Annotated in this window: 184 protein-coding genes and 6 pseudogenes (2 of these 190 cut by a window edge); 98 read left to right on the top strand and 92 right to left on the bottom strand. The window is 70.1% G+C overall.

The window, feature by feature from the left end; genetic code table 11:
* Both ACN28I_RS25715 and ACN28I_RS25710 read left to right on the top strand, forming a co-directional pair.
* On the top strand, positions 1–176 hold the 3' portion of the coding sequence (locus ACN28I_RS25715) for a hypothetical protein (protein ID WP_420944581.1). 121 nt of this gene lie to the left of the window's left edge; the window shows 176 of its 297 coding nt (coding positions 122–297); its start codon lies off the left edge, out of view; the stop codon is at positions 174–176.
* Between the two features lie 304 nt (positions 177–480).
* Positions 481–2037 carry a GYF domain-containing protein gene (locus ACN28I_RS25710; protein WP_420944580.1) on the top strand — a complete coding sequence of 519 codons (1557 nt, stop codon included), beginning with the start codon at positions 481–483 and terminating at the stop codon, positions 2035–2037.
* A gap of 6 nt (positions 2038–2043) precedes the next feature.
* On the opposite strand, the gene pdxA is transcribed toward ACN28I_RS25710, so the two are convergent.
* From pdxA to ACN28I_RS25685, 5 genes are all read right to left on the bottom strand, one after another.
* Complete coding sequence (gene pdxA / locus ACN28I_RS25705) at positions 2044–3015, bottom strand: 4-hydroxythreonine-4-phosphate dehydrogenase PdxA (protein ID WP_420944579.1); 972 nt, start codon at positions 3013–3015, stop codon at positions 2044–2046.
* 7 nt (positions 3016–3022) lie between these two features.
* Entirely contained in the window at positions 3023–3991 is a 969-nt protein-coding gene (locus ACN28I_RS25700; RefSeq protein ID WP_420944578.1) for a peptidylprolyl isomerase, read from the bottom strand.
* A 40-nt stretch (positions 3992–4031) separates the two neighbouring features.
* Complete coding sequence (locus tag ACN28I_RS25695) at positions 4032–5030, bottom strand: peptidylprolyl isomerase (protein WP_420948714.1); 999 nt, start codon at positions 5028–5030, stop codon at positions 4032–4034.
* Between the two features lie 20 nt (positions 5031–5050).
* The gene (locus ACN28I_RS25690) at positions 5051–6097 is read right to left on the bottom strand and encodes a peptidylprolyl isomerase (RefSeq protein WP_420944577.1); all 1047 of its coding nucleotides are present in this window, start codon (positions 6095–6097) and stop codon (positions 5051–5053) included.
* A gap of 67 nt (positions 6098–6164) precedes the next feature.
* Positions 6165–7181, bottom strand: a complete 1017-nt coding sequence (locus ACN28I_RS25685) for an alpha/beta hydrolase (RefSeq protein ID WP_420944576.1) — start codon at positions 7179–7181, stop codon at positions 6165–6167.
* Between the two features lie 217 nt (positions 7182–7398).
* Here ACN28I_RS25685 and ACN28I_RS25680 point away from each other — a divergent pair, with 217 nt between their 5' ends.
* The 3 genes from ACN28I_RS25680 to ACN28I_RS25670 all read left to right on the top strand — a co-directional run bounded on the left by ACN28I_RS25680 (position 7399) and on the right by ACN28I_RS25670 (position 9328).
* Complete coding sequence (locus ACN28I_RS25680) at positions 7399–7599, top strand: hypothetical protein (RefSeq protein ID WP_420944575.1); 201 nt, start codon at positions 7399–7401, stop codon at positions 7597–7599.
* 88 nt (positions 7600–7687) lie between these two features.
* The gene (locus tag ACN28I_RS25675) at positions 7688–7921 is read left to right on the top strand and encodes a GIY-YIG nuclease family protein (RefSeq protein ID WP_047861561.1); all 234 of its coding nucleotides are present in this window, start codon (positions 7688–7690) and stop codon (positions 7919–7921) included.
* A 90-nt stretch (positions 7922–8011) separates the two neighbouring features.
* Complete coding sequence (locus tag ACN28I_RS25670; RefSeq protein WP_420944574.1) at positions 8012–9328, top strand: sensor histidine kinase; 1317 nt, start codon at positions 8012–8014, stop codon at positions 9326–9328.
* A 229-nt stretch (positions 9329–9557) separates the two neighbouring features.
* On the opposite strand, the gene ACN28I_RS25665 is transcribed toward ACN28I_RS25670, so the two are convergent.
* The gene (locus ACN28I_RS25665) at positions 9558–9875 is read right to left on the bottom strand and encodes a hypothetical protein (protein WP_420944573.1); all 318 of its coding nucleotides are present in this window, start codon (positions 9873–9875) and stop codon (positions 9558–9560) included.
* Positions 9876–9973: 98 nt separating this feature from the next.
* On the opposite strand from ACN28I_RS25665, the gene ACN28I_RS25660 reads away from it, so the two are divergent.
* The gene (locus ACN28I_RS25660; protein ID WP_420944572.1) at positions 9974–10258 is read left to right on the top strand and encodes a hypothetical protein; all 285 of its coding nucleotides are present in this window, start codon (positions 9974–9976) and stop codon (positions 10256–10258) included.
* A gap of 19 nt (positions 10259–10277) precedes the next feature.
* Positions 10278–10799, top strand: coding sequence for a B-box zinc finger protein (locus ACN28I_RS25655; RefSeq protein WP_420944571.1), 522 nt, complete (start codon positions 10278–10280; stop codon positions 10797–10799).
* A 12-nt stretch (positions 10800–10811) separates the two neighbouring features.
* Here the strand turns inward: ACN28I_RS25655 and ACN28I_RS25650 are convergent, their stop codons facing one another.
* A complete protein-coding gene (locus ACN28I_RS25650) occupies positions 10812–11504 on the bottom strand; it encodes a radical SAM protein (RefSeq protein WP_420944570.1) in 693 nt (230 codons plus the stop codon).
* A gap of 148 nt (positions 11505–11652) precedes the next feature.
* Positions 11653–12489: an NAD(+) diphosphatase gene (gene nudC, locus ACN28I_RS25645; protein WP_420944569.1), complete on the bottom strand. Its 837-nt coding sequence runs from the start codon at positions 12487–12489 to the stop codon at positions 11653–11655.
* 99 nt (positions 12490–12588) lie between these two features.
* On the opposite strand from nudC, the gene ACN28I_RS25640 reads away from it, so the two are divergent.
* Positions 12589–13944, top strand: coding sequence for a cytochrome P450 (locus tag ACN28I_RS25640; RefSeq protein WP_420944568.1), 1356 nt, complete (start codon positions 12589–12591; stop codon positions 13942–13944).
* 10 nt (positions 13945–13954) lie between these two features.
* On the top strand, positions 13955–14422 hold the full coding sequence (locus tag ACN28I_RS25635) for a cupin domain-containing protein (protein WP_420944567.1): 468 nt from the start codon (positions 13955–13957) through the stop codon (positions 14420–14422).
* Between the two features lie 204 nt (positions 14423–14626).
* Here the strand turns inward: ACN28I_RS25635 and ACN28I_RS25630 are convergent, their stop codons facing one another.
* Positions 14627–16429 (bottom strand): ABC transporter ATP-binding protein, encoded by a 1803-nt coding sequence (locus ACN28I_RS25630; protein WP_420944566.1) that lies wholly within the window; start codon positions 16427–16429, stop codon positions 14627–14629.
* Positions 16426–18213, bottom strand: coding sequence for an ABC transporter ATP-binding protein (locus ACN28I_RS25625; protein WP_420944565.1), 1788 nt, complete (start codon positions 18211–18213; stop codon positions 16426–16428). The genes ACN28I_RS25630 and ACN28I_RS25625 overlap by 4 nt, the downstream gene beginning before the upstream one ends.
* 101 nt (positions 18214–18314) lie before the next feature.
* On the opposite strand from ACN28I_RS25625, the gene ACN28I_RS25620 reads away from it, so the two are divergent.
* A complete protein-coding gene (locus ACN28I_RS25620; protein WP_420944564.1) occupies positions 18315–19973 on the top strand; it encodes a M14 family zinc carboxypeptidase in 1659 nt (552 codons plus the stop codon).
* A gap of 7 nt (positions 19974–19980) precedes the next feature.
* On the opposite strand, the gene ACN28I_RS25615 is transcribed toward ACN28I_RS25620, so the two are convergent.
* Together ACN28I_RS25615 and ACN28I_RS25610 are read right to left on the bottom strand one after the other, a co-directional pair.
* Positions 19981–20373: a hypothetical protein gene (locus ACN28I_RS25615; protein ID WP_420944563.1), complete on the bottom strand. Its 393-nt coding sequence runs from the start codon at positions 20371–20373 to the stop codon at positions 19981–19983.
* Positions 20374–20391: 18 nt separating this feature from the next.
* On the bottom strand, positions 20392–20922 hold the full coding sequence (locus ACN28I_RS25610) for a hypothetical protein (protein ID WP_420944562.1): 531 nt from the start codon (positions 20920–20922) through the stop codon (positions 20392–20394).
* Positions 20923–21213: 291 nt separating this feature from the next.
* On the opposite strand from ACN28I_RS25610, the gene ACN28I_RS25605 reads away from it, so the two are divergent.
* Positions 21214–23406 carry a serine/threonine protein kinase gene (locus ACN28I_RS25605; protein ID WP_420944561.1) on the top strand — a complete coding sequence of 731 codons (2193 nt, stop codon included), beginning with the start codon at positions 21214–21216 and terminating at the stop codon, positions 23404–23406.
* A gap of 23 nt (positions 23407–23429) precedes the next feature.
* Here ACN28I_RS25605 and ACN28I_RS25600 read toward each other — a convergent pair whose 3' ends face one another.
* From ACN28I_RS25600 to ACN28I_RS25590, 3 genes and pseudogenes are all read right to left on the bottom strand, one after another.
* Positions 23430–23933, bottom strand: a complete 504-nt coding sequence (locus tag ACN28I_RS25600; protein ID WP_420948713.1) for a hypothetical protein — start codon at positions 23931–23933, stop codon at positions 23430–23432.
* A gap of 139 nt (positions 23934–24072) precedes the next feature.
* Positions 24073–26301, bottom strand: a pseudogene (locus ACN28I_RS25595) (TonB-dependent receptor domain-containing protein); the annotation flags it as partial.
* 86 nt (positions 26302–26387) lie between these two features.
* Positions 26388–26837 carry an HIT family protein gene (locus tag ACN28I_RS25590; RefSeq protein WP_420944560.1) on the bottom strand — a complete coding sequence of 150 codons (450 nt, stop codon included), beginning with the start codon at positions 26835–26837 and terminating at the stop codon, positions 26388–26390.
* A gap of 173 nt (positions 26838–27010) precedes the next feature.
* Between ACN28I_RS25590 and ACN28I_RS25585 the strand changes: the two genes are divergently transcribed.
* The 4 genes from ACN28I_RS25585 (at position 27011) to ACN28I_RS25570 (ending at position 34341) form a co-directional block, all read left to right on the top strand.
* Positions 27011–28663, top strand: coding sequence for a carboxypeptidase-like regulatory domain-containing protein (locus ACN28I_RS25585; protein ID WP_420944559.1), 1653 nt, complete (start codon positions 27011–27013; stop codon positions 28661–28663).
* Positions 28664–28878: 215 nt separating this feature from the next.
* Positions 28879–29340: a response regulator gene (locus tag ACN28I_RS25580; protein WP_420944558.1), complete on the top strand. Its 462-nt coding sequence runs from the start codon at positions 28879–28881 to the stop codon at positions 29338–29340.
* A gap of 26 nt (positions 29341–29366) precedes the next feature.
* Positions 29367–33179, top strand: a complete 3813-nt coding sequence (locus ACN28I_RS25575; RefSeq protein ID WP_420944557.1) for a protein kinase domain-containing protein — start codon at positions 29367–29369, stop codon at positions 33177–33179.
* Between the two features lie 136 nt (positions 33180–33315).
* A complete protein-coding gene (locus ACN28I_RS25570) occupies positions 33316–34341 on the top strand; it encodes an ADYC domain-containing protein (protein WP_420944556.1) in 1026 nt (341 codons plus the stop codon).
* Between the two features lie 87 nt (positions 34342–34428).
* Here ACN28I_RS25570 and ACN28I_RS25565 read toward each other — a convergent pair whose 3' ends face one another.
* Entirely contained in the window at positions 34429–34887 is a 459-nt protein-coding gene (locus tag ACN28I_RS25565) for a hemerythrin domain-containing protein (RefSeq protein ID WP_420948893.1), read from the bottom strand.
* Positions 34888–35034: 147 nt separating this feature from the next.
* Here ACN28I_RS25565 and ACN28I_RS25560 point away from each other — a divergent pair.
* The 6 genes and pseudogenes from ACN28I_RS25560 to ACN28I_RS25535 all read left to right on the top strand — a co-directional run.
* A pseudogene (locus tag ACN28I_RS25560) lies at positions 35035–35196 on the top strand (Uma2 family endonuclease); the annotation flags it as partial.
* 135 nt (positions 35197–35331) lie between these two features.
* The gene (locus ACN28I_RS25555; RefSeq protein ID WP_420944555.1) at positions 35332–36240 is read left to right on the top strand and encodes an OmpA family protein; all 909 of its coding nucleotides are present in this window, start codon (positions 35332–35334) and stop codon (positions 36238–36240) included.
* Positions 36241–36304: 64 nt separating this feature from the next.
* Positions 36305–38332 carry a TonB-dependent receptor gene (locus tag ACN28I_RS25550; protein WP_420944554.1) on the top strand — a complete coding sequence of 676 codons (2028 nt, stop codon included), beginning with the start codon at positions 36305–36307 and terminating at the stop codon, positions 38330–38332.
* 71 nt (positions 38333–38403) lie between these two features.
* Positions 38404–40398, top strand: coding sequence for a hypothetical protein (locus ACN28I_RS25545; RefSeq protein WP_420944553.1), 1995 nt, complete (start codon positions 38404–38406; stop codon positions 40396–40398).
* A 54-nt stretch (positions 40399–40452) separates the two neighbouring features.
* Positions 40453–42969, top strand: a complete 2517-nt coding sequence (locus ACN28I_RS25540; protein WP_420944552.1) for a 2-dehydropantoate 2-reductase — start codon at positions 40453–40455, stop codon at positions 42967–42969.
* A gap of 101 nt (positions 42970–43070) precedes the next feature.
* A complete protein-coding gene (locus ACN28I_RS25535; protein WP_420944551.1) occupies positions 43071–44297 on the top strand; it encodes an esterase/lipase family protein in 1227 nt (408 codons plus the stop codon).
* On the opposite strand, the gene ACN28I_RS25530 is transcribed toward ACN28I_RS25535, so the two are convergent.
* Positions 44290–45852 (bottom strand): CehA/McbA family metallohydrolase, encoded by a 1563-nt coding sequence (locus ACN28I_RS25530; protein WP_420944550.1) that lies wholly within the window; start codon positions 45850–45852, stop codon positions 44290–44292. The two genes, ACN28I_RS25535 and ACN28I_RS25530, sit on opposite strands and share 8 nt — an antisense overlap.
* 224 nt (positions 45853–46076) lie before the next feature.
* On the opposite strand from ACN28I_RS25530, the gene ACN28I_RS25525 reads away from it, so the two are divergent.
* The 6 genes and pseudogenes from ACN28I_RS25525 (at position 46077) to ACN28I_RS25500 (ending at position 56287) form a co-directional block, all read left to right on the top strand.
* Positions 46077–47270, top strand: coding sequence for an efflux RND transporter periplasmic adaptor subunit (locus ACN28I_RS25525; RefSeq protein WP_420944549.1), 1194 nt, complete (start codon positions 46077–46079; stop codon positions 47268–47270).
* A 12-nt stretch (positions 47271–47282) separates the two neighbouring features.
* Positions 47283–50446, top strand: a pseudogene (locus tag ACN28I_RS25520) (efflux RND transporter permease subunit).
* Between the two features lie 12 nt (positions 50447–50458).
* Positions 50459–52186, top strand: coding sequence for a sensor histidine kinase (locus tag ACN28I_RS25515; protein ID WP_420944548.1), 1728 nt, complete (start codon positions 50459–50461; stop codon positions 52184–52186).
* A 106-nt stretch (positions 52187–52292) separates the two neighbouring features.
* Positions 52293–53435, top strand: a complete 1143-nt coding sequence (locus ACN28I_RS25510) for an oxygenase MpaB family protein (RefSeq protein WP_420944547.1) — start codon at positions 52293–52295, stop codon at positions 53433–53435.
* Positions 53436–53492: 57 nt separating this feature from the next.
* Complete coding sequence (locus tag ACN28I_RS25505) at positions 53493–55508, top strand: hypothetical protein (RefSeq protein ID WP_420944546.1); 2016 nt, start codon at positions 53493–53495, stop codon at positions 55506–55508.
* 338 nt (positions 55509–55846) lie between these two features.
* Complete coding sequence (locus tag ACN28I_RS25500; RefSeq protein ID WP_420944545.1) at positions 55847–56287, top strand: hypothetical protein; 441 nt, start codon at positions 55847–55849, stop codon at positions 56285–56287.
* A gap of 27 nt (positions 56288–56314) precedes the next feature.
* Here the strand turns inward: ACN28I_RS25500 and ACN28I_RS25495 are convergent, their stop codons facing one another.
* Positions 56315–58540, bottom strand: coding sequence for an ATP-binding protein (locus ACN28I_RS25495; protein WP_420944544.1), 2226 nt, complete (start codon positions 58538–58540; stop codon positions 56315–56317).
* Between the two features lie 175 nt (positions 58541–58715).
* On the opposite strand from ACN28I_RS25495, the gene ACN28I_RS25490 reads away from it, so the two are divergent.
* Entirely contained in the window at positions 58716–60683 is a 1968-nt protein-coding gene (locus ACN28I_RS25490; protein WP_420944543.1) for a 4-alpha-glucanotransferase, read from the top strand.
* A 9-nt stretch (positions 60684–60692) separates the two neighbouring features.
* Here the strand turns inward: ACN28I_RS25490 and ACN28I_RS25485 are convergent, their stop codons facing one another.
* Both ACN28I_RS25485 and ACN28I_RS25480 read right to left on the bottom strand, forming a co-directional pair.
* Positions 60693–61361 (bottom strand): AMIN-like domain-containing (lipo)protein, encoded by a 669-nt coding sequence (locus tag ACN28I_RS25485; protein ID WP_420944542.1) that lies wholly within the window; start codon positions 61359–61361, stop codon positions 60693–60695.
* Positions 61362–61503: 142 nt separating this feature from the next.
* Complete coding sequence (locus ACN28I_RS25480) at positions 61504–61977, bottom strand: CHRD domain-containing protein (RefSeq protein WP_420944541.1); 474 nt, start codon at positions 61975–61977, stop codon at positions 61504–61506.
* Between the two features lie 255 nt (positions 61978–62232).
* Between ACN28I_RS25480 and ACN28I_RS25475 the strand changes: the two genes are divergently transcribed.
* The 3 genes from ACN28I_RS25475 (at position 62233) to ACN28I_RS25465 (ending at position 66187) form a co-directional block, all read left to right on the top strand.
* On the top strand, positions 62233–63525 hold the full coding sequence (locus tag ACN28I_RS25475; RefSeq protein WP_420944540.1) for a pyridoxal phosphate-dependent aminotransferase: 1293 nt from the start codon (positions 62233–62235) through the stop codon (positions 63523–63525).
* Between the two features lie 139 nt (positions 63526–63664).
* Positions 63665–64963 (top strand): NTP/NDP exchange transporter, encoded by a 1299-nt coding sequence (locus ACN28I_RS25470; protein ID WP_420944539.1) that lies wholly within the window; start codon positions 63665–63667, stop codon positions 64961–64963.
* Positions 64964–65020: 57 nt separating this feature from the next.
* The gene (locus ACN28I_RS25465) at positions 65021–66187 is read left to right on the top strand and encodes an SDR family oxidoreductase (RefSeq protein WP_420944538.1); all 1167 of its coding nucleotides are present in this window, start codon (positions 65021–65023) and stop codon (positions 66185–66187) included.
* 136 nt (positions 66188–66323) lie between these two features.
* Here ACN28I_RS25465 and ACN28I_RS25460 read toward each other — a convergent pair whose 3' ends face one another.
* The gene (locus ACN28I_RS25460; RefSeq protein WP_420944537.1) at positions 66324–66764 is read right to left on the bottom strand and encodes a hypothetical protein; all 441 of its coding nucleotides are present in this window, start codon (positions 66762–66764) and stop codon (positions 66324–66326) included.
* A 302-nt stretch (positions 66765–67066) separates the two neighbouring features.
* Here ACN28I_RS25460 and ACN28I_RS25455 point away from each other — a divergent pair, with 302 nt between their 5' ends.
* Positions 67067–71485 carry a DNA topoisomerase 3 gene (locus ACN28I_RS25455; RefSeq protein WP_420944536.1) on the top strand — a complete coding sequence of 1473 codons (4419 nt, stop codon included), beginning with the start codon at positions 67067–67069 and terminating at the stop codon, positions 71483–71485.
* Positions 71486–71642: 157 nt separating this feature from the next.
* A complete protein-coding gene (locus tag ACN28I_RS25450) occupies positions 71643–72218 on the top strand; it encodes a DUF2378 family protein (protein ID WP_420944535.1) in 576 nt (191 codons plus the stop codon).
* Between the two features lie 12 nt (positions 72219–72230).
* On the opposite strand, the pseudogene ACN28I_RS25445 reads toward ACN28I_RS25450, so the two are convergent.
* Positions 72231–73689, bottom strand: a pseudogene (locus ACN28I_RS25445) (phospholipase D-like domain-containing protein).
* Between the two features lie 135 nt (positions 73690–73824).
* Here ACN28I_RS25445 and ACN28I_RS25440 point away from each other — a divergent pair.
* From ACN28I_RS25440 to ACN28I_RS25430, 3 genes are all read left to right on the top strand, one after another.
* Entirely contained in the window at positions 73825–74904 is a 1080-nt protein-coding gene (locus ACN28I_RS25440) for a Rieske 2Fe-2S domain-containing protein (RefSeq protein WP_420944534.1), read from the top strand.
* Positions 74905–75234: 330 nt separating this feature from the next.
* Positions 75235–76035 carry a M57 family metalloprotease gene (locus ACN28I_RS25435; RefSeq protein WP_420944533.1) on the top strand — a complete coding sequence of 267 codons (801 nt, stop codon included), beginning with the start codon at positions 75235–75237 and terminating at the stop codon, positions 76033–76035.
* 438 nt (positions 76036–76473) lie between these two features.
* Complete coding sequence (locus ACN28I_RS25430; protein ID WP_420944532.1) at positions 76474–77274, top strand: M57 family metalloprotease; 801 nt, start codon at positions 76474–76476, stop codon at positions 77272–77274.
* A 79-nt stretch (positions 77275–77353) separates the two neighbouring features.
* On the opposite strand, the gene ACN28I_RS25425 is transcribed toward ACN28I_RS25430, so the two are convergent.
* The 5 genes from ACN28I_RS25425 to ACN28I_RS25405 all read right to left on the bottom strand — a co-directional run bounded on the left by ACN28I_RS25425 (position 77354) and on the right by ACN28I_RS25405 (position 81221).
* A complete protein-coding gene (locus ACN28I_RS25425; RefSeq protein WP_420944531.1) occupies positions 77354–77605 on the bottom strand; it encodes a DUF5335 family protein in 252 nt (83 codons plus the stop codon).
* Between the two features lie 149 nt (positions 77606–77754).
* A complete protein-coding gene (locus ACN28I_RS25420) occupies positions 77755–78198 on the bottom strand; it encodes a hypothetical protein (protein WP_420944530.1) in 444 nt (147 codons plus the stop codon).
* A gap of 217 nt (positions 78199–78415) precedes the next feature.
* Positions 78416–78961: a peptidase M23 gene (locus ACN28I_RS25415; protein ID WP_420944529.1), complete on the bottom strand. Its 546-nt coding sequence runs from the start codon at positions 78959–78961 to the stop codon at positions 78416–78418.
* A gap of 62 nt (positions 78962–79023) precedes the next feature.
* Positions 79024–80016, bottom strand: coding sequence for a HEAT repeat domain-containing protein (locus tag ACN28I_RS25410; RefSeq protein ID WP_420944528.1), 993 nt, complete (start codon positions 80014–80016; stop codon positions 79024–79026).
* A gap of 32 nt (positions 80017–80048) precedes the next feature.
* A complete protein-coding gene (locus tag ACN28I_RS25405) occupies positions 80049–81221 on the bottom strand; it encodes a HEAT repeat domain-containing protein (protein ID WP_420944527.1) in 1173 nt (390 codons plus the stop codon).
* Positions 81222–81426: 205 nt separating this feature from the next.
* Between ACN28I_RS25405 and ACN28I_RS25400 the strand changes: the two genes are divergently transcribed.
* Positions 81427–82128 carry a LysM peptidoglycan-binding domain-containing protein gene (locus ACN28I_RS25400; RefSeq protein WP_420944526.1) on the top strand — a complete coding sequence of 234 codons (702 nt, stop codon included), beginning with the start codon at positions 81427–81429 and terminating at the stop codon, positions 82126–82128.
* 112 nt (positions 82129–82240) lie between these two features.
* Here the strand turns inward: ACN28I_RS25400 and ACN28I_RS25395 are convergent, their stop codons facing one another.
* The 3 genes from ACN28I_RS25395 to ACN28I_RS25385 form a co-directional block, all read right to left on the bottom strand.
* The gene (locus ACN28I_RS25395; protein WP_420944525.1) at positions 82241–82990 is read right to left on the bottom strand and encodes an HNH endonuclease; all 750 of its coding nucleotides are present in this window, start codon (positions 82988–82990) and stop codon (positions 82241–82243) included.
* A 65-nt stretch (positions 82991–83055) separates the two neighbouring features.
* Positions 83056–84390: an AAA family ATPase gene (locus tag ACN28I_RS25390; protein ID WP_420944524.1), complete on the bottom strand. Its 1335-nt coding sequence runs from the start codon at positions 84388–84390 to the stop codon at positions 83056–83058.
* 192 nt (positions 84391–84582) lie between these two features.
* The gene (locus ACN28I_RS25385) at positions 84583–85725 is read right to left on the bottom strand and encodes an AAA family ATPase (RefSeq protein ID WP_420944523.1); all 1143 of its coding nucleotides are present in this window, start codon (positions 85723–85725) and stop codon (positions 84583–84585) included.
* A 185-nt stretch (positions 85726–85910) separates the two neighbouring features.
* Between ACN28I_RS25385 and treZ the strand changes: the two genes are divergently transcribed.
* Positions 85911–87770, top strand: coding sequence for a malto-oligosyltrehalose trehalohydrolase (gene treZ / locus ACN28I_RS25380; RefSeq protein WP_420944522.1), 1860 nt, complete (start codon positions 85911–85913; stop codon positions 87768–87770).
* A gap of 27 nt (positions 87771–87797) precedes the next feature.
* Here the strand turns inward: treZ and ACN28I_RS25375 are convergent, their stop codons facing one another.
* Positions 87798–88442, bottom strand: coding sequence for a hypothetical protein (locus ACN28I_RS25375; protein ID WP_420944521.1), 645 nt, complete (start codon positions 88440–88442; stop codon positions 87798–87800).
* 449 nt (positions 88443–88891) lie between these two features.
* On the opposite strand from ACN28I_RS25375, the gene ACN28I_RS25370 reads away from it, so the two are divergent.
* From ACN28I_RS25370 to ACN28I_RS25355, 4 genes are all read left to right on the top strand, one after another.
* Positions 88892–90187 (top strand): discoidin domain-containing protein, encoded by a 1296-nt coding sequence (locus ACN28I_RS25370; protein WP_420944520.1) that lies wholly within the window; start codon positions 88892–88894, stop codon positions 90185–90187.
* A 117-nt stretch (positions 90188–90304) separates the two neighbouring features.
* The gene (locus ACN28I_RS25365; RefSeq protein ID WP_420944519.1) at positions 90305–91624 is read left to right on the top strand and encodes an NCS2 family permease; all 1320 of its coding nucleotides are present in this window, start codon (positions 90305–90307) and stop codon (positions 91622–91624) included.
* A 208-nt stretch (positions 91625–91832) separates the two neighbouring features.
* A complete protein-coding gene (locus tag ACN28I_RS25360) occupies positions 91833–92036 on the top strand; it encodes a cold-shock protein (RefSeq protein ID WP_420944518.1) in 204 nt (67 codons plus the stop codon).
* A gap of 304 nt (positions 92037–92340) precedes the next feature.
* Positions 92341–92523 (top strand): hypothetical protein, encoded by a 183-nt coding sequence (locus ACN28I_RS25355; RefSeq protein WP_420944517.1) that lies wholly within the window; start codon positions 92341–92343, stop codon positions 92521–92523.
* A 63-nt stretch (positions 92524–92586) separates the two neighbouring features.
* Here the strand turns inward: ACN28I_RS25355 and kaiC are convergent, their stop codons facing one another.
* Positions 92587–94002: a circadian clock protein KaiC gene (gene kaiC, locus ACN28I_RS25350; protein WP_420944516.1), complete on the bottom strand. Its 1416-nt coding sequence runs from the start codon at positions 94000–94002 to the stop codon at positions 92587–92589.
* Positions 93999–94724 carry a response regulator gene (locus ACN28I_RS25345; RefSeq protein ID WP_420944515.1) on the bottom strand — a complete coding sequence of 242 codons (726 nt, stop codon included), beginning with the start codon at positions 94722–94724 and terminating at the stop codon, positions 93999–94001. Before ACN28I_RS25345 ends, kaiC begins: the two co-directional genes overlap by 4 nt.
* A 64-nt stretch (positions 94725–94788) precedes the next feature.
* Here ACN28I_RS25345 and ACN28I_RS25340 point away from each other — a divergent pair, with 64 nt between their 5' ends.
* The 4 genes from ACN28I_RS25340 to ACN28I_RS25325 all read left to right on the top strand — a co-directional run bounded on the left by ACN28I_RS25340 (position 94789) and on the right by ACN28I_RS25325 (position 98757).
* Entirely contained in the window at positions 94789–95718 is a 930-nt protein-coding gene (locus tag ACN28I_RS25340) for a sterol desaturase family protein (RefSeq protein ID WP_420944514.1), read from the top strand.
* Between the two features lie 40 nt (positions 95719–95758).
* Positions 95759–95953: a ferredoxin gene (locus ACN28I_RS25335; RefSeq protein WP_420944513.1), complete on the top strand. Its 195-nt coding sequence runs from the start codon at positions 95759–95761 to the stop codon at positions 95951–95953.
* Between the two features lie 53 nt (positions 95954–96006).
* Positions 96007–97263, top strand: a complete 1257-nt coding sequence (locus ACN28I_RS25330; RefSeq protein WP_420944512.1) for a cytochrome P450 — start codon at positions 96007–96009, stop codon at positions 97261–97263.
* Between the two features lie 123 nt (positions 97264–97386).
* On the top strand, positions 97387–98757 hold the full coding sequence (locus ACN28I_RS25325) for an Hsp20 family protein (protein WP_420944511.1): 1371 nt from the start codon (positions 97387–97389) through the stop codon (positions 98755–98757).
* On the opposite strand, the gene ACN28I_RS25320 is transcribed toward ACN28I_RS25325, so the two are convergent.
* Genes ACN28I_RS25320 through ACN28I_RS25305 form a run of 4 tightly spaced genes read right to left on the bottom strand, consistent with a single transcriptional unit; the run spans position 98724 to position 103160 of the window.
* Positions 98724–99035, bottom strand: coding sequence for a hypothetical protein (locus ACN28I_RS25320; protein WP_420944510.1), 312 nt, complete (start codon positions 99033–99035; stop codon positions 98724–98726). The genes ACN28I_RS25325 and ACN28I_RS25320 overlap by 34 nt on opposite strands.
* Positions 99036–99051: 16 nt before the next feature.
* Positions 99052–100305 carry a hypothetical protein gene (locus ACN28I_RS25315; RefSeq protein ID WP_420944509.1) on the bottom strand — a complete coding sequence of 418 codons (1254 nt, stop codon included), beginning with the start codon at positions 100303–100305 and terminating at the stop codon, positions 99052–99054.
* A gap of 12 nt (positions 100306–100317) precedes the next feature.
* Positions 100318–101361: a hypothetical protein gene (locus tag ACN28I_RS25310; RefSeq protein WP_420944508.1), complete on the bottom strand. Its 1044-nt coding sequence runs from the start codon at positions 101359–101361 to the stop codon at positions 100318–100320.
* A complete protein-coding gene (locus tag ACN28I_RS25305) occupies positions 101361–103160 on the bottom strand; it encodes a hypothetical protein (protein WP_420944507.1) in 1800 nt (599 codons plus the stop codon). The genes ACN28I_RS25310 and ACN28I_RS25305 overlap by 1 nt, the downstream gene beginning before the upstream one ends.
* A 224-nt stretch (positions 103161–103384) precedes the next feature.
* On the opposite strand from ACN28I_RS25305, the gene ACN28I_RS25300 reads away from it, so the two are divergent.
* Positions 103385–103789 (top strand): hypothetical protein, encoded by a 405-nt coding sequence (locus ACN28I_RS25300; RefSeq protein WP_420944506.1) that lies wholly within the window; start codon positions 103385–103387, stop codon positions 103787–103789.
* Between the two features lie 201 nt (positions 103790–103990).
* Here ACN28I_RS25300 and ACN28I_RS25295 read toward each other — a convergent pair whose 3' ends face one another.
* From ACN28I_RS25295 to ACN28I_RS25275, 5 genes are all read right to left on the bottom strand, one after another.
* Entirely contained in the window at positions 103991–104800 is an 810-nt protein-coding gene (locus ACN28I_RS25295; RefSeq protein WP_420944505.1) for a TlpA family protein disulfide reductase, read from the bottom strand.
* 12 nt (positions 104801–104812) lie between these two features.
* On the bottom strand, positions 104813–105955 hold the full coding sequence (locus ACN28I_RS25290) for a serine hydrolase domain-containing protein (RefSeq protein ID WP_420944504.1): 1143 nt from the start codon (positions 105953–105955) through the stop codon (positions 104813–104815).
* Between the two features lie 42 nt (positions 105956–105997).
* Positions 105998–107512: a serine/threonine protein kinase gene (locus ACN28I_RS25285; RefSeq protein ID WP_420944503.1), complete on the bottom strand. Its 1515-nt coding sequence runs from the start codon at positions 107510–107512 to the stop codon at positions 105998–106000.
* Positions 107513–107614: 102 nt separating this feature from the next.
* Entirely contained in the window at positions 107615–108376 is a 762-nt protein-coding gene (locus ACN28I_RS25280) for an ABC transporter permease (RefSeq protein ID WP_420944502.1), read from the bottom strand.
* A gap of 40 nt (positions 108377–108416) precedes the next feature.
* Positions 108417–109364 carry an ABC transporter ATP-binding protein gene (locus ACN28I_RS25275; RefSeq protein ID WP_420944501.1) on the bottom strand — a complete coding sequence of 316 codons (948 nt, stop codon included), beginning with the start codon at positions 109362–109364 and terminating at the stop codon, positions 108417–108419.
* Positions 109365–109430: 66 nt separating this feature from the next.
* Between ACN28I_RS25275 and ACN28I_RS25270 the strand changes: the two genes are divergently transcribed.
* From ACN28I_RS25270 to ACN28I_RS25260, 3 genes are all read left to right on the top strand, one after another.
* A complete protein-coding gene (locus ACN28I_RS25270; RefSeq protein ID WP_420944500.1) occupies positions 109431–109967 on the top strand; it encodes an FHA domain-containing protein in 537 nt (178 codons plus the stop codon).
* A 243-nt stretch (positions 109968–110210) separates the two neighbouring features.
* A complete protein-coding gene (gene ettA / locus ACN28I_RS25265) occupies positions 110211–111890 on the top strand; it encodes an energy-dependent translational throttle protein EttA (RefSeq protein WP_420944499.1) in 1680 nt (559 codons plus the stop codon).
* A gap of 150 nt (positions 111891–112040) precedes the next feature.
* Positions 112041–113201 (top strand): ATP-grasp domain-containing protein, encoded by a 1161-nt coding sequence (locus tag ACN28I_RS25260; protein ID WP_420944498.1) that lies wholly within the window; start codon positions 112041–112043, stop codon positions 113199–113201.
* A gap of 4 nt (positions 113202–113205) precedes the next feature.
* Here ACN28I_RS25260 and ACN28I_RS25255 read toward each other — a convergent pair whose 3' ends face one another.
* Both ACN28I_RS25255 and ACN28I_RS25250 read right to left on the bottom strand, forming a co-directional pair.
* A complete protein-coding gene (locus ACN28I_RS25255) occupies positions 113206–113775 on the bottom strand; it encodes a DUF2378 family protein (protein ID WP_420944497.1) in 570 nt (189 codons plus the stop codon).
* A gap of 10 nt (positions 113776–113785) precedes the next feature.
* The gene (locus ACN28I_RS25250) at positions 113786–114559 is read right to left on the bottom strand and encodes an alpha/beta hydrolase (RefSeq protein ID WP_420944496.1); all 774 of its coding nucleotides are present in this window, start codon (positions 114557–114559) and stop codon (positions 113786–113788) included.
* Between the two features lie 166 nt (positions 114560–114725).
* On the opposite strand from ACN28I_RS25250, the gene ACN28I_RS25245 reads away from it, so the two are divergent.
* The 6 genes from ACN28I_RS25245 to ACN28I_RS25220 all read left to right on the top strand — a co-directional run bounded on the left by ACN28I_RS25245 (position 114726) and on the right by ACN28I_RS25220 (position 121690).
* The gene (locus tag ACN28I_RS25245; RefSeq protein ID WP_420944495.1) at positions 114726–116855 is read left to right on the top strand and encodes a hypothetical protein; all 2130 of its coding nucleotides are present in this window, start codon (positions 114726–114728) and stop codon (positions 116853–116855) included.
* A gap of 187 nt (positions 116856–117042) precedes the next feature.
* A complete protein-coding gene (locus ACN28I_RS25240; RefSeq protein WP_420944494.1) occupies positions 117043–118065 on the top strand; it encodes a hypothetical protein in 1023 nt (340 codons plus the stop codon).
* Complete coding sequence (locus ACN28I_RS25235) at positions 118056–118556, top strand: thermonuclease family protein (protein WP_420944493.1); 501 nt, start codon at positions 118056–118058, stop codon at positions 118554–118556. Before ACN28I_RS25240 ends, ACN28I_RS25235 begins: the two co-directional genes overlap by 10 nt.
* A gap of 48 nt (positions 118557–118604) precedes the next feature.
* Positions 118605–118991, top strand: coding sequence for a TIGR02265 family protein (locus ACN28I_RS25230; protein ID WP_420944492.1), 387 nt, complete (start codon positions 118605–118607; stop codon positions 118989–118991).
* A complete protein-coding gene (locus tag ACN28I_RS25225; protein ID WP_420944491.1) occupies positions 118948–119214 on the top strand; it encodes a TIGR02265 family protein in 267 nt (88 codons plus the stop codon). Before ACN28I_RS25230 ends, ACN28I_RS25225 begins: the two co-directional genes overlap by 44 nt.
* Positions 119215–119422: 208 nt before the next feature.
* Positions 119423–121690 carry a sensor histidine kinase gene (locus tag ACN28I_RS25220; RefSeq protein WP_420944490.1) on the top strand — a complete coding sequence of 756 codons (2268 nt, stop codon included), beginning with the start codon at positions 119423–119425 and terminating at the stop codon, positions 121688–121690.
* 60 nt (positions 121691–121750) lie between these two features.
* Here ACN28I_RS25220 and agmC (ACN28I_RS25215) read toward each other — a convergent pair whose 3' ends face one another.
* From agmC (ACN28I_RS25215) to ACN28I_RS25195, 5 genes are all read right to left on the bottom strand, one after another.
* Positions 121751–123715: an adventurous gliding motility protein AgmC gene (gene agmC, locus ACN28I_RS25215; protein ID WP_420944489.1), complete on the bottom strand. Its 1965-nt coding sequence runs from the start codon at positions 123713–123715 to the stop codon at positions 121751–121753.
* Positions 123712–124671: an OmpA family protein gene (locus tag ACN28I_RS25210; protein ID WP_420948712.1), complete on the bottom strand. Its 960-nt coding sequence runs from the start codon at positions 124669–124671 to the stop codon at positions 123712–123714. Before ACN28I_RS25210 ends, agmC (ACN28I_RS25215) begins: the two co-directional genes overlap by 4 nt.
* Positions 124625–125539 (bottom strand): hypothetical protein, encoded by a 915-nt coding sequence (locus tag ACN28I_RS25205; RefSeq protein WP_420944488.1) that lies wholly within the window; start codon positions 125537–125539, stop codon positions 124625–124627. Before ACN28I_RS25205 ends, ACN28I_RS25210 begins: the two co-directional genes overlap by 47 nt.
* Before the next feature lie 75 nt (positions 125540–125614).
* The gene (locus ACN28I_RS25200; RefSeq protein ID WP_420944487.1) at positions 125615–125932 is read right to left on the bottom strand and encodes a DUF481 domain-containing protein; all 318 of its coding nucleotides are present in this window, start codon (positions 125930–125932) and stop codon (positions 125615–125617) included.
* Complete coding sequence (locus ACN28I_RS25195; protein WP_420944486.1) at positions 125904–126437, bottom strand: DUF481 domain-containing protein; 534 nt, start codon at positions 126435–126437, stop codon at positions 125904–125906. Before ACN28I_RS25195 ends, ACN28I_RS25200 begins: the two co-directional genes overlap by 29 nt.
* Before the next feature lie 73 nt (positions 126438–126510).
* On the opposite strand from ACN28I_RS25195, the gene ACN28I_RS25190 reads away from it, so the two are divergent.
* Genes ACN28I_RS25190 through ACN28I_RS25180 form a run of 3 tightly spaced genes read left to right on the top strand, consistent with a single transcriptional unit; the run spans position 126511 to position 130485 of the window.
* Positions 126511–128214, top strand: coding sequence for a mechanosensitive ion channel family protein (locus ACN28I_RS25190; protein WP_420948711.1), 1704 nt, complete (start codon positions 126511–126513; stop codon positions 128212–128214).
* A gap of 46 nt (positions 128215–128260) precedes the next feature.
* A complete protein-coding gene (locus ACN28I_RS25185; RefSeq protein ID WP_420944485.1) occupies positions 128261–129004 on the top strand; it encodes an ATP-binding cassette domain-containing protein in 744 nt (247 codons plus the stop codon).
* Positions 129001–130485, top strand: coding sequence for a glycine betaine ABC transporter substrate-binding protein (locus ACN28I_RS25180; RefSeq protein WP_420944484.1), 1485 nt, complete (start codon positions 129001–129003; stop codon positions 130483–130485). The genes ACN28I_RS25185 and ACN28I_RS25180 overlap by 4 nt, the downstream gene beginning before the upstream one ends.
* A gap of 176 nt (positions 130486–130661) precedes the next feature.
* On the opposite strand, the gene ACN28I_RS25175 is transcribed toward ACN28I_RS25180, so the two are convergent.
* The 3 genes from ACN28I_RS25175 to ACN28I_RS25165 form a co-directional block, all read right to left on the bottom strand.
* On the bottom strand, positions 130662–131498 hold the full coding sequence (locus tag ACN28I_RS25175; protein WP_420944483.1) for a hypothetical protein: 837 nt from the start codon (positions 131496–131498) through the stop codon (positions 130662–130664).
* Between the two features lie 67 nt (positions 131499–131565).
* Positions 131566–134367 carry a pyruvate, phosphate dikinase gene (ppdK, locus tag ACN28I_RS25170; protein WP_420944482.1) on the bottom strand — a complete coding sequence of 934 codons (2802 nt, stop codon included), beginning with the start codon at positions 134365–134367 and terminating at the stop codon, positions 131566–131568.
* Between the two features lie 189 nt (positions 134368–134556).
* Positions 134557–135579: a kinetoplast-associated protein gene (locus tag ACN28I_RS25165; protein ID WP_420944481.1), complete on the bottom strand. Its 1023-nt coding sequence runs from the start codon at positions 135577–135579 to the stop codon at positions 134557–134559.
* A 311-nt stretch (positions 135580–135890) separates the two neighbouring features.
* On the opposite strand from ACN28I_RS25165, the gene ACN28I_RS25160 reads away from it, so the two are divergent.
* Positions 135891–136784 carry an SIR2 family NAD-dependent protein deacylase gene (locus ACN28I_RS25160; RefSeq protein WP_420944480.1) on the top strand — a complete coding sequence of 298 codons (894 nt, stop codon included), beginning with the start codon at positions 135891–135893 and terminating at the stop codon, positions 136782–136784.
* Between the two features lie 76 nt (positions 136785–136860).
* On the opposite strand, the gene ACN28I_RS25155 is transcribed toward ACN28I_RS25160, so the two are convergent.
* Both ACN28I_RS25155 and ACN28I_RS25150 read right to left on the bottom strand, forming a co-directional pair.
* Positions 136861–137826 (bottom strand): COX15/CtaA family protein, encoded by a 966-nt coding sequence (locus ACN28I_RS25155; protein WP_420944479.1) that lies wholly within the window; start codon positions 137824–137826, stop codon positions 136861–136863.
* A 430-nt stretch (positions 137827–138256) separates the two neighbouring features.
* On the bottom strand, positions 138257–141007 hold the full coding sequence (locus tag ACN28I_RS25150) for a sigma 54-interacting transcriptional regulator (protein WP_420944478.1): 2751 nt from the start codon (positions 141005–141007) through the stop codon (positions 138257–138259).
* Between the two features lie 780 nt (positions 141008–141787).
* On the opposite strand from ACN28I_RS25150, the gene ACN28I_RS25145 reads away from it, so the two are divergent.
* On the top strand, positions 141788–142582 hold the full coding sequence (locus ACN28I_RS25145) for a hypothetical protein (protein ID WP_420944477.1): 795 nt from the start codon (positions 141788–141790) through the stop codon (positions 142580–142582).
* Positions 142583–142597: 15 nt separating this feature from the next.
* Here the strand turns inward: ACN28I_RS25145 and ACN28I_RS25140 are convergent, their stop codons facing one another.
* Both ACN28I_RS25140 and ACN28I_RS25135 read right to left on the bottom strand, forming a co-directional pair.
* Positions 142598–144391 (bottom strand): FG-GAP-like repeat-containing protein, encoded by a 1794-nt coding sequence (locus ACN28I_RS25140; protein WP_420944476.1) that lies wholly within the window; start codon positions 144389–144391, stop codon positions 142598–142600.
* A 175-nt stretch (positions 144392–144566) separates the two neighbouring features.
* Positions 144567–145979: an NAD-dependent succinate-semialdehyde dehydrogenase gene (locus ACN28I_RS25135; RefSeq protein WP_420944475.1), complete on the bottom strand. Its 1413-nt coding sequence runs from the start codon at positions 145977–145979 to the stop codon at positions 144567–144569.
* A gap of 431 nt (positions 145980–146410) precedes the next feature.
* On the opposite strand from ACN28I_RS25135, the gene ACN28I_RS25130 reads away from it, so the two are divergent.
* Both ACN28I_RS25130 and ACN28I_RS25125 read left to right on the top strand, forming a co-directional pair.
* A complete protein-coding gene (locus ACN28I_RS25130; protein ID WP_420944474.1) occupies positions 146411–147835 on the top strand; it encodes a hypothetical protein in 1425 nt (474 codons plus the stop codon).
* Positions 147836–147980: 145 nt separating this feature from the next.
* Positions 147981–148679: a class I SAM-dependent methyltransferase gene (locus ACN28I_RS25125; protein WP_420944473.1), complete on the top strand. Its 699-nt coding sequence runs from the start codon at positions 147981–147983 to the stop codon at positions 148677–148679.
* 28 nt (positions 148680–148707) lie between these two features.
* Here ACN28I_RS25125 and ACN28I_RS25120 read toward each other — a convergent pair whose 3' ends face one another.
* Positions 148708–149181, bottom strand: a complete 474-nt coding sequence (locus ACN28I_RS25120) for a DofA protein (protein ID WP_420944472.1) — start codon at positions 149179–149181, stop codon at positions 148708–148710.
* A gap of 318 nt (positions 149182–149499) precedes the next feature.
* On the opposite strand from ACN28I_RS25120, the gene ACN28I_RS25115 reads away from it, so the two are divergent.
* Positions 149500–150201, top strand: a complete 702-nt coding sequence (locus ACN28I_RS25115; RefSeq protein ID WP_420944471.1) for a phosphatase PAP2 family protein — start codon at positions 149500–149502, stop codon at positions 150199–150201.
* On the opposite strand, the gene ACN28I_RS25110 is transcribed toward ACN28I_RS25115, so the two are convergent.
* The 6 genes from ACN28I_RS25110 to ACN28I_RS25085 form a co-directional block, all read right to left on the bottom strand.
* A complete protein-coding gene (locus ACN28I_RS25110) occupies positions 150196–150549 on the bottom strand; it encodes a sensor histidine kinase (protein ID WP_420944470.1) in 354 nt (117 codons plus the stop codon). The two genes, ACN28I_RS25115 and ACN28I_RS25110, sit on opposite strands and share 6 nt — an antisense overlap.
* On the bottom strand, positions 150434–151465 hold the full coding sequence (locus ACN28I_RS25105) for a GAF domain-containing protein (RefSeq protein ID WP_420944469.1): 1032 nt from the start codon (positions 151463–151465) through the stop codon (positions 150434–150436). Before ACN28I_RS25105 ends, ACN28I_RS25110 begins: the two co-directional genes overlap by 116 nt.
* A 130-nt stretch (positions 151466–151595) precedes the next feature.
* Positions 151596–152219 (bottom strand): head protein, encoded by a 624-nt coding sequence (locus ACN28I_RS25100; protein WP_420944468.1) that lies wholly within the window; start codon positions 152217–152219, stop codon positions 151596–151598.
* 34 nt (positions 152220–152253) lie between these two features.
* Positions 152254–152856 carry a hypothetical protein gene (locus tag ACN28I_RS25095; RefSeq protein WP_420944467.1) on the bottom strand — a complete coding sequence of 201 codons (603 nt, stop codon included), beginning with the start codon at positions 152854–152856 and terminating at the stop codon, positions 152254–152256.
* Between the two features lie 17 nt (positions 152857–152873).
* On the bottom strand, positions 152874–153413 hold the full coding sequence (locus ACN28I_RS25090) for a head protein (protein WP_420944466.1): 540 nt from the start codon (positions 153411–153413) through the stop codon (positions 152874–152876).
* 120 nt (positions 153414–153533) lie between these two features.
* Positions 153534–154124 carry a hypothetical protein gene (locus ACN28I_RS25085; RefSeq protein WP_420944465.1) on the bottom strand — a complete coding sequence of 197 codons (591 nt, stop codon included), beginning with the start codon at positions 154122–154124 and terminating at the stop codon, positions 153534–153536.
* A 167-nt stretch (positions 154125–154291) separates the two neighbouring features.
* Here ACN28I_RS25085 and ACN28I_RS25080 point away from each other — a divergent pair, with 167 nt between their 5' ends.
* From ACN28I_RS25080 to ACN28I_RS25070, 3 genes are all read left to right on the top strand, one after another.
* The gene (locus ACN28I_RS25080) at positions 154292–154912 is read left to right on the top strand and encodes an acyltransferase (RefSeq protein WP_420948710.1); all 621 of its coding nucleotides are present in this window, start codon (positions 154292–154294) and stop codon (positions 154910–154912) included.
* Between the two features lie 144 nt (positions 154913–155056).
* Positions 155057–156235 (top strand): two-component system sensor histidine kinase NtrB, encoded by a 1179-nt coding sequence (locus ACN28I_RS25075; protein ID WP_420944464.1) that lies wholly within the window; start codon positions 155057–155059, stop codon positions 156233–156235.
* Between the two features lie 50 nt (positions 156236–156285).
* The gene (locus ACN28I_RS25070; RefSeq protein WP_420944463.1) at positions 156286–158370 is read left to right on the top strand and encodes a neutral/alkaline ceramidase; all 2085 of its coding nucleotides are present in this window, start codon (positions 156286–156288) and stop codon (positions 158368–158370) included.
* Positions 158371–158392: 22 nt separating this feature from the next.
* On the opposite strand, the gene ACN28I_RS25065 is transcribed toward ACN28I_RS25070, so the two are convergent.
* Both ACN28I_RS25065 and ACN28I_RS25060 read right to left on the bottom strand, forming a co-directional pair.
* Positions 158393–159247: a hypothetical protein gene (locus ACN28I_RS25065; RefSeq protein WP_420944462.1), complete on the bottom strand. Its 855-nt coding sequence runs from the start codon at positions 159245–159247 to the stop codon at positions 158393–158395.
* Positions 159248–159317: 70 nt separating this feature from the next.
* Positions 159318–160733, bottom strand: a complete 1416-nt coding sequence (locus ACN28I_RS25060) for a serine/threonine-protein kinase (RefSeq protein WP_420944461.1) — start codon at positions 160731–160733, stop codon at positions 159318–159320.
* Positions 160734–160985: 252 nt separating this feature from the next.
* Here ACN28I_RS25060 and ACN28I_RS25055 point away from each other — a divergent pair, with 252 nt between their 5' ends.
* Positions 160986–161507 (top strand): gluconokinase, encoded by a 522-nt coding sequence (locus ACN28I_RS25055; RefSeq protein ID WP_420944460.1) that lies wholly within the window; start codon positions 160986–160988, stop codon positions 161505–161507.
* A gap of 3 nt (positions 161508–161510) precedes the next feature.
* Here ACN28I_RS25055 and ACN28I_RS25050 read toward each other — a convergent pair whose 3' ends face one another.
* From ACN28I_RS25050 to ACN28I_RS25035, 4 genes are all read right to left on the bottom strand, one after another.
* Positions 161511–162539 carry a phosphotransferase gene (locus ACN28I_RS25050; protein WP_420944459.1) on the bottom strand — a complete coding sequence of 343 codons (1029 nt, stop codon included), beginning with the start codon at positions 162537–162539 and terminating at the stop codon, positions 161511–161513.
* A gap of 80 nt (positions 162540–162619) precedes the next feature.
* On the bottom strand, positions 162620–163246 hold the full coding sequence (locus ACN28I_RS25045) for a hypothetical protein (protein WP_420944458.1): 627 nt from the start codon (positions 163244–163246) through the stop codon (positions 162620–162622).
* 9 nt (positions 163247–163255) lie between these two features.
* Positions 163256–164695 (bottom strand): aldehyde dehydrogenase family protein, encoded by a 1440-nt coding sequence (locus ACN28I_RS25040; RefSeq protein WP_420944457.1) that lies wholly within the window; start codon positions 164693–164695, stop codon positions 163256–163258.
* A 43-nt stretch (positions 164696–164738) separates the two neighbouring features.
* Complete coding sequence (locus tag ACN28I_RS25035; protein WP_420944456.1) at positions 164739–165413, bottom strand: TetR/AcrR family transcriptional regulator; 675 nt, start codon at positions 165411–165413, stop codon at positions 164739–164741.
* Between the two features lie 106 nt (positions 165414–165519).
* On the opposite strand from ACN28I_RS25035, the gene ACN28I_RS25030 reads away from it, so the two are divergent.
* Positions 165520–166134: a phospholipase D-like domain-containing protein gene (locus ACN28I_RS25030; protein ID WP_420944455.1), complete on the top strand. Its 615-nt coding sequence runs from the start codon at positions 165520–165522 to the stop codon at positions 166132–166134.
* 69 nt (positions 166135–166203) lie between these two features.
* Positions 166204–167550: a sensor histidine kinase gene (locus ACN28I_RS25025; protein WP_420944454.1), complete on the top strand. Its 1347-nt coding sequence runs from the start codon at positions 166204–166206 to the stop codon at positions 167548–167550.
* Positions 167551–167760: 210 nt separating this feature from the next.
* Here ACN28I_RS25025 and ACN28I_RS25020 read toward each other — a convergent pair whose 3' ends face one another.
* From ACN28I_RS25020 to ACN28I_RS25005, 4 genes are all read right to left on the bottom strand, one after another.
* Positions 167761–168438: a helix-turn-helix transcriptional regulator gene (locus ACN28I_RS25020; protein ID WP_420948709.1), complete on the bottom strand. Its 678-nt coding sequence runs from the start codon at positions 168436–168438 to the stop codon at positions 167761–167763.
* A gap of 80 nt (positions 168439–168518) precedes the next feature.
* Positions 168519–169427 (bottom strand): fatty acid desaturase family protein, encoded by a 909-nt coding sequence (locus ACN28I_RS25015; RefSeq protein ID WP_420944453.1) that lies wholly within the window; start codon positions 169425–169427, stop codon positions 168519–168521.
* A 101-nt stretch (positions 169428–169528) separates the two neighbouring features.
* Complete coding sequence (locus tag ACN28I_RS25010; RefSeq protein WP_420944452.1) at positions 169529–169990, bottom strand: helix-turn-helix domain-containing protein; 462 nt, start codon at positions 169988–169990, stop codon at positions 169529–169531.
* 337 nt (positions 169991–170327) lie between these two features.
* Positions 170328–171083 carry a hypothetical protein gene (locus ACN28I_RS25005; protein ID WP_420944451.1) on the bottom strand — a complete coding sequence of 252 codons (756 nt, stop codon included), beginning with the start codon at positions 171081–171083 and terminating at the stop codon, positions 170328–170330.
* A gap of 454 nt (positions 171084–171537) precedes the next feature.
* On the opposite strand from ACN28I_RS25005, the gene ACN28I_RS25000 reads away from it, so the two are divergent.
* From ACN28I_RS25000 to ACN28I_RS24980, 5 genes are all read left to right on the top strand, one after another.
* Positions 171538–173229: a HEAT repeat domain-containing protein gene (locus ACN28I_RS25000; protein WP_420944450.1), complete on the top strand. Its 1692-nt coding sequence runs from the start codon at positions 171538–171540 to the stop codon at positions 173227–173229.
* 40 nt (positions 173230–173269) lie between these two features.
* Positions 173270–174229 carry a ParA family protein gene (locus ACN28I_RS24995; RefSeq protein WP_420944449.1) on the top strand — a complete coding sequence of 320 codons (960 nt, stop codon included), beginning with the start codon at positions 173270–173272 and terminating at the stop codon, positions 174227–174229.
* A 552-nt stretch (positions 174230–174781) separates the two neighbouring features.
* Complete coding sequence (locus tag ACN28I_RS24990) at positions 174782–175288, top strand: hypothetical protein (protein ID WP_420944448.1); 507 nt, start codon at positions 174782–174784, stop codon at positions 175286–175288.
* Between the two features lie 210 nt (positions 175289–175498).
* Positions 175499–176653, top strand: coding sequence for a hypothetical protein (locus ACN28I_RS24985; protein ID WP_420944447.1), 1155 nt, complete (start codon positions 175499–175501; stop codon positions 176651–176653).
* A gap of 42 nt (positions 176654–176695) precedes the next feature.
* Positions 176696–177451, top strand: a complete 756-nt coding sequence (locus tag ACN28I_RS24980; RefSeq protein WP_420944446.1) for a ferritin-like domain-containing protein — start codon at positions 176696–176698, stop codon at positions 177449–177451.
* 3 nt (positions 177452–177454) lie between these two features.
* On the opposite strand, the gene ACN28I_RS24975 is transcribed toward ACN28I_RS24980, so the two are convergent.
* Positions 177455–178033 (bottom strand): DUF924 family protein, encoded by a 579-nt coding sequence (locus tag ACN28I_RS24975; protein WP_420944445.1) that lies wholly within the window; start codon positions 178031–178033, stop codon positions 177455–177457.
* 108 nt (positions 178034–178141) lie between these two features.
* On the opposite strand from ACN28I_RS24975, the gene ACN28I_RS24970 reads away from it, so the two are divergent.
* The 6 genes from ACN28I_RS24970 (at position 178142) to ACN28I_RS24945 (ending at position 185438) form a co-directional block, all read left to right on the top strand.
* A complete protein-coding gene (locus ACN28I_RS24970) occupies positions 178142–178663 on the top strand; it encodes a TspO/MBR family protein (protein WP_420944444.1) in 522 nt (173 codons plus the stop codon).
* A gap of 122 nt (positions 178664–178785) precedes the next feature.
* Positions 178786–179610, top strand: a complete 825-nt coding sequence (locus tag ACN28I_RS24965) for an ABC transporter ATP-binding protein (RefSeq protein WP_420944443.1) — start codon at positions 178786–178788, stop codon at positions 179608–179610.
* 13 nt (positions 179611–179623) lie between these two features.
* Complete coding sequence (locus ACN28I_RS24960) at positions 179624–183196, top strand: M1 family aminopeptidase (RefSeq protein WP_420944442.1); 3573 nt, start codon at positions 179624–179626, stop codon at positions 183194–183196.
* Position 183197: 1 nt separating this feature from the next.
* The gene (locus tag ACN28I_RS24955; RefSeq protein WP_420944441.1) at positions 183198–184118 is read left to right on the top strand and encodes an MBL fold metallo-hydrolase; all 921 of its coding nucleotides are present in this window, start codon (positions 183198–183200) and stop codon (positions 184116–184118) included.
* Between the two features lie 274 nt (positions 184119–184392).
* A complete protein-coding gene (locus ACN28I_RS24950) occupies positions 184393–184887 on the top strand; it encodes a restriction endonuclease (protein WP_420948708.1) in 495 nt (164 codons plus the stop codon).
* Positions 184884–185438 carry a hypothetical protein gene (locus tag ACN28I_RS24945; RefSeq protein ID WP_420944440.1) on the top strand — a complete coding sequence of 185 codons (555 nt, stop codon included), beginning with the start codon at positions 184884–184886 and terminating at the stop codon, positions 185436–185438. The genes ACN28I_RS24950 and ACN28I_RS24945 overlap by 4 nt, the downstream gene beginning before the upstream one ends.
* Before the next feature lie 13 nt (positions 185439–185451).
* Here ACN28I_RS24945 and ACN28I_RS24940 read toward each other — a convergent pair whose 3' ends face one another.
* On the bottom strand, positions 185452–186231 hold the full coding sequence (locus tag ACN28I_RS24940) for a M50 family metallopeptidase (RefSeq protein WP_420944439.1): 780 nt from the start codon (positions 186229–186231) through the stop codon (positions 185452–185454).
* Positions 186232–186312: 81 nt separating this feature from the next.
* On the opposite strand from ACN28I_RS24940, the gene ACN28I_RS24935 reads away from it, so the two are divergent.
* Positions 186313–188526, top strand: coding sequence for a methyltransferase domain-containing protein (locus ACN28I_RS24935; RefSeq protein WP_420944438.1), 2214 nt, complete (start codon positions 186313–186315; stop codon positions 188524–188526).
* Positions 188527–188530: 4 nt separating this feature from the next.
* On the opposite strand, the gene ACN28I_RS24930 is transcribed toward ACN28I_RS24935, so the two are convergent.
* Positions 188531–190897, bottom strand: a complete 2367-nt coding sequence (locus ACN28I_RS24930) for an ATP-binding protein (protein WP_420944437.1) — start codon at positions 190895–190897, stop codon at positions 188531–188533.
* A 257-nt stretch (positions 190898–191154) separates the two neighbouring features.
* On the opposite strand from ACN28I_RS24930, the gene ACN28I_RS24925 reads away from it, so the two are divergent.
* From ACN28I_RS24925 to agmC (ACN28I_RS24915), 3 genes are read left to right on the top strand one after another with little or no spacing between them, the layout of a single operon-like run.
* Positions 191155–192126 carry a hypothetical protein gene (locus ACN28I_RS24925; protein ID WP_420944436.1) on the top strand — a complete coding sequence of 324 codons (972 nt, stop codon included), beginning with the start codon at positions 191155–191157 and terminating at the stop codon, positions 192124–192126.
* Complete coding sequence (locus ACN28I_RS24920; RefSeq protein WP_420948707.1) at positions 192063–193016, top strand: OmpA family protein; 954 nt, start codon at positions 192063–192065, stop codon at positions 193014–193016. The genes ACN28I_RS24925 and ACN28I_RS24920 overlap by 64 nt, the downstream gene beginning before the upstream one ends.
* 18 nt (positions 193017–193034) lie before the next feature.
* Complete coding sequence (gene agmC / locus ACN28I_RS24915; RefSeq protein ID WP_420944435.1) at positions 193035–197120, top strand: adventurous gliding motility protein AgmC; 4086 nt, start codon at positions 193035–193037, stop codon at positions 197118–197120.
* 72 nt (positions 197121–197192) lie between these two features.
* Here agmC (ACN28I_RS24915) and ACN28I_RS24910 read toward each other — a convergent pair whose 3' ends face one another.
* The gene (locus tag ACN28I_RS24910; RefSeq protein ID WP_420944434.1) at positions 197193–198758 is read right to left on the bottom strand and encodes a PAS domain-containing sensor histidine kinase; all 1566 of its coding nucleotides are present in this window, start codon (positions 198756–198758) and stop codon (positions 197193–197195) included.
* 209 nt (positions 198759–198967) lie between these two features.
* On the opposite strand from ACN28I_RS24910, the gene ACN28I_RS24905 reads away from it, so the two are divergent.
* On the top strand, positions 198968–199465 hold the full coding sequence (locus tag ACN28I_RS24905; RefSeq protein WP_420944433.1) for a DUF421 domain-containing protein: 498 nt from the start codon (positions 198968–198970) through the stop codon (positions 199463–199465).
* A gap of 14 nt (positions 199466–199479) precedes the next feature.
* Here ACN28I_RS24905 and ACN28I_RS24900 read toward each other — a convergent pair whose 3' ends face one another.
* The gene (locus ACN28I_RS24900) at positions 199480–200469 is read right to left on the bottom strand and encodes an endonuclease/exonuclease/phosphatase family protein (RefSeq protein WP_420944432.1); all 990 of its coding nucleotides are present in this window, start codon (positions 200467–200469) and stop codon (positions 199480–199482) included.
* A gap of 222 nt (positions 200470–200691) precedes the next feature.
* On the opposite strand from ACN28I_RS24900, the gene ACN28I_RS24895 reads away from it, so the two are divergent.
* The 5 genes from ACN28I_RS24895 (at position 200692) to ACN28I_RS24875 (ending at position 204269) form a co-directional block, all read left to right on the top strand.
* Positions 200692–201240, top strand: coding sequence for a hypothetical protein (locus ACN28I_RS24895; protein WP_420944431.1), 549 nt, complete (start codon positions 200692–200694; stop codon positions 201238–201240).
* Between the two features lie 48 nt (positions 201241–201288).
* The gene (locus ACN28I_RS24890) at positions 201289–202131 is read left to right on the top strand and encodes an AAA family ATPase (protein ID WP_420944430.1); all 843 of its coding nucleotides are present in this window, start codon (positions 201289–201291) and stop codon (positions 202129–202131) included.
* Between the two features lie 13 nt (positions 202132–202144).
* Complete coding sequence (locus ACN28I_RS24885; RefSeq protein WP_420944429.1) at positions 202145–203353, top strand: vWA domain-containing protein; 1209 nt, start codon at positions 202145–202147, stop codon at positions 203351–203353.
* Positions 203354–203543: 190 nt separating this feature from the next.
* The gene (locus tag ACN28I_RS24880) at positions 203544–203720 is read left to right on the top strand and encodes a hypothetical protein (protein WP_420944428.1); all 177 of its coding nucleotides are present in this window, start codon (positions 203544–203546) and stop codon (positions 203718–203720) included.
* Positions 203721–203828: 108 nt separating this feature from the next.
* Positions 203829–204269 (top strand): organic hydroperoxide resistance protein, encoded by a 441-nt coding sequence (locus ACN28I_RS24875; RefSeq protein WP_420944427.1) that lies wholly within the window; start codon positions 203829–203831, stop codon positions 204267–204269.
* 62 nt (positions 204270–204331) lie between these two features.
* Here ACN28I_RS24875 and ACN28I_RS24870 read toward each other — a convergent pair.
* Positions 204332–205616 (bottom strand): annotated as a pseudogene (locus tag ACN28I_RS24870) (serine hydrolase domain-containing protein).
* A gap of 116 nt (positions 205617–205732) precedes the next feature.
* On the bottom strand, positions 205733–206923 hold the full coding sequence (locus ACN28I_RS24865; protein WP_420944426.1) for a DUF6068 family protein: 1191 nt from the start codon (positions 206921–206923) through the stop codon (positions 205733–205735).
* Between the two features lie 205 nt (positions 206924–207128).
* Between ACN28I_RS24865 and ACN28I_RS24860 the strand changes: the two are divergent.
* A pseudogene (locus ACN28I_RS24860) lies at positions 207129–208758 on the top strand (sigma 54-interacting transcriptional regulator).
* 292 nt (positions 208759–209050) lie between these two features.
* Entirely contained in the window at positions 209051–209212 is a 162-nt protein-coding gene (locus tag ACN28I_RS24855; protein WP_420944425.1) for a hypothetical protein, read from the top strand.
* Here ACN28I_RS24855 and ACN28I_RS24850 read toward each other — a convergent pair.
* From ACN28I_RS24850 to ACN28I_RS24825, 6 genes are all read right to left on the bottom strand, one after another.
* Positions 209196–212897: a protein kinase domain-containing protein gene (locus ACN28I_RS24850; protein WP_420944424.1), complete on the bottom strand. Its 3702-nt coding sequence runs from the start codon at positions 212895–212897 to the stop codon at positions 209196–209198. The two genes, ACN28I_RS24855 and ACN28I_RS24850, sit on opposite strands and share 17 nt — an antisense overlap.
* Positions 212898–213065: 168 nt before the next feature.
* Complete coding sequence (locus ACN28I_RS24845; protein ID WP_420944423.1) at positions 213066–214754, bottom strand: amidohydrolase; 1689 nt, start codon at positions 214752–214754, stop codon at positions 213066–213068.
* Between the two features lie 90 nt (positions 214755–214844).
* Positions 214845–216704, bottom strand: a complete 1860-nt coding sequence (locus tag ACN28I_RS24840) for a M56 family metallopeptidase (protein ID WP_420944422.1) — start codon at positions 216702–216704, stop codon at positions 214845–214847.
* On the bottom strand, positions 216701–217087 hold the full coding sequence (locus ACN28I_RS24835) for a BlaI/MecI/CopY family transcriptional regulator (protein ID WP_420944421.1): 387 nt from the start codon (positions 217085–217087) through the stop codon (positions 216701–216703). Before ACN28I_RS24835 ends, ACN28I_RS24840 begins: the two co-directional genes overlap by 4 nt.
* Positions 217088–217208: 121 nt before the next feature.
* The gene (locus ACN28I_RS24830; RefSeq protein ID WP_420944420.1) at positions 217209–218930 is read right to left on the bottom strand and encodes a hypothetical protein; all 1722 of its coding nucleotides are present in this window, start codon (positions 218928–218930) and stop codon (positions 217209–217211) included.
* A gap of 151 nt (positions 218931–219081) precedes the next feature.
* On the bottom strand, positions 219082–219849 hold the full coding sequence (locus ACN28I_RS24825; RefSeq protein WP_420944419.1) for a rhomboid family intramembrane serine protease: 768 nt from the start codon (positions 219847–219849) through the stop codon (positions 219082–219084).
* 126 nt (positions 219850–219975) lie between these two features.
* On the opposite strand from ACN28I_RS24825, the gene ACN28I_RS24820 reads away from it, so the two are divergent.
* Positions 219976–220929: an alpha/beta fold hydrolase gene (locus ACN28I_RS24820; RefSeq protein WP_420944418.1), complete on the top strand. Its 954-nt coding sequence runs from the start codon at positions 219976–219978 to the stop codon at positions 220927–220929.
* A gap of 13 nt (positions 220930–220942) precedes the next feature.
* Here ACN28I_RS24820 and ACN28I_RS24815 read toward each other — a convergent pair whose 3' ends face one another.
* Positions 220943–221464 carry a YkgJ family cysteine cluster protein gene (locus ACN28I_RS24815; protein ID WP_420944417.1) on the bottom strand — a complete coding sequence of 174 codons (522 nt, stop codon included), beginning with the start codon at positions 221462–221464 and terminating at the stop codon, positions 220943–220945.
* A 187-nt stretch (positions 221465–221651) separates the two neighbouring features.
* Here ACN28I_RS24815 and ACN28I_RS24810 point away from each other — a divergent pair, with 187 nt between their 5' ends.
* Positions 221652–222167 carry a hypothetical protein gene (locus tag ACN28I_RS24810; protein WP_420944416.1) on the top strand — a complete coding sequence of 172 codons (516 nt, stop codon included), beginning with the start codon at positions 221652–221654 and terminating at the stop codon, positions 222165–222167.
* An 18-nt stretch (positions 222168–222185) separates the two neighbouring features.
* On the opposite strand, the gene rnz is transcribed toward ACN28I_RS24810, so the two are convergent.
* The gene (rnz, locus tag ACN28I_RS24805; protein ID WP_420944415.1) at positions 222186–223109 is read right to left on the bottom strand and encodes a ribonuclease Z; all 924 of its coding nucleotides are present in this window, start codon (positions 223107–223109) and stop codon (positions 222186–222188) included.
* 133 nt (positions 223110–223242) lie between these two features.
* Between rnz and ACN28I_RS24800 the strand changes: the two genes are divergently transcribed.
* Positions 223243–223935, top strand: coding sequence for a DUF2293 domain-containing protein (locus ACN28I_RS24800; RefSeq protein WP_420944414.1), 693 nt, complete (start codon positions 223243–223245; stop codon positions 223933–223935).
* 19 nt (positions 223936–223954) lie between these two features.
* Here the strand turns inward: ACN28I_RS24800 and ACN28I_RS24795 are convergent, their stop codons facing one another.
* Genes ACN28I_RS24795 through ACN28I_RS24780 form a run of 4 tightly spaced genes read right to left on the bottom strand, consistent with a single transcriptional unit; the run spans position 223955 to position 227322 of the window.
* Positions 223955–224725, bottom strand: coding sequence for an Imm49 family immunity protein (locus tag ACN28I_RS24795; protein ID WP_420944413.1), 771 nt, complete (start codon positions 224723–224725; stop codon positions 223955–223957).
* The gene (locus tag ACN28I_RS24790) at positions 224722–225795 is read right to left on the bottom strand and encodes a hypothetical protein (protein ID WP_420944412.1); all 1074 of its coding nucleotides are present in this window, start codon (positions 225793–225795) and stop codon (positions 224722–224724) included. The genes ACN28I_RS24795 and ACN28I_RS24790 overlap by 4 nt, the downstream gene beginning before the upstream one ends.
* Before the next feature lie 46 nt (positions 225796–225841).
* Positions 225842–226429: a hypothetical protein gene (locus tag ACN28I_RS24785; RefSeq protein WP_420944411.1), complete on the bottom strand. Its 588-nt coding sequence runs from the start codon at positions 226427–226429 to the stop codon at positions 225842–225844.
* Between the two features lie 23 nt (positions 226430–226452).
* Complete coding sequence (locus ACN28I_RS24780; protein ID WP_420944410.1) at positions 226453–227322, bottom strand: AHH domain-containing protein; 870 nt, start codon at positions 227320–227322, stop codon at positions 226453–226455.
* 107 nt (positions 227323–227429) lie between these two features.
* Between ACN28I_RS24780 and ACN28I_RS24775 the strand changes: the two genes are divergently transcribed.
* Together ACN28I_RS24775 and ACN28I_RS24770 are read left to right on the top strand one after the other, a co-directional pair.
* Positions 227430–227894 (top strand): DUF4150 domain-containing protein, encoded by a 465-nt coding sequence (locus tag ACN28I_RS24775; RefSeq protein ID WP_420944409.1) that lies wholly within the window; start codon positions 227430–227432, stop codon positions 227892–227894.
* Positions 227895–227915: 21 nt separating this feature from the next.
* On the top strand, positions 227916–228178 hold the 5' end (the start) of the coding sequence (locus ACN28I_RS24770) for a TIGR02270 family protein (protein WP_420944408.1). Its footprint extends 1063 nt past the window's final position; 263 of the gene's 1326 nt are visible here — the first part of the coding sequence; the start codon lies at positions 227916–227918; its stop codon lies beyond the right edge, outside the window.

Raw genomic sequence — 228178 nt, 5'->3', positions numbered from 1 at the left:
AGGGCGATCCCGTGCGCGTGAGTCTCACCGGGTGCCTGGGGTGGTGCCCCGTGGGGCGCGTGAGTGTTCAACTCCGGCGCGACGGGCAGCTCTCGGAGGTGGTGTTGCTCGACCCGGCGAGGGATGGCGCGGAGTTGCTCACGCACCTTCCTTGCCCATCGGCGGAAACGCCGTAGTCCGGTTGTCCAGGGGTTTTAGCCTGTGAGGGATTTGGCTGCGTCAGGCTTAGAACTTTCTCACGCGGTAATAGCTAGGAAGTGAAAGAAGACACTCGTACCGGGGGGTGTGAATCCTGGCTGGGGTCTCGGACGTCATTAGGTTGAGTCTCAAGCTGCCCCAACGTCGGGACAGCGGGGGCTGGTAGGAGGGCGTGTGGACGGGAACCATTCGAACATCGAGGGCAATCACCTTTCTCGGGCGGGCAGCGGGGTTCAGCCTCCGAGGCTCTCCCCACCGTCTTCGGAGATGGCACCCGCCAGCGTGCAGTCCGCCTTGCGCGAGGTGCGTCCGGATGACCTGGACGCCATCTTCGACGGCGCGCTCTTCGGACCGCCGGAGCTGGAAGCGTCCTCCGAGGTGTCCGCCGTGGGCGGGGAAGCGGCCACGCCCGTGCCCGTGGGGGCTGTGGACTGGTACGTGGAGCGGCATGCGCAGCCCGCGGGCCCGTTCCGTCTCGAGCGGCTGCGCGAGCTGTGGCACCAGGGCGAGCTCACCCCCGACACCCTCTTCTGGTGCGAGGCGTGGAGCTCCTGGCGGGCGCTGTCGCTCGTCCCCGAGCTCGTGGCCGCGCTGACCATCTCGGGGCTGCCCACGGTGGCCGCGGACGCGAGTGTCTCCGCCGCCCCGGCCCGCCCCAAGGAGGACGGCTCCGGGAAGAAGGTGGTCTCCGCGCTGCACTCGCTCGTCGAGGAAGAGGAGGTGTGGCTGCGGAAGATGAAGGAGGAGAAGGAGCAGGAGAAGGAGGAGGCGCGCTCGGCGATGCTCGACGTGCCCATCACTCCCGTTCCCGCTCCTGTCCCCGTGCCCGTCATTCAGCCGGTGGTGGCTCCGGTGGCGCCGCCGCCGCCCGCCGTCCCGGTCATGATGGCCGCTCCCGAGGCGCCCGAGCCCGCTCAGCGCGGGAAGGCCATGCTGGCCGGGGTGCTCATCGGCTCGGCGGCCGTGGGCATCGTCGCGGGCGCACTGCTCCTGCTCTCCCAGAACCGTGGCGCTCCGGCGCCCGTGTCCCCGCGGCCCGTCGCCTCGTCCGAGGCGGCTCCGCGCCAGGATGCACCCGCCGTGGCCCCGTCCGTCGCGCCCGCGCCCGTCGTCGTGGCGCCCCCGGCCGTGCCTGCTCCGGCGGCCCAGGCTCCGGCTCCTGCTCCTGCGGCTCAGACGCCCGCCGCGGCTCCGGTGGCCGTGACTCCGGCCCCGGTGCAGCCCGCGCCGAAGGCGGTCATCCCGCCGCCGCAGCCGAAGCCCGTCGTGGCCGAGGCCGCTCCGGAGGTGCGCGTCCCGCGTGCTGTCGAGGCCGTCCCGCAGCGCCGCCCGCAGCCGGCCCCCGCGCCGGCTCCGTTGCCCGCGCCCGCGCCCGCTCCCAAGTCTCCGGGCAGGGCCGCGAACGATCCCCTCAACTTCGACGACGCGCTCGACAAGAAGTTCGAGGCGGAGCTCGGCTTGTCGGAGTCGGCGCCGAAGTTCAAGCCGGAGGACCCGCGCGGCAAGCGCAACGTCTATATCCCGCCCGAGCCGGGCAAGGATCTGCCCGAGAGCCTCTCCACCTCGGACGTGGTGCAGGTGGTGGGCTCGCACAAGGAGGCCATCCTCGCCTGCATCGAGACGCACTCGCCCGCGCGGACGTCGGACTCGGGCAAGGACCGGTTCGTGGTGCGCTGGCGCGTGCTGCCGACGGGTAACGCCGTCGATGCCGTCATGGAGACGGAGGCTCTCAAGGGCACGCCGTTCGCCCGCTGCATCGAGGGCCAGGTGCGCTCCTGGAAGTTCCCGCAGCACCGGGTGCAGAGCCGCGAGCCGGTGCGCTTCCCGTTCACCTACTGAGCGGGTTCAGCGCGCGGCCAGCCGGGCGGCCTTGAGCAGCGCCTCCACCATGGGGACGCTGCTCGCCTTGCCCGTGCCGGCCAGGCTGTACGCCGTGCCGTGGTCCGGCGAGGTGCGCGGCACGGGCAGTCCGAGCGTCACGTTCACCGTGCGCTCGAAGTCCAGCGCCTTGGCCGGGATGAGGCCCTGGTCGTGGTACATGGCCAGCACCGCGTCGTAGGGGAAGTGCTCCACCTGCGCGAACAGCCCGTCCGCCGCCAGGGGCCCGTGCGCATCCACGCGCAGCTTGCGGGCCTGTTTGATGGCGGGGGTGAGCACCTCCACCTCCTCGCGCCCCAGCAGCCCGCCCTCGCCCGCGTGCGGGTTGAAGCTCAGCACGCCAATGCGCGGCGCCCGGCCCACCACCGGCTTCAGGCTCCGTGACAGGAGCTGGAGCTGGCCCACCAGCCGCTCCACCGTCAGCATCCGGGAGACCTCCGCCAGCGGCACGTGATTCGTCGCCAGCGCCACCCGCACCCGCGGGCCGTCCATGAGCATCATCACCTCACGGCCGAACGCCTCCGCGAGCACCTCGGTGTGCCCCATGAACGGAATGCCCGCCCGGGAGATCTGCTCCTTGGACACCGGCGCCGTGCACAGCGCGTCCACCTTGCCGGCCCGTGCCGCCTCGATGGCCGCCTGGATGTAGCCGTACTGCGCCCTGCCGCCCGCCCGCGTCGGTTTGCCGGGGACGCGGTCCTTCCCGGGCAGCTCCGTCACCACGCACACGGTGGGCCCGGTGGCGCGCTCGAGCGTCCCGGGCGTGGCCCGGGTGTACTTCTTGAAGGCCGGGAAGCGCTCCAGCGTGGGCCCGTCTCCGAAGACGACGGGCACCAGCGACCGGCGCACCTTGGGCGAGGCGAGGGCCTCGGCCGTCACTTCCGGGCCGATCCCGGAGACGTCTCCCAGAGAGATGCCTACGACGGGACGCTCGTTCACGGGGGGCTCAGATCTTCACGTCGACGGAGGCCTTCTGCCGCAGCTCCTGCACGTACTGCTCGACGAACTTCTCCGTCTTCTGCAGCTTCAGCCGGTTCTCCAGCTCGGCCTTCACCTCCTCGAAGGGGGCCACGTCCACCGCGCGCCGCTCCTCCACCTTCAGCACGTGCCAGCCGAACTGCGTGCGCACCGGCTCGCTCACCTCGCCCTCCTTGAGCGCGAAGGCCACCCGCTCGAAGGCCGGCACCATCACCCCGCGCCGGAAGAAGCCCAGGTCTCCACCGTCCGAGGCGCTCGGGCCCTCGCTCTTCTTCTTCGCCAGCTCCGAGAAGTCCACGCCCGGCTTGCGCGCCTCCTCGGCCAGCTTCAGCGCCTTCTGGCGCGCCGCCTCCACCTGCTCCGGCGTCGCCTTCGCGTCCACCTGCACCAGGATGTGGCGCGCGTGCACCTCGGCGTCCCCGGACTCCAGCTTGGTGTACTGCGTGTACGCCGCCTTCAGGTCCTCCTCGGACACCTTCACCTTGGGCGTCACCTTCATCTGCACCAGCTTCATGCGCGACATCTGGTTGCGCAGGAACTCCTTGTACGTCTTCACCGTGAAGCCCTCGCCCGACAGCAGGCGCTCGAAAGCCGCCTCGTCCGTGACGTTGTTCTGCCGCCTCACGTCCGTCACCGCCGCGTCCAGCTCCGCGTCCGTCACCCCGAGGCCCAGCTCGCGGATCTCCGCCTCCATCAGCTTCTCGCCGATGAGGATGTCCAGCGAGGTCTTGAGCACCTTCGCCCGCTGCTCGGCCCGCTTCTGCGGATCCCTCTCCGAGGCCAGCCGCGACAGCTCCGGCGCCGCGCGCTTCTCCACCTCGGACAGCGCGATGACGTCCCGGTTGACCACCGCCGCCACCCGGTCCACCAGCTCCGCCCGGGCCACCGCGCCGCTCAGGAGCAGCGCCGCCACCATCGTTCCCATCAGCTTCTTCATGTGCTTTCTCTTTCCGTGTCCGTGTCGATGGGACGGCTGCTCACTTCTTCGCCGCCGCCTGCGTGGCGGGCCGTCCGCGGATGGCCTGGAGCGTGGCCTCGTTCACCCAGACCTGGGCCTTGGCCCTCAGCTCCTTCTCGTACGTCTCCTGCGCCTCCGCCCGCCGCTGCGCCAGCAGCTTCTCCTCCACCTGCTCCCGCACTTCCGTGAACTCCAGCTTGCGTCCCGCCTTCTTCTCCAGCACCCGGAACAGGTGGTAGCCGTACTCCGTTTCCACCACGTCCGACACCTGGCCCGGCGACAGGTAGAAGACCACCTGGTCGAACGCCGGCGGCATCTGCCCGCGCGGGAAGAAGCCCAGGTCGCCGCCCACCTTGGCGTCCGCGCTCAGCGAGTACTTGCGCGCCAGGTCGGCGAACTTCTTGCCCGACTTGAGCTGCGCCTGCACCCGCCGCGCCTCGTCGATGCCCTTCACGACAATCTGCGCGGCGCGCACCCGCTCGGGCTCGGCGAATTCCGCCTCGTGCGCCGCGTAGTACGCGCGCAGCTCCTCCTCCGTCACCGCCACGCGCGTGTAGACGTGGTGGGTGAAGAGCTTCTCGATGGTGAGCCGCGCCGACTCGCGCGTCTTGAGCTCCGCCATGGAGAGCTGCCCCTGCGCGAGCACGTCGTTGAAGTTGCCCGCGGGGTAGTCACTCGACAGCCGCAGCACGCCCCGGTCCACCTCCTCGGGGCTTACGGTGACGTTGTGCGTCCGGGCCTCCTGCAGCAGCACCATGCGGGAGATGAGCGTCTCCAGCAGCGCGCGCTTGTAGGGCTCCACGTCCTCCGGGGTGTGCTGGCCGGTCTCGTTGGCCGAGGAGGCCAGTTCCCGTCCCAGCTCCTGTTCGAAGTCGGGGCGCGAGAGCACCTCGCCATTCACCGTGGCCACCACGTGGGCGTCCGGATCCTGCTTGTCCTTCTTGTTGCAGCCGGCCAGTCCCACGGCGAGCGCCAGGGCGGCGAGCAGCGGGGTGGCGCGGACGAAGGCCTGGGGCATGAGCGGATTCCTCTCGGGGGTCACGGGCGCTCCATGGAAACGGAAGGAGGGGGCGCGGAAGGGGTGGGGGCGGGAAGGGTGCCGGGCGGCGGGCCGCTCGGGGGCCGCATGGGGGTGCTCACGTCCACGTGCACCCGGGAGAGTGTCGCCACGTCCACGCTCAAGCCGGCGCGGCGCTCGAGCCCGGCGAGCAGCTCCGCCCAGGCCCGGGTGCGCTTCTCCTGGGAGAGGCGGTTGGTGATCTGCTCGCGCACGTCCTCAAGCTTCAAGTTCAACGCGGACTGGTGGCCGGTGAGCTGCAACACGTGCAGCCCCGCCTCGGTGTGCACCACGCCGCTGAGCGCGCCCGGGCCGCTGGCCAGCAGTCCCCGCGCCGCGTCCGCCACCTCGGGCCCGAAGTCCCGCCCGAGCTCCTCGAGCGAGCGGTAGCGCAGGTCTCCATCCAGCGGCTGCGTGCGGGGCTCCTCGCTGTGCGCACGGGCCAGCCGGCCAAAGGCGGTGAAGTCCTTGGGGGGCAGGGCCTTCGCTTCGGCGAGCAGCTTCTCCGCCTTCACGCGGGCCGTCTCGCCGCGGGCCGCGTCCGCCTGGGGCGCCGCGAGGAAGAGGTGCGAGAGCCGCACCTGTTCCGGCCGCACGTAGTCCTCCTTGTGGCTCTCGTACCAGGTGGCCACCTCCGCGTCGGAGACGGGGGGCTTCGCCTCGTCGAGCTGCGAGCGCATCAACCGGGACACCAGCGCGCGCTTGGTGCTGGCCACCACCTCGGGGTCATTCTGCAACCCGCGCGCGAGCGCCTCCTGCACCAGCAGCTCGAAGCGGGCCATGCCCTCCACGTACTCGCGCTTCTGCTCCAGCGTCTGGTAGCGCTCGCGCAGCGCGGGGCTCATCTCCTCCAGGCGCTGCTTCAGCTCCTCGGCCGCCACCCCGTCATCCTTCCAGGCGGCCACCGGGGTGCTCACCGGCGCGCGGGTATGCCGGAAGTCCACCACGGCATGGCCCGGGGCGGGGCCGCGCTCGCAGCCCACGAGGGCCAGCAGGGCGAGGGACAGGAAGCGGGAGACAGGAGACATAGAGTGCGGGCCCGTGGGGTAGCACGCCGGGGGGGAGCGGACAACCGGACGTCCCCCCGGGGCCTTCCTACGCCCGGGTCGCGTGCGCGGACAGGAACGCCTCCACCAGCGGGAAGATTTCGTCCGGTGCCCGACGCCCCAGCACCAGGTCCGCATGCCCGTAGTCCTCGGCGAAGCCATGGCCGCGCCCGGCCACCACCAGCTTCACCGGCCCGCCGAGGTGCTCCTGCGCCCGCGCCACGGCGAGCGGGGGAGCGAGCAGATCCTTGCTTCCCGCCACCAGCATCACCGGCAGCCTCACCCCGGCCAGCGGCTTGCGGTAGCAGGTGCCGTCCTCCATGCAGAAGGAGTCGGTGGCTATCCAACGGGCGAACTGGCGCACCACGCCGCCGTAGATGTCCGCGGGCACGTTGGCCAGGGCCTTGCGCACCACGTCCGGCTCCATGTTGGAGGACAACATCATGTAGCGGCTGAGCGGCCCCGGCGGCGCGCCGAACAGGGCGATGCCGGTAATCCGCCGGGTGGGAATCATCTTCAGCCGCAGCAGGGGCTCTATCCGCTGGATGAACGTCTTGAGGCCCGGCTGCACCGCGAAGGTGAAGGGGCTGCCAATGGCCACCGCGGCGCGCACCGGGGCTTGCGGGTTGCGGGCCAGATGGCCGTACAGGGTGAGCCCTCCCTTGGAATGGCCCACCCAGAGCACTTCCTTGGACCCGGTGGACAGCACGGTTCGCAGGGCGGTGCGCACGTCGTGCTCGGCCTGGTCATCGAAGGAGGCGTCGCCGCACGGGCCCGCCAGCCCCCGGCCGCGCAACTCCATCACCCAGGTTTCATAGCCCGCCCGGGCCAGGTAGCGGGCCAGGCTGTAGTGCTCGTCGAAATCCATGTGGAACCGGTTGGCGCCCAGTCCATGACAGAGGATGACCGGCTCGGCGTACCGGCGCTGCTCCCGGGGGTGGTAGCGCCCCAGGGCAATGGCCGCCCCATCATCGGTGGGCACCCGGTACAGCTCGTCGGGCTTGAAGGGCAGAGTGAGCAACCCTTCTCCGTCACGATTTACCGCTCGGGAGAAAATATCCGCCATCCGCGTCAGCCTGGGCCCGGTTCGAGTCGTCACGACTCGAATCTAATGCCCTGCGGGACGGATGCCGTGTTGAAAAACCCACGCACCCACATGTCGGCAGACCGGTTGCAATGCTCCACCCTCGTTCAAGCCGGGAGGCGAGTGGATGCGGCAAAAGCCGACTCTTGTGGAAAGGTTGTCCTCGATTGAAGCAGCTCTGGTTCCCACGGACACTCTCTTGCGTGCCCTGCGAGTGATGGAGCGGTGCGGTACTTCCCTGCTTCCCGTGTTGGGGGAGACGGGAGGGCTGGTGGGGCTGGTCAGCCGGGACCACATCCTGGCGGCCTGGAAGGTGGACCCGCTGCTGCCGGTGGCGCTGGTGATGGCGGCGTACGAGGGGCGGCCCCGGCGGGGAAGAGAGTCCCCGGCGCATTGGTGAGCAGCCGGGCAGGCGAAGAGCACGGCTGGACGGACGAGGGCGTGCGCTATGCTGCCGCCCCGCCGTGCCGGACACCTGGACCGTCTACATGGTGCGCTGCCGGGACGGGACGCTCTACACCGGTGCCACCAACAACCTCGAACGCCGCGTGGCCACGCACAACAAGGGCCGCGGCGCCGCCTACACCCGTGCCCGCCTGCCGGTGACGCTCGTCTGGAGCGAGCCGGCCGCGGACCGGGGGGCCGCCCTGCGCCGCGAGGCCGCCCTGAAGCGCCTCTCACGTGCTGAGAAACTCCGCCTTGTGGGCCGGGTGCGCCGCTGACCCAGGCTGGGTTTCGTTTGACCCCATTTTGTGCGACTGTTCTGCGCGGAACTCTCCATTCTCTGGGAATCCTGGGAGACCGGCACGGACATGGCGCAGCAGCACGCAGGAGCCCCCGCGGGGGACGAGCCACGCGGCGAGGACCTGGTGCTGCGCGATGAGCAGCGGCTCGTCTACGTGCTGGCGCTCACGTGCCTGCCGTTCTGGGTGGTGGACTCGCTGTCGGTGATGAGGCCGGCGTGGGACACGCTGGCGCTGCGGCTGGTGTGGGCGGGGCTGACGGGGGCGATGGGCTGGTCGCTGCGGTGGCTGGAGCCGCCGCGCCGCAGGCTGGTGCGGACGCTGGCGGCGGTGGTGGTGCCCAACCTCTTCCTGGGGCTGGTGGTGTACCGGCTGGGAGGGGTGAGCAGTCCCATCTTCAGCTGGTTCTTCGTGATGCCGCTGATGACGCTCGGGCTGTCACGGGGCGAGCGGTGGCAGGGGGTGCTGAGCACGCTGCTGCCGATGGTGTCCGCGGGCACGTTGATGGGGCTGGAGGGGATGGGGCCGGTGCCGGTGGCGACGCGGCTGCTGTTGTTGTTGGGGGCGGGGGCGGTGGGGATGCAGATGAGCGTCTTCTACCGGCGGCTGAGGCTGGCGCGGACGCGGGCGGAGGATGAGCAGCGGGTGGTGCAGGAGGCGCTGGAGGCGTCCCAGGCGCGGGCGCTGCAGGCCGAGCGGCTGGCGCAGGTGGGGCGGCTGGCGGCGGGCGTGGCGCACGAGGTGAAGAATCCGCTGGCGTATGTGCAGGCGAACCTGCGCTTCCTGCTGGAGGAGTGGCGGCAGCCGGCGACGGGCGCGGACGACACCGAGTACACCGAGGCCCTGCAGGAGACGATGCAGGGGGTGGAGCGCATCCATCAAATCGTGAAGGACCTCACGGCGCTGTCGCGGGCCGAGGATGCGGTGGAGGGCGTGGGGCGGTGCGAGCTGGCGCCGGTCATCGACGCGAGCGTGCGGCTGGCGTCGGTGCGGCTGAAGTCGTTGGTGAGGCTGGCGGTGGAGGTGCCGCCGGAGGCGGTGGCGAAGGCCGAGCCGCGGCGGTTGGGGCAGGTGCTGCTCAACCTGTTGCTGAACGCGGCGGACGCCATCGAGGACGCGAAGGTGCAGGACGGGCGGGTGGCGGTGCGCGCGGAGGTTGCGGGGGAGCGGGTGCGGGTGCTGGTGGAGGACAACGGCCCGGGCATCGCGGCGGAGCACCTGCCGCGGCTCTTCACGACGTTCTTCACGACGAAAGCGCCGGGGAAGGGGACGGGGCTGGGGTTGGCGCTGTCACGCCAGTACGTGGAGTCCTTCGGCGGCACGTTGCGCGCGGAGAACCGCCCCGAGGGCGGCGCGCGCTTCGTCGTGGAACTGCCAGTAGCCTGATTCCCTTCCATCCCCTCTCCCCTCGGGAGAGGGTCAGGGTGAGGGTGCCCGAGCCTGTTCTCCAACCCGTGGCCCGCAATGTGCGCAGGGGGTTCAACCCGGGTACACCCGATACCCTCACCCCGTCCCTCTCCCGGAGGGCGAGGGGAAATGGCCGCGGATCAGCGCATGTACCCAGGGGTCCACTTTCGCGGACGGACCTGAAGGGGATGGCCGCCGTGGGTGTGGCTCAGACGGCGGGACCCGGCTGGACCGGCGGGGTGGTGGGCGGCTGCTGCATCCGCTTCTGCTTCTTCGAGCGCGACACCACGAAGACGATGCCCAGGAGGAGGAAGCTGCCCGCGCCGATGAGCGTGCCGTACACCTGGTAGCGCAGCAGGTCCGCGGTGATGCCCTGGATGACCTTGGGCAGGTCGCACATCGTCTGCGCCCCGAGCGGCGCCGTGTTGTACCACTCGAGGAACTGGGGGCCGATATACGAGGCCGTTGCCAGCCCCAGGAAGGCTCCCAGGAGAATGAAGGTGAGCAGCGTCTTCAGTGTGGCCATCGTCCGGGCACCTCGGTGAGGAGACGTGGGAGCGTGCTTTAGCACGCAATCCGCGCACAGGGGCCACCACGAGGCGGCAGCCGTGTTATCTGAAGACCGTGCCGCTCCTCCCTCTCGCCGCCTTGTTCGGGGTCATCACGCTCGTCTGCGCCGCCTTCCTGCTCGTCCACGCGTTCCGCCGCAGCCTGGGGACGGGGATGATGGTGCTGCTGGTGCCCTTCTACGTGCTCGTCTACGCCTTCAGCCAGTTCGAGCACCCGCGCAAGAACCTCATCCTCGCCGGCTTCTTCGGCTGCAGCGTGCTCGCCGCCGTCTTCCTCGGCCTGGGCGCCCACGCGTTGGATCAGGTCATGCTGCGCCCGCCCCCGCCTCCCATCTTCTGACCCGGTGCGAGGCGAGCCCGTGGCCTCCGCACCGGACCAGCCCGCCTTCACCAGCCCCCGCTGCCCCACGCACCAGCGGGCCGCGGTCGCCACCTGTGTCCGCTGTGGCACCTTCCTCTGTGGCGAGTGCACCGAGCTGCTCGGCGAGGCCGCCTGGTGCGCCTCCTGCCTCGCCTTCGTCCGCGAGCACGGCGCCGCCTCCCTGGCCCTCAAGTTGACGCTCGGCCTGGGCACCATCGCCCTCGCCACCGTCCCCCTGGCCATGCTGTTGCCGGTGAACGGGGTGGTCGACACGGGCCGGGCCACCATCGTCCTCCCCCTGCTGCGGCGCCTGCCCGTGCTCAATGGCATCGCCGCGGGGCTCGGCTTCTGGCTGTCCTCCCGCGAGCTGCGCCGCCTGCGGCACGTGGAGCCCTCGCCCGCGCGCACGTGGGCCCGGTGGACGCGCGGGCTGTCCTGGCTCAACCTCGCCTGCGTCCTGCTCCAGGTCTTCCTCGTGCTCAGGCTCGTGCTGGGGCTCTTCGCCTCCGGCCCGCGCTGAGCCGGCCCGTCCTCACACCCCGCGCTCGTTCGGCTCCCAGATGTACTTGTGCATCTGGAGCTGGAAGCGCACCGGCAGCCGGTCCGCGATGATCCACTCGGCCAGCTCCTTCGTCGTCAGCTTGCCGAAGATGGTGGAGAAGAGCAGCCCATACGGCTTCTCCAGCAGCCGGTGCTCGGCGATGAGCTGCTTGGACCACTCGTAGTCCTCGCGGCTGCCGATGACGAACTTGAGCTCGTCGTTGGCGTTCATCGACGTGAGGTTCCGGTAGTCGTTCCGCTCGCACTCACCCGAGGACGGCGTCTTCATGTCCACGATTTTATGGACCGCCGGAGGCACCAGCCGCACATCGATGGCGCCGCTCGTCTCCAGCAGCACGGTGAGGCCGGCGGCCAGCAGCTCCTCCATGAGCGGATACACGCCGGGCTGCAGCAGGGGCTCGCCTCCCGTGACCTCCACCCGGGGCGCGCCGAGCTCCTTCACCCTGGCCACCACCTCCGGAATCTTCATGCGCGTGCCGCCGTGGAAGGCGAACTCGCTGTCGCAGTAGGTGCAGCGCAGGTGGCAGCCGGTGAGCCGCACGAAGGAGCAGAGCAGCCCCGCGTGCGAGGACTCGCCCTGTACCGAGAGGTAGAACTCCTTGACCACCACCGAGTCAGCGGTGGGAACACGACGGGGCTCGATGTGGGGGCGCGCGACGGGCATGGGGGATCCGGGGGGAAGCTCGCTTCAATCCCACCCGGACGGTGGATGCAAGTTCAGAGACCCCCCAGGGCCTCAACTGGCTGACAGCTCCCGGGATTTCCAGGCGCCCGGCCCCCCAGCAAGAGGGCGAGGCCCAGGAGCGCGGGCCTCAGGCCGGGGTGCCGCCGCGGGCCTTCACCTGGGCGATGAAGGTGTCGATGAGCTGCCGGGCGATGCTCATGCGCGGGGGGAGCTGCGGGAGGTTGTCGGGGGTGAACCAATGGGCCTCGGCGATCTCCTGGCCATCCACCTGAATCTCGCCGCCCGCGTACTCGGCGGTGAAGCCCAGCATGAGCGAGCGGCCGAAGGGCCACGGCTGGCTGCCGAAGTAGCGGAGGTTCTTCAAGTCTATCCCCACTTCTTCCTTCACCTCGCGCACCACCGTCTCCTCGAGGGACTCGCCGATGTCGACGAAGCCGGCGAGGGTGCTGAAGAAGGCGCCGGGGAAGTGGGCGTTGCGCGCGAGGAGCATGGAGTCGCCGCGGGTGATGAGCACGATGACGGCGGGGGAGATGCGCGGGTAGTAGGGCGTGCGGCAGGCGGGGCAGCGGCGCGAGCGCTCGCCGGGGACGAGCACCGTGGGCTGGCCATCGCGCCCGCAGAAGCGGTGGGTGGCGTCCCACTCGGCGATGGCGAGCGCCCGGCCGGCGACGGCGAAGAGGGCCTCGTCCACGCGGTTGTAGAGGCCGCGTGCGGGGACGAGCTTCATGCCCTCGGGAGGAGAGATGTCCTTGGGGAGGGCGGCGGCGTAGCAGTCCACGTCCCCAAGGGTGCCGAGGAAGTGCGCCACCGCGGCGAGTTCGGGCAGCTCCGCGCCGGTGGGGATGTGCACGGCGTGGTCGCGCTCGGCGACGAGCAGCTCCAGTCCGTGCGCGGCGAAGAGCAGGGCGCTGTCGCGCGGGCGCGCGGGGACTTCATGTCCGGGGATGAATCGAGGCTGGCTCACGTGCGGCACCTTAGCGGGACCCGGACCGCGGGGGCAGGGACTCGTTCCCGGGGTGAGTCCCCTCCTGGGTGGCCCTGGTGTATGGGAGACACCACCGCGATGACTCACGACGCCCGCCGCCTCCCTCCCGGTCCCCGGGGCCACTGGCTGCTCGGCAATCTGCCCGAGCGCAGGGCCGATCCGCTGGGATTCTTCACGCGGGGCCGCGAGCGGTACGGCGACGTGGTCCGCTACCGGATGGGGCCCTTCGAGCTGTACCAGGTGAGCCACCCGGACGACGTGAAGCGCGTCCTCGTGGACAACGTGCGCAACTACCAGAAGACCCGGTTGATGCAGCGGCTGCGGCCCGTGCTCGGCAACGGGCTGCTCCTGAGCGAGGGCGACTTCTGGAAGCGCCAGCGCCGCCTCGCGCAACCCGCCTTCCACCGCGAGCGCCTGGCGGGCCTCGCCACGGCCATCACCGGCCTCGCCGAGTCCTCGCTCCAGAGGTGGGGGCCCCTCGCCGACTCGGGGGAGCCGTTCGACCTCGCCGCGGAGTTGACGCGGCTCACCCTCGCCATCACCGGCCGCGTGCTCTTCAGCACCGACTTGAGCGATGCCGCCAGCGAGGTGGGGCTCGCCGTCACCGCCGCCATCGAGGAGTCCAACCGCCACGCCCTGGCCGTCCTGCCCCTGCCCCTCTCCGTGCCGCTCCCGAGCCACCGGCGCTTCCGGTCCGCCCTCCGGGTGCTCGATCGCCTCGTCTTCGACATCATCCGCCAGCGCCGCGCGGGGCCCCACCGGACGGATGATGTGCTCTCGCTGCTGATGGAGACCCGCGACGCGGACACCGGCGAGGGCATGAGCGACGCGCAACTGCGCGACGAGGTGATGACGCTCGTGCTCGCCGGACACGAGACCACCGCCAACGCGCTCGCGTGGACCTTCTACCTGCTGCAGCAACACCCCGAGGCCGAGGCACGGCTCGCACAGGAGGTGTCCTCCGTGCTCGGAGACCGCGTGCCCGGTTTCGAGGACCTGCCCCGGCTGCGCTACACGGCGCGCGTCCTCGACGAGGCCCTGCGGCTCTACCCGCCGGCCTGGCTCATCAGCCGCACGGCGGTCGGCGAGGATGAGCTCGGGGGCTACCCCATTCCCAAGGGGGCCATCGTCGCCCCGCTGCCGTACGTCCTCCACCGGCACCCGGCTCTGTGGGAGCACCCGGAGTCCTTCGACCCGGACCGATTCCTCCCGGAGCGCTCCGGCTCCCGCCCGCGCTTCGCCTACCTGCCCTTCGGGGGAGGACAGCGTCAGTGCATCGGCACCGGACTCGCGCTGATGGAGGGGCAGCTCGTCCTGGCCATGGTGGCGAGGAGATTCCGCTTCCGCCTGGTGCCGGGGCACCGCGTGGAGCCGCAGGCGCTCGTGACACTGAGACCACGGTACGGGCTGCGAGTCACCGCCAGCAGGTGCTAGGAACGGAGGGATGATGCGTCCCGCGCTCCTGACGGCTTTGGTCTGTGTCTCCGTTGGCTGTGTCCGCGCCCCCATCGTGCCCGTCCGCCACGTGGTGGGCAGCGCCGAGGCCCCCACCTTCCGCATTTCGCAGGGTAAGGGCACCGCCATCCTGCTCGTCAACGAGGAGACCGGAGCCCGAGCGGCCTCGCTGGGGGTGTTGGAACTCCAGGCGGGAGCTGGAGTGCCCGAGCACATTCATGCGGACAGCGTGGAGATGCTCTACGTGGAGGAGGGGAGGGCGGAGATGACCATCGAGGGCCAGATGATGCCCGTGAAGCAGGGCGATGCCGTCTACATCCCCGCGGGGACGCGGCACTCGGCGCTGATTCCCGAGGGGGCTCCGCGCTTCCGCGCCGTGCAGGTGTACGTGGGCCCCGGTCCTGAGGCGCGTTTCCGCCAGGGCGAGCCCGTGAAGCCCGCCGCCTCTGCTCCGTAACCATCCCCTACCATCCCCTCTCCCCTCGGGAGAGGGTCGGGGTGAGGGTGCCCGGGCCCGTTCTCCAACCCGTGGCCTCCAGTGTGGACAGGGGATTCAACCTGGGTACACCCGATACCCTCACCCCGTCCCTCTCCCGGAGGGCGAGGGGAAATGGCCGCGGGTCCGTGCATGTGGCCACGGGTACTCCGTCGCGGACTGACGCTAGTGAACCGGAGAGGCCGGCTCACGGAACTGCCGGTGGTACAGCTCCGCGTACAAACCATTCCGGGCCATCAGCTCCTCGTGCGTGCCGCGCTCCGTGATGCGTCCGGCGTCGATGACGAGGATGAGGTTCGCGCTCCGGATGGTGCTGAGCCGGTGCGCGATGACCACGCTCGTCCTTCCCGCCAGCAGCGTGGAGAGCGCGCGCTGGATGAGCGCCTCCGTCCTCGTGTCGATGTTCGCCGTCGCCTCGTCGAGGATGAGCACGCGCGGCTCGGCGATGACCGCCCGGGCGAACGCGAGCAGTTGCCGCTGCCCCTGGCTCAGCGTCGCGCCTCCCTCCCCGAGCACCGAGTCATAACCCTTCGGGAGCGCGGCGATGAACTCATGGGCATGCACCGCGCGGGCGGCCTGCTCTATCTCCTCGCGGCTCGCACCGGGCCGGCCGTAGCCGATGTTCTCCGCGATGGTGCCGGAGAACAGGAACGGCTCCTGAATCACCGTCGCCATCTGCCGCCGCAGGCTCGCCCTCCGCACACGCTTGACGTCCTCCCCATCCAGCCGCACCACCCCCTCCGTCGTGTCGTAGAAGCGGGGAATGAGGTTGGCCACCGTCGTCTTCCCCGCACCCGTGCGGCCCACCAGCGCCACCGTCTGCCCCGGCGCCACCTCGAAGCTCACGTCCTGGAGCACCGGGTGCGAGGCGTCGTAGGCGAACGACACCTTCTCGAACGAGATGCGCCCCTGCGCCCGTCCCAGCTCGAGTGCATCCGGAGCGTCGGCGGGCTCACGTGGCTCATCCAGGATGGAGTAGATGCGCTCGGCACCCGCGAGCGCCGACTGCATCAGCGTGTACGTCGAGGCCGCGAGCTGCACAGGCCGGAAGAACTGCTGCGCGTAGATGAGGAACGCCGCCACCAGGCCCACGCTCAACTGCCCCTGGAGCACCAGGTGGCCGCCGTAGCCGATGACGAGCGCCGTGGAGAGCGTGGCGAGCACGTCGATGGCGGGGGAGAACGCGGAGGTAACACCCACCGCGGCCACATTGGCGTCCCGGTTGGCGGCGTTCCGGCCCCGGAAGCGCCGGATGTTCTCGTCCGTGCGGTTGAAGGCCTGTGCCTGCCGGACGCCGACGAGCTCCTCCTGTAGCTCCGCCGTCACGTTGCCCACCGTCTGCCGCGTCTTGCGGTAGGCCGTCCGGGCCCGGGCGGCGAAGAACCACGTGGTGAGCAGCATGACCGGAATGAGGGTGAAGCACGCCAGCGCCAGGCGGACGTTGAGCGCCAGCATCGCCACCAGCACGCCCACCAGTCCCAGCATCGAGCCCAGCAACTGCGTCAGCCCCTGCGAGAAGAACTGGTTGAGCGTGTCCACGTCACTGAGCAGCCGGCTCATCAAATCCCCGATGGGCCGCTTGTCGAAGTACGAGAGTGGCAGCGCCTGGAGCTGCTCGAACAACCGGGTGCGCAGCGTGGCGAGCACGTGCTGCCCGGACGCGCCCACCCGCCGCGTCTGCGCCCGCGAGGCCACCGCTCCCACCAGATACACGGCGAACAGCAGCAGCATGGTGCGCAGCAGGCTCGCTGTGTCCCCGCTCCCGATGTCGTGGTCGATGGCCCGGCTCACCAGATACGGGCCGATGGCCTGCGCCAGCGCGCTCACGATGACCAACGCCAGCGCCACCAGCAGCGTGGCACGGTGGGGCCGCAGCTCGGTCAGCAGCCGGCGCGCCACCGCGCTTCGGTTGGCGGCACGCTGGTCTTCCAGCTCCGCCATCGACTCGAGACTTCCGGGCCGCCTCATGCCGCCTCCGGGGTGCCGGCCTGCAGTTGCGAGCCGAGGATTTCGTTGTAGAGCGGGCTCGAGCCGAGGAGCTGCTCATGGGTGCCCTGGGCCACCACCCGGCCCTCGTCGAGCACGAGGATGAGGTCCGCGTCCCGCACGGTGCTGATGCGCTGGGCGATGACGAGCGCGGTGCGGTGCGTGCCGCGCATCAACCGGTCGAGCGCGTCCTGGATGGCGGCCTCCGTCCCGGCGTCCACCGCCGAGGTGCTGTCGTCGAGGATGAGCAGGCGCGGATCCGTGAGCAGCGCCCGGGCGATCGCCAACCGCTGTCGCTGTCCTCCCGACAGCCCCACGCCTCGCTCGCCCACCACCGTGTCGTAACCCCGCGGCAGCCCGGCGATGAACTCCGCCGCCTGCGCCGCTTCGGCCGCCGCGTGAATCTGCTCCTGGGTGGCCTCCGGGCGGCCGTAGGCGATGTTCTCGCGCACCGTCCCGGAGAAGAGCAGGGCGTCCTGCAGCACCACGCCAATCTGCGAGCGCAGGCTGGAGAGCGTCACCTCGCGCACGTCGTGCCCGTCCAGCAGCACCGCGCCTCCCGTCACGTCGTAGAAGCGCGGAATGAGGTTGATGATCGTGCTCTTGCCGGAGCCCGTCGTCCCCAGGATGGCCACGAGCTGCCCCGGCTCGGCCACGAAGCTCAACCCCCGGAGGATTTCCCGCTCGCTGCCCGCGTAGCGGAAGCGCACGTCCCGCAACTCCACGCGTCCCTGGAGCGGCGGCAGCGTCTGGGCTCCGGGCTTGTCCGCCACCTCCACCTGGGTGTCGAGCAGCTCGAACACGCGCAGCGCGGACGCTCCGGCGCGGGAAATCTGGGCCGCGATGAAGCCCAGCGTCATGAGCGGCATGAGCAGGAAGCCCAGGTAGCTGTTGAACGCGAGCAGCTCGCCGAGCGTCAGCCGCTGGCGGAAGATGAGCAGGCCGCCCACACCCACCACCACGAGCGTGCCGACGTTGGCGAAGAAGCCCACGAACGGGAAGTTGGTGGCGATGGCGTCGATGATTCCCAGGTTGTGGCCGAGCAGCTCGTCGTTGATCTTCCGGTAGCGTTCGGCCTCGCGTGCCTCGCCGGAGAACGCGCGCACCACGCGGATGCCGCGCAGATCCTCCTGGAGGACGGTGTTGAGCCGGCCCAGCGCCACCTGCACCCGGCCGAACAGCGGGCCCATGCTGGACATGAATCTCCGGAGCAACCAGAGGATGGGCGCGATGGACGCCAGCGCCGCCACCGCGAGCACGGCGTTGAGGCTGAGCAGCAGTGCCGCGCAGCCCAGCAGCATCACGATCGAGGCGGCGAGCTGGACCACGCCGGAGCCGACGAAGGTGCGCACCTGCTCGACGTCGTTGGTGAGCCGGGTGAGCAGTTGGCCGGTCTGCGCCTGGTCGTAGTAGCTGAAGCTCAGCCGCTGGATGCGCGCGAAGAGCGCATCGCGCAGGTCGAAGGCGACGCCCTGGGAGACGCGCTCGGCCAGATAGCCCTGGAGGAAGTTGAAGAGCCCTCGGCCCAGGGCGATGGCGACCAGGCCTCCCACGGCCGCGAGCACCGTGGCGCGATCACCCTTGGCGAGACCGCCGTCGATGGCCCACCGCACCATCTGGGGCGCGGCGAGGTTGGCGGCGGACACGAGCAGGAGCGCCACCAGGGCGCTCGCCGTCTCCAGCTTGTACCGGCCCAGATATCCGAGCGCCCGCCAGATGGCCTTCCCGCTGCCCGCGGGCGCCCCCGGTCTTCGTCCGTGTTCCATGTCCGGGCAGACGTATCGAACCAGGCCCCGCACCGCAATGTCCCCGCCGGGAAGTGACGGAGTGCTTGACGCTGCCCGGGGGGGACGCTCGGATGCGCCCCATGACCGAGCTGCTCACCCGCGCCGAAGCCTCGAACTACAAGGAAACCTCACGTCACTCCGATGTGCTCGCCTTCGTCGACGAGCTCTGCCGCCGCACGAAGCTCGCCAGGCGCGTGGACTTCGGCCAGAGCGGCGAGGGCCAGCCGATGACGGCGCTCATCGTCAGCGATCGCGGCTGCTTCACCCCCGAGCAGGCCCGCCGGCAGAAGAAGCTCGTAGTGATGGTGGAGGCCAACATCCACGCCGGTGAGGTCGAGGGCAAGGAGTCCGTCCTCGCGCTCGCGCGGGATTTGACGCTCACCAAACTGGGGCAGACGCTGCTCGACAAGCTCTGCCTCGTGCTGATTCCGGACTTCAATCCCGACGGCAACGACCGCATCAGCCCCAACAACCGCAAGCTGGACCTGCAGAACCTCGAGGGCCAGGTGAACCCCGAGGGCGGCGTGGGCATGCGCTACACGGGCGAGGGCTGGAACCTCAACCGCGACAACATGAAGCAGGAGGCCCCCGAGACGCGCTGCCTCGCGAAGTTCTATCAGTCGTGGTGGCCCGACCTCTTCATCGACTGCCACACCACCGACGGCAGCATCCACGCCTTCGACCTCACCTACGACACCTCGCACTCGAACGAGCCGCTCTTCTCGGAGCTGCGCGCCTTCAACCGGGAGATGCTCGAGCGCGTGGCCAAGGCCGTGAAGACGCGCCATGGCTTCGACAGCTTCTGGTACGGCAACTACAAGGAGGAGGGCAACCCCGTCTCCGGTTGGCACACCTACCCCGCGCTCCCGCGGTTCGGCAGCCACTACCGCGGGCTGCTCGGCCGGCTCGACGTGCTGCTCGAGACGTACAGCTACATCGACTTCCCCCGCCGCTGCGCGGTGATGCGGGCGTGGTTGCTCGAGCTGATCCGCGACGCCGCCAGGAACGCCAAGGCCTATCGCGCCATGACCCAGGCGGAGGAGGAGCGCATCATCGCGCGCGGTGAGTCGCACGATGTGCAGGAGCTCGTGGGCATCAACTACGGCGTCGCCACGCGCGATGACAAGGGCGCGCTCGTATTCGAGTACCCCGCCTACGCGAAGCCCGGCGACGCCGCCCACATCCTCGCCTTCGACGAGGCGAGCATCACCGCCCGCCGCTACCCGGGAAAGCGCAAGCGTGCGTACCTCACGCCGCACCACCGGACGTTCGTGCCCACGCAGGCGGTGAGCACTCCGGCCGCGTACCTCGCCCCGGCGGAGCTCGCCGCGCGCCTCGAGGGCCATGGCATCCGCTTCGAGCGCCTCGCCGCCCCGGAGCGCTTCACCGTCGACAGCTACCGCGTGGCCCGGCGCGAGGAGACGTTCAGCCCCGACGTGGCCACGAACGTTCCGCCTCCCGGCCAGTCCGAGGTGCCGCTCAGCCAGAAGCCCAAGCCCGTGCGCTTCGAGACCGTGCTCACGGTGGCTCCCGAGCGCACCACGCGCGAGTTCCCCGCGGGCACCCTGCTCGTGCCCACGGCGCAGCGCGCTGGCACCCTGGCCGTGTATCTGCTCGAGCCGCACTCCGACGATGGCTTCTGCCGCTGGCAGTACCTCGACGGCCTCATCCGGGTGGGCGAGCTGTATCCGGTCCACCGCGTGGTGGGCGTGGTCACCGCGCCGAAGAAGGCGGAGTAACCCGCGCCTACTTCCCGGGTTTGTGAGGGGGCAGCTCCTCCGGCAGCGGTATCCGGACGAGCTTCAGCCCCTTTGCCCCGTGGTCGATGACCGTGAAGCCCTGGCCGGCGACCCTCAGGAGCTGGCCATCCCGGGCGGTTCCGCTCGCGAGCCACGTTTCCGCTTCTTCTCTCGTGGCGAACGTGTGGGCCACCTGGACGCCCTGGAGGGCCGGGGTCGTGATTTTTCGAAAAAATTCGCGAAACTCTTCGAGTTTCTTGAGGTCATCGCGCACGAAGAGCAGCGCGGCCGCGCAGACCCGGAGCGCCTCGTCCTCGGGCGTCCCCGCCGCGTGCTGTCTGCTCACCGCTTCCACGGTCCGGAGGACGGCATCGGCATCGAAGTTCTTGTTGTATGTCATAGCGAGCCAGGAAACGCCCTAGAGGGCGAGGGGAGCGAGGATGAGCGCGCCGCTTCCGCCCGTGGCGAGAATGAAGGCGACACCCGCGACGACGACGACGGTTCCGAGCGCGACCTCGGCCTTGTGAGCCCGTATCCAGTCGCGCGCCTTGTCGAAGCTGGAGAACTCGAGCGGAGGGCGTTTCTTCACCCGCTCCGCCTCTTCCTTCTCCAGCCCCTCGACGCACTGCATGTACTGCTTGCGGCACTCCCGCGTGCAGTGCTCGTAGTACCACTCGTTGCGCTCGACATGCGGGTAGGGCTGCTGTGCGGACTCCCAGCAGCGGGTGAAACACTGGTTGAGCTCGTCATCGCAGTTGTACCCGGCGCCGCCTGTGCCGAGCGCGCTGCCCACTCCGCTCGCGTCCTCGTCAATGACGTAGGTCCGGGCACTCAGGCCCTGGGCGGGCCGCGCATGGCCACAACCGGCCCAAGCCACCATCGCGGCGCTCAACAACGCCAGCAGCCTCGTTCCGTTACCCATGGAGTCGGTGGAGGAAGTCCCTACCATGCGTCAAAACTCCAGACAAATCCCCAGTGAAATCGGGGGTTTAGAGATGATGGGGGGGGGGGGGGGGGGGGGGGGGGGGGGGGGGGCTGTACAAAAGTTCAGTACGGTCTTCCCGTGCCTGGTGTCCACCACCCGCCCGTCCACGCTGATTCGCTGATCTTATGGACCTGCGGGGTCCACCCTAGGAGACCCGGTAGCCGGGCGACAATTCCGGCCGCTCCGGGTCCGGCGAGCAGTGGACATTTTGGGGGTAGACTGAGTTCCCCCCCCAGGGCCATGGACTCTCCGCCGATGAACGACACCCCCCCGTTTCCCCGCCTCCTCGGACGCTACGAGCTCGTCCACCTGCTCGGGCAGGGCGGCATGGGCGAGGTGTATCTCGCCAAGATTTCCGGCGCGGCCGGCTTCGAGAAGCCCTGCATCGTCAAGACGATCCTCCCCGCGCTCCTCAAGGACCGGCAGTTCCTGGATCGCTTCCACCACGAGGCCAAGGTGCTCGTGCACCTCGTCCACTCGTCCATCGCGCAGGTCTACGACATGGGCGAGGCCGAGGGCACCTACTACATGGCCCTCGAGTACGTGGCCGGCGTGGACCTCGCCTACCTGCAGGAGCAGGCTCGCAACGAGAGCCAGCAGCTCCCCGTCCCGGTGGCGCTCTACCTCGGCCAGCGCATCGCCGAGGGGCTCGGCTATGCCCACCGCAAGACGGGCCCGGATGGCTCGCCCCTGGGCATCGTCCACCGCGATGTCTCGCCCCACAACGTGATGCTGTCCTACGAGGGCGAGGTCAAGGTCATCGACTTCGGCCTCGCCAAGAGCGCCGCGCGCAGCAAATACACCCTGCCGTCCACCGTCATGGGCAAGCTGGGCTACATGTCCCCGGAGCAGGTGCGCGCCGAGTCCTTGGATCATCGCAGCGACATCTACTCCTGCGGCGTGGTGGTGTGGGAGCTGATCGCGGGCCGGCCCCTCGTTCCGCATGGCACGGTGGGCGAGATGATGGCCGCCATGTCCAACCCCACGGTGCCCGCCCTTCACGAGGTGCGCCCGGACGTGGACCCGGCCATCGACGCGGTGGTGCGCCGCGCGCTGGCTCCCTCTCCCGGGGATCGCTACGCCCGCTCCGACGACTTCGCCCGCGCCCTCAACGAGCAGTTGCTGCGCTCCGGCTCCAACCTCGGCGCCGAGGAGGTGGGCGAATTCGTGCGCGCGCTCTGCCCGCAGGCCTTCGCCACGCAGCGCCAGCTCATCTCCCGCGTCTCCTCCAACCCGGGCCTGCGCCGCACGCCCCTGCCTGGCGGCGCCCCGGTGCCCTCGAACACCGCGCGCTTCCCCATGCCCCCGGAGCCGTCCCAGGCGGACGCCGGCACGGGCTATGAGTCCACCCTGGTGCGCTCGCCTGGCGCCACCGCCACCCCCGCGGCCGACGCCGTACCCGCCACCGGGCCGGCGGAGACGCTCCGGCTGGAAAAGTCCTCCGGGCCCGGCAAGAAGGGGTGGACTGCGGCGATCGCCCTCGGGGCCCTGGGGCTGATCGGCGCCACGGCCGGCGTCACCGCGCTCCTGATGGATCGTCCGCCTCCGCCTCCGCCGCACGAGTGGGCCGAGGGCCCGCGGCCCGGTGGACCTCCGCGACCGCCCCCTCCACCTCCGCACGAGGAGGGCCGGCCCCCGCACGGTGCTCCCCCCTCCATGGCCGGGGAGCCCCAGGCTCCAGGTATTGGCGCGGCCCCCGAGCAGCCCGCCGCTCCCGTCGAGCCCCAGCAGCCGATGGTCCCCTCCGAGTCCGAGATGGAGGCCGAGGCCAAGGCGGCTCAGCACGCGAAGCCGAAGCCTTCCGAGTCACAGGCTCGCCCGCAGAAGCTCGTCCCCGCGGAGCGCAGGGCGTTGCTGAGGAAGTCGAAACGTGATGACTACTTCAGCGTCGACCATGGGCGGCGCGCGGGGCTCTCGGTGGGCATGGTCCTCCAGGTGGTCGCCGGGCCCGTGAAGGACGGCAAGGCGAGGCTGTTGGGCGAAGCAACGGTCCTAGAGGTGAAGGCAATGCGCTCGACGCTGAGGGCCGACCCGCGGGTGCGCAACGCGGACAAGGTCGATCGCTACGTGGTGCTCCCCAAGGCCGCCAGCGCGAATGACACGCCCGAGGACTCCGAGGTCGAGCCCCGGGCCGGTACCACCCCTCCGCCCTCGGAGGTGGCTCCCGCCGGGCCCCGGCAACTGAGCGGACGCCCCGCCCTCAGGGGCTTCCCCCCTTTCAACCTGAAGATCGAGTTCACCAACACCGACACCATCACCTGGAGCGACTGCATCCTCGTCATCCGGGGACGGGACACGTACAAGCTGGGCGGCATGGCACCCGGCGGCAGGCGGGAGATTCCGCTGGCCGACTTCAAGAAGGGGGGCCCGGAGGTGAAGTACGTGGGGAGGAACCGGCTGGGCCTCTTCTGCGCCGAGGGGCAGGGCGAGTTCCCCTTGAAGCTGTGAGCCCCGCCGGAAAGCGGTGAGGCTCAGAAGCTGCCGGTGAGCTGCAGCGTGAAGGTACGGCCGTACTGCGGCACGGGCGCGGCGGCGCGCTCGGTGCCCAGCGGCAGGGCGTAGCGGCTGTCGAGCAGGTTCTGCACGCCAGCGAAGTAGCGCATGCGCTGGAACTCGCCGGACAGGCCCACGCCCAGCAGCAGCGCCTCGCCATACTCCGCGCCCTCCTTCGCACCGCCCCGGGCGCTCTGGTACGTGGCCTGGGTGGACAGGCGCAGGTCCCCATTGCCCAGGGGCACCAGCAGCCGTCCGGAGGCCAGATGCGCGGGGGAGGAGGTGATCACCTCCTCCGAGGCATTCTGGAGGGTGACGAAGGAGTAGCTCAGGTCCACCAGCAGGTAGCGCCCCGGCTGCCAGTGCAGACCGGCCTCGGCACCCCAGGCGAGCGTCTCGCCGGGCCGGTTGCTGAAGACGAGGCACTCCGCGGTGCCACTCGGGCTGCCGCACCGGGGCGGCCCCGACTGGGGCTCCAGCACCACCAGGTTGGTGATGCGGTTGTGGTAGCCGGCCACGGTGAGGCGCAGCTCGTTCGTCAGGTCGTGCGCGTGCTCGAGGCTCCAGGGTGGTGATGGTCTCCGGCTCCAGCGCCCCGGCGGGGGCCTGGGTGACGCCACCGTCGTGGTAGTCGAGCTCGTAGGCGTTGGGCGCGCGGAAGGCGCGGCCGGCCACCAGCTTGGTGAGGCCCTGATCGTAGGGGCGGGCGATGAGGGCCAGCCGGGGGGTGATGGGCGTCGTGTCCAGGTCGAGGTACTTGTCCAGGCGCAGGCCTCCCGAGATCGTCAGCCGCGGGTGCAGGCGCCACTCGTCCAGCAGGTAGGTGGAGAGCAGCACGCGGCTGTTGCTGGACAGCGGCACCGCGTTGCCGCCCTCGGGGCCGAAGCTCTCCTGCTCCACGCGGAGCTGGCTCTGGCCCTCCAGGCCCACGGTGAGGCGGTTGGTGCTGGAGAGATTGAAGAGGAAGCGGGCCTCGGCGGTGAGCCAGTCGGCGCGGCCGGCGTCGGTGTCGCGCCGCAGGCTGCCGTCCTCATTCTCGTACATCCAATAGCCCCGGTAGCGGCTGCCGTCATAGGCGCCGCGCAGCGACAGGCTCATCCACTCGTTCAGGGTCTTCTCGTAGCGCGCCTCGACGAAGCCGCGGAAGTCCTCCACCTGGGTGCCCTCGGCGCCCAGCACCGTGCCGTAGGGGCCGGAGGGAACCTGCTTCTGCCGGCCGTGGATCTGAGCCTGGAAGGACAGGCCCCCCAGGCGGGCCCGCAGCGAGGCGGTGGCGGCGCGCTCCCCGTCCAACCCCTGCACCAGCGGCAGGCCCCCGCCCAGCGCCGTCGTCTCCGCGCCCCCCATGTTCATCCCCGCCACGGACAGCAGGACCGTGTTGCGCCCGTCGTCCCACGCCGCCGTGCCGTGCAGCCGCGTGGTGCCCAGCGCCTCCACCGCCGCCGTGGCCTCCACCGTCCGCTCCAGGCCCAGCGACTCGCGCGGCACCACGTTGATGACGGCGAAGAAGGCGCCCGTACCGTAGAGCGCGCTGCCCGGGCCGCGCACCACCTCGATGCGTTCCACCTCCTCCAGGTCCACCGACAAGTCCCTCGCCGAGTAGCCCTGGCCCGCCCACACGTCGTTGACGGGGTGGCCATCCCAGAGGATGAGGACGCGCGTGTTGAGGTCTCCCGGAGGCGCGAAGCCGCGCACGCCCAGGTACGTGTAGGAGCGGTCGTTGGAGACGAAGAAACCGCGCACGGCCGCCAGGGCCTCGGCCAGCGTGGTGTAACCGAAGGCGCGCAACTCCTCCTGGGAGAGCACGGTGGTGGAGGCGGGGGCCTCGTCCACGGAGAGCAGGCTCTTGGACGCGGCGCGCACCGGCGGCGGCGCGTAGCTCAGGTCCGCGTGGAAGAGCGTGTCCTTGTCGGCCACCACCGTCACCAACTGGCGCACGGGGCGCACGTCCCGGCTCTCCACCTCCAGGGTGTGCTCGCCCTCGGGCAGCGTCATGACGGTGGGGGTGAAGCCGGTGGCATGGCCGTTCACGCGCACCGAGGCGTTGTCGCGGTTGGCGGTGATGATGAGGCGGCCGGTGGGCTTCTCCTGCGGGCGCAGCGACACCTGCAGGGGCACGGTGTCATCGGCGGGCACGTCCACCAGCGACTGGGCCGGGGCATGGCCGGGGGCCTTCACGTGCAACACGTGCCGGCCGGGCGTGAGGTTCAGCTTCCCGGGCACCCGCGCCAGCACCGGGCCGTCCGGCGAGTAGCGCACCTCCGCGCCCTCCGGGTTGCCGGTGAGCTCCACCGTGCCGGTGATGAGCTCCAGCTTGAATTCCTGCGCGGCGGAGCGGCCCCGGGCCACGTAGACGCTCTCCTCCGCGGGGCGGTAGCCCTCCTTGCGCACCATCACCTTGTGGCGCCCGGGCGACAGCGCGAGCGTCTGGGGCGACAGGCCGCGGATGCCCAGGTCCTCGCGGTCCACCAGCACCTCGGCGCCCGGCGGCTCCGTGGTGACGCGCACCAGCGCCACCTTGGGGCGCAGCCGCTCCAGGGCCCGGCGCACCTCGGACTCGTCCGAGTTGGACAGCCGCTCCTGCGCCAGGTCGTTGTAGTAGCGGTACGCCTCGTTGTAGCGGGTGAGCGCCTCGTAGCAGCGGGCGATGTTGAAGAGGACGTTGCGGTTGGGCACCAGCCGGTAGCTGGTGAAGTAGGAGCGCAGCGCCTCGACGTAGTGGCCCCGGGCGTAGGCCTCGTTGCCCACCTCGAAGGCCACGTCCGCTTCATCCGCGGTGTTGTTGGCCTGCGCGGCGGCGGGCAGGAGCAGCAGCGACAGGAGGAGGAAGCCGAGGCGGAGCACAGGCATGGCGGCCGCCATTCTTCCACGTCAGCGCCGAAGGTCCACCCGAGGGCCTCCCGGGGAGTCGAAGAGGGAGCAGGCGGGCGCCCGGCTCACCCCCCCAGGGCCGCCGCCAGGGCCCGGGCCGCCGCCTCCAGCTCCGCCTCCGGGCGCATGTCCCCCGGCGTCCCCTCGAAGGCCCCCCGCCCCCAGAGCCGCTGGGGCGTTTCCCGGTAGCGCGGCACCAGGTGCAGGTGGAAATGGCGCAGCACGTCACCGATGGCGAAGGCGTAGGCGTGCTCGGCGCCGAGCACCTCGCGCTGCGCCCTCATCACCCGCGCGGCCAAGGGGCCCAGCTCCCGGGCCGCCTCGTCGTCCAGGTCGTACAGCGCGCGCGCGTGCCGCACGCTGGTGAGCACCACCCAGCCGGGCAGGGGGCTGGGCGAGGCCACGCCATGCAGCACCAGCCCCGCCGAGCGGGCGAGCACTCCTCCCACGGGCCGGGTGGCTCCACTCACGATTCCGCAGCCCAGGCAGGGCGCGTTCACGTCCACGTCGCTCATGGGCCCCACGCTACCACCCGTCCCTCGCGGAAATGTCCGCCCCCGTTGCACCCTACCCGCTGCGTCCGGGGCGGGCGGCCAACTGTGCCCTTCTTGACGCACCCGGGCCGGGTCGGAGACTGTGTCCGCGCCGCCCCACGCGGGCTCAACCTCCAAGCATTCAAGGTGGGAAGATGAAGAAGCATTGGGCAGTCGTGCTGCCGCTCCTGGTCGCCGGATGCGCGCCGGAGGACAAGGATGGAGATGGCATCGCCGACGGCGTCCGGGATCCGGACTCCGTGTCGGTGGTGGCCCCGGCCAACCCCAAGGGGACCGTCTCCGGCCAGGTGCTCAACACCCGGATGGCGCCCCTCGCGGACGCCGACGTGAAGCTGACCATCGGCAGCGCTCCGGCGGACAAGCCCTTCGAGGCGAAGACGGACGCCTCGGGCAACTTCGTCCTCACCAGCGTGCCGGCCGGCGCCGAGGTGCTGGTGACCATCAGCAAGCCGGGCTACGCCACGCTGCGCGCCAGCGCCCTGGTGCCCTCGCACGCGGGCAACATCCCCATCAACAACGGCAACGCCAACATCGGCGCCGTCTCGCTCGCCGAGACGAATGGCAGCGTGAGCTTCTCGCTCCTCACGCCCTCGGGCTCCCCCGCCCGCGGCGCCAAGGCCTACGTCGAGGCCGTTCCCGCCGGCACCATCGCCTTCAACGGCGGCACGGCCACGGCCGTCAGCTCGGTGGTGGTCGCCGCCGAGGCGGATGCCCTGGGCATCGTCACCTTCCCCGGCGTGCCCGCCCCCGCGGAGCTCGCGCGCATTGGCGGCGTGGGTGAGGCCGCCGGGGGTTACCGCCTCTGGGTGGATCCGGTGGACACCAATGGCGACGGCATCATCGACGCCGCGGGCTATGCCCAGAAGATCGACGCCTCGACGCTCATCGTGAGCGGCGGCTCGCAGCTCCTGCGGCTGCCCGTCCCGCGCAATGACGCCGGGGGCGAGAGCCCCGCCTCGGGCTTCCAGATCGTCGCCACCAACGTGCCCAGCCTCCACTACGTGAAGCTGGCCGATGGAGATCCGCAGAAGCCGCAGATGGAGCTGCAGAAGAAGCCGATGCGCAACCTGGTCCGGCCCGGCGAGCCCATCTACCTGGGCTTCAGCCAGCCCGTGGCCCGCGAGTCGCTGCTGGCGCTCGTGGCGGACGAGTACGGCCGCGAGAAGTTCGACGTCACCGTGACGTCGAGCGCCGCCGGGGACGTGTACACCCTGACGCCCCCCGCCTCCATCCGCGAGGGCGTGGAGTACAACCTCATCCTGCGCGCCACCTCGGCGTATGACGGCACCGTGCGCACCTGGAAGGGCTACTTCATCAGCGGGGACCCCAAGAGCCCCCGGGCGCTGCAGCTCTCCAGCGCCCTCTACCGGGATGGCGCCACCGGCACCGCCGGCACCCTGGACCCGGGGGAGTGCATCATCATCAACTTCAACCAGGCCGTGCTGCCCACGGCCGTGCTGCTCGACGCCGTCGTCAGCACGGGCGAGGCCAGCCCGCCGTCCTTCAAGGCGGCCCCCGCCGCTCCGCCCTCCTCCAACCCCTGCTTCACCGCGGAGTCGCCCACGCGCTACCCCATCGACTCGGTGAACTTCAACGAGGCCACCACCCGCTTCGTCTTCACCTACAGCGGCGCGGCGATCAACCTCACCACCAACACCGTCAAGGTGCGGGCGGATTTCACGAAGTTCCAGTCGTCGGACCTGTCCACGTATTACGAGACCTCCTGGGGCGCGCCCGTGTCCTCGGCCTCCAGCCCCGGTCTCGAGGTGACGCTGGGCAAGCTGTAGCGGGCTGTAGTCCGGCAGTCGGCGGTGGAGGGCAGGCGTCCAGGCGGCACTGCGTGGCCTGAATGTCCCGAGTCACCATCGCTGTGCGTGAAGTGTCCGGGCCACGACAGGATTTGTGGCCCGGACGCGCTTGGAGGCTGGCGCCCACGAGCGCATCCGCGAGGCCGTACATAGCATGGTGCGGCGTTCCCACCTTGTACGAGGGGCCCCGCGCTATGACCTTACCGCTCACGCAAACCCTCGAAAACAGGCCCCATGAAGGCGGAGAACCGCCCGAGCCGGCCAATACGGCCGAGCGCCGGCGGGTGCTCGTGGTCGACGATTTCGATGACGCCCGCGAGATGTATGCGGAGTACCTGGAATTTGTCGGCTTTCAGGTAGAGGTGGCCCGCAATGGCGTCGAGGCCGTGGAAAAGGCCCAGGGCGTGCTGCCGGACATCATCCTGATGGATCTGTCGCTGCCGGTGATGGATGGCTGGGAGGCCACGCGCCGGTTGAAGCAGGACCTGCGCACCCGGGACATTCCGGTGATGGCGCTCAGCGGCCATGTGCTGGCCGGCAACGCGGAACAGGCGCGGCAGGCCGGCGCGGACGAGTTCATCGCCAAGCCCTGCCTCCCGCAGGACCTGGAAGACCGCATCCGCCGGATGCTCAAACCCAGCAAGCGCAGGCCCTGACCTCACACCCAGGTACGACCGACCCCGTGGGCCCTCCGCCTGCATCCCGGTCCAACGTCGACGGGTGGACTCCGCCCGAGGCGTTCGACGAGTACCGTCTGGTGCGCCTCATCGGCCATGGCGCGACGGGACGCGTGTACCTCGCGCACGACACCCTGCTCGACAGGCCGGTGGCGGTGAAGTTCGTGCGCGCGCTGGGGGAAGGCGCGCTCAGCCGTTTCCTCGTGGAGGCCCGGGCCGCGGCGCGCGTCCAGCACCCCCACGTCGTCACCCTCTACCGGGTGGGGGAACTGGAGAACCACCCCTACCTCATCTCCGAATTCGTCCGCGGCACCTCGCTGGACCGGCTGCCCCGGCCCATGCCGTGGGAGCGCGTGCTGGGGCTCGGCAAGGACCTGGCGCGGGGACTGGGGGCGGCGCACCGGCGCGGCGTGCTGCACCGCGACATCAAACCGGCCAACGCCCTGCTCACCGAGACGGGCGAGGTGAAGCTGCTGGACTTCGGGCTGGCCAAGCTGCTGGACGCGGATGGCTCCAACCAGGAGGACGCCCCGCCCGCGGCCACCCCGGCCCGGCCGCCGCCCCTGCCCGAGCTGGATGCCGACAGCGTGGCGGGCTCGCTCGACGGGGTGGACCTGCCGTCGCTGCCCGCGGGCATGCTGGTGGGCACTCCTTATTACATGTCCCCGGAGGCCTGGGCGGGGGAGGAGCTCACCGCGCGCAGCGACGTGTATTCGCTGGGGCTGGTGCTCTACGAGCTGTGCGCCGGCCGGGGCCCCTTCCGGCACGTGCCCCTGCGGGAGCTGTCCCACGCGGTGCGCACCCTGGACGCGCGGCCGCTGGCCGAGGCCGTGCCGGGCGTGGACGCGGACTTCGCGGCCGTGGTGGACCGGTGTCTGTACCGGGCCCCCGAGGAGCGCTTCGCCTCCGCCGTGGCGCTGCTGGATGCGCTGGAGCTGCTCTCGCGCGACGAGTGGGCGGGCGCCGTGCCCGAGGGCAATCCCTACCGCGGCCTGCAGGCCTTCGAGGCCGAGCACCGCGCCCTCTTCTTCGGCCGGCGCCGTGAGCAGCGCGAGGTGCTGGAGCGGCTCCGGGCCGAGCCCTTCCTGCTCGTCGCGGGCGACTCCGGCGTGGGCAAGTCCTCGCTGTGTCTGGCCGGGGTGCTGCCCCGGCTCGCGGACGGGGCGCTCGAGGACGGGCGGCGCTGGCGGGGGGTGCGGCTGATTCCGGGCAGGCGTCCCGTCGCGGCGCTCGCCGCCGCGCTGGCCCCCGTGCTGGGCGCCGATGAGGAAGGGCTGGTGGCCTCCCTGCGCGCGGACCCCACGGGCTTGGCGCGCCGGCTGCGGGCCCACCTCGGCCCCGAAGGGGGGCTCGCCCTCTACGTGGACCAGCTGGAGGAGCTGGTGACGCTGGCGGGGGACGCGGAGGCCGCGCAGGCAGGGCTCGCGCTCGGGGGACTGGCCGAGGGCGTGTCCGGCGTGCGCGTGCTGGCCACGTGCCGCAGCGACTTCCTCACCCGGCTGACGGCGGTGCCGGGCCTGGGCGCGCTCGTGCCCGGGGCGCTCTACCTGCTGCGGGCGCTCGGCCCGGAGGAGATTCGCGAGGCGGTGGTGGGCCCGGCCCGGGTGAAGGGCGTGCGCTTCGAGTCCGAGTCCCTGGTGGATGCGCTGGTGGCCTCGGCCGCCGGGGGCGGGCTGCCGCTGCTGCAATTCGCGCTCGCCGAGCTGTGGGAGGCACGCGACGAGGACTCGGGCGTCATCACCCAGGCCGCGCTGGACGGGCTGGGCGGCGTGGCGGGCGCGCTGGCCAAGCACGCGGACGCGGCCGTGGAGCGGATGCTGCCGGATCAACGCACGGCCGCGCGCGGGGTGCTGCTGCGCCTCATCACCGCCGAGGGAACGCGGGCGCGCAAGACGGACCGGGAGCTGGTGGGAGACGACCCGCGCCACCGCGCGGTGCTGGAGGCGCTGGTGCGGGCGCGCCTGCTGGTGGCGCGGGAGGTGGACGGGGGCACCTCCTATGAAGTGGCCCACGAGGCGCTGCTGACGGGGTGGGGCACCCTGGCGCGCTGGCTGGCCGAGGCCGCCGAGCTGCGCGAGGTGCAGGCCCGGCTGGAGGCCGACTCCGCCCATTGGGAGCGCCTGGGCCGGGTGCGGGACATGCTCTGGAGCCACCGGCAGCTGGCCGAGGCCGCCCCGCTCGAGCGCGCGCAGCTCACCCGCCGCGAGCTGGCCTTCCTGGAGGCCTCGCGCCGCACGGTGGTGCGCAGCCGCCACCTGCGCCGGGCCCTCGCGGTGGGCTTCGTCCTGTCGCTGGGGCTCGTCTACGCGGGCCTGCGGTGGCACGAGGCGTCGGTGCGCGACCGGGCGGTGCGCGGCTGGCTGGCCGAGGCCGCCACCGCCATGCAGGGCGTGCAGCGCGAGCACACCACCTTCTCCACGGCGCGCGAGGAGGCGCTGAGCCACTATGACGCCGGCCGCAAGCAGCAGGGCGACGCGGCCTGGGCGCGCACCACCACCGCCGAGGCCGTGCTGCACCGGCGCCTCAACGAGGCGGGAGACCACCTGGAGCACGCGCTGGTGTTGGATCCCATGCGCGAGGACGTCCGGGCGGCCCTGGCCGACTTCCTCCTCGAGCGCGCCCTCCACGCCGAGCAGGCGATGGAGACCAGCGAGCTGACGGCGCTGCTGCAGCGGCTGCGGCTGTACGACACGACGGGTGAGCGCTGGCGGCGGTGGACGTCTCCCGCGCTCGTCACCCTGGAGCTGCCCGTCTCCGGCGCGGAGCTGGAATTGCGGCCCATGTCCCGGGACGCGGAGGGCCGCGAGGTCATCGGCGAGCCGGTGCCCACCACGCCGGGGCCCTGGGTGGACATGGCGGTGCCCCCGGGAGACTGGCGGCTGACGGTGCGTGCCCCGGGCCACGAGCCCGCGCTCGTTCCGCTGCGCCTCGCCCGCGGTGAGCGCAGACGCCTGGCGCCGCCGCTGCTGCGCACGGGAACGGTTCCCCCGGGCTTCGTCTATGTGCCGCCGGGGCGCGTGCTCTTCGGCAGCGCGGCGGATGCGAGCGTGCGCGGCTTCTTCAACGCCGTGCCGCTGCATGCCAAGGAGACGGAGGGTTTCCTCATCGCCCGCCAGGAGACGACGTACACGGAGTGGCTGGCCTTCCTGGAGTCCCTGCCCGCGAAGGAGCGCGCCCTCCGCCAGCCGCGCACGAGCACCCCCTACCACGGCATGCTCCAGTTGGATCGGGAGCGGGGCACCTGGACGCTGCGCTTCCAGCCCGGTGACGTGCTCTACACCGTGCGGCTCGGCGAGCGGGTGCGCTACGCGAAGCGGGACCGGCGGGTGGAGCAGGACTGGACGCGCTTCCCCGTCACCGGCATCTCGTTCGCGGACGCGGAGGCCTACGCGGCCTGGCTGCACAAGACGGGGCGGGTGCCGGGAGCCCGGTTGTGCACGGAGCTGGAGTGGGAGCGCGCCGCGCGAGGCGAGGACGGCCGCGAGTTCCCCCACGGTGACTCGCTCGCCCCGGACGATGCCAACGTGGACCTCACGTACGGCAAGGAGCCCGGGGGCTTCGGCCCCGACGAGGTGGGCTCACACCCGGCCTCCCGCAGCCCCTTCGGCGTGGATGACCTGGCGGGCAACGCGTGGGAGTGGACGCGCTCGACGCTGGAGCCCGGGGGCGTGGTGGCGCGAGGAGGCGCCTACTACTTCGCCTCCGCCTCGGCGCGCCTGGCCAACCGCGAGATGCCCGAGCGCAACCTGCGCAACATCACCGTGGGCATCCGCTTGTGCGCGGACCTGCCCTCCGGGGCGTTGTCCCCGGGGAAGTAGCGCCCCGGGGCACCTCCACGGGTGATGAGCGACAGACAGTGCAAGTGTCCGTATGCCACATGTGTGGCTTGCCGGGCGGATGGCCACTGCACACCCTCCGTGCGTCTCGGGGATGGAGTACCAGAGGGGTGGGGTCATGAGTGCAAGCGGGTGGTGCCGGGTCGTGGTGGCGGCCGTGGGCGTGGTGGCGTGTGGAGGTGAGGCGCCAGTGCAGCGGGACTCACCCCTCGGGGCGGCCGAGTCGTCGCTGGGCACTCAGAACGGCGCGAACCTCAATGGCGCCAACCTGAATGGCTCGGACCTCAACGGCTCGGACCTGAATGGCTCGGACCTCAATGGCCAGTACCTCTCGGGGATGCTGGTGTCGGTGGACTACGCGGGCGTGTGGTTCGAGGGTACGCAGCCGGCCTCCTGGCTGGGCCAGTGGTCCACGTGGAACGAGGCCCGCGTCGAGGACGTGTGGCTGGAAGGCTCGGCGTTTCATGGCTGGTACGACGAGCGCCCCATCTCCGGACAGGACTTCGCGCAGGCCCACTTCCTGGGCAACCTGGGGGATGGGAGCCAGGTGGAGCTGCGCGTGGACGGGGTGACGCGGGGCACGGGCGCGAACGCGGACGTGTGGACGTACCAGGTGTCCTATCTCGCGCCGGCGGACGGCCAGTGGCGCCCCATCTGCCGTGACGCGAGCGGACAGCCGGCGGCGGCCATCGCGGTGGCGGGCGCCTGGGACTACCGGCAGGGGATGCCGGGAGTGGGCGGCAGGAAGTACGACGACCCGCGCGTCTTCACCTTCGCGTGCGAGGGCGCGGCGATCGCGAAGTGCATCCGCTTCGGTTACAAGCCGTGGGCGAGCGTCAACGGCGTGAGCCTGGCGGCGCACCACCAGGCGTGCACGCGCCTCATCCGCGCGGACTACTGCGGCGATGGCACCTCGCACACCGTGAACGGGCAGTGGGTGAACGTCTTCGACGCGGTGGGCGTGCAGCAGGACACGGAGACGTGGGGCACGGAGGCGGAGTGGGGCACCGACGGGGCGCTCTGCTTCACGGACCACAACCGCGCGCCTGTGCCGGTGACGTGCGCGGAGGCTCCGAAGAAGGCGCAGTGCGGCACGCCGGACGCCTTCTCCACCGGCACGCTGCTGCAGAGCGAGACGCCGTAGCGACGGCGGGTTCCACTTCACGGCCTTGCGCACGTTTGGGCACGTTGCGCACGACGAGCGCGTCGAGCGTTCCGTCTCTGAGAGGGCTCAGGCTCGGGCGAACGCCACCCGGGCCCCCTCATCCGGCGCCAGCGGCTGGGCCGGTGTGCCGAAGAGCGACTCCTCCTCGTGCTCCATGTCCAGGATGACGGCGTGGGTCAGGGCCTCGACGAGTTCCCCGAGCCGCTTCGTGGCATGGACGCCTTCGAGCCGCGCCTGGATGGAGGCGATGATCTCACGCTGGTGGGCGTGGTTGTGCTGGAGCGCCGCGAGGTGCTCGGCGGCGGGGGCCTGTCCCTCGCGCGCCATCTCCTCCAAGAACCGCTCCTCGTCCGCCATGTGGTTCAGCAGCCCCCGGGTGAGCTGTCGCGCTCCGTCACGCAGCATCTCCGCGTGGGCGGCATCGCCTTCCGCCACCTGCCGGGCGAGCTCCCCCACGTTCACCAGCAGCTCGCGAAGCATGTGGTGCTGGGCCAGCACGTTCATCTTGTTCTCGTCGAGCATCATGCCCTGGAGGACTGCAATGCCCGGGCCGCCCCCTGCATCCTGGCGGAGAGAGCGAGCCGGTCCCGGAGAGCGCTCGAGACGCGAAGATTTTGCGCTCCCCGCCCACGTCCGGGCGCAGCTTGTGCCGAGCGCCCGCGAGCGAACGGCAAGTGGATGGCGAGCCACGAGGGCAAGGGGCTGGAGTGGGTGATGGAGGTGCACGTGGGCGGCGACCGCAAGAAGGACGCCGAGTACAACGTGGAGCGCTACGCCCGCCTGGGGATTCCCGAGTACTTCATCTACGACCGGTCGCGGGAGCGGCTGCGAGGCCCTATTTCCCGGTGAAAGTTTTCGAGTGTCACCGTTGTGTTTACCCACGTTCGACTCCGCAGGTGGGGAACACGCTCCCTCTCCCTCGCGAGGGCACGGAGGTATAAGGGCGCTGTTCACTCCAAGGAGCCTCGAATGCGTATGCGCTGGTGTGTCCTCCTGCTGGTTCCGTTGGTCGGCTGTGTGTCGCAGAAGGCGTTCGATTCGAAGTCGGCTGAGGCCCACACCCTCAAGCAGCAGTACGACGAGCAGCAGGAGCAGATGAAGGCCTTGGAGCAGAAGCTCTCCGAGACCAAGGCGGCCGCCGAGGCGGCGGAGAAGGAGAAGGCGGAGCTGGAGTCCTCGCTCGCGAACAGTGACGCCGAGCGCCGTGCGCTGCGCAAGCGCGTGGACGAGCTGGCCGAGCTCAACAAGGAGCTGTCCCGGAACACCGAGAAGCTCGAGGCGGCCAAGGAGGCACTCGAGAAGAAGTCCAGCGAGTACGAGAGCCTCGCGAAGAGCCTCAAGGAGGAGATCAAGACCGGGAAGATCGAGCTGTCCGAGCTGAAGGGCCGGATGGTGGTGAAGATGAAGGACAAGATCCTCTTCTCCTCCGGCAGCACGAAGCTCAACAAGGAAGGCCAGGAGGCGCTGGAGAAGGTGGCGCAGGCGCTCAAGGACGTGGAGGGCAAGCTCATCCGCGTCGAGGGCCACACGGACAACGTGCCGTTACCGGCGGACGGGAAGGCGGAGTTCGCCTCGAACTGGGAGCTGTCCACCACGCGCGCGCTCGTCGTCGTGAAGCTGCTGCAGGAGCAGGGCGTGCCGCCCACGATGCTCTCCGCGCTGGGCTACGGCGAGTACCAGCCCATGGCCTCCAACCAGACGGCGGAGGGACGGAGCCTGAACCGGCGCATCGAGATCGTCCTCGCCCCGGCCGAGCAGGCCCCGTCGGCGGTGGTGGCGGCCACGGTGAAGAAGGCCCCCGCTCCCGCCGCCAAGCCCGCCACCAAGCCCGAGGTGAAGCCGGCTTCCGGCGTCAAACCCGCCGCGAAGAAGAAGTAGCGGCGCCGCGGACAAGCGCGGACACATCCCCTCTCCCTTCGGGAGAGGGAGCTCCGAACCCGAGATGCGTACAACGCCCTGTGTCCTGCTTGCGCTCCTCGTGGGCTCCGTCTCCCGGGCCGGGCAGCCGCCCCCGGAGACCGCTGCCCCGCTCTCCTTCGAATCCTCCGAGCTGAAGGACCTCGCGGGCACGTGGGGCGAGCCCTTCCGTGCCCTCATGGTGATGCCCGGGGTGAGCCACGTCGTCTCCGGCGCGAGCCTGCCCGTGGTACGTGGCGCGGCTCCCTCGTCCACGGGCTTCTACCTCGATGGCGTGCGTGTACCGCGGCTCAATCACCTGTGGGTGGGCCCCTCCGCGCTGCACCCCGAGCTCGTCTCCGGGCTCGACTTCCACCGGGGTCCCGCGCCCGCGCGATTCGGCCGGGAGCTCGGTGGCACCGTGAACGCGCGGCTCCTCCCGCCGAGCACGGAGGCCGTGCGCGCGGCCGCCTCCATCGACCTGTTCAACGTGGGCGTGCTCACCCAGGTGCCCATCGCCTCCACGGGCACGGAATTCACCCTCGCTGGCCGCTTCGCGTACAGCCCATGGATCGCCGCCGCGGTCATCAACGGCACGCGCGGCACGCCGGGCCCGGACCTGGTGCTCGGGCTCTTCGACTACCAGGCGCGCGTCACCCAGTCCGTGGGCCGGGGCTCGCTGCGCCTGTTCGCCCTGGGCGCTTCGGATGACGCGGGCCTGAGCGGCCCGGGAGATGTCGTCCGGGTGGGCACGGCCTTCCATCGCGTGGATCTCCGCCTCACGCACCCGCTGGGCGTGGGCGAGGCCGAGGCCGCCGTCACCTGGGGCCAGGACACGCTGGGGGCCACCGGGGGAGGAGAGGCCTCGCGTGTCAGCGTGGGGCTCTCCGAGCGCACGCTCGGGGCGAGGATGGCGTGGCGGGCCACGCTGTCCCAGGGGCTCGCGGTGGAGGCGGGGGCGGACGTGGAGCGCCGGAGCGCCGACACGGAGCAGTCCACCACCTTCCGCCCCGGCGAGGCCGGTGACCCCCAGCGGCCCACCGTCACCACGGGAGGCCCCCAATCCCTCGCGCGGGTGACGCTCGCGGGCGCGTACGCACAGGCCACGTGGACGCAGGGCATGTGGCGGCTCACCCCGGGCCTGCGCGTGGACGGCTACCTGCTGGCCCCCGCGCTGAACCGGGTGGCCGTCGAGCCCCGGCTGCACGCGCGGGCGGTGCTCTCGGAGACGGTGGCGCTGCGCCTGGGCGCGGGCCTCAGGCACCAGGCGCCGAACCACCTCCTCGACGTGCCGGGCGTGCAGTCCGCGGCGCTGCGGCTGGGGCTGCAGCGGGCCTTCCAGGTGGAGGCGGGCGCGGACGTGCGAGGCCCCGCGGGCTTCACCTTCGGCGCGGACGTGTTCGTCCACCCGATGCTGCGCACGGTGGAGCTGGACGTGCTGTCCTTCGACATGCTCGCGGACGACCCGGTGGCGCGAGGGCGGGAGCGCACGGCGGAGGGCCACGGCTACGGCGTGGAGCTGCTGGCCCGGCGCGCGCTGTCGGAGCGCTGGTCGCTGCTGGCCTCGTACACCTTCCAGCGGCGCACGCTGAACACGCGCGTGGAGCGGCGGGACGGCGCGGGCCAGGTGGTGGGGACGGAGGTGGTGCCGCTGCCCTCGGCGCTCGAGCAGATGCACGTGCTCAACGCGGCCGTCACCGTGAAGCTGCCGTGGGGCCTCACGGTGGGCACCACGCTGCACTACAACACCGGGGCGCCCGAGGCGGGGGGCCTGCTCTTCTCGTACACGCAGCGCGAGGGCGTGGACCCGGTGAGGGGCACGACGCGCTGGGTTCCGGAGGACCGGGACCGGGTGACGCGCCTGCCGGGCTACTTCCGGGTGGACGGCCGGGTGTCGAAGACGGGCACGCTGGGGCCGTTGGCGGCGGAGGCGTGGCTGGACGTCTTCAACCTCTCGCTGACGCGGGAGACGTTCCGCTACACCTACGGCAGCGAGAAGGGCGAACTGGTGCGCAAACCCTTCGGCCTGCCGCCCGTGACGCTCCCCTCGCTGGGCATCCGGGCGAGTTACTGACGGTCACAAGCCATCTCCGTGCCCTCTCTCTCCATGGGGAGCTCATCACCTCACGGGAGAGAGGTACACGCATGAATCCGGGCACTGAAGGCAACGGACACGGCCGTGACGGCCGCGTTCCGTGGCGCCGGCGCATCACCTCGGGGGCGTGGGGGGCGGTGCGGTTCCTTCTCGGCTACACCCGGGCCAGGGGCTATCGGGTGTCGAACCAGACCAACCGCCGGTTGAGGATCCGCCGCGGTGACGGAGCGGTCCTCCTCCTCTCTCCGTTGGAGCGGGCCAGGCCGGTGTCCGCGCAGGACATCGATGCGTTCGACCTCCGGACCCTGGAGCAGCGGGGAACGCTCTCCCTCCAGCCCGAGCCGAGCCGATGGGTGCACCGGCTGGCCTTCGTCCAATCGCTCACGGGCAAGCTCTCGCTCCTGTCCTTCGTCGTCGGCGCCTATCTGTTCCTCATCCACTTGTTCGAAGGTGGTTGGGCCCGGACGTATCTGCTGCTCTCGCTCATCTTCCTGGGGCTCTCGCTCGTCTCGATGCTGCTGGTCGCCCGGCTGGGAAGCAGGGCGGGGGTACGGCCCTCTCTCGGAAACTGGGCCCGGGGAAAGTTCTATCTGCTGCTGCTCCTGCTCATCGGGTTTGGCATTCCGAGCCTCGTCATCCTCGCGTCCGAGGGGTTCATCGGCCATCTGCGGAGCATGCTCGTCTCCCTCACCCAGTGGGTGGTGACGCGGGGCCAGGAGCTCCCCGAGGTGCCGTTCACCGCCCGGCTCCTCGTCGCCGGCCGACTCCTCCAACTGCTCTTCATCGGTCTGCTCTCGCTGCTGCCGGCCCTGCTCTTCTTCGCCTTCGACCGGGAGCACCAGGGCACGCTGCGCGAGCGGTTCGTCGCCCATATCTTCCGGTTCGATCCGGAGGTGAAGACCCGGCAGGACGTGCGGGCCCGCTACGGCAAGCAGATGGACGAGGCCTATGGTGCCGAGCTCCGTGAAGGGGTCATCCGCCTCATGCCCACGCGGCGCTCGCCCCTGCTCGTGGCCTCGCTGGTGCTCGCGCTCGGCTGGACCTTCACCCTGCTGAGCGTGGAGCCGCGGCCCGGCGTCGACTCGCCGGTGGACTTCCTGGCGTTCTTCCAGCCCCAGAAGTCCACGCTCCCCTTCGGCTTCCTGGGCGCGTACGCCTATGCGCTGGCCACCACCTTCCGCAGCTATGCCCGGAGGGATCTCCAGCCGAAGATCTACAGCCACATCACGACCCGTGTCTTCACGGTCATGGTCCTGGCCTGGGTGCTCGAGGAGAGCTGGTTGATGGTGCCGGGCGCGCAAGCCGACAAACCGGCCCTCGCCGCCGCGCTGCACACGCTCGCCTTCGTGACGGGCATCATCCCCGAGACGGGGCTGGTCTTCATCGGAGAGCTGCTGCGCACCTCCTTGCGGAGGATGAAGCGGTTCTCCCGGGACCCGGGCCTCCAGCTCGTGGACCCGCACGCGCCCCTCACCAGCCTGGAGGGAATCGACATCTATGACCGGGCCCGCCTCCAGGACGAAGGGGTGACCAACGTGCAGGCCCTGGCGCGCCATGACGTGGTCGAGCTGATGCTCCAGACGCGCGTTCCCGCGCCACGGCTCCTGGACTGGGTGGACCAGGCCATCCTCCATCTCCACTGCAATGTGGGAGGGAAGGTGGGCGGCAACCCCGACACGCTGCTCTCGAACCTGCGCCGGTACGGCATCCGCACGGTCACGGACCTCCTGGAGGCGAGTGACGAGGCGCGGGAGCGTGGAAAGGAGGAGGAGTTCCTCCAGCTCCTGTCCGGCCCCGCGTCCGACGGGAGCATTCCCCGGCTGCGGATCGTGCTCGATGTCATCAAGGACGAGGAGTGGGTGGCGCAGCTCCGTTGCTGGCACAAGACGCAGAACGTCCGGGAGGAGGTGCTGGAGGTCCCCGTGCCTCGCCCCGAGCCGAAGGCCCTCTGGCCCGGGCCCGCGGATTCCACCTCCCCGGCTGCCCTCCCGAGTGTCACCGGGCGCCGGGCCGGTGACGGAGCGGCTGCGCCACCTGTTGCATGAGGGCACCGGAGGGCATATCCGGGAACCTCCAGCCGCAGCGGAGGAGGACCGGGCATGTACCTCGCGGACACGGTGGTGGGCCTCATCGAGCACGGGCGCGAGGGTGACCTCGCCATCGGAGCACCGGGGAGGCCCGGGTTGACGCATGGCGGACTGCGGGAGCTCGCGCGGCACACCGTCACGGCGCTGAACGGCATGGGCCTGGGACGTGGGGACCGGGTGGCGCTGGTGCTGCCCAACGGACCGGAGATGGCGGCGGCCTTCGTCACCTTCGCCTGCGGCACCACCACCGCGCCGCTCAACCCGTCCTATCGGGCGGAGGAGTTCGACTTCTACCTCTCCGACCTGAATGCCCGGGCGCTCGTCGTGCTCGAGGGCATGGAGAGCCCGGCCCGCGCCGTCGCCGCCGCGCGAGGCATTCCCGTCATCGAGCTGGTCCCCGATGCGAACGGACCCGCGGGCCGCTTCACCTTGAAGCCGGAGCGGCCGCTCTCCGGCACGCCGGCGCGGGCGGGGTTCGCCGAAGCGGGGGACGTGGCGCTCGTGCTTCACACCTCGGGGACGACGGCGCGGCCGAAGATCGTTCCCCTGAGCCACACCAACGTCACGGCCTCCGCGTACCACATTGGCCAGACGCTGCGGCTGGAGCGCGAGGATGTCTGCCTCAACATCATGCCGCTCTTCCACATCCATGGGCTCATCGCGGCGGTGCTGGCAAGCCTCGCGGCGGGCGGCGGGGTGGTGTGCACGCCGGGCTTCAACGCGCTCAAGTTCTTCGGCTGGTTCGAGGAGGTGCGTCCGAGCTGGTACACGGCGGTGCCCACCATGCACCAGGCGATCCTCGGCCGGGCCAGCCGCAACACCGGGGTCATCCAGGCCGGGCGGTTGCGGCTCATCCGCTCGTCGTCCGCGTCGCTGCCGCCGCAGGTGATGGAGGAGCTGGAGCAGGTGTTCGGCGTGCCGGTCATCGAGAGCTACGGCATGACGGAGGCGTCGCACCAGATGGCGTCGAGCCCGCTGCCGCCACGGCCGCGCTACGCGGGCTCGGTGGGCATTGCCTCGGGGCCCGAGGTCGCCATCATGGGGGAGGAGGGAAACCTGTTGCCCCCGGGGGCGCTCGGGGAGGTCGTCATCCGGGGCCGCAACGTGACGGCCGGCTACGAGAACAACCCCGAGGCCAACGCCAAGGCCTTCACCCACGGTTGGTTCCGCACGGGAGACCAGGGGGTGCTCGACGAGGCGGGCTACCTGCGGCTCACCGGCCGGCTCAAGGAGATCATCAACCGCGGGGGCGAGAAGATCAGTCCGCTCGAGGTGGACACGGTGTTGATGGACCACCCGGCGGTGCAGCAGGTGGTGACGTTCGGCATGCCGCACCCGAAGCTGGGCGAGGAGGTCGCCGCCGCCGTGGTGCTGCGCGAGGGCGCGAGTGCCGGGGAGCGGGAGCTTCCAGGACTTCGCCTCGGCCCGGCTGGCGGACTTCAAGGTGCCGCGGAAGATCGTCTTCCTTTCGGAGATTCCCAAGGGGGCGACGGGCAAGTTGCAGCGCATCGGTCTCGCCGAGCGGCTGGGGCTGAATCCGTGAAGATCGCCATCTTCGGCGCGGGAGCGATGGGCGGGTTCTTCGGCGTGCGGCTGCTCCAGGCCGGAGCGGACGTCACCTTCATCGCGCGGGGGGCCCACCTCGCCGCGATGCGGGACAAGGGGCTCACCCTGCGCAGCGGCGGCGAGAGCGTCACCGTCCGGCCGCCGTGCACCGATGACCCGGCCGAGGCGGGGCCACAGGACTACGTCCTCATCACGCTGAAGGCGCACTCGCTGCCCTCGGCGGCGGTGCGGATGCTCCCGCTGCTGGGCCCCGAGACGGCGCTCGTCACGGGCATCAACGGCGTGCCCTATTGGTACTTCCACGGCCTCGAGGGGCCGTACCGGGACCGGCCGGTGGAGAGCGTGGACCCGGGTGGGAAGCTCCGGGAGACGCTGCATCCCTCGCGCGCCATTGGCGCGGTGCTCTACCCGGCGGCCGAGGTGGTCGAGCCCGGCGTCATCGAGCACACGTATGGGGATCGCATCACCCTGGGAGAGCCCGATGGAAGCAGGAGCCCGCGCGTCGAGGCGCTGTCGAAGCTGTTGATCCGAGCGGGCCTGAAGGCGCCGATCCGGCCGCGCATCCGTGACGAGCTGTGGGTGAAGCTCTGGGGCAACCTCGCCTTCAATCCGCTCTCGGCGCTCACGGGCGCGACGCTGGACAAGCTCGCGACCCAGGGGGACCTCCGGGCCGTGGCGCGCAACATGATGGTCGAGGCCCAGGGAGTCGCCGAGGCGCTCGGGGTGCGCTTCCCCATCGACGTGGACAAGCGGATTCACGGTGCGGCGGAGGTCGGCGAGCACAAGACCTCCATGCTGCAGGACCTGGAGCGCGGCCGGCCGATGGAGATCGACGCGCTGCTGGGCGCGGTGGTGGAGCTCGGCCAGCTCGTGGGCAAGCCGATGCCCGCGTGCGAGCTGGTGCTGACGCTGGTGCGCGAGCGTGCACGGCAGGCCGGCTGCTACCCGGCCGAGCGCCCGTAGTCCCGGAGCACGTCGTCACAACACCTCCCGGCCCACTCTTTCCTCGAGGGGAAGTGGGTGGGGGCATGCCGCGCTCACCTCGCGCGCCCCACGAGGTGTCCATGCAGAACCACATCGTGCTCGTCCCGGGCTTCGGCGGTTTCGATGCCCTCGGCTCGTTGCGCTACTACCACGGGGTGACCCAGGTGCTCGGGCCGTCCCCGTTGGTCCTGCACTACTTCCCCAACCTGCCCACGGCGAGCGTGCAGACGCGGGCGCGGCGGTTGCGGCTGTGGCTCGGCGACCTCCAGGAACGGCGGGTGATTGGGGGCAAGGACGCCCTCCACCTGGTGGGCCACTCGACGGGCGGGCTCGACATCCGGCAGCTCCTCATCGACTACCGGAGGCGTGAAGGCACCCAGGCGCCCGGGATGGACGTGCTCGAGCGGATCCGCACGGTGCAGTTCATTTCCACGCCTCAGCGTGGGACGAACCTGGCCCGCCGCGTGAGAGGACTCGGGGGGGCTTCGCGCGTCCTCACCCGGTGGATGCCGCGCATGCTCTACGAGACGACCCGCGCGCTCCGCACCGGGGGCGTGAGTTTCGCCGGACGGTGCCTCCAGCGCATGTGGCCTCCCGATGAGGGCTCACCCGACTGGCTCGATGCCGCCATCCAGACGATGGTGGGCTTTGGCGCCAGGCGGGAGAACCTCGAGCGGGCGCTCGCACGGGCCTCGTACTTCGAGACGCTCCGGTGGCTGATGCACGTGTCCACCGATGTCGCCGCCATCAGCGACCTGGACCCCGTGCGGGCCCCGGGCGCGCCCGAGAGCCCGGCGCACCGGACGTCGCCCGACGAGGAACGGGACTTCCTCAGGGCGAAGGACATCCACTACCGCTCCATCGTGACCGTCGCGAAGCGCCCGGCGGAGGATGCTCGCGGGCTGTTCAAGTTCGTGTACGGGTTGACCTCGCGCGGCCCGACACCGGAGCTGGGCCAGGCCCGCTCCATCCCCTGGCTGGGGGAGTCGAAGCAGGGGACGCGAATGCTGACGCCTTCGGACAACGACGGCATCGTCAACAGCGTCTCCATGGTGTGGCCGGATGCGGAATCCAGCTTCCTGGTGGAGGCGGACCACGCGGACGTCATCGGCCATTTCCGCTACTCCCAGCCGCCCCGGCAGGAGCTGGATGCTCCGCAGCGCTACTACCAGTACGACCTGCTGTCCTCGGGCTCGAATTTCGGCCAGCGCGAGTTCGAGGCCCTATGGGGGGAGATCGCTTCCTTCACCGGGAGCTGGAGGTATCCGCGAGACCTCGCAAGGCCCGAGGAGGCCTGGGTCATGTGAGCCGGCGCCTGCGTCCGAGCGCCAGCACGGCGAGCGCGAGCACTCCCGCGCTCCAGCCTGGTGCCGAGCCACAACCACAACCCCCCGATTCGGCCACCTGGGGCACCGGACCCGGAATGCCGCGCATGTCCGCGGTGCGAGCCACCCACAGGTGGCTGGTGACGGTGCGCGGATGGCCTTGGATCCACACCTCCACACGAAAGCGATCCTCGCCATGTCCGGGCGCGGTGACATCCTGCTCCACCACGAAGTCGTCCGAGGTCACCTCCACGAGCGGCAGGCGCACGCCGTTGTGGACGAAGCGCACCTGATGGCCCCGGGCCCCCGTGACGCGGGCGCTCAGCCGGGCGCTCCGCGCGAGCACGGTGTCCCCGGTGGGCGCCACGCTGCTCGTCAGGTCCACCATGGGGTCCTCCGGCCCCTGGAGCTTCACCACGGTGCGGCCCTCGCGGATGCCCTCCAGCAGGGCCGCCACGCTCAGCTCGCGCGCGTACACCAGCGTCGTGGGGTTGCCGATGGCGCTCTGGGTGAAGTCCAGGTCCACCCCGGCGCGATGGTCATCACTGCCGCCGAGTGCCGCGGTGTGGTGCCCCTGCGCGACGAGCCAGTCCCAGTAGCCGAGCGCGCCCTCGGAGAAGAAGCGCCCCAGCTTCTCCCAGCCGCCGTTGGCCACCTCGATGGCGTCCACGCCGCCCGGGGGCACGGTGTGCTGCCACGCGCAGCCGATGCACAGGTCTCCCACGTCGTAGGTGGGGTGGTTGATGGAGAAGAGCGCGCCCTGGCGGTGGAAGGCGCCGATGGCCTCCTCCAGGGTGATGCCCTCGTTCACCCGCGGCGGCACGTAGGCCGTGGCGCCGATGGCGTTCGCATGGCCCGCATAGGTGGTGTACTCGATGCCCGGCACCAGCAGCAGGTCCGGGAAGCGCGGCTGGGCGTCCACGAGGAAGTCGAGCGTGGACGTGGTGTTGTGCTCGGTGAGGACGACGAAGTCGAGCCCCTGGCCCCGCGCGAAGCGGGCGAGCTCCTCCAGCGGGGCCCTCGCATCACCGCTCTCGCGAGAGTGGACGTGGAAGTCGCCCGCGTACCAGCGCGGTTGCGCGGAGAGCGCGCTGGCGGGGCGGTAGGGCTGGCGCTCGGGCTGGGGCGCGAGCCGGGCCGTGGTGCGCAGGTGCACTTCAATCCGGTAGCGCGCGGGCGTCTTGCGGATCTTCGCCTTGCCCACCGTCACCTTCCAGGTGCCCGGGGGCAGGGGACCGGCGAGGTACGAGCGCGAGGCGGCCTGCTCGCCCACGATGGCGGGCTCCTCGTTGCCGCCGCCGTAGCCGCGGAAGCCGGCCGGATCCTCCAGGCCCCAGTCGAGGATGTTCTCGCTGGCGAGGTCGTCATGGTGGACCTCCAGCTCCACGGTGCCCGGCGGTACCTCGAAGGGGACGGTGAAGTAGCTGCCCTCGGTGGGCACCTCCCCCTCCAGCACCAGGGGGCCGGCCGCGAGGGCGGAAGTACAGGCGAGGAAGCAGGCGAGGAGCGGGCCGCGGAACGAGGGCAGGGGACGCACGGGGCGCGCAGCGTATCCCATCCCGCCGCACGGCCGCCCGGGTGCTCCCCGGGCCGGGGTGCACCCGCGAGGGCTCGAGCGCGTCGTGGAGAGGATGGATGAGTCCAGGCAGGCAGGCACGAAGAGAGCAGCCGACGGGGGAAGCCCGGGTGGGACATGGGATGCAGGCGGGCCTGCGTGTGCACATCTCTACGCGGCGTGTCAGGAGGTGGAGAGGGGTGAACATGAGTACGGGACGCCGGGGCGCGGCATGGGCAGTCCTCGTCTTGCTCTCGCTGGGGGCGCTCCCGGGCTGCAATCGAGCGGACTCGCAGGCGCAGCAGCCCCAGGAGCAGGCCTCGGTGGTGCTCGGGCCGGATGACGTGGTGCGGGTGGAACCACGGGAGCTGCGCAGCGGCCCCGTGCTCTCCGGCACGCTCCAGGCCCGGCGCGCCGCCACCATGCGCGCCGAGGTCCAGGGCGCCGTGCTGGAGATGGTCGTCGAGCAGGGCCAGCAGGTGAAGAAGGGCCAGTTGCTCGCGCGCATCGAGGACAACTCGTTGCAGGACCAGCTCATCGCCGCGCGCGGCGCGGTGCGGGTGGCGCGCAACGCCCTGCAGGTCGCCCGGTCCGAGGAGGAGCGCAACCGCAAGCTGTCCGACGCGGGCGTCATCACCCGGCGGGACTTCGAGCGGGCGCAGCTCTCGCGCCACCAGGCCCAGGCGCAGCTCTCCGAGGCCGAGGCCCGGCTCGCGCTCGCCCGCCAGCAGGTGGGCCGCACCCGCATCCGCGCTCCCTTCACCGGAGTGGTGAGCGAGCGCCTCGCCAGCGCGGGTGACATCGTCCAGCCGGGCACGGCGCTCTACACCGTCATCGACCCGACCAGTCTGCGGCTGGAGGCCTCCGTGCCGGCCGCGCAGCTCAGCACGCTCGAGCCCGGCATCGAGGTGGACTTCAACGTCGGCGGCTATGGGGACCGCTCCTTCAAGGGCCGCATCGAGCGCATCAACCCCGCGGTGGATCCGGGGACGGGCCAGGTGCGCATCTACGTGGCCCTGCCCAACACGGAGCAGGACCTGCTCACCGGGCTCTCCGCCGAGGGCCGGGTGGCGTCGCTGCGGCGCGAGGTGCCCGCGGTGCCCGTGGCGGCGGTGGACGTGCGCGCCGAGCCGCCCACGGTGTTGCGCGTGAAGGACGGCCGCGTCGAGCGCGTGCCGGTGACGCTCGGCATGCGGGACGAGCTGGCGCGCCTGGTGGAGCTGCGCTCCGGCGTGCAACCGGGGGACGTGGTGCTGCGGGCCTCGGCGGGAGACATCGCCGAGGGCACCCCCGTGGAGGTGCGGCTGCCCGAGCGGCCCCAGGAGCCCGAGCCGGGCGTGGGTGGTGCTGGCACTCCTCCGCCGGCCGAATCTCCGCCCCAGCAACCCACGCCGCGCTGAGGAGCCAGCCCCGTGTTCATTTCCAATTTCGCCATCAAGAAGCCCATCGTCACCATCACCGCCATGCTGGCGCTGGTGGTGTTCGGCGTGGTGGCGCTGATGTCCCTGCAGACGGACGAGTTCCCCGACGTCCAGCAGCCCATCATCAACGTCACCATCGTCTACCCGGGCGCCTCACCGGACGTCGTCGAGCGCGAGCTGGTGGAGCCCATCGAGGACGCCCTCTTCGCCATCAGCGGGGTGGATGCCTCGCAGTCCACCTCCAGCGCCATCGACGGCCTCGCCCAGTTCACCATCTTCTTCGACTTCGAGAAGGACCTGCAGCAGGCCTCGCAGGACGTGCGCGACGCCATCTCCAGCAAGCGCAATGACTTGCCGCTGGAGATGGAGGAGCCCGTCCTCACGCGGTTCGATCCGGCGGACATCCCCATCGTCTCGCTGGCCATCACCTCGGACACGCTGCCGGCCACGGCGCTCACGCGGCTGGTGGACCCGGGCATCGTGGGCGAGCTGCGCTCCCTTCCCGGCGTGGCCCAGGCCTCGGTGGTGGGTGGCATCGAGCGGGAGATGACGGTGTTCGTGCGCCCTCAGTCCCTGCAGGCCGCGGGGTTGAGCATCTCGCAGGTGGTGCAGGCGCTGCAGGCGCAGAACCTCGCCGCGCCGGTGGGCCGGCTGGACGGGCCGTTGGAGGAGACGACCATCCGCCTCAAGGGCCGGCTGGAGACGCCCGAGGACTTCGCCCGCGTCGTCATCGCCGAGCGCGGCGGCCAGCCCATCCGGCTCGGCCAGGTGGCCAACGTGGTGGATGGGACCGAGGATCCGCGCACCCTGGCCCTCTTCAATGACCGCGAGGCGGTGGGCATCGACATCCTCAAGGCCAAGGGCTACAGCACCACGCAGGTGGCCGATGCCGTCCGCGAGCGCATCCACGCCCTCCAGTCCACGCTGCCCCCGGGCGTGAAGATGGAGATCGTCCGCGACTCGGGCGTGCAGGTGGACAACGCGGTGGAGAACGTCCAGTCCGCGCTCGTCGAGGGCGCGCTGCTCACCGTGCTGGTGGTGTTCCTCTTCCTCAACTCGTGGCGCTCCACCGTCATCACCGGCCTGGCGCTGCCGGTGAGCGTGCTCGCGTCCTTCATCAGCGTGTGGGCGTTCGGCTTCACGCTCAACACCATGTCGCTGCTGGGCCTCACGCTGGCCATCGGCATCCTCATCGACGACGCCATCGTGGTGCGCGAGAACATCGTCCGCCACATCGAGATGGGGAAGGACCATTACACGGCCTCGCGCGAGGGCACGAGCGAGATTGGCCTCGCGGTGGCGGCGACGACGTTCTCCATCGTGGCCGTGTTCGTCCCGGTGGCCTTCATGTACGGGGTGGCGGGGCAGTGGTTCAAACCCTTCGCCCTCACCATCGCGTGCTCGGTGCTGGTGTCGCTCTTCGTGAGCTTCTCCCTGGACCCGATGCTCTCGGCGTACTGGCCCGACCCGGCGGTGGAGAAGGGGGCGCACAAGGGCCCCATCTCGCGGGTGCTCGCGCGCTTCAACCACTGGTTCGACCGGCAGGCGGACAAGTACAAGGGCGTCATCGCCTGGGCGCTGGACCACCGGCTGGCCATGGTGCTGTTGGCGGTGTTCTCGCTGGTGGGCGCGGTGGTGTTGCAGGGCCTGTTCGGCGGCGGGGGCTTCGTCCCGGTGAGCGACCGCGCCGAGGTGGAGATGCTGGTGGAGACGCCCGCGGGCTCCAGCCTCGAGTACACGAAGCGCAAGGTGGAGGAGGTGACGCGCATCGCGCGCAACCACGGCGAGGTGCGCTACACCTTCACCACCATCGGCACGCCGTTGCCGCTGCGCTCGCCGGGCGTGGACCAGGCGCTGGTGTACGTGAAGCTGACGCCCAAGGACGAGCGCGAGGTGAGCCAGGAGGAGCTCGGTGTCCAGCTGCGCCGGGAGATGTCGCGCGTGGCGGGGGCGGACGTGTCCGTCTTCACCAGCGGCTTCGGCGGAGCCTTCAAGTCCATCCAGTTGGAGCTGCGCGGGCCGGACGCGCGGGAGCTGACGCGGCTGGCCGAGCAGTTGCGCCGCGAGGTGGAGCAGGTGCCGGGCGCGGTGGACGTGGGCCTGTCCACGCGCGGGGAGAAGCCGGAGGTGGAGGTGGAGGTGGACCGCACCATGGCGGGCCGGCTCGGCGTGACGGTGGCCCAGGTGGCGCAGTCGATGCGCGCGGCCTTCGCGGGCGTGGACTCGGGTGACTGGGTGGACCCCTCGGGCGAGACGCGGGACGTGGTGGTCCGGCTGGTGCCCGAGTCCCGTACCCGCCCGGGAGACCTGCAGACGCTGCCCCTGGTGGCGGGTGCGGCGCCGGGAGGGACTCCGGCCCTGGTGCCCCTGGGCCAGGTGGCCCGCATCCGCGAGACGGTGGGGCCCGCTCAAATCAACCACCTCAACCGCGAGAAGGTCATCAACATCCAGGCGAACGTGCAGGGGCGCTCGCTGTCGGGGGTGATGACGGACGTGCGGGCGCGGCTGGACAAGGTGCGGCTGCCGCCGGGCTACGTGCTGGGGGAGGGCGGCGAGGCGAAAGACCAGGCCGAGGTGTTCGGCCGCGTCTTCCTCGCGCTCGGGGTGGCGGTGCTGCTGATGTACCTCATCCTGGTCATCCAGTTCGGCTCGTTCCTGGATCCCCTGGCCATCCTCATCTCGCTGCCGCTGTCGCTCATCGGCGTGGTGCTGGCGCTGCTGGTGACGGGGGACACGCTCAACATCATGAGCCTCATCGGCGTCATCCTGCTGATGGGCATCGTCGCCAAGAACGCCATCCTGCTCATCGACTTCGCCAAGTGGGCGCACACGCGAGGGTTGCCGATGCGCGAGGCGCTCATCGAGGCGGACGCATCCGCCTGCGGCCCATCATGATGACGACGCTGGCCATCATCGCGGGCATGGTGCCGGTGGCGCTGGGAGCGGGGGAGGGTGGCGACTTCCGCGCACCGCTGGGGCGGGCCGTCATCGGCGGCGTCATCACCTCCACGCTGCTCACGCTGCTGGTGATTCCGACGGTGTACGAGATCCTCCACGACGCCCGCACGTGGATGTTGGGTAAGGTGCGGCGCGGCAAGGGGCCTGGCGGCCGCGAGCCGGTGCACGGCCCACCCGAAACGCGCCCGGGGACTTGAGAAGGGACTGGGTTGGCCAAGGTCACGGTCCATACGCGGTTGTGCCGGGACTTGCGGAGGCTCTCCGTCATCCAGGGGAGCCTCGTCCTCGCGGTGGGCCTGCTCGTCTTCATCGCGTGGCTGGCCGGCATCGATTCCCTCAAGGGACTGCGCCCGGGCCTGCCCACGATGAAGGCCAACACGGCCCTGTGCTTCTTTCTCTCCGGCGCCACGCTGGTGCTGGTGGGACACCCCAGCGAACACGCCCTCGTGCGGCGGGGCGCGCAGGTGGGCGCGGGGCTCGTCGCCCTCATCGGTGGCCTGACGTTCGCCCAGTACCTCTTCGGCGTGGAGCTCGGTCTCGATCAGCTCCTCGTGGAGGACCCCGTCCGGAGCCGGGAGCTCGGCTACCCGGGGCGCATGGCCCCCAACACGGCCGTCTGCTTCATCCTGCTCGGGGTGTCGCTCCTGTTCATCGAGGTGAAGACGCGGCTCGTCGGCTGGCCCTCGCAGTACCTGGCCGCGCTCACCGCCATCATCGCGCTGGTGGGCTTCGTGGGTTACCTCTATGGGCAGGAGGAGTTCCCCGGCCTCAGCCGCTACGCGCAGATGGCGGTGCACACCACGATGTGCTGCCTGCTGCTTTCCAGCGGCGTCTTCCTCGCCCGTCCGGATCGCGGCTTCATGAAGGTGGTCACCCACTCGGGTCTCGGCGGGGTGCTCGCGCGCTGGTTGCTGCCGCCGGCATTCGTCCTGCCCATCCTCCTGGGAGGGCTGGCGCTCCTGGGCTACCGGGCCGGGGCCTACGCGCTGCCCTTCGCGCTGGCGCTCATCGCCGCGGGCAACGTCATCGCCTTCACCGCGCTGGTGTGGGGGGCCGCTTTCGCGCTGGACCGGGTGGAGGCCCGGCGGCAGCGCGCCGAGGAGGAGCGGGTGCGGTTCGAGGTCCGGGAGCAGGCCGCACGCGCCGAGGCCGCCTCCCAGCAACGCGAGCGCTCACGGGCCGAGGCCGCCGAGCGGGAAGCCCAGCGCGCGGTCCGCACCCGCGAGGACGTGTTGGCCATCGTGAGCCATGACCTGAAGAACCCGCTGGGCTCCATCGCGCTGAGCACCCAGTTGATGCGGCGGCTCCTCCCTCCGGGTGAGGAGGGCGAGCGGCTGCGCAAGCATACCCACACCATCGAGCGCTCGGTGGAGCGGATGGACCGGCTCATCAAGGATCTGCTCGACATGGCCAGCATCCAGGCCGGCCAGCTCAAGCTGGACCTGGGACGCTACGGGGTGGACGAGCTGGTGCGCGACGGACTGGTGCTGCTCGAGCCCCTGGCCATCGAGAAGCGGGTGGAGTTGCGCGCGCACCTGCCCCGGGAGCGCTGCTGGGTGGAGTGCGACCGGGACCGGTTCTTCCAGGTGCTGTCCAACCTGGTGGGCAATGCCCTGAAGTTCACCCCCGAGGCGGGAATGGTGACGGTGGAGGTGGTGCCCGGGGAGGACGTGGTGCGCTTCTCGGTGAAAGACACCGGCCCGGGCATCCCCGCCGACGCGCTGCCCCACCTCTTCGAGCCCTTCTGGCAGGTAGAAGGAACGGGAAAGAAGGGCACGGGGCTGGGCCTCACCATCAGCCGGGGCCTCGTGATGGCCCACGGCGGTGCCCTGGAGGTGGAGAGCGAGCAGGGGCAGGGCAGCACCTTCTCCTTCACCCTGCCCCGGCCCTCGCCCAGGGCGGAGCGGGAGCGGGCCCCCGAGCCTCCCGTGCACTGAGCAGGCGGGCGAGCATCCTTTTTCGAACAGTCCCGAGGCTGTGCCAGACTGGCGCCCCGCCCGTCGCGTGGAGGCGAAGGGCGAAGCCATTTCGGGGGTGTTTCCCATGACGGACGTGCGCTGGACGAACGAGTTCCTGGATTCCATGCGCGAGGTGTGTGACCTGCCGGCGGACGAGGCGGTGCAGAGCCTCTTCACGCAGGGGCTGGTGGGCTCCGCCAATGAGCTGATGAAGCAGCTCGTGGCCCACGAGTCGGTGACGGCCGAGCAGCTTCCGGTGCCGCTGCGCGGCTACTTCGAGCAGAGCGCGAAGCTGCCCTCGTGGGCGGACCCGGAGCTCATCCGCGAGGGGCAGGCGGTGTTCAGCCGGTGCGGCTCGTTGTCGGTGGTGGCGCTGGTGTGCGCCTCGCTGCCCACGTGTTACGCGGGAGCCGAGGGCGTGCAGGTGCTGCACCTGACGGCGCGGCTGCAGACGGACACCAAGCGGCGCATCGTCGAGACGGCGCAGATGGTGGTGGACGTGATGTCGCCGGGAGGCCTGGAGCCGGACGGCTGGGGTCTGAAGGACGCGCAGAAGGTGCGGCTGATGCACGCCGCGGTGCGCTACCTCATCCGGCAGAGCGGCCGGTGGGACGGCACGTGGGGCCAGCCCATCAACCAGGAGGACATGGCCGGCACGCTGGTGACGTTCTCGGTGGTGACGATTCGTGCGCTGGCGAAGCTGGGCTACACGCTCTCGCCGCGTGAGGAGCAGGCCTACTACCACGCGTGGCGGGTGGTGGGGTACCTGATGGGCGTGGACGAGCGGCTGCTGCCGGAGACGTACGAGGAGGGCTGCCGGCTGGCGGACATCATCTTCGGGCGTGTGTTCCGCACCAGCGACGCGGGCAAGGCGATGACGCAGGCGCTCATCGAGCAGGTCGAGCACATCATCCCCGGCAACATCTTCGATGGGCTGTGCAGCACGCTCATCCGCCATTTGATCAGCGACGAGACGGCGGATCTGATCGCCGTGCCGCCGGCGGACTGGACGCGCGCGCTGATCAAGCCGCTGCAGGTCCTGGGCTGGGTGATGGACGAGGGCGACGAGGCGAACGTGGTGAACGCGAAGCTCAGCGAGCTGTTCGGGCGCAAGTTGCTGGAGGGAATCGTGTGGGTGAGCCGGGGCAACGAGCGTCCGCCCTTCCGCATCCCCGAGACGCTGCGCGAGTCGTGGAACGTGCGCAGCCGTGAGCAGCAGCTCGCCTGACGCGGCTCAGGTGAACGTGCTGCCTGAGAGGACTCCGCCTCCTCCGCGTCGTTCCTCATGAGGATTGCCCTTGTCCTCGCGGGTGTGCTGCTGGTGACGGTGGCCGCGTGCCGCGGCCACACGAGCAGCGGTGCGGTGCGCCTGGACTTCGCCATGGAGCCACCGGGGGAGAGCCCTCTGGGCTCGGTCTCTCGCGAGGCGGGCCAGGGCTCGGCACCCCTGGCATCCGTGGCCGAGGCGCTGGAAGGCGCACGGGAGGTACGCGCCCAGGCGTGGACGGCGGCACGCGGGCTGAAGCGCAAGGGGGCCTGGCTGGCACTGGGGCTGCGCGTGGAGGGCGAGCGGTTGCAGTTGCTCGGTTTGCGTCAGCACGAGGGCGGCGGTGCCGAGGCGGAGGCGGCGGACGCCGAGAGCTTCCGCTCCCTGATGGAGTGGGTGCTGTCCCGGTACGTGAGGGGACAGCGGGGCGAGGTGGTGTTGACGTTGCGGAGGGGAGAGGGGCAATGGACGGAAGAGGTGGAGTCCACCGGCCCGGTACCCTTGGCCTCCGTGCCCGAGGCACCCTATGAGGTCTTCCTTCGCCATCAAGGGGAGAGGCTGAAGGCCCCAGGCTTCTCCGAGGAGGCGCGCGGAGAAGGACGGATGGCGCTCAAGAGGCTGGAGCAGTGGCTGCTGCTGCAACCAGAGGGAGCCCTGGAGCATGCGCCTTCGCCACTGGAGAAGTACGTCACGCTGCTGGAGGAGGAGCGGCAGCGCGAGGTGCGCTGGCGGGCCGTGCAGCACAAGCTGGTTGAGTACGAGGAGTGGGGGCGCAAGCTGTTGGCCACCTACGTCCCGCCTCCGCGCCGCCTGGCGCCGGGCTACCTCCTGAGCGAGTCGCCCCTGCGTGAGCAGTCGCTGCGGGCGCTGGGCAGTGCCACGCTGGCCTGGGCGTATGCCCATACGGAGGATCCGGACTTCCTGAAGCGTACGCCCGACGAGGTCGCGCTCTACCTGCTGGCGAGCCGCTCGGCCCTGGCCTCCGTGGTGCAACTGGGCCGGCTGGCGCCGGTGCACCTGGACTACAACGAGGCCTTCGACCCGGAGGTGTACAAGCCCGAGGAGCTGGTGCTGGAATTGTTGGTGGGCCTGACGCCGGGCGCGGGCGAAGTAGCCGACGCGCGGGCCGCCGTCACGGGCAGGAGCCTCACCGGCCACCAGCTCACCCGCCCCGAGCGGGTGGTGTGCGCGCTGTCGGTGCTGGTGCCCTTCATGACCGGTTCCGTGCTGATTCGGAGCGGTGACGAGGGCGTCGAGCAACTGGCGCTGCTCACCGGCCGGAGTCTGGACGAGGTGCGGGTGCTCTCGCGCGTGGCCTCTCACCTGTCACCGGGTGACACGAAGGAGATAGAGCGCTTGATGGCGGCGGCCTCCCGGGGCCACTCCTTCACCGAGGAGGAGTTGCAATTCCTCCACCGGGTGGCGCGTGGGCTGGATGCACCACTGCGGGAGGCGGCCGGTGCGCTGCGAGCGGGCCAGAAGGTGCTCCTGTTGGGAGTCCGCACGCTGCCGGACGGCAGCCGGATGTTGCCTGGCTCGCCCATGCACAAGGCGCAACGCTGGGTGGACTACCAGTTCCGTCATCCGGAGAAGTACCGCCGCTTCTCCTTCCAGCCGGACTCCGGCTGGGAGCGCATGTACGAATCCATTCTCAAGAACCGGCCAGCGGGCAATGCCTTCGAGGACGCCATCCTTCAGGCCGGAAAATATGAGCGCAACACCGCGATGATGATGCCGCCGCCAGGCAGCCGCGCGCAGGGCTTCATCGCCGACTCCGTGAAGGGCAGCCCAACGGAGTTGGTATGGGGTCAGCCCTACGCCCTTGTCGAGGCCAAGGCACGAAAGGAACTGTCTCCCTCCGGCAACCTCAAGGCCATGATCGACTACGTGGAGAAGTACGGCGGACATCTCGAGCTGTGGATTCGCTCCGCCCAACATCCAGAGGGCGCCACACATCTCACGGGACCCCTCCTGAAACGGCTGCAGCCGCTCATGGCTCGGGGCAAGGCGGCCCTCAAGCGGTATCCTCCCTGAACGGCATCATGTCCAGGAACGGTTTGAACATCTCTATCCATCTCCCACCCGGAACGCCGTCTGGCGAAGAGGTGCGAGACTTTCTCGAACTCGTCTTCAATCGATTCCAGTGGTTCGTGCCTGCCCGGTATGGGGATGCGGATCTGTCTGAAGCCATGACTCCAGGCAAGCTGGATGCGCTCCTCGGCTACTATGAAGAGCACGGCAAGTTGTGTGTGGCAGCGAGGACGGATCGAGACTTCGTCTGGGTTCTTCCCTGTGAATCCGGGCCAGACCCCCATCATGGTGAGATCAGCTGGGTGACCTCGGCGGCATCTGCAGCGAAGGCGCCCTGGCGCGTGGCCCACGTCGAACAGGTCGGCGAGGTGATGCGGCTCTTCCAATCACCCCTGGCGATTTCCGCACTGGCAAGCGACATCGAGCGCAAGTATTGGCGGTGGGTTCCTGATGGGGTCGGCGAGACGCTCACTCCCAACGTGCGTGGCTATGGCGAGGGATTGGCCGGCCTCTTCTGGCGCAACTTCTATGGGCCTCCCTTCGTGCGCATGTTCGGCCAGCGCCTCGATGCGCTGCCCCCCGAGTGCCGCAAGCCGCTCGGAGCGGAGCTCGTCCTCGTGCAGCCCTACGCGCTCCCCACCGACGCGGGGACCGAAGCGGGCCTCGCCCGCGAGCGCGAGCTCATCTCCCTGCTCGGCGCCGAGTGCTTCTACGACCACGAGCACCACACCCTCCCTGCCCGCCGCCCCATCCTCGACGCCCTCGGCCAGCCACTCCACTGAGCGGTACCGGCCATCGGGCCGCGAGTGTCAGGCCTGGGGGGCGGTGGCCGTGCCGAGCGTGAAGCGGAACGTGCTGCCCTGCCCCGGGGTAGACTCCACCCAGATGCGCCCGCCGTGGCGCTCGACGATCTTCTTGCAGATGGACAGGCCGATGCCCGTGCCCGGGTACTCCTCCTTGCCGTGCAGCCGCTGGAAGATGGCGAAGATGCGCTCGTAGTACTGCGGCTCGATGCCGATGCCGTTGTCCTCCACCGCCACCGTGACGGTGTCTCCCTCGCGCGTGGCGGACACGCGGATGCACGGAGGCCGCTCGCCGCGGAACTTCACCGCGTTGCCCACCAGGTTCTGCAAGAGCTGCGCGAGCTGGGACTCGTCCCCCTTCACCCAGGGCAGCGGCTCCACCTTCACCTCCGCGCCGGACTCCTTCAGGGCCAGGTGCAGGTGTGACAGAGCGCGCTCCATGCTGCGCTCCAGCGGCACCGGCACCAGCTCCTTGCCCCGCGTGCCCACGCGCGAGAAGGCCAGCAGGTCATTGATGAGCGCCTGCATGCGGGTGGCCCCGTCCACCGCGTAGCGGATGAACTCGTCGGCGTCCGCGTCCAGCTTGCCCTTGTAGCGCCGCGACAGGAGTTGCACGTAGCTGGCCACCATGCGCAGCGGCTCCTGCAGGTCATGCGAGGCCACGTAGGCGAACTGCTCCAGGTCCGCGTTGGAGCGCGACAGCTCCTGGGCGCGCTGGGCCAGCTCGGCCTGGGCCTTCTCCAGGCTCGCCAGCAGCTCGGCGGTGTGCTGGCGGGCCCGCTCGGCCTCGGCGCGCGCGGCCTGCTCACGCACCAGCCGCCGTGCGTCCTCCTCCAGGGCGAGCCGCTCGGTGATGTCGGTGCACACGCCCGTCAGCCGCGAGGGCCGGCCGTGCTCGTCCAGCGTGAGCCGCCCATGCGCCTCCACCCAGCGCACCCGCCCGTCCGGCAGGATGATGCGGTACTGCACGTGGTGCTCCGGTTGGAGCTCGGCCACCACCCGCTGGATGCTGGTGAGCACGTGCTCCCGGTCCTCGGGGTGCATGTCGCTCTGGTAGTCCTCGAAGCTGCCGCCGAAGCTGCCCTCGGGGATGCCGTGGATGCGCTCCAGGGCGGGCGCCCAGTTGACGCGCTGGGCCTGGATGTCCCATTCCCAGGCGCCCATCCGCCCGGCCTCGAGCGCCACCTCCTGCCGGGCCTGGGCACGCTTCGCCTCCGCGTAGAGGCGGGCGTTGTCCACCGCGAGCGCGGCCCGGCGGGCCAGCTCCTCCACCAGCCGCAGCTCGTCCTGCCCCAGTCTCCGGAGCGACTCGGCGGTGGCCACCGCGAGCGTGCCCAGCGTCCGGCCCCGGGCGTTGAGGGGCACCACCATCATGGAGCGCAGCCCCAGCTCACGCAGGAGGCTCAGGTGCTCCTCGTCCCGCGCGGCCGCCACCAGCATCGCGTCGGTGATGTCGGAGGTGAGCTCCGGCAGGCCCGTGCGCATCACGTGGTTGATGCCTCTCTTCGCCTGGGAGTCCGTCGGGTAGCGCTCGGCCAGCCGCCGCGCCAGCTCCAGCTTGGCCGGGTCCATGTGGATGGAGGCCACCTGCCGCGAAGGGGTGGTGTCGCCCGCGAGGTGCACCGCGCACCAGTCCGCCAACCGCGGCACCAGCAGGCGCGCGGTGGCGGCCAGCGTGCTCTCCAGGTCGAGCGAGGTGGAGAGCAGCTCACCGGCCTCGGCCAGCAGGCTCAGCCGCTCCTGGGTGCGCATCACCTCGGTGACTTCCCGGAAGACGTTGACGGCGTACACCACCTGGCCTCCCGCGTCGCGCACCGGCGCCGCGGACACCCGGCTCCAGTGCTCCGCTCCCGTGCGTTTGTCGCGGAAGCGCAGCACCATCTCGGGGACACTCCGGCCGGAGATCACCTGCCGGCCCGGCATCTGGCCGATGCTCAACGGGCGGCCCGCGGCATCGAGCACCTCGTAGCGCTCGAACACCACGGGGCTGCCCTTGCGCAGCAATTCCTCCGGCGAGGCGGCGCCGAGGATGCGTGCCGCGGCGGGGTTGGCGAAGCACAGCGAGAAGTCCTGGGCCTGCAGGGTGACGCCGTCGGTCACCTGCGCGAAGAGCGCATCCACCAGTGGGCGGGCGTGTTCGAAGAGCCGCGCCAGCATCTCCGCCGCCAGGCCCTCGCCAGGATGGGCCGCCGGTAGGGGAGGGAGCGAGGGAGGAGGGGCCGCCGTGCTCATCAGGAACTCCAGATCGAAGAAGACAGTCTCCCGGGGAGGCCGAAAGCTCCCAATGGAACGCGGGGACGTCCATCCACATGCCCGGCCAGTGTTCACTGGTGGGAGCCGGGCGGGAAGGGGTTCACCGCCTCGCCGCTATCTCCTAGGGTGGGCCTCTCCCCCCCGACAGGTGCCGATGCCCCGAGGAAACCTGCCCGAAGACTACCGGCGACACGTGACGGCGGCCCTGGCCGCGCTCAACGTGCGCAACCTGGTGCTGAGCATCCACGACCCGAGCTTTCCCAGTGCACCGGGCGAGGACACCGGCCGGGGCTCGCCCTACTCGGAAGGGGGCATGGGCTTCCTCGAGTTCGCGCGGGAGCTGGGCTTCAACGGCATCCAGCTCGGCCCCCAGGGGCAGACGTCCGAGGAGAACGCCTCGCCGTATGACGGGACGCTCTTCTCGCGCAACGTGCTGAACGTGGCGCTCGCGCCGCTCACGCACGAGGAGACGTGGGGCGGGCTGGTGCGGCCCGAGCGGTTGCAGTCGCTCGTCTCGGCCCGTCCGGGCGGGGACGCGCGGGTGAAGCACCGCTATGCCTTCCGCGCCCAGACCGAGGCGCTCGAGGACGCCTGGGACGCCTTCCGGCACAAGCGGCCCCAGGCGGCGCCCGGCAGCGCCGTCGCGTGGCTCGCCGGGCACTTCGACACCTTCCGGCGCGAGCACCACGAGTGGCTGGAGCGGGACGCGCTCTACGACGTGCTCTGCACGGAGCATGGCCGCCCCTACTGGAAGGAGTGGCCGAGCGAGTGGGACCGGCGGCTGTGGAGCCCGCGCCCCGGGGAGGAGGCCTCGTTCGCCCATCGCCGCAAGGTGCTGCTGGCGAAGTACGCGGGGCAGGTGGAGGCCTACGCCTTCCGGCAGTTCCTCGTGCACTCACAGCACGCGGCGCTGCGGGAGCGGACGGCGGCGTGGGGACTGAAGCTGTACGGCGATCTGCAGATTGGTTACTCGCCGCGGGATGCATGGGCGTACCAGGGACTCTTCGTGAGCTCGTACCTCATGGGGGCGCCGCCCAGCCGCACCAACCCCGAGGGCCAGCCGTGGAACTACCCCGTGTTGGACCCGGGGCAGTACCACGCGCCACCGGATGCCACGGGGCCCTACCCCGGGGTGCGGCAGCCCGGGCCGGTGTTGTGGTTCATGGGCTCGCGGGTGAACAAGATGCTGTCCGAGTACGACGGGCTTCGCATCGACCATCCGCACGGGCTGGTGTGCCCGTGGGTGTACCGGGCCGGAGAGTTGAACGCGCTGCGCGCGGTGCAGAACGGAGCGCGGCTGTTCTCCTCGCCGGACCTGCCGGACCATCCGGAGCTGGCGCGCTGGGCCCTCGTGGCGCCGCGGCAGCTGGAGCGCTCGGTGCCGCGCTACGCGGATGGCTGGGTGCGCGAGCTGAGCCCGGAGGAGGTGCGTCGCTACAGCGCCCTCTTCGATGCCATCATCGCCGCGGCGCACGCGCACGGGCGCAAGGTGTCGGACCTGCTGTGCGAGGTGTTGAGCACCATGCCCCATCCGTTGCAGCGGGTGCTGGAGCAGTACGGGCTGGGGCGCTTCCGCGTGACGCAGAAGGCGGACCTGAAGAACCCGCGGGACGTGTACCGCGGCGAGAACGCCGCGCCCCAGGATTGGATCATGGTGGGCAACCACGACACGAAACCCATCTGGGCGCTGGCGGACCGGTGGCGGCAGGAGGGCGAGGCGCGGGCCCAGGCGGACTACCTGGCGTGGCGGCTGCACCCGGAGGAGGAGGGGCGCGAGGACTTCGCGCGGCGGCTGTTGGAGGAGCCGGGGCTGCTGGTGCAGGCGAAGTTCGCGGACCTCTTCGCCAGCCGGGCGGAGAACGTGATGGTGTTCTTCGCGGACCTGCTGGGAATGAAGGAGACGTACAACGCGCCCGGCACGGTGAGCGAGGAGAACTGGAGTCTGCGCGTCCCCAACGGCTACCGGCGCGACTACGGCGAGAAGCTCGGGAGTGACGCCGCGCTCAACCTGCCGAGGGCGCTGGCCCTGGCGCTGCGCGCGGGCGGTGAGGCGGCTCGCGCGCGGCACGGGCAGCTCATCGCGGCCCTGGAGCGGCTGGCCGCGGAGCTGCAGCGCGGGTGAGGGGCGTGCTCAGTGCTGCACGTCCACCACGATGCGGGTGGGCCCCTTCAGCTCCATCACCCGGTACTTGTTGGGGCTCTTCACGCCGAGCACCCAGGTGACCTCGCCCTCGAAGTCGCACGTCAGCTCCAGCTCCTGGACGAGGGGCAGGCCGGGCTTGCGCTCGCGCTCGGCCACGGTGAGCTGGGCGCCCTCGTGCGCCTGGGCGGGCTGGACGCGGACCTGCAGCCAGCCCTGGCCCGCGACTTCCGTGGGGTCTCCCGAGCCGCACTTGATGACGGGCTTGTCGACGTACTCGATGTGGTAGCCGGGCAGTTGCTCACCGTCGAACTGGAGCACGAGGCGATCGAAGCCCTCGTTGCGGGCCGTGCGCACCTCGCGCAGCGTCACCGGGGCGAAGCCGGAGCGCTTGACGTCCACGACGCCCGCGGTCCACTCCTGGTTCTTCGGCTCCTCCGGCTGCGCGGCCCGCGGGCCCGGAGGGGTGGAGGGGGGCGTGGCTCCGGCCCCCGTGTCCGTCCCGGTTCCCGCGCCGGCGGGCTGCGCGGCGGGCGCGGTGGGCTGGGCCGCGGGCTCCGCGGGCGCGGTGGGCTTCGCGGCCTCCTCCTTCTTGCATCCAGCCGCCACGAGGCAGGCGGCGAGTCCCAGCGTCGGCATCCAACGTCCAAGCACCTTCATCTTCGTCCTCCTGGCGGCCCATGGGTCCGGGCCGGACGGCGCCCCATGTGGCACGAGCGGCGTCCGAGTGCCAGCACGATTGGCGGGGAGGACGGGGGCGGGCGGAACCGCGGCGAGGCCGGCTCCGCCCGGAGGAGGGGCGTCAGTCGCTCTCGGTGGGGATCAACTGGCCGCGGATCTCACCGCCCGGGGCGTTGACGGAGTGGACGTTCACGTAGAAGAGCCCGCCCTTGAAGGCCTCCTGCTCCTCCTTGGAGAGGTTCTTGGTGCCGGTGTAGCTCCCGTTGCGCTGCTCGCTGGTGGTGACGCCGAGGCTGAAGACGACGGGGCCATTCGTGCCCTGGGCGGCCTGGTGGACGTGGGCCGCGCTTCCCGTGCCGGACACCTCCTGAAGGTTGCTCTGCAGCCCGCTGAAGGTGCCGGTGACGGTGAGCTTGTCCCCGTCGAGCGTGGCGGTGGCCACCCCGTTGGCGTTGGTCGTCACGGGGGGGACCTCATTGGCGCCCGAGAGCTGGGTGGTCGCCACATAGGACTGTCCTCCGCAGCCGGCCAGCACCAGCAGCCCGGCTCCCAGCATTCCCAGCACCGTCCAGCGATTCGTCTTGCGCGTGTGCATCCGTGTCTCCTGTTCGTCGGCCAGGGCTCGTGGGGTACCCGGGGTGGGTCTGGAGCCCAGCGGCCGGTCAGCGTGTCTAAAGGAGTTCCGCGCCACTATCGCGCCCGGGGGAAGGAGAGTGCCCGGTAATGGGCAGTCCCTTGGCCTTGCAAGGATGGGCGGGGCCCGGGGGTTGTTCATCCAGGGAGCGCTGAAAATCCCACGGACCGTATATCGTGCGGCCCCGGACGCGTATCCCCCTGGAGTGAAGCACCCATGGCTCTCGACCTCTCTTCCCTGCTTGGCCCTCGACGGGACGACACCGTCGGTACGATGGTGCGTGGCCTGATCGGCAGCGAAATCCTCCGCATCGCGGGGGAGATCCGCGAACTGGTGACCCAGGGGAAACAGGTGTGCAACCTCACCGTGGGGGACTTCAGCCCTCGCGAGTTCCCCATTCCCGCTTCGCTGGGGGACGCCATCTCCGCGGCGCTGAAGGCGGGCGAGACGAACTACCCGCCCTCGGACGGTGTGCTGGCGTTGCGGCAGGCGGTGGTGCGCTTCTATGAGCGCGCGCTGGGCCTGAAGTATCCGCTGGAGAGCGTGCTCATCGCCGGGGGCGCGCGGCCGGTCATCTACGCCATCTTCCGCGCGGTGGTGGATGCGGGCGAGACGGTCATCTACCCGGTGCCCTCGTGGAACAACAACCACTACTCGTACATGGTGGGGGCGAAGGCCGTGGAGGTGGTGACGAGCCCCGAGCACGGCTTCATGCCCACGGTGGAGCAACTGGCCCCGCACCTGTCCGAGGCCCGGCTGCTCTGCCTGTGCAGCCCGCTCAACCCCACGGGCACGATGATCTCCCCCGAGGCCCTGAAGGACATCGGCCAGCGCGTGGTGGAGGAGAACCGCAAGCGCGAGGCGCAGGGGCGCAAGCCGCTCATCGTCATGTACGACCAGATTTATTGGACGCTGACGTTCGGGCAGACGAAGCACGTGACGCCGCTGGAGCTGGTGCCGGAGCTGGCGCCGTACACGGTGTTCGTGGATGGCATCTCGAAGGCGTTCGCGGCCACGGGCGTGCGCGTGGGCTGGGCGGTGGGGCCGCCGTCCATCATCTCGCGGATGAAGGACGTGCTGGGGCACGTGGGAGCGTGGGCGCCCAAGGCCGAGCAGGTGGCGGTGGGGCGGTTCCTGGATGATGTGCCGGCGGTGGCGGGCTTCCTGGAGACGATGAAGCGGCGGGTGGACGAGCGGCTGGTGGCGCTGCACCAGGGCTTCACGGCGATGAAGGCGGCGGGGCTGCCGGTGCGCTCCATCGCGCCGCAGGGCGCCATCTACCTGTCGGCGCAGTTCGAGCTGCTCGGCAAGGCGGGGCTGCGGACGAACGACGACATCCGCAAGCTGCTGCTGGACAAGGCGGGCTTCGCGCTGGTGCCCTTCCAGGCCTTCGGGTTGAGGGACGACACCGGTTGGTTCCGCCTGTCGGTGGGCGCCGTATCCATGGAGGAGATCAAGGCGGCGCTGCCGAGGGTGGAAGCGGTGCTGCGCGAGGTGGTGGGCAGGTAGCGGTCCGGGCCCCTGTCCGGGGGCCCTGGCTGGTGCGTCCCGGGCACCTCGGGAATAGTGCCCGGGTGCCGCGGTTGATGGCGGCACGCTCGGAGGGGAACCAGCCCTTCGCGAGCGTCCCCAGACGGCACCAGCACCCATGCTCAAGAGATTCGTGAACGTGAAGGAGGGGGAGGCGGGCTCGGTCCTGCTCTCCTTCGTCTACTTCTTCACGCTGATGTGCGGCTACGCCATCCTCAAGCCGCTGCGGGACGAGATGGCGACGGCGGGGGGCGTGAAGAACGTGTCGTGGCTCTTCACGGCGACGTTCGTGGTGATGCTGGTGGCGGTGCCGGCCTTCTCCGCGCTGGTGGCGCGCTGGCCCCGGCAGCGGGTGATTCCCCTCGTCTACCGCTTCTTCCTGCTCAACCTGCTGGGCTTCTTCGTGGTGCTGAAGCTGGGCGTGGTGGAGCGGGAGTGGGTGGGGCGCGCCTTCTTCGTCTGGGTGAGCGTCTACAACCTCTTCGTCGTCTCCGTCTTCTGGAGTTTCATGGCGGACCTGTTCGCGAGCGAGCAGGGCCGGCGCCTCTTCGGCTTCATCGCCGCGGGCGGCACGGTGGGGATGCTGGTGGGGCCCTTCCTCGTCAAGCACCTGGCCGAGCCGCTGGGGGCCACGAACCTGATGCTCTTCACCGCGGTGCTGCTGGAGCTCAGCGCCCAATGCGTGCGGCTGTTGTCGCGCCGGGCCCGCGCCGTGCAGCCCCGGGCGGCCGTCACCGAGGCCCCGCTGGGCGGTGGCATCTTCGCCGGTTTCCGGCTGATCTTCTCCTCGCCCCTGTTGCTGGGCCTGGGGTTGCAGATCTTCCTGTACGCCGCCACCTCCACCTTCCTCTACAACCAGCAGGCCCACATCGTGGCCGCGGTGGCTTCCGGCGCCAACGCCCGCACCGCCGCCTTCGCCAACATCGAGTTCTGGGTGCAGGCCCTGACGCTCGCGCTGCAGACGGTGGTGACGGGCCGCCTCATGGCGCGCTTCGGGCTGGGGGTGGTGCTGGGGGTGGCCCCGCTGCTCACCGTGCTGGGCTTCCTCGGGCTGGCCCTGGTGCCCACCATGCTCATGCTCATCGGCTTCCGCTCGCTGCGCGGCGCCTCGCACTACGCCTTCGAGCGGCCCGGGCGCGAGGTCCTCTTCACCAGTGTGGACCTCGAGACCAAGTACAAGTCCAAGGGCTTCATCGACACGGTGGTGTACCGCGGCAGCGACTCGGTGAGCTCCTGGATGTACACGGGCCTCGACAAGCTGGGGCTGGGCTCTCCGGCACTGGCGCTGGTCGCCGTGCCCGTCGCGGCCCTGTGGCTCGCGGTGTCCGTGTGGCTCTCTCGGCTCGCCCGGCACCAGCACCCTTCCGCTCCCACCGGGACTCCTGCGCTGGCTTCCACCGCGGATGCCGCCCGCTGACCGCCGCGTGCGACCCGGCACGACTTCATCCGTTCCATTCAAGAGGGGGTAGTCCGCATGAAGCTGACTCGCAGAGGAGTGTTGCAGGGAGGCGCCGCGCTCGGTTCGCTCTGGGCCGTGGGGTGTGCCTCCACCAGGAAGGAAGGCAGTGAGCTGGCGAAGGCGTCCGCGCCCAAGGGGGGCGGCAAGCGCATCCTCATCCTCGGAGGCACCGGCTTCCTCGGGCCCCAGCTCGTGGAGGCGGCGCGTGCGCGCGGCCACACCGTCACCCTCTTCAACCGCGGCAAGACGCGGCCCCACCTCTTCCCGGACGTGGAGAAGCTGCAGGGGGACAGAGACCCCAAGAACGGCGAGGGCCTGAAGGTGCTCGAGGGCCGGAGCTGGGACGCCGTCGTGGACACCTCCGGCTATGTGCCCCGCGTGGTGCGCGCCTCGGCGGAGCTGCTGGCGCCCAACGTGGGCCACTACGTCTTCATCTCCACCATCTCCGTCTACAAGGAGCTGCCCCGGCCGGGCATGGACGAGGACTCGCCGCTGGCCACCGTGGAGGACCCCGCCAACGAGAACGTGCGCGAGCACTACGGCGCCCTCAAGGCGCTCTGCGAGAAGGCGGCCGAGTCGGCCTTCCCCGGGCGCACCACCCACATCCGCCCCGGCCTCATCGTGGGCCCGGATGACCCCACCCAGCGCTTCACCTACTGGCCGGTGCGCGTGGCCCGGGGCGGCGAGGTGCTCGCTCCTGGCAGCGGCGCGGACCCGGTGCAGTTCATCGACGTGCGCGACCTGGCCGAGTTCACCATCCTCGCCATCGAGAACAAGGACCTGGGCACCTTCAACGCCACGGGCCCGGCCAAGCCGCTCACCATGAAGGACATGCTGGAGGCCTGCAAACAGGCCAGCAACAGCAACGCCACCTTCACCTGGGCCGATGCCGCCTTCCTCGAGAAGCACAACGTGAGGGCCTGGATGGACATGCCCGTGTGGGTGACGCCCGAGGGCGAGATGGCGGGCATGAGCGCCGTCAGCAACGCCCGGGCGGTGGCGCGCGGACTGAAGTTCCGCCCGACGGTGGACACGGCGCGCGACACGCTCACCTGGTTCAACGGGCAGCCCCCGGAGCGGCAGGCGGAGCTGCAGAAGCGGTCCGGCCTCCCCCCGGAGCGCGAGCGCGAGGTGCTCGCCGCCTGGCACCAGCAGCAGGGCGCTCCGGCCAGCGCCCCCTGAGGCCGCAGCAGCGGGCAAAAAACAGGGGATGTCTCGTTCGTGCCGAGACATCCCCCTCACTCCGGCCTCGACTGCTCTGCCCTCCCCCTCCAGCGGGCAGGAGTCGTCAGGCCGTGAACCCCGGAGTCCCGGGGTCCTACCAGCTATAGATGCCACCCACATCCACGCCCATGTCGGGGTCGTGGCTGGGGGTCCGCTTGCCCCACGCGCCGCGGGCGGTACGGCCCGGGACGCTGTCCTGCTCTCTGTCGAGCACGATGGGGGCCACCGACAGCCGGGGTGAGAGAGGCCGGACCGATGCGAGGCACGTCACCCCCGTGACCACCTCGCGCAGTCCGTCCGTCACCCCCGCCTCCGCCAGTACCGCCAACCGGGTCCGATTCGCCCCCGCGAAGGATGCCAGCCGGGGTACCGGCAGCCGGGTGCCCCCATCGCGCTCGGGCTGCCCGGCCATCGAGGCCGGCCGGGCCAGAGTCTTCGTCACCCGCGCGTTCTGTTCCCCCCCCATGTGCAGCACCACGCCCGCCTTGCCCTCGCCCCGCCACACCCCGTGGACCTGATGACGCGTCGCTTTCATGCTGTTCTCCAGCTCGCGCTGCATGGGCTGTCACCCCCTCCGTCGCACAACCCCGCGCGCGATCGGTGACGGCTGGGATATTGGCCAGGGTGCGCCCGGGAGGTTTCCGCGTGGGCGCCAACCGGTTGCATCTGGGCGCCAACCCGGGCCTGGAGCGCCTCACGGGAGGTCTGGGGGGCGATCAGGGGGGCGCAGTATGCCAGCTCGTCTGCTCCACGGGTAGGCAGGCTGGCCCGCTGAACGGCCTTGCAGGTGGGTGGGGACGGCGGGGTATGGAGGTAGGTAGGATGCGATGAGGTGGGATGATCATGGGTGACGGAGGAAGGGGCGTGCTGGCCGTGGTGGCGGAGAAGCCGTCCATGGCGCGCGACATCGCTCGGGCGCTGGGCGCTCGCGAGCAGGGCGAGGGGTGTTTCCGCGGCAACGGCTACGTGGTGACGTGGGCGATTGGCCACCTGGTGGGCCTGGCCCAGCCGCACGAGATGAAGCCCGAGTGGAAGCGCTGGCAGCGCGAGTTGCTGCCCATGCTGCCCGGGGACTGGCCGCTGGTGGTGGAGGAGAAGACGGCCAGCCAGTTCAAGGTGGTGCGCCGGGTGATGAACGCGCCCGAGGTGGACACCGTGGTGTGCGCCACGGACGCCGGGCGGGAGGGCGAGCTCATCTTCCGCTACATCTACGAGGCCGCCGGGTGCCGCAAGCCGGTGAAGCGGCTGTGGGTGTCGTCGCTGACGGAAGGGGCCATCCTGGACGGCTTCCGCGCGCTGAAGCCGGGGCGCGAGTACGAGCCGCTGGCGGACGCGGCGAAGGGGCGCAGCCGGGCGGACTGGCTGGTGGGGATGAACCTGTCGCGCCTGTACACGCTGGCGTGCGGGGACACGTTCTCGGTGGGGCGGGTGCAGACGCCCACGCTGGCGATGCTGGTGGAGCGCGAGCTGGCCATCCGCGACTTCGTCCCCCAGGACTACCTGGAGATTGTAGGCAGCTTCGGCCCGGTGGGCCCCGAGGGGCCGCAGGGGAGCTACCAGGGCACCTGGTTCCGTCCCGCGGAGCCGGGCAAGGAGAAGGAGTGGGACGCGCGCGAGGCCCGGCGCCTGTCCGCGGACGGCGAGGAGGCCGGACGCATCGTCGAGCGCGTGAAGGGCGGCCGCGCGGCCGTGGAGTCCGTCACCGCCGAGACGAAGCGGATGGCGGCGCCGCTGCTCTACGATTTGACGGAACTGCAGCGCCACGCCAACCGGCTGTATGGCTACAGCGCCCAGCGCACCCTGGAGCTGGCGCAGGCGCTGTACGAGAAGCACAAGCTGCTGAGCTACCCACGTACCTCCAGCCGGCACCTGTCCAAGCAGATCGCTGACACGCTGCCGGAGGTGGTGCGCGCCATTCGTAAGCCCTGGGAGGCGCAGCTCGCGCCCGGCACGGGGCAGCGCCCGTTGGGGAAGCGCTTCGTGGACGACGGGAAGGTGACGGACCACCACGCCATCATCCCGACGACGACGTCGCCGGAGAGCGCGAGGCTGGCGCAGGACGAGCGGAACATCTACGAGCTCGTCTGCCGGCGGCTGCTGGCGGCGTGGCACGAGGATTTCGTCTGGTCGGTGACGACGGTGATTACGGCCGTCACCTCGCCGGAGGTGGTGGACCGCTTCCACAGCGCGGGCACGATGGTGGTGCGCGAGGGCTGGAAGGTGCTGGACGTGGGGGGAGGGAAGAAGGCCCCGAAGCCACGCGAGGCGGGGAAGAAGGGGAGCGAGGCGGAGGCGGAGGAGCCGGAGGACGAGCAGGAGCTGCCGCCGGGGCTGGCGAAGGGGCAGGCGCGGTCGGTGAAGGACGTGAAGCCGGTGACGAAGCGGACGAGGCCGCCGCCGCGGCTGACGGACGCGAGCCTGCTGACGGCGATGGAGACGGCGGGGCGGACGCTGGACGACAAGGAGCTGGCGGACGCGATGCGGGAGTCGGGGCTGGGGACCCCGGCCACGCGCGCGGCGATCATCGAGACGCTGCTGGATCGCGGCTACCTGGTGCGGCGGGGCAAGTCGTTCGAGGCGACGGAGAAGGGAATCGGGCTCATCCGGGTGGTGCATCCGGACGTGAAGAGCCCGGCGATGACGGGGCAGTGGGAAGCGTGGCTGCAGCGCATCGAGCAGGGCAGCGGGGACCTGGAGTCGTTCCTGCGAGGAATCGAGGCGTACGTCATCGAGGTGGTGGGCAAGGTCCCCTCGAACCTCCCGATGCCGCTGGTGGCGGCGAGGCCCAGAACACCCACTGCCCCAAGAGAGCCAACGACCCCTCTCCCCCCGGGAGAGGGACGGGGTGAGGGTGCCACGGCCCCCAGGTTGCCCCCGCGTGAATCCCCTCTCCCTCTGGGAGCGGGTCAGGGTGAGGGTCTACCGCGGCCCGCGCGCAACCATCTCGCCACCGAGCCCAGGAACACCGCGCGCCCCAAGCTCACCCTCGTCTCCCAGGCCCCGAGCGGCCGGCCCGAGCGCACGCCGCGCCAGCCCACGCGCCCGTCGGAGCTTCGAGGATTGCTGAAGGAGGTCTTCGGCTTCACGGACTTCCGGCCGTACCAGGAGGCGGTGTGCCGGGCGGCGACGGAGGGCAAGGATCTGTTGCTGGTGATGCCGACGGGAGCGGGCAAGTCGCTCTGCTACCAACTCCCGGGCCTCGCACGCGCGGGAACGACCCTGGTCATCAGCCCGCTCATCGCGCTCATGGAGGACCAGGTGGCGCGGCTGCAGTCCCTCGGACTGGCGGCGGAGCGAATCCACTCGGGGCGGGACAGGGCGACGTCGCGGCAGGTGTGCGCGGACTATCTCGAAGGGCGGCTGGACTTCCTCTTCATCGCGCCCGAGCGGCTCGGGGTGCCGGGCTTCGTGGAGCTGCTGGCCCGGCGCACGCCGGCGCTGGTGGCGGTGGACGAGGCGCACTGCATCTCCCAGTGGGGGCACGATTTCCGTCCGGACTACCGGCTGTTGGGGGCGCGGCTGCCGATGCTGCGTCCCGCGCCCGTCGTCGCGCTCACCGCGACGGCGACGCCGGACGTGCAGCGTGACATCGTCCAGCAACTGGGCCTGGAGGGAGGGGCGAACGCCCCCGCGCGCACCTTCATCCACGGCTTCCGGCGCACCAACATCGCCATCGAGGTGCGCGAGCTCAACCCGAGCCAGCGCTCCGACGCCATCCGCGAGCTGCTCGCCGAGCCCTCGCACCGCCCGGCCATCGTCTACGCGTCCACGCGCAAGCACGCGGAGCGGTACACGGACGAGCTCGGTGCGGACTTCCATACGGGCACCTACCACGCGGGCATGAGCGCCTCGGAGCGGGACGAGGTGCAGACGGCGTTCCTCGGGGGCCGGCTGGACGTCATCGTGGCGACGACGGCCTTCGGCATGGGCATCGACAAGGCGGACGTGCGCACGGTGGTGCACGCGGCGCTGCCGGCGAGCCTGGAGGGCTACTACCAGGAGCTGGGCCGCGCGGGCCGCGACGGAAAACCCTCGCGCGCGGTGTTGCTGCACTCCTTCATCGACCGGCGCACGCACGAGTTCTTCCACGAGCGTGATTACCCCGAGCCCTCCGTCCTGGAGCGCATCTACCGCGCGGCCCGCGAGGAGCCGGAGCCCAAGGAGTCGCTGGCGGCCCGGGCGCGCGTGGCGGTGGACACCTTCGACAAGGCGCTCGAGCAGCTCTGGATTCACGGCGGCGTGGAGGTGAGCCCGGACGAGTCCGTGCGCCGCGGCAAGCCGGGCTGGGCGGCCTCGTACGCGGCGCAGCGCGAGCACAAGCACTCGCAGCTCGAGCACATGGCCCGCTACGCCGAGTCACACGGGTGCCGGATGAAGCACCTGGTGGACCACTTCGGCGACCTGCAGGACACGGGCGCCGCCTGCGGCCTCTGTGACGTCTGCGCGCCCGACACCTGCGCCACCCTGCGCTTCGGCGAGCCCACCGCCACCGAGCTGCACGCGCTCGGGCGCATCCTCGAGGCGCTCCACGAGCGCGATGGCCAGGCCACCGGCCGGCTCCACCGCGAGCTGTTCGGCGAGGCGCTGCCCCGCCGCGATTTCGAGCGGCTCCTCGGAGGCCTCGTGCGCGCCGGGCTCACCCGCCTGTCCGAGGACACCTTCGAGAAGGACGGCCAGAGCATCACCTTCCAGCGCGTGACGCTCACGCCCGAGGGCCGGCGCACCCACGAGCCCGCCCCCGGACAGGTGCAGCTCCCGAGGCCTCCGGACGAGGCCCCCGCGCGCAAGCGCCGCGGCTCGCGCACCAAGGGCGCCGCGGCGTCAGGCGGCCGCAAGAAGGCCTCGCGCCGCAAGGAGTCCGCCTCCGGAGTCAGGAGGAAGCGCACGGCCCTGGCGCGGGCCGAGCCCGCCTACTACGAGTCCGAGGCGCGGGAGGAGACGCGGGCGGCTCCGGTGCCCCGGGGCCGGGAGGCCCTGGCGCGCGCCCTGGAGCGCTCGAGGCGCAGTGGGGAGACGCTCGGCGTGGGCACGCCCTCGCCCCAGCTCGTGGAGGCCCTCAAGGCCTGGCGGCTCACCGAGGCCCGCCGCCGGCGCGTTCCCGCCTTCCGCATCCTCACCGACAAGGTGCTCGGCGCCATCGCCACCGCGCGCCCCCGGGACGGCCTCGCGCTGCAGCGCATCCAGGGCGTCGGCCCCAAGCTGACCGAGCGCTATGGCGACGACATCCTCGCGCTCGTCGGCCGCATGTCATCCTGAGGCCTACAGCACCTCCCGGCGCTCCCCTTTCAAGAGGGGGAGTGGCGGAGGCGTTTTTCTCTATGAGAAAGTGAGCAGTGTCTTCCGACGAGGGCAGCGCTCCGCCGCCGGAGGCGCTTTCCTGGCAGGGCGCCGATGAGGTGCCGAAGGGAGGGTCATGCCGCCGGAGAAAGTGGTGTTCGCCACCGCCGTCGAGGCCCTGTTCGTCCGGGAGCTGGGGGCGAGCCTGACGAGCCTCGCCCGGAGACGGTTGCGCGAGGCGGGGTTGGACCTGGAGAAGCCGCTGCACGTCTCCTACCCGTTGGACGACTGGAAGACGTTCGTGCACACCGCCTCCGCGGCCCTCTACCCGAACCTGCCTCCCCTCGAGGCGCACTGGTGGATGGGCATCCACTTCCTGGAGGGCCACCTGCAGACCTTCACGGGGCGCGTGGTGGCGGAACTCGCCCCGGCGCTCGGCCCCCGGCGCATGCTGGAGCGCATCGGGCAGGACCTGCGCAGCGGCAACAACTTCAGCGAGGTGGTGCTGGTGGGGCACTCCCCGCGCCACTGCGAGCTGTGGATGAATGACGTGCTCGACGACGTGCCCTCCTTCGCGGCGGGTTTCATCCTCCGGGCCCAGCAGCTGGCCGGCGCGCGCAACGTGCACGTGGACGTGGCCTCCTACGATGGCACCGCCTGCACCTTCGACATCCGCTGGCGCGAGGCCCTTCCCCAGGCCGTCAACGGCTGAGGCCGCACGGGCCTACAGGTACGGCGACAGCAGCCGGGCCACGCCATCCCTCAGGCGGATGGGCAGCGGCCGGCCCTCGAGCTTCCCGCAGGGTGAGCAGCCGCGAGCGCGACAGCCGCTCCTCGATGAGGGCGTCCAGTTGCATGGCGAGCCGTGCGTCGTAGCACTCCACGTCGAACTCGAAGTTGAGCCGCAGCGAGCGGGGATCCCAATTGGCCGAGCCCACGAGCGACCACACCCCGTCCACCACCATCAGCTTGGTGTGGTCGAACGGCGGGGCGGTGAGGAAGACGCGGCTGTTGGGGCGCATCACCTGCCACAACTGGGCGATGGAGGCCCACTGCACCACCGGGAGGTTGAGCTTCTCGGGCAGCACCACGTCCACCCGCACGCCCCGCAGCGCCGCCACGTTCAGCGCGGTGACGAGCGCCGAGTCCGGCAGGAAGTAGGGCGTGACGATGCGCACCGTGCTGCGCGCACACGCCAGCGCTCCCAGCAGCGTCAGCCGCAGCGTCTCGAAGTCCTCGTCCGGGCCATCCGGAATCCCCCGCGCCATCACCGGCCCGGCGGGCTCCAGCGGCGGAAACCACGCCTCGCCGTCCAGGCGCTCCTTCGTGGTGAAGGCCCAGTCCTCGGCGAACGTCTCCTGGAGCTGCCCCACCACCGGCCCCTCCACGCGGAAGTGCAAATCCCTCGCATCGCCGTGGCCCGGCAGGAAGTGCTCGCGGATGTTCATCCCCCCGGTGAAGCCCACCTTCCCGTCCACCACCATCAGCTTGCGGTGGTTGCGCAGGTTCATGAAGGGCAGGCGCGCCGGTATCAGCAGCGTGGGCAGGAAGCGCGCCACCCGCACCCCGGCGCGGCGCAGGCGGCCGGTGATGGGCGGCCAGTCGTAGCGCACGCCCAGCGCGTCGATGAGCACGCGCACCTGCACCCCCCGCTCCACCGCCCGCCCGAGCGCCTCCACGAAGCGCCGGCCCGCCGCGTCGTTGTCGAAGATGTAGCTGCACAGCGAGATGGAGGTGCGCGCCGCGTCGATGGCCTCCAGCATGGCCGGGTAGGCACCGTCTCCCGCCTCCAGCGGCACCAGCTTGTTGCCCGGCAGCAGCGGCCGGTGGTGCACCACCTCGTCCACCAGGCGGGCCAGCGAGGCCAGGTGCGCGGCCGGGGGGACCTCCGCCATCAGTTGCTCGGGGGTGCAGGGGGCCACGCGCGGCTTCGGGAGGAACTGTCCGTGCTCCTGGCGCAGCGTCAGCGAGCGGGCCCGGCGGCGGATGCGGTTGATGCCCAGCATCAGGTACAGCACCACCCCCACCAGGGGCACCAGCCACACCAGTCCTACCCAGGCCACCGCCGCGCGCACGTCCCGCTTGCGCAGCACCGCGTGCCCGGTGGCCAGCAGATTGGCCACCACCGCGAACGCCGCCGCCACGTGGGGCCAGACCTCCAGGAGCAGCGTTTCCAGCGTCATCCTTCCTCCCCCGGTCCTCCGGCCGGGCGCGAGGGACAATATGTGCACGCTCCCGGCCCGGGGGCGGGCAGGGAAGGGGGCTCCGTCCAGCATCCTTCAATGTGACTCGGGAGGTGGGGCATATACTGCGCGGCCATGGAGCCCTCGCCCACCGCGCCCGCGCCCACCGCGCCCATGCCCGACGTCACCCGCTTCTTCCACCCCGTCCTCCCCGCCCGGAAGCTGAAGGACAAGCCGGTACGGGTGGAGCTCGCCGGCCGCGCCTATGCCCTCTTCCGCGACGCCCAGGGCCGCCCCGCCGCGCTCGCCGATGCCTGCCCCCACCGCATGGCCCCGCTGTCCGCCGGCCGCGTCACTCCCGAGGGCCAGCTCGAGTGCCCCTACCATGGCTGGCTCTTCGACGCCGACGGCCGCGGCCGCAGCCGCCACCAGCCGGACCTCAAGAAGTGCGACGCGCGCTCCTTCCAGGTCGTCGAGCGCTTCGACTACCTGTGGCTCGCCGCCCGCGACACGCCCCTGTCCGCCTTCCCCGACTTCGCTCCCCAGGGCTACGACTTCAACGGCTCCTTCTCCATGCTCTTCCGCGCGCCGCTGCATGTGGTGCTCGACAACTTCAGCGAGGACGAGCACACCCCCTTCGTCCACACCCGCCTCGGGTGGGACAGCGGGCAGACGGGTGACATCGAGTTCGAGGCCCACAACTTCGAGGACCGCACCGAGGTGCGCTACCGCGCGCCCCAGCGCCGCTCCCACATCCTGCCCATCCTGCTGCTGCGCAACGGCGACTTCTTCCACAACCACTGGGTGACGCGCTTCGACCCCGTGCGCACCGACTTCACCATCACCTGGACGAGCCCCACCGGCCAGCAGCGCCCCTTCACCAACCGCCCCATCATCTTCTTCGTGCCGGAGACGGCGGCCACCACGCGCCTGCACGTCTTCTCCTTCGGCCTGCTCCATGACGCGCGGCTGCTCCCGTTGATGCCGCTGGTGCGCCGCGCCTCGCTCGTCCTCTCCTGGTTCGAGGTCCGCGACGACGCCCGCTTCATCCCCCTGGTGGCCCACACCCCCTACAGCATGAAGGGCATGCGGCTGGGCAAGTACGACAAGCCCCTCATCCACCACCGCAAGCTGCTCGAGCGCATCTACTTCGCCCAGGGTGACGCCTCCGCCCCGCCCGCGCCCCTCAAGCTGCCCGGGGCCGCCAACGGCTGAGCGCCGCACCGCGGCAAGGCGGGGCCGCCCGCGTCCTGACTGGCCCCGGGACAGCCCTTGTCCGATTTCCGGACGTGTCATTCGTTTGCGCACAAACTATTGATATCCATAATGTTTGGGCATCAAGTGTAATGCTGCTTTCCAATCTTGCCGTCCCGGGTGGAGTGTTGATGCTCCAACCAAATCCGGGGGAATCCGGCCAAGTCCTGGAAATTACAAGAATCTGACTTCCTGGCACGGAGGGTGCTCAAGGGAGGGGCGCGGGTCGCGGCTGGTGCTCCAGGCGGCCACGTCAAACCCCCATGTCGTTCCCGAAAGAGGAAACCCCCCATGCGTAAGCTTTCCATGGCGCTGCTGGCTGGTGTGGCTCTCGTTGGTTGCGGTGGTCCCGAGGCCGCCGAGCAGGCCCCCCTGTCGTGGGAGGAGTTCAAGGCCTCCGCCATCCCGGACGAGGGCAACGTGTTCGTCGTCAACCAGGACGAGGCGGTCGAGGGCGAGCAGGGCCTGCGCGACTACTATGACAACTTCGTCGCCAACGGCGACATGGGCTCCTCCGAGGGCGGCCTGGCGGTGTACTACCTGAGCGGCCGGGACGTGAAGTACAGCAGCACCCAGGCGCGCAACCTCACCTACTGCGTGAGCAAGACGTCCTTCGGCACGCGCTACACCACCATCGTGAACGCGATGAACAGCGCGACCGCGGCCTGGGAGGCCACGGCCAACGTCAACTTCATCCACTCCAGCGGCTACGACTCCAACTGCACCGCGTCCCAGACGGGCGTCTTCTTCGACGTCCGAATGACGACCACCACCAGCTACCTGGCGCGCGCGTTCTTCCCCAACTCCAGCCGCTCGGGCCGCAACATCCTGGTGAGCACCAGCGCCTTCGGCAGCATCTCGCCCTGGACCCTCACCGGCATCATGCGCCACGAGCTGGGCCACGTGCTGGGCCTCCGCCACGAGCACACCCGCTCCACCGCCTCGGGCTGCTACGAGGACGCCAACTGGCGCGGCCTGACCACGTACGACCGCTACTCGGTCATGCACTACCCCCAGTGCAACGGCCTGCAGACGGGTGACCTGGTCCTCACCAGCTCCGACAAGACCGGCGCCCGCGCCCTGTACCCGTAGTCTTCCGGCCCCTGTGGGGCCTCGCAGGTGACGTCCGGGCCGGGGAGAAGCCCCCTCACGCTCCGTGAGGCGCTTTCCCCGGTCCGTTCAGTGTGGCCCCTCTCGCACCCGGAGAGTCTGTCCGGTACGGGAGGCGTGTGCCCGCTGTCCGATTCGGCAACATCGGTGTCCGATTCCAAGACGGTCAGAATGTTATTGAGCCAGTGTCCTGGAATCACTGGGGATTTCCGGTAGGCGTGTCAGGACTCTTTACGCGGAAGCCGGGTGGGCCTGGAGTGAAGGCGCTCCACGGCTATTCGCGTTATTTCGGCTAAGTCCTTGGTTTCCGGTGAGCCCGCTTGTTGGCACGGAGGGTGCTCAAGGGAGCAGCGCGGTCGCGGCTGGTGCTCCAGGCGGCCACGTCAAACCCCCACGTTGTCCCCGAAAGAGGAAACCCCCATGCGTAAGCTTTCCATGGCGCTGCTGGCTGGTGTGGCTCTCGTTGGTTGCGGTGGTCCCGAGGCCTCCGAGAAGGCCCCCATGTCGTGGGAGGAGTTCAGGGCCTCGGCCATCAACGACGAGGGCGACGTGTTCGTCGTCAACGGCGACGAGGCGGTCGAGGGCGAGCAGGGCCTGCGCGAGTACTATGACGCCTTCGTGGCCAACGGCGACGTGGGCTCCTCCGAGGGCAGCCTGGCGGTGTACTACCTGAGCGGCCGGGACGTGAAGTACAGCGCCACCCAGGCGCGCAACCTCACCTACTGCATCAGCTCCTCCTCCTTCGGCACGCGCTACAGCACCATGGTGAGCGCGATGAACAGCGCGGCCGCGGCCTGGGAGGCCACCGCCAACGTCAACTTCATCCACTCCAGCAGCTACGACTCGAGCTGCACCGCGTCCCAGACGGGCGTCTTCTTCGACGTGCGCATGGTGAGCGGCCAGTCCTACACGGCGCGCGCGTTCTTCCCGAACTCCAGCCGCTCGGCCCGCAACGTCCTGGTGGACAGCAGCGCCTTCGGCAACATGGGCGCCTGGACCCTCACGGGCGTGCTGCGCCACGAGCTGGGCCACGTGCTCGGCTTCCGCCACGAGCACACCCGCCTGTCCAGCACCGGCTGCTACGAGGACGCCAACTGGCGCGGCCTGACGAACTACGACTCGTACTCCGTCATGCACTACCCCCAGTGCCGGGGCTCGCAGACGGGCGACCTCGTCCTCACCAGCATGGACAAGACCGGCGCCCGCGCGCTGTACCCGTAAGCTGTCCGCTCGCTTGAGCTGAAAAGGCCGGGGATGCACGCCTCTACGTGGGGCGGGGCATCTCCGGCCTCTTCGTTTTTCACGCCGGCGCCGAGGCCTCCTCGAGCAGCTCGCGCGACTCGAAGTAGATGAGCGTCTTCACGTGGTCCGCGTCCTCGATGTCGAGGCACTCCAGCTCCCCGCTGTCGTTCTCCGCGGCCCAGACGTGCTCCGGGCGGAGGATGCGATGGGTGAGCTCCTCACCGGGATGGCCCACCGTCACCTCGATGGTGCCCGCGTCGCTGCCCTTCTCCTCGACGGAGATCTCCACCAGGGGCAGGTTCCACGCCACCGTCTGGTCTCCGAGCTTCCGGCCCCGCGGCCAGGATGCGGACCTGTTGGTCGCGCTCGATGGTGCTCAACAGCAGGAGGTAGTCGAACCACCCGTCGCGGGGAATCTCTCGCGTGTGATGCATGGCGCACCTCGCCTGGAGCCGCGGCTCACTGCCCCTGGGGCGCGGCGGCCCCCGGGAGGATTTCCACGGTGGTGGCCTCGTAGTGGCCCTCGTCCTCGTCATAGGAGGCGCGCACCTGCATGCCCTCGCGGAGCTGCGACCGGGCCGCCTGCTGGCCCTGGCGGACGAAGCGGGTGTCGTCCTCCAACTCGAGCGTCATCGTGGTGCCGCCCCGGTCGCGCACCGTGACGCTGCCGGCGGCCATCCCGGTCACCGTCCCTTGGATTTCCTGGTCCGCCGGGTTCGCGCCGCCGGTGATGTCGGGACGCCCCTCGGTGATGCTCTGCTCGTCGTTCGGGGACTCATCGCCCTGGATGCCGCTCACCACCGTCTGGTCGCTCTCGCTGCGCGCGTCCTGCACGCGCTCCTTGCAACCGGAGGCCAGTCCGAGCAGGGCCACCGCCGCCAGGCTCCACGTCCACTTGTGCATGGCCATTCGCTCCTCACCGTGTCCAAGGGTTCCACGCCAATGGCTCCAAGGTGGGCAGCCGGGGCGGGCGCGGCCACGGGGGCGCGGGCGGGGAGCGGAGGAGGCGCCTGTCCGGGAGGCAGGCGAACGGGCGGGCCTCGGGCCCTCGAGCGGAGGGCGGGCCGCGGCCCGGGGAGAACCACCCCGCCCGGTGAGGGGCGGGGAGGGGGGCTACGGATTACAGCGTGGGGTAGCCGACGATGTTGCCGCAGTAGGCGCTGGAGCCGCAGGTGGTGCCCTTGCTGGTGTACCAGGCGGACTTGCGGGTGCCGTACTGACGGTTGTCGGCGTGCACGTGCGCGCCGGTGGAGTTACCGGTGGAGCCGACCAGGCCCAGCGCGCAGCCGTCGCAGGTGCGCGAGTAGGAGTTGCCGCTGGCGTTGATGTGGAGCTGGCGGAAGTCCCAGCCGCTGGCGCCGGTGACGACGAAGTAGTTGCCCGCGCCGCCGTTGCACGACGTGCCGCCGCTGCAGTTGGCCGCACAGCCGCCGTAGTAGTGGTAGTAGCGGCTGCCGGCGATCATCGCGCGGTGGTTCCACTCGCTGCAGGTGCCGTTGCTCATGTCGAGCGCGGTGTGGCTGCTGCCCGAGCACGAGTAGTACGTCGTCGAGCCCACGCGGGCCGCGGTGTCGCAGATGGCTCCGTTGGCGGTGGCGGCGCTGGCCACGCCCGCGAAACCCGCGACGAGGGCCGCGGCGGCATACATCATGTTCTTCACGTTCATGCTGTCTCCTGGGGGTTGCACTGCGGGGGGTACTGCGGTGAGAGCGTTGGAGCGGGGCACCGCTACTTGCGGATCCGCTCCTTCTCCCGGAGCACCAGGGTCCACTCCTGGAGGCCCCGCTCGAGGGCGGTCTCCCAGGCGGCGATCTCCGGGTCGAGCGCGGGCGCCACCCCGCGCAAAGAGCTGAGCGTGGGCAGCGCGCTGCTCAGGCCGAGCCGGGCGATGCCCTGCAGCGCGGCCTTGCGCACCGCCGGGTCCTTCTCGTTGCGGTACAGCTCGACGAGGGAGCTGGTGGCTCCCGCGGACTCGGAGCCCGGCACGCCGCCCAGCGCGCTGGCCGAGGCCGCGCGCAGGGTGGGGTTCTCCGATTTGAGCTGGCCGGTGATCTTCCGCACCGTCTCGGAGCCCACCTGCTCCATGGACACCTCGCGCAGCAGCTTCGCCGCCATCTCCGGGTCCGTCGAGGCCAGCGCGGTGTTCACCGCCGTCTCGGACAGGGTGCGGTCATGGCCGGCGTAGACCGTGGCGTCCTCCTGCACGAGGTTGCCCACCACCGCCTCGCGCACCTCGGGCGAGGGGTCGCGGATGAGCCGCTCGTACGTCACCGCGTTGCCGTTCTTCGCCATCGCCTCCACCGAGCCGGTGCCGCGCAGCCCGCGCACCGCCGCCGCGCGCGCGGCCGGATCGGCGTCCTGCTCCGCCCGCTTCAGCAGGGGCTGCAGGACGGTGGTGTCATCGGTGAAGCCCGCGTGGGTGGCCAGGGCCGCGCCCAGTGCCTCCAGCACGGCCGGGTCCCTCTCCTGCTCCACCGCCGCGATCAGCTCGCCGGGAGGCATGGACCGGGCGGCCTCCTTGATGTGCTGCAGCAGGTACTTGCGGTAGGCGGGCGAGCCCGTCTTCAGCCCCGCGCGCAACTCGTCCAGCATGTTGCTGAAGGAGCACGTCACCCGCTGGATGGGGACGGCGTCCTGGGCGCCCGCGGTGGCGGGCAGCAGCCAGGCGGCGGCGGCGAGCAGCGCCACGCGCCAGGTGGAAGTGCGGTATCCGTGAGCCATGGGCGTCGTTCCTCGGGAGTTCGCGGGGCTCATCAGTGGGGCGCCCCTTCTTCCATCAGGCACTCGTGGCGCTCCTCCACGCCCAGCCAGATGCGGGAGAAGTCCACCGTGCCCTCGGCGTAGAGCCGCTGGAAGTTCTGGTAGTCCGCCACGAAGCGGGGGTCCTGCGCGGCGAACTGCTGCAGCAGCGGCAGGGCCTTGGGGCCGGCGGCACGGACGGCGAAGCGGAAGAGGGCCCAGCGCACGCACTCGTCCTGCTCGGTGGGGAAGGCGTTGCGGTAGGCCTCCAGGGCCTTCTCCGGCTCCTCGGTGACGGCGAGCCGGAAGGCCGCCATCTCGCGCACGTCGCGCTCCCGGTCCGTGGTCATGATCTTGCTGAGCCGGTCGATGGAGTCCCCATCGAGGATGGGGTTGGAGTAGCTGGGCATCTCCAGCGCGAGCAGGCGCACGGCCATGTCGTCGGACTTCTCGCTCAGGTCCATCAGCTCCTTCCAATAGGGGGCGAAGGTGCCGGTGCGCTCGAAGTCCTCCTTCATCACCTTGCCGATGGTGCGCGTGGCCAGCCAGGAGGTGGAGTCCAAGGACTCGTCCAGCGCGAGGGCCTTCACCCGCTGGATCTGGGCCGGGCCCAGGCGCTTCTGCGTGTCCAGGGCGTCGAGGACGGCGCCCCGGTTGATGAGCAGCGCGCCCTTGTCCTCGCCAATCTTCAGCAGGGCGTCCACCACCTTGGGGTTGTGGACGGCGTCCGAGGCCTTCAGCGCCTCGATGAAGACGCCCAGGTACGGCGCCTGGGCCTTCTCCGCCCAGGCCACCACCTGGAGCGCGCGGTTCACGTCGTTGCCGATCAACTCGGTGAGGCGCTCCTGGAGGTAGCCCGCGAGGTAGCGATCCGGCCCGGCGACGGCGGCGTCCAGGGCCTGGCGGATGGTGTCGAACGAGACGTTCTTGTCCAGCTCCCCCAGCCCCTGCCAGCACAAGGGCATGGGCAGCAGCTCCTTGGGAGGCCGGGACTCCTCGGGGCCCGTGGGGGCGCTGGAGGGACCCGAGCTGGCCTGGGCTCCCCCGGAGGGCGCGGCCGTGGTGCCGTGGGCCTGCGAGGCCTCCTCGGACGTGGGAGCGGAACGGCCCGACAGCAGCGCCGCTCCGAAGATGATGAGGAGCAGGGCGCCCAGCAGTGCGGCGACTTTGGTGGATGTACGTTGCATGGTGGGAACCGGGATTCCTGGTATCACGAGGAATGATTGGACTTCAAGAATTTCTCACGAAATGGGGACTCCCTGGCCTCGCCTTCCCTGCTGGGGTGGAGGTGCGGGTGGGATTTCCACGCCGGTGCACGCAACTTTCCCCTCCCTGATCCCGAGAATTTCTCTGAGTTTCTTAATTCGGAATTTTCGCCTCGAGGATCAGGCCATGAGCTACCGCATCAAGTCCGGTGACACGCTGTCGGGTATCGCGAGCCGCTACAAGACGTCGGTCAGCGCGCTGATGAAGGCCAATCCGCAGATCAAGGACGCGAACAAAATCTACGCGGGCAAGTCGCTGAACATCCCGGGCTCGCGCGACAGCTTCGACCATGGTCCCACGCGCCCCGGTGGCAACCGGCCCACGGGTGGAGGCCGTCCCACGGGTGGGGCGCAGGGGCCGGCCCCCACGGGTGGCACGCCCTCGCGCGGCCCGGGCGGCAGCCCGTTCGACATCGCGCGGAGCCACCTGGGCAAGAACGCCGGCAGCCTGAAGCTGGAGAAGAACGGCGTGGGCGCGGAGATGGAGGACTGGGTGCCCAACAACGTGAACTGCGCCAACTTCGTCTCCGGCGTGCTGGAGCAGGCGGGGCAGATCAAGAACAGCCAGCACCACAACGCGGTGGTGGGCCTGGCGGCGAACCTGGACAAGGACCCGAACTTCAAGCGCGTGCCGCTGTCGCAGGCGAAGCCGGGCGACGTGGTGAGCATGAAGACGCCGGGTGGCCACCACGTGGTGCTGTTCGCCGGGTGGAAGAACGGCAAGCCCGAGTTCATCGGCTCCAACAACGTCAACCGGGATGGCTCGCAGCGCATCTCGATGACGCAGATGAACTACCCCATCATGTCCATCCACCAGTACCGCGGCTGAGCGGAGCCGTGCCGAGGCAGGGGGGCCCTCGAGGAGGTTCCCCGGGACCTGGATGGACGCGCGGTGCCGGTCCCCACACCGGCACCGCGTTCTTCTTTGCGGGGATAGGTGCTCAGAGGGAGGGGAGGCGGAGTTCGAGCTGATGCTTCTTGCGCAGCACGGCCGGGATGAGTTGGTCGAGCGCGTCGTATGAGAGCCCGATGTAGACCTGGGCTGGATTGAGCAGCCGCAGCAGGGCTCGTGACCACTGGCGCTGCACGTCGGCGCTGCTGCCACCTCTCGTGGCCGCGCGGATGTCTTCCACCATGGGCATGACGTGCTGCTCGACATGGTGCCCGTACAAGTCGAGCAGATCGGGCCGGTCCAGCATGCAGACCTTGATGGTCATGGCCCCCCGGCGGCTTCCATTGCGAGGCCTGGGGTACCACCTGGCCGCTGTCGCGTGGCCATGGGGCATCCGGACGAACTGGATGTGCTCGAGGCCTGATTCCGTGGCGGGATCGATGAGCAGAGGCCGCTCCTGGCCCGGAGGAGGCTGTCCCTCCAGCAGCGCCTCACTGCCTTCGGCGAGCGGGAACTTGTCGAGCTTGGCGGGGGCCTGATTGCAGTTGCGGCAGGAGAAGAGGAGGTTCTCCCAGCTCCAGGCGAGCCACCAGTAGCCGTGCTCCTCGCGGGCGCCGGGTCTCCGGTCCGCTCGCGCCTTGGGCCGGAAGTGCTCGACGTCATTTCGCTTCGACTGCTCCCGGCTCTCGCAATAGCAACACTTGTAGCGCTGGGCGCGCCAGAGAGCGTCGTGAGCGACCTCGTACTTCCTGCCGAGGTCGTCCTGGACTGGCCGGTGCTGGACGGCGATAGCCTGCACTCTGGGGAGTTCAGTGGCTCTGGCGGCTGCGAGCTCCGTGGGTTCCGCACCGCGATGGATGCGGATCATGACGGCTCTTCACTCCCAGCCATCTGCTCCGGTGGCTCCTGGATGCGCGGGACGGGCTCCCATCCGGGGTCGACACCTGCCGCGGCGAGGCGCTCCCGGATGTCGTGCATCTCCTTGTCTTCCTCATCGCTTCGGAGCGGGTCGGCGATGAGGAAGCTGTAGCGCTGGAGGTCCTTGCCGAGGTCGGACGGGTGGAGCCGGTCGATGCCGAAGAAGGTGCGGTAGATCTCGCTGCCCGTGAGCAGGGCGGGTGACTCCGGGCTCTCGTGAGCGATGACGTTGCCCTCGCTGTCCGTCCCCAGGATGACGACCTCTTCGCGGGACAGTCCGGGCAGGATCATGGGTGAGTGCGTCGTCACGATGAACTGGAGCTTGGGGAAGACGCGCTTGAGGGTGGGGATGAGACCGAGCTGCCACTTGGGGTGGAGGTGCAGGTCGATCTCGTCGATGAGCACGAGTCCTTCCATCTCGGAGAGCGGGAGGGGCCCACCGTTTTCCCAGAACATCTGGCCGATGATGTCGGCGACCCAGGCAATGGTGCTCTGGTAGCCCTGCGAGAGCCAGGTCGCGGGCAGCTTCAGGGTTTCCGCCCCCACCTTGAGCTCGAAGCTATGTTGGGCGACGAGGTCATTCGGGTTCTTCACTCCGCCTCGCCCTCGCAGCTCGACGTCGGTGGTCCGCGGCAGCAACTGGCTGCTCACGAGCGCTTGACGGAGTGCTTGCGCGAACTCTCGCGGGTCTTCGAGCAGATCCGCGAAGCCCGTCCCGATGATCCGGCCGCGGTCGAACAGGGAATTGAGTCTGCTCAGGATGGGGTCTTCTGCTTTGTCACTCGCGAAGGGACGCGGCAACTGGCGCGTGGTTCCATAACCCGCCACGAACCACTGGGGCAGATTGAGTGCCCTGGCTTCCTCGATGGGCTCGGACGGAACCTCATGGGGATCGTAGTAACGCGACGATCCACCCAAGACGCTGTGCCCAGGTGAGATGGAGAGACCTGTGCAGACAACCGGCGGAACTTCGGGACGCGGGAGGATTCCCGGGTATCTCCGCTGTGTGTGTCGGCTTGCGCCGAAGGTGAAGTCGGCTTCGATGGTCGTGGTCCCGCCAGTACGCCGCCGGTCAGGCAATGACGGCACATCCGCGAGCTGGTTGGCACGGACATATCCGCTCGCCGCCATCGCGATGGCCTGCAGGATGCTCGTCTTGCACAGACCGTTCTCGCCGATGAGGACGGTCCACATCCGCGGCCGTCCCTGCGCGTCCTGGAGTGACAGGGAGAAGTCCCGCAGGAGCTTGAGGCCGGAGATGTTGATGTCGAGGAGGTACATGATGTCCTACGTCGGGCCGGAGCGGCCCCACGCGGGACATCATAGCCACGGCGTGCTCCTGGAGCGCCGAGAACCGACGCGACAGTGGCTCAGGAGGCGCGGATAGCGGGGAAGACCCTCACCCTGGCCCTCTCCCAGAGGGAGAGGGAATGCTGGCCCCGGCCTCCGTGCCTGCCCGAGTGCCGGACCCGCTCAGCCCGTAACGGCGCGCACCTGCTCGCCGTCGAGCACCAGGCGCACGGTGGACACCTGCGGCTCGCCGAAGTGGTCGTACGCGGCGCGCTCGAGCTGCGGCACCAGGGCGGCGCGCAGGCCGCGCGCTCCCGTCTCGCGCTTGAGCGCCCGGGCCACCACCCACTCGCGCACCGACGGCTCCACCACCAGCGTCAGCCCCTCGTGGGCGAACTCGCGCTCGTAGGCGCGCAGCACGTTGTCCTCGAGGATGTTGCCCAGCGTCTTCGCGTCCAGCGGCGAGAAGGAGACGATGCGGCTGAAGCGGCCGATGAGCTCCGGAATGAAGCCGTAGCGCGCGAACGCCGTCGTCTGTTCAATCTGATCGTCCGTCACCTTCTCCGCGATGGCCGCCTCGCGCTTGCCCGCCTCGCGCCCGAAGCCCATCCGCTCCTTGTGGCCGCTCAGCTCCTCCGCCGTGTTCTTCAGCCCGCTGAAGGCTCCGCAGGCGATGAAGGTGAGGGCCGATAGCTCCAGCGGCATGGGCGGCGTGCGGCTGGTGAAGCCGAAGTCCGGCGGGAAGTCCGCCCGCGGCGCGCTCAGCAGGTTGAGCAGGCTGCGCTGCACGCCAAAGCCGCTCACGTCCTTGGTGGTCTGCTGTCCCGCGAAACGGGCATCGGAGCGGCTGGTGGCGAGCTTGTCGAACTCGTCCATGCAGATGGCCCCGCAGGCCGCCCACGCCACGTCTCCGCCCGCCGCCTCGAACAGGCGCGAGAGCATCGTCGTCACGTCGTCGCCCACGTAGCCCGTCTCGGAGAACTGCGTGGCGTCCACGATGACGGTGGGCACCCCGAGAATCTGCTTGAAGAGCAGCTCCACCAGGAACGTCTTCCCGCTGCCCGTGGGCCCCAGGAAGAGACAGTTCTCACGCGTCCCCGGCTCGGGAGCAATGCCCTCCAGGTGGATGCGCCGCAGCCGCTGCAGGTGGCGGTAGGCGAGCACCGACGCCGCGCGCCGGGCCTCCGGCTGGCCCCGGTAGCCCAGCTCGGAGAGACGTTGATCGATCTCACGGGGAGAGAGCACCTCCAACGCGGCGACGCGCTCGCGAACGGAGTCACCGCGCTCGAAGGGGAGGGCCTGCAGGTGGTCGGGACGTGGGCTCATGAAGTGGACGGCATCTTTCCGGTTTGGGACGGCACTGGACAAGCGTTGCCTGCTCTCGGCGCCAGTGCCCGCCTGCTCTCGGAGGGGACGTTCACCCCCTGGAGCGGGCCACCAGTGAACATCTCTCCGCTCTATTGACCCGCGAGACAAGTCCTCGGGGCGCGAGGGTGGATAAGTAGGTGGCCATGGAACGAGCAGAGAATACGCCGGGGCAGGCTCCTCGCCTGGGCTCCTGGGTGGAGCCGGGAGCGGGAGTGCGGTGGCGCGTCTGGGCTCCCGGGCACCGTGAGGTGCAGGTGGTGTTGTTCGGAAGGGATGGACAGCAGGCGGGCACCCCCCTGTCCATGGTGGACGAGGGAGGAGGCTTCTTCTCCGCGACCCTCGCCGGAGAGGGCGCGGGCGTGCGCTACAAGCTGAGGGTGGACGGCCAGGGGCCCTTCCCGGACCCGTGGAGCCGTTCACAGCCGGACGGCGTGCACGGCCCCTCCGAGGTGGTGGTGCCCGACTTCGCCTGGACGGACGCCGCGTGGAAGGGGCCGGATCCGGAGGCCCAGGTCATCCACGAGGTGCACGTGGGCACGGCCACGCCCGAGGGCACCTTCGAGGCCCTCATCCCCCGGCTGCGCTTCTTCAAGGAGCTGGGCGTCACCACGCTGGAGCTGATGCCGCTGGCCAGCTTCCCGGGCGTGCGCAACTGGGGCTACGACGGGGTGGACCTCTTCGCCCCGCTCGCGGCTTATGGCGGTCCCCAGGGCCTGCGGCGGCTCATCGACGCGGCCCATGCCAAGGGGCTCGCGGTGCTCATCGACGCCGTCTACAACCACTTCGGGCCGGACGGGAACTACCTGGGCTGCTACTCGCCCCACTACTTCACCGGGCGCCACCACACGCCCTGGGGTGATGCCGTCAACTACGACGGCGAGGGCTCCGCGGTGGTGCGCCAGCTCGTGCTCTCCAACGTGGAGATGTGGATCCGCGACTACCACGCGGACGGGCTGCGCCTGGATGCGGCCCACGCCATCATCGACGAGGGCTCGCGGCACCTGTTGGTGGAGCTCACCGAGCGCGCCCGGGCCTCGGCGCCTGGCCGCCGGGTGGTCGTCATCGCCGAGGACGATCGCAACGACACGCGCCTGGTGCGCCCGAAGGAGAAGGGCGGCTATGGGCTGGACGGCGTCTGGGCGGACGACTTCCACCACCAGATGCGCCGCGCCTTCGCGGGAGACAGCGAGGGCTACTACGCCGACTACACCGGCACCATGGAGGACCTGGCCCGCACGCTGCGGCAGGGTTGGTTCTACGAGGGGCAGGTGTCCCAGGTGCATGGCCACACGCGCGGCACGCCCGCCGGGGAGGCCCAGCCCTGGCAACTGGTGCACTGCATCCAGAACCACGACCAGGTAGGCAACCGGGCGCATGGCGAGCGGCTGGGCGCGGACGTGTCTCCGGCGGCCTTCCGTGCCATGAGCGCGCTGTTGCTGCTGTCGCCCTACACGCCGCTGCTCTTCATGGGGCAGGAGTGGAACGCGAGCTCCCCCTTCCTCTACTTCACGGACCACAACGAGGAGCTGGGCAAGCTGGTGACGGAGGGGCGGCGCAAGGAGTTCGCCGGCTTCACGCGCTTCTCGGGCGACACGGTGCCGGATCCGCAGGCCGTGGAGACCTTCACGCGCTCCAAGCTCGACTGGAACGAGGCGGGAAAGCCGGAGCACGCCGGAGTGCTCGCCCTCTACCGCGAGCTGCTGCGTCTGCGCGCCACGGACCCCGCGCTGAAGACGAATCGCCGGGGCCACTTCGACGCGCGGCCCCTCGGTGAGCACGGGCTGGTGCTCGAGCGCCGCGGTCCCCAGGGCGCGCTCCACGTCATCCTCAATGTGCGGGGGACGTTGGAGCACCGGCTGCCCGAGCGCTCTTCCGGGCACTTCCAGGTGGTGCTGTGGACCGAAGCGCCCCGCTTCAGCGGCACCTCTCAGGAGGCGCCGCTGCGAAGCGGGGTCGTGCGGCTCGAAGGACCCTCGGCCGTGGTGGTACGCGTCACGGACTGAGTCCCTCGGGAGCCGGGGCGGTGTGGCTCAGAACGCACCGCCCAACTGGAGACCGAAGTTGACGATGTTGCCGTCCTGCGCCAGTCCCAGGTCCTCGCCGCCCACCAGGCGGTAGGTGGCACGCGCGCCGGCGGTGACGGGGCCGAGGTTGTAGTCGACGCCCGCGGCCAGCGGCACCTCGGTGACGACGTCGTTGTCGAAGAGGATCTCCGCGTCCTCGCTCGGGTTGAGCAGACTCACGCCGAAGCCCGCGCCGACGAAGGGCCGCAGGTCCCCGTTCGCGCCGAGCTGCGGGCCCACCTTGGCGAGCGCGCCCACGTTGTGCCGCCACAGCCCGCCGTCGAGATTCTCGAACGGGTTGCGCGCGCCCTCGTAGCCGAGCTCCAGGCCCACCAACGGCAGCGGACGCGAGTTGGCCTGGACGCCGAAGAAGCCGCCCGCGCCCGTGTTGTCGCCGATGTCGCCGGTGTACGTGTTCAAGCCGCCCGTCACGGAGACGTTGAGGTCGTTGAAGACGCCTCCGCCGCCCGTGCCGCGGTCGATGTCCGTGTCGTAGATGCTGGCCTCGTCGGCATCGTCCTCCGGGATGTAGTCGTCCTGGGCGAACGCGGGCGCGGCCAGCAGCACGGCCGCGGCGAACGCGCCGATCCCCCATCTCGTCTTGAAGCTCATGGTGTTGCCTCCCTGTATCCCCCCCGTCCCTTCGGGGGGGTCTGTCGAAAACTGGGCGCTGGCCGTGAGGACGGGAAGCGCACCCTCCCTGCCCGGTCTCCGTCACTCCACCCCTCCAGGCAGCCAGCACGGCGCTCCCGAGGTTGCCCGGGGCTGGGCACGCGGAATGTGACTTGGTATACCCGATACTTCCTGCTGACCTGTCAGGTTGGCGGACAAGCAGCCGGCGGGAGGCCCTCCTGGGGCCGGACGCCCGCACACCTGATTCAGAGGTCCATCGGCCCGATGTGACCTCACAGGGAGGGCTGCGCCTGTAACCCCTTGAAAACCCTCAGAAATCTGAGGGAATTGATTGGGGCATCAGGTGTTTGGAGCCCAACACACGGGATAGGGTGCACCGGAAATTCCCCCGGCTGTGCCGATCCCCTCTCACGAAGGAAAGCGACACAGTGAATCGATCCTCTACCCGCCGCACGCGGCTGTCCGCCTTCGGACTCGTCTCCGTCCTCGCCCTCTCCGCCTCTCCGGCGCTGGCGGCTGGCGGCTTCACCTCCGCGACCGCGAGTGGAAATGACGGCAACGTGCCCGCCAACGCCATCGACGGGAGCCTGTCTACCCGCTGGTCCTCGGATGGCGTCGGCCAGTGGCTCACGGCGGACATGGGCGCCGTGAAGTCCCTCACCGCGCTCGACATCGCCTGGTACCGAGGCAATGAGCGCCAGAGCAAGTTCGTCATCGCGACGTCCACCGATGGCACCACCTACTCGACGGCCTTCTCCGGCACCTCCGCGCGGACGGCCACGGCCCAGCGGTACACCTTCGCGGCCAGGAATGCCCGCTATGTGCGCGTGACGGTGAATGGCAACACGATGAACAACTGGGCGAGCATCTCGGAGGTGGCCGCCATCACCGGCACCACCACGCCGACGCCCACCCCCACGCCGACTCCCACGCCGACGCCGCCGCCCACGACGGGCACCGACGTCTTCGGCGTGAAGATGCTCTACCCGACGAAGGCGGGCGGCGAGACGTGGTTCCTCAAGACGGACGCGCTGTCGGACTCGCGCTTCGATCCGCAGGACCCCATCACCCGCAACGCGGACGGCTCCTGGAAGATGAAGAACAGCCAGGTGCGCATGCACGCGCTCACCTCCACCGGCTACGACTCGAAGAAGATTCCCACGTATGACCGGGACGTGCTGGCGGGCCGCGGCTACATGCAGGCCGCCAACGACTGGAAGAACGTGGAGATGACGGGCTTCATCAAGGTGAACGCCGTCAGCGACGCGAGCGACAACTTCGCCTGGTACGCGCGCGGTGGCCGCCACACCGACTCGCTGGCCTGCGAGGGCTCCTCGTACAAGGGCAGCCTGCACTATGACGGCCGCGTGCGCTGGCAGAAGGAGTCCTGGCACGTGAGCTACGACCAGACCCCCTACAAGACGGGCACCACCGCGCTCAAGGGCCGCTGGGTGGGCTTCAAGTCCATCATGAAGAACGTGATGTACAACGGGAAGCCCGCGGTGAAGCTGGAGATGTGGCTCAACGAGAACGCGGACAAGGTGACCTGGAAGCAGGTCTACGACATCACGGACTACGGCCAGATTGGCGGCGATTCCACCAACTGCGGCGGTGCCGTGGATGCCATGCCCATCACCTGGGGCGGCCCCCTGGCCACCTTCCGCTGGGACAGCGCCTCGGACGTGGACTTCAAGTGGCTGAGCGTCCGTGAGATCGCCGAGTAACCATCGCCTCACCCCCCAGGGATGAAGCACCGGGCGCGGGGAGCCACACTCCCCGCGCCTTTTCGCGCGGCACATAAACATTGGGGACGCACCTGGGGACGTCTATACCGGCGCCCTATGGAAGCCCCTAGGGAAGCCCTCGAGCGTTTCTTCCACATTCGTGAGCGGGGCTCGTCCGTCGGGACGGAGCTGCGCGCGGGCCTGGTGACGTTCCTGACCATGGCCTACATCCTGCTGGTCAACCCGCAGATTCTGTCGGAAGCGGGGATGCCGGCGGCGGATGTGACGGTGGCCACGGCGCTGGGCGCGGCGTTCGGCACGCTGCTGATGGGGCTGTACGCCAACTTCCCCTTCGCGCTGGCGCCGGGCATGGGGCTCAACGCCTACTTCACCTATGGCGTGGTGAAGGGCCTGGGCGTGGACTGGCGCTTCGCGCTGACGGCGGTGTTCGTCGAGGGCCTGCTGTTCATCGTGCTGTCCTACGGCGGCATCCGCACCCTCATCCTCCGGGCGATTCCGCCCCCCATCAAGCTGGCCACCACCACGGGCATCGGGCTGTTCCTGGCGCTCATCGGCCTGAGGAACGCGGGGCTGGTGGCGGACAGCCCGGCCACGCTGGTGCAACTGGGCGTGCTGCACGCGCCGGTGCCGCTGCTGGCGCTGGCGGGGCTGATCCTCATCGGCGTGCTGTCCTCGCGCAAGGTGCGGGGCGCGCTGTTGATCGGCATCGCGGCGGTGGCGGTGGCGGCGTGGGGGCTGGGGCTGGCGAAGGCGCCGCAGGCGTGGGTGAGCGTGCCCTCGCTGCCGCGCGAGACGTTCTGGGCCTTCGACTTCTCGCAGGTGCTGACGGGGAAGTTCCTCACGGTGATGCTGGCGTTCCTGTTCGTGGACGTGTTCGACACCGCGGGCACGCTGCTGGGCATGGGGCGCATCGGCGGTTTCCTCAAGCCCAACGGGGAGCTGCCGGGCGCGGGCCGGGGCTTCATGGCGGACGCGGTGGGCACGGCGGCGGGCGCGGCGTTCGGCACCAGCACGGTGACGGTCTACATCGAGTCGGCGGCGGGCGTGGAGGAGGGCGGGCGCACCGGGCTGACGGCGGTGGTGGTGGCGGCGCTCTTCCTGCTGTCGCTCTTCTTCGTGCCGACGCTGGCGGCGATTCCTCCGGTGGCCACCGCGCCGGTGCTGGTGGTGGTGGGCGCGCTGATGATGGGCGGCGCGCGCGAGCTGGAGTGGAACCGGATGGATGACGCGCTGCCGGCCTTCCTGACCATTGCCCTGATGCCCTTCACCTACTCCATCGCCAACGGCATCAGCGCGGGCATCGTGTCGTACGCGGCGCTCAAGCTGCTGTCGGGGCGCCCGCGCGAGGCCCACCCGGTGGTGTACGTGCTGGCCGCACTGCTGGTGCTACACTACGCTACGGGCGGCGGCGCCTGATCCCGAGGGAAAGAATGCCGGGGAATGGACCTCCGGGGCCCCGGGTTCCATTTCCAGCCGCCAGTCACGGGGGCCACATTCCGAAGATATTCGGAGGGTGTCCCCTAGGCACGCGCCTCGAAACGTGACACACGGCAATGGCCGCCCCACAACTGGGTGTGGCCTCCGGCTCAACTCATTGAGGCCGGACAAGAAAGAAGACGAGTAAATGGCAACTGGTACCGTGAAGTGGTTCAACGACGCGAAGGGCTTTGGATTCATCACGCAGGAGGGCGGGGGCGAGGACCTGTTCTGCCACCACAGCGCGATCCAGTCCGATGGCTTCCGCTCGCTGCAGGAAGGGCAGAAGGTCGAGTTCGACGTCGCCCGCGGCCCCAAGGGCCTGCAGGCGCAGAACGTTCGTCCCTGCTAAACGCGCCGTCAGGACCGGCAACGGGCCTGGTCTCTTCGAGAGGCCGGGCCCTTTTCATTCAGGGATACTGGGAGTGGCATCTCCCGGCCCTGGTGCTTAATTTACGGCCCACGGCGCTCCCTCGGAGCGCATGGGTTGGCACGGTTCTCTCGCGGCTCTGGAGCGAAGCGTGACGGTAGGCGGCCTGGCCTCCTGCCGAGCCCCTGGTGGGCGGATTTGGTGCGGTTCAGGACTTTGTTTGTAGGGATGGGCCCGGTCTCGGTAAGGAGACGGGTCTGGCTCTCACTCTCTTCCTTGGAGACCTATGACGGTCACATTCATCAAGCGTCAGAAAGAGCGAGCGCGTCAGCAGCGCAATCAGGAAAAGCAGACCAAGCGCGAGGAGCGCAAGCGCGAGAAGGCCGAGCGCCCCGATCGCGTGGCGGGTAGCGAGGATCCGGACATCGCGCACATCATCCCGGGGCCCCAGCCGCCCCTGGACATGTGACCCCGCTCTCAGAAGCGGTCAGAGGGGCACCTTTCCGGAGAATTTCGGAAGGTGCCCCTTTTTCTATGCGCCCTTCCCGAGGGGCTCGACGCGCAGGCCGCCGGACACGATCGTCATCCGGTGCTCGGCGGAGGTGTGCTCGGAGCCCCGCATCTTGAGCACCGCCATGCTCCGCTCCAGGCCGTGCTCCTTGCGCGCGTAATCCATCAGGAGGATCGCGTCGGGAATGGTGGACAGGTAGGGCGGGGCGGCGTCGTTGTCCACGAAGGTCCCGATGGTCTGGATGAGCAGGGCGCTGCGGCTGTGCTCGCGGATGAGCGAGGAGAGCCCCACCATGAACTGGCGGAAGCCCCGCTCCGAGGTGGAGTGCTCGATGGCGGAGATGCTGTCGACGACGATCAGCGAGGGCTTGAAGTTCGCCAGCCCCGAGCGCAGCTCCACCAGCAGATCCTCCGGGCTGGTCCCCTCCGGGTAGCGGCACTCCACCTTGAGGTGGCCCGCGGCCTCGAGCTCCTTCAGCGACAGGCCCACCTTGGCGAAGTTGCGCATCAGGATGGGCTTGGTCTCCTCGAAGCCGTAGTAGATGACGCGCTCGCCGCGCAGGGCCCCGGCCCGGACGTACATGCCGGCCAGCGTCGTCTTGCCACTGCCCGAGGGGCCGCGCACCAGCACGATGGAGTCGCGCAGCCACCCGCCGCGCGTCATCGCATCCAGTCCCGCCACGCCGCTGGGAAAGCGCTCGTCCTCGCTCAGGTCGTCGCCCTGTTTGGCATCCAGCGGGAAGACGGTGAGCCCCTGCAGCGTCATGGTGCAGGGGTACTCGCCCTTGTAGTGCGCGCTGCGCCGGTACTTGTGCACCTCGATGGACCGGCGGCGGCGCTCCCCATCGATGAGGTTGCGCAGCACGAGGACCGTGTCACACACGAAGTCCTCCACGCCCAGGGTGGTGAGCTGTCCGTAGTCCGCGGGCGCCTCGGCGGTCATCACCGCGGTGAGCCCCAACTGCCGGAAGCAGGAGACGAGCCGGAAGAAGTGGCTGCGCAGGTGCGCTTCGGGAGGCCGCGGGCTGAAGAGGGCCGTCGCCGAGTCCAACACCACCGCGGTGGCCCCGCTCTTCTTCACCACGTCGGACACGAGGTGGACGAGCCCCTCCACGTCGAAGTTGCCGCTGACGTGCGTGGGCCCCTCCATCGGCCGCGTGAGGTCGGTGAGGACGATCTTCCCTTCCTTCACCAGGCCCGCGAGATCGAAGCCGAGCGTGTCGGCGGTCGAGACGAGATCCTCGGCCGTCTCCTCGATGGAGAGGACGGCCGTCTTGACGCCCAGGCGGGCCAGATTGCAGGCGATCTGCAGCGACAGGATGCTCTTGCCCGCGCCGCTCTTGCCGGTGATGAGCGTCGTGCGCCCCTGGGGAATTCCCCCGTACGTGATGACGTCGAGCCCTGGGACTCCCGTGGGCAACTTCTGGATGGCGCTCATTCCCTCCGCTCTACCCCGGAATGGTCCAGCAAGTCCGCAACGAGTGTCGTGTCCTCCAGGTCGCCCACCACCCAGGTTCGCGGCAGGGGGCTGCGCTGGACGAGCGTCGGCGTGAGCAGGATGTGGTCCTCATCCGCCGAGGAGGGCCGGCCTTCCGCCAGGTCGATGACCTGGAAGTCCACCTGCGCTGACTCGTACTGGCCGAGCAGGCTCTTCATCTGCCGGAGCGCACGCAGCGAGGCGGGTGCGCGGCCCGCCGTGTAGAGCACCAGCTCGATTCGCGCCATGGCACGCTCCCGCGGAGCGGTGGGTGGGGGATGCCGGCCCCTGGGGTCTTCCCGGGGGCCCGGAGGTCCCAGGAGCTTCAGCACCTGGGCCACGATGTAGTCCGTCCCGTTCTTCTTGGAGACGATCTTCAGGCCCGCGGCGTCCTCGACGTGCGTGCTGCCCGTGAAGATCAGCACCTCCGTGCCTTCCAGCAAGCCAGCGGCAGCGGCCTGCTTGAGCATCCACGTCCCCGTCCCGTCCGGCATCCGGTAGTCGCTGATGACCAGGTTGAACCGGCCGCGCCTCAACACCTCCAACCCTTCGCGCACCCCTCCGGCCGTGGTGACGGAGAAGCCCGCCAGCTCGAGCGCCCGGCCGAGGAGGTAGCGGCCGGCCTCGTCATCATCCACACACAGGATTTGCCCCCGGGGGCGGGGATCTTCGGAGACGGACATGGAGCGGGCATGATACTCGCCGCAACTCCCATGGGCAGCACCTCGCGCTGCCACGAGGTTCCTGATGGGCGAGCTTCATGCGGCGTCCCGGTATATCGGTCTCATCGCTCTGTCCGCGGCCGTGCTGGAAGCGCTGCTGCTGAAATTTGTCTTCAAACGTTCGTACGACTGGCGCTCCGGCCTCGCCTCCATGGCCGTGGCGGGGATCCGGTCCGTCAACCTGCTGCTTCCCGTGGCGGTCGCGTTGCCGGGGGCGTACTGGCTGCAGCAGCACCGGCTCTTCGACGCCTCGAACCTGGGCGTGGCCTCGTGGGTCATCCTGTTCGTCGGCGTGGAGTTCCTCTACTACTGGTACCACCGGCTGGGTCACCGCACGCGCTGGTTCTGGCTCTCGCACGCGGTGCACCACACGCCCAATGAGCTCAACCTCACCACCGTGAGCCGGCTCGGCTGGACGAGCAAGATCACCGGGGCCTACGCCATCTTCACGCCGCTGGCCCTGCTCGGTTTCTCGCCCGAGTCCATCCTCACCGCGTACAGCTTGAATCTCTCCTACCAGTTCTGGATTCACGCGGACTGGTTCCCCAGGCTGGGCCCGCTCGAGGGCATCCTCAACACGCCGTCGGCCCATCGCGTCCATCACGCGGCGAACCTCGACTACCTGGATGCGAACTACGGCGGTGTGCTCCTCGTCTTCGACCGCCTCTTCGGCACCTACGTCGCCGAGCGCGACGACCTGCCTTGCCGGTACGGGCTGGTGCACCCGCTGCACACGTACAACCCCTTCAAGATCGCCCTGCATCAGTTCGGCCCGTTCCTGCGCGACCTGAGGAGTGCGCGGAGCGCGCGCGAGGTGCTCGGCTACTTCTTCGCGCCTCCGGGTTGGCGGCCGGACGGCAACAGCGAGACCACCGAGGACATGCGGCGCAAGGCCGCGGCCGGGACGCAGCAGGCCCCGGTGGCCCACGAGCCCGCGCCGGCGACCGCCGCGTAGGCGATAGTGGGGGTCTGATGAGCATCAGGAGAGCAACAACATGAAGATCGTGGTCGATTGGGATCGCTGTGAGGCCAATGGCGTCTGCGTGCGCGCCGCCCCCGAGGCGTTCAGCCTCGATGAGAAGGACCAGTTGAGCGTGCTCGTCGAGAACGTGACGCCCGGGCTGCGCGCCAAGGTGGAGCAGGCCGTGCGCGAGTGCCCGCGCCAGGCGCTCGCGCTCTCCGAGGACTGAGCCCGAATCACCCGCCGTCATTTCTCCCTACCCTCAGCGCAGGAAGGTGTTCCATGCAGCACAACGAGACGAAGCAGAACCCGGGCCGCCCGGCCGTCGACTTCAACCCATACGCCCCCGGGTACGACCAGAACCCGTACCCCGCGCTCGAGAAGCTGCGGGCCGAGGCGCAGCTCCAGTACTGGCCCGCGGGGCGCTCCTGGCTCCTGAGCCGGTATGACGAGGCCATCGCCGTGCTGCGCGACAAGCGCTTCACCCCCGACCGGAGCGAGTGGGAGTTCGCCGCGGTGATGGGCGCGACCGCGGTCATCCCCGAGCTCACCGAGCTGAACAAGCACGGGCTGTTCTCGCTGGCCAACCAGGACCACGCCCGGGTGCGCAAGCTCGTCAGCCCGGCGCTCACCCCGCGCGCCATCGAGCGGCTCAAGCCGGACATCCAGGCCATCGTCAATGAGGTGCTCGACGCCTGCGCCGCCAAGGGCACCATCGACGTGACGCTCGACTTCGCGGAGAAGATTCCGGCCCGCGTCATCGGCTCCATGCTGAAGATGCCCAAGGGCCGCGAGGAGCTGTTCCAGCGCTTCACGGACGCCGTGGTGAAGTGCTTCCTCCCCGGCCTGGTGAACCCCGCGGAGATGGAGGGCCTGCGCGCCGACATCCGCGAGGGCCTCGAGCTGGTCAAGGCGACGATCGAGGACCGGCGCAACGCTCCCCTGGAGAACGACATCCTCACCACCCTCATCCAGACGGAGGAGCAGGGGGACCGGCTCAACAAGGAGGAACTGCTCGCCCTGGTGGCCGCGCTCATCGTGGGAGGCTTCGAGACCACCGTCCATCTGATCGCCTACACCGTGTACAACGTGCTGCAGCGCCCCGAGGTGCTCGCGCAGGTGAGGGCCGAGCCCGAGCTGCTGCGCAACACCATCGAAGAGGTGCTCCGCTACGACAACTTCGGGAAGATGGGTGTCGCGCGCTACGCCCTCGAGGACGTGGAGCTGAGCGGGGTGACGATCAAGAAGGGCCAGATGGTCCTCGTCATGCTCGGCAGCGCCCTGCGGGACGAGAAGGCGTTCGACAAGGCCGAGGTCTTCGACGTGCGGCGCAACACCAACGCGAGCATCGCCTTCGGCCATGGGGCGCACTACTGCATCGGGGCGAACCTGGCGCGGCTCGAGGTGCAGCTCGCCGTGGACAGCTTCCTGCGCCGCTTCCCGGAGATGAAGCTCCTGGGACAGCCCTCGTTCGGGCAGCACCCGGTGATCCGCAAGATGGAGTCGCTCCGGGTCCAGCTCAGCCCGGCGTCGGCCTGAGCACGGCCGCCGTTCCGGCCCGCGAATATTCATCGCCCCACCCCGGGTGATTGGTACAGATTCGAGTCCATGGCGGATCGCATCGATCTCAGTGCATGGCATCCGGGGGGGGAGTTCCCCGTCGTGGAAGGGCGCTCCGGGCAGCGGAGCCGTTGGGCTCCGGTCACGGATGTGTCGGAGACTCCGGGCCAGTTCCTGCTCGAGGTGGATATCCCGGGCGTGTCCCGGACGGACATCGAGCTCACCGTCGCCGGCAGGCGCCTGGAGCTGAAGGGCGTCCGCGCTCCCCTCGAGGTGGAAGGGCGGGTGCTGGTGGCCGAGCGCCCGGCGGGCTCCTTCGTGCGCGAGCTCCTCCTTCCCCGGGAGTTCACGCAGGGGCCCGAGGCGGACTACCGCGAGGGGGTCCTCACCATCCGGTTCGCGAAGACGGGGAGCCCGGAGATGGGGAACTCGGGCCTCCCGCCCGGGATGGCCACCATGGCGGAGCGGTGGCCGCTCCTGGACATCCTGGATACCGGGCACGGGCTGATGCTGCTGGCGGATCTGCCCGGGGTTTCCCAGGAGTCGATCGACGTGCTCTTCGAGGGGCAGGTGCTGACCCTGCGGGGGCTGCGGGAGCCGGAGACCTCGGGCAGGCGCTACCGCCTGGTCGAACGCCCCGCGGGAGCCTTCTCCCGCTCCATCCTGCTCCCCGAGGGGCTGGAGGGCGACCGCATCCAGGCGACCTACAAGGATGGCGTGCTGTCGGTGATGGTGCCGACCATTGGAGCCACGGTCCGTCCCCGGAAGCCAGCCGCCTCCGCCGGGGGGACTTCCTCCGCGGACCCTGAGCTCCGTGGGGAACTCGAGTCACTTCGCGCGCAGCACCAGGCGCTCCGCGACGAGCTGGATGGCTTCTGGCTGGCCCTCGGCTGTGGGCTGCGGCTCGTGCAGATTCCCCTGCACCAACATCTCCCGGTGGAGGTGTCCCTGCGCGACGAGGATCCCATCGTGCAGGCGCAGGTGATGGCGGCGGTAAGGCGGTTCGTGGAGTTCGCCGGGTTCGAGGTCTGGCGGGACTACCCCCGTGAGGGGGACGCCTTCCTCAAGCGGTGGCAGGTGCGGACGCGGCGCAAGGAGACCCAGCTCGAGCTTCCAGCAGCGGCTGCTCCGGGTGCAGGAGGCGCTGGAGCAGGCCCGCCAGGGCGCGATGCAGGCGCGGGAGCCCAGGCCCGAGGACTTCCAGGACGCCGAGCGGCAGAAGCTCCTGGGGGAGGCCGCCCACGCGTGGGCCGAGGCCATCTTCTCGCTCGCGAGCGCGCTGCGATGGGCCGCGGCCGGGGCCTCCGTTCTCATGGGCACCCTGTCCCTGCGGAAGGAAATCGCTCCGCAGGGGGCCGCCTGGGTGCTGCATCCCCTGAGCGAGGAGGAGCTGGCCTCACACGTGAGGACCTGGCTCTCCGCCGCCCAGGAGAAACCGCCTACGCCCTCCGGATCCCCGTGACCTCGCCGTAGCCGCCGGGGATGAAGAAGTCGTGCGTGCCCATGCCCATGATCCGCAGCGCGGTGGTGACTGCGTCCGCGGCCCTGGGCACGCGCCTGGAGGGCTGACCGTTCTCCTCGATGATGTCCACGGGGACGCCGAGCCCGCGCGGGGTGTACGAGCCCACCTGCCGGTTCGCCGCCACGTTTCCGCCCGCGAAGGCGACCGAGGTGAACGGGTGGTGGTCATCCGGCAGGGAGTAGGTGCCGTCGCTTCCGCGTGAGGCCCAGCTCCGGCCGAACTCGCTCATCACCAGCACGAGCGTGTCATCGAGCAGCGTCTTGCCCGGCTTGCCGGGAGCGGGCGCGGCCTTGAGCTTCGCCCAGGAAGCGCGCGACGCAGTCCATGAGTCCGCGGCCGTGCGCGCAGCTATAGCCGTGGCCGAAGCCGTTGTGCGTGTCGAAGTCGAGCTGCAGCGAGACGTGCAACGAGGTGCAGAGGTCCGACTTGAGCAGGCGCAGCGCGAGATCCATCCGCGGGTCGAGCCCGGTGAGGTGGAAGTTCGCGTTGCCGAACGTGTACGTGAAGGACTGGTTCGCGAGGTAGCTCGACAGGTACGCGGGACGGTTCGCCGTCATCAGGTCGATGCCCTTGGTGCCCTCCAGCACGGACACGACATCCGTCGCGAGCACGCGCGAGACCGACGACAGCGAGCCATGCAGGCCCTCGAGGTAGTTGTCCACCTTGCCCGTCGAGCGGTCCATCAGCTGCTGGGCGCGCGAGAGCGAGAAGCGCTCCACCGTCGTCGTCTTCAGGGTGCCACCGGTGGGCTGGCCGCGTGCGTCCAGCTCGGGACCCTCGGTGCGTGCATCGAGCCCCGTCCACCAGGGATTGTCCGCGGGCTTCGAGGAGAGCTGTGGCTTGAGCGCTTGGATCGACGGAACGCGAATGGGCGAGGCGTGTGAGGGCAGCCCCATCCCGAGCGGCGTGCCGCGCTCACCGGAGACGACCACGAAGGGCAGGGGCCTGCTCTCGCGGTACTTCTCGAACAGGTGGTTGGCGATCACCGAATGAATGGCGGGCGCCCGGTAGTCCGCACCGGCGACACCGCACATCGAGCCGATGAACGCACTCGAGTGATCGTTGGAGCCCTGGTCGATGCCGTGCAGCACGCTCATCTGCTCATGCAGCGCGAAGTGCGTGAAGCCGTACATGAGCGGGCTGAAGCCGCCGCGCTCCGCCGGGTTGAGGGGGTTCCACGACTGCCAGGTGCGGAGCGGCTTGTAGGGGCCGTTCGCGGGCGCGAGGTTCACCACCTTGCTCGCGTCGAAGAAGACGGGCTCGGCGCTGTAGGTGGAGGGGGTTGGCACGCAGAGCGGAATCTCCGCGTCATCCATCGGGGTGAAGTAGTACGCCGGCCGGTAGCCGCCCGGGATGTAGAGGACCACGAGCCGGGAGGGGACATCGGTGTCCGCGGCGTGCGCGGCGCGCGAGCCGAGCAGACCCGCGCGTTCGAGGAGCGCGAACTGTCCGGCTCCGAGGGCCCACTTGAGCAGCGTGCGACGAGAAGGGGTCGTCATGGTGTCCTCGGCTCAGTAGGTGATCCACAGCGGGTGACGGATGAGCGACGCGCAGACGCCGATCCAGGCGAGGCGGGGGCTCTGTGCTTCCAGCGGTACATAGACCTTCTCGAACAACTCCTTGGCTTCCGCGTCCGAAGGCGGCTGTCCGAGCATGCGCAGGTAGAGCGCGCGCAGGTTCTTCTGCACGGCGTCCGGATTCTTCGCGGAGGTATCGGCGAGCGTCGCGTAGCGCAGCACCGCCGTGTTGCTCTTCTTGTCCACCGCGCGTGCACACCAGGCCTGCGACATCTGCACCAGCGTCTGCGCGGCGGAGGGGCCGAAGCCCACGTCCCGCTTGCGGTACACGAGCGAGTTGCCGCCGCCGAGCGCATCGAACCGCTCGACGCTGCGCGAGTCGGAGACGTACTCGTTCGAGATGCCGGGCGCCCAATCCCCGGGCCAGATGAAGAGCTTGCCGCCATTCACCACGTAGGGCTTGTTGCGCCAGTTGGGATCCGTGGTGCTGACGAAGTCCTCGAGCGTGAGCCCGAGCTGATCCATCAGGCTCACCACCATCTCCTCGGCGGACAGCCGGCGGACGCTGAAGGCTTCCGGGTCCGGCGCCTCCAGCCGCTCGGGGGCGGGAGGCAGGTCGCGAATCCAGGCCTCCACCTGCGCGGTGTTCAGCGTGACGTGGCCGTTGGCGACGAGCTCGTCGTAGGGCTGGCCCGGCGGCATCTGCGGGTAGCTTCCGGGAGCGGTGCCCTTGAGGAGCTGGACCAGCATGCTGTTGTCGGGGTCCCCGGGCTTCACGTACCGCTCGTCGTACACGAGCCCGTTCTCGAACGCGGTGAGCGAGGCGAAGAAGGGCTTGTTGCCGGTGAGGTGGCAGCCCTCGCACGCGGGAGCGAGCCCGAGCCGGATCTCGTCATTCCTGCTCGACGGTGCGCAGTTCTCGCCACCGTCCGTCTTCGGGCCATCGGGGCCGCCCGGTTTGTTCTCGGTGCAGGCCCCCGCGGTGAGGGCGAGGGAGAGCAGCGCGGCGGCTTTCAGCATCGAACGCAGGGTGCTCATCACAGGCCCCTCCGCAGTTCAGGTTGTTCGAAGAGGTAGCGGAGGAAGGGCCGGAGCTTGCGGTCGCGAGCGACGAACTCCTGCGCCAGTTTGTCGATGAAGCGCTTCTCGGAAGCCGGGTTCAGCTCACGGCCGATGAACATGGCGTAGAGCTTGCGCGCGGCGCAGCGGTCGAACTCACCGGAGCGCACGAGGATCTTCCCGAACCCGAGCGGCCCCATGGTGCCATCACCGTGCTGGCCGAGCAGCGTGTACGTCGCGGGCATCGTGTCGAGCAGCACCGCTTCCGGATTGGCGGCGATCTGCTCCGGGGTGACCGGGGTCAACACGGTGTTGGGAAGGAACGCGTTCCTCCACCGGAAGCCCGGGGAGGAGCCGCTGTGCGGATACTTCCCGGACAGCCACTCCTTGGTGATGCGATGACTGCCCACGCCCGGGATGAAGGGCCACGGGACGTAGTTGCTCATGAACGGGTTGAAATCCCACCGCTTGAACGAGATGGCCGCGGGATCCAGCGTCTTGTGGCAGTGCAGGCACGTTCCGCCGGTCGCGGGATCGACCTCGTAGGGAGGGAAGTGCACGTCCGCGGGAGGCGGCGAGAAGCTCTGGCAGGCGAAGATCTCCAGGAAGCGCGCGGCCCGGACGCGCTCGCGCGGGAACGAGGACATCGCGCCAATCATGGTGAGCACGCCGGCGGTGGGAAGGCCCTTGGGCGCTTCGGTGGTGAAGCGGGGATCGTAGGTGTACGAGCGGTCGAGGCTGCCGGAACGCGCCCGGCCGCTGGTGAGCGCGAGGTGGAAGGGCTCCAGATCCTCGACCACGAACTCGCGCCACGCCTGCGGATCATTCGGCGTGGGGTGCAGCGGGTCGCGAGCCGCGCCGTCCGCGTCCGGGCGCCACCACGTCGTGTTCGAGTCCAGCGCGTTGCTGCCCATCTGCCGGCCGAAGCGCACGTACAGCGCGCGCAGCCAGTTGGTGCCCACCGAGTAGTTGCCGAGGACGAGATCCGACAGCGGCCGGTCGTGCCACGCGAGGTGCGCGAACAGGCGCGCGGGTTCCTCGTACGGATGGCGCCGTTGAACGTTGAGGTCGAAGTTGCTCGCGCTGCCCAGACCGGCGAGCGGTGAGCACCACACGAGGTTCGGCCCGCAGCCGCACCCGGTGGACAGCATGGGGTCGTAGTAGCCACCGCGCGCGACGCCGCAGTCGAGCGTCTTCCCGTTGGCGTCGACGACCTGGGTGACGTTGGAGCCGGCCTTGCCGAGCACCTGGACCGTGGTTCCCGGAGCCCACCACGGCTCGACGGTGTGCACCTCGGGCACGGCGGGATTGCCGTCCGCGCCCAGGTCCTTGCACTGCCTGGAGGGGTCCGAGGCGAACTCGTTCACGTGGTAGTACGCGCCCGGGTGCAGGGTGCTCGCGGCGCACTTGTGGAGATGGCCGGCCAGGTCGCCCTGGTACGCGTCGCCGGCGGCGCCGGTGGTGTACGCGCCCACCGCGAGCCACTCGTGGCCGAAGCGCAGCATCCGCTCGTAGAACTTCGGCGAGGCGAGCGCGTCATCGAGCGTCGAGCGCAGGATGGTTTCTCGCGCTTCGGGAGTGGCCGCGGCCGCCATCGCTTCGTACTGCTCGAAGGTGGGCGTGGTCCCGGTGAGCCCGAGAATGATGCGCCGCATGAGCCGCGTGTCGCTCATCCGGTCGTTGAGAGGCTCGGCGGGTGGAGGGGCTTCTGGACCGCATTGCTGGGCGTGCGCATCGACCCCGGCCAGGCCGGAGATCGCGAACACCACGGCCAGCATGGCCGCGCTCTTCGAGTGCAAATGCCAGTGCATTGCAACAAGCTACCGAGTGAGCAGGATTCAAGGCAAAGGATTGCTTTGGAATGTTTCGTACGGGTTTCCCACCAGCCTTGGGTTCACGCGGCTGAGCGCGGCAGCCGCCAGGGCTGCTTGCTGTCCAGGAGGGCAGGGGCGGGTTGGCGGGGGCGGGGGCCGGGTGCACCTTTCGCGACAGGAGGAGTGTCATGCGTTCACGGACGACCGTACTCGCCGGGCTCACCGTGGCCACGCTCGCCCTGGGCACGGCGAGGGCCGAGGACCCCACGCCGCCGGAGCTCAAGGCCGTCCAGGAGAAGGCCACGCCCGGGGACCAGTTCACCGAGACGGACGCCGGTTCTCTCAACGGCACGGTGAAGGGAGCGACTGGCAACGTCCTCACGCTCGACGTGGGCCAGAAGGCGCCGCTGGTGCAGGTCGTCGTGAAGGACGAGGACACGGTGCCCATCCGCCAGGAGGGACAGCCGGACCCGCTCGCCTTCGAGCAGCTCCAGGAGGGCACGCGCGTGCGCACCTCCTTCCGCAACGAGGGCGGCATCCGCGTCGTGACCTCCATCGAGGTGCTCGAGCCCGCCACGGAGCCTCAGCGTTAGTGGAGTGGTCCGTGGATGTCCCCTCGCCCTCCGGGAGAGGGCTAGGGTGAGGGTGTCCGGGCCCGTTCTTCAACCCGTGGTACGCAGTGTGGGCCGGGGGTTCAACCCGGGTTCACCCGATACCCTCACCCCGTCCCTCTCCCGGAGGGCGAGGGGAAATGGTCGCGGATCAGCGCATGTGTCCAGGGGTACTCTTTCGCCTCAGCGCAGGACCTGCTCGATGTGGGCCGCGAGCGCGCTGCGGTTGAGATTGCCGGGGGACTGCGCCACCAGCCGCCCCTGGCCATCGAGCAGGGCGAGATAGGGAATGCTGTCCGGGTACGTCCCGCCGAAGTCGCTCACCGCGCGCTTGAGGCTCCCGGGAGGGTAGGGCGCGGCGCGAAGCGGCTGAAACACGGGGCGAGACCTGTGCAGGTAGCGGACGAGGTCGGACGGATCTTCATCGAGCGAGAGGCCCACCACCTCCAGGCCGCGCTCCTGGTAGTTGAGCGCCACCTGGTTCACGATGGGAAACGTCTTCCGGCAGCTCGGGCACCACGAGGCGTAGACGAAGACGAGCGTGGCCTTGTTCCCCGCGCGCGTCCGCTCCCGCAGTGAGTCCACTCCCACCGTCTCGATGCGGCCGTTGAAGGCCGGGGGCTCGCGAGGGCCCGCCTTGGCCTCCTCGGTGCTCCCCTTCATCCCCAGGGGCTCGGCGAGGTTGGCCGCCACCTTGGAGCGCAGGGCCTCCTGCTCGCCCTGGACGCGCTTCCGCTCCCGGTCGATGCGCGCGAGGAGCTGGGCCGCGGCCTCCGCATCCATGCTCTGCCCGGGCACCCGTCGTAGCTGCGCCTCGATGGCGCTCATCTCCGGGTCCACATAGGCCTGGTCCAACTTCGCCGCGGTCAGCCGGCCGAAGGCGAGATAGGCCTGGGTGTACTCCTCGGAGGGCTGCCTTTTCGTGCCGCAGGCGAGGCCCGTCATCAGCAGCAGGCACGCGAGCAGCGAACGGGAGCGGAGCGAAGGGGGCATGTCTTCTCCAGTCTAGCGCGCGTTGGGAAAGGTCTCGAAGGGCCAGGGAATCGCCCCGGGCGTCCCGAGCCACAGGTCCGCCACCCGCTGCGCGAGCCTCCACGGCTCCCCGCCCGCGCGATTCGTCAGGACGATGACCGTGAGCCGCTGCTCCGGGTACTTCACGATGGCATTGGTGAAGCCCGACGTCTCGCCGTGGTGCGACAGGCGGAGCCGTCCCCCGTCGTCATCGACGAACCAGCCGAAGCCATAGCGCGAGGAGGTGCCATCCGGCAGGGCCGGCGCCGTCCACGCGAGCCGCTGGGTGCTCTCACCCACCAGGGCGTGCGTGTCCAGCGCCCTGTCCCAGGCCACCAGCTCCTCCACGGACGAGTAGATGCCCCCATCTCCCAGCACGGCGCTGGTGGGGCTCTGGTCCCGGGGGCGGAAGCCCGTCGCGTCGGCCACGTAGCCATACGCGCGCCGGGGCACCGTGGAGATGCCCGCCTCGTGGGCCACCGTCGAGCGCAGGCCCGCCGGGGTGAAGACGCGCTCGTGCAGGAACCGGGCGAACGGCATTCCGCTGACCTGCTCCACGATGAGGGCGAGCACCGCGTAGCCGGAGTTGCTGTAGCGCACCGCCGTCCCGGGCGGGAAGTGCGTGCGCTCGGCGCGCGAGAGGAGCGCGAGCACGTCGCGGTCCTTCACCTGCACCGTCTGGGTGTCCGGGACGAAGGCCTCGTAGTCCCAGATGCCCGAGGTGTGATGGAGCAGGTGGCGGATGCGGACCTCGCTCGCGTGGGCGGGGAAGCCGGGGAGCACGTCGGCCACGCGGTCGTCGTAGCGGAGCTTGCCCTCCTCGACGAGCCGCAGGATGGCCATGGCCGTGAACTGCTTGGAGAGCGAGGCCAGGCGGTAGTGCGTCCCCGTCGTGGCGGGCGTGCGCTCCGGGAGCTCCGCCAGGCCCCAGGCGCGGCTGAGCACGGCCTTCCCCTCGTGAATCACGACGACGCTGGCGCCGGGGCCGTCCGGGCTCGCATAGGCGGCGAAGAGCGGGTCCACGGTGCGCACGTCCGGGGCCGGGAGCGTTCTGACGCTCGACGTGGCTCCGGTACACCCCGCGAGCAGGGAGAGGGCGGCGAAGAGGGCGGCGGTCGTGAGGGAGGAGTCGTTCATGCGATCCCCTCCATACCTCATACGTACCGCCTCCCGGCTTCCTCAGCGCCCCATCTTGATGTCCAGCGAGGGGTTGCGGCGCGGCGGCGTCTTCGGCTTCACCGGCTGGGGCTCCACCTGCTCGGAAGTCCCGGTCTGGGCCGAGCCCGTCTGAGCCTGTCCGTTCTGGGCCAGTCCGGCCTGGTCCGGCTCGCTCTGGGCCGGCTCGCTCCCGGCGGGCTCGCTCTGGACCGTCCCGTCCTGGACCGGCCCGGTCTGGGCCCGCCCGGTCTGGGCCCGCACCACCGGAGGGGGATCCGTCACCTGCGGGGATGCGGCCGGCTGCTGGCGCAACATGACGACCGCCGCCCCCGCGCAGACGAGCAGCGCGCCCACGCTGGCCGCCACCGCCACCTTGGGGAAGCGCCGCTTGGGCTCGGGGGCCTGTGGGATGGACAGCGTGTGCGGGCCGTTGCTCTTCGTCAGCGGACGAGGCGGCGGGACGACCGGCGTCCCCGTCCCCCCAGGCGTGGGAATCCGTGACGCGCCCATGGGCTGCTGCGAGAGCGAGCGCGCGTTGCTGCGCGACGAGTTGGACTTCGCGTCCAGGTCCGCGTCCTCGGCCAGTTGATCCAGGTTGGCCGGATCCGATTCGCGATTGATGCGCTCGGTGTACAGGTCCCTCAGGTACGCGGCCAGGTGCGCGTTGCTGGCCGGCAACCGGTACTGGAGGATGTAGTCCTCGATGGCCAGCCGGAAGGCCCCGCAGTCCGGGAAGCGCCCCTCCGGCGTGGGCGCCAGCGCCTTGAGCACCAGCTCGTCCACGCCCGGCGGCAGCTTCGGGTTGAGCTGCGAGGGCACCGGCACCTGGCAGTCGCGCACCAGCCGCAGCGTCATCAGGTCCGACTCGCCCTTGAACAGGCGCCGGCCCGTCAGCATCTCCCACAGCACCACGCCCAGGGCGAACAAGTCGCTGCGCCCGTCCACCGGCTGGCCATTGGCCTGCTCCGGCGACATGTACGGGTACTTGCCCTTGAGCACGCCGGTGGCCGTGTGCGACGCGCTGCCCGCGGCCTTGGCCACGCCGAAGTCGATGACCTTCACGCCTCCGTCGAAGCCCACCAGGATGTTCTGCGGCGACACGTCCCGGTGCACCAGATGCAGCGGCTGGCCCTGGGGGTTGCGCGCCAGGTGCGCGTAGTGCAGCCCCGCGGCCGCCTCCGCGATGATGCGCAGCACCAGCCCCACCGGCAGCGGCTTGCCCTGCGAGCGCGCGAACTTCTCCAGCCGGCGCACGTCGTCGCCCTGCACGTACTCCATGGCCAGGCAGTGCCGGCCGTCGATCTCCGTCAGTTCCAGGATGGTGATGAGGTTGGGGTGTCCCAGCCGGGCCACCAGCCGCGCCTCCTCCACGAACATCGTGAGGAAGTCATCATCCTCGGCCAGGTGCGGCAGGATGAGCTTGAGAACGACGAGTCTCTCCAGACCCGCGCCCCGCTCGAGCGCCAGGAACACCTGACCCATCCCGCCGGAGGCAATCTTGCGCAGCAGCTGGTACTTGCCAAAGGGGACGGCCATGACGCAACACGATAACCCGGCTTATGAGAATCAGCGAATGTCACGGTTGCGACATTCGGCCGCAGGGGACGGAGGGCAGGCGGGCAGCCGTGCCCCGGACACTCAGGCTTTCAGTTTGTAACCAGAACGTAACGCGGCCCACGCCAGACCTGTTGCCACCAAGGCAACAAGCACGAGGATGCCCAGGCCCAGCAGGGGGGCGAAGCCCCTGATGCCGAGCATCCCGTAACGCAGCCCCTCCACCATGTAGACCATGGGGTTGAAGAGGCTGATGTGGTTCCAGGGCGAGGGCAGCTCGCGCACCGAGTAGAAGATGCCGCCCAGGAAGGTGAGCGGAAGCATCACGAAGGTGGGGAAGAAGTTGATCTGCTCGAACTTCTCGGCCCACACGGCGGCGAGAATCCCCAGCACGCTGAAGGTGTAGGAGGACAGCAGCAGGAAGAGGAGCGTGGCGGGCGCGTGCTCCAGGTGGAAGCCGGTGAAGAAGGCGGCGACCACCCAGGTGAGCCCCCCCACCAGCAGTCCGCGCGCCATGGCCCCGCCGATGAAGCCGGCCATCAGCTCCAGCGGCCCCAGCGGCGCCACCAGCAGGTCCACCACCGTGCCCTGAATCTTGGTGATGAAGAGCGAGGAGCTGCTGTTGAGGAAGGCGTTGTTGGCCAGGCCCAGGAAGACGAGCCCCGGGACGATGAACTGCAGGTAGGGCACGCCCTCCACCTCGTGCACGCGGCCGGAGAGCGAGTAGCCGAAGACGAGGAAGTAGAGCGAGGTGCTGATGAGCGGTGAGAGGACCGTCTGGCCCGGCACGCGCATGAAGCGGCGGACTTCCTTCACCAGCAGGGACTTCATCCCAATCGTGTTCATGGTGGCGTCGTGCGAAGTCGTGGGGAGTCGGGTGGGGCGCTCAGGCGGCGCCGGGGGCGGCGGGCTTGCCGCGCAGGATGTCGATGAGGATGTCCTCCAGGCGCGAGTGGCGCGTCTCCACGTCCCCCACCGGGAAGTCCTGCGTGTAGAGGGTGCGCAGGATTTCTCCTCCGGGAGCGCAGCCCTCGCGCTCGGGATAGGTGAGGGTGCGGCCATCGGCGGACAGCGTGGCGCCCGCCTTGCGCATGGACTCGGGCAGCGGGGTGGTGACGGGCGCGGAGAAGGTGACGATGAGGCGCTTCTCGCCCAGCCGGCGCAGCAGCGCCTTCTTCTCCTCCACCAGCAGCAGCTTGCCCTCGTTGATGACGCCCACGCGGTCGGCCAGCTCCTCGGCCTCCTCCAGGTAGTGCGTGGTGAGGACGATGGTGGTGCCCTCGGAGGCCAGCTTGCGCACGTACGTCCACAAGTCCCGGCGCAGCTCCACGTCCACGCCCGCGGTGGGCTCGTCCAGGAAGACGAGCCGCGGCTTGTGCACCAGCGCCTTGGCGATGAGCAGCCGGCGCTTCATGCCGCCCGACAGCGCCCGCGTGAGCGCGTCCGCCTTGTTCTGGAGGTTGAGCGCGGTGAGCACCTCCATCACCCGCGCCTCGTCCCGCTTCTGCCCGTAGTAGCCCTGCTGGATGTAGAGCGACTCGGCCACCGAGAAGAAGGGATCGAAGTTGATCTCCTGCGGCACCAGGCCCACCTCGTAGCGCGGGCGCACCGGGTCCTCGTCCAGGTCGTGCCCGAAGACGAGAATCTTCCCGCCCGTCTTCTTCACCAGCCCGCAGACGGAGCCGATGAGCGTCGTCTTGCCGGCGCCATTGGGGCCGAGCAGGGCGAAGATCTCCCCGGGACGGATGGTGAGGTTGACGTCGGTGAGGGCCGGGAGCTTGCCGCCGTAGTTCTTGCTGAGGCCGCGGAGCTCGAGCGCGGGAGTGGAGGACATGGTGGGGGACGCCTTTACCACCCCCACGGCTTCCGGGAAGGCCCGACCGCGTTACAATGGTGCGGAATGCTGACGGTGAAGGAGTTGAGGACGCTGGCGGGACGCCTGTCGGAGCCGTTTTTCTGCCGGCAGATTGGCCCGTTCGCGCTGGTGCAGAAGCCCCCCAAGCCGGTGGTGGAGCAGATGGCGCTGCGGCTGGGGGCCCAACGCACGGTGCTGGGCAACGGCATGGGGAGCCTGGAGGCCCTCCAGGTGTCGATGCTGCTCAACTTCGACCTGCTGCAGGTGGCCACGCTGCCGCCGCTGGGCACCCAGGATGTGCTCACCGTGGGGCGGCTGCCGAGCTGCGAGCTGGTCATCAATGATCCGTCGGTGTCCAAACAACATGCGGAGCTGCGCTGGCACGGGCAGGTCTCCACCTGCCGCGTGAAGGACCTGGGGTCCACCAACGGGACCCTCCTCAACGGCCATCTCCTGGAGCCGAAGCGGGAGCACCTCGTGCAGGATGGGGACCTGCTGCGCTTCGGGGACGCGGACTTCGCCTTCTTCCTGGCCCGCTCGCTCCATCTGCGGCTGCTGCGCAGCGGTCCCTCGGGCGGATAGCCGGGGGGAGGCGCACCGGGCGTGAAGCCCCGGCTGGAGGGCAGGGGGGCCCGGGAGCGGGTGGGAGGGGAGGAGCGAGGGAGGACGCGGGGCGCGGTCCGGGCTGTTCTGGGTCCGAAGTGGCGGAACCCCGGGAAAGATGTGTCCTGAAGGTCGAGCGAGCGGCCGAGCGCCTTGCGCCCGCCGTGGCTCCTTAGTATCCGCCAGCGACCACGTCACCGAGTCGGAGGCAGAAAGAGCACGATGGCCCAGAATTTCATCTTCACCATGCAGGACCTGCGCAAGGTCAAGGGCGGCAAGGACATCCTCAAGGGGATCTACCTGTCCTTCTTCCCGGGCGCGAAGATTGGCGTCATCGGCCCCAACGGCTCGGGCAAGTCGACGCTGCTGCGCATCATGGCGGGCGTGGACACGGAGTTCTTCGGCACGGCGAAGCCGGACCCGAGCGCGCGCGTGGGCTACCTGGCGCAGGAGCCGCAGCTCGACCCCACGCTGGACGTGAAGGGGAACGTGGAGCTGGGCCTCAAGTCCATCCGCGCGCTGCTGGACCGCTTCAACGAGGTGAGCGCGAAGTTCGCCGAGCCGATGGACGACGCGCAGATGGAGAAGCTGCTGGCCGAGCAGGGCCGGCTGCAGGACGCGATCGACGCGAGCAACGGCTGGGAGCTGGACCGCACCCTGGAGATGGCCATGGACGCGCTGCGTCTGCCGCCGGGGGACGCGGACGTGTCCAAGCTGTCCGGTGGTGAGAAGCGCCGCGTGGCGCTGTGCCGGATTCTCCTGGAGAAGCCGGACCTGCTGCTGCTGGACGAGCCCACCAACCACCTGGACGCCGAGAGCGTGGCGTGGCTGGAGCAGGCCCTGAAGGAGTACAAGGGCACCATCGTCTGCATCACGCACGACCGCTACTTCCTCGACAACGCGGCCGAGTGGATTCTGGAGCTGGACCGCGGCGAGGGAGTGCCCTGGAAGGGCAACTACTCGAGCTGGCTGGAGCAGAAGCAGAAGCGGCTGGAGCTGGAGGAGAAGTCGGAGAGCGCCCGGCAGAAGACGCTCAAGCGCGAGCTGGAGTGGGTGCGTGCGTCGCCCAAGGCGCGTCAGGCCAAGAGCAAGGCGCGTATCGCGGCGTACGAGGATCTGCTCAACCAGACGCAGGAGAAGCGCGACGCGACGGGCGAGGTGACGATTCCGCCCGGGCCGCCGCTGCGCGGGCTGGTGGTGGAGGCCCGGGGGCTGCGCAAGGCCTTCGGGGACCGGCTGCTCATCGACGATCTGAACTTCAAGCTGCCGCCGGGTGGCATCGTGGGCGTGATCGGCCCCAACGGCGCGGGCAAGACGACGCTGTTCCGGATGCTCACGGGCGTGGAGAAGCCGGACGCGGGCGAGCTGCGCATCGGCGAGGCCGTGAAGATGGCGTACGTGGACCAGAGCCGCGACGCGCTGAACGGTGACAAGAGCGTCTTCGAGGAAGTGAGCGGCGGGCTGGACTACATCGACCTGGGCCGTGCGGGGCAGATGCCGAGCCGCGCGTACCTGGCGGGCTTCGCGTTCAAGGGACAGGACCAGCAGAAGCGGGTGAAGGACCTGTCGGGCGGCGAGCGCAACCGGGTGCACCTGGCGAAGATGCTCAAGAGTGGCGGCAACCTGCTGCTGCTGGACGAGCCCACCAACGACCTGGACGTGGAGACGCTGCGGAGCCTGGAGGACGCGCTGCTGAGCTTCGCGGGTTGCGCGGTGGTCATCAGCCACGACCGCTGGTTCCTGGACCGCATCGCCACGCACATCCTGGCGTTCGAGGGAGACAGCCGGGCGTTCTTCTTCGAAGGCAACTTCGAGGACTACGAGGCGGACAAGAAGAAGCGCCTCGGGCCCGAGGCGCTGGAGCCGCACCGCATCCGCTACCGTCCGCTCACCAAGAGCTGAGCGCACAGTGAACCCATCCCTCTCCCACTTCCCACTGGGAGAGGGGATTTCACTCCGGGTCCCACCCCGAAGTGGGCCCGGGAAGTGGGCGGCGCCCCGGGTCGCGCTATGGTGCCATGCCGCGCAGGAGACCGCGCCCGAGCCCGTCCCATGAACGTCGTCTTCATCTCGCCCCACTTCCCTCAGCAGTTCTTCCACTTCGTCGCCGCCCTGCGCGAGCGCGGCGTCAACGTCCTGGGCATCGGCGATACCCCCTACGACTCGCTCAGCCATGAGCTGCGTGAGTCCCTCTCCGAGTACTTCTTCACCCCCAACCTCAACGACTACGACGCCCTCCTGCGCGCCACCGGCTACCTCACCTGGCGCCATGGCCGCATCGATCGCATCGACTCGCTCAACGAGACCTGGCTCGAGGTCGAGTCCCGCCTCCGCGAGGACTTCCACGTCCCCGGTCTCCTTCCCTCCGACATCGCCCGCCTGCGCACCAAGATGGGCATGCACGATGTCTTCAAGAAGGCCGGCGTCCCCCACCCCAGTTGCATCCCCGTCAAGGACGCCGCCGGCGTGAAGGCCTTCGCCCAGAGCGTCGGCTACCCGCTCGTCCTCAAGCCCGACGTCGGCGTCGGCGCCGCCCGCACCTTCAAGGTCTCCTCCGACGCCGAGGTCGATGCCGCCCTCCAGGAGCCCCTCTCCAATTACGTCGCCCAGGCCTTCGTGCGCGGCGCCATCGTCACCTACGACGGCATCGTGGACCGCGAGGGAAAGATCATCTTCCGCCTCAGCCACGAGTACAGCGACGGCGTCATGGAAGTCGTCCTCGAACAGCGCAACATCTCCTTCTGGAGCCTCAAGGAGATTCCTCCCGCCCTCGAGTCGCTCGGACAGCGCGCCGTGGCCGCGCTCGGCCTGCGCGAGCGCTGGTTCCACCTCGAGTTCTTCCGCCTCTCCGATGGCAGCTACGTCGCCCTCGAGGCCAACCTGCGTCCGCCCGGCGGCTTCATGACGGACCAGATGAACTACACCTGTGACATGGACGTCTACCGCCTCTGGGCCCGCGTCCTCACCGGCGATGACCTGCGCGACTTCCGCTACACGCCCAAATACCACGTGTGCCACGTCGCCCGGCGCGCCTCCCGCCGCTACCGCTACTCCCACGCGGAGCTCGTGGCGAAGCTCGGCGATGCCCTCCTGCTCCACCGCGAGCTGCCCGCCGTCTACCACAACGCCATGGGCACCGAGATGTACCTCACCCGCCACGAGAGCCTCGCCGCCACCCAGGAGTCCGTGCGCCTCATCCAGGCCACCGTCTGACGCCTCAGCGCTCGCTCCAGCCCAGCAGGTACACCGTGCCCTCCCCCTCCCGGCGCACGATGGCCGCGTGGGGCTCCGCCGCGCCGCTGGCCCTCAGGAAGCTCACGAAGAGGGCCTCGGCGTAACCCGGCGCGTCCAGCACCGAGTTCATCCACATCTCCCAGTGGCCGGGCCCCAGCTCCTCGAGCCGCACCTCGGTGTAGTTGTCCGAGGTGCGCAGCGCATGCACCATCTGCTGCACCGTGCGCTTGGGCCCGAGCAGCCTCAACAGCCGCATCATCGCCCGCCCCACCAGCGTCCGCCCGAAGCCCTCCACGTGGTGCGCCGCGAGCTGACGGAAGCCCTCCTCGCGCGGCAGGCCCGGGTACACCTCCTCCAGGATGATCTGCAGGCAGTGCCCCCACTGCGTCACCGGGTAGGCCGGCAGCAGCGGTCGGTCCAGGTCCAGCCCCACCTGCCGCAGCCGCTCGCGCAGCCGCGGCGTCACGCGCTCACCGACTCCGTGGCGCAGCAGGCCCTCCACCACCTGGACGAAGACCCTCCGGTCCTCCAGCCTGACCTCGCGGGGCTTCAACCGGACCTCGTCACCCCAGCAGCCAGTTCATCGCCATCGGGAGCCGCCGCTGCCACGCCGGCTCGTGGTGCAGCCCCTCCTCCTCCAGCACCAGCGCCAGCTCGTGGTCCGCGTACCCGAGCCGCTTGAGGTGGATGTAGAAGTCGCGCGTGGCCTCACCGTAGGGCAGCGGCACGCCGCCCGGGTTGATCCACTCGTGCGTCCCGGCGTCCAGGTAGATGCGCGACCAGCGCCGGCTGTGGGCCTTCCAGTGCTGGAAGAGCTTGTACTCGCTCCACATCACCGAGGGCGACAGCGCTCCGATACGGCCGAACACCTCGGGGTACTTCCAGCCGAGGTACAGCGACATCAGCCCGCCCAGCGACGAGCCCATGACGGCCGTCCACTCGGAGCCCTGGCGCGTGCGGTAGGTGCCATCCACGTAGGGCTTGAGCGTCTCGACGATGAAGCGCGCGTACGTCTGGCCCCGGGCGCTCACCTTGGCGCGCGACTCGTCCCAGGGCGAGTACTCCTCCAGCCGCCCGGGACCCGAGTCGATGCCCACGATGATCCACGGCTCGGCCCGGCCCTGGCCCACCATCTGCTCCAGGGCGAGGTTGGCACACCACGTGTCGAAGACGGCGGACTCGTGGTGGGCGAAGACGTTCTGCCCATCGTGCATGTAGAGGACGGGGAACCGGTGGTGGGGGGCCTGGTCGTACCCGTCCGGCGTGTAGATGCGCACGGTGCGGGGGAAGCCCTCCTGCGGGGAGGCGAAGTCTCGGATGATGTGCACGTGACCCATGGGGCGCCGGTGAAAGGCCAGATGGAACGATAGATGGCCCCGCGCTCCCGGCCAACCCTCTCGGAGACGGAACCGCGACGCCGCCAGTGTGGGCAGGCGTCGGCCCCGGTCCGCGGCCTGGACGGGCGTTTCCGGCCCGGGACACCTCGGAGGTCGCCTCCCCGAGGTGTCCTCGTTGGTCTCCTTCGTGCAGTGCGCCGGCCGCGTGAAAGCCGCCTGCCTGCCCGCCCTGCTGACGACCTGGATGCTGCTCGCCGCCTCGGGGGCGCGGGCCGAGCCGTCCACGGCCGGGCTCTCCATCGCCGACGAGGCGGACCTCCGCGCGCTGCATGAGGACGGGCTCCTCCCAGCGGAGGATTTCGAGACCCTGCGGGAGTTGCTGCGCACCGGAGTGGAGGTGCGCACGGCCTCCCGTGAGGCGCTGTACGCGCTGCCGGGCCTCACCTGGGCCCAGGTGGATGCGCTGCTCGCGTACCGGGCCCGGGTGGAGGGGGACTTCGCGCCGGAGGCGCTCGTGGAGGCCGGGGTGCTCACCGCGGAGCAGCTGCGGCAGGTGCGGCCCTTCCTCTCCGGAGCGGCGCGCGGGACGAGGGACTTCTCCGGGCGCCTGCGCCTGCTGACGGCGTATGGGGCGGCGGATGCGCTGGTGCCCCCGGTGCTGTTGCAGGCCCAGGCCGAGGGACCCCTGGGCCTGAAGGGCGGAGCCGTGGCCTCGCTCACGCGGCGGCGCCTGGACAGGGTGGGCTATGCGCCACGCCGCCGCGCGCTGGTGGCCGGGCTCCCCGGCGTGGCGCCTCGGCTGCCGAAGTTCCACGTGCGTTGGGAGGGCGAGCACGCCTCGGTGCTGGTGGGGACGTACCGGCTGGGCTTCGGGCAGCGGCTCACCCTGGACACCACGGGCCGCCCGGCACCGGATGGCTTCGTGCCCGACGAGGCGTTCCACGTGCCTGGGGCTCCCGAGCGGCGCTGCATGCTGACAGGCACGGGGGCCTGCCCGGCGGAGGGACCCCAGGGGCGCGTCACTCCGGACTTCGGTTGGACGGAGGGCTTTCGCGGCGTCGCCGCCACCGTGCACGGGGAGGTGGAGGGCGTGGCGCTGGCGTTCACGGGCTTCGGCTCGCACCAGTCGCGCGACCTCTCGCAGTACGAATTGTTCGACACGAGGACGCGCAAGACGCCGGACGTGCTCGCCGTGCTTCCCGGGCAGTCGCTGCCGGGCGCCGTGCGCTTCGTCTCGCGCACCCTGCCGGACGTCTTCCACGAGCTGGCCGGAGGCGGCCATGCCACCGTGGGGCTCTCCCCGAGGGCCCGCCTGGGCCTGACGGGGTGGGGCGCCTGGCCGGTGTGGGCCGTGGAGGGCGTGGTGCTCGACGTCCAACCGCACTCGCGTTTCCCCGCAGGCGGGGGCTATGGCGCGGTGGGCGCCGACGCCACGTGGGGCGCCGGGCCGGTGGACCTCTCCTTCGAGGGCGCGCGGAGCTTCTCGGGCCCCGCTGGAGTGGGGGGCGGCTTCGGTGCCGTCCAGCGCACCGTGCTCGGAGACCGGAGACGCGAGCTGGAGCTGACGCTGCGCTACTACGGGCGCGAATTCGACAACCCCTACAGCCGCGCCGTCTCCGGCCCCGACGAGTCCGAGGGACTGCGCGCGAGCAACGAGCTGGGCGTCCGGCTGCGCTACCTCCACCAGACGGAGGACGGCGCGTGGCGCATGACGGGGAAGGTGGACGCGTGGACGCAGCCTCCCGGGAGCGAGGCCTCCGGCACCCTTCACCTGGGCGCCTCCGCCCGGGTGGACTACGTGGGCGTGCCGGAGCTTCAGCCCTCGGTGTGGGTGGAGCATCGCAACAAGGACCTCGGCCAGAACGGGCCCGGGCTGTGTTTCGAGGGAGACGCGCTCTGTGCCGGTGAGCAGTACCGCGTCACGGGCCGTGTGCGGCTCGATGCCACCGAGAGCCTGAGGGTGGCCGCGCAGTACCAGCACACCCTGGTGGGCAGCCGTCAGCGCCCCGGCAGCTTCCAGCAGGACGGCCGGGCCTCGTTGGAAGTCCTCGTGCGGCCACTGCCCTCGCTGCGCCTGCACGGGCGCGCGAGCTGGCGGGACGAGGACCTCTCGGAGAACACCCGGCTCACGCAGACGCTGCGCACCTCGCTGGAGGTGGTCTGGGCCGCCCTCCCCGAGCTGGGCATGCGGGCCCGGTACGAGCTCGCGTTGGACCTGAAGTCACCCGTGGGGGCGCGCTCGCCCCCGGAGCTTCCGCAACACCTCTTCCGGCTGGAGCTGGAGAGCCATTTCTAGATGGAGCCGACCTTGGAGCGAGCCGTTCCCCTTCGTTGTCTTGCCGTGGCCCTGGTGCTCGTGTGTGGCGCCTGTGGCCTTTCCCCCGGTGACGCGGCGCCCGCCTGTGAAGGGTGGAGGCCCGGAGACGTCGTCCTCACCGAGGCTCCTGCCGGACCCCGAGGGGACGGACACCGGGCAGGAGTGGATGGAGCTCCACAACCCTGGCCGTTCGGCGGTGGACCTGCGCGGGCTGCTGCTCTACGTGGCGCGCCCCGATGGTTCGCAGGAGCGGGCCTACCTCGTCGAGGCGTCCGTGCCGATGGCGCCGAGGGGCCATGTGGTGCTCGGCGACGTGCGCTCCGACGCACTGCCCGCCCATGTGAATCACTCGTACAGCGACATCCTGGGCTCGCTGGGCAATTCGGGTGGGCTCGTCGGCCTGCGCTGTGGCGACGTCGTCGTCGATGAAGTGCGCTACACCGGTCCCCTCCGCTCGGGCGTGGCGCGCATCTACGACGGGCGGCTCGTCCCGGATGCGGTCGACAACGATGACCCGAGCCGCTGGTGTGATGCGCCTGCCCCCACGCTGGACGGTGGCATGAGGGCGAGCCCCGGTGCCGCGAACCCGGCCTGCCCGGGCGCGGATGGGGGAGTGTCCGCGGATGGGGGCGTGCCCGCGGGCTCGTGTCTGTCTTCCCGCACGGGGACGCTGCGGAGCCTGTCGCGTCCGCGTCCGGGGGACCTGGTCATCACCGAGGTCATGGCCGATCCCAAGGCCGTGGCGGATGCCCAGGGGGAGTGGGTGGAGGTGTATGCCCTGCGTGACGTGGACCTCAATGGCGTGATGCTCGCGAACGAGGGCAGTGGCCGGACCCTGCTCGGTGATTCGCGGTGTCTGGAATTGAGGGCGGGTACGCATGGCGTGCTCGCGCGGAGCGCCGATGCCACGCTCAATGGGGAGCTGCCTCCGGTCCTGGGGACGTTCGCGTTCGGCCTGAGCAACAGCCAGGAGCCGCATGCGCTCCGGTTGTCCCTGGACGAGACGGTGCTCGATGCGGTGGCTTGGACGAGCGCCGCGACTCCGGGCGTCTCCCGGCAGCTCGACCCGGCGCGCAAGGACGCCACGCGCAACGACGCGCCGGACAGCTTCTGTCAGACGCCCAAGGACTTCCGCTTCGGTCTGGGAGATTGGGGCACCCCGGGCGCGGAGAACCGTCCATGCACCTGAGGAAGGGCTGGCGGATGCTGTGCGTGGTGCTCGGGCTGGGGCTCGTCGTGCTGTGCGCGTGCGGCTCGGAGTCCTCCTGTGGCCCGGGCGCCGGCGTGGTGTCGAGGGTGGTGGATGGGGACACCCTCGTGCTGGAGAGCGGCGAGCGCGTGCGCTACCTGCTCGTGGACACGCCGGAGAGCACGGGCGGCAAGCACGAGTGCTTCGGAGCGGAGGCCCGGGACTTCAACCGCTCGCTCGTCGAGGGGCGCCATGTGCGGCTGGAGTACGGCGAGGCGTGTACCGATCGCTACGGGCGGCTGCTCGCGTATGTGACGGTGGACGGGCGCGAGGTGAACGCGCTGCTCGCGGAGCGTGGGTACGCCTGCGTCCTCTACGTGTCTCCGGCGGGCAGATCGCGGCGCTCGGAGTTCGAGGCCCTCGAGTCCTCGGCCCGGCGTGCCGGGCGCGGAATGTGGGGCCAGTGTTCCGTCGTGCCGTGCACACGCTGAGGGAGGAGTAGACGGCTGGGGGGTGGGCGCCCATGGTAGGCACCGGACATGGCCCCGAATCAGGATGCCGCGGACCTGGGTTCTCCGCGGGAGCTGGAGCAGCGGTTGACGCTGATTCCTCCCGGCGACACCGTACGGGGCTATTTCTTCAACTGCGCCCTGGAGCAGCTTCGTCTTCACGTGAATGACGAGGCGGTGCGGCGCTGGGTCGAGGCGAGCGGCCTGGAGGCGCCCACGTCCTTCTTCAAGTATCCGATGAGCACCCTGCTGCGGTTGCTCTACCACGTGGGGTGGGCCATGCAGGACTCCTCGGGAAGCTTCGAGGAGTCCCTGCGACAGCTCGGGCGGCGGACGGCGAAGGAGTTCCTGCGGAAGCTCGGTGGGCAGGACGATGTTGTTGCTGTCCGGAAGGCACCTGCGGCTGCTGGCCGATAGTCTGCCCACCGCCTACCGCACGGGCTGGGAGCACGGGCATGGCTCGGTGACGTGGACCGGCGTCAAGCACTGCCTGGTGTCCATCCACGGCAATGTCGTCCCCTACCCGTACTTCGAAGCGGTGTTCCTGGAGGTGTTCCAGGCCGCGGGCGCAGCCAACTTGAAGGTGAAGGGCTGGCAGGTGGGACCCGCTGACACGCGCTACACGCTCTCCTGGGATTGAGCCCCTGCCGCTGGACAGAGGATGAACGCACGATGAACGCAGGTTGAACGAGTGGCGGAGGGTGCCAGCGCCCCTCCCCAATCCCTTGGGGGAGGACGATCCCTCGTGCGGATGCCCGCTCCACATGGAAGCGTGGCCTTCACCCGGTGCGCTCGTCAGAAAACCCGCCTCCGCCTTGTTGAGGGGGGTCCCACCTGGGTCCCCTCTCATGGCCTTTTCGCTCTCCCCCTCCGCTCCTTCCCTCGCCCGGGCCACGCTCTTCAAGATGGGCGTGCGCGTCGCCGTCGTGATCGCGCTGGCCACCCTCTTCAGCTACCTCCACCTGCTTCAGCTCCTGCGCGACGAAGCCGTCGAGCAGCTGGAGCGCCATGTCACCGAGCGCAGCCAGCGTGAGCAGGCCGTCTTCGTCCTGGCCGAGGACAACCACGCCGTGCTCAAGAAGGCGCTGGAGCAGCGCATCCAGGCGTGGAACCAGCTGGATCCGGACCCTCGCTTCGACAGCCTGTTCATGCGGATGCCCGATGGCACGTTCCGCAACCGCCTCGAGTCTTTCGACGGCACGCGGATGGTGGGTGTCTTCGTCCCCCCGGGGGTGAACCTCGATGCCGGGCTGCGCCGCCGCATCCTGGCCGCGTACGACGTGGTGGCCCAGTACGGGCCCGCCTTCGCGACCCGCTTCATCAACACGTACATCACCCTGGCCGAGGGCCCCGTCCTCCTGTTGTGGCCGGGCCGCCCCAACTGGAGCCACGAGGTTCCGGCGGACTACGCCTCCCTCGAGTACGAGTACTACGCCATCAGCCTTCCCTCGCGGAACCCCGAGCGGCGCACGGCCTGGAGCGGCATCTTCCAGGAGCACGCCTCGCGGAGCTGGATGGTCACGGTGGCCACCCCGCTGGACCTGGACGGCCAGCATGTCGCGTCGTTCCACCATGACGTCCTGCTCGATGAGCTGATGGAGCGCTCCATCAAGCACCACCCACCCCACGCCTACAACCTGCTCGTCCGCGATGACGGCCAGCTCATCGCTCATCCCGAGCTGGTGCTGGAGGGAGCCACCGCCCCCTACAACATCCTGGGCTCCCCGGATGCGACGGGGAAGGAGGTCCCCGCGCGGCTCTCGTCCGAAACGCGGCAGGCGCACCTGCGCCCCCTCTTCGAGCGGGTGAAGAACCGGAAGCCGGACGAGGTCATCCTGGAACTCGCCGAGTCGGGCGAGTACCTCGCCGTGGCCCGGCTGCGGGGGCCGGAGTGGAACTTCGTCACCGTGCTGCCCAAGGGCGTGGTGTCCGCGGCGGCCTTCCAGGCGGCGCGCTATGTGCTGTTCTTCGGCCTGGTGTCGCTGCTGGTGGAGCTGGCCATCATGTACTGGGTGCTCCGGCAGGAGATCGCCCGGCCGCTGCTGGAGTTCACCCAGGCCGCCCACCGCGTGTCGGCCGGTGACTTCCAGGTGGGCCTGGACACCTCGCGCCAGGATGAGCTGGGGCAACTGGCGGGCGCCTTCCGGACGATGTCCGACCAGGTCCATCAGCGCGAGGATCAGTTGCGAGAGGCCAACGAGAAGTTGGAGCAGCGTGTCGAGGAGCGCACCCGGGAGCTGAAGGACGTGCACCAGCAACTGGTGCAGACGGCCCGGCAGGCGGGCATGGCGGAGATCGCCACCAACGTGCTGCACAACGTGGGCAATGTGCTCAACAGCGTCTACACCTCGGCGCAGGTGGCCCGGGAGCGGTTGGGCGAAATGCGGCTGGAGCAGGTGGGCCGCGTGGCCGGATTGCTCACCGAGCGCCAGGGAGACCTAACCGCCTACCTCACCGAGGACACGCGCGGGCGCAACCTGATGCCCTTCCTGAATCAGCTGGGACAGAACCTCGTCGATGAGCGCAAGGCGCTCCTGCTCCTGCTCGACGACGTGGGCCGGTACACCGAGCACATTGGCGACATCGTCAAGGTGCAGCAGACCCATGCGCGCACGCCCCGGCTCAACGAGCCCGTGTCCCTCGCGGGACTGGTGGCCGACGCCTTGCGCATCAACTCGGCCGCGCTCATCCGCCACCAGGTGAAGGAGGAGCGGCACCTGGCCCTCTTCCCGCCCGTGCTCACCGACAAGCACAAGGTGCTGATGATCCTCGTCAACCTCATCAGCAACGCCAAATACGCCATGGATCACATGCCCGTGGAGCAGCGGCGCCTGTGCGTGAAGCTCGAGCGCGCCGACACGGAGCGCGTCCGCATCGAGGTCACCGACAGCGGCGTGGGCATTGCTCCCGAGATGCTCACGCGCATCTTCCGCTACGGCTTCACCACCCGCCCGGACGGGCACGGCTTCGGGCTGCACTCCAGCGCGCTGGCGGCCCAGGAGCTGGGCGGCTCGTTGCAGGTGCACAGCGATGGGCCCGGAAAGGGCGCCACGTTCACGCTGGAGCTGCCCTATCAATCCGCCGAGGAGCCTGGGACGGCCACCGGGAGTCCGTAGCTCCCGGTGGCACCGTGGAGGTCTCCTCTCCCGGAGGGAGAGGGCGCACCGGACACGCCATCAACCGCGGCGCCGGCGGCGGGCCAGCGCGGTGAACGTGCCCAGGCCCAGCAGCACCAGCGAGGCGTCTCCCCCCGTGGCCGAGCAGCCACTGCCCAGCAGCGCGAGGTCCGCTCCCGTGACGCGGAAGGTCCGCGTGGCCGGGCTCTCGTCCACGTTGCCCGCGGCATCACGCGCCCGCACCTGCAGGGTGTACGCCCCCTCGGCCAGCTCGCTGAGCGTGACGGGTGACGGGCACGGGGTGAATTCAGCACCATTCAGGCTGCACTCGTAGGTGACTCCCGGTTCCGTCGAGCTGAGCTCGAACGCCGGGTTGCGCTCCTGGGTGAAGCCCGACGGGCCCGAGACGATGCTGGTGTCGGGCGCCCCGGTGTCCACGGTGAAGGTGTTGATCGCGCTCCGGAGACTGCGCGCCGCCAGCACCTCCGAGACGGCCTGCACCGTGTGCGCACCGTCGGACAGGTCCGTGGTGGGGGTGAAGGTGTAGTTGCCGCCGGCGTCGGACGTCACCCGGCCGGCCTCGATGCCATCGATGTAGAGGATGATTTCGGCTTCCGCGGGCAGGGCCTCTCCGGTGATGGGGGGACGGCGGTTGTTGGTGATGCTGCCGTTGGGCGGCGTGACGATCGTGGGGGGCTCGGGCACGACGAAGCCGCCCGGCAGCACGGTGGGGTCGACGCCCTGGCCCGGCTGGGCTCCGTAGGACGGCTCCGACGCCTCCAACTGGACGCCGGCCGTCGCGCCATTCGCGCTGATGGGGCAGGTGCCTCCCTCGGCCTGGAACAGCACCCGCCCACCGCCACCGCCACCGCCCGGGCCCACCCGGAGGGTGTTGACGTTGCCGCCGATGCCACCCGTGACGGAGATCGCCGCGCAGTCGGCCGTCCTGACGAAGCGCAGGTAGATGGCACCACCCGCGCCACCTCCACTGCCTCCATCCGAGGCCGAGGCATTGGCCGAGCCACCCGAGGCGGTGATGATGCCCGACCCCGTGAGCTGACTGGCCCGGATGAAGATGGCGCCACCTCCACGCCCTCCCGGCACGCCCGTGGCCCCGGAGCCATGACCGGCCCCGCCACCACCGCCGAACGTCAGTTGGGTCAAGGGAGGGTAGGTGAGCGCCGCGCCGCCGAGCCCCCCCACATCCCTTCCTCCGTCGGTCGCAGCCGAGCGCCCGCCCTGGCCGCCCACCCCGCCATGGCCACCGCCTCCGCCGCCCGACTTGAAGCAGGTACCGCCGCCCGCGCCATTGGCCACGTTGCCGCGCCCGGTCTGGGTGGGGCCGTAACGCGTATTGACGATGCCCTCGCCCTTCTGCGCGCCCGAGGGAGCGGGCTGCTCCGCTCCCGAGCAGCCCGTCGCCCCGGTGGTATCACTGACGTACTGGCCTCCGCGAAACCCGAGGGCGCTGGCGTTGATCAATCCGTTGTTGTTCACCGTGCCATTGGCCAGGAACGCGACGATGCCTCCCGTGCTCCCATTCCAGGCCGGGGCCGTGATGACGCCGGCGGCGGTGATGGTGACGTTGGTGTACTCGGGCACCCGGATGACCTGGGTCACGTTCGCCGCGTACGCCCGGATGAGGGGGGCCGTGAGCTCCAGCGCCGACGCCGTCACCGAGGTCACCCGCGCGAGCTCCCAGTGCCCCTCCGGACGGGTGCTGATGTCCGGGGTGGACGGCGTGTCGAGGCCCGCCGTCTGGTACACCATCACCAGATCATCGGCGGCGAAGCAGGTGGGGGAGCCGGTACACGCTCCGATGGGGATGGAGGTGTTGCCCACGGCCAGTGAGGCCGTCACGGGGGCATAGCTGTTGATGAAGGTATCCGCCGCCGACACCGCGAGCGCCAGATTGCGTCCCGAGCCCACGCCGAACGAGTCGGCCTCGGCCAGGGCCGCGCTCGAGCCGAGGGCCAGCACGCACAGGGCGGCCGCGAGCCACGTCTTCATGAATGGAGTCTTCATTCGTTTCCGGGGGTGACGATGGTGAACGCCACGCGGCGGTTGGCCGCGCGGCCCTTGGCGGTCTTGTTGGACATGAGCGGCCGGTCCGGCCCGAAGCCCCTCGCCTCCAGGCGCTCGGCCTCCACGCCCTTCTTCACGAGGTAGTCCTTCACCGACTGCGCCCGCGCCAGCGACAGCCGGCGGTTGGCGTCCGCGTCGCCCACGTTATCGGAGTGGCCCTCGATGATGATCTTCTCGATCTCCGGGTGCTGCTGGATGACCCGGGCGACCTGGTCCAGCATCCGGAAGGAGCGCTTCTGGATGAGGGCCCTGCCGGTGGCGAAGAACACCGACTGCTTGATCTCCAACTGGCCCTTCTGGATGGCCACGAGCTGCTCGTCCTTCTCCGGGCAACCGTGGTTGGTGGCCTCGCCCTTCTCCTTGGGGCAGTTGTCCAGGTGGTCCGCCACGCTGTCGCCGTCGTTGTCCTTCGCCGGGCAGCCGCGCAGCTCCACCAGCCCCGCCTCCTGGGGGCAGTTGTCCCGGTCATCCACGACGCCGTCCCCATCCGTGTCCTTCACCGGGCAGCCCTGACGCGCGGCCGGGCCCGCCTCGCGGGGGCACTTGTCCGCGGCGTCCAGCACGCCATCCCCGTCCCTGTCCTTCGTCGGGCAGCCCCCCGTCTCGAGCGCGCCCGGGTCCTGGGGGCACTTGTCCGCGGCGTCCACGATGCCATCGCCGTCCGAGTCCTTCCCCTTCACCTCGCCCGCGCACCCCAGGTTCCCGGCCGGGCCCGCCTCCCGGGGACACCGGTCCACCGCGTCGTCGACGCCGTCCCCATCCGTGTCCTTCTCCGGGCAGCCCTGGCGCGCGGCCGGGCCCGCCTCCGTGGGGCACGTGTCCTCGTCGTTCCTCACCCCGTCGCCGTCGTCATCCCGCGCGGTGGGCTCCGGCTCCTCGGCCCCTCCCAGGGCCACGCCGAGCAGCACGCGGAAGGAGGGGGTGCCCGGCGTGTCTCCGAAGCCGGGCCCTCCCAGCGCATAGGCCTCCGCGAGGCTTCCCAGCGGCAGCCGGACGCCGGCCAGCAGCTCCAAGGAGCCCGGCTGGCGGGTGAGCGGCACGGTGCCCCGCACGTTCAGCTTCTCCGCGCAGCCCGCTGCCCGTGGTGGCCAGCACCGCGCCCAGGCGCACCTCGTTGCCCACCTCGTCCTGGACGTTCTGGTCCGCGATGAGGGCCACGGTGGGCCGCACCAGCGCCCCCGCCTCCACACCCGCGCGCAACAGGCCGAAGCGCCGGCCCACCATCACCTTGGGCGAGAAGCGGAAGGTGCTGTCGCGCGCGATCGCCGCCTCGCTCCCCACCGGAAGGCCCACGCCCAGCTCGACGGCCAGGTCCACCGGCGCCTCCCGCCGCTGCGAGAGCAACCCCACCCGCACGTGCGCCGAGGGCGTGGACAGGCCCGTGCTGGCCGGCGCCGCGAGGCCCCGGGCGCCGAGGTCATCCCCGCGCTGCCACACCACCAGGGGCAGTTGCGCGCCCAGCTCCAGCCACCGCATGGGCGCCCAGGCCACCAGCAGGTGCGCCGTGGCCCGGTGCCCCACCAGCGCGCCCACCGGATTCCCATCCGCGTACAAAACGAGTGGGTCCTTCTCGTAGTGCCCCAGCAGCGAGAGGCGGAAGCCGCCCGAGGGCAGCAGCTCACCGGTCCCCATCACCAGCGAGCCCCGGCCGTTGGGGTTCAACTCCAGACGCTCCAGCTCGAAGCTGGGCAGGCCCTCGGGCTGGGCGAGCGCGGCCGAGGCGAGCAACAGGGTGGCGACGGCGGTCAGACGCACGTGACTCATGGGCCCTCCGTATCAACTTGTAGCCCGCTGGCAATGAAACGTCGCCGGCATGGCTCCGGGCCCGGAGGAGCCTGCTCAGAATTTTACGCCCATGGCCGAGCGCAGTTGCGTGTCGAACCGCGACACGGTGGCGGGCGGGTCCGCGTCGTAGGTGAGGATGAAGCCCATGCTGAAGGTGAAGCGCTCGTTGGGCTCCACCGTCAACATCGTCTCGTTGAGCACCCGCACGTCCGCGAACCGCGTCAGCCGCGGCTGCACGTAGAGCGTCTCCACCAGGTGCATGTTCTCCATCAACTTCACCCGGCCCATCACGTAGCTGCTCAGCCGGGGATCCAACCGCTCCCGGCCCGCGTCCGGCTCGCCGTCATTGCGCAGCTGCTCGTACTCCAGCATCGCCGCCGCGCCGAGGATGAGCGACCCCGCCTCCGAGCTTCCACAGCGTGAAGCGCGGCCCCGCGCCCACCAGCCCTCGCAGCCGCAGCCGCCGGAAGGCATCCAGCTCGTGCTGCACGAACGTCTCTCCCGCCAGCCAGTCCGCGAAGCGGTAGCGGTAGCGCAGGTGCTCCAGGAACTTGCTGACGAGGAGCGTGTCCTGGGCATAGCCGTACTCGCCGCGCACCACCCCCAGCAGCGTGTGCTTCTGCGTGCGCCACTGGCCCAGCACCGCGCCGCGCACCACCACCATCTCCGTGCTGCCCGTGCGCCAGTCCAGCGACAGCTCTCCGCTCCCCGACAGGCCTGACGGGGACGCCGCTTCGTCGAAGAGCGCCTGCACGTTGACGATCTGCGCCGCCGCCTCCACGGACGTCAGCAGCACCAGCGCGAGCAGCCACGGGCGCGCCGTCCCGCGCCGCTCGCTTGCTGTCCGGGGGGGCGAGTGAATGTCATTTTCCTTCATTTGATTTGAGCTCAAACTAGTTTAAAGGACAGGGGAGTGCCAGTGGGGAAGGGCACCGTACCGGGAACCGATGATGCTCCGAAACCTCGCCTTCACCCTGTTGCTCCTGCTGTTGCCGCCCACCGGACTCGCGCTCGGGGCCGCTCCCGGTGCCGCTGCCGGTCCCACGCTGAACGAGGGGCTGGGGGAGCCGCCCGCCGAGGTGGATCGCCGTACCCCCGCGGCCACCGTGGCGGGCTTCCTGGAGGCCACGCACGCGCGGGACGGCGCCCGCATGCCGCACTACCTGTGGCTGTCCCACCTCCCCAAGGAGCGGCAGCAGGCCGAGGGAGAGCGGCTCGCGCTGCGGCTGATGTTCGTGGTGGACCGCACGTTGTGGTTCGACTTCTCGCGCATCAGCCAGGAGCCGCAGGGGGACCCGGCGGACGCGCTGTACGACACCCTCGGGCAGGTTCCGCTCGGCCGGGGCGTGCGGGACATCCGGTTGCGGAAGGTGAGCGGACCTGGGGGCGAGCCCGTCTGGGTCTTCAGTGAGGACTCGGTGCGTGCCATCGACGCGCTCTTCGAGGCGCACGGCTCACCGTTGCAGGAGGCGCTCCCCGCCTTCCTCCTCCTGCGTCCCTTCTGGGTGCTGGAGCTGTGGCAGTGGCTGGGGCTCGTGCTGCTGGTGGGGGCGGCGGCGATGGCGAGCCGGCTGCTGGAGAAGGTAGGCCTGCGGCTGAGCGCCCGCGCCGTGCGGCTGACGAGCTCCGGCTGGGATGATCAGGTGTTCTCGGCGGGCGAGGGTCCGCTGCGCTACAGCCTGCTGGCGCTGCTGGGCTCCCTGGGCTCGCGCGTGCTGCTGCTGCCTCCGCCGGCGCAGCACGGGGTGGACCTGGCCGCGCGCTCGCTGGGCATCGTGTCGGTGGCGTGGTTCGTCCTGCGCTTCGTCAAGCTGTCCGCCCACTACATCGAGCAGAAGGTGGTGCGCGACTCCGGCGCGGGCGCGGACGTGGGGCGGGTGAGGGGACTGCGCACGCAGCTCGTGGTGATGCGCCGCATCGTCGAGGCGGCCACGTATGTGCTCGCCATCTCGCTGTTGCTGTTGCAGTTCGAGGCGGTGCGCAACGTGGGCGTGTCGCTGCTGGCGTCCGCCGGTCTCGCGGGCCTGGTCATCGGCCTGGCCGCGCAGAAGTCCATCTCCACGCTGCTGGCCGGCATCCAGCTCTCCATCACCCAGCCGGTGCGCATCGGCGACACCGTCATCGTGGAGAACGAGTGGGGGTGGATCGAGGAAATCACCCTCACCTACGTGGTGGTGAAGGTGTGGGACCTGCGGCGGCTGGTGGTGCCGATGACCCACTTCCTCGACAAGCCCTTCCAGAACTGGAGCAAGGTGTCGCCGGAGATATTGGGCACCGTGGAGCTGTACGCGGACTACAAGACGGACGTGGCCGCGGTGCGCGTGGAGCTGGTGCGCATCCTCCACAACGAGGGCCGCGAGCTGTGGGACGGCAAGGCGCAGGGCGTGCAGGTGACGGCGTGCACCGAGCGGGCGATGATGCTGCGCGCGCTGGTGAGCGCCGCGGATTCGGGCAAGGCGTGGGACCTGCGCTGCCTGGTGCGCGAGAAGCTCATCGCCTTCCTCCAGAAGCAGCCGCAGGGACTGCCCGTGCTGCGCGCCGAGGCCAGCTTCCCAGCGCAACCGGCCCTGACGCTCGCGAGCCCCGCGGCTCCGCTGTCCGCCGTGAAGCCCGGGGAGAACGTGGTGGCGGCGCCGGGCACGCGGCCCGGGTAGCCGATTGGCCGCCCCGAGGTGTCACCCATCGCGGTATGACTCGGGCGTGTTCGTGCTCGAACAGGTGTCCAAGCGCTTCGGCAGTACCCCGGCCCTGCATCCGCTGGACCTGCGCATTCCCGAGGGCCGCACCACCGTCCTCCTCGGTCCGAGCGGCTGTGGCAAGTCCACGCTCGTGCGCTTGATGAATGGGCTGCTCCGGCCCGACACCGGCCGCGTCCTCTTCCGGGGGCAGCCCCTGCGCGACGAGGACCTGCTCACCGTCCGCCAGCGGATGGGCTACGCGCTCCAGGGAGGTGGGCTCTTCCCGCACCTCACCGCCGAGGGCAACGCCACCCTGATGGCCCGTTACCTGAAGTGGCCCCCGGAGCGCGTCCAGGCCCGACTGCGCGAGCTCGTCGAGCTCACCCGTTTTCCTCCGGACGCGCTCGGCCGCTACCCCGGCCAGCTCTCCGGAGGCCAGCGCCAGCGCGTCAGCCTCATGCGTGCGCTGATGCTGGACCCGGACGTGTTGCTGCTCGACGAGCCGCTCGGCGCGTTGGATCCGATGATCCGCTACGAGCTGCAGGGGGACCTGCGCGACATCTTCGCCCGGCTCGGCAAGACGGTGGTGCTCGTCACCCATGACCTGGGCGAGGGCGCCTTCCTCGGGGAGCACGTGGTGCTGATGCGCGAGGGCCGCATCGTCCAGCAGGGCCCGCTCGCGGAGCTGGAGCGCGCTCCCGCGGACCCCTTCGTCACCCGCTTCTTCCAGGCGCAGCGGCTGCCTTTCGGGGGACGCCAGCCATGAGGGTGCTCGCCGCCTGTGTGGGGTTGCTGCTCGCCGCGTGCTCGGGCGCCGCGCCGGACGGCCCCACGGTGCGCGTGGGCTCCAAGAAGTTCACCGAGTCCGTCATCCTCGGGGACATGGTGACGCAGCTCGCGCGGAGCACGGGTGTCCGGGCCGAGCACCGGCGCGAGCTCGGCGGCACCCAGGTGCTCTGGCAGGCCCTGCGACGCGGGGAGATCGATCTGTACCCCGAGTACACCGGTACCCTGTGCCAGGAGATCTTCGCCGGCCGCGCGCTGCCGGATGACGAGTCGCTGCGCCAGGCGCTCGCGGCCGAGGGCCTGCGGATGAGCGCGCCGCTGGGCTTCAACGACACCTATGCACTGGGCATGAAGGAGGAGGAGGCGGAGCGGCTGGGCATCCGGACGCTGTCGGACCTGCGCGAGCACCCGGAGCTGCGCTTCGGCTTCAGCAACGAGTTCATGAACCGGGGCGATGGCTGGCCCGCCCTGCGCTCCCGTTATGGGCTGCCCCAGCGGGAGGTGCGCGGGCTCGACCATGATCTGGCCTACCGGGGCCTGGAGAGCGGCGCCATCCAGGTGACGGACCTGTACTCCACGGACGCGGAGATCGCCTACTACGGCCTGCGCGTCCTGGAGGACGACCTGCGGCACTTCCCCGCGTACGACGCGGTGCTCCTCTACCGGGAGGACCTGGCCGGGCGAGCCCCGGAGGTGGTGGCGGCGCTCGGCCGGTTGGCGGGCCGCATCTCGGAGCCGGAGATGGTGGAGCTCAACGCGCGGGCGAAGCTCCAGCGGGTGCCCGAGCGGCAGGTGGCGGCCACGTTCCTGGAGCGCGAGCTGGGACTGGTGGTGACGGTGCGAGGCGACAGTATGCTCGCGAGCCTGTGGCGCCACACGCGCGAGCACCTGTTCCTCGTGGGCCTGTCGCTGCTGGCGGCCATCGCGGTGGCGGTGCCGCTGGGGGTACTGGTGGCGCGCAGGCCGAGGCTGGGGCGGGGCGTGCTCGCGCTGGCGAGCATCATCCAGACGGTGCCCTCGCTGGCGCTGCTGGTGTTCATGATTCCGCTGCTGGGCATTGGCGCGCGGCCCGCCATCGTGGCGCTGTTCCTCTACAGCCTGCTGCCCATTCTGCGGAACACCGCGGCGGGGCTCACCGGGATTGCCCCCGAGGTGCGCGAGTCCGCCGAGGCCCTCGGCCTGCCGCCCGGTGCGCGCCTGCGGCTGGTGGAGCTGCCCATGGCCGCGCCGTCCATCCTCGCCGGCATCCAGACCTCGGCCGTCATCAACGTGGGCACCGCCACCCTGGGGGCCTTGATCGGTGCCGGGGGGTACGGACAGCCCATCCTCACCGGCATCCGGCTGGATGACACCTCGCTCATCCTCCAGGGGGCCGTGCCCGCGGCGGTGCTCGCGTTGCTCGTCAGCGGCCTGTTCGAGCTCATCGAGCGGCTCGTGGTGCCCCGGGGGCTGCGGCTTTAGGGATGGCGGTGGGCGGGGACCTTCCGGGCGCGGACTTCCAAAAGGTGTCCGACAGTTGGACAGCTTTGTGAAGCGCGCGCCCGGGAGAGTGCTGGGCGGCACGCCGGACTCGGACGCGAGCAACTGGTCCGATTGTTGGACCAGTTGGTGAGGCGCGCGCCCGGGAGGTGGCTGGTTCAGACGGTGCGCCGGGCCCGCTGCCGCCGGGCCGCCTTCACCGCCAGCAGCAGCACGAGCAGCGGTACCCCGAGCACCACCGGCCACAGCCAGAGCGGAGGCGCGGCCTGCACCACTGCGCGCAGCTCCGTGCCCTTGCCGGCCGCGTCCACCAGGTCCACCAGGCTGTACTTCCACTCCACCGTGTCCTTCTTCTCGTTGAGCGTGCCGTTCGTCTCCGGGATGGTCTGGCCGTGCACGCGGACGATGTAGAAGTGGTTGCCCAGCAGCGCCCGCGCCATCTGCGTCCCGAAGTCCCGGGCCGCCCGCTCCGCGGCTTCGTTCGTACCGCCAGGAGCACCGGCCGTGTTCTTCGGCTCGCCGAAGCTCTGGACGTAGACGTACTCGCCGAACCCGCGGCGCTCGATGCGGAAGGCCAGCTCCGCCTTGCCCTGGCCCTGCTTCGCCTGCTTCGCCGTGGCGCTCTGCTCCATCGCCCGTTTCTGCAGCTCGCCCAGCCGGGTGGCGTCCCTCACCGTCAGGTCGTACACGAGGTGCTGCTGCCCGTTCTCCTCGTACTCCCGGAACTCGAACTTCGTCACGTCCGGGTCCTTCTTCAGCTCGGCCTCGGTGGTGCGGGCGTCCGCGCGCATCTCCTCGAGCGGGTCCTTCCCCTGTGACCGCGCGAGATCGATGAACGTCCTCGGCAGGCCGATGTCGAACACCACGCGCCCCGAGCCATCGGGGAGGATCCAGATCTCCTGGAGGAGATCGAAGCAGCCGGTGAGCGTGAGCAGCACCAGCGGGGCGAGCAGCCAGCGCAGGCGCGGTGAGGGACGGACGGTCGGTGAGGTCATGGAGTCTCCCGGACGGGAGATCTACCACCGAGCCGCCCGTCCGGGATCAATGACCTGCAGCCCGGGTCTACGTCTCCAGCTCGAGCGCGGCGTGGGCCGCGGCCAGGCGCGCGATGGGCACCCGGTAGGGCGAGCACGACACGTAGTCCAGCCCGATGCGGTGGCAGAAGGCGATCGTCTTCGGGTCTCCGCCGTGCTCGCCGCAGATGCCGATGTTCAGCTTCGGCCTCGTCCCCCGGCCCAGCTTCACCGCCATCTCCATGAGCGCTCCCACGCCCCGCTGATCGAGCGTGGCGAAGGGATTCTCCGGGAGGATGCGCTTCTGCAGGTACTCGCTGAGGAAGCCCGTCTCCGCGTCATCCCGCGAGATGCCGTAGGTGGTCTGGGTGAGGTCGTTCGTCCCGAAGGAGAAGAACTGCGCGTCCTGGGCGATCTGATCCGCGGTGAGCGCGGCCCGGGGAATCTCGATCATCGTCCCCAACTGGTACGCCACCTTCATGCCCTGCTCCTTCATCACCGCGCGGGCCTCGGTCTCGAGCAGCTCCTTCTCCACCCGCAGCTCGTTGCGGTGCGCGATGAGCGGAATCATCACCTTGGGGAAGACGCGCACGCCTTCCCGCGTGCACTGGCAGGCCGCCTCGAAGATGGCCCGCACCTGCATGCGGACGAGCGCCGGCAGGTGGATGCCCAGCCGCACCCCGCGCAGGCCCAGCATGGGGTTGGTCTCGCGCATCGACTCCACCGCCTCCAGCAGGCGCCGCTTCTGGGCGAGCCGCTCCTCCAGTTCCTTCGTCTCGGGCTTGCCCTTCAGCAGCTCCAGCCGCGTCTCCAGCTCGGTGACGTCGTGCAACAGCCCGTCGTGGTTGGGGAGGAACTCGTGCAGGGGCGGATCGATGAGGCGGATGGTGACGGGCTGCCCATTCATCGTCCGGAACAGCCCGAGGAAGTCCTCGCGCTGGAAGGGGAGCAGGGTCGCGAGGGCCTCGTCCCGCTCCGCGTCGGTCCGGGCCAGAATCATCCGCTGCACGTGCGGCAGGCGCTCCGTCTCGAAGAACATGTGCTCGGTGCGGCACAGGCCGATGCCCTCGGCGCCGAGCTCCCGGGCCGTCTCGGCGTCACGCGGGTAGTCCGCGTTCGCGTACACGCCCATCTCGCGGAAGCCGTCCGCCCACCGCAGCAGCTCGAGGATGTGCTCGTCCTTCAGATCCGGGATGACGGTCTCCAGCTTGCCCGCGAAGAGCTCGCCGGTGGTGCCGTCGATGGAGACCACCTCCCCCTCGCGGATGACGCGCCCGGCGATGGTGAGCTGCCGTTTCTCGCAGTCCACCTCCATCGCCGAGACGCCCACCACCGCGGGCTTGCCGAACTGGCGCGCCACCAGCGCGGCGTGGCTGGTGCGTCCGCCCCGGCTGGTGAGGATGCCCTGCGCCGCCAGCATGCCGTGCACGTCGTCCGGCTTCGTCTCGGGACGCACCATGATGACGGCCTTCTTCTCCTCCTTGCTCCAGCGCTCGGCGGTGTCGGCGTCGAAGGCCACCACGCCACTGGCCGCACCCGGCGACACGTTCAGCCCGGTGGCCAGCAGGTCTCCCCGCTCCTGGGACGCCTTCTTGTCGGCCGGTGCGAACTGGGGGTGCAGGAAGAAGTCGATCTGCTCCGGCTTCACCCGGAGGACGGCCTCCTGACGGGTGATGCGCTTCTCCCGCGCCAGCTCCACCGCGATGCGCACCGCCGCCTGCGCCGTGCGCTTGGCATCGCGCGTCTGCAGCATCCACAACTTGCCCTCCTCGATGGTGAATTCGACGTCCTGCACGTCCCGGAAGTGCCGCTCCAATTTCTGGCAGTGCCGCTCCAGCTCGGCGTAGAGCTTCGGGTGCAGCTCCTTCAGGGCGGCGATGCGCAGCGTGGGCCGCGTCCCCGAGACCACGTCCTCGCCCTGGGCGTTGGAGAGGTAGTCGCCCTCCATCTCCCGCTCGCCCGTGGACACGTTGCGCGTCGTCACCACGCCGGTGCCGGAGCCCTCGCCCCGGTTGCCGAACACCATGGTGACAATGTTGACGGCCGTGCCCAGGTCATGCGCGATGCCCGCCGCGTTGCGGTAGTCCACCGCGCGCTTGCCATTCCAACTGCGGAACACCGCCTCGGTGGCCAGCCGCAGTTGCTCGATGGGCTCCTGGGGGAAGTCCCGTCCCGACTTCTCGCGGATGATGCGCTGGAAGGCCTGGGTGATGGCCTTCAGGTCCTCGGCGGGCAGCGCCGCGTCGTTCTCCTGGCCCCGCTGGCGCCGGTACTCCTCCAGCACGTGCTCGAAGGGCTCGTCGGGCAAGTCGAGCACCACCGTGCCGAACATCTGCACCAGCCGACGGTAGGCGTCATAGGCGAAGCGCTCATCCCCCGTCTCGGCGGCGAGGCCCTCCACCACCGCGTCGTTCAGCCCGAGGTTGAGGATGGTGTCCATCATCCCCGGCATGGAGAAGCGCGCGCCGGAGCGGCAGGACACCAGCAGGGCGTTCTCCGGGTCCCCGAACGAGCGGCCCGCCCGCTTCTCCAGCTTGCGCAGCGCCGCGAGCTCCTGCTGCCAGAGGCCCTCGGGGAACTGGCTCCCCGCGGCGAGGAAGGCGTTGCAGGCCCGGGTGGTGACGATGAAGCCGGGCGGCACGGGCAGCCCGATGCGCGTCATCTCGGCGAGGTTGGCCCCCTTGCCGCCCAGCAGCTCCTTCATGTCCCCGCGGCCCTCGTCGAAGAGGTACACCCACTTCTCCCGCGAGGTCTTCTTAGAGGCAGTCTTGGAGGCGCGGGCGAGCCGGGGCTCGGGGCGGGCGCGGCGGCGATTCTTGTTGGGCGGAGTCTTCCGGGCGCGGCGGGGCATGGTGAGCAACTCCGTGAAAAAAGCGTGGAAACCACGCAAGGGGAGTCGCAGCACTTGCCGTGCCAGCCGTACTTCAGGGCGATCAACCGTCGCCCGGTGCGCAATTCCCGCGGCCCCCGCCCTCCAAGCTGGGGGCGCGCCGCCCGAGGGCGCAAGTTCTGCCTGCTCCCTCGGAACCTGGAGCTCCCACTACTTGCCCTTGGTGTAGTCCCGGCTGGCGATGACGCCCTGCACCTCGGCCAGTGCGCGAGCCCCCGAGGCCGACTCCAGGGCCTTCTCGGCGATGGCCTGCACCTGGCGCTTGGCCTCGTTCAGCTCCGTCTGCAGCGCGACAATGGCCTGCGCCTGCTTCGCGTTGGTGTCCTTGAGCGAGGCGATCTCCATGCTGGCCACGCGCTGCGCCGTCTCGGCGTCCTTCTGGGCCAGCGTGAACTTCATCTCCCACTCGGACTTCACCCGGTTGCCCGCGATGGCCGCCGCCGTGTCCGTCTCCTTCTTGAGCACCAGCGGGAACTCCGACACCTGCTTGCGCAGCTCCTCCAGCTCCTTCTCGCGCAGCTTCAGCGCCTCCTCGCGCACCGCCCACTCCTTCTCCAGCTTCTCCTTGCGGTCCCGCTCGGCGGCGGCCTGCACCCGCATCTGCTCGGCGAAGGCGTCCTGCTCCTTCTTGCGCGAGAGCTGCATGCCGTAGGTGTACTCCTCCTCGGCCCGCTTGCGCGCCAGCTCCATCGCGTCCCGCTCGGCCGCCAGGTCCTGCGCGAACTTCGTGCGCGTGTCGGCGATCTCCTTCTGCAGCCGCTCCATCTCCGCCTGCAGCTCCTCCTTCTTGCGGTCGTACTCGGCCACCAGCACGTCGAGGGCGCTCGCGGCGATGTCCTGGCCGTGCAGGGCCGTGAGCTCCTCCGTCTTGAGCTTGATGGCCTCGTCGAGCTGCTTGAGCTCCTCCACCAGCGCCATGACCTGCTCGTTGATGCCGGCCAGCGTGCGGTTGATGGTGAGGCCCGCCTCGGTGACCTTCTTCACCGCGGACTCCGCCGTGAGGCTGGAGACATCCGTCAGCACGCTCTTGGCGTGGGTGGTGCGCGCCTCCTGCTCCTTGGCCGAGACCACGGGCTTGTTGCGGTTCTTCCGGGCCAGCTCCTCGAAGGCGGCCTTGGTCTGCTCGGTGGTGCGGCTGCGGGAGGCGTTGCGGGCGGCGGTGCGGGTAGCCATGTGTGATGCTCCAGGTTGGATGCAGGCCCTCCCAGGTAGGGCCTGGGTGGGGCGTGGGAGTGCTCGGCCCCCTCTCGGGCGGCCATGCGTCAGTCATACCCAATGGGTCTGACATTCCCCGGGCTCCGAGGAGGCTCCCGGAGAGGGTTTTCCGCACCAGACCTGGGATGTCAGACCCACCCCTCCACGCAACCTCGCTGGTGCGGTGGGAAATGGCCTACGTACGGGTGCGCTTCAGTCCTCTGCGCGAGCATTCGTCGTTACGTAGAAGTCGTGGCCACGCGGCCCGTCCAGCAGTCCTTTGAGTCTTCATGAAGAACGATCGAGACTGCGGGCTGCTCCATCCACCGCCAGGAGCGCGGGAGGTGACCGTGATGAGCCAGGAACTTCGCCGTGCCGCCGAGGTGCTCCGCTCCGCCGAGGCCCTCATCATCGGAGCGGGGGCCGGGATGGGGGTGGACTCGGGGCTGCCCGACTTCCGCGGCACCGAGGGCTTCTGGCGCGCCTACCCGGCCTACGCGAAGCTCGGGCTCGACTTCGCCTCCATGGCCAATCCCCAGTGGTTCCGGAAGGACCCCGAGTTCGCCTGGGGCTTCTACGGCCACCGGCTCGGGCTGTACCGCGCGACGACTCCCCACCCCGGGTTCGAGCTGCTGCGCACCTGGGCCTCCCGCATGCGGCATGGCGCCTTCGTCTTCACCTCCAACGTCGACGGCCAGTTCCAGAAGGCGGGCTTTCCCGAGGAGCGCGTCCTCGAGGTCCACGGCTCCATCCACCACGTGCAGTGCCTCGGCTCCTGCCAGGGGATTTCTTCCGCCGCCCCGTACTCGGTGGAGCTGGACCCCGAGACGTTCCGCGCCCGGCCATCCCTGCCCGCGTGCCCGCGCTGCGGCTCGCTCGTGCGGCCCAACATCCTCATGTTCGGGGATTGGGGATGGGATGCGTCTCGCACCGAGGACCAGGAGCAGCGGCTCTCGGAGTGGCTCGAGGCGGTGACGCCCGGCTCCCTGGCCGTCGTCGAGTGCGGCGCGGGCACGGCCATCCCCTCGGTGCGGCACTTCTGCGAGCGCGCGGTGGCCGCGGGGAAGGGGACGCTCATCCGCATCAACGTGCGCGAGCCCCAGGTGCCCTCGGGAGGAATCAGTCTGCCCCTGCGCGCGCTGGAGGCACTGCGGGGGATTGCCCAGGAGATGGAACGCGGGTGACGCAGCCGGGGGTCAACCCGGGGCCTCAGATACCCTCACCCCGACCCTCTCCCGGAGGGCGAGGGAGAGGAGGGGCTCAGGTGGGCGAGGGGGCGGGGGCCGGGTGCTCGTCGGCCCTCGGCGCTCCCTCGGCCAGCCCCGCCGCGCCCAGCCGCAGCAGGACGATCCACACCACGTCCGCCATCAGCAGGTGCACGAGCTGCATCCACACCGGCGCCAGCAGCACCAGGTTCACCAGCCCCACCACCAGTTGCATCCCGTAGAGCACGCCGAGCTGCATCGCCGCCTGCTTCACTTCCGGCGAGGGCCTCAGCCGCGCCACCGTCGTCGCCGAGAACACCACCAGCGCGCCCATCAGCGCCGCCAGCACCGGGTGCAGCACCCTCAGCCGCAGCAGCACGTGCGCCGTGGGCGAGATGTCCTGGCGGAACCCGTCCGCCAGACTCGATGCCGGGAAGAGCGTGTCGCCCAGCGCGGCGATGGCCCCGCTCACTCCCAGCACCAGCAGTCCCACCACGCTCCCGCCCACCAGCCACCCCGTCAGCCCCTGCTGCCGCCACGTCAGCCGCTCCCGGCCTCCCGCCCACCAGCACGTCAGCGCCATCGCCCCCACCAGCAGGAACGTGTTGATGAGGTGCGCCGCCATCCACCACGCCCGCGCCAGCGACTCGTTGCCCGCCACCATCTTGAAGAGCACCAGCCCCGCTCCCAGCGCCGCCTCCGTCACCATGAAGACGAGCGAGAACACGGCCGCCTTGCGCACCGGGTGCCCCTTCGCGTGCGCCCTCAGCCCCCACACGCACAGCACCACCGCCAGAATCATCGCCAGCCCGCTCGTCACCCGGTGCGTGTACTCGATGAGGGTTTGCAGGGTGGGCGCGCGCGGCACCACCTCGCCGTTGCACACCGGCCAGTGGTCTCCACACCCCGCTCCCGAGCCGGTGGCGCGCACGAAGGCGCCCCACAGCACCACGGCCAGCGTATAGAGGAGGGTGGACCAGCCAAAGACGCGGAAGCCACGGGAGGACACGGAGGAGCTCATCGTCGCTCCCCTCCCTAGCCCACTTCGTCCCCGGCTGCCTCCCTCGCGAGCCCTTCGCTCCCGACCCCGCCCGGCTGCCCGGCCGCTTCACTGCCAGCCATATCCATCACGCATCCGGAGTCCCCCTCCGCTTCCTGGATATGGTTTTGGATAGGGTCGGCCGCTCCTGGATGAGCCTTGGATGATTTCCAAATGGCCTTCCGGGGCCCGAAAGCGTTGGCACGCCCCCTGCTAGATGTGTTCTCGACAACGATTTTGAGTTCGGGCGCCTTGGTGCCCGAAGCGCTCCGTGGGTCGGAGGCCCCCCCACTTCGGCCCACGAGCGCATCTTTTCACGGCTGAAGTCGTAGCCATGCACCGCGGGTCGGGTTCGCCCCCTGTCCTGGCCCGCGGTGTTCTTTTCCCCCCTCAGGCGTTCGCGGCTCCGGGCTCAGCCCGTGATGCGCAGCCTGTCCGCCCCCAGCACCGCCGGAAGCGAGCCGAAGGCGAGCGAGCGCTCGATGACGTTGCGCAGCTCGCGCACGTTGCCCGGCCAGGGGTGCGCCACCAGCGCGGCCAGGGCGTCCGGCCCGAGCTGCGGCGGCTCCTGCCCCTCGGGGGTGAGCTGGCCCACGAAGTGACGCGCCAGGGCGATGATGTCCTCGCGCCGCTCGCGCAGCGGGGGCACCCGCACGGGCACCACCTGCAGCCGGTAGTAGAGGTCCTCGCGGAAGCGCCCCTCGCGCACCAACTGCCCCAGGTCCCGGTGCGTGGCGGCGATGACGCGCACGTCCACCTGCGCCGGCCGCGTCTCGCCCAGGGGGAAGATTTCTCCGTTCTCCAGGAAGCGCAGCAGCTTGGGCTGCACCTCGAGCGGCAGCTCTCCAATCTCGTCCAGGAAGAGCGTGCCCCCGTGGGCGGCGCGGATGACGCCCGGGTGGTCCGTGGCCGCGCCGGTATAGGCGCCGCGCCGGTAGCCGAAGAGCTGGCCCTCGAAGAGCTCGCGCGGCACCGCGGCGCAGTTGAAGGCCACGTAGGGACGATCGGCCCGGGCCGACAGCCGGTGGAGCGCGCGGGCCACCACCTCCTTGCCGCTGCCGGACTCGCCGGTGACGATGACGGTGGCGCGCGAGCCGCTCAGCCCCGCCAGCTCCGTCTTCAGCTTGCGCATGACGGCCGAGGCGGCGATGAAGCCGGGCACCTCGGGCGCGCCCTCGGGCTCGCGCAGGGGGGCTTCCGTCTGGGCGAAGCCGCGCAGCGCGGCCACCTCCAGCGCGAAGCCCGCCAGGCGCGCCAGTGCGCAGATCAGCGCCCGTCCGTCCGCGGGCAGGGGGCCCGCCACGCCCACGCGCAGCCGGCGGCCACACCCGTCGCCGAACTCCACCCACTCGCTGGCGGGGTCGCTGGCCGCTCCCAGCAGCGGCGTGGCGCGGCCCTGCGAGTCCAGCTCCTCCAGCCGCGGTCCGCGGCCGGGGAAGAGCCCCTCCAGCACCGCCACCAGCTCGCGCTGGATGAGGGAGGCGCCCATGCCGCGCACGGAGAGCCGCTCGAAGGGCACTGCCAGCGCCTCGGCGCCCAGCCGGGGGGCCGCGTCCGGGGACGGCGCCTCCTGCACGGCGAGGCTGTCCGTGTGGAAGTCCGGGGGCGGGGTGATGCCGTAGCGGCGCAGCTCCTCCTCGCTCTGCTGCTGCCAGACCTCGGCGCCCGGCTCGCCCGCGGCGCGTGCCACCGCGGCGAGCGTGCGGCGGGTGAGGGCGGCCTCGGGCAGGTCCGCCGCGAGGTTGAAGGTGGCCAGCGAGGCCTCCAGCTTCTCGCGCGCCTCGCGCAGGTTGCCCTCGCGGGCGAGCAGCCAGCCCTCGTAGCGGTGGAGCAGGGCGGTGCTCCAGGTGGAGGGGAACTGCTCCAGGATGGCCCGGGCCCGGCGCAGGGCCGTGCGGGACTCCGGCAACTGGCCCGCGGCGGCGCGCGCGCCCACCTCGCACACGGCGCAGTCCCGCCGCAGGTAGGGCCAGCCCCCCAGCTCCAGGACGCGGGCGTGGGTGGCGGCGAAGCCCTCCGCGGCCCGCTGCGCATGGCCGTCGGCCCAGTCCGCGAGCGCCTCCACCCAGCACCCGTAGGCGCGGGTGAGGGCCTGCTGGATGGGGCCGGTGTAGCTCGAGAGCTGGTGGGCGAGCTGGCGGATGTCCGCGTAGCGGCCGGTGAGGTAGAGGAAACGGGCGTGCTGCACCACCAGGTAGTGCGGGGTCCAGCTCAGCTCCTCCACCACCGCGTTGCCCTGCTCCAGCACCGCCTCGGCCTCGGGGAAGCGGCCCAGGCGCAGCAGGGCGTCCACTTCCGCGCGCGCGGCGAAGATGAAGGAGAAGCACCGGCCCAGCCGCCCGTCGAAGGCCGTGCGGGCGCGGCGCACCTGCGCGAGCGCCTCGTCGGGCTCACAGGCCTCGTCCAACCGGTGCTGCGCGAGGAAGGCGAGGCTGCGCGCCTCCAGCAGGCCATAGCCCAGGCGCGCCGCGGCCTGCGACAGCTCGCGGAAGCGCCGGGTGGCCAGGGAGACCTCGCCCCGGATGGCGGCCTCGTGCGCCAGCCCGTGCGTGGCCATCAACCGCAGCGAGGGGTCCGTCACCTCGGCGAGCGCCTCCTCCAGGCGTCCGTACTGGCGGGCCAGCAGCTCGGGCGCGCCCAGGTAGAAGGCGGCGGCCACCTCCGCGAGGCGCAACTGGCAGCGCACCTCCGCGTAGAGGACATGGGCGGGCCGCAGCAGCGCCTCGGCGCGCGCCACGTGCACGTTCATCTTGCCCGCGTCGAAGATGCGGCCGTCCGGCGAGGCGTAGAGGTTGGCCGCCATCGAGTGCACGTGCACCTCGACGCTCTCGGCGGGCAGCAGGCCCGCGTCGGCCTCGGCCAGGTGGGGCATCAGCACCGCGAAGGCCCGCCGCACGTCCTCGTAACCCCAGCGGTACGCGTAGGCCAGGCCCACCGAGGCCAGGGCCCGTGACCCCGCCGAGCGCAGCTCCCCCGAGGTCAGCAGCTCCAGCAGGGTGTTCTCCGCGGCCCGCCAGTCGGCGCGTTGCAGCAGCGTCAGGCAGGAGGCCAGCCGGGTGCGCTCCTCGCGCGACAGCTCCTGCCGGTAGGGGTTGGGGACCAGGCGGGGAACGGGAGGCAGGGACGGCTGGCCGCCCTCGGCGAGCTGGCGCAGGGCCTCCATCACCCGGCCCCTGGGACGGCGGGCCTGCGCGGCGGCCTCGGGGAGCTTCCCAGCGGTACACCGTGAGGGGCGTCACCCCGAGCTGCCGGGCGAACGCCGCGCGGCTCCGCTCTCCGCGCAGCGCGCGAATCGCCTCGGGTCCCATGGCCTCTGCTTCATTCCTCGACACGACACCGTCCCCTTGCGGCCCCCACCCCGCCTGCTCTTCATCGTTCATCTGGCCGGGAAGGGCAAACCTCGCTGTGGGGCTGCGAACAGGCGGACGCCCCGCATCCATCCCCGGTGGGGACGGGAATCCACCGAATCGTGGGCAGAGGAGGCGCCCCCGGTGTAACACCGGGATGTAACGCCGCCGCCAGGAGACAGCCATGGCTCCGCACCCGCCCCCTCCGCCGCCCGAGTTGCCCCTCCAGAAGCACCTGCGCCGCATGATGGAGGCCCTCGCCGAGGGCCAGAAGCGCCACGCCCACTGGAAGGAGATGTGGGAGCGCCAGCACGCCGAGGAGCTGGAGAAGTGGGCGCAGCGGCACGCCGAGGGGGTGGAGAAGGGGGTGGAGAAGTGGGCCCAGGGGGTGGAGAAGTGGGCGGAGCGGCACGCCCAGGGGGTGGAGAAGTGGGCCCAGGGGGTGGAGAAGTGGGCGGACCACATGGGCTCGTTGGGCGAGCACCTGGAGAAGAAGGAGCGCCGCAAGTGGGAGCGGCGCATGGCGCGGGAGCGGTTGCGCGAGGAGCAGCGGGCCCGGAAGCGGCAGCGGGAAGCTCGAGGAGGCCAACCCGCTGATGGGGTGGGTGTTCGCGCTGGCGGCGCTGGTGATGGCGGGGATGGCGGTCCTCAACGTGCACGAGCTGTGGTGGCTCATCTTCGTGGCGCTGGGCATGGGGGCGGCGTCGGCGGGGATTCTCGGCCGCGCCCGGCAGCACCGGCAGCTCCAGGAGGGGCCGCGGCAGGGCACGGGGGAGACGGCGCGGGAGGCGGCGCCCGAGGCCCCGGGCAAGGGCCAGGCCGAGGCGCCCCGTCAGGCGGAGGATCCGAGGACGGCGCGGGTGGACGGGCTGTGCGACAAGCTGCTGGCGGAGTTTCGCGCGGGGCCGGGGGTGCTGCGGGAGGTGGTGCACCAGCCGGAGCAGACGGTGGAGGGGCTGCGCAAGAGCTGCCACGAGCTGGCGCGCCGGGAGCGGGAGCTGCGCGCGTTGAGCCCGCCCGAGGAGGAGCGCCGGCTGGAGGAGGAGCGCGCGCGGCTGGCGGCGCGGGTGGAGGCCGAGCGGGACGGGGTGGTGAAGGAGCGGCTGGAGGGGGCGTTGCGGCTGTTGGACGAGCAGCGCAAGCAGCGGGCGGAGCTGGCGACGGCGGCCTCGCGGCTGGAGGCCGAGCACATGCGTCTGTATTACACGCTGGAGAACCTCTACACGCAGGTGCTGCGGGTGCGCTCGGCGGACGCGGCGGGAGCGGACGTGGCGGGGGCGGGCCTGCGCCGCAGCGTGGAGCAGCTCGGCCTGGAGATGGACGCGGTGGCCGAGGCCCTGGAGGAAGTCCACCGCGACGCGCCGCCCCCGGAGCGGGTGCGGACACGCTAGCCGCCTGGCCAGGGCTTATGGGTGGCAGGAGCGCAGGAGGCTGAGCTCGTGGGCGTTCAAGCTCGCGTAGCTCACGGCGACCTCCAGCCCGCCATCGCCATCGAGATCCTCGAGGGCCAGGAAGTCGGGAGCCGTCTGGCTCGGGAAGGGGACTGGCGCACCGAGGTGGCCCTGGCCGTCGTTGAACATGACGGCCACGACGTTGGGGGTGAGGGAATACTGGGGGCTGAACAAGCCCTGCATTCCGATGACCACGTCCCGTGCTCCGTCCCGGTCCACATCGCCGACGACGCTCGCTCGTGCTGGAAAGGGCCAGGTACTGAAGCGCCGCGCGGCTCCGAAGGTGCCGTTCCCCTGGTTGAAGAACACGAACACGTCCTGCGCGGAGGTGACCAGCTCCGGCCAGCCATCGCCATTCATGTCGGCGATGCCCAGCGAGCCCGGTCCGGAGGCGGTGATGGCGGAGGTGCCCACCTCCAGGTGCATGGGGGGGCCGAAGGTCCCGTTGCCCGCGTTGAGGAACACGCTCAGGTCCGTGCCATCCAGGATGGCCATGTCGCTCTTGCCGTCCGCGTTCAGGTCGCCCAGGGCGAGACGGCCCCGGGCACTCGTCTTCATGGCGTAGGTGGCCGGGGGGGCGAAGGTGTTCTCTCCCGTATTGAGGAGCACCCGCACGAACTGGTCGCCGGAGGTCACCAGGTCCATCCGGCCATCGCCGTTCAGATCCGCGGCGGCGACCGGGCCCAGCCTGGCGCTGCTCCCCGCGGTGTGCGACGTCTGGGCCGTGAAGGTGCCACCTCCGGTGTTGTGGAAGATCCGGATGTTGCTGCCCTCGACGGTGGCGATGTCCACCCGGCCATCTCCATCCAGGTCCGCGAGGGCCACCGAGGAGAAGTCCCCCTGGGCCAGGCTGTTGGGGGCCGACAGGTGTCCACCGCCCTCGTTGAGCAGCACGTCCACGGAGGTGCCCACGGAGAGCACCTCCGGACGCCCATCACCATTCACGTCACCGGTCGCGAGCTCGGTGGCCCCCAGGGTGTTGCCCGGGGGAGGTGTCAGGGGAAAGCGCTCCTGCTGGGCGAAGGTGGAGCAGCGGGCCACGGCGGGCGGGGTGGGGCTCGAGGCGGGTCCGGTTCCCACGCCGTTGGTGGCCTGGACGGTGAAGGTGTAGGCCGTCCCATTCGTCAGGCCGGTCAACACGGCGTGGCTGTTGCCAGCGCGGCGCGTGTAGCTCGTCTGGTCCAGTGTGTTGGGCTGCTCGACGGTCACGGTGGCTCCACCGGGCTGCGCCGTGACGGTGAAGGATTGGATGCACGTCAGCGTCGCGAAGCGGCCACAGGCGGAGGGGCCCGGGACCGGCGTGGGGCCCCAACTCACGATCGCATAGCCATCTCCCAGCAGTGCCTTCACCCCGGTGGGCGCTCCCGGGGGCGCGGGGAGCACGAGGGGCTGGGAGGGCTCCGAGTCCGGTCCTCGCCCCCTGCTGTTGGTGGCGTACACCTTGAACGTATAGGAGGTGGCGGGAGTGAGTCCCGTCATCCACACGGAGGTCTCCCCACCCGTGGTGACGGTGAGCCCTCCCGGGTCCGCCGTCACGGTGTAGCCGGTGATGGGGCTGCCGCCTACGTCCTCCGGTGCCTCCCAGGTCACCTCCGCCGCACGGGGCTCGGGAGTGTGGAACGGTCCGTTCTGGGCGGTCACGTTCAGCGGGGCCCCCGGTGGGTGGCCGGAGGGCTCGTGGGGCTTCAGGAAGTCGCAGCCGGACAACAGCAACAGCACCGGGAGAAGCGCGACATGCCGCTCATGCATGGGGGACGTCCTGTTTTCGCCGGCCCGGGGATGCGGTGCATCCCTCCTTCAAGAAGGAGGGGAAAGAAGGATGGGCAGGCCGCTGTGGCGGGTCCCCCGGCCGGTGCCCGCGTCCGCACCCTGCTTTATCGTTCATCTGCCTGGCCAGCGCCAGGGAGGTGGACTGCTGGGCGGCCTACTCGCTCGCCTGGGCCTGCGTCTGCGCGGGCGCGGGCCCCGACGGGTCGGACAGGCGCACCGTCTTGATGTTGAGGAACTCGAGCAGCCCGTGGCGCGCCAGCTCGCGCCCGTGGCCCGAGGCCTTCACCCCGCCGAAGGGCAGGCGCGGATCACTCGCCACCATGCCGTTGACGGCCACCGTGCCCGCCTCCAGCCCGTCGATGAAGAGCTGCTGCTCGGCCTCGTCGCGCGTCCACACGCTCGAGCCCAGCCCGTAGGGTGAGTCGTTGGCGATGCGCAGCGCGTCCCGGGCATCCTTCGCGCGGAAGAGCACGGCCACCGGGCCGAACATCTCCTCCGTATAGGCCGGAGAGCCCGGCGGCGGATTGGCCAGCACGGTGGGCGGGTACCAGAAGCCCGGCCCCGAGGGCTTGAGTCCTCCCAGCAGCAGCTTCGCGCCCGCGGCCACGCTGCGCTCCACCTGCGCGTGCAGCCCGTCGCGGATGCTCTCCATGGCGAGCGGGCCCACCTCCGTCTTCGCGTCCAATGGGTCTCCCACCACCGCGCGGCGCATCCGCTCGACGAAGCGGCGCTCGAACTCACCATGGATGGGCTCGGTGACGATGAAGCGCTTGGCGGCGATGCAGGACTGGCCGTTGTTGATGAGGCGCGCCTTCACCGCCGTCTCCACCGCCTTGTCCAGGTCCGCGCTGGGCAGCACCACGAACGGGTCACTCCCGCCCAGCTCCAGCACCACCTTCTTGAGCTGCTGGCCCGAGCGCTGGCCCACGTCGCGCCCGGCGCCCTCGCTGCCGGTGAGCGTCACCGCGCGGATGCGAGCGTCTTCAATCAGCCGGCGCACCCCCGCCACGTCCACCAGCAAGGACTGGAACACCCCCTGGGGGAAGCCCGCGCGCAGGAAGAGCTCCTCGAGCGCGAGCGCGCACTGGGGCACGTTGTGCGCGTGCTTGAGCAGCCCCACGTTGCCGGCCATGAGCGCGGGGGCGGCGAAGCGCACCACCTGCCAGAAGGGGAAGTTCCACGGCATGATGGCCAGCACCGGCCCGAGCGGCTGGTAGCGCACGAAGCTCTTGTCCGGCGGCGTCTCCACCGGCTCGTCCGCGAGGAAGCGCTCGGCGTTCTCCGCGTAGTAGTGGCAGGCCGTGGCGCACTTGCGGGCCTCGGCGCGCGCGGCCTCCAGCGGCTTGCCCATCTCCTGCGTCATCATCCGCCCGTAGGCGTCCGCCTCGCCCTCCAGCAGCTCCGCCGCCCGGCGCATCCACCCGGCGCGCTCCGCCAGCGAGGTGTGGCGAAAGGTGTGGAACGTCTCCTCGGCCCGCCGCAGCCGCTGCTCCACCTCGTCCGGCGTGTGGGCGGGGAAGGTGCGCAGCGTCCTTCCGGTGGTGGGGTCGACGGTGGCGAAGCTCATGGGCTCTCCTCGGGCGGCTCTCCTCCAACGGCGCGGAGTGTGGGCCCGGCGCGCCGAGGCTCACAAGCCGTGTGTGCGGCTCCCGTTCACGCCTTCAAGCGACTTCCGGACAGGGGTGTCGTGCCCCCCGGCCCCCCGGAGCGGACATGGCTGTCATGCCTCGCGCGAATTGCACGAATTCTGATTCATTCTTGAAGCACGAGTTTCAACTTCGACGCGTTATCTCCGAACCCTTTGAAAATCAGGCTTTCCTTTGTTTAATATAAACGTCATGTTTCAGCAGTGACGGCACGTTCGCGAGGGCGTTCCAGTCTTTTCGAGGGCTTGGGGGGTTGGCGCGGTTCCTGCTCTCCGTCCCGCGCAAGTGGAGTGGGCCGGGTGGCAGCAACGTTGCTTCACTGGCCTGGAAGAAACTCTTTTTTGAGGAACTCATGCGCTTCAATCTCCGCCACATCGTCCCGATTGCCCTGCTCTCGCTGGTGGGGTGCGGTGCCGAGACTCCCGTCTCCGAGACGTTGCCTGCCGCGGCTGAGGAGCTGGGGCAGGAGCAATCCATGCTTCAGCTCTCCGACTGCCCGGCCTGCCTGGTGGGGACGGAGGGGGCGCGCTTCGCGAGCGGCTTCGAGCGCGAGCACGTGGTGGACGACGTCTACCACTACCGCATCCGCCTGAGCGTGGGCCGCACGGCCAACGACGTCATCACCCTGCACCGCGTGGTGCGCGAGAAGGCCGCGGGGCGGCCGGTGCGCGCCCCCGAGTCCCTCTTCCTGGTGCACGGCGACGCGTGGAACTTCCAGGGCGCCTTCATGGCCAGCACGCTCTCGGCCGAGGCCGATGACCGCCACTCCATCGCCGTGTACCTGGCGAAGAAGGGCGTGGACGTGTGGGGCATCGATCTGCGCTGGACGCACACGCCCCTGGAGACGCAGGACTTCTCCTTCATGAAGGGCTGGAACCTGGGCACGCACGCCCAGGACGTGGGCACGGGCCTGACGGTGGCGCGGGCGGTGCGGACGCTGACGGGCAGCGGCAACAAGAAGATGAACCTGCTGGGCTGGAGCCGCGGGGCGCTGGTGTCCTACGCCTACATGAACGCGGAGACGCAGCTTCCGCCGGGCCGGCGCCACGTGAGCGGCTTCATCCCGGTGGACATGGTGATGAAGTTCGGGCCCGAGGCCGAGCAGCAGCGCCTGTGGGCCTGCGTGCGCGCGGCCGTGGGCGGCCTGGTGCTGCAGTCGGGCCGCGTCGAGGGCAACCTGTCGGGGCCGGGCGCGGGCATGTCCATCCTCCAGGTGGGGCAGGCGGCCACCTACTGGCCGGACGCCCCCGCGCAGATTCCGGGCGTCGAGCTGCCGCCGATGAACTTCCGGCAGCTCGGCCTCACCGTGGGGGCGGCGACCTTCTCGCTGCTCACCAATGAGGCGTTCGGCATCCAGCCGGCGGTGCCCTTCTATCACTTCACCGCGGGCGCGTTCGGCTCGGACGGTCTGCCGGCGGGGCTGCAGCACGTGGATCCGCAGCCGTTCTTCGACTTCCTCAGCACCGCCCGTCCCTACCAGAGCTTCACGGAGCTGGTGGAGAGCGAGCGGATGATGTGCGGCGATGCGAGCCTGCCGTATGACGACCACCTGGCGCAGGTGAAGGTGCCGGTGCTGTACGTGGGCGCCGCGGGCGGCTTTGGCAGCTACGGCGTGCACAGCACGAAGCTGCTGGGCAGCAAGGACGTGAGCGTCCACCTGGTGCACAAGCCGGGCATGCCCCGCGTCGCCGACTATGGCCATGCGGACCTGTTCCTGGCCCGCGACGCCGCAGCGGACGTGTGGGAGCCCATCTACCAGTGGATGAAGAAGCACTGAGCGCGTGGGGCGTTGCCGTCGCCCCGGTGCCCGGGCCTCGCGGAGACGCGGGGCCCGTTTCTTTTGGGGGACTCCCGGCCTTTGTCCGGCTCCTTAGATTGTGAGCCCTTGCCCGGGATGGCCCCGGGCCAGAGCGAGGGCCGCCGTGGTCGACAACATCTGGACCGAGTTCGCGAGGAGCTATGACGCCATCTGCTCCCAGCTCAACTGCTACCGCCGGATGGTCGCGAAGATTCTGCGCGACACCGAGGGACGCAAGTACATCATCGACGCCGGGTGTGGCACGGGGCTGGTGAGCCAGCCGCTCGTCGAGCGCGGGCACACGGTGGTGGGCTTCGACAACAACCTGGCGATGCTCGAGCTGGCCGTGGGCAAGCAGGCCCGGGCGCCCGAGGAGGCACGCCGGCGCTGGAAGGTGATGGAGGGGGACGTGCGCACCTTCCCCCGCGAGGTGCCGGGCGAGGCGGACGTGGTGCTGCTCAACAACGTCCTCTTCTACGTGCGCGAGCCGGAGGAGGTGCTGCGCCAGAGCCTCGAGCACCTCAAGCCGGGCGGTGTGGTCATCACCACGGGGCCCCGGCAGCGGCCGGACCTGCGCAAGGTGATGGTGAATTCCATCGAGGAGTGGAAGGCGGAAGGGCGCTGGGACGAGGCGCTGCAGGCCGCCACCGCCTACCACGTCGACGTGACGCGCCGGCTGGTCACCGATCCCAACGAGATGGTGACCTTCTTCGAGCCGGACGCGCTGGTGGACACGCTGCGGCGCCTGGGCTTCTCGCGCACGCTCGCGGCCGACAGCGACGACTACTACGGCGAGAACTACTACGTCTGCATGGCCCGGTAGGCGCCGGGCCCCGCGCCCCCTGCTGGGGTCAGGCGAGCAGCCCCAGCAGGCGCGCGTCGTGGATGATGCGGTTGCCGTCCACCTTCAGGCGGCTGGTGAGGAAGGGGGCGATGTCATCCGCCTTCTTGTGCAGGCGCGCGTAGTTGTTGTCGTAGATGCGCGTCACGATGAGCTGCGCCGAGGCGATGATGCGCTGCAGGTTGTGCTGCAGCTCGTTGCCCTCCATGAGCAGGTGGAGCTCGCAGATGTACTTGCGGTTGTCCTCCAGCAGCTTGAAGAGGCCCTTGCGCTGCTCGCCGTTGGGCACCCGGGCCTTGGCCCCGGTGGTGATGACGACGGAGAGCTGTTGGCGGTACGCCTCGTAGGACTCGCGGAAGCGCTTGTCCACGACGAACAGGTCCTGCGGGCTGGGCGGCTGCTCCCAGCGGATGAAGAAGACCTTGTTGATGAGGCCCGTCTTGAAGTTCGGAGGAGTAGCGGTAGCGGTAGCGAAAGCATTCATGGGGACATCACTCCCAAGATCTGGCCGGGAAGGGCGCCCGGAAACGTTATTCCGAGCGCCTGACGTGCCCGGCTCGATCACAACATGGTGCGGACAATCTGGTGATCGCGCCCTCCAATCCCAAGTGCACCCGGCGCCGTCTGCCGTCGAGCGCACGAATCACGGGGGCATAGTGTCGGGGAGCACACGCATGGACGGTGCGAGGCAGGAGGGGGGAGTGGCGAAGGCTCCGTGAAGGTAGGAGCGCACCGGGTGTATGGCCATAGTGGGACCATGCGACTCACCCTGCGAAGCTCGTGGGAACGCTTCCACGCAAGGATGGGAACCGACGGTATCGGGCTGCTGGCCACGCTGTTGACGCTGGTGGCGATGGGGCTGGGGTTCATCGCGCTATCGGACGAGGTGCGAGAGCAGGAGACGCAACACTTCGACGAGCGGGTGCTGCTGTCGCTGAGGCGCGCGGACAACCCGGCGGAGCCGCGGGGCCCGCCGTGGCTGGCCGAGGCGGCGCGGGACGTGACGGCGCTGGGCGGCGTGTCGGTGCTGGCGCTGGTGGTGGGCGCGGTGGGGGGCTTCCTGGCGCTGGTGCGGCGCTGGAGGACGCTGGCGCTGGTGGTGGGCTCGACGGTGGGCGGGGCGCTGGTGAACACGCTCCTCAAGAGCCTGTTCGCCCGGCCGAGGCCCACGGTGGTGCCGCACCTCACGCACGTGCTGACGGAGAGCTTTCCCAGCGGGCACGCGATGCTGTCGGCGATCGTCTACCTGACGCTGGGGGCGTTGCTGGCGCAGTTGGTGGAGCGGCGGTGGCTGCGGGCGTACCTGGTGGGGGTGGCGCTGATGTTCACGCTGCTCATCGGCCTGACGCGGGTGTACCTCGGGGTGCACTACCCGACGGACGTGCTGGGCGGGTGGATGGCGGGGCTGGCGTGGGCATTGCTGGTGGCGGTGGTGGCCCGGGCCGTCAAGCGGCGCAGCCCCGGGCTGCGCGAGGAGTCCCGGGGCGAGACCGAGCCTTCATGAGCCGGAGAACAGGGGCCCGTGGAGGCGCACGGGCAGCCGGAGGCAGAAGGCCACGCCCTTGGGGTGGTTGTCCTCCACCCAGAGCCAGCCGCCGTGGGCCTGGATGGCGCGGCGGCAGAAGGCGAGCGCGAGCCGGTTGCTGCCCTCGGCCCGTCCGGAGCCGGGGGTGTGCTCGTCGGGCAGGTGGGCGTCGAAGAGGTGGGCGCGCGCGGCGGGGGAGATGGCCGGGCCCTCATCGCGCACCCGCAGCTCGAGCAGGCCGGGCTCGGGGTTGGAGGCCTCGAGCGTCACCCGGCTGCTGCCCAGCGCGGTGTACTGGAAGGAGTTGTCCAGCAGGTTGACGAGCACGCGGCGCAGCAGCTCCCGGTCGGCGGTGAGGAGCGGCTCCACCAGCTTGACGGTCTGGGTGAAGCGGCGTGGGGAAGCTCACCAGGCGCTGCTGGAAGTCGCGCGCCACCTCGGAGAGCAGCAGGTGGGCGTCGAACCGCGTGGCGTGGAGGGGGAGGGCCGTTTCGTCGCCGCTGGCGTCCAGCAGGTTGGAGACGGTGCGGTGCAGGACGTCGGCCGCGTCGCGGATGTCGCGCGTGGCGCGCAGCACCTCGTCGGGCAGGTGCGGGCGGTAGAGCGTGAAGGCGGAATTGGTGAGGATGCTGGAGAGGGGCGCCTTGAAGTCGCGCATCACCTTGTGGAGGAGCTCGTCCTTCTGGCGCTGGACGCTGGCGAGGGTGTCGCGCTGCGAGCGCAGCTCCGCCTCGCGCCGCTCCAGCTCGCGCACCCGCAGCCGCAGCAGGAGCTGGGCCTCCACCTGGTGCCCGAGCACGGACAGCGCATGCTCCTGCTCCGGGGTGAGCCGGCGCGGCTGGTGGTCGATGACGCACAGGGTGCCCATGTTGAGGCCGTTCGCGCCCTTGATGGGGATGCCGGCGTAGAAGCGCACGTGCGGTCCATCGGTGACGAGCGGGTTGTCATGGAAGCGCTCGTCGTTGTGGGAGTCCTCCACCACGAAGAGCTGCTCGCCGAGGATGGCGTGGGCGCAGAAGGCCAGGTCGCGGGGCGTCTCGGGGGTGTCCAGCCCGACGCGGGACTTGAACCACTGCCGGTAGTGGTCCACCAGGGACACCAGGGCGATGGGAGTTCCGCAGAGCTGCGAGGCCAGGCGCGTCAGCTCGTCGAAGCCGGACTCCGGCAGCGTATCGAGGATCTCGAGGGTATCCAGCGCGGCGAGGCGCGCTTCCTCCTGGGGATGCGGGGGGGCAGCCTTCATGGGTTCGTTCTCCGGACAGGAGACTCGCGCCAACCATGCCCGACCACATGGACGCTTCACAGGACTTCTTGAGACGGGGCCCGCCTGTCCGCCCGGGGCCCTTCCGGCGGTGGTGGGGGATGAAGCGGGATCAGGAGCGCGGCTCGGGTTCCTCCGTCTCCTTCTTCTCGTCCAGCGTCTTGCGCCACTCTTGGAAGCGCTCGAAGAGGGAGAAGGGGTGGAAGGCGAGGTGATCGATGTTGCGGTGGTAGGCCGCGAGATAGGGCTCGCCCCCGAGTTGGATGACGGCCTGTGAGGGCCGCTCGGGCAGACTGTAGAACCAGGCCCGGGCCTGCTCCCGCGTGTCGAAGGTGGTAACCGGCGGCGGAGGACGGCCGTCACGCATCATCTCCTCAAGGTAGTACTCGACAGCATGAGTGGAGGGCATTCTCCGGAGATTGCGATCACGCCAGTAGTAGACGGTGTGATACTCATCCGCGATCAGCACAAATGCTGAATGAGGCGGTCTGGGATGGTTGTTCAGCCAGGCCTCCGCCTCCTGGTGCGTTGCGAAAGCGGCGATGACCTGGGCGGGGCCTTCGGTCCCGAGATCCTCGCGGTAGTCCTCGAACTCATACTGCTGGCCGGTCGTATTGATGAACCTGAGGGCTTCGGCCGCTGCGAGAAGCAACTCCTTCTCCTCTGGGGACTGGGTCTTTTCGTGAATCAAACCAAGGAGGTTGATTGCTTCGAAGATGAGTTTTCCGATTTCCATAGGGCACCGTGACAGGAAGTTCGAGCAGGGCTTCTCATGTAGCCAGAAGCACCGCTGGTGCGAGGACCACGAGCCCTGCACCGGCTGAAACCGTGACGAAAGCAACCCCTGCGATGATGACAGTGCTTCCCACCAGGATTGCCTGATGGTTGCGCTTCAACCAATCAACCGCTTCGTCAACGGCGAAAAACTCCTGGGGCCGGAGACGTTCCAGCTCCTGGCAATCGCGGTAGGGTTGCATGCATTGCGTGGTGCACCACTCCCGCTTTCCACCCTTTCCCCTTCCCCCGGACGTCGTGTGTCCGAATCCCCGAGGAAGAGGGCGGCTCATGCACATCTCGATGCACTGGTCGTTCTCCGCATCACAGTCCCGCAGGTAGGTCTTCGCGACGCGCACGATGCGTCCGTAGGTCGATTCACGGGCGCTCGTGGGGAACCGGTACCACGAAAGGTCGAACTCCTCGGCATGCCGCCAGTGGCCGGTGAGCTGGCCGCCGGGCGACTCCTCGAGAACGAGCACGTAGCGGGTGAGCTCCACGGCGGCGGGAGCGGCGCCGTAGCGGGTGGCGCTACACGAGGCGAGCAGCACGCAGAGGAGTGGGACGACGAGTCTTGCTGGGGCCATCAAGGTCTTCAAGGTAGGGCCGAGGCCACTCAGGATTGCGGCTCGGGTTCCTCCGTCTCCTTCTTCCTGTCCAGCGTCTTGCGCCACTCCTCGAACTGCTCGAAGAGCGAGAAGGGGTGGAAGGCGAGGTGATCGATATTGCGGTGGTACGCCGCGAGATAGGGCTCGCCCCCGAGTTGGAGGACGGCCTGTGAAGGCCGCTCGGGCAGACTGTAGAACCAGGCCCGGGCCTGCTCCCGGGTATCGAAGCTGGCGACCGGCGGCGGAGGATGGCCGTCCTTCATCATCTCCTCGAAGTGGTACTCGATGGAGTAGGTGGAGACCAGCTTGCGGAAGTTGTCATCACGGTCATACATGACGATGTGGTACTGGTCCGCGATCAGCACGAGGGCCATGTAGGGCGGTCGGGGATGATTCTTCAGCCACGCCCCCGCCTCTTCGCGTGTTGCGAAGGAGGCGACGACCATCTCGGGCCCCTCGGTTCTGAACTCCTGGCGGTAGTCGTCGAACTCGTACTGCTGGCCCGTCATGTTGATGAATCCGAGCGCGTCGGCCGCGGTGAGGAGCAATTCCTTCTCCTCCGCAGACTCGGTCTTCTCATGAATCAAACCAAGGAGGTTGATGGCTTCGAGGACGGGGCTTTTGGGTCTCATGTCATGCCTTGGTGATGTGGAGCCGAGCAGGGCTCGTCAGGATGCCAGGAGCACCGCGGGTGCGAGGACCACGAGCCCCGCTCCGGCGGAAACCGTGACGAAGGCCACTCCGGCGATGACGACAATGCTGCCTACCAACAGGCCCTGGTGATGGCGCTTCAACCAGTCGACGGCTTCATCCACGGCCGAGAACTCCTGGAGCTGACGGCGTTCCAACTCCCGGCAATCTTCGTAGGCTTGTCGGCATTGCCCGCGGCACCATTCCTTCTTTCCACCCTCTCCTCTTCCCCCGGACTTGATGTGTCCGAACCCCCGAGGCAGAGGGCGGCTCATGCACATGTCAATGCACTGGTCGTTCTCCGCATCACAGTCACGCGGGTAGGTCTTCGCGACGCGCACGATGCGCCCGTACGTCGAGCCACGGGCGCTGGTGGGGAACCGGTACCACGAAAGATCGAACTCCTCGGCATGCCGCCAGTGGCCGGTGAGCTGGCCGCCGGGCGACTCCTCGAGGACGAGCACATAACGGGTGAGCTCCTCGGCGGCGGGAGCAGCGCCGTGGCGGGTGGCGCTACACGAGGCGAGCAGCACGCAGAGGATCTGGACGAGGAGTCTTGCTGGCGTCATTCAGGTCTTCAGGTAGAGGGCATGCGGCTAGCACGGCGTGTCACCCTCCTCAACACCTGTTCCCCCCCACTCAGCGCCGTGCCCACCGCGTGCGGCCGTGGTAGTCAAAAGCCGTGGACGATCTCAACGCCCGCCGCCGTGAGCAGCACAAGCAGCGCCTCTCGTGGATGCCGTGGCTCTACTTCACCCTCAAGCCGCGCCACCGCGTCTGGGCCGAGGCCTGGCAGAAGGAGGTGCAGGACAGGCTGCGCGAGCTCGAGACGGTGGAGATCGCCGAGGGCTGCTTCATCTCCCCGGACGCCCACCTGTTCGCCGAGCCGGGCCGGACCATCCGCATCATCGGCCCCGGCGTGAGCATCGCCGCCAACTCCTTCGTGCACGGGCCCGTGGTGCTCGAGGCCGGTGTGAGTCTCAACGCGCGCGTCAGCCTCGACGGCGGGGCCGGCGGCATCCACATCGGCGAGGGCAGCCGCATCGCCACCGGCGCCACCCTCTATGCCTTCGACCATGGCCTCGCCCCGGACCGCCCCGTGCGCGAGCAGCCCGTCACCTCCCGCGGCATCGTGCTCGGCAAGGACGTGTGGGTGGGCGCCAACGCCGGCATCACCGATGGCGTGCGCCTCGGCGATCACTCCGTCGTCGGCATGGGCGCCGTCGTCACCCGGGACGTGCCTCCCTGGGCCATCGTCGCCGGCGTCCCCGCCCGCGTCATCGGCGACCGCCGCGAGCGCCGCCGCTCCGGCACTCCCAGCGCCTCCTGGTCACCACCGGACGATTCTGACCAGTAACCATCGGACGCTTCCCGGTATTTCTGTCAACTCCTGAGAAACCGGGAGCTGGGGAGCGGCCGCGAATTGACGTGCTTTCATTCGTGGGCCTTATGCTGGCCTCCATCTCCGAATGAGCAGCTCCCCGGGGGAAAGGAGCGCGGTATGGCGTACCAGCAGCTATCGCAGGCCCTGGCCTTCGAGGAGGAGAGCCCGTCGCCTGGTGCGCTGTCCCGTATGGGCATGCTCGCGCTCGCGGAGAGCCTCCGCTCCGGCCTGTCGGCGGACGCGTTGCGCTACCACTTCCTCGCCGAGCAGCTCAGCGAGGTCGTCTTCCACCTCGACGGTCAGGGCAACCTCACCTTCCTGGGTCCCACCTGGACGGCCCTCACCGGGCTGGCCGTGGAGGACGTGCTCGGCCAGCCGCTGGCGGAGATGGTGCACCCGGAGGAGCGGCCGCGCGTGCAGGCCCTGCTGGATGCCATCGCCGCGCGCGTGCAGGCCTCCTTCCGGCTCGAGCTCAAACTGCTGGCGGCCGGTGGCCCCCGGTGGGTGGAGCTGGCCGCGCACAGCTCGCCCACGGGTCAGGGCGAGGTGCTGGGCACGCTCACGGACGTCACCGAGCGCCGGCAGCTCCAGGCGCGGCTGCAGCAGTCGGACAAGCTGGCCACCCTGGGCATGCTCGTGCCGGGCTTCACGCACGAGATGAACAACCCGTTGGCCTTCATGCTCGCCAACCTCGACTACCTGCTCTCCAGCATGGGAGACATCGCCGGGTCCGCTCCGGCGCCCCAGGTGGCCGAGTGGCGCGAGGCCGTGGGCGAGGTGCGCGAGGGCGCCGAGCGGCTGCGCCAGCTCATCGGCCACCTGCGCAGCTTCCGCTCCGAGTCCAGCCAGGGGCCGGTGGATCTGAACTCGCTGCTCGACTCGGTGGGGCAGATGGTGTCCAGCACGCTGCGCTCGCGCGGACGGCTGGTGCGCGACTACGGGGCCCGGGCCATCGTCGCCGGCAGCGAGGGCGGGCTGCGTCAGGCCCTGCTCAACCTCGTGCTCCACGCCGTGCTGTCGCTGCGGGATGGGGGGGACACCGAGGAGAACGAGGTCCGCCTGGTCACCCGCGAGGCGGGCGGTGGCTCCGTGGTGGTCGAGGTGCATGACACCGGGGCCGGCCTCCCTCCCGAGCAGCTCTCGCAAATCTTCGAGCCGGGCTTCACCCCGCACGAGGCCCGGCCGGCGCTCTCGGTGAGCCGGGAGCTCATCCGGGGGCTCGGCGGCACCATCACCGTGACGTCCACCCTGGGGCGAGGCACCGTCTTCCGGGTGACGCTGCCGATGGCCTCGTGAGTTCCTAACCTCCCGGAAGGGCCGGGGCCCGGCTCTTCCTGGAGGTGGGTGTGTCGTCTCCGGTCATCCGTCTGGGTGCGCTCGCACTGGTGTTGGTGCTCGCCGCTTGCGGCCAGCGCGGTTCGCGCGAGGTCCGCACGGAGGGAGGCCTCCCCGTGGGGCAGGGCGGGCAGGGGCTCGGTGGCACCTGTGCCGGGCAGCAGTCGTTCCTCATCGGCAGTGGCATCCACGACATCACCGGTCCCGCCGCCGAGGTGGGGATGATGGGGTACGTGGAGCTCGCGCAGCAGACGGCCGGCATCCACCAGCGCCTGCGCTCGCGCGCCTTCGTCATCGCCTCGCCGTGCAATGGCAAGCGCGTGGTGTTCGTCAGCGCGGACCTGGGCATGGTCTTCCAGGGGGTGAAGCAGCAGGTGGTGCGCCGGCTGAAGGCCACCTTCGGGCCGCTCTACTCGGACGAGAACGTGCTGCTGAGCGCCACCCACACGCACAGCGGGCCGGGCGGCTACTCGCACTACGCGCTCTACAACCTGAGCACGTTCGGCTTCGAGCCGAAGAATTTCGAGGCCATCGTCCAGGGCATCTACCAGTCCATCGTCCGCGCGCACGAGCACCTGGCTCCGGGCCGCATCACCCTGGCGGCGGGGGACCTGCTCGAGGCGAGCCGCAACCGCTCGCTCGAGGCCTACCGGCTCAATCCGCCCGAGGAGCGCGCGCGCTACGCGTACGACACGGACAAGCGGATGACGCTGCTGCGCTTCACGAAGGACTCGGGCGCGGAGGTGGGGCTCATCAACTGGTTCGCGGTGCACACCACGTCCATGGGCCAGGCGCACCAGTACATCAGCGGCGACAACAAGGGATACGCCTCCTACCTCTTCGAGAAGTCGAGGGGCACGCGCTACGACGCCACCGGGGACACCTTCGTGGCGGCCTTCGCGCAGAGCAACGAGGGGGATGTGACGCCCAACATCTTCGGCGGCGAGGACGGCGGAGGCCGGGACGACTTCGAGAGCACGGCCATCTCCGGCCGCAAGCAGTACGAGCGCGCCGCCTCCCTGTACGCGAGCGCCACCACGCCCCTCTCCGGTGGCGTGGACTACCGGCACGTCTTCGTGAAGATGGATGACGTGGAGGTTCAGCCCGTCTTCACGGGAGGCACCCCGGCGCACACCTGCCCGGCGGCCTTCGGCATCTCCATGCTGTCGGGCGCGGAGGACGGGCCGGGCGTGGGCGGGGGCGAGGGCGCGACGTGCGCCGCCATCCACGACGTGTGGAGCGCCTTCACCTGCACCACCACCACCACGCGCTGCCAGGCGGAGAAGCCCATCGCGCTGGAGATGGGCTCGATGCAGCCCTTCCCGTGGAGCCCCGAGGTGCTGCCCCTGCAGCTCGTCACGCTGGGCAACGTGGCGCTGGTGGCGGTGCCCTTCGAGCTGACGACCATGGCGGGGCGCCGCCTGCGCGAGACGGTGCGGGCCCGGCTGGAGTCCGCGGGGGTGACGGAGGTGATCATCGCGGGCCTCGCCAACGCCTACTCCGGCTATGTGGCCACCCGCGAGGAGTACGCCCGGCAGGACTACGAGGGCGCCTCCACCCACTTCGGGCCCTGGACGCTCGCGGCCCTCCAGCAGGAGTTCGATGCGCTGGCGCGGGCCCTGCGCGAGGGCTCATCCGTGCCGCCGGGGCCCACGCCGCGCGACCTGAGCCACCAGCAGAGCCGGCTGCGGCCCGGCGTCCTCTTCGACGACAAGCCGCTGTGGACGGGCTTCGGAGGCGTCTTCTCCGACGCGCGCGAGACCTACGCACGGGGAGAGGCGGTGCGCGTCACCTTCTGGGGCGGGCACCCCAAGAATGATCCGCGCCTCCAGGGCACCTTCCTGCGCGTGCAGCGCCGCGAGGGCCTCTTCTGGAAGGACGTGGCGTACGACTGGGACTGGGAGACGAAGTACACGTGGCGGCGCAGCTACTGTCTGCCCACCCTGGCCTGCTCGCACGTCGTCATCGAGTGGGCCATTCCCCCGGACGCGGCGCCGGGCTCCTACCGCATCGTCCACGAGGGCGACTGGAAGTCCGGCTGGGATGGCCGGGTTCGCTCCTACCAGGGCACCTCGCGCACCTTCACGGTGAAGTGAGCGGTGCTCGAGTGCGCGGTGCTCAGTTGTTGCAGACGCGGTCCGCGTTGCAGCTCCGGTTGCACTTGCGGCACACCTCGCCGCCCTTGCCGCACTTGTCCTTCGTATTGCCCGGCTCGCAGACGTTGCCCGAGCAGCAGCCCGCGCACGAGTTGGTCGTGCACCGGCACGTCCCGTCCACGCACTCCTGACCCTGGGCGCAGGGGCCGCTGCTCCCGCACTTGCACTGTCCGCCCACGCAGCGGTCCACGGTCAGGTCGCTGCAGGCGGGATTGGAGCCGCACACACAGACGCCTCGGCCATCACAGGTGTCCGTCCGCCGCGGATCACACGTCACGCAGGCATTTCCGCCCGTGCCGCAGGTGTCCCGGCTGGCGTCCGTGCAGACGCCGTCCTTGCAGCAACCCGCGCACCCCAGACAGAAGGTGTCCGGGTTGGTGGGCTCCAGCCGCAGGGTGACCGCGACCTCGTACCCGTCGCGGATCTGCGCGCTGCCCTCGCCCCGGGCCACCACGCCGCTGTCGCGCAGTCCCTCCATATACACCTTCGCCTGCGCGCCGTTGGCGGCGTCCTCCAGCAGCACGCGCAACGTCTCGCCGCTGGAGAGCAGCCGCGTCGGTTGCTCCGGCAGCACGTGGGGCCCGAAGGGCTGGCCTTCCACCGTCCCCCATACCCGCACCTGGGTGAGCAGCAGGGTGGGGTCGAATTCCGTGGTGATGTAGAGCGCCGTCCCCGAGGCCGTGTCCGGAGTCCGGCACGCCCCCAGCAATACGGCGCACACGAGCACCAGCTTCCAACCCCCCCGGGTCGCCGTATCAGATCCGCGCATCATCGCGCACATGAGGGTATTCACTGCGCACAGGCCGCGTCGGCTCATGGCCACGCCGCCGTTCTGCTCCGGACGTTCCATCCCCCTGGATTGACGGGAATCGGACATCCGGAGTGTCTCAGAACGGCGCGAGGGCTTCTTTCACGGCCAAGGACTGTGGGGCGGCGGACGCACGGCGCACGGGGTGCAGCCGCATCAGCAGCTCGCGCAGCCGGGCGGAGGGGTTGATGAACTGGAGGCCCACGCCCGGAGACATGCGCCAGGCGCGCGCCTGGGCCGAGTCCACGTGCCGCACCACCTCGCCCACACACTCCACCTCCTCGCCGCCGATCAGCAGGGTGAACTCGAGGCGGGTGAAGATTTGAGGGAAGGGCTCGGCGCAGCACATGAAGAGGCCGCCGCGGCTGAGCTCGTTGCAGTGCACCACCACCGAGCCGCCGTCCTTGCCGCGGCGCACCCGGGCCGTCCAGGTGGGCGGCGGCGTGGGATCATTCGGATCCAACCGGACCGGGAGCGCGGGAATGGGCGTGCTGGAGGGCTCGTGCGCGGCCTGTGCGGCGGGGGCCACCTGAGGCCGGGGCGCGGGCTGCACGGAGGCGAGCAGGGCCTTCTTGAACTCGAGCGCGTTGGCGAAGCGCTCGGACGCGTTGCGGGCGAGGGCGCGCAGCAGGGCCTTCGAGAGCGCCTCCGGCACGGCGGGCGCCAGCTCGTGGGGCGCGCGCAGCGGAGGCGGCGCCACCGGGGAGAGCACCAGCTCCGCGAGCTGTCCGCGCGGATAGGGCAACTGGCCGGTGAGGAGCAGGTAGCCCGTCACGCCCAGCGAGTAGACGTCCGCGCGCCCATCCACGGGCTGGCCCGCCCACTGCTCCGGGGCCATGTACGCGGGGGTGCCGAACACCTGCCCCGCCATCGTCTGCTCCTGGTTGCCGGTGCCGTGCAGTGCCTTGGCCACGCCGAAGTCGAGCACCTTGAGCGTGGGGCGCTCGCCCGGGCGCTCCATCATCAGGAGGTTGTCCGGTTTGAGATCCCGGTGCACCACGCCGCTGCGGTGGACGGCCTCCAGCGCGTCACACGCCTGGGCGAGCAGCCACGCCACCAGCTCCGGCTCCGCGGGACGCTGCAGCCGCGACAGGGGCAGGCCGTCCAGGTACTCCATGACGAAGTAGTGCAGCCCGTCCTCGGACTCGTTGATATCGAAGATGCGGACGATGTTGGGGTGGCCGATGAGGTTGACCGTGCGCGCCTCGGCGTAGAAGCGCGCGCGCAGCCGGATGTCCTGCGCCAGGCCCGGGTGCAGCACCTTCACCGCCACCCGGGCGCCAATGGTGGTCTGCTCGGCGAGATACACCGTGCCCATGCCCCCGCTGCCCAGGAGCTGGGTGAGCCGGTAGTGCCCGAGCGTGCGGCCCCGCAGATCGAACAGGGCTGGAATCGTCCTCGGAACCGAATCCGACGACTCGGCTCCCGTCCAGGTGACCTGCTCGATACACGGGGCGCTGACGGGATGTTCTGACGAACAGTTCTCGCAGTGCATGGAGGCTACCCAACATCTGCAAGTGTCATGCTCCTTTTCTGAGAGGGAGGAGCGGGCCGGAGCGGTGTCGCAGGGAGTGGGCGACGGCGGGAAATCAGGGCATTGCAATGCCCACCAGCGCACGCCCCGTTGGCCGCTGGAACAGTTGCTCAATTCGTTCAGCCGGACGTGAGTAGGATTGATCAAAACTTCCACTTCTCCCGGGTTTCGATCGATCTTCTGCTCTCGCTGCCCAGATGCGGTGGATGTGCAATGGTGTTGTGGGAGGACGCACAGGTGGTCGTCATCGTGATGGGGGTGTCCGGCTCGGGGAAGACGACGGTGGGACAGCGGCTGGCCGCGGCGCTCGGGTGCCACTTCCGCGACGCGGACGATTTCCACTCCCCGGAGAACATCGCGAAGATGACCGCGCGCATCCCCCTCACGGACGAGGACCGGGAGCCCTGGCTGGCGGTGTTGCGCGAGCTGCTCGAGAACACGCTGGCGGCGGGGGAGGACCTGGTGCTGGCGTGCTCGGCGTTGAAGCGCACCTACCGGGAGCGGTTGACGGTGGACGCGGCACTGCAACGCTGGGTGTACCTGCAGGCGCCGCGCGAGCTCATCGCCGAGCGGCTGAAGGCGCGGCGGGGCCACTACATGCCGGCGGCGATGCTCGACAGCCAGCTCGCCGCGCTGGAGGTGCCCGAGGACGCGCTGCGGGTGGATGCCTCGGCGGACCCGGACACGATGGTGGCCCTCCTCCTGAAGGCCCTGCGGCCGGGAACGGCTCCCTGAGCGTCACTCCAGCGAGCGGAACGCGGGCCACACGAAGGGCGGCACGCTCCAGCGCTCGCGCAGGCGGGACTCCAGCGACGCCAACGTGCGGCCCAGGGCGGGGAAGCCCTCGGCGGGGACGAGCAGGGCCCGGCAGCGCGCGAGGTGGTGCAGCAGGGCGGCGCGCTGGGAGATGCCCGGAGCCCACTCGCGGTCCTCCTCCAGCACGCGCGGGTGCAGCCACTGGAAGAGATTCACCGTGCGCGCCAGCGCCACCGTGGCCCGGGCCCGGGTCCACGCCGAGTCCACCTGGGCCGCCTCGCACCGGGAGGAGAGGGTGATGCGGTAGCTGATGTCGGCGCGGGCCACGAGCTCGTCCGGGAAGGGCACGGTGACGAGCCACATCAGCGCGTCGTACAGCGCGTGCCGCATGCCCGCGTACTCGAAGTCGAGCAGGCGCGGGCCGGCGGGGGTGAAGAGGACGTTGCTGGGGGCGAGGTCCCCGTGGGTGAAGGCGAGGAAGGGCCCGGGGTCGGCGAGCGTGCGCGCCACGTCCTCGAGGTCCTCGTGCAGGCCGGGGGCCGCCTCGGCGTCCACCGCCGCGAGCCAGCGCAGCAGCCGTCCCTCGTGCTCCAGCAGGAAGCGCGCGTTCTCCACCCGCACCCGCTCGTGCCGGGGCGGCAGCGCCTGGCGGACGAGCTCGTACTCGGACTGGCGGCCCAGGGTGCTCGTGTGGAGCTGGCCGGTGAGCCGCACGGTGTCGATCAACCCTCCGGTGGCCGCGCGGGCATTCTCTCCGTTCAGCAGCTCCTCCAGCGAGCGCCCCCGTCCCAGGTCCTCCAGCACGAAGAAGCGCGCGTCCACGTCGGCCGCGAGCAGGCGGGGCCCGAGCTCCAGTCCCCGGCGGGTGAGGAAGTCCGCGCCCGCCAGCTCATCGAGCCCGCACACCGGCTCGTCCCGGGCGTGCTTGAGGATGACGGTGGGCACCGGGCCGCCCCGCACCTGGACGCGCACCACCACGCTGCGCGATTCCGTCTTGAGCAGCTCGGGCATGCTGAGGAGCACCGGACGGCCCCAGGCCGCGGACAGCGCCCGGGCCCCCTGGGCCAGCAGGGACGTGAGGTCCGGCGCGCTCAGGACCGCCGCTCCACCGTCGCCCCCAGCCGCTCGAGCAGCTCGCGGTACCAGGTGAAGGCCTGCTCGGTGCGTCCCGGCAGGGCCTTCGTCCCCCACAGCACGGTGAGGGTGCGGCGCGTCCCGGCGTGCGTCTTGGTGCGCTGCGCGTCCTTCACTGCGTTGGCGCAGGGGCCCTCCGCGTCGAAGAGGCACAGCAGGCCCCCCAGGTCGATGCTCTGCCCGGAGGCGTTGAAGACATACGAGGCCCCCGCGGGCGCGAGGCCGATGCGCAGGGGCTCCTTCGCCCGCTCCGGGTCCACCACGCTGATGGGCAGCCCGCTGTGCAGCGACACCGCGTTGCACACGTCCACCGCGGCGTTGATGGAGCCGAGCGTCCCATCCCCCGCCGCCCGCACCAGGTACTCCGAGGCCGGCTTGCTCCGGCCCGTGGGCTTGTAGCCGCCGTGGCGCAGCAAGTCGCGCACCGCGCCGCGCACGGCGTCATCGGCGCTCAGGGGCGCCGGGGCATCCAGCTTCAACAGCGCCACCAGCCACTCGGGCGAGGGCTGCGCGGACAGGGGCGAGGGGAAGGTGGCCTCGAAGGCCACCGTATCCAACAGGGGATGGGCGTCGACGGTGAGCACGCGGTCCTTCTACTCGAACAGGCGGCTGGCCATGCGCTGCATCTTCTTCGCCTTGTCCGTGTACGGGGGGAAGAAGGTTTGCAGGAAGGCAATGGGCCCCTGGCGCAACACCGCCCGTTCGTGGCTGAAGGTGCGGAAGCCGTACTCGCCGTGGTAGTTGCCCACGCCACTCTCGCCGATGCCGCCGAAGGGCAGGTCCGCGTTCGTCAGGTGCACGACGGACGTGTTCACGCACGTGCCTCCCGCGGACGTCTCCGAGATGAGACGGTCCACCGCCTTCTTGCTCTGGCTGAAGATGTACATGGCCAGGGGCTTGGTGCCCGCGCGGATGTGCCGCACCGCCTCGTCCAGTTGCTCGTAGCGCAGCACCGGCAGCACCGGGCCGAAGATCTCCTCCTCCATGATGGGGGCCTCCGGCTTCACGTCCGCCAGCACCGTGGGGGAGATGTAGCGGCTGGTCGCGTCCACCACGCCGCCCGTCACCACGCGCACCCCGCTGGCCACCGAGCGCTCCAGCAGCCCGTTCACCCGGGCGAACTGCGCGTCATCCACCATGCGGCAGAAGTCCGGCGTGGCCTTCCGCGCCTCCTCCGTCTTCCCGTAGAAGCGCTCCAGTGTCTCGCGCACCTTGTCCAGGAACTCCTGCTCCTTGGAGGCGTGCACCAGCACGTAGTCCGGCGCCACGCACGTCTGGCCTCCATTGAGGAACTTGCCGAAGGCGATGCGCTCGGCCGCGGCCTTCACGTCCGCGTGCTCGTCCACCACCGCGGGCGACTTGCCGCCCAGCTCCAGCGTCACCCCGGCCAGGTGCTTCGCCGCCGCCTCCATCACCTTGCGTCCCACCTTCGGGCCACCGGTGAAGAAGAAGTGATCGAAGGGCAGCTCCAGCAGCGCCTGGCTCTCCTGCGCCCCGCCCTCCACCACCGTCACCTCCGACGGGTCGAACACGTCGCGGACGAGCTGCGCGATGAAGGCCGTGGTGTGCGGCGTCTTCTCGCTCGGCTTGAGGAGGGCGCAGTTGCCCGCCGCCACCGCCGCCACCAGCGGGGAGAGGGTGAGCTGGAAGGGGTAGTTCCACGGCGCGATGATGAGCACCAGGCCCTTGGGCTCGTAGCGCACCTCGCTGCGCGTGCCGGCGAGCAGCATGGGCGTGCCCACCTTGCGCGGCTTCATCCACTTGGACAGGTGCTTGATGGCGTGGTCCAGCTCCATCAACACCAGCAGCATCTCGCTCGTCTCCACCTCGGCCGCCGGCTTGCGGAAGTCCGCGTGGATGGCCTGATAGAGCGCCTCGCGCCGCTCGATGATGGTGCGCTTGAGCTTCCTCAGCTTCTCGATGCGCTCCTTCGCGCTCGTCCTCGCCACGTCCCAGCGCCGGGCCCGCAGGCGCTCGAAGGTCTCCTGGAAGGGATTCTTCCGGCCCTGCTCTTCCATGCTCACCACGCGCATCGCGTTCTCCTTGAAACGGTTCTCGATTGGAAAAACAGGGAGCTCAGCGGGCCTCCAGCCCGCGCAGCGAGGTGGTGAGCGCGTCCGTCAGCTCGCGCGTGAAGTCCACCCGCAGGGGCTCCAGGTGCGGGGCCGCCGCGTGCGCCTCGCGCGCCACCGGCGCCAGGTCCGCCATCTGCCGCAGGCCCACCACCAAGGCGTGCACGTGCAGGAAGAAGCGCACGCCCTCGCCCGCCTTCAGGAACGTCAGCCGCTTCTCCACCAGCGTCCCCGCCCGCACCAGCGCCTCCAGCAGCCGCTCCTTGAAGCCCCGCACCTGCTCCACCGTGACGTTCTGCTCCAACACCGTCTGCAGCCTCGCCAGCAGCCGGGTGAGCGGCTCCTCCCCCTCCAGCGTCTCCGCCACCGTGCGCGCCACCTTCGCCCCCGTCCACCGCCCCTCCCCGCGCCCCAGCGCCTCCTCCAGCCGCGCGAACCACGCGAAGAGCTGCTCCTCCAGCAGCGCCAGGAAGAGCGCCTCCTTCGTCGGGAAGTAGAGGAACACCGTCCCCTTGGCCAGCTTCACCCGCTCGGCCACGTCCGCCATCTTCACCTCGTCGTACGAGGTGGCCCGGTACAGCTCCAGCGCCGCGTCCAGCAGCTGCCGCCGCCGCGCCTCCTTGTCCTCTTCCTTCCTCGCCCGCTGCGGCATCACCCGCTTCGCCGTATTGCTGACCATGAGTCATCAACTAAGAGGACGAGGGGCGGGTGTCAAGTGACCTTCGGTCATCTGTTCAGGGGCAGAGAAAATCGCGGTGGCCCGGCTGATGTGCGAGCATGTGGGCATGCGTCCCATCCAAGCGGAGTTGCTCGACGGCGGCGCGCTGTACCGGGAAGTGGTGCTGAGCAAGCTGGCGCACGCGCGCGAGTCGGTGTGGATCGCCACGGCGAACGTGAAGGCCATGTACGTGGAGCAGGCGGGGCGCTACGTGCCGCTCTTGCAGGTGCTGGACGGGCTGGCGGCGCGCGGGGTGGCGCTGCGGCTGTTGCACGCGGAGCTTCCCAGCCGGCCCTTCCGGGCGGAGTTCGACAAGCGCTCGAGGCTGGTGAAGGGCGGGTTGGAGCTGAAAGTATGCCCGCGGGTGCACTTCAAGACGGTGCTGGTGGATGGGGCGTGGGCCTACCTGGGCAGCGCCAACCTCACCGGGGCCGGGCTGGGCGCCAAGGGCGCGGACGTGCGCAACTTCGAGATGGGTTTCGTCACCGAGGACTTCGACGTCATCGACCGGGTGACGGCGCTCTACGAGTCGGTGTGGAGCGGGGCCGAGTGCCGCGGTTGCCGGCTGCGCGCGGTGTGTCCGGATCCCATCCTCCCCGCGGGCGTGAGCGCGGCGAAGAAGGAGTCACCCGGCGGCATCCGCCTGGGCAAGGCGCGGCGTCTGGTGCGCTCGCGCGGCTAGCCGCGGTGCACTTCCGGAGGCACGCACCCCGTACATTCCGGCTGCTCGGAATGTTACAATTGATCTTCAATGACGGCTGACTCCTCCGGGTTGCGGGCCCTGCTTCGAGTGAAGAGGAAGAACTACTTCTTCTGCGCGGCGCTCTTCCTGGGGTCGGCCCTCTTCCACTTCCTGATCACGGGCGGCTTCGGCCCGGCGCTCCCGCTGTATTTCGGCTGGAGCGCGTGCTTCGTGGTGCTCGGCGCGGGCGTGGGCGCGGCGTGGATTCCCCCGGGAGTGGCCAATGGGCTGTCCGTGGTCATCAGCCTCGGCGGGACGATGGGCATCATCCACCTGACCGGAGGGCCCGCGAGCCCGTACTTCCCGCTGCTCAGCTCCGTGCCGTTGATCATCGCCCTGTTCACCCCCATGTCCCGGGGGCCCACGCTGATGGCCAGCGGGGCGACGCTGGTGGCGGTGCTGGTGCTGGACGTGCTGTCCGGCATGCCGGTGCGCACGATGCTGATGCAGGTGGCGAGCCTGGGCTCGCTCGGGGTGCTGGCCATGTTCGGCGCCCAGACGTACCGGCGCATGAGCGACGCGGAGAAGGCGGCGCAGCAGGAGCGGCTGGTGGCGCAGCAGGAGCGGCTGGCGGTGCTGGAGCAACTCGCCGAGAGCGAACGCCGGCGGTTGCAGGCCGAGCGCGAGCGCGCGGAGGTGGAACGGCTGGTGCTGGTGGGGCAACTGGCGGCCGGGGTGGCGCACGAGGTGAACAACCCGCTGGCCTTCGTGAAGTCCAACCTGAGCTTCCTGGAGCGGGAGCTGCGGCAGGAGGGCGGGCCGGTGGACGTCCTGGAGCTGCGGGACGTGGTCGCCGAGACGCAGGATGGAGTGCTGCGCATCCAGCAGATCGTCATGGATCTGCGGCGCTTCTCGCGAGAGATCGACGAGGGCGACGAGGGGCGGGCGGAGGACGCCATCCAGGAGGCGAAGCGGCTGGCGTCGGTGCGCCTGCGTGGACTGGGAGACGTGTCGCTGGAGATTGGCGCGGGGCTGCCGCTGGTGAAGCTGGGACAGCGGCACCTGGTGCAGGTGCTGTTGAACCTGCTGGTGAACGCGGCGGACGCGGTGGAGGACGCGGAGCCCGCGCGCCGGGCCGCCATCGCCGTGAGGGCGCGGCAGGTGGAGGGCGGCGTGCGGTTGGAGGTGGAGGACAACGGCCCGGGGATTCCCCAGGAGGTGCTGGCGCGGCTCTTCGAGCCCTTCTTCACCACCAAGCCGCCGGGGAAGGGGACGGGGCTGGGGCTCGCCCTGTGCCGCGAGTACGTCTCGCGGGTGGACGGCTCGCTCCATGCGGAGAACCGCCCCGAGGGTGGCGCCCGCTTCGTGCTGTGGTTGCCGGTGGCGGTGCGGGAGCCCGCATCGGCCGCGGCGTGAGGTGCCCTCCGCCCGGTCCTGTGCTGACACCGCGGCCATTTCCCCTCGCCCTCCGGGAGAGGGACGGGGTGAGGGTTCCACGAATCCCGGGTTGAACCCCCTGTGCACACTGGGGGCCATGGGTTGAAGAACGGGCCCGGGCACCCTCACCCCGTCCCTCTCCCGAGGGGAGAGGGGATGGGGGACAGGGAAGAGAGGGGACCGCCGGGCTCAGGGCGTCTTGCGGTGCCGGGCCCGCCAGCCACTGGGGGACTCGCCCGTCATCTTGCGGAACAGGCTGCTGAAGTGCTGGAGCGAGGCGCACCCCACCTCCACGGCCACCGAGGTGAGCTTGGCATCGCTCTCCAGCAGCAGTGACTGCGCGGTGCGCACCTGCACCGTGTTGAGCTCGGCCTGGAAGGAGGTGCCGGACTCGCGCAGGCGGCGCTGGAGCGTGCGCTCGGACATGCCCAGCTCCCGCGCCACGTCCGTGAGGTTGGCGTCCACCAGCCGCGTCCGCAGCACCCGGTGCAGCTCGCCGAGCAGCGGGGACTGTCCCATGAGCCGCACCACCAGCTCGTTCAGCTCGTTCATCAGGGCGCGGGCCTCGGCCTCGGGACGGCCCAGCCAGGCCAGCGCCTCCTGCGCATCCGCGAAGGCACGGGTGGGGTAGCCGGAGCTGACGAGGCTGTAGAAGCCGCCCACCACCGCGCCCGCCATGCCCTCGGGCCGCACCAGCGCCTGGCGCTTCACCGTCTGGGAGAAGCCGGAGATGCGCGGCATCATGTACTTCAGCAGCACGGACAGGCCGTTGGCGTCCGGCGCCTCCAGGCGGCTGGCGTCCACCAGGGACAGGTGAGGGGCCGCGGGCGCGAGCTCCACGTCCAGCACCTGGGTGAGCCGGTGGATTTGCGGCTCGCCGGGCTTGCCCCACACGGAGAAGCCGCACAGCTCGGGCGTGGCGTACCAGTGGACGAAGCTCTCCCCCGTCAGGTAGCGGCCGATGGGGTCTCGGAGGTAGTCGTCGAGTCCTTCTGCGGGGCGCACGGCGCGGGAGCATAGCGCCTGAGCAACCGGACTACCCAGAAAGGGTGGAGGGGGGCCAGCGGTGTTTGCAGTGTTGGACGAAGCATCCCCTCGGAGGCCAGCCGGGCCGTCAGCGCGGGCAGCTCCTGCCAGGGAACCTGGGGGCGCAGGTGGTGGGCCTGATGATGGCCGGCGTTGAAACACAGCAGGTTGTACAGCCGGGAAGTGGACGTCACGGCCAGGGAGTCCTTCCGGGTGGCGTCCGTCTCGTGGTGCGCGGCGAGGTTGAGCAGGTAGATGGAGAGCTGCCCCACCAGCACCATCCCGAAGTAGGAGAGGGCCAGCCAGGGCCGCCACAGGGCGAGCGCCACCAGCGCGCCCTGCAGCAGGATGAAGTCGAGCACCAGCTCGGCCCGCTGGCCCTTCTTCCGCGAGGCCGCCTCCCACACCTTGCCCAGCAGCCCGTAGGGCCAGAACCAGGGCGTGAGGGTGGAGCGCACCAGGTACGTCAGCCCCGCCTCGCCCACGCGGCGCCGGCCCCAGTCGCCCTCTCCATCATTGTACCGGTGATGGTTGAAGTGATGGAGGTGGTAGCCGCGGTAGGCGAAGCCACACGCCAGACCCAGCGTGCGCGACACCAGCCAGCTCAGCGCCCGGGAGCGCGCGAGGGGCACGTGCATGTGATCGTGGAGGACGGCGTAGTTCCAGAACAGCACGAGGACGCCGGCCCCCAGCAGGGTGACGCGGCCCGTCATGGGCAGCGAGTCCCAGCTCAACAGCAGCGTGGGGAGCCAGACCCACCAGAGAGCATGGACCGCGAGGTGGGGCACATCGAGCGCGGGGAGGGCGGAGGGACGGTGGGGCATGCCCATGGGATGTACGCATGAGAGGTGGGCGCCGCTTCATTGCAGGCGCCAATCGGTTGCATCAGCACGAAACCCGGGCAGTTCCCGACACTGCCTCCGCCGTGGGCTCACTCGTCGCGGCGGAGCGTGGAGGCCATCATCGAGAGCGCACGGATCTGGATGGGGTTCAGCTTACGCACGTTGCGCATCAGCCGCCGCATGATCCGCTCCTCCTCCGGCTCGACGGGGGGCGGTGGTACTGGCTCCAAGACCGGGGACTGGGACTGGGGCGAGCTGAGCGCGAGCATGGCATCCGCGGACATGTGCAGGGCCACGCAGATGCGGCGCAGGGTGGGGACGCTCGGCATGAGTATCCCGCGCTCCAGCCGGCCGTAGACCTCGGTGGCCACCCCGATGCGCTCGGCCACGTCCGCCTGCGTCAAACCGGCCTTCTGCCGGGCTTCCCGGGCCGCGTCTCCCAGGGACTTGGCCAGCTTCAGCCGCGCCTCGCGCTTGCCCTTGGGAGGACGCCGGGGGGGCGGCGGGGTCGTCTGCTCGGGGTCAACTGGAAAAGTAGTCTTCGACGCCATGGTACGGCTCCGTCCTGACTCCAGGGTTATACGACTTTGGAGGTCATGTGTCAGCGGCTGACGGGTGAGGTGGGGCTCCGGGTCGGCACGCGCACGAAATGAAAGAGGCTCCCGGCGCGTGTTGGTGGCACGTGCCGGGAGCCTCGCGAGGCATCAGGGAGAAGCGGACCTCTCCCGTCAGATGCCCGGACCTGGGTGCGGGCAGGGGGTCGGTGCCACCACGCACCCCTCCCCTGCACGAGCCCCCCAGAGGAACTGTCGGGGAGGCCCGCTGTCTTCACATTCCCTATCAGATTGAGTCGGGACTACCCACCTGTCAAGTCACATGCGCCCCGCGTCAGGGGTGCAGGGCTTGCGGCGGGCGAGGCGCGCTGTAGCCGGGCATGTAGCACTTGCCCTCGTACTCGTAGGCGTCATCACAGGGGGGGCGGGATGCGATTTCAACCCAGCACCCGCCGCGGATGACGACTTCGTGCCGCGACTTGCACGGCGGGCGGTTCTGCCCCCGGAAAGGCCCCTGGGGCATGGGATGGGCGATGGCATCCGCTCCGCTCGTGAAGATCGCCGTGTCGGGCTCCGGGCTGTCCACGGCCAGCACCGGCGGCGCGGCGGCGGGCTCGACGGGTCCGGCCGTGGCGTGCGTCCACGGAGCCACCCCGAGCCCCAGCAGCGTGACGAGCGCCACGGCTCCACCCAGGGCGCGATGCCTCCGGGGTGGAGGCTTCTGGGGGCCGGAAGTCAGGTGGGCTTGCACCTCCGGCCGCGTGTCGATGCGCATGAGGGCCGCGGCCCACCGCTCGAGCATCCACGTGAGCTGCCGGGGTTGTCCGTTCGCGGGCGCGTGCTCCACCTCCAACGCGAGGTAGGGCGGGGTGACGTTGGCGGTGGCGCGCAACTGCCAGTCCTCTTCCGCGCGCAGATCTCCTTTCGGCCCGGGCATGAGCACCAGGGCCGGGTTGCCCGTCTCGTTGTTGCGCGCCTCGTACAGGCGGCCCAGCCCGCCGCCGAGGGCCCGGTAGCGTTTGAGCACGTGGTACGGCCCCGAGGGTGCATCGCCTCGGGGAATGTCTTCCTTTTCCTTTTCCTTCTCCATGGTGTGTCCTCCTGGAAGGGACTCCTAACACACGGGGCTGACCAATCGGGTTGGGTCGAAGCGGTGGGAGGCCTCACGGTTCATGGGAGGGGCACGCGGCTCCTCGCGTGGCGCGGAACCGACCTCTGACGTTGAGCTGGACTGGCCGGGGCGTGCCGCGAGGTGTTCCAGGCCTCCCGAAACGCTGAACGTTTGTTGAGTGATTGCGGCCGGGGGCTGTCCACTCCACGCGCTCGCGGGCCGCTGAATGCCTTTCGGAGATCGCCGCGCGCACCTCTCCCTGATCGCGCGGAGGCCCGAGAAATCGGCCCCAGCGCGATTGTCAACGCCAGAGGTGGGCCGGGACGGAAAAGTCCCAACCATTTCAGGGGTTTACCTCGCATGAGGGTCTGACATATGGTGCCGCGCTCCCGGGGGTCCCCGGCGTGCCCCGGTAGGGAGGGCTGTACAGGCCGTGAGCGACGAGCGTCCGGACGCGCTGCTCAAAAGCGCACTCGAAAAGATCGTCTACTTCGAGGCCCGTGCCGAGCAGCTCAACCACGAGCTGACGTCCACGCGCGAAGAGATGGCCCACCTGAGGCGCGAGCTCTCCCAGTCGGAGGAGCGCGAGCTGACGCTTCGCCGGGAGGTGGCCGGGCTGGAGGTCCGCCTGGGCCGCATGGCCGCCGAGCGCGAGGAGCTCACCCGCCTCAACCAGGCCCTGCGCACCGAGCGCAGCCAGTTGCTCGGCAAGCTGCTGGAGGCCAGCCGCATCCGCACCTCGGACGGGCGCGAGCGCGAGGACGACGATGATGACGGCCTGGGCATCGACCTGGCCTCGTTCATCTCCCAGTTGCGCAGCGAGGCGCTCGAGCGTCCAGCGGCGTCCGCCCCGGCCGCACCCGCCTTCCCATGGCCCTCCCCGTCCGAGCCGCAGCGCTCGCAGGAGGTGGAGCCCGCGCCCGCGCTCGCGGTGGTGGCGGCGTCCACGGCGGCCGTGTCCCCGGTGATGCAGCACGCGCAGCGCCTCTTCCTGGAAGGGCGGCTGGCGGTGAGCGCCGGGCAGATGGCGAGCCTCTCCGGCGGTGGCGACGAGACGCTCTTCGGCTTCTCCGTGCGCGAGCTGTCGGCGCCGGATGCCACCTCGCGCGTGCGCGCCGCCGAGCGGCTCAAGGCCCTGGGCCAGCCCGCAGCCGCGCCCGCGCTGGCCACGGCGCTGCACGCGGAGAAGGATCCCACCGTCCAGGTGGCCCTGCTGGCCGCCTTCGCCGAGGTGGGCAAGGAGGAGGGGGTCCTCGTCGTCTCGCCCCTGCTGGCCTCCGCCGTCCCCGAGGTGCGCATCGCCGCCCTCAAGGCGCTGCTGAGCATCGCGCCCCGGGAGGCCGCGCCCCATCTCGCCCAGGCCGTGAAGGACCCCGACCGCTCCGTGCGCCGGCGCGCCTCGCTGCTGGCGCTCGGCCTGGAAGGGGAGGGCGCGCGCCGTCTCGGTGAAGAGGCCATCCACGACCCGGACTCCGAGGTGCGCAGCCTCGCCGCCCTGGCGCTCGGGGCCGGCAGCGGGGAGCACGCCCGGATGATGCTGCTGGAGGCCCTCAAGGATGAAGAGGTGCGCGTGCGCCGCTCCGCCGCGCAGAGCCTCTCGCGCATCCTCGGCCATGACGTCTCCGCGGTGGTGGACATGGACGAGGGCCGGCGCCGCCGGGAGATCCGCCGGCTCGCCACGCTCCCCGTGCTGCCGGTGCGCGCCTCGCTCCTCCCGAAGCCGGCCCCGCGCGCCGCCGCTCCCGTGGCCGCTCCCGCTCCCGTGGCTCCCGCACCCGCCGTGCGTCCCGTGCCCGCTCCGTCCACGGCCCACCGTGCGGCGGTACCGGCCGCGGTCTCCGCTCCTACCCGGAGCGTGGCCCAGCAGGCCGTCCGGACCGCCGCGACTTCCACGCCCGTGCAGGCCCAGCCCGTGTCCCGCCCCACCGCGCGTCAGCCCGCCTCTCCGGTGGAGGCCCTGTGTGGTCCCTTGATGTCGGAGATTCGCGCGGCCATCCGGGGCCGCTCGCTCGGTGAGCTGGCCTCCGGTATATCCGCATCCCCCGAGCTCGCCGAGGAGGCGCTTACCCTCCTGGTAGCCAGGGGAGCGATCATTCGGCGGGGTCACAAATACTTCGCCGCTTAGGGCAAGGTAGGGGCCGCCAGGTTTCGACGAAGGGTTCTCCATGGATGCGCCGACGTACAGCTCCAAGCAGGTGGCCGAGATGCTCGGCTTGCCACCGAAGTCCATCGCTCAGGCGCTGAAGCAGGACAGCTACACCGGCGCCGAGGTGTGGGCCCTGCGGGCGCAGCTCGGTGCGTACCCGCCGCCGCTCGGCCGCCGCAAGCAGCTCTTCCTCAACTTCAAGGGCGGCACGGGCAAGACGTCCCTGTCCACCTCCTACGCCTGGCGTCTGGCGGAGCTGGGCTACAACGTCCTGCTCATCGACCTCGACAGCCAGGGCCACGCCACCAAGTGCCTGGGCTTCGAGGGCGAGGACTTCGACAAGACGCTCCTCAACGTGCTGGTGCGCAAGTCGCCCATGTCGGAGGTCATCCAGAAGTCCTCCCTGCCCAACCTGCACTTCGTCCCCTCCAATCTCACCATGTCCACGGTGGACCTGGCGCTGATGCCCATGGCGGGCCGCGAGTTCAAGCTGCGCAACGCCCTGAAGGAAGTCGAGGCGCAGTACGACATCATCGTCTTCGACGCGCCGCCCTCCTTCGGCCTGCTCAACCTCAACGCGCTGATGGCGGCCAACGACCTGTTCGTCCCGGTGCTGGCCGACTTCCTCTCCTTCCACGGCCTCAAGCTGCTCTTCGAGACGGTGCAGAGCCTGGAGGAGGACCTCAACCACGTGCTGGACCACGTCTTCATCGTGGTCAACTCCTTCAACGCCACCTTCAAGCTGGCGAAGGAGGCACTGGAGGCGCTGCAGACGCACTACCCGGAGTACCTGCTGCCCACCATCATCCGGCAGTGCACCAAGTTCGCCCAGGCCTCCAGCGAGGGCCGGCCCGTCTTCGTGGCGGACCCGGGCTCCAAGGGGGCCACCGATATCGAGGCCCTCATCCAGAATGTGCTTCCGCGCTTGCGGGCGGGCGCGGCTCCCGGTACCGATGGCGGTGCCCAGCAGGCAGGTTGACGTATAACCCCCCTATGAAGAAGGCCTTCGAACAGAACGTGTCCCGCGCCAAGCCGCGCCTCCGTCTGGGGGCATTCACCGGCGTCGTCGACCCCGCCGCGCCCGAGGAGACGCAGGAGCCCGAGCAGGCCCTGGCGCAGCCCCCGGCCCCCGAGCCGGAGCCGGCGCCCGAGCCTGCCTCGGCCACGCACGACCTGTCCGCCGAGGTGCGGGCCCGCGTCGAGCGCGCCCGTGCGCCGCGTCCCACCGCCTCCGAGGTGATTGACGCCGCCCTGCGCGCGCCCTCCGTCCCGGCGCCGGAGGTGGCCATGGCCCCCGCTCCCGTGGCGCGTGTGGAGGCCCGCGTCGAGGCTCCCGAGCACGAGGTGGAGGTGCAGACGCCCGCCTCGCCCAAGGAGGACCTGGACAACCAGGCCCGCCGCGAGCGGCTGAAGGAGCGCCTCAAGGCGGTGCGCGAGAACCCGCGTCCCGAGCCCCTGCCGGCCAGCGTGGCCGAGGCGGGCCTGCGCGCGGTGGAGCGCATCTCGGCGCTGCAGGCCGAGCTGCACCAAGGTGAAGTCGCTCAACCTCACGCTCACCCAGGAGCTGGAGGTGTCGCGGCGCCAGGCGGAGAAGGCCACCGAGGAGGCCCGCCTGCGCATGGACGAGGCGCGCCGGCTGGCCACCGACATGGAGGGCCGGGTGAAGCTGCTCGGCGACCTCGAGCGGGAGCTGGCCGCGCTGGAGGGCGAGCGCGACGAGGCCCTGCTGTCGCTGCAGGAGGCCCGTCAGGCCATGCAGGCGCAGGCCCAGGAGCGCACCACCCTGGAGGCCGCCGTCGCCGAGGCCAAGCGGGCCCTGGCCGACAGCCTCTCCGAGGAGGAGCGGCTCGCCGGTGAGCTGGAGTCCTCCAAGGACGAGGCCGCCGCGCTGCGCCGCACCGTGGACACGCTCCAGGGCGAGCGCGATGTGCTGGCCCAGCAGGTGGCCTCGCTCACCGCCGAGCGCGCCGAGCTGCTCGAGGCCCGCAAGGCGCTCGAGGCCGTGCACCGCGCCCTGAGCCAGGCGGTTTCCCGCTAGTACCCGGGTACACTCCCGCTTTCGCTGCCGAAGCCCGCCGGTCCTCGTGACCTGGCGGGCTTCTGCGCGTCTGGAGGTTCGGAGAGCAGGCGGAGAGCCGGGCCCCGTTGCCGGGGTCACACGCGAGGCGGAGCTTTACCGGCGAACCCGGGGAGGGGTGTGGGCCGGGTGGCCAGCCGTCATCCCCGAGACACTCGGAAGGAGTGACACGTGGCTCTAGACCTCTTCAAGGAGAAGGGTGTCCCCCTGGATCGCCAGAGGTTCACCTGGAAGGACCTGACACGGCGGATGATCAGCAAGCTGGATGACGACGCCTTCACGCGCGTGCGCGTCATCCTGATGAACGGCGTCGAATCCGAGTCCGTGCGCTTCAGCCACGCCTGTGCCCGGATGAACCGGGAGCTGCGCGAGCCGCTCGCCCTCATCCGCCGGGTGGAGCACTTCCAGCAGACGATGGTGAACTGGATGAATCCGGCCAACCAGTCGCCCCTGGAGACCACGCTCGGCTACGAGCAGACGGCCATCGAGGTGACGGCGAGCGTGGCCCAGCACGAGCCCGACCCGTACCTCGCCCAGGTGTACCGCTTCGGCATGCTCGAGGACTTCGATCACCTGTACCGGTACTCGGCCCTGTACGACCGCATCTTCGGCAAGGACCCGAACTACATCACCCAGAGCTACACGGACATCATCCCCGGACGGCTCACCGCCATCGAGCACCGCCATCCGCTGGACGACGTGCGCCGGCCCTATGAGGCACGCACCGCGGATCCGATCACCAAGCTCAACGCGCTCACCATCGTCTCGGCCGAGAACCAGGTTCACACCTTCTACATGAACATCGGGCCGATGTTCTCCGACCCGGTGGCGCGCCAGCTCTACGCGGAGATCGCCGCCATCGAGGAGCAGCACGTCACGCAGTACGAGTCGCTGAGCGACCCGGACGAGTCGTGGCTGGAGAAGTGGCTGCTGCACGAGGCCAACGAGGTCTACAACTACTATAGCTGCCTGCAGTCCGAGACGAACCCGCGCATCAAGGACGTGTGGCAGCGGTTCACGGACTACGAGCTGGGGCACCTGCACTACGTGATGGAGCTCTTCCAGCGGCTGGAGGGGAGGGACCCGGCCGAGGTGCTGCCCCGGGAGCTGCCGGAGCCCATCGGCTACCACAGCCACCGCGACTTCGTGCGCAAGGTGCTGCGTGACGAGGAGGGCCTGAGCGCCAAGGGCACCGAGTTCGTGCCGCGCGCCGAGGAGGCCGAGCGCACGTTGCTCTACCGCCAGCAGCTCAACTCCGAGGGGAGTCCGTCCGCGACCGCCTCCGCCGGCTACCGCTGGCGTCCCGGAACCGAGCTTCTCGGATGAAGCCGAGCGCGTGAGCACCCTGGCCGACGGGAGGATCCAGTAATGGAACGCAAGGCGAGTGAGATGGGGATGAACCGGACGGGCATCATGGTCCACCCGGTGAAGAGCAAGGAGACCATCGAGGGCTCCGAGAAGTACGCGCCGGACATTCCGGGGGACGCGTCGCTCATCGCGAAGGAGCGCCAGGAGGTCTCGCGGGAGGTGGGGGGCCTGGGCACGGTGCCGCCGCCCAACCTGAAGGGGATGGCCAAGGCGGCGATGGACATGCTCAAGGGCGGCCGGGCCACGGTGTTCGTGGACAAGCTGGGCCAGCGCCTGGGCTTCGAGCGCACGGGAACGAGGCTGTACGAGTGCGCCCTGTCCAAGCTGGACGTGTTCGGCACGTGGGCGGGCGGGCCCTCGCGCGAGCAGTTGGAGAAGATCCGCCTGGATGAGCTGTCGCACATGGCGCTGGTGAAGCGCACCATGGAGAAGTTGGGAGCGGATCCCACGGCGCTCACGCCCGCGGCGGACCTGCAGGCCAACCTCTCCGAGGGCGTGCCGAAGATGCTGGCGGATCCGCGCATCAACCTGCTGCAGTCGCTGGAAGGGCTGCTGACGGCCGAGCTCGTGGACAACGCGAGCTGGGAGCTGCTCATCGAGCTGGCGCGCGAGCTGGGACACCACGAGCTCGCCGAGGACTTCCAGCGGGCCCTGGACGTGGAGCAGGAGCACCTGGCCCTGGTGCGGGCCTGGATCGCGGCCGGAACGAAGCTGGAAGCGAGGGTCGGCGAGGAAGCCGCGGGCGCCCCGGCGTAGTCCCTAGAACGAGGAGTTCGGCTCCTGGAGGAAGGCCACTTCCTCCGGAGTCGACTCCCGGCCCAGCCGGGCGTTGCGGTGGGGGAAGCGCCCGAAGCGCACGATGATGTCGTGGTGTCTCCGGGCGTACTCCAGCGCCTCGGCGCTGGCCGGGTGCTGCGGCACGAGCGCCTCGAAGAGGGACACGGCGAGGCGCTGGTCGTAGAGGTCCTCGCTGTGCTCGAAGGGCAGGTAGAAGAACCACCGCCACACCGGGGGCAGGGGCACGTCGAGTCCCCGGGCGAGCGCATGCCGCGCCACTTCGCGGGCCTGGGCGTCGGTGGCGTAGGCGCGGGCCGAGTCGCGGAAGAGGTTTCGCGGGAATTGATCCAACAGGAGCAGCAGGGCCAGCGCGCCGCGAGGCTCGTCGCGCCAGGCCTTCAGCTCGCCCGCGGCGGCCTTCTCCTGGGTGGCGAGGAAGCGGTGGGCACACTCGGCGTCGAAGGCGGGATTCTGCTCGAACCAGAGCCCGCGAGGCTCCGTGTAGCCGGGCTCGGACGGACGGCCGAACCAGAAGGTGAGGATGTCGTCCACGTTGGCCATGGCTGCCTCCTGAGTTTGCGTTTCCAGCACCCGCCGCCGGACGAGGGTGGCCGCCGGAGAGGGCAGGGCGCAGCTTCCCACGAACACGCCCCGATGGAGGTCATGACGATGCTGGAGCAACACAATCCGGACAAACCGGCCTTGAGGAATCCGTCCCTGCGCAGGGAGTCCTTCGTGGCCTTGGGAACCATTGGGGCGCTCACCGCGGGCACGGCCGTGCTGGGAGGGCGGGCCTCCAATAGCGGGCAGCTCTGGTACCGGCGGCTGCGCAAGCCCGGCTTCACCCCGCCCGCCTGGGTGTTCGGGCCGGCGTGGACGGTGCTCTACGGGCTCATGTCCCTCTCCGCCTGGCGGGTGTGGAACCGGCCGGCGGGCCCCCGGCGCTCGTGGGCGCTCGCCCTGTGGGGCCTGCAACTGGGCTTCAACGCCCTCTGGTCCCCGCTCTTCTTCGGCAAGCACCGCCAGCGGCAGGCGCTCGCGGACATCGCGGCGCTCGGCGTGAGCCTCGCGGGGTACACCGCGGTGGCGCGCAAGGTGGACACGGGCGCGGCGTGGATGATGGTGCCCTACCTGGCCTGGGTGGGCTTCGCCAGCGCGCTCAACGAGGAAATCGTCCGCCTCAATCCTTGATGCCATGATGCCCTCCTCTCTTTCGGAGGGCTCCATGGAGCTTCCGCATCCAGAACCTGTCCAAGCGCTATCCCAACGGCACCCGGGCGCTCCAGGACGTCACGCTCACCATCAAGCCCGGCATGTTCGGGCTGCTCGGACCCAACGGCGCGGGCAAGTCCACGCTGATGCGCACGTTGGCCACCCTCCAGGAGGCCGACAGCGGCAGCGCCTTCCTCGGTGACATCGACGTGCTGAAGGACAAGGACGCGGTGCGCCGGGTGCTCGGCTACCTGCCGCAGGACTTCGGCCTCTACCCGAAGGTGACCGCCGAGGACCTGCTCACCCACCTGGCCACCCTCAAGGGCATCTCCAACTCGCGCGAGCGCAAGCAGGTGGTGGACGCGCTGCTGCACCAGACGAACCTCCACCACGCCCGGCGCAAGCAGCTCGGAGGCTTCTCCGGCGGCATGCGCCAGCGCTTCGGCATCGCCCAGGCGCTGCTGGGCAACCCCAAGCTGCTCATCGTGGACGAGCCCACCGCGGGCCTGGATCCCGAGGAGCGCGTGCGCTTCCACAACCTGCTGAGTGAAATCGGGCAGGACGTCATCGTCATCCTCTCCACGCACATCGTCTCGGACGTGAGGGACCTGTGCCCGCAGATGGCGGTGCTCAACGGAGGCCGGGTGCTGCTCACCGGCGCGCCCGAGGACATCATCGCCCGGCTGGAGGGCCGCATCTGGAAGAAGTTCGTGGACAAGGCGGAACTGCCCGCGCTGCGGTCCGCGCTGCCCGTCATCTCCCACCGGCTGCTGATGGGCCGCACGCTCGTGCACGTCTACAGCGAGGGGGCGCCGGATGCCTCCTTCTCGCCGGCCGTGCCGGACCTGGAGGACGCGTACTTCGCCGCCATCAAGGGACACCTCGCGCAGGAGGCGGCTCCCGCCCTCCAGGCCACCGCGGGCTGAGGAGCCATCCACCATGCTCTCCATCGCCCTCTTCGAGCTGCGCCAGCGGCTCAAGCTGCTGTCCACCTGGGTCTACTTCGGCGTCTTCTTCGCGCTCGCCTTCCTGGCGATGAACGCCGCGGGAGGTGCCTTCAAGAGCATCATGGTCGGCGGAGGGGCCGGCGGAAAGGTGCTCGCCAACTCGCCCTACACGCTGGTCAATCTCCTCACCATGCTCGGCTTCTCCGGGGTCATCGTCACCGGGGGAGTCATGGGCCAGGCCGTCTACCAGGACTTCGCCCACGGCACGCACGCCCTCTTCTTCACCGCGCCCATCTCGCGCGCCCGCTACCTGCTCGGCCGCTTCCTGGGCGCCTTCCTCACGCTCGTCGTCATCTTCTCGAGCATCGGCCTGGGGGCGCGGCTCGGCGCCGGCATGCCCTACCTGGACCAGAGCATGCTGGGCCCCACCGTGCCGGGCTCGTACCTGAGGCCCTACCTCGTCAGCATCCTGCCCAACCTCTTCTTCACCGGCGCGCTCTTCTTCGGGATGGCCGCGCTCACCCGCCGCATCCTCCCCGTCTACGTCGCCAGTGTGGTGCTGCTCGTGGGCTACCTGGTGGGCAGCAGCCTGGTGCGGGAGCTCGACACGAAGTGGGTGGCCGCGCTGGTGGATCCGTTCGCCATGAACGCGATGCGCATGGTGACGGAATACTGGACGGCGTCGGAGAAGAACTCCCTCCTGTTGCCGCTCGAGGGCTGGTTCCTCGCCAACCGGCTCTTCTGGGGAGGTCTGGGCGCCGCCATGCTCGGCTTCACCCTGCTGCGCTTCCAGCGCACGCACGCACTGGCCGGAGGCCGCGCGGACACCACCGCCGAGACCGTGGCCGCCCAGGCGCCGCTCACGCCGCCCTCCGTCTCGCGCGACTTCCGGGGCACCACCTTCCTGCGGCTGCTCCCGCGCCTGGTCTGGCTGGACTTCAAGGAGACGGTGAAGAACGTCTACTTCCTGGTGATGGTGCTGGCCGGCGTCATCCTGGTCTTCGGCATCACGCGCACGCTCGGTGCCCTCTATGGCACCTCCGTCCATCCGATGACGTACATGATGCTGGAGGTGGTGAGCAGTGGCTTCGCCCTCTTCCACGTCATCATCATCACCTTCTATTCGGGCGAGCTCATCTGGCGCGAGCGCGACGCGCGCATGCACCAGCTCCATGACGCGCTCCCCATGCCCGGGTGGCTGCCCTTCCTCTCCAAGCTGCTGGCGCTGATGGGCGTGCAGGTGCTGCTCAACGCGGTGCTGCTCGTCTGCGGCGTGCTCATCCAGCTCTCCCAGGGCTACACCCACCTGGAGCCAGGCCTCTACCTCACGGACTTGTTCGGCTTCCGGCTGCTGGACCTGTGGCTGCTGTGCATGCTCGCGGTGCTCGTCCACGTGCTGGTGGACCACAAGTACGTGGGCCACTTCGTGATGGTGCTCTACCTGCTGGCCAGTTCGTTCGCCGCGGAGCTCGGCTTCGAGCACTTTCTCTACAGCTATGGCAACACCCCCTCGCACATCTACTCGGACATGAATGGCTTCGGGCCCTTCGTCCCGCAGATGGTGTGGTTTCGCGCGTACTGGGCGCTCGTCGCGGTGGCGCTCGCCTTCGTGGCCCACCTGTTCTGGGTGCGCGGCACGGAGAGCGATTCCCGGTGGCGGCTGAGGCTGGCCGGTGCACGGGCCTCGCTCCCGGTGCGGGCGGGCCTGGCCCTGGCCGTGGTGGGCGCCGTGGCCGCGGGCGCCTTCATCTTCCACAACACCAACCGCCTCAACCGCTTCAAGACGGAGCACGAGCAGCTCGCGGAGTCCGCCGACTACGAGAAGCAGTACAAGCCGCTCGCGAAGGTGGCGCAGCCGCGCATCGTCTCGGTGAAGGTGCAGGTGGACCTCTTCCCCGAGGAGCCGCGCATGCGGGCCCGGGGCACCTTCGGGCTCGTCAACAAGACGTCCGAGCCGGTGAAGACGGTGTACGTCAACCTGCCGGCCGAGATGAAGATCTACCGGCTGGTGGTGGCGGGCGCGGAGTCGCCGTCCGAGCAGGACACGCGGCTGGGCTTCTTCACGTACACCCTGCCCACGCCGCTGGCGCCGGGGGCCTCGGCCGAGCTCCAGTTCGAGCTGGGCCTGGAGCCGCGCGGCTTCCGCAACAGGGGCGCGCAGACGGCGCTCGTGGAGAACGGCACCTTCCTCCACAGTGACGTGCTGCCCACGCTGGGCTACGTGGAGGGCCACGAGCTCAAGGACGATGAGGCGCGCAAGAAGCAGGGGCTCGCCCCCAAGCAGCTCATGGCCGACGTGAACGACCTGGAGGCCCGGCGCAACACGTACATCGCCTCGGACTCGGACTGGGTCACCTTCGAGGCCACGGTGAGCACCTCGCCGGATCAGCTCGCCATGGCGCCCGGCTACCTCCAGCGGGAGTGGACGGAGAACGGGCGGCGCTACTTCCACTACACGATGGACAGCCCCATCCTGAACTTCTACTCGTTCCTCTCCGCGCGCTACGAGGTGAAGCGCGACCGGTGGAACGACGTGGCCATCGAGGTCCTCCACCACCCGGGCCACACGTACAACGTCGAGCGGATGATTCAAGCGGTGAAGGACTCGCTGGACTACTACACGAAGAACTTCGGGCCCTATCAGCACCGGCAGGTGCGCATCCTCGAGTTCCCCCGGTACCAGAGCTTCGCCCAGGCCTTCCCCAACACGATTCCCTACTCGGAGAGCATCGGCTTCATCGCGAAGGTGGACCCGGAGGACCCCAAGGACGTGGACTTCCCCTATTACGTGACGGCCCACGAGGTGGCGCACCAGTGGTGGGCCCACCAGGTCATCGGCGGCAACGTGCAGGGCGCCGCGCTCATGTCCGAGACGCTCTCGCAGTACTCGGCGCTCATGGTGATGAAGAAGAAGTACGGAGAGGAGCGGATGGGCCGCTTCCTGCGCTACGAGCTGGACAAGTACCTGGGCCAGCGCTCCTTCGAGCGCAAGCGGGAGCTGCCGCTGATGCGCGTGGAGGACCAGCTCTACGTCTATTACAACAAGGGCAGCCTGGTGATGTACGCGCTGCAGGACTACCTGGGCGAGGACACGCTCAACCGGGCCCTGTCCGCGTACCGGCGGAAGGTGGCGTTCCAGCAACCGCCGTTCACGCACTCGCCGGAGCTGCTCGCCGAGCTGCGCGCGGTGACGCCCGAGCACCTCCAGTACGTCCTCCATGACTTCTTCGAGCGCATCACGCTGTACGAGAACCGGGCGCTCAAGGCGACGTACACGGAGGTGGCCGGCGGGAAGTTCGAGGTGAAGGTCACCGCGAAGGTGCGCAAGGTGGAGGCCAGCGGCACGGGGACCGAGACGCCCCAGAAGCTGGCCGACTGGATGGACGTGGGGGTGCTCGACGAGGACGGCAAGCCGCTCCACCTGGAGAAGGTCCAGGTGACGAAGGAGGACGTGGAGTTCACGGCGTTGGTGGACAGGCTTCCGGCGAAGGCGGGAGTGGATCCGCTCAACAAACTCATCGACCGCAAGCCGGACGACAACACGGTGGCGGTGGAGAAGCTCTGAGATGAAGAAGCCCGTGCGCCGTGTGTGGAAGGTGTTGCTCGGGGTGGCCGCGGTGGCGGTGGTGTTTCTCGCCATCGGGCTCACCGCCGTGCCAGTCCCCGAGCGCACGGATTTCGGTCCATCGCTCCCGGAGCTGCGCGCGCTCGCCACGTCGACGGGCGAGCCGCTGCCCACGGAGTTCCGCCGCATCGTGGTGGGCGAGGGCGTCATGCCAGACTTCGCCGTGGTGGCGGGGCGGTTCCTCGGGACGCGTGCATCCGTGTACCAGTCGCACCAGGTCCACTACGCCGATGGACGGGCCGTCATCCTCGACACCGGGTGTGATGCGGAGACGCTGGAGGGCAACATGCCCGGCTCCCGCTTCCAGGCGGACAACTACGCCCGGCTCCAGGAGGTGATGCGTCGCGCCGACGCCATCGCCCTCACGCACGAGCACTTCGACCACAGCTCGGGCATCGCGCACTCACCGTACTTCGGTGAAATCGCTCCGCGGGTGGTGATGACGGAGGAGCAGCTCCACGGGCGGGAGCCCGAGCGCGCCGGCTTCACCCCGGAGGTGGTGGGCCGGTTGAAGCCGCTGCGTTACGAGCGGCTGCACCTGCTGCGGCCGGGCCTCGTGCTCATCAAGGCGCCGGGCCACACGCCGGGGACGCAGATGGTCTACGTGCGGCTGGCGGACGGCCGGGAGTTCCTCCTGGTGGGCGACATCGCGTGGCACCAGGACAACATCCGGCTGCCGCGCATGCACCCGAGGCTGGTGAACTGGTTTCTAGGCGAGGACGGCGCGGCGATGGCGAATCAGCTCCGCTACCTCCACGAGCTGCGGAAGGCCACGCCGGAGCTGAACCTCGTGGTGGCGCACGACGTGGAGCAGATGGCCGGGCTCCTCCAGCGCGGACAGGTCCAGGACGGACTGCGATAGGACGCCTCGCCGCCCTTTGCCCAGACCCTGTCCTGTCATGCGAGCAGATGACCGGACAGGTAGATAAGCCAACTTGACGTGATGGGTTCCCACGGCGGATACTTCTGTGCGCGGCATGCGCACGGCACGTGCGTGGGCAATGAATGGCGGGGAGGTCCGATCACAACGCGTGTCAGAGGGGCTCGTTAGCCTTTGCGCATGTGAGGGAGTGGTCGGGGGCGGGAGGTGGGGCGTGGAAGGGGGGGAGGAGAGGTACATCGGCTGGGTGCGGTCCATGGGGAGGGCCGCGCTGATCGACCTGTGGAAGCAGCTGCGGGATGCTCAGAGCCTCGAGTCCTGGCCGCCAGGAAAGGCTTTCGAGTACCTCATCCTGCGTGCATTCCAGCTCGAGGGAGCGCAGGTCATCTGGCCCTACAGGGGATTGTGGGAGCAGGTGGATGGGGCGATCTACGTCGACGGACTCTCGTGTCTGGTCGAGTGCAAGCACTGGCGGGAGCCCGTCGACTTCAACCCGATCGCGAAGTTCAAGGTCCGGGTCGATCGGCGGCCCCCGGCCGCTCTGGGTCTGATGTTCAGCGTGAGCGGGTTCACCGAGCCCGCACTACGAGAGTCCTACGCGCAGCCCCTGCGCAATGTCCTGCTGTGGCACGGCAGGGATATCTCCCTCGCTCTGAGGGGCGGCATGCGTGCGGCCCTCGGGGCCAAATGGCGAAAGGCCGTGGAGGAAGCCCAGGTGGATTACGAACTCAAGGCGGAGGACCTTCGATGATTCCGTGTCTCGTCGTGCGAGGAGAGGTGAACGCCCTGGTGCTTCGCAAGCTGCTCGAACCCGAGTTCGGGCCTGAGCTGCGGGTGCTCGGAACGGATGTCTTCTCGGAGAGTGTCTCCCTGGCGAGGTCCGTCCTCAGCAACCGCAAGGCCATCGTGGCCCTCGTCGCGGGGACGCGCTCGGCCGAGCTCCAGAAGATTCGCGAGCTGCACCGCTTCCTCGTCTACGCGCTGGTCCAGGTTGACTACACGGACCTGTGGAAGGTGGTGCTGGTGGTACCGGACGCGGAGGTGATGCTCTTCCAGGACCGGAATGTGCTGCGCCAGGTGCTCGGGCGGGAGCCGACGGAGGAGGAATGGACTCGAGGCCAGACCGAGCCTCTCCGCGTCTTGGAGGCGGTGTTCGGGCTCGAGAGGATACCCCTCGACGAGGAGCTGTGCCGGCGCCTGGAGCCGGTGGACGTGAGCTGTCTGGCCGGGCACTTCGTCGTGCAGCAGGTGCGGGAGTTCTTCCAGGCCCACCGGGAGGGCCGCACCACCCTGGTCTTCTGAGCCGCCCCGCGGGTCAACGCATGTACAGCCGGCCAGGCATCTCCGGGCCTCGGGAGGCCATCAGCCGCCGGCGCCGGATGATGGAGCGCAGTCCCAGCCACATGGCCGCGAGCGACACCACCATCCACACCGCCGCCCAGAAGGGCGCGGGCAGGTACGTGAGTTGCGCCATGGCGTGCGCGTCCGAGACGCCCACCTCCAGGCCGTAGCCGAACAGGCCCTTGATGTCCTGCAGTGCCAGAAGGCACGAGAGCGCGGCGATCCACACCACGAGCCCGCGCCGCATCCACACCGGCCCCTTCCACGCCACCAGTCCCAGCAGGGCGCCCATGCCGGCGATGAAGCCGAGCGTGAAGAGTCCGTCCGATTGCGAGGAGCCGGTGGCGAGCGCGTGGGCCTGGCCCGGGTCCGGCGGGAGCAGCGGCACCCAGAGGACGGCCACACCCACCATCCAGACCACCAGGGCCCACAGCAGCGCACGTCCGCTGCGCATGCGCCCGGCGGCCACGAGGAGCAGCGCCCCGGCCAGCGAGGAGCCCACGTACCCCCCGGAGGCGATGGTCAGCTCCCTCCAGAGCGAGCCGGTAAGGGAGTGGTAGGTGAGCCCGCCCGTGGCGGGGCTGATGGTGACGCTGCTCACGTGGGAGCCCACGGCCCAGGCCGCCAGGGCGTGTCCGCTCTCGTGCATGAGCGTCACCAGCAGCCGGAAGGGGTACAGCCACACCGTCTGCCAGAGGAAGAGGCTGGCCGCGGCGGCGAGCACCAGGCACGCCAGCAGGGCGCGGGTGGACATGGGCGGCGGCTCGGGGACGGGACGCATACCCCTTGGACGCTAACACGGGGGCTTTTGTTCCGCTGATAGAGTGGGGCGCCCATGGGGAACCCGACGAGCACGGCCGAGACGTACGCCGCCCAGCACCGCGGCGATGCGGACCACTACGCCACCTATTTCGCGGGCATGGACGCGTCCATGCAGCAGAAGGTGGCCCTCACCACCGCCCACTTCCCCACCCGGGGCCGGGTGGCGGACATGGGCAGCGGCTCGGGCCGCGGCACCTATGACCTGGCCTGTCTCTACGGCGGCCTGGAGCTGGTGGGCGTGGACATCAACCCCGTGTCCGTGGACATGGCCGCCGCCGCCTGGCGGCGCCCCAACCTCCGCTTCGTGGCGGGCGACATCGCCGACCCCGTCTTCCCTCCCGAGTCCCTGGATGGGGTGCTCGATTCGTCGGTGCTCCACCACGTCACCAGCTTCAATGACTTCTCGCTCGCCCGTCTGGAGACGTGTCTGGACAACCAGGTGCGCGCGCTGCGCACCGGCGGCGTCATCATCATCCGCGACTTCCTCGTCCCCGACGGGCCCGGGGAGGTGTGGTTGGATCTGCCCACCACGAATGGGGCCGCCGAGGGCCCCGTCCAGGGTTTGTCCACCGCCGCGCTCTTCGAGCGCTTCGCGCGCGACTTCCGCTGCAGCGTCAACCGGGACGGCCCGGTGCCCTACACGCGGCTCGACTCGCCGCACCCGGGGCACGTGCGCTACCGGCTCGCCCTGCGCGCCGCCAACGAGTTCATCCTCCGCAAGGACTACCGCACCGACTGGGACGTGGAGCTGCTCGAGGAGTACACCTATTACTCCCAGTCCCAGTTCGAGGCCGCCTTCCGGCGCCGCGGGCTGCGCATCCTCAGCTCGATGCCCATCCGCAACCCGTGGATCATCGCCAACCGCTACGAGGGCCAGTTCCACCTGACGGGGCTCGATGGGCGGGCGCTGCCGTACCCGCCCACCAACTACCTCATCGTGGGCGAGAAGGTGCCCGCGGGGGCCGGTGTCGGGCTGCGCGAGGAGCACAGCGAGCCGCTCACGTCGCCGCGCTTCCTGTCCCTCAGTGCCTGGCGTCATGGGGAGACCGGCCGCGTCTGGGAGCTGGTGGAGCGCCCGGGGCGGACGTTGGACCTGCTGCCCTGGTTCCGCCAGGACGGCCAGGTGTTCGTGCTGGCCAAGAAGGGTTTCCCGAGGCCCATCGTCAATGCGTGCGCGGCCCACCCGAACCTCGGGGGCGCGGAGCTGTCCGGCTACGTCACCGAGCCCCTCGCCGCCATCACCCACGCGGGGGAGGCCTCGGACAAGGCCATCGCGCGCGTCCTGCAAGAGCGGGCCGGGCTTCCGGCGGAGAGCCTCCGCGCCCTGGGCGGGCCCGCGCACTACTTCACCTCGCCCGGCGGCGTGAGCGAGCGCGTGTCGGCCTGGCTGGTGGAGGTGGCTCCGGCGACAGGACTGCCGGCGCCTGATTATGGCCCGTTCACCAGCTCCGGCTCGGTGCGGGAGCTGGACGCGCGCCAGGTGCTCCGCGCCTGCCACGTGGGCGGCATGGTGGATGCCCGGTTGGAGCTGAACATCCATCGCCTGCTGCGCCACCTGGGCACCTCGCCCGGGCCGTGGATCGGCGCCCCCATCCAGCTCTCCGAGCAGTCCCGTGGGCCGAAGTGGGCCGATGATGCGCTGGCTCCCGCGCGGCGCGCGGTGTTCTCGACGCACGAGGACGGAACGCCCGGCTACCTGGACCTGCGCACCGGCACCTTCTCCGAGCGCGACGCGGACGGGCGCGAGCTGGCGAGCGTGCCGCGCGAGTACCTCGTCCCCCGCGAGGCCAGCCGCAACACGGCGGTGGCGCTCCCGGTGGTGCGGACGGCGGAGGGCATCCGGGTGGGTCTCGAGCACAGGGACCTGCCGGTGGTGCAGCACTTCACGGGCAGCGCCACCCTCGCGGTGACACCGGCGTGGCGGCTGCCCCGGACGCTCACCGGCTTGAATCAGGTGCCCGCCTTCATCGCCGAGCGCCTGCGTGAGGAGTTCTCCGTCACGGTGCGCCGCACCTGGGAGCTCGGCGGCTCGTACCACGCGACGCCGGGTGTCACCCCCGAGCTGGTCTGGCCGTTCGCCGTGGAAGTCGAGGCCGATGCGGCCTGTGACTCTCGGCTGCGCTGGATACCGCTGGAGGTGCTCGTGAGCCAGTTGGATGCGGTGCGGGACGCGCACCTGCTGGTGGTGGCCTGGCGGCTGGCGCACGCGCTGGGCGTGCTGGGGTGAGGCGTTACGAGTGAGGCCCTCGCCCTTCTTCCTGGTGCGTGGGCGAGACGCGGTGGTCATGCTCCGGCTCCGCGGCCGCCGGTAGCCGCACGGTGGCCACCGCGCCGCCTCCTTCGCGCGGGCGCAGCGAGATGTGCCCCCCGTGGCGGCGGACGATCTCCCGTGACACGTACAGCCCCACGCCGATGCCCGCGATGCCCGTCAGCTCGCGCCGGTCTCCCCGCTCGAAGCGCCCGAAGAGCTGCTCCTCGTCCACCACCCGCAGGCCGATGCCGCGGTCGGCCACCACCAGTTCCGCCTCGCCCTCCGGCAGCATCCGCGTCCACACCTCGATGGCGCCGCCCGTCGGGCTGTACTTGATGGCGTTGGACACCAGGTTGTGCACCACCTGCTCCAGGCGCAGCTCGTCGAACTCGCCCACCACGGGCTCCGCTTCCAGCTCCAGCGTGTGCAGCGGCGAGGCGCTCACCAGCGACTCCGACACCCGCCGCACCAGCTCGCCCAGGTCCAGCCGCGTCCGCTGCAGGGGCATCTGCTCCAGGCCCAGTTGCGAGGCGTCCAGGAGCTGATTCACCAGCCGCGTCACCCGGTCCACCTGCCGGCTCACGTTGTCCAGCCGCTGCGCGTGCTCGTCCCCCAGCTTGCGCCGCAACAACTGCACCTGCGCCTTGAGCGCCGTGAGCGGCGTCTTCAGCTCGTGCGAGGCGATGGAGAGGAAGGCGTCCTTCTCCCGGCTGGTGCGCTCGATGGCCTCCAACTGCCGCGAGAGCTGCCAGGCCATCCGGTCGAAGGTCTCCGCCAACTGGTTCAGCTCGCGCGGTGCGTCCTCGGCCACCTCGGAGGCGCGGGCCGTGCGCTCTCCCGCCGCCAGCCGTGCCGCCGCGTGCGACACCCCCTGCACCGGCGCGACGATGGTGCGCGAGAAGGCGAGCGCCAGCAGCATCGCCGCGACCGTGGCCAGCACCATCGTCCCGAGCAGGCCGAAGTACGAGCGCTCCACATCCTGTTGCAGGCGCGTGCCCGGCTGCTGCACCACCACCCTCCAGCCCAGCGGCGGCACCTCCACCATGCCGAAGTGGTGCAGCGTGCCCATGCGCACCAGCATCACCGCGTCCTCTCCGCTGGCCTCGTAGGTGCCCGTGCCGCCGCTGCTCACCTGCTCCAGGGCCTGCGCCAGCGCCGTGCTGATGATGCTGCGAAGCTGCCCCGGCCCCTCCTCCGCCGAGTCGAACACCAGGCCGCCCCGCGCGTCGACGACCAGGATGCGCCGCTGGGTATCCTCCACCTGCGCGCGGGCGTGCCGGCGCAGCCGCGGGAGATCCACCGCCGCCAGCACATATCCCGCGTAGTGCTCGTCGCGGCGCACGGGCGCCACCGTCACCACCAGCGGCCCGTGGACACCTCCGCGCCCGAGGAAGACGTCGCTCACGAGCGGCTCGCGCGCCCGCCGCGCCCGCTGCACATAGGGCCGGTCCGAGAAGTCGGTGCCCGCCAGCGGACGGCCCGACGCGTCCGTGCGCGGGGAGAACGCGAGCGCCACCCCCTCCGGACTCCCCACATAGGCGTTGAGCACCTCGGGTGAGTAGGTGACGAGCGCGTCCAGCTCCCCCTCCAGGAAGTTTGGCCCCGGCAGCGCCCCCTCCGGTGAGAGGCTCGCCGAGAGCGTGCGGGCCAGCCGCGACACACCATGGCGGGCGTGCGACAGGCTGCTCTCGATTTCATTGGCCACCACCCGGGCGGCATGCAGGTTGGCCTCGTCCACCTGCCGCACCTCGGAGGTGTAGCGCTCGCGGCCCTCGGAGCTGCCCACCACCAGCAGCGGGATGATGGCCCCCAGCGTGAGCGCCGAGCCGAACGCCCGCCCCAGCGACATGTCCGCCAGCGGCAGCGGCAGCAGGGGGCGCAGACGCCTGCGCACGGAGGGGATGAGCAGCACCACCTGGAGGATGAGCGCCGCCAGCAGCCCGTTCACCGCCTGCTTCACTCCCGCCACCATGATGGCCGAGGTGGGGATGTCCGCCAGCAGGGAGTAGGTGAGCAGGAAGTACAGCGGGCTGAAGAGCCAATACAGCGCGTCCGCCACCACCGGGGTGAGGCGCCGGCGCAGCAGGCCCACGAAGAGGCCCTCCAGGGTGATGTTGAGCCAGCCCCACGGGTGGCCCCACAGCCAGAGCGTCCTCGCGCCGGACACCGCCCCCGCCAGCGTTCCGGCCACCGGGCCGAACAGCACCGCCGCGATGAGCACCAGCAGCGGCCCGAGCAGCAGATGCACCCCGGGCAACACCTCGAGGGCGGCCAGGTTCAGCAACCACCCGAGCAGCCCGAGGCCCAGGCCGCAACCGATTCGCCTCAGGACGCTCACTGGACCCACGGTGCGCACCTGTTGCCTTCACCGCAACGTTTCTTTGCCCTCCAGCCGCACTGGGAGTACGAACGACCGGTTCACTGAAGGACAGAGCAGCCGGGCGCGAGACTTCTCCAGCGGGGCTGGAAGCCGGAATCGCGGTTCCCCGAAGGACAAGCGGGCGTGTGCCCTACCCTGAACGATCTCTGGACACCCCGGCGTGGGTCGGGTCTGTATGCGCCCGGCGTCATCCAGGGCCGTACAGGGAGTGACACGGAGAAATCATGAGCCACACCAATCCGTCCCGCAGGGGCGGGACGAAGCGGGCGGGATATATGCGCCTGTCCGCTGTTGCCACCTTCCTGTTCGCCTCGGCCGCGCTCGCGCAGCCCACGGGCCTGCCGGCGTTCGAGTTGGAGCGTCTGGAGCTCAACCCCAACGGCCGGGGCTCGCTGCTCATGGGCACGGGCGAGCTGCTGCCCAAGGGCGGCTTCCGCCTCTCGCTCGCGGGGCAGTACGAGAATGATCCCCTGGTGATGTACCGGAATGGCAACCGGCTGGGCTCGGTGGTGGGAGACCGGGTGACGGCGCACCTGCTGGCGGCCTGGGCGCCGATGCACTGGCTGGAGCTGGGCGTGCAACTGCCGCTGGTGGCCTGGCAGCGCGGGGATGACTTGAGCGCGCAGGGCGTCGCGGCACCGGCGAGCACCGGCCTGTCCACGCCCACGGCGCACGTGCGGCTGGGACTGCTCGCGCAGCGGCGGGAGGCGCCGGTGGACCTGGCGCTCGAACTGGGCGTGGGCCTGCCCGTGGGCAGCGTGGACACGCTCTCGCGCGACAGCATCGTGCGGCTCTCGCCCAAGGTGATGGTGGGCCGGAGCTTCGGCGCGCTGCGCGCGGGCGTGGAGGCGGGCGCGCTCATCCGTCCCGCCGTCGTCCTCGGTGACGCGGGCGAGGTGCAGGACGAGCTGGGCAACGAGGTGCGGCTGGGCGCGGTGCTGGCCACCACGGGCGAAGGGCTGCGGGGCGAGCCAACGTGCGCGGCAGCGTGCCGCTCACCCGCGAGTCGGGCTCCCTGGAGGTGCTGGCGGGCCTGCGGCTGCCCCTGGGCGAGTCGCTCGAGGCCTACGCGCTCGGTGGCCCCGGCTTCGGGGATGCGCCGGGCACGCCCACCTTCCGCGTGCTGCTCGGCATGGCGGTGGGCGGGGGCGAGCGGGTGGACGCCTCGCGCCGCGATGACGACGGCGATGGCGTGAAGAATGCCGAGGACAAGTGCCCCGCCGAGGCGGGCCCGGCCGAGCGCCAGGGCTGCCCGGTGAAGGACACGGACCAGGACGGCATCGAGGACGGCGCGGACTCGTGCCCCACGGAGGCGGGGACGGCCGAGCGCCAGGGTTGCCCGGTGCGGGACGCGGACCAGGACGGGCTCGAGGACAGCGCGGACAAGTGCCCCACGGAGGCGGGCCCGGCCGGACGCCAGGGTTGCCCGGTGCGGGACGCGGACCAGGACGGGCTCGAGGACAGCGCGGACAAGTGCCCCACGGAGGCGGGCCCGGCCGAGCGCCAGGGTTGCCCGGTGCGGGACGCGGACAAGGATGGCGTCGAGGACGCGGCGGACAGGTGCCCCACGGAGGCCGGCCTGACGGAGCTGCGCGGCTGCCCGGCGAAGGACACCGACGGCGACACCGTGTCGGACCACCTGGACAACTGCCCCGCCGAGAAGGGCGTGGCGACCAACGCGGGCTGCCCGGAGAAGCAGAAGCAGATGGTGGCCATCCAGAAGGGCAAGCTGGAGATCAAGGAGCAGGTGTTCTTCGCCACCGGCAAGGCCGTCATCCAGCCGCGGTCCTTCAAGATGCTGGACCAAGTGGCGCGCATCCTCCAGCAGCACCCCGAGGTGGACAAAATGGTCATCGAGGGCCACACCGACAACCGCGGCAACGCGGAAGCCAACCGCGAGCTGTCGCTGGCGCGGGCCGAGGCGGTGAAGGGCTACCTGGTGAGCAAGGGCGTGGAACCGGCGCGCCTGGAGGCGAAGGGCTTCGGTCCCGACCAGCCCATTGCCTCCAACAAGACGGACAAGGGCCGCGCGGCCAACCGGCGCGTGGAGTTCATCATCGTCACCCCCGAGCGCGAGCTGCCGTAACCGAAGGAATCGAAGAACATGAAGAACGGACTCTTCAAGAAGTGGCTCGCGGCGGCACTGTGCGTGCTGGCCCTCGGCTCGACGGCGGCGCTGGCCGAGCCGGACTCGTTCGGTCTGGGCACCGGACGCAACGGCTCGCTCACGGTGCCGGCCGCTACCAGCAGCACCATCAACAGCTATGCCCAGGTGACGGGACCGCTGGCCCCGGGGGATACCGCCATTCCGATGGGGGCATGCCTGGGCAACATCGCCTGCTTCACGGCGGGAGACCTGGTGATGGTGCTCCAGACGACCGGTGTCGTCCCGGTGCCCGACTCCGGCGCGCCGGGTGCCCTCGACATCACCAATGACCCGGTGGGCCGCTGGGAGTTCGCGCGGCTGGCCTCGGTCTCGGGGTCGACGCTGACGCTGACCGCGCCGCTCGTCTCCTCCTACGCGGCGAACGTGACCCAGGTCATCCGGGTCCCCGAGTACGCGAGTGTCACCCTCACCGCGACCACCTCACGCATCATCGCGACCCCTTGGAACGGGAGCGCGGGCGGTGTCATCGCGTTCCTGGCCACGGGCACGGTGAACAACCCCGGGCAGATCAACGCCAATGCCGTTGGTTTCCGCGGAGGCCTGTTCGTCGATGACGAAACGACCACGTTGGGCTGCACGGGGCTGGATGAGCCCGCGGCCCTGGGCGCGCAGAAGGGCGAGGGCATCGCCAACGTGCGCTATGGCGCCACGCACACCGGCCGCGGCAACGTGGCCAACGGCGCTGGCGGTGGCATCTGCCACAAGTCGGGCGGTGGTGGTGGTGGCAACTACGGGCCCGGTGGCATGGGCGGGCGCTCGGATGGCTCCATTGGTACGGCCCGGCCTGTTGGCGGCATGGGCGGAACGGCGCTCATCTACTCGCTGCTGAACCACCTCACGCTGGGCGGTGGCGGCGGAGCCGGTCAAGGCACCGACGGGACGGGCGCGCCGGGTGGACGAGGCGGTGGCGCCATCTTCATCCGGGCCCAGCAGCTCACGGGCACGGGCACCATCCAGGCCTCGGGTGGTGGTGGCGGCTCCACGGATTCGGATGGAGGCAGCGGCGGTGGCGCGGGTGGCTCCATCTATCTGCGCTTCGCCAGCACGGCGGCGTGCAACTCGGTCTCCGCCAATGGCGGCGTCGGTGGCACGGTGAACACCGGCCGGGTGGGTCCCGGCGGTGGTGGTGGTGGTGGCCGGGTGTTGTTCCAGGCCGCGACGGGAGGCACCTGCTCCCTCAATCTCACGGGCGCCGGACCCGGCAACCAGCAGGACCCCACGGCTCCCGACGGCCTGACCTACGGAGCGACGGCGGGTACCAACGGCATCCCCGTCACGCTGACGACCGGATTCACCGTGCCGCCGGTGCCCACGGTGACCACGCCGGCCAATGGCAGCGTCACCAGCAACCGCCGGCCGCTCATCGAGGGCACGGCCCAGGCCAACACCACGGTGGTCATCTACATCGATGGGGTCGAGGTCGGCCGGGCGACGTCCAACTCCGCCGGTACCTACCTCTTCGCGCTGCCCGCGGATCTCTCCGAGGGCAGCCATACGGTGCAGGCGGCCACGGAGCTCAACGGGGTGCAGAGCGCCAGGAGCACGGCCAACACCTTCACCGTGGACGTCACGCCGCCGGACACCAGCATCGTCTCGGGCCCGCCGAGCCGCACCAACGCGACGAGCGCGACGTTCGACTTCAGCTCGCCGGAGGCGGGTGTGACGTACGAGTGCAGCCTGAATGGTGCCGCCTTCACACCTTGCTCGGACCCGGTGACCTTCACGGGGCTGGGTGAGCGGGAGCACACGCTCCTGGTGCGCGCGCGTGACGCCGCCGGCAACGTGGACTCGACGCCCGCCAGCTACACCTGGACGGTGGACCTCACGCCGCCGGACACCGCCATCGACTCGGGCCCGCCCGTCCGCACCAACGCGACGAGCGCGACGTTCGATTTCAGCTCGGAGGCGGGTGCGACGTTCGAGTGCAGTCTGGATGGGGCCGCCTTCACCTCCTGCACGGACCCGGTGACCTTCACGGGGCTGGATGAGCGGGAGCACACGCTCCTGGTGCGCGCGCGGGATGCCGTGGGCAACGTGGACCCGACGCCCGCCAGCTACACCTGGACGGTGGACCTCACGCCGCCGGACACCACCATCGTCTCGGGCCCGCCTGTCCGCACCAATGCGACGAGCGCGACGTTCGACTTCAGCTCGGAGGCGGGCGCGACGTTCGAGTGCAGCCTGGATGGGGCCGCCTTCACGCCCTGCACGGACCCGGTGACCTTCACGGGGCTGGATGAGCGGGAGCACACGCTCCTGGTGCGCGCGCGGGATGCCGTGGGCAACGTGGACCCGACGCCCGTCAGCTACACCTGGACGGTGGACGTCACGGCACCGGACACCACCATCGTCTCGGGTCCGCCGAGCCTCACCAACATGACGAGCGCGACGTTCGACTTCAGCTCGGAGGCGGGTGTCTCCTACGTGTGCAGGCTGGATGCCGCGCTGGACTTCACCCCCTGCACGGACCCGGTGACCTTCACGGGCCTGGGTGATGGAGAGCACCGGCTCGAGGTGAGCGCCGTGGACGCGGCGGGCAACATGGATCCGACTCCGGCGGTCTACACCTGGACGGTGGATGTCACGGCGCCGGACACCACCATCGTCTCGGGTCCGCCGAGCCTCACCAACGCGACGAGCGCGACGTTCGATTTCAGCTCGGAGGAGGGGGCGACGTTCGAGTGCAGCCTGGATGGGGCCGCCTTCACCTCCTGCACGGATCCGGTGACCTTCACGGGTCTGCCGGGTGACCGGGAGCACACGCTCCAGGTGCGCGCGCGGGATGCCGTGGGTAACGTGGACCCGACTCCCGCCAGCTACACCTGGACGGTGGACACCTCCTCTCCGGACACCACCATCGTCTCGGGTCCGCCGCTCCTTTCCACTTCGCCGGACGCCACGTTCGACTTCAGCTCGGAGGCGGGGGCGACGTTCGAGTGCAGCCTGGATGGGGCCGCCTTCACCGCCTGCACGGATCCGGTGACCTTCACGGGGCTGGCCGACGGTTCGCATACGCTCGAGGTGCGCGCGCGCGACGCCGCGGGTAACGTGGACGCCTCGCCGGCCAGCTACTCCTGGACGGTGGACGCCGCGCTGCCGGACACCACCATCGTCTCGGGTCCGCCGAGCCTCACCAACGCGACGAGCGCGACGTTCGACTTCAGCTCGCCGGAGGCGGGGGCGACGTTCGAGTGCAGCCTGGATGGTGCCGCCTTCACCTCGTGCTCGGACCCGGAGACCTTCACGGGTTTGAGCGATGGGGCTCATACGCTCCAGGTGCGCGCGCGTGATGCCGCGGGCAACGTGGACGCCTCGCCGGCCAGCTACTCCTGGACGGTGGATACCACCGCGCCCGCCGTGCCCGTCGTGGCGAGCCCGGAGGAGAACGGTACGGTGGACACCCTCACGCCGGTCATTACCGGCAGCGCGGAGCCCAACAGTACCGTCACCGTCATCATCGACGGCACCGAGGTGGGCACCGTCCGGACGGATGCGTCCGGCAACTGGAGCTACACGCCCACCACGCCGCTGACCACCGGTCCCCACGAGGTGCAGGTCCGTGCCACGGATGAGGCTGGCAACTCCAGCACCACGTCCGAGCCGCGCACCTTCACCGTCGTGCAGGACACCTCGGCGCCGGAGACGAACATCACCTCCGGTCCGTCGGGCACCACTCCGGAGCGCACCGCGACGTTCGAGTTCTCCTCGAACGAGCCGGGTGTCACCTTCGAGTGCAGCCTGGATGGTGCCGCCTACACCCCGTGCACCTCGCCGGTGACCTTCACGGACCTGGCCGAGGGCGAGCACACCCTGCAGGTGCGTGCCCGCGATGCCGCCGGCAACGTGGATGCCACCCCGGCCACCCGCACCTGGACCGTGTCGGCTGGCACGGGCAACGAGGACGGGGACATCGCCTTCCTGGGTGATGGTGTGGGCTGCTCGGCCACGGGCGGTGACGCCTCGCTGCTGCTGATGGGCCTGGGCACGTTCCTCACGCTGGCGCGCCGCCGCCGCCGGAACTGAGGCCTCGCCTCCCGTGACTCGGGCCGGGCTCCTCTCCCTCTGGGAGGCGGGGCCCGGCCTTTTTTCATGGGCTCAGTGCACCTGCTGGGACGGACCCGTGGAGGGCCGCGGCTCGGGCGGCGTGGGGTTGGCGGCGGACAGCAGCGGGAGGGCCACGTGGAAGGTGGCGCCCCGGCCCACCTCGCTCTCCACCCAGATGCGGCCGCCGTGGCGCTCGACGATGTCGCGGCTGATGTAGAGGCCCAGCCCCAGCCCTCCGTAGGACGTCACGGAGACGTTCCGGGCGCGGAAGTAGCGCTCGAAGAGCTGCTCCTGCTGGTCGCGGGGAATGCCAATGCCCTCGTCCGCCACGGACAGCAGCGCGAAGTCCCCGCGCGCGTCCAGCGTCACGCGCACCGTGCTGTCCGCGGGGCTGTACTTGAGGGCGTTCTCCAGCAGGTTGGCGATGACCTGCTCCAGCCGGTACGCATCTCCCCGGATGCGCACGGCCTCCGGCGGGTGCGAGTAGTCGATGCGGTGCTGGCCCCGCTCGGCGTCCATCACCGTCAGCACGCGCTCGATGATCGCATCCAGCCGGGTGGGTTCGAGGTGCAGCGCGAGCCGGCCGGCCTCGATGCGCGAGGCATCCAGCAGGTCATTGATGAGCGCCGCCAGCCGCACCAGGTGCTGGCGCGCGTGGCGCAACAGGGCGGGGTCCACCGGCTCCTTGCGCTCCAGCCGTCGCTCCAGGCTGGCCAGCCGCAGCGACAGCGGGGTGAGCGGAGTCTTCAGCTCGTGCGAGGCGATGGTGAGGAAGTCGTCGCGCACGCGGATGGCCTCCTGCGCCTCGCGGAAGAGGCGGTCGCGCTCGGCCTCCGCGCTGCGCTGCTCGGTGACGTCCTCGACGATGCCTACGCCTCCCTCCACCTGGCCGTCCTCGTTGAAGCAGGGCGCGAAGTGGGCCCGCACGGGGGTGGCCTTGCCCGAGGTGACCGAGTGGTACTCCCCCTCGTAGTAGGCGTGCCGCCCGGAGAGCACATCGCGCACGCAGGCCAGGATGGCCTCGTCCTGGAGCGTGAGCAGGTTGAGCCCGATGAGCATCCGCTTGGAGGAGCCCATGATGCGCACGAAGTAGTCGTTGCACGCGACGATGATGGGCGTGGTGTCGAAGTGGAAGAGGCCCAGCGGCGCGTTCTCGAAGACGAGCTGGTAGGCGCGCTCCCCGGGGGAGACCGGCGGGGCCGTGCGCGGGTGGCCCGCGGAGGACAACCGCTCGAGGGGCTCGTCGGTGTAGTCGGGGAGCTCCGGCGGGCGCCGCATCACCACGGCGATGCGCTCCCCGCCGCCTCCCATGGAGGTGCCCACCGTCACCTCCACCTCCAGCTCGGACCCCTCGCGGCGCAGCAGGGACACCCGGACGGGGCGCCCGCTCAGCGCACGCCGCCGCCCCAACAGGTAGCGCAGGAAGGAGCGGCCCTCGAAGGAGCGCAGGCGCTCGGGAACGAGACAGGTGAAGGGCCGCCCCGGCAGCTCCCCCGGCTTCCAGCCGAGCAGGCGTTCGGCGGCCGGATTCAGGTAGAGGACGCGCTCGTCGCCGTCACAGGCCACGAGTGGATCCGCCATGGCGTCCATCACCTCCCTGAAGTCATCGCCAGCCATGTGTCCCATCGGGGGGAGAGGGTTACCTCCTAGAGCCTACAGGTTGGAGATGGCGGGGCCGCCCCGTGAGTCCCGGCAGAGGGGGCACCAGCGGGCCGCGCTCCCTCTCCCGGGGCGAGGGACGGAGCGGGGCCCGGGGTTGCCCGGCCGCTGGACATCGGTGGGAGCAGGGGAAAGCCACGGCCACCACCCATGGGCAGCTTCCCTGCATGAAACCGATCGACTGGCACAGCATCTGGGTTCCCGAAATACATCCGCTGGAGGTCGTCTTCCGCGTCTCCATGGTGTTCCTCTTCTCGCAGCTCGTGCTGCGGCTGCTCGGGCGCAAGGAGCTGGGGCGCTACTCCACCTTCGACCTGGCGCTCCTCTTCCTCCTCACGGTGTGCCTGCGCCGGACGCTCGTGGGGGATGACAACAGCCTCACCACGGGCTTCCTCGCCCTGGCCACGCTGGGCGCCTGGGACCGGTTCTTCTCGTGGTTGTCGTTCCGCGACCGCGCCGTGGCCCGGGTGCTGGAAGGCCGCCCGCTGGAGCTGGTGCACGAGGGCGAGCTGGTGCACGAGAACCTGCGCAAGAGCCGCATCTCCCGGAAGGAGCTGCTCAGCCGGCTGCGCTCCCACGGCCGGGACGACCTGCGAAGCGTGCGCGCGGCCTTCCTCGAGCCCAATGGCCGGGTGACGTTCCTCTTCCGCGAGTCCTCGCAGTAACCCTCGGCCGTGACTCACGCCCCGGCGGGCGCGGGAGGCTCGGCCTGCGCCGCCGGTGGCTCGAGCTGGAAGCGCGCGATGAGCGGCATGTGGTCCGAGAGGCCGTGGAAGCGGCTGCGCACGTCCCCGAAGGCGCACGTCTCGTCGGCGTCCAGCCAGCGCACGCCGCCCCCGGAGAAGATGTGGTCCAGGTGCATGCGCATATGCATGAAGCCGGCGGTGGGGAAGGCGCGCGGGTGCCGCGGGTCTATCTGTCCCACCGCCGCCTGGGCGTCGATGAAGCAGGCCTCGTCGCACAGGTAGTGGAAGACGGGCGAGGCGGGCGGGGAGTTGAAGTCTCCGCAGACGACGAAGGGCTCGCCGTTGGCCCGGGCCCGCACCAGTTGCGCCAGGGCGCGCGCCTCGTGGAGCTGGTTGATGCCGTTGCCCATCTTCTCCCGGGTGGCCCAGAAGGCGCGGGAGAAGGGCGTGGGCAGGCTCAGGTGCGTGTTGAAGATGTGGAAGGGCAGTCCGTCCTCACGGCTCAGCAGCCGCATGTGGGCGCAGATGCGGCTCTGCTTGCGCTCGCGCAGCGCCCGCACATGGTGGTGGGTGATCTGGTGCGGCGAGTCCATGTTGTGCGTGTCCACCGCGAGCCGCCGGGTGTTGACGAGGATGGCCAGCCCGGTGGTGTAGAGCGAGAACTCACCCACCTTGTAGTGGTGGGCGCGGAAGTAGAAGGCCTCGTAGGGCATGGGCCGGCGCAGGTTGGTGAACGTCTCCTCCATGCGCCCCATGAAGGCCTCCAACTGCGTCTCGTCGGGGCGGGTGCGACGGTGGGCGACATTGCTGCGGAACGACTGGGTCTCCACCTCCTGCAGGCAGATGATGTCCGGTAGTGGATCCAACGCGGCCAGCGCCGCGGAGACCCGCCGCTTGGGGCCGAGCGTGCTGGCGAGCCCGCGCAGGGCGTGTCCGAAGTAGCGGACGTTGTAGCTGACGATGCGTAGAGGCGTGTGGGCCATGCTCGCTCATGCACCGCGTGGAGGCGGGAAGTAGGGGGAAGTTACTGCCGCTCCTCGTCCGAGGGGAGCACCCTGGACCTTGCGCATCGCCCCCGGCTCCGGATACTCCGACGCTGCCGGGGTTGCTCGGCTCCCCCGGAAGCATGCAGACCGCCCGCTGCCTGGCAGTGGGCCCGGAGTCCGGCGCGGATTCCCGCGCTCCCAACCCGAAGAGGAACAACCATGAACATGCGTTCGTCGCTGTACGCCGTGGCCGCCGTGATGCTGGGGGGCCTGATGGGCTGTGGTGAGCAGCCTCGCTACTACCGGGTGTCCATCGATCGCTCTCCCCTGAGCAACCTGCCTGGCTCTTGCTACAGCTCGGGCACGGCGCCCGCCGTCGATGACCGGACGGACAACGTCGTCGATGTCGGGCAGTGGATCATCTGGGACGGCGTCGAAGACCGGCAGTACCTGCAGGTGGGTGACATCAGCTACCCGCTGGGCGATGCCCTGGTGCAGCTCACCGCGGGCGACGCCATCGTGAGCACCGAGGCGGACAAGCCGACGTTCACCATCGAGCGGACGCGGACCGGCCCCAACCGCACCAGCCGCGCCACCTACACCTTCGACAAGGTGGGTGAGACCGTGGAGGGCACGATCGCGCTGAGCTACGCGTGCACCGGGGGTACCGGCTGCTCCCCGGCCAACTGCGACGCCTCGCTGCGCTTCGTGGGCCGCCGCGTGAACGCGGAGCCGATGATCGTGGTGGCCAACGACGCCAGCAACTAGCGGCCGGGCAGGCGCCGGAGGCGGACCGGTGTTAAAGGAGAGGACGTCATGACGTCCTCTCCTCCTCGTTTCCGCGGAACCGATTCCTACCTCTCCAGCGAGGGCCTCCAGGCCGCCGTCAACTGCGCGCTGACGCTCCAGCGTCCGCTGCTGGTGCGCGGCGAGCCCGGCACGGGCAAGACGCTGCTGGCCGAGGCCGTCGCCGAGAGCCTGGGCCAGCGTCTGCTCACCTGGCACGTGAAGAGCACCACGCGCGCCCAGGACGGCCTCTACGTCTACGACACCGTGCAGCGCCTGTACGACTCGCGCTTCGGTGACGGGGACGTGCGCGAGATCCGCCGCTACATCCGCATGGGCCCCCTCGGGGAGTCCTTCGCCTCGAAGGAGCGCGTGGTGCTGCTCATCGACGAGGTGGACAAGGCGGACGTGGAGTTCCCCAACGACCTGCTCCACGAGCTGGACCGGATGCGCTTCCGCATCTCGGAGACCAACGAGGACGTGGTGGCCGCGCACCGCCCGGTGGTCATCATCACCAGCAACAACGAGAAGGAGCTGCCGGACGCCTTCCTGCGCCGGTGCGTCTTCCACTTCATCGACTTCCCGGACCAGGAGCTGATGCGGCGCATCGTGGGGGTGCACCACCCGGGGCTGGACGAGTCGCTGACGGAGCAGGCCCTCAAGGTCTTCTACGAGCTGCGCAACTTCACGCGGCTGCGCAAGCGTCCGTCCACGAGCGAGCTGGTGGATTGGATCGCCGTGCTCAAGGCCAACGGCGTCACGAACGTGAAGCTGGAGGACAACCTGCCCTTCCTGGGCGCGCTGCTGAAGCGTGAGCAGGATCTGATGGCGGTGGCGGACGCCTTCGGGCGGGGCCGCCGGACGAAGGCCTGAGAGGGAGCGAGCCATGTTCCTGCCCTTCCTCTATGAGCTGCGGCGGCGCGGGGTGCCGGTGGGCGCGCAGGAGGCGCTCGCGCTGGCGGGGGCGCTGAAGGCGGGGCTGCACGACAGCTCGCTGGACGGCTTCTACCACGTGGCGCGTGCGCTGCTGGTGCACGCGGAGACGCACCTGGACGCCTTCGATCAGGCCTTCCTGGCGCACTTCAAGGGCATGGAGGGCGCGGGGCAGAAGCTGAAGGACGAGCTGCTGGAGTGGTTGAAGGAGGCGCGCGAGCGGCACGAGCTGACGCCCGAGGAGCGGGCGCTGCTGGAGCACTTCGACGCGGAGGAGCTGGAGAAGCTCTTCCAGCAGCGGTTGGAGGAGCAGGACGAGCGGCACGACGGCGGGAAGAAGTGGATTGGCACGGGGGGCGCATCGCCCTTCGGGCACTCGGGGCACCCGCGCGAGGGCTTCCGGGTAGGAGGGGAGGGGGCCCAGGGCGGCGGTGGCCGCATGGCGATGAAGATGGCGGGGGCGCGCCGGTACCAGGGCTACCGGGGCGACGTGGTGCTGGACACGCGGCAGATGGCGGTGGCGCTGCGCAAGCTGCGGGCCTTCGCGCGCGAGGGAGTCGCGGACGAGCTGGACGTGGAGGGCACCATCGCGGCCACGGCGAAGAACGCGGGCGAGCTGGAGGTGGTGACGCGCCCGCCGCGCCGGCCGAACACGCGCGTGGTGCTGCTGATGGACGTGGGCGGCTCCATGGACCCGTACGCGCACCTGGTGAGTCGGCTCTTCTCGGTGGCGAAGCAGGCCACGCACTTCAAGGAGCTGCGCACGTACTACTTCCACAACTGCGTGTACGGGCGCGTGTTCGACTCGCCGTACCTGGTGGGCGGCATCAGCGTGCCGGACTTGCTGGGGCAGGTGGGGCGGCACCACAAGCTGGTGGTGGTGGGTGACGCGTTGATGGCGCCGTACGAGCTGACGATGCGGACGAACGCGGAGGGCCGGTACGACCCCTCGGAGGGGAAGGAGGGCCTGGTGTGGCTGATGGAACTGGCGCGGCATTTCGAGCGCAGCGCCTGGCTCAACCCCGAGCCCGTGCAGACGTGGCGGGGCAACACCATCCAGGCGGTGAAGAACGTCTTCGACATGTTCCCGCTGACGCTGGAGGGCCTGGGTGAGGCGGTGGCGCACCTGACCAAGGGGCGCATGGTGCGCGGACGCCGGTAGCCTCGCCTTCTACCCTGGCGCGCGAAGACCCTGGATGGCCTGGGGGAGTGCATGGTGCGCGGGCGCCGGTAGGGCCAACGTCCGCTCCGCCTTCAGTCCACCAGGGGCGCGGAGATGACGACGATTCTGGTGACGGGTGCCACGGGCACCATTGGTTCGCAGGTGGTGTCCGCCCTCAAGGGGCACCTCCGTGGACGTGCCGGAGGCGGCCGCGAACAAGGCCATGCTCGACATGGGCATGCCCGCGTGGATGGTGGACGCGATGATGGATCTGCACGGCATCGACAAGGCGGGCTACGCCGCCGAGGTGATGGACGCGGTGAGCTTCGCCCAGTTCGCCAGGCAGCACGCCGCCTCCTGGAAGTGAAGTACCCCCGACACTGAGGCACCGGGGCTCCTCCGGAACCATGCGAGTGGGCGGCGAGCGGGTTAGAAGGGCCGCTCACCTCGCAGTCCGTTCCGGAGGAGTCTCCCCATGGCCCCTGTCGCCATCCAGCCGCTCTACACCGCCACCGCCACCTCGCACGGAGGCCGCAACGGCCGCGTCCGCTCGGACAACGGGACGATCGACATGGCGCTCACCATGCCCAAGGCGCTGGGGGGCCCGGAGACCGCTGGCTCCACCAATCCCGAGCAGCTCTTCGCCGCGGGCTATTCGGCGTGCTTCGAGGGCGCGCTGCGGCTGGTGGCCGGGCAGATGAAGAAGCAGATCAAGGACGCCCACATCACGGCCAAGGCGACCATCGGGAAGACGCAGGCGGGCGGCTTCGGCCTCTCGGTCGAGCTGCACGGCAAGCTCGAGGGCGTCTCGCAGGCCGAGGCGGATGAGCTGATGCAGGCCGCGCACAAGGTGTGCCCGTACTCGCTGGCCACCAAGGACAACATCGAGGTGAAGCTCTCGTCCGAGGTGGCCTGAGCCCACACGCCTCTCCCTCTCCCATCGGGAGAGGGACCGGCGAGCCTGCTCCGCGTGCGTGATCACTTCGGCCGCAGCCGGAACATCGTCAACCGGTCATCCGGGGCGAGCCCCACCGCGTAGAGGTAGGTCTTGGCTCCGAACTGCACCTCGTACGCGTAGAGCCGGTCATCGCCCAGGGTGCGCCGCTGGACCAGCACCAGCTTCCCCGCGGGGCCCAGGGCCTTCAGTTGCTCGTGGTACATCTTGGCGCCTTCCGGAAAGAACCTCCCGGGCGCGTACGCGAAGTGGGCCGGTGTGAGCGGCTCGCTCCGCACCTGCTCGAGCAGCGCCGTCAGCTTCGCGGTGACCTGGGGCTCCGTGTCCGGGATCGGCGCGGGGACCGGCACGGCGAGCGCGGGGTTCATCCGCGTGGCGATTCCGTCCACGAAGAGCACGGGTCTCGCGTTGGCGGAGTTGGTCAGCGCGATGATGGAGAGCGAGTCCCCGAGGAAGCGGGCGTAATACGTCGTGAAGCCCTGCCACCACCCCGAGTGGTGGTGCAGCGGTTTGCCGCCGCGCTCGTCGATTCCCCACCCGAAGCCATAGGGATAGGTGGCGCCGCTGGAGAGCTTCGCCGGCGTGAGGATCTCCTGCCAGCTCTCCGGGCTGAGGAGGGCCCGGGCCTGGACCGCCGCATCCCAGGCGATCATGTCCTTCACGGAGAGGTAGAGGGCTCCGTCCGCCGTGGTGTTGAGCGACGGCGAGACCCACTCCTGGTTCTTCACCTCTCCGTCGACCATGCGGTAGCCGGCCGCGCGGTGGGGAATGATGTCCTCCTCGTTGATGATCCGCGCCGTCGTCATGCCGGCGGGCTTGAAGACCTGGTCGCGGAGGACGTTGCCATAGAAGGTGCCGGCGACCCGGTTCACGATGATGCCCAGCAGCACATAGCCGCTGTTGCTGTAGCTCCAGCGCGAGCCGGGGGTGAACTCGATGGGCTGCGCGTAGCAGAAGCGCGCGAAGCTCCTCATCGGTGTAGTCCTTGCGGTAGTCGAGCTTGCCCTCGAGATCGGCGATGCCGGAGGTGTGCGTCAGCAGGTGGCGCACGGTGATGGCGCCCCACGTGGCGGGAGCGTCGGGGAAGAACTTCGTCAGGGGATCCGTCAGCGCGAGCCTGCCCGCCTCCACCTGCAGCATCACCGCCGTGGCGGTGAACTGCTTGCCCACGGAGGCGGACTGGAAGAGGGTGTCGGGGCGCACCGGAACCTGGTGCTCGAGGTTGGCGAAGCCGTACCCCTTGGCCAGCACGACCTTTCCGCGATGCACGATGCCAATGGCGACACCGGGCACCTTCTGGCGCGCCATCTCCTCCTGCACGAACGTGTCGATCCGCTTGAGGGCCGGGCCTTGTGCGGCGGCGGGACGGGCCGAGGCGAGCCCCAGCAGCACGAGGACGGTGGAGAGGGTCAGAAGGCGGGGCTTCACTTCCGCACCCCCGGGAGCCAGATGCCCCAGCGCACGAGCCGGGTGCTGCCCTCGGGCTCTCGCTTGCCACCGGCGCCCACACGCTCGGTGCTCTCGGAGAGCGTCATGAAGCGCGCCGGGTAGGGCAGGCCCGCGAGCACGGGCGCCCACGGGTCGGCCGCGTAGGTCTCCGAGTAGATGCGCTGGGCGCCCCCCTCGTCCGACTTGCGCTGCACGCTGAGGGCGGGCACGTCGCGGCCCTCCACAGCGAAGGTGCCACGGGTGGCGGATGCGACCGCGGCCGGAGGCCACTCACCGGCGGTCAGCGCCTCGAAGGGCAGGCCCAGCAGGATCTCCTCGAGGGGGTGCGCCTCCGCCTCGGAGAAGTCGGAGCAGGGGGGGGCGTCGGCGTCGACGGGGCCCTCGGCGCGCAGCAGGAAGCCGCGCTCGGCGGAGAAGCACACGCGCTCCACGGAGGGTGAGGGGCCCACCTCCACGCGCCGGTCGTGGTACGCGCCGGGGCCCAGGGGCCGCTCCAGCGCCGGTGCCGCGGCGGTGCTTCCCGTCGAGCCCTCGCGCAGCTCGCGCACCTCGAGCTTGTAGCTGCCCGGGGTGCCGAAGCCGGAGAGCGTGATGTTGGACTCGAGCAGGCCGCGGGTGAGGTAGAGCGGGCCCGGCTGGACGGCGTACACGTTCGTGCGCAGCGGGCCGTCCGCGGGGCGCTCGTCGCTCACGTAGCGCATGGCCTCCCAGGTGCGGCCGGCGGCGGAGGCGTTCTCGGCGGTGGCCTGGCCCCGCGGGGGCATGTCGAGCGTGCGCGTGGTGTCCGAGCGCACCGGGATGAGCTGGTCCTGCGCCAGCCGCGGGTGGGGCAGGGGCTTGCCGGCCTCGTCGGTGAAGGACACGCGCAGCCACACCCAGGGCTGCTGCACGCCCACCACCTCCACCACCACCTGTCCCGCGAGCGCGCGCGGAGGGCTGCCCTGGGGCGAGGCGCCCAGGTTGCCGGAGAAGGCGTAGACGACGCGGTCACCTACGCGGGCACGCTGCCAGGAAGTGGAGTCGTTCTGCACGGGCGAGGGATTCCGGGCCTGGGTGTCGGAAGGAGAAGGGCCGCTCGACTTCGTGCTCTCGCAGCCAGGGAGGAAGGACAGGGCCGCGCCCAGCAGCGCGGCGGCCAGGGGGCGGGTGGAGTGGCGCATTCGCATGTGAGGCTTGATACACCGGGAGTGTATCCCCTCCCATCTTTCGCCGGAGCCGCGCGCATGTCCCCGGCCTCGCGCAATCCGCCGCGCCGTCCTCTACGAGTGCCCCCGCCCGTAGCGCTCGCCGCCGGATGTCTCCCGCACAGCTCCGGACTTTGGACCACCCGGGCCCTCGGCGGGCCGCAACGACGGTGTAGATTTGCAGTCCATGCCTGACGGCCCGCTGGAAGATATCAGTACGTTCTCCCTCCCGAAACCGCGTGCCAGCGAGCGGGCCCTTCGGCTCGTTCCGGCGCTGACCCTCATCTCCCATCCCGCAACCCAGCGGGTGGGCGAGCGGCTCCTGCTGGAGGAACTCCTCGCGGGTGGCGAGGTCCCCCTCTCCCGGAAGGCGCCGGAGTTCCGGCGGCCCGGGCAGAAGCAGGGCGCGCCCCTCGCGGATCCTTGCTTGAGCCGCAAGCCCATCGTCTTCGCACCCGGCCAGGCAGGACGGGTGCGGGTGCTCGTCGAGGAGGGTGGTACGCAGGTGGTGGCGGGCGAGCCCATCCGGGGCGGCCGGGAGTTCGGGCCCGAGGAGCTGGCCGCGGGCATCCCCCTCGAGGCTCGCCGAGCGCGTGGTGTTGCTGCTCCACCTGGCCGAGCCCGACACGGGCGACTCCCAGGACACGCTGGGCATGGTGGGGCAGAGCCCGGGCATCCTCCGGGTGCGCCGGCACATCGCCCAGGTGGCCGATCTGAAGGTCCCGGTGCTCATCCGCGGCGAGACGGGCACGGGCAAGGAGCTGGTGGCCCAGGCCATCCACCAGCACAGCCGCCGCCGCGAGGCGCGCTTCATCGGCGTGAACCTGGGCGCCATCCCCAAGGAGCTGGCGGACGCCGAGCTCTTCGGCGCGCAGCGGGGCGCCTTCACCGGAGCGACCCGGGACCGGGAGGGCTTCTTCCGCGCGGCCCAGGGTGGCACCCTGTTCCTCGACGAGGTGGGCGAGGCGCCTCCGGAGGTGCAGGTGAAGCTGCTGCGGGTGCTGGAGAAGGGGGAGATGTTCCCCGTGGGAGCGAGCACCCCCATCGCCACGGACGTGCGCCTCGTCGCCGCGACGGATGCCAACCTCGAGGAGCAGATCCGCGAGGGCCGTTTCAAGGCGCCGCTGATGCACCGGCTGGCCGGCTATGACATCCGCCTGCCGCCGCTGCGCGAGCGCCGCGAGGACATCGGCCTGCTCTTCTTCCACTTCGCCCGCGAGGAGCTGGAGGCGCTCGGCGAGGCCTGGCGTCTGGCGCCCGAGGACCCCTACGCCGAGCCGTGGCTGCCCGCGCCGCTGGCGTCCCGGCTCCTGCGCTACTCCTGGCCCGGCAACATCCGCCAGTTGCGCAACCTGACGCGCCAGCTCGTCATCGCCAGCCGCGGCCAGCCGCACCTGCGCGTGGATCCCCAGCTCGAGAAGGAGCTGGGCTCGGTCGCCATTCCTCCCGGACGGCCCCTGCATCCCGTGGAAGGGTTGGATCCCCACGCCACGCCACCGCCGAAGGCCGTGGCCGAGCCGAAGCTCGTTTCCCGCCGCAAGCCCTCCGACATCTCCGGGCAGGAGCTGCTCGCGGCGCTGCGCGCGCAGGCGTGGGATCTCAAGAAGGCGGCCGACCAGCTCGGCATCCCCCGGCCCTCCATCTACGATCTCATCGACAAGAGCCCGAACATCCGCACGGCGGGAGACCTCTCCCCGGAGGAAATCACCCGCTGCTACCGCGAGTGCGAGGGCGACCTGGATGCCATGGTGCAGCGCCTGGAGGTCTCCAAACGGGCCCTCCGCCGCCGCATCAATGAGCTGGGACTCGAGGCGTAGTCCGGAAACTCCCGCGCGCCCGGGATTCGGAGCACCGCCGACGTGTCGAGCCCATGCCGTGTGCCTCCTCTCGACGCCGCTCGACATGTCGAGCATCCTGCCCGGCGGTCGGATTCGGGAGTTCCCGGCCGGAAAAACGGGCCTTGGGGCCTCCGCCGGGGCGGCACGCCCGTTGCTCTAGCCAGTCCGTATCCGAGGCTGGAAGGAGACGGGCAGCGAGGGGGGCGGCTCCTTCCAGCCCTCGGCGGTTCCCGGAGATTGTTGCAGCTCGAAATTCAGGAGGGGGAAGAGCATGTCGAACGACAACAAGAAGTGGATGCTGACGCCGATGCAGCCCCAGAAGAAGACGATGAAGAAGTCCGGTGAGCCCACGCAGCAGGCGCTGCCCGAGTGCGTGGTGGACGGGATTCCCGAGTGCCCGCCCCCGGGCGCCGTCTCTACCGCCTCGTCGTGACGCGAGGGCTCAGCGCCGCGCGTCCAACGGGGGGCGCACGCGCGGCAGCAGGTGTTCCCAGCCGCGTTTGAGATGAGGGTTGGCCGCCAGGGCCCGGGTGAGATCTTCCCGGGCCTGGCGCTTTTGTTCGTGCTGTTCCGGTGGGGCTGAAGCCTCCGCCTGGAGGACGAGGAGGTTGGCACGCAGGACGAGCGCCTCCGGCCAGTGAGCGCGCCGCTTCAGCAGCTCCTCGGCCCGATGGAGTCCCTGCTTCAGCTCCACGCCGGACTCCAGTCCCCGCTCCTTCTTCCAGGTGGCCCATTCCCGGTAGAGGTGGCCGAGGGCCAGCAGCGTGTCCTGATTCCCGGGGCGCAGGGCCAGGGCCTGGAGGAAGCTCCGCTCCGCTTCCTGGAAGTCCTCGCCGCGGGCCTGTCCCTTCCGGAGCTTCCACCGGGTCTGGAAGCTCGAGGACCCGGGCGCGGAACAACGGGCCCTCGAAGTCCCTGGACTCGAGCACGCGCGGGTGGCCGAGCTCCTTCGCGGCGAGCCGCAGACTCCGCTGGGGGTCGCGCCCCTGCGCGAGCTCGGACGCCGCCAGGGTGTAGTAGAGCCTCCCCAGGTGGATGCGGGTGGAGACGTTGTCCGTCAGCTCGAGGGCCCGCCGGAAGGACTGCTCGGCGGCGCTCACGCTCGGGCCGGGCGCTCGTCCCAGGGCATGCAGGAGCTCGGCGTGCCGCAGATGCAGCCAACCCAGGTTGTGGTGGGCGGAGAACCGCTCCGGCGTGAGCTGGACGGCCTTCTCGAGCGGCTCCCGGGCCTGTTCCAGCGAGGGCAGGGGATCTCCCCCCTGATTCCACTCCTCGCCCGCCAGATCGATCAGGCTCAACCCCATGTTGGCGTGGAGGTACGGAAGCTCTCCGTTGATGGCGAGTCCCTTGCGGTACTGCTCGATGGACTTCTTCAACTCGGGGCGGCCATCCCCGCCCTGCTCCCCGCGCCTGCGCGCCAGGTGCGTGTAGGCCCGCGCCTCGTAGGTGTAGGGGAGGACGTAGTGGGGATTGAGTGCCTGCGCCTGGTGGACGGTTTTCAAGGCCTCATCCAGGTCTCCCTCCGGCGCCGGGCTGTTCGGGAGCAGGGCGCGCATGAGATACGCGCTGGCGAGGCCCACCCACGCGGGGACCTCTTTCCCGTCCAGCTCGATGGCCTTCCGGTAGGACTCGATGACCTTGTCCACCCTGGGCAGTGGATCCTTGTCCGTGAGCTGCTCGTAGTCCGCCCACGTCTTGTAGACGAGGCCGCGCAGCATGGAGACGTCATGGCCGTCGCGGCCTTCCGGCGCGAGCCCCGCGATGGCGTCGATGGCCTCGCGCAGCTTCTCGCGTGGATCCTCCCGGCGCTCCTTGAGGAGCTGCCCCCACTGCCAGAAGAGCCGGCCCAGCTCCAGCTTCGCCTCGGGCCGGTGGGGCTCGAGCGCGAGGGCGGCCCGTGCCGCCGCGAGGGCCTTGTCCAGGTACACCAGAGGCGGTTGGACCTGCGCGCCCTGGGGAGCCCGGTACGTCGCGAGCCGGCGGTAGAGCTGCGCCTCGAGGACCCGGGTGGGGTAGTGGTGGGGCGCCACCGTGAGCGCCCGTTCCACGGCCTGGAGGCCGCGCTCGACGTGCGGCTGGATGTCTCCGTGGCTGTAGTACTCCATCTCCACCGAGGCCCGCTCGAGCTGCGCCATGGCGTGATGGAGGGACGGGTCGCTCCGGGCGATGTCCGCGGCCCGCTGATAGGCACGGCGGCCGTCGGCGAAGGCGGCCCGGGCCCGCGGGTAGTCGCCCTGGTCCCAGTGCCGGGTGGCCAGTGCCAGGAAGATGTCTCCCTGCAGCCGGGGTGCCGCGTAGAACCAGGAGGGTCCCTCGCCCAGCAGCTCCAGGCGCATCAGCGCCTCGTCGAGGTGGCCCTCATAGAAGGAGAGGAGCGCCTCCACATAGACGTGCGGCACCGGTGCGTCCCGCCGCTGCTGGAGGGCGCGGAGATGGGTGCGCGCGGGCTCGAGCAGCTCCTGTTCGAGCCGCTGCTTGTGTTGCTCGCGCCAGTGCTGGGGCGAGGTGTCGCCGGGCTCGGCCTTCCCCCGCTGCTGCTGGAACTGGTGCTCCACCTCCAGGAGCCGCTCCTGGTAGAGCTGCCCCAGCACCTGCACCAGCGCATAGGCGGCGTGGGACTCCTGGTAGCCCAGCTTCCACGCCGTCTCCAGGTGCTCGCGGGCCTTCTCCTTGTTCCCCAGGGAGAGGTAGCCCTGCCCGAGGGCGTAGTGGCCCGGCCCCTGGCCCTGCTCACCGGCCTCGCGCAGCCAGGTCTCCAGCTCCTGCGTCCACGCCTGGATGGCCGCGTGGTCCGCGCGGATGTCGTGCGGCGGCGACAGGTGGGAGATCAGCTCGCGGCCCTCGATGTCCTTCACCTTCGCGGTGAAGCGGCGCACCTGTTGCTCACGCTGGGTGGCCTCGCGGCGGGTCAGCAGGGCATGGCCCACGGCGAGCGTCACCAGGGCGAGCGCCACCGAGCCCATGGCCACGGCGGCCCGGTGCCTGCGGGCCTTCTTGCGCAGCCGGTACCAGAGCCCGGCGGAACGTGCCCGCACCGGCTCGCCATTGAGGAAACGGTCCAGGTCCTCGGCCAGGGCGCGCGCCGAGTCGTAGCGGGCCGAGCGCTCCTTCTCCAGGCACTTGAGGACGATGGCCTCCAGGTCCGCTGGAATGTCCTTGTCGAGCGCCCGCGGCGGCCGGGGCTCCACGGAGGGAATGTTGCTCAGCACCTCCAGGTGGTTGCTGCCCTGGACCGGGTAGGTGCCGGTCAGCAGGTGGTAGAGCGTGGCGCCCAGGCTGTAGACGTCCGCGCGCCTGTCCAGCCGCGTCACCTCGCCGCGGGCCTGCTCGGGCGCCATGTAGTGGGGCGTGCCCAGCACCGAGCCCGAGGCCGTCACGCCCTCCTTCCAATCGCGCGCCAGCCCGAAGTCCATGACATAGGGCTTGAGGCTCCCGTCCTGGGTGCGCTCCACCATGATGTTGGAGGGCTTGAGGTCCCGGTGGACGAGCCCCACGCGGTGGGCCGCATGCACGCCCTCGGCGGCGTCCCGGAGCACCATCGCCTTCTGCTCGGGGGTGAGCTTGACGAAATGGTTCAACGGCAGCCCGTCGATGTACTGCATGGCGATGAAGGGCTTTCCCTGGACCTCGCCGACCTCGTACACCTGACACACGCGCTCGTGCACCACGCGGGCCTGCGCCCGGGCCTCGAAGACGAAGCGGCGCGCGGCGTCGGGGTCGTCGCCCCGCACGAACTTGAGGGCCACGTCGCGGCGCAACCGCGGATCATGCGCGAGGAAGACCTGGCCCATGCCGCCCTGGCCGAGCAGGCGCATGAACTGGTAGCGCTCCCAGCCGGGCACCGGGAAGTCCGTGGCCGCCAGGACGGGGAGCTCGCGCGAGGGACGCTGCACCGTGATGGTGTCGTCCGCCGGGTTCTGCGTGGGCCCGGTCTGCTCCTGGCTCTCCTTGCGCAGCGAGGCGAGTGAGTCCTCGGAGAGCCGCCCCCGCTCCACGAGCAGCTCCAGCGGAGGGCGTCCCAGGCGGAGCGCTTCCTCGCGCAGGGACTCCGCCTCCTCCCGGGTGAGAAGGCCCTCGGCCACGGCCATGCGCAGCTCCGAGTCGAACGCATCACTCACGAAAGACCTCTCTGTGTGAGAGCGCATCTTACAACCTCCTCCCGGCGGGTGAAGCTCCCCCCGGCCTCAGCAAGGGGTACGCCAGGACCCTGTACGCCGGGGAGGTGGGCCGTGAGAGGAGGGCGTCGACATGTCGAACGCCCTCTTCGACACGTCGATGCCGGGGGCTCAGCGGGCCGCGTGGATCTCGGCGCCGGCCACCACGGTGAGCTTCACCTGGGCCGTGAGCAGCTCGGCCGGGGGTGCATCCACCGGGTCCACCGAGAACGCGACGAAGTCCGCGTCCATGCCCGGCTTCAGCCGGCCCCGCTCGTTCTCCGCGAAGGCCGCCTGGGCCGCGCCCACCGTGAAGGCCTCCAGGGTCTCCTCGCCGCTCAGCCGCTGCGCGGGGTACCACCCGCCCGGGGGCTGGCCCTCGGCGTCCTGCCGCGTGCGCGCCGCGTACAGCCCGAGCAGCACGTCCGGACGCTCCACCGGGAAGTCACTGCCGAACGCCAGCGGCGCCCCCGCCTCCTTCAGCTTGCGCCACGCGTACGCGCCCTGGATGCGCTCGGGCCCCACGCGCGCTTCCGCCCACGGCATGTCGCTCGTCGCGTGCGTGGGCTGCATGCTCGCCACGAAGCCGTTCTTTCCCATCCGGACGATGTCTTCCTGCCGCATCACCTGCGCGTGCTCCACCCGGTGCCGCAGGTGGCGCGTCCCCGTGGCCTCGGCCTGGCGCAGCAGCGTGTCCAGCACCAGCGTGTTCGCCCGGTCTCCAATCGCGTGCGTGGACACCTGGAAGCCGCGCTCCATGAAGGCCTTCACCCGCGCCTCGTAGTCCTCGGGCGAGAGCACCAGCAGCCCGCGGTGGCCCGGCTCGTCGCTGTACGGCGCGTGCAGCGCCGCGCCCCGGCTCCCCAGCGCCCCGTCCACGAGCAGCTTCACCGAGCGCAGCGTCAGCATCCGGCCCTGGAAGGGGCCCTCTTTCAGGTACGTCTCGCGGTCCGCTCCCTGGCCCTCGGCCATCACGTAGACGCGCAGCGGCAGCCGGCCCTCCTTGTCCCAGCGCTGCAGCAGCCGGAAGGTGCGCAGGTCCATGCCCGCGTCGTGCACGCCCGTCAGCCCCACCTCCGCGCAGCGCGCGAGCGCCGCGGCGAGCCGCGCCTCCAACTGCGCGTCCGTGGGCGGCGGAATCACCGCCCCCACCAGGTTCATCGCGTTGTCCACGAGGATGCCCGTGGGCTCACCGTCGGGGCCGCGCAGGATGCGGCCTCCCTCCGGGTCCGGCGTGTCCTTCGTAATCTTCGCGCGCCGCAGGGCCTCGCCATTCACCCACATCGCGTGGCCGTCGATGCGATCGAGCACCACGGGCGTGTTCGGATACTTCGCGTCCAGCTCCGCCCGGCCGGGGAAGCTCTTCTCGGGCCAGTCGTTCTGATCCCACCCCTGGCCGAGCAGCCAGTCCCCCTGCCGGGCCGTGGCGGGAGCGGAGGCCACGCGTGACAGCACCTCGTCACGCGAGGCCGTGCCCTGCAACTGCACCCCGGCGAGACTGGCGCCGAGGCCCGACAGGTGCCCGTGTGCATCGGTGAGGCCGGGCACCACCGTCGCGTCTCCCAGGTCCACCACCCGCGCGTCCGCTCCCGCCGCGGCGAGCACCTCGTCCCGGGTGCCCACCGCGAGCACCTTCCCCGCGCGCACGGAGAGCGCTTCGGCCATGGGCCGCTCCGCATCGAGCGTCCGCACGCGCCGCGCCACATACACGGTGGTGGTGGAAGAAGAAGGGGTCTGCTGCGCCTCCGGAGCACGCCGGGCACAACCGGCCACGCTCACGACGAGGAGCACCGCGCCAAGGAGAGACTTCATGCCGTGCATCGCACACCTTTCGGACTGCCCCGGTTGCCGGGGTCGGTGGCGGCGCACTCTGGCGCACTCGCGCGCGAGTGGGAAAATTCGTGAGACGGGTTAGCGCTTCACCGGCTCGGCGACTCCCTTCCGCACCGCGTCATCCAGCAGGGCGAGCGCCTTCTTCCGGGCCTCGTGGTGGGCCTTCTCCATCTGCTCGCCGAGCGCCTCCATCTGCCGGCCCAGCTCGTCCATGGGCGCGCTGTACTTCTCCATCTCGCGGCCCAGTTCCTCCATGGGCGCGCTGTACTTGTCCATCTCGCGGCCGATCTCATCCATCTGCCGGCCAAGCTCATCCATCTGCTTGTCGAGGGCTTCCTCCTCGCGCTCCAGTTGCGCGAGCTGCCGGGCGAGCTCCGGGGACTCCTTGCCGTGCTCCTGCTCGTAACGGTCCTGCGCGCGCGAGAGCTCCGCCTCCTTCCGCGCGAGCTCCCCCATCTTCGAGCCGAACTCGCCCATCCTCCCGCCGAGCTCGCCCATCCTCCCGCCGAGCTCGCCCTGCTCGCCGCCGAGCTCGCCCTGCTTGCCGCCGAGTTCACTCATCTTGCCGCCGAGCTCACCCAACTTGTCGCCAATCTCCGACTGCTTCTCGCCGATCGCCTTCACGGGGGCGAAGGCGCTCTCGAAGGCCTTCAGCGTCGCCGCGTCCCGGATGAGGTACTCCTGCTCATCCCGGCGCATATAGAGGACGGGCCACGTCCCATTGCCCGCCAGGGAGCGGGCCCGCCGCAGGTCCCGCATCGAGCCGGACATCGTCGAGTCGTTGTTGGGGCCGCTCAGGAGGACATAGGCGAACATGTCGTCGTCCATCTCCTCGTGGAGGTTCCCCTGGGGTGCGCTCGGGGCCGCTTGCGCCACGACGACGGCCTGGGGCGCGGCGGGGGCTTCCCGGGCCACCACCTGGAAGGGCACGAGCGCCACCACGGCGAAGCCTCCCAGGGTCCAGCGAATCCAACGATGGCGGTGCTTCGAATCGGTACCGGCGTGTTCCAGCATGGCGATCCTCCGTTTCAGGGCTGCGAGATGTGACGAGGCACCGGGCACCGCCGCGGCAGCCGGAGCGCGGGCGACACCAAAGACGAGAAGGAGCCGCCCGTACTCGTGGGGCTCGGCACCGGTGGCCTGGAGCGCGGCGGCATCACAGGCCTCCTCCCGGGCGAGCGCGTACTCCTGGCACGCCCGCCGCACGAGTGGATGGAAGAAGAGCGCCACCCGCGCGAGCGCCGGCACCCAGCCGAGCCACAGGTCTCCGCGCCGCACGTGGGCGAGCTCGTGCGCCAGGGCCATGCGCTGCTCCAGGGGCGACAGGGTCTCCAGTGCGCGGCGCGGGAGGATGATCTCCGGGCGCAGCAGGCCGAGCGCGAGCGGGCTCGGCGCATGCTCGGAGACGAGCAACGGGGGAAGGCGTGCGAGGCCCAGCTCGCGTCCAAGCTCCTCCGCGGCCTGGTGCAGCGAGGCATCCTCCACGGGCCGGGCCTCCCGCCGGATGCGGCGAAGCTGCACGAGCCCCCGGAGCAGCTCGCGGCCCTGCCACCCGAGGCCTCCGAGCCACAGCACCAGGGCGCCCAGCAACAGGGGCCGCCAGTCCGTGCGCGCCCCGGTGGGCTCCGCTGCGTGCACCACCGGAGTGGGCTCGCCGGGGGCCACGGGGGGAGCCCCCGTCCTCACGAGGGCCACGGGCGCCACGGGCGCGGGCAGCAGGGGCAGGCGCACCGGGCTGAGCGCGCACAGGCCCACCAGGCACTTGAGGGCCACGAACCACCACAGGGTGGTGCGCACGGACGCGGGCAGCTTCGGCATCAGCCGCGTGAGCGCCCACACGGCCAACGCGCAGAGCGCTCCCTGCCACGTCACCTGCCACAGCGTCCGCAGCACCCCCAGCCCGTGCTCCATCACCGCATGCGGCTCCAGGGCGCTCATTCCTCCCCCTCCTTCTTCGACTTGAGCCGGGCGACGGCCTCCTCCAACTGCCGCAGCTCCTCGTCACTGACCTCGTCGGCCTGGGACAGCCACGTGGCGAAGGGCGACAGCGAGCCCGCCAACGACTTCTGCACGAAGTCCCCCACCACGCCCCGCAGCAGCTCCGCCAACGGCACGCTCGAGCTGTACTGGTAGACGCCCTCCACCTTGCGCCGCGTGAGGTGCCCCTTGGTGCGCAGCCGCTCCATCACCGTGAGGATGGTGGAGCGCGCCAGCCCCTGCGGCTCGCCGAACTTCTCCGCCACCTCGCCCACGGTGGCGGGGCCGTGCTCGGCCACCCAGCGCAGCACCACCAACTCCTGCTCTCCCACCGGCTTCTTCATGCCCCTCACCCGCGTGACTACAAGTGTCGTCACGAAGCAAGGTAGCGGTGACTACGGTTGTAGTCAAGCCGGGCCGGGGGGAGGTGTTCTGTCCCGGAGGAGGGGGAAGCCGCTCAGCCGCTCAGCCGCGCTCGAGCACGAGCTGCGTCCAGTCCGCGCCCAGGCGCAGGCGGGGCACGGTGACGGTGCCATCCGCGGCGGCGGTGACGGTGCCGCTGGCCTTTCCGAAGGTCCAGCGGATGCGCTCGCCGGGCAGGCAGCGGAAGCGCTGCACGCGCCGGGGCGTCACGTCCACCACGGGCGAGTCGGTGACGCCGGGGCCGATCACCGCGCGCAGCGGCAGCGCGAAGCGCCTGTGCGTGTCCACGAGGTGGCGGGTGTCCCAGCGCAGCGAGCGGTTGAGCATGCCCGCCACGTCTCCATCCCAGCCCGTGTCTCCGGCCACCTTCGGGTCTCCCGCGTAGCCGGAGTCGTTGCGCCAGGGCTGGCGCCCGTTGCCGCCGGTGCCGGGGTTTCCATCCCACGAGGAGCGGCTGAAGGCGGGGAAGGCCAGGTCGCGCCGCAGCAGCGTCTGCGCGTCCGCGCGCGGATTCCAGCCCCGGTCCCACCAGCGAGGGCCCAGCCACGGGTCCGTCTCCACGTGTCCGCCCTCGTCCCAGACGGCGACGTGGCCGATGTGCTGGGCCTGGAGCATTTCGTAGAAGGACACGCCGGTGAGGCTGCTGGGCCCCACCACGGAGCCGAAGTGGATGATGGGGTCGTCCTTGCCGTGCTCCAGGAAGAGGAACTGCGAGCGGGCGCCGGGCTCGTCGCGCAGGGCGCGCGTCAGGTCCAGCCGGCTCCACACGCCCAGGCCGTCCGCGTCCGGCAGCTCCTCCTCGGGCATGCCCCACAGCGAGGAGAGCTGCGCCAGCCGCCAGGGACGGTGGGCCCGCGCCACCGGCTGCGCGTGTTTGGCGAACACCCCCGCGAAGTGCCGCGACTCCAGCAGGCCGAGCGCCAGCGCGCCCGCGCCGCCCATGGAGTCTCCCTCCACGAAGACGCGCTCGGGGTCCGCGCCCGGGTGGCTGCGCAGCACCCACTCCAGCAGCGCCAGCACCCGGCGCGCGGTGTACGGCGGCACGGCGCTCGCCAGCGACTGGCTCCGCGGCAGGCTCTCGGCGTAACCCCACCAGTACGTGAGGTCCGGATCACTCGGCTCGATGACGAAGCGGTCCGGGGACACCTGCGGCTGGGGCGGCCAGTTGCCCACGCCGTGCAGCCGCACCGTCACCGGCATGGGGTAGCCGGCCGAGGCCGCCAGCGGCACCGACACCACCGCGGGGAAGGTGCGCCCGGCGTACCCGGGGCTGTCCAGCCACTCGTCCGTGGGCTGCTCCACCGTCAGCCGCAGCGTGCCGTGCAGCTCCTCGCTCTGGATGATGCGCGGCTCGGGCGGGCGCACGGTGTCGCGCACGGCGATCGTCATCCGCGCCTCGGCCGTGCCCTGGCTGTCCCGCGCGGTGAACCGCACCTCGTGGCGCCACCCGCCCTGGATGAAGTCCGGCTGGAAGGTGAGCGTGCGAGCGGCCTCATCCCAGTGCGCGCCCGGCGGCAGCCCGTCGGCGAAGACGCGGGCGAGCCCCCTCGCTCCCTCCACCTGCACCGTGACGCGCAGCGCCTCCTCCTCGTTCACCGTCTGGAGCGGAGGCACACGCAGCGTGAGCCCTTGGGGAAGCAAGGGATCCGTCTCGGACTGCGCGGACGCGCCCCGGGGCGAGTCCAGCAGCATCATGGCCAGCAGCCCCAGCACGAAGGCCGGGGGCCGCGGAATGCAAGACCGGAACTGCCGCCCCCAACGCATCGTGCCACACCCTCATGAGCGGCTTCCGAGGGAAGCGAGTCCCCCGGGCCGCGGTTCGAAGCCCCATCGCGTCATGGAGCAAACCTCATGCCCCTGACGCGCCCGCCAACCGACGCCCGAGCGCGGCTCTTCCCGACGCCGCTTTGAATAATCACGGGTGGTCTGGATGCAGCCGGTGCCGCCATCCGGTGCGTTGGGAGGTGAGCGCCCGGTTCTCGAAGAGTTTGATCAACACCACCCCCGCGATGAAGCCACCCACGTGGGCCCACACCGCGACCCCTCCCTGGGACTCGAGCTGGTTGAGCTGGGGCAGGCCGGTGAGGATCTGCACGCCGAACCACCACAGCAGCACCGCCCAGGCGGGCAGGGGGATGATGCGGATGATGATGAAGATGATGAAGAGCATGTTCACCCGCACGCGCGGGTAGAGGATGAGATAGGCGCCCATGATGCCGGAGATGGCGCCCGAGGCTCCCACCATGGGGATGGGCGAGCCGGGGTCCATCACCACCTGCGCCGCCGCGGCTGCCAGGCCGCACACCAGGTAGAAGATGAGGAAGCGCAGCCGGCCCATGCTGTCCTCGACGTTGTTGCCGAACACCCAGAAGAAGAGGCAGTTGCCCAGGATGTGACCCCAGCTCCCGTGGAGGAACATGGAGGTGACGGGCGTGAAACGGTTGATGGCCTCATTGTCGACCACGCAGGCGAGGCCCTGCCCCAGGGGGACCCGGAGGCCCAGGGGCGCCAGTCCGGTGAGCTCTCCCGGGACGAGCCCGAGGTTGCACACGCTGGAGACGAGGGCGAGCGAGTTCAGGCCCGCGCCCTGCACGAAGACCCAGGTGGCGCCGATCGCTGCGAGCAGCAGGTAGGTGACGACCGGGGTGCGGAGTGTGGGGTTGTCGTCGCTGAGGGGAATCATCGGGGGCTCCATGATGTCCACGGCGAAGCGGTGGGGGAGGGGAAATCACGTCACGCGTGTATGGCGCCTGACGTCCGGCCCCGGGGCCGCTTCCTCGCGGAGGGGGAGGACCCTAGCTCTGTGCGCATGAATCCCATCGTTCCTCGCTCCATTCCGTTGCCGGGTCTGCGCATGCAGGTGCTGGAGGCAGGCCCCGCCGATGGGCCGCTGGTGCTCCTGCTCCACGGTTTCCCCGAGCTGTCCGAGAGCTGGCGCGAGGTGCTGCCCCGGCTGGCCGAGGCGGGCTTCCGCGCCGTCGCGCCGGACCTGCGCGGCTATGGCGGCACGGACCGGCCCGAGGAGGGGTATGACCTCGACACGCTGGCCAAGGACATCGTCCAACTGGCGCGCCACCTCCAGCCGGACAGGCCCGTGTACCTCGTGGGCCACGACTGGGGCGGGCTCATCGCCTACCACGTGGCGGCCATGTACCCGGAGGTGGTGGAGCGGCTGGCCGTCATCAATGCGCCGCATCCGGAGCGGATGGCACGGGAAATCTGGAAGCCCGGGCAGCTCGTGCGCTCCTGGTACATCTTCTTCTTCCAGCTTCCCTTCCTGCCCGAGTTCCTGCTCTCCGCGCGGGGTGGGGCCGTGGTGTCGCGGCTGTTGCGGCGGGCGATGGTGGACCCGGAGCGGGTGCCCCCGGGCAAGCTGGCCGAGTACGAAGCCAACTTCTCCAGCCGCGAGGCGGCGCGCGCGGCCATCGACTACTACCGCATGATGTTCCGCCGCACCGTGGACCCGCGCCGCCTGCGCGAGTCGAGGCCCTACCCGCGCATCCGCGCGCCCTTCCTGCTCATCTGGGGCGAGAAGGACGCCGCCCTGCGCAAGCAGCTCACCCAGGGACTGGAGCCGTACTTCGAACGGAAGCCCGAGGTGCACTACCTGCCCGAGGAGGGCCACTTCGTGCCCCTGGAGGCGCCGGAGAAGGTGGCGGCGCATCTCATCGGGCACTTCTGCGCGGGGCGGGCCATGACGGACGAGCAGGCGCGCTGGCGCAGGGGCGTGGAGTCCCACGAGGAGCCGCGGCCCCCGGCGTGAGACGGACTTCGGCTCACTCGTCGAGGTGGAGCTTGCGCACCAGCTCCGCGTACTTCTCCGGCGGGAGGTGGGCCTTGAGCAGGGCCTGCCTCATCTGCTCGCCCTTCTTGTACGAGGCCGAGTAGCCGCACTCGGGGAAGAACTCCGGCAGGGCCTCGTAGACGAGGTTGCGCGGGTAGTCCCGGCACATGCCCGGGCGGCTGCCGTAGGAGTCGCACTGCTTCGTCACCGGGTCGTAGTGGGTGCAGCGGAAGACGAAGAGCTTGAGCCGCCGGTCATCGCTCACGAACTCGAAGCCGTTGACGACGCGGTGCCACGTCAGGGTGAGCCAGCGCAGCGAGCGCAGGAAGAAGACGGGCCGGCTCACGGGGATGACGGGCGTCTCGCAGCACCGGCCGCAGCCATTGCAGGAGCCCTTGAGCCGGTAGCGCGGCTCGCCCCGGGCCCTCAGCACCAGGCGGGTGAGCCACAGGTCGATGGTGTAGCGCACCAGCGCTACCCGTTTGATGGCACGGCGGAGGGGCCCGTCCTTCATGGGGTGGGGAGTCTATCCGGACTCCGCGCCTCCACGGCTCCCCGGGCGGTTTCCAGGCAAGCTGCTGGGTTTCAGGCCCGCTGCATGCTGTCGTCACCCGGAAAGTGTTCACCTCGGGTGACTTGGCGCGAGCGGGGGCCCGTGCTTCAAATCCACTCCTCATTTTCAACTCGTGGGGGAGAACCAAATGAAGCCGTCGAATCGCTCGCCGTGGTCCCTGTCACTGGTGCTGCTCGCCGTCACCACGCTCGCCACCGGCTGCACGGCCAGCCGCCGCGAGGTCTACATCCAGGACAAGGCGGCCCAGCACGTCTACCGCAAGCCCATCGCCGAGGTGTGGCCGCAGGTGCGGATGCTGCTCAAGGAGAAGGAGCTGCCGCTGCGCGAGGCCCAGGGCGGCTATGAGATCAGCACCGACTGGCAGATGGTCGGCGCGCCCTCGACGCTGGGCACCAACTACGTGCGCTACCTGGTGCGCGGCAAGCAGCCGACTCCGGCCATGAGCTCGGTGGAGATCTTCAAGCAGAACCGCACCGAGTCCGGCCCGGGCCCGATGGACGCGCAGACCGGCCAGCGCCGTGAGATTGGCACGGACACCACCAACATGGTGCGCGACATGGAGATGGAGTGGGAGCTGATGCAGCGCATCGACCCCGAGGGGGCCAAGGCGCTGCGCGAGGAGGCCGAGAAGACCATCAAGTAGTGCGAGCGCCCCGCGCGCTCAGTCGCGCAGGGGCAGCTCCACGGTGAGCCCGTCGTAGGCCACTTCGACGGGCCCCTTGAACTCCTCGCGCGCCTGGACGAGCAGCCGCGAGGGGTCGGTGTCGTGACGGCTGGACAGGTGCGTGAGGATGAGCCGCCTGGCGCCCGCGTCCCGCGCCACCTGGGCCGCCTCGCGCGCCGTCGAGTGCCGCGTCTCGTGCGCGCGCGCCTGCTCGTCGTCGGAGAAGGTGGACTCGTGGATGAGCAGATCCGCGTCCTTCGCCGCGCGCACCATGGACTGGCAGGGGCGGGTGTCGCCGGAGATGACCAGCCGCCGCCCGGGCCGCGTGTCTCCCACCACCTCGTCGGGACGGATGGTACGGCCGTCCGGCAGCGTCACCGTCTCGCCCCGCTGGAGCTGGCCGTAGATGGGGCCCGACGGAATCCCCATCGCCTTCGCCTTCTCCAGGTTGAACTTGCCCGGGCGCTCGTCCTCCTGCAGCACGTAGCCGAGCGCGTTGATGCGATGGTCCACCCCCACCGCCTGCACCGTGTAGCCGCGCCGCTCCACCTTGTCGCCGTCGCGCAGCTCGTGGAACTCCACGGGGAAGGCCAGCGTCTCCACGCCCAGGTGCACCGCCTGATTCAGCAACCGCCGCGCCGGGGGCGGGCCGTAGAGCTGCACCGGCGTGTCCCTGCCCATCATTCCGAGCGTGCGCAGGAAGCCGATGATTCCCAGGTAGTGGTCCGCGTGGAAGTGGGTGAAGAAGACGGCATCCACGGTGAAGCCGGTGCCGAAGCGCACCATCTGCCGCTGACTGCCCTCGCCACAGTCGAAGAGCAGGAGATCCGCATCCGCCTTCACCGCGAGCCCGGACAGGTTGCGGTGCAGCGTCGGCTGTGCGGCCGAGGTGCCGAGGAAGGTAAGCCTGAGAATGGACATGCCGGCGCTGCCCACGATTGAAGACCCTCCCGCGCCGCGTCCGAGCGCGTGCGACATGTCCCATGTACCAGAGGTTGACGCGCGGGCGCTTCCCCCTCTGACTCCGCATGCGGTATAGGCGCCAGCCCCCGACATGAGCGACTCCCTCACCGTCTCCCCCACGAGTGACCCGCGCCGCGTGCGCGCGGCCGATGGCTCCATCCTCTCCGTGCCCCCGGGCTGGGCCCTGCTGCCCCCGGGTGATGCGGGACTCACGCGCCGGGTGAAGGCCGCCGGCCCCAGTTGGACGGTGGTGGAGAAGAAGGGCCGCAAAATCTTCTCACAGGGTGTATGGGCGCCTGAGACCCACATCACCGCTGCCCGGGCCGCCCTGGAGTCCGAGCGCGCCACCCCCGCCTATGCGAAGCGCCGCGAGGCGGATGTGCGCCGCCGCGAGCGCGAGCAGGCCGAATACGAGGTGGATTTCGCCAACGCCGTGCTGCGCTTCCTCTGCTTCGCGCCCGTTTTCATGCCCCAGGCGAAGAAGCTGGCCGTGGCGGTGTCGGCCCATGCCACCCCCGTGGGCAGCGGCACCGTGGCCCGCACCGAGCGCATCCCCCTGGAGCGCCGCGCCGAGGCCGCCGTCATCGCCTGGATGCGGCACCAGACGACGGCCTACGACAACCTCTCCATCGCCCGGGTGAAGGGCGCCCGCCGCGAGGTGCGCCGCGAGCTGGCCGAGGTGTCCCGCGCGGTGTTGGACCTGCACCGCCGCGACGTGCCCCACGCCCCGGCCGCGTGCCCCCTGTGCACCGCCCTGGGGCGGCTCGGCGCGCCGGCTCCGTAACCCATGTGTTCTCAAGTGGTCAGTCGTCGGTCTTCCATGCGTCCGGCGGCGCCGTAGGGGCTTGGTGGCAGCGTGCCACTCCGGGAAGGCTCGGATGTTCACCCGGCATTCGCAGGCCCATGCGCTCCGCCAGAACGCCCAGTGCGAGCCCCTCCACGCAGACCTTCGCATCGGTGGCCCAGGTCTCCTGGGTCAGGCGTCCCCGCTCGCGCAGATGGGCGTACCTCCGGGATTGCGCCGACACCATCCGTTGAAGTGCTTCCTGGAAGCGCTCCTCCTCACGCTCGAGCAGGGCCTGGCACACCTCGAGCCGCGGCTCCTCGGAGCCCTGGAGGACCGCCTCGAAGCGCTCGAGGGTCTGGCGCGCTTCTTGCTGAGGCTGGTCTAGCAGGCAGTAGTCCATGAGGAAGCGGACATAGAGGAAGTCCTCTTCATACTCGCTGTCCGCCCGTCGTGACTGGGGAGCACGGGTGGCCAGTTCCCGGGCGCCCTCCAGGTCGAACGCCGCCAAGGCATCGAAGAATGGCGCCGCGCGGCTGAGCGCTAAGGGCCACGCACCATCCGCTGGAGCGCCGAGCGCCAGGAATGCCCTGCCGCTGCGGTATAGGTGGGACTGGAACGTCTCGGTGTCACACAGCAGCAGGAGCGAGCCGATGCCGATGAGCCGGTGGTTGTGGCAGAAGGTGAGGAGTTCCTGAGGACTGCCTCCGCCCTGGAGCAGCCGGAGCAGGAGCTTCTGGTTGCCGTAGCGGGCGTTGCTCACGAAGACGGGGAGGAACTTGTTGCTCATGCCTGGCCTCCCGGTGCGTGGACGCGGATGGCACCCACCTCCCCGTGCTCCGCGCTGGACACAATCAACGCCTGCTCTCCCATGGCGTACTTCCGGGCGAAGGCGCGCGTGGCCATGCAGACTCCCACGGCGCCGCTGGCCGCCCCCACGTCTCCGAGTGACGTGCAGGGCAGTAGCAGCCGTGTCCTCTCTCCTAGCCGGTCTCGCAATCGTACCTGGACGAAGCCCCAGGCCCGGGCGCGCCATTCCTCTCCATTCAGGTCGGAGATCAGGTCTCCCGCGAAACCTCCAGCCGGCGTCTGGGGCAGTACCTGCTCGAGGGCTTGTGTCAGTATCTCCCCCGTACCCGGCTGTCCCGCCATGCGCGAGCCCTTCTCACTGCCGGTGGCCACCGCTTCGATAGTCGCGAGCACTGGGGCTCCCCGCTGGCGGGCAACCTGTGGGAGCTCCACGAGAAGGCAGGCGGCGGACTCTCCTGGCTTCAGCCCCACGGGCCGGTCCGGCGTCTTCAGCCGCCCGTGCATCTGAAGCCACTCCAGGCTGGTTTCATCCAGGTAGGAGTCCATGGAGAGGACCACGAGCCGCTCGACATGCCGCGCGGTGAGGAGCTGCTGCGCGAGCTGAAGGGCTGCGGCGGTGCCTGCGTGGCCGGCGTGGACGAAATGGACGGCTCTGCGTGGCCAGTCCAGGCCCAGGAGTTGGCCCAGGCGCTCCAACCAGGAGGACTTCATGAGGTCGGACCCGAAGTCCTGGACCTCCAAGTAGCGCGCCGGGTCCAGGTGCGGCAGGACGAAGAGCCAACCCGTCTGGCTCCAGAATCGGACGTCGGAAGTCGGAGGCAGATGGGCCGTCTCCCTCAAGTCCGCCATGGAGGCCTGGGCCAGTTGCAACCACCTCCCGAGCGGCCCGAAGCCGTCGGTCAGCCCGGGGATGGGGTGGCCCATGAGCGGCACGGGTCCCAGTAACTCCCGGTCGGTCACGTAGACATCGTGCAGGGGTTGAGGGCGGGTGAGCCCCGCGCGGATGGCGGCACAGGAGGACACGACGCCCCAGCCCAGGCTCGACACCATCCCCAGTCCTGTCAATACCAGCGGTATACGAGGGCTCCAGAGGAAGCTACGCGCTGGTCGAGAACTCGAGCGGCTTGAGATAGACGTTGGTGAAGCCCTTGTCCTTCAGTGCCTGTGCCAGGGGTTCCGAGACGATGTAGACCGAGGGCTCCTCCTTGGGCCGCAAGAGGGGCGGGAGGTTGGCGCTCTTCTTCGGGTCGAGTACGTAGCGGGCGACGTGGATGACGCCGCCCTCCGGGCCAATCTTCACTCCGCTAGCGGCCGGGTCCAGGCAGTCGTGGGTACCGATGGGGTTGATGAAGAAGTAGTCCCGGCTGTAGAGGCGCTTACGGTGGTCGTACAGATCGAAGGGGAGGTACTCCACTTCGACACCCTGGCAGTGCGCCGCGATGAGCTCCTTCATTTCAGAGTGGACGATGAGGTAGCTGTTTGTATTGCCCAACAGGGAGGACAGCTTGATGCCGGGGTGGTCCTCCCGCAGGGAGACCTTCGCTTCCTTCGGGTAGAAGCGGCGGGCGCTGTCGCCAAAAGCCATGCAGTAGCTGCGCAGCTCCATATCTTCGGGAGGCCCATCGGTCAGGCCGAGCTCCGAGTCGTTCAGATTGCCGAGGGTTTCCAGTTCAAAGAATCGCACGGTCGGTCTTCTTCTTTGACGGGTTAGCGGGAACTCGTGGGGGAGGACGGGAGCATCTTCTTCCCGAACTCATCAATGGATGTGACTCCGTGGGCGCGCCGGGCGTTGGCGACCTCATCGTAAGTTGCTCTGGACACCTCTTCGATGGCCTTCGCGAGGTCCTTGTATTGGGGCTCGCCGCGCTCTTCATCATGCTTCTTCATGATCTCTCGGAGTGCTGCCCGAAGGCGCGTCTCGATCTTTTTCTCGACGTACATGTCATAGGCGGTGTGATTGCACTGCTTCGTCTCCCGGTGGATGGGGAGTTGGAGCAGATCGCCCACGCGCTCATCCATCGGCAGGATGATCATGTTGTCCTTGTGGTGGACGTTATAGGGCGCATTGAGCATCTCGCTCGCCACTCGGATGGCCAACTCCGGCTTCTTGGAGAAGACCTTCTGAATCACAGCGCGCAGCGTGGCGTCCGGAACGACGTGATGGGCCTCGTGGTAGTAAGGTTTGTTGCAGTCCCACTTGAAATTGTATTTGCCCCGAGCGACGTCCCAGTCTCCTTTTTGCGGCCTCTGGACTTCGTGCCGGTACATGCCCTTGTTCTCGGAGGAGAGCGCCACCGTCTCGCCGCGTTTCTCCAGCCTGGTGACAGCCTTGGCACCACCTCGGAAGAGCAGTCCCCAACGTTTGTCGCCTGACGAGCGCACTTGCTCGTCCGTCACTTCGTACTGGCTCGCTTTCTCCAATGCCTTCTCGAAGGCTTGCCAGCGGTGGGAGCAGGAGCAGTTCTCCTTGTACGGAGGCTCGTGCTTGGCGATGCACTTGCCCCCGCTCAGTCCTCCCGCAGGGTGGTGCGGAACAGGCTTCCCTAGAAACTCCAGGTGCTTGTCGGACTTGCCCATATGCCCGTGAACGCTAGCGACCCATTTGCTGACGGGTCAACCCGCGGAGGGTGCTTCTCCCCTGCCGGGCCTCGATGCGGTAGGCTCATGCCCCGGAGGTGGATTGCATGGCTGTCAACACCGGTGTCAACAAGATGTCCGTGGTGACCAAGGACAGCGGCGGCACCACCGTCGCCTTTCCGGACGTGTGCAAGACGCCCAGTCCCGGCGGTCCCGTCCCCATTCCGTACCCCAACGTGGCGAAGTCCTCGGACACCGCCAAGGGCACCAAGAAGGTGTCGGTGGGAGGCAACCCGGTCTGCGTGAAGGACTCCAACTTCAGCACCAGCACGGGGGACGAGGCGGGCACCGCTGGCGGCGGTGTGGCCTCGAGCAAGACGAAGGGCAAGGCCGAGTTCGTCAACTTCTCCTTCGACGTGAAGTTCGAGGGCAAGAACGTGGCGCGTGCCATGGACCTCATGCTGCACAACGACAAGAACACGCCTCCCTTTCCCGTCATCCAGGGGCCCGTCGTTGCCATGGGCGAAGGTCCAGGCAAGCCCAAGTGCCTCGTCTGCGATCATGATGTCTAGGCGCGCATGCCCGGAGACCCCGTGAATACCGAGCGGCCGCTGCTTTGGGGCGTCTACGAGGAGCATCTCGACGAGGCCGCCTTCCGCTTCAGCCAATGGGAGAGGGCGCTGGATGCTCCCGACTACGTGTTGGCGGAGGTGGCTGAGCAGGAGGAGCACGTGGCCGCGCATCTGGACGGCCTGGTGCTGGGGGGCGAGCGCGTGGCCCGGCGCCTGCTGGAGCCGGCGCTGGCGGCGGATGAGGCCGAGCGCGTTGTCGTCGCGGCCCTGGCGCTCCTCGGTGG

This window comes from Archangium gephyra, assembly GCF_049060025.1.
In the GTDB taxonomy this organism is placed as follows: Bacteria; Myxococcota; Myxococcia; order Myxococcales; family Myxococcaceae; genus Archangium; species Archangium gephyra_A.
Note: the sequence above shows the minus strand (reverse complement) of the source record. Positions and strands in the feature narration are given on the sequence as shown.

What these genes read in the sequence shown, in the direction of transcription:
- ACN28I_RS24790 (WP_420944412.1), bottom strand. Translation starts at nt 225,795, where the DNA reads ATGGTGTCGAGCCTGGGCTGGGGCGTCGTGTCCTCCTGTGCCGCCATC.
- ACN28I_RS25080 (WP_420948710.1), top strand. Translation starts at nt 154,292, where the DNA reads ATGCCGTGGCTCTACTTCACCCTCAAGCCGCGCCACCGCGTCTGGGCC.
- ACN28I_RS25650 (WP_420944570.1), bottom strand. Translation starts at nt 11,504, where the DNA reads ATGCCCGTCGCGCGCCCCCACATCGAGCCCCGTCGTGTTCCCACCGCT.
- ACN28I_RS25385 (WP_420944523.1), bottom strand. Translation starts at nt 85,725, where the DNA reads ATGAGCCCACGTCCCGACCACCTGCAGGCCCTCCCCTTCGAGCGCGGT.
- ACN28I_RS25275 (WP_420944501.1), bottom strand. Translation starts at nt 109,364, where the DNA reads ATGTCCTCCACTCCCGCGCTCGAGCTCCGCGGCCTCAGCAAGAACTAC.
- ACN28I_RS25105 (WP_420944469.1), bottom strand. Translation starts at nt 151,465, where the DNA reads ATGAAGGCTGCCCCCCCGCATCCCCAGGAGGAAGCGCGCCTCGCCGCG.
- ACN28I_RS24975 (WP_420944445.1), bottom strand. Translation starts at nt 178,033, where the DNA reads ATGGCCAACGTGGACGACATCCTCACCTTCTGGTTCGGCCGTCCGTCC.
- ACN28I_RS25510 (WP_420944547.1), top strand. Translation starts at nt 52,293, where the DNA reads ATGACGGACGTGCGCTGGACGAACGAGTTCCTGGATTCCATGCGCGAG.
- ACN28I_RS25130 (WP_420944474.1), top strand. Translation starts at nt 146,411, where the DNA reads ATGCGCTTCAATCTCCGCCACATCGTCCCGATTGCCCTGCTCTCGCTG.
- ACN28I_RS25365 (WP_420944519.1), top strand. Translation starts at nt 90,305, where the DNA reads ATGGAAGCCCCTAGGGAAGCCCTCGAGCGTTTCTTCCACATTCGTGAG.
- ACN28I_RS25060 (WP_420944461.1), bottom strand. Translation starts at nt 160,733, where the DNA reads ATGCACTGCGAGAACTGTTCGTCAGAACATCCCGTCAGCGCCCCGTGT.
- ACN28I_RS24795 (WP_420944413.1), bottom strand. Translation starts at nt 224,725, where the DNA reads ATGAGCAACAAGTTCCTCCCCGTCTTCGTGAGCAACGCCCGCTACGGC.
- ACN28I_RS25585 (WP_420944559.1), top strand. Translation starts at nt 27,011, where the DNA reads ATGAAGAAGCATTGGGCAGTCGTGCTGCCGCTCCTGGTCGCCGGATGC.
- ACN28I_RS25690 (WP_420944577.1), bottom strand. Translation starts at nt 6,097, where the DNA reads ATGTCTCCTGTCTCCCGCTTCCTGTCCCTCGCCCTGCTGGCCCTCGTG.
- ACN28I_RS24945 (WP_420944440.1), top strand. Translation starts at nt 184,884, where the DNA reads ATGATTCCGTGTCTCGTCGTGCGAGGAGAGGTGAACGCCCTGGTGCTT.
- ACN28I_RS25035 (WP_420944456.1), bottom strand. Translation starts at nt 165,413, where the DNA reads ATGGTCAGCAATACGGCGAAGCGGGTGATGCCGCAGCGGGCGAGGAAG.
- ACN28I_RS25010 (WP_420944452.1), bottom strand. Translation starts at nt 169,990, where the DNA reads ATGGCGTCGAAGACTACTTTTCCAGTTGACCCCGAGCAGACGACCCCG.
- ACN28I_RS25290 (WP_420944504.1), bottom strand. Translation starts at nt 105,955, where the DNA reads ATGAACGACTCCTCCCTCACGACCGCCGCCCTCTTCGCCGCCCTCTCC.
- ACN28I_RS24895 (WP_420944431.1), top strand. Translation starts at nt 200,692, where the DNA reads ATGAACATGCGTTCGTCGCTGTACGCCGTGGCCGCCGTGATGCTGGGG.
- ACN28I_RS25315 (WP_420944509.1), bottom strand. Translation starts at nt 100,305, where the DNA reads ATGACGACCCCTTCTCGTCGCACGCTGCTCAAGTGGGCCCTCGGAGCC.
- ACN28I_RS25400 (WP_420944526.1), top strand. Translation starts at nt 81,427, where the DNA reads ATGAGCTACCGCATCAAGTCCGGTGACACGCTGTCGGGTATCGCGAGC.
- ACN28I_RS25345 (WP_420944515.1), bottom strand. Translation starts at nt 94,724, where the DNA reads ATGTCCGTCTCCGAAGATCCCCGCCCCCGGGGGCAAATCCTGTGTGTG.
- ACN28I_RS24820 (WP_420944418.1), top strand. Translation starts at nt 219,976, where the DNA reads ATGAATCCCATCGTTCCTCGCTCCATTCCGTTGCCGGGTCTGCGCATG.
- ACN28I_RS25280 (WP_420944502.1), bottom strand. Translation starts at nt 108,376, where the DNA reads ATGAACACGATTGGGATGAAGTCCCTGCTGGTGAAGGAAGTCCGCCGC.
- ACN28I_RS25420 (WP_420944530.1), bottom strand. Translation starts at nt 78,198, where the DNA reads ATGCACAAGTGGACGTGGAGCCTGGCGGCGGTGGCCCTGCTCGGACTG.
- kaiC (WP_420944516.1), bottom strand. Translation starts at nt 94,002, where the DNA reads ATGAGCGCCATCCAGAAGTTGCCCACGGGAGTCCCAGGGCTCGACGTC.
- ACN28I_RS25535 (WP_420944551.1), top strand. Translation starts at nt 43,071, where the DNA reads ATGCAGAACCACATCGTGCTCGTCCCGGGCTTCGGCGGTTTCGATGCC.
- ACN28I_RS24810 (WP_420944416.1), top strand. Translation starts at nt 221,652, where the DNA reads ATGAAGCCGTCGAATCGCTCGCCGTGGTCCCTGTCACTGGTGCTGCTC.
- ACN28I_RS25665 (WP_420944573.1), bottom strand. Translation starts at nt 9,875, where the DNA reads ATGGCCACACTGAAGACGCTGCTCACCTTCATTCTCCTGGGAGCCTTC.
- ACN28I_RS25235 (WP_420944493.1), top strand. Translation starts at nt 118,056, where the DNA reads ATGCACCTGAGGAAGGGCTGGCGGATGCTGTGCGTGGTGCTCGGGCTG.
- ACN28I_RS24865 (WP_420944426.1), bottom strand. Translation starts at nt 206,923, where the DNA reads ATGCGAATGCGCCACTCCACCCGCCCCCTGGCCGCCGCGCTGCTGGGC.
- rnz (WP_420944415.1), bottom strand. Translation starts at nt 223,109, where the DNA reads ATGTCCATTCTCAGGCTTACCTTCCTCGGCACCTCGGCCGCACAGCCG.
- ACN28I_RS25610 (WP_420944562.1), bottom strand. Translation starts at nt 20,922, where the DNA reads ATGGTAGGGACTTCCTCCACCGACTCCATGGGTAACGGAACGAGGCTG.
- ACN28I_RS25620 (WP_420944564.1), top strand. Translation starts at nt 18,315, where the DNA reads ATGACCGAGCTGCTCACCCGCGCCGAAGCCTCGAACTACAAGGAAACC.
- ACN28I_RS24910 (WP_420944434.1), bottom strand. Translation starts at nt 198,758, where the DNA reads ATGGCTGGCGATGACTTCAGGGAGGTGATGGACGCCATGGCGGATCCA.
- ACN28I_RS25225 (WP_420944491.1), top strand. Translation starts at nt 118,948, where the DNA reads ATGTTGTTGCTGTCCGGAAGGCACCTGCGGCTGCTGGCCGATAGTCTG.
- ACN28I_RS24900 (WP_420944432.1), bottom strand. Translation starts at nt 200,469, where the DNA reads ATGGCCCACACGCCTCTACGCATCGTCAGCTACAACGTCCGCTACTTC.
- ACN28I_RS24885 (WP_420944429.1), top strand. Translation starts at nt 202,145, where the DNA reads ATGTTCCTGCCCTTCCTCTATGAGCTGCGGCGGCGCGGGGTGCCGGTG.
- ACN28I_RS25550 (WP_420944554.1), top strand. Translation starts at nt 36,305, where the DNA reads ATGCGTACAACGCCCTGTGTCCTGCTTGCGCTCCTCGTGGGCTCCGTC.
- ACN28I_RS25625 (WP_420944565.1), bottom strand. Translation starts at nt 18,213, where the DNA reads ATGGAACACGGACGAAGACCGGGGGCGCCCGCGGGCAGCGGGAAGGCC.
- ettA (WP_420944499.1), top strand. Translation starts at nt 110,211, where the DNA reads ATGGCCCAGAATTTCATCTTCACCATGCAGGACCTGCGCAAGGTCAAG.
- ACN28I_RS25340 (WP_420944514.1), top strand. Translation starts at nt 94,789, where the DNA reads ATGGGCGAGCTTCATGCGGCGTCCCGGTATATCGGTCTCATCGCTCTG.
- ACN28I_RS25055 (WP_420944460.1), top strand. Translation starts at nt 160,986, where the DNA reads ATGGTGTTGTGGGAGGACGCACAGGTGGTCGTCATCGTGATGGGGGTG.
- ACN28I_RS24845 (WP_420944423.1), bottom strand. Translation starts at nt 214,754, where the DNA reads ATGCACGGCATGAAGTCTCTCCTTGGCGCGGTGCTCCTCGTCGTGAGC.
- ACN28I_RS25675 (WP_047861561.1), top strand. Translation starts at nt 7,688, where the DNA reads ATGGTGCGCTGCCGGGACGGGACGCTCTACACCGGTGCCACCAACAAC.
- ACN28I_RS24830 (WP_420944420.1), bottom strand. Translation starts at nt 218,930, where the DNA reads ATGCGTTGGGGGCGGCAGTTCCGGTCTTGCATTCCGCGGCCCCCGGCC.
- ACN28I_RS25175 (WP_420944483.1), bottom strand. Translation starts at nt 131,498, where the DNA reads ATGACCTCACCGACCGTCCGTCCCTCACCGCGCCTGCGCTGGCTGCTC.
- ACN28I_RS25305 (WP_420944507.1), bottom strand. Translation starts at nt 103,160, where the DNA reads ATGCTGGCCGTGGTGTTCGCGATCTCCGGCCTGGCCGGGGTCGATGCG.
- ACN28I_RS25230 (WP_420944492.1), top strand. Translation starts at nt 118,605, where the DNA reads ATGGCCCCGAATCAGGATGCCGCGGACCTGGGTTCTCCGCGGGAGCTG.
- ACN28I_RS25030 (WP_420944455.1), top strand. Translation starts at nt 165,520, where the DNA reads ATGCGTCCCATCCAAGCGGAGTTGCTCGACGGCGGCGCGCTGTACCGG.
- ACN28I_RS24890 (WP_420944430.1), top strand. Translation starts at nt 201,289, where the DNA reads ATGACGTCCTCTCCTCCTCGTTTCCGCGGAACCGATTCCTACCTCTCC.
- ACN28I_RS25695 (WP_420948714.1), bottom strand. Translation starts at nt 5,030, where the DNA reads ATGCCCCAGGCCTTCGTCCGCGCCACCCCGCTGCTCGCCGCCCTGGCG.
- ACN28I_RS25260 (WP_420944498.1), top strand. Translation starts at nt 112,041, where the DNA reads ATGAACGTCGTCTTCATCTCGCCCCACTTCCCTCAGCAGTTCTTCCAC.
- agmC (WP_420944489.1), bottom strand. Translation starts at nt 123,715, where the DNA reads ATGAAGACTCCATTCATGAAGACGTGGCTCGCGGCCGCCCTGTGCGTG.
- ACN28I_RS25360 (WP_420944518.1), top strand. Translation starts at nt 91,833, where the DNA reads ATGGCAACTGGTACCGTGAAGTGGTTCAACGACGCGAAGGGCTTTGGA.
- ppdK (WP_420944482.1), bottom strand. Translation starts at nt 134,367, where the DNA reads ATGCCCCGCCGCGCCCGGAAGACTCCGCCCAACAAGAATCGCCGCCGC.
- ACN28I_RS24995 (WP_420944449.1), top strand. Translation starts at nt 173,270, where the DNA reads ATGGATGCGCCGACGTACAGCTCCAAGCAGGTGGCCGAGATGCTCGGC.
- ACN28I_RS24970 (WP_420944444.1), top strand. Translation starts at nt 178,142, where the DNA reads ATGCTGGAGCAACACAATCCGGACAAACCGGCCTTGAGGAATCCGTCC.
- ACN28I_RS25165 (WP_420944481.1), bottom strand. Translation starts at nt 135,579, where the DNA reads ATGGCTACCCGCACCGCCGCCCGCAACGCCTCCCGCAGCCGCACCACC.
- ACN28I_RS24855 (WP_420944425.1), top strand. Translation starts at nt 209,051, where the DNA reads ATGTCGAACGACAACAAGAAGTGGATGCTGACGCCGATGCAGCCCCAG.
- ACN28I_RS25075 (WP_420944464.1), top strand. Translation starts at nt 155,057, where the DNA reads ATGGCGTACCAGCAGCTATCGCAGGCCCTGGCCTTCGAGGAGGAGAGC.
- ACN28I_RS24935 (WP_420944438.1), top strand. Translation starts at nt 186,313, where the DNA reads ATGGGGAACCCGACGAGCACGGCCGAGACGTACGCCGCCCAGCACCGC.
- ACN28I_RS25605 (WP_420944561.1), top strand. Translation starts at nt 21,214, where the DNA reads ATGAACGACACCCCCCCGTTTCCCCGCCTCCTCGGACGCTACGAGCTC.
- ACN28I_RS25220 (WP_420944490.1), top strand. Translation starts at nt 119,423, where the DNA reads ATGGCCTTTTCGCTCTCCCCCTCCGCTCCTTCCCTCGCCCGGGCCACG.
- ACN28I_RS25410 (WP_420944528.1), bottom strand. Translation starts at nt 80,016, where the DNA reads ATGGCTCACGGATACCGCACTTCCACCTGGCGCGTGGCGCTGCTCGCC.
- ACN28I_RS25475 (WP_420944540.1), top strand. Translation starts at nt 62,233, where the DNA reads ATGGCTCTCGACCTCTCTTCCCTGCTTGGCCCTCGACGGGACGACACC.
- ACN28I_RS25310 (WP_420944508.1), bottom strand. Translation starts at nt 101,361, where the DNA reads ATGAGCACCCTGCGTTCGATGCTGAAAGCCGCCGCGCTGCTCTCCCTC.
- ACN28I_RS25430 (WP_420944532.1), top strand. Translation starts at nt 76,474, where the DNA reads ATGCGTAAGCTTTCCATGGCGCTGCTGGCTGGTGTGGCTCTCGTTGGT.
- ACN28I_RS25250 (WP_420944496.1), bottom strand. Translation starts at nt 114,559, where the DNA reads ATGGGTCACGTGCACATCATCCGAGACTTCGCCTCCCCGCAGGAGGGC.
- ACN28I_RS25100 (WP_420944468.1), bottom strand. Translation starts at nt 152,219, where the DNA reads ATGGAAATCGGAAAACTCATCTTCGAAGCAATCAACCTCCTTGGTTTG.
- ACN28I_RS25435 (WP_420944533.1), top strand. Translation starts at nt 75,235, where the DNA reads ATGCGTAAGCTTTCCATGGCGCTGCTGGCTGGTGTGGCTCTCGTTGGT.
- ACN28I_RS24800 (WP_420944414.1), top strand. Translation starts at nt 223,243, where the DNA reads ATGAGCGACTCCCTCACCGTCTCCCCCACGAGTGACCCGCGCCGCGTG.
- ACN28I_RS25005 (WP_420944451.1), bottom strand. Translation starts at nt 171,083, where the DNA reads ATGGAGAAGGAAAAGGAAAAGGAAGACATTCCCCGAGGCGATGCACCC.
- ACN28I_RS25480 (WP_420944541.1), bottom strand. Translation starts at nt 61,977, where the DNA reads ATGCACACGCGCAAGACGAATCGCTGGACGGTGCTGGGAATGCTGGGA.
- ACN28I_RS24875 (WP_420944427.1), top strand. Translation starts at nt 203,829, where the DNA reads ATGGCCCCTGTCGCCATCCAGCCGCTCTACACCGCCACCGCCACCTCG.
- ACN28I_RS25505 (WP_420944546.1), top strand. Translation starts at nt 53,493, where the DNA reads ATGAGGATTGCCCTTGTCCTCGCGGGTGTGCTGCTGGTGACGGTGGCC.
- ACN28I_RS25685 (WP_420944576.1), bottom strand. Translation starts at nt 7,181, where the DNA reads ATGGCGGATATTTTCTCCCGAGCGGTAAATCGTGACGGAGAAGGGTTG.
- ACN28I_RS25240 (WP_420944494.1), top strand. Translation starts at nt 117,043, where the DNA reads ATGGAGCTCCACAACCCTGGCCGTTCGGCGGTGGACCTGCGCGGGCTG.
- ACN28I_RS25195 (WP_420944486.1), bottom strand. Translation starts at nt 126,437, where the DNA reads ATGAAGGAAAATGACATTCACTCGCCCCCCCGGACAGCAAGCGAGCGG.
- ACN28I_RS24960 (WP_420944442.1), top strand. Translation starts at nt 179,624, where the DNA reads ATGCTCTCCATCGCCCTCTTCGAGCTGCGCCAGCGGCTCAAGCTGCTG.
- ACN28I_RS24815 (WP_420944417.1), bottom strand. Translation starts at nt 221,464, where the DNA reads ATGAAGGACGGGCCCCTCCGCCGTGCCATCAAACGGGTAGCGCTGGTG.
- ACN28I_RS25580 (WP_420944558.1), top strand. Translation starts at nt 28,879, where the DNA reads ATGACCTTACCGCTCACGCAAACCCTCGAAAACAGGCCCCATGAAGGC.
- ACN28I_RS25405 (WP_420944527.1), bottom strand. Translation starts at nt 81,221, where the DNA reads ATGCAACGTACATCCACCAAAGTCGCCGCACTGCTGGGCGCCCTGCTC.
- ACN28I_RS25295 (WP_420944505.1), bottom strand. Translation starts at nt 104,800, where the DNA reads ATGCCCCCTTCGCTCCGCTCCCGTTCGCTGCTCGCGTGCCTGCTGCTG.
- ACN28I_RS25540 (WP_420944552.1), top strand. Translation starts at nt 40,453, where the DNA reads ATGTACCTCGCGGACACGGTGGTGGGCCTCATCGAGCACGGGCGCGAG.
- ACN28I_RS25330 (WP_420944512.1), top strand. Translation starts at nt 96,007, where the DNA reads ATGCAGCACAACGAGACGAAGCAGAACCCGGGCCGCCCGGCCGTCGAC.
- ACN28I_RS25025 (WP_420944454.1), top strand. Translation starts at nt 166,204, where the DNA reads ATGACGGCTGACTCCTCCGGGTTGCGGGCCCTGCTTCGAGTGAAGAGG.
- ACN28I_RS25545 (WP_420944553.1), top strand. Translation starts at nt 38,404, where the DNA reads ATGAATCCGGGCACTGAAGGCAACGGACACGGCCGTGACGGCCGCGTT.
- ACN28I_RS25050 (WP_420944459.1), bottom strand. Translation starts at nt 162,539, where the DNA reads ATGCCCGAGCTGCTCAAGACGGAATCGCGCAGCGTGGTGGTGCGCGTC.
- ACN28I_RS25470 (WP_420944539.1), top strand. Translation starts at nt 63,665, where the DNA reads ATGCTCAAGAGATTCGTGAACGTGAAGGAGGGGGAGGCGGGCTCGGTC.
- ACN28I_RS25450 (WP_420944535.1), top strand. Translation starts at nt 71,643, where the DNA reads ATGCCGCCGGAGAAAGTGGTGTTCGCCACCGCCGTCGAGGCCCTGTTC.
- ACN28I_RS25525 (WP_420944549.1), top strand. Translation starts at nt 46,077, where the DNA reads ATGAGTACGGGACGCCGGGGCGCGGCATGGGCAGTCCTCGTCTTGCTC.
- ACN28I_RS25155 (WP_420944479.1), bottom strand. Translation starts at nt 137,826, where the DNA reads ATGAGCTCCTCCGTGTCCTCCCGTGGCTTCCGCGTCTTTGGCTGGTCC.
- ACN28I_RS25615 (WP_420944563.1), bottom strand. Translation starts at nt 20,373, where the DNA reads ATGACATACAACAAGAACTTCGATGCCGATGCCGTCCTCCGGACCGTG.
- ACN28I_RS25700 (WP_420944578.1), bottom strand. Translation starts at nt 3,991, where the DNA reads ATGAAGAAGCTGATGGGAACGATGGTGGCGGCGCTGCTCCTGAGCGGC.
- ACN28I_RS25120 (WP_420944472.1), bottom strand. Translation starts at nt 149,181, where the DNA reads ATGAATGCTTTCGCTACCGCTACCGCTACTCCTCCGAACTTCAAGACG.
- ACN28I_RS25355 (WP_420944517.1), top strand. Translation starts at nt 92,341, where the DNA reads ATGACGGTCACATTCATCAAGCGTCAGAAAGAGCGAGCGCGTCAGCAG.
- ACN28I_RS25150 (WP_420944478.1), bottom strand. Translation starts at nt 141,007, where the DNA reads ATGGAGGCCCTGCGCCAGCTCGCCGAGGGCGGCCAGCCGTCCCTGCCT.
- ACN28I_RS25140 (WP_420944476.1), bottom strand. Translation starts at nt 144,391, where the DNA reads ATGCATGAGCGGCATGTCGCGCTTCTCCCGGTGCTGTTGCTGTTGTCC.
- ACN28I_RS25190 (WP_420948711.1), top strand. Translation starts at nt 126,511, where the DNA reads ATGCTCCGAAACCTCGCCTTCACCCTGTTGCTCCTGCTGTTGCCGCCC.
- ACN28I_RS24980 (WP_420944446.1), top strand. Translation starts at nt 176,696, where the DNA reads ATGGAACGCAAGGCGAGTGAGATGGGGATGAACCGGACGGGCATCATG.
- ACN28I_RS25460 (WP_420944537.1), bottom strand. Translation starts at nt 66,764, where the DNA reads ATGAAAGCGACGCGTCATCAGGTCCACGGGGTGTGGCGGGGCGAGGGC.
- treZ (WP_420944522.1), top strand. Translation starts at nt 85,911, where the DNA reads ATGGAACGAGCAGAGAATACGCCGGGGCAGGCTCCTCGCCTGGGCTCC.
- ACN28I_RS25335 (WP_420944513.1), top strand. Translation starts at nt 95,759, where the DNA reads ATGAAGATCGTGGTCGATTGGGATCGCTGTGAGGCCAATGGCGTCTGC.
- ACN28I_RS25495 (WP_420944544.1), bottom strand. Translation starts at nt 58,540, where the DNA reads ATGAGCACGGCGGCCCCTCCTCCCTCGCTCCCTCCCCTACCGGCGGCC.
- ACN28I_RS24905 (WP_420944433.1), top strand. Translation starts at nt 198,968, where the DNA reads ATGAAACCGATCGACTGGCACAGCATCTGGGTTCCCGAAATACATCCG.
- ACN28I_RS24825 (WP_420944419.1), bottom strand. Translation starts at nt 219,849, where the DNA reads ATGATTCCCCTCAGCGACGACAACCCCACACTCCGCACCCCGGTCGTC.
- ACN28I_RS25465 (WP_420944538.1), top strand. Translation starts at nt 65,021, where the DNA reads ATGAAGCTGACTCGCAGAGGAGTGTTGCAGGGAGGCGCCGCGCTCGGT.
- ACN28I_RS25180 (WP_420944484.1), top strand. Translation starts at nt 129,001, where the DNA reads ATGAGGGTGCTCGCCGCCTGTGTGGGGTTGCTGCTCGCCGCGTGCTCG.
- ACN28I_RS25320 (WP_420944510.1), bottom strand. Translation starts at nt 99,035, where the DNA reads ATGAGCGAGTTCGGCCGGAGCTGGGCCTCACGCGGAAGCGACGGCACC.
- ACN28I_RS24950 (WP_420948708.1), top strand. Translation starts at nt 184,393, where the DNA reads ATGGGGAGGGCCGCGCTGATCGACCTGTGGAAGCAGCTGCGGGATGCT.
- ACN28I_RS24955 (WP_420944441.1), top strand. Translation starts at nt 183,198, where the DNA reads ATGAAGAAGCCCGTGCGCCGTGTGTGGAAGGTGTTGCTCGGGGTGGCC.
- ACN28I_RS25635 (WP_420944567.1), top strand. Translation starts at nt 13,955, where the DNA reads ATGATGCGTCCCGCGCTCCTGACGGCTTTGGTCTGTGTCTCCGTTGGC.
- ACN28I_RS25270 (WP_420944500.1), top strand. Translation starts at nt 109,431, where the DNA reads ATGCTGACGGTGAAGGAGTTGAGGACGCTGGCGGGACGCCTGTCGGAG.
- ACN28I_RS24940 (WP_420944439.1), bottom strand. Translation starts at nt 186,231, where the DNA reads ATGTCCACCCGCGCCCTGCTGGCGTGCCTGGTGCTCGCCGCCGCGGCC.
- agmC (WP_420944435.1), top strand. Translation starts at nt 193,035, where the DNA reads ATGAAGAACGGACTCTTCAAGAAGTGGCTCGCGGCGGCACTGTGCGTG.
- ACN28I_RS25415 (WP_420944529.1), bottom strand. Translation starts at nt 78,961, where the DNA reads ATGAACGTGAAGAACATGATGTATGCCGCCGCGGCCCTCGTCGCGGGT.
- ACN28I_RS25570 (WP_420944556.1), top strand. Translation starts at nt 33,316, where the DNA reads ATGAGTGCAAGCGGGTGGTGCCGGGTCGTGGTGGCGGCCGTGGGCGTG.
- ACN28I_RS24840 (WP_420944422.1), bottom strand. Translation starts at nt 216,704, where the DNA reads ATGAGCGCCCTGGAGCCGCATGCGGTGATGGAGCACGGGCTGGGGGTG.
- ACN28I_RS25040 (WP_420944457.1), bottom strand. Translation starts at nt 164,695, where the DNA reads ATGCGCGTGGTGAGCATGGAAGAGCAGGGCCGGAAGAATCCCTTCCAG.
- ACN28I_RS25390 (WP_420944524.1), bottom strand. Translation starts at nt 84,390, where the DNA reads ATGTACCTCCTCGACATCAACATCTCCGGCCTCAAGCTCCTGCGGGAC.
- ACN28I_RS25490 (WP_420944543.1), top strand. Translation starts at nt 58,716, where the DNA reads ATGCCCCGAGGAAACCTGCCCGAAGACTACCGGCGACACGTGACGGCG.
- ACN28I_RS25145 (WP_420944477.1), top strand. Translation starts at nt 141,788, where the DNA reads ATGGGGTGGGTGTTCGCGCTGGCGGCGCTGGTGATGGCGGGGATGGCG.
- ACN28I_RS25375 (WP_420944521.1), bottom strand. Translation starts at nt 88,442, where the DNA reads ATGAGCTTCAAGACGAGATGGGGGATCGGCGCGTTCGCCGCGGCCGTG.
- ACN28I_RS25205 (WP_420944488.1), bottom strand. Translation starts at nt 125,539, where the DNA reads ATGAGTCACGTGCGTCTGACCGCCGTCGCCACCCTGTTGCTCGCCTCG.
- ACN28I_RS25640 (WP_420944568.1), top strand. Translation starts at nt 12,589, where the DNA reads ATGACTCACGACGCCCGCCGCCTCCCTCCCGGTCCCCGGGGCCACTGG.
- ACN28I_RS25135 (WP_420944475.1), bottom strand. Translation starts at nt 145,979, where the DNA reads ATGAGCTTCGCCACCGTCGACCCCACCACCGGAAGGACGCTGCGCACC.
- ACN28I_RS24775 (WP_420944409.1), top strand. Translation starts at nt 227,430, where the DNA reads ATGGCTGTCAACACCGGTGTCAACAAGATGTCCGTGGTGACCAAGGAC.
- ACN28I_RS24925 (WP_420944436.1), top strand. Translation starts at nt 191,155, where the DNA reads ATGAGCCACACCAATCCGTCCCGCAGGGGCGGGACGAAGCGGGCGGGA.
- ACN28I_RS25555 (WP_420944555.1), top strand. Translation starts at nt 35,332, where the DNA reads ATGCGTATGCGCTGGTGTGTCCTCCTGCTGGTTCCGTTGGTCGGCTGT.
- ACN28I_RS25160 (WP_420944480.1), top strand. Translation starts at nt 135,891, where the DNA reads ATGAAGAACGATCGAGACTGCGGGCTGCTCCATCCACCGCCAGGAGCG.
- ACN28I_RS25440 (WP_420944534.1), top strand. Translation starts at nt 73,825, where the DNA reads ATGGAGCCCTCGCCCACCGCGCCCGCGCCCACCGCGCCCATGCCCGAC.
- ACN28I_RS25485 (WP_420944542.1), bottom strand. Translation starts at nt 61,361, where the DNA reads ATGAAGGTGCTTGGACGTTGGATGCCGACGCTGGGACTCGCCGCCTGC.
- ACN28I_RS24780 (WP_420944410.1), bottom strand. Translation starts at nt 227,322, where the DNA reads ATGGGCAAGTCCGACAAGCACCTGGAGTTTCTAGGGAAGCCTGTTCCG.
- ACN28I_RS25015 (WP_420944453.1), bottom strand. Translation starts at nt 169,427, where the DNA reads ATGGGCATGCCCCACCGTCCCTCCGCCCTCCCCGCGCTCGATGTGCCC.
- ACN28I_RS25085 (WP_420944465.1), bottom strand. Translation starts at nt 154,124, where the DNA reads ATGACGCCAGCAAGACTCCTCGTCCAGATCCTCTGCGTGCTGCTCGCC.
- ACN28I_RS25285 (WP_420944503.1), bottom strand. Translation starts at nt 107,512, where the DNA reads ATGGCCGTCCCCTTTGGCAAGTACCAGCTGCTGCGCAAGATTGCCTCC.
- ACN28I_RS24965 (WP_420944443.1), top strand. Translation starts at nt 178,786, where the DNA reads ATGTTCGGGCTGCTCGGACCCAACGGCGCGGGCAAGTCCACGCTGATG.
- ACN28I_RS25670 (WP_420944574.1), top strand. Translation starts at nt 8,012, where the DNA reads ATGGCGCAGCAGCACGCAGGAGCCCCCGCGGGGGACGAGCCACGCGGC.
- ACN28I_RS24835 (WP_420944421.1), bottom strand. Translation starts at nt 217,087, where the DNA reads ATGAAGAAGCCGGTGGGAGAGCAGGAGTTGGTGGTGCTGCGCTGGGTG.
- ACN28I_RS25115 (WP_420944471.1), top strand. Translation starts at nt 149,500, where the DNA reads ATGGGAACCGACGGTATCGGGCTGCTGGCCACGCTGTTGACGCTGGTG.
- ACN28I_RS25565 (WP_420948893.1), bottom strand. Translation starts at nt 34,887, where the DNA reads ATGATGCTCGACGAGAACAAGATGAACGTGCTGGCCCAGCACCACATG.
- ACN28I_RS25590 (WP_420944560.1), bottom strand. Translation starts at nt 26,837, where the DNA reads ATGAGCGACGTGGACGTGAACGCGCCCTGCCTGGGCTGCGGAATCGTG.
- ACN28I_RS24920 (WP_420948707.1), top strand. Translation starts at nt 192,063, where the DNA reads ATGGCGGTGGGCGGGGGCGAGCGGGTGGACGCCTCGCGCCGCGATGAC.
- ACN28I_RS25200 (WP_420944487.1), bottom strand. Translation starts at nt 125,932, where the DNA reads ATGCTGGAGTACGAGCAGCTGCGCAATGACGGCGAGCCGGACGCGGGC.
- ACN28I_RS25065 (WP_420944462.1), bottom strand. Translation starts at nt 159,247, where the DNA reads ATGAGCCGACGCGGCCTGTGCGCAGTGAATACCCTCATGTGCGCGATG.
- ACN28I_RS25630 (WP_420944566.1), bottom strand. Translation starts at nt 16,429, where the DNA reads ATGAGGCGGCCCGGAAGTCTCGAGTCGATGGCGGAGCTGGAAGACCAG.
- ACN28I_RS25455 (WP_420944536.1), top strand. Translation starts at nt 67,067, where the DNA reads ATGATCATGGGTGACGGAGGAAGGGGCGTGCTGGCCGTGGTGGCGGAG.
- ACN28I_RS25300 (WP_420944506.1), top strand. Translation starts at nt 103,385, where the DNA reads ATGCGTTCACGGACGACCGTACTCGCCGGGCTCACCGTGGCCACGCTC.